Origin of the sequence: Solimonas terrae (assembly GCF_011067135.1) — a bacterium.
Lineage (GTDB): Bacteria > Pseudomonadota > Gammaproteobacteria > Nevskiales > Nevskiaceae > Solimonas > Solimonas terrae.
The window spans coordinates 114,829-298,556 of the sequence record NZ_JAAMOW010000009.1; the positions used below are offsets into that span (position 1 = coordinate 114,829).

The window sequence follows — 183,728 nt, forward strand, 5'->3', positions numbered from 1 at the left end:
GCGCGCAGCCGGCCGACCTCGCGCTTGGCGGTGATGAAGGCTTCGACGTCGGGATGGCTGATGTCGAGGCAGGCCATTTGCGCGCCGCGCCGGCCGCCGGCGCTCGAAACCGTGCGGCAAACCGCATCGAACACGTCCATGAACGACAGTGGCCCGGAGGTTTCGGCGCCGGCGCCGGACACATGGGCGCCGCGCGGCCGCAGGGTCGTGAAGTCGTAACCGATGCCGCAGCCGGCCTTCAGCGTCAGCGCCGCCTCGCTGGCGGCCTGCATGATGCCGGCCATCGAATCGTCGAGCGTCTGCGAGACCGTGCAATTGATGGTCGAGACATTCGACTTCCACCGTTCGGCGCCGGCATTGGCCATGATGCGGCCGCCCGGGCAGGCATGCTGCAAGGCGCGATGGAAGGCCGTTTCCCAGCGCTGCGGCTGTGCTTCCGGAGCGGCCAGGGCGCGGGCGAGGCGCCATCGCATGCCGTCGAGATCCTCGCCCGGCAGGAAGTATTTGGACTGCGCGATCAGCAGCGACGCGTCCTGCAGGACCGCCGGTCGCGACACCTCTTGCTGAGGATCAGCATTCACGAAACACCTCCGGCCGCTGATCGTGCGCCCCTGCGGACCCTGCGTCCAGCGCCCGCGCATCGGCGCCCGAGGCCGCTTGCCGTCACGCCGCAGGGCCGCCATTTGTGACCGCAAGACGACGATTCCGGACATTCACCGGGAATCCGGCCACTTGGGTGTTATTCCCTAGTCGTTCCGCTAGACTTGCAGCCCGCCCGCGTCGGCAAATCCCGCTCTAGAAAGGGGTCCGATCGGCGTCCAATATTCAGATTTTCGAGTTTTGCGCTCTGGAGCATTCGAACATGCCGGTCAAAATTGCCGTGCTGAAGGAGACTCGCGCGAACGAACGCCGTGTGGCGCTCGTCCCTGCCGTCGCTGACAAACTGATCAAGCTGGGCTGCGAGATTCACATGCAGTCCGACGCCGGTGCCGCCAGCCGGATTCCCGATTCCGCGTACAAGAACGTCACGTTCGCCGCCAACCCTCAGGGTCTGGTCGGCGATGCCGACATCGTCGTGTCGGTGCAGCCGCCGGCGATGGACGTGGTCGACGCGATGAAGGATGGCAGCGTGCTGCTGTCCTTCGTCTATGCGCACAAGGAGCCGGAGCTGACCAAGCTGCTGCGCGACAAGAAGATCACCTGCTTCGCGATGGAACTGGTGCCGCGTATCTCGCGCGCGCAGGCGATGGACGCGCTGTCGTCGCAGGCCGCGCTGTCCGGTTACTACTCGGCGCTGCTGGGCTCGACCAATCTCGCGCGCATCCTGCCGATGATGACCACCGCCGTCGGCTCGATCCGCCCGGCCAAATGCCTGGTCATGGGCCTCGGTGTCGCCGGCCTGCAGGCGCTGGCCACGGCGCGTCGCCTCGGCGCGATGACCGAAGGCTACGACGTGCGACCGGAGACCAAGGAACAGGCCGAATCGCTGGGCGCGAAGTTCGTCGACACCGGCGTCGATGCGCGCGGCGAAGGCGGTTATGCGCGCGAGCTGACGCAGGAAGAAAAGGACAAGATCGCCGCGGTGGTCACCAAGCACATCCAGCAGGCGGACCTGATCATCACCACGGCCGCGATTCCGGGCCGGCCGTCGCCGAAGCTGATCAGCAAGGCGCAGGTCGACGGCATGAAGAACGGCGCGGTGATCGTCGATCTCGCCGCCGAGGGCGGCGGCAACTGCGAGTACACGAAGCCGGGTGAAACCGTGCAGGTCGGTCAGGTGACGATCGTCGCGCCGCTCAACGTGCCGTCGCTGCTCGCCGAGCACGCCTCCGAGCTGTACGCGAAGAACCAGTTCAACCTGATCGAGCTGTTCGTCAAGGACGGCGCGATTGCACTCGACTGGGGCGACGAGATCATCGCCAAGACCGCGCTGACGCATGGCGGCGACATCAAGAACGAAGCGGCCAAGAAAGCAGTAGAAAGCAACTGAACGTTCCCTCTCCCCTCGTACGAGGGGAGAGGGTTAGGGTGAGGGGTTGGTCGGCGAACGAGCCGCCCCTCACCCCGACCCTCTCCCCCACGATGTGAGGGAAAGGGAGTCACGGACTTAGGGAATGAACATGGAATACACCACCACCATCCTGACGGGCTTCGTCGCCCTCTACATCTTCATGCTCGCGGCGTTCACCGGCTTCGAGATCATCGGCCGCGTGCCGTCGATCCTGCACACGCCGCTGATGTCCGGCTCGAACTTCATTCACGGCATCGTCGTCGTCGGCGCGCTCTGGGCGCTGCTCAACGCCTCGACCACGCTGCAGGAAGTCATCGGCTTCGTCGGCGTGCTGCTTGGCGCCGGCAACGCGGCCGGCGGCTATGTCGTGACCGAACGCATGCTTGAAATGTTCAAGCCTTCCGACAAGAAGAAGGGCTAAGGGGAAAACCATGAATGCAGCATTGATCATCGACGCGAGCTATTTCCTCGCGGCGTTCCTGTTCATCTACGGCCTCAAGCGCATGAGCTCGCCGGTCACGGCGCGCTCCGGCATCGTCGTCGCCGGCTGGGGCATGGTCATCGCCGTCGCGGCGAGCTTCCTGTACACGCTCGATGTCGAGCCGGAAGCGCGTCCGCTGCTGACCACCAACATCACGCTCGCGGTGATCGCCCTCGCGCTCGGCCTGGGCTGGGCGTGGTGGAGCGGCAAGAAGGTCGCGATGACCGCGATGCCGCAGATGGTCGCGCTCTACAACGGCATGGGCGGCGGCGCGGCAGCGGCGATCGCGGCGATCGAACTGTTCGGCCACAAGGCGCATGTCGGCGTCGGCCTCGGCCTCGCCGTGCTCGGCGGCCTGATCGGCTCGATCTCGCTGGCGGGCTCGCTGATCGCCTGGGGCAAGCTCGACGGCCGCATCGACAAGACCCTGCGCCTCAAGGGCCTGCAGGCGATCAACGGCACGCTGCTGCTGGTGCTGGTGGCGATCGGCGCGTTCGTGGTCTATTCGCACGGCGCGGTGTCGGTCGGTGTGCTCGCCGCGTTCTTCGCGCTCGCGCTGTTCTACGGCGTGATGATGACGATGCCGATCGGCGGCGCCGACATGCCGGTCGTGATCTCGCTGTACAACGCGTTCACGGGGCTCGCGGTCGGCTTCGAAGGCTACGTGCTGAACAATCCGGCGCTGATGATCGCCGGCATGGTGGTCGGTTCGGCCGGTACGCTGCTGACGCTGCTGATGGCCAAGGCCATGAACCGCTCGGTGTCGAACGTGCTGTTCTCGAACTTCGGCGCCGCCGGCGACGAGGGTCAGGGCGAGATCAGCGGCAGCATGAAGCCGGTCGACGCCGGCGACGCCGGCATCAACATGCGCTACGCGAGCAAGGTCATCATCGCGCCGGGCTACGGCCTGGCGGTGGCGCAGGCGCAGCACAAGCTCTACGAGTTCGTGAAGCTGCTGCAGGCCAACGACGTCGATGTGAAGTTCGCGATCCACCCGGTCGCCGGCCGCATGCCGGGCCACATGAACGTGCTGCTCGCCGAGGCCGGCGTGCCGTACGACATCATCTACGACATGGAAGACATCAACGGCGAGTTCAAGGAAGCCGACGTGGCGATCGTGATCGGCGCCAACGACACCGTGAATCCGGCGGCGCGGACCAACAAGTCCAGCCCGATCTACGGCATGCCGATTCTCAACGTCGACCAGGCCAAACAGGTCTACGTCGTCAAGCGCGGCCAGGGCAAGGGCTACTCCGGGGTCGAGAACGAGCTGTTCTTCCGCGACAACACCAACATGGTCTACGGCGACGCGCAGAAGGTCATGGTCGCGATGATCCAGGCGGTGAAGTCGCTGGAAGGCGGTCACTGAAGCGGCGTCGGATTCAAATGGAAAAGGCCGCCTCGGGGCGGCCTTTTCGTTGATGCGGTCCGGGAGTCGGCCTCAGCCGTTCCATGTCGAGACCAGAAAGCGCAGCCGTCCCTTGATGCCCGGTGCGCCGCCGCTGTCGAACGGAAAGCTGATCGTCAGCTGGCCGTCCTTGAACAACAGATCGTCGGCCGCGACCTTGCTGCGGGCATCCGTCGGGTTCTTGCTGTCTTCCCAGGCGTAATAGACCGCCCACTGTTCGTCCGCGCTCTTCGGCGGAAACAGTTCGATGAGCAGGGCGCTGCGGAACAGGGTCGCGCCTTCGTAGTGCTGGTCGAGCCAGAGCTTGCGCTCGATTTCGTAGTCCGGCGTGCGCGCATTCAGCACCACCCGATAGGCGACCGAGTCGTCGGTGATCGCCGGACTGCGCCAGCGTTTGTCGAGAAACACGGTACTCAGGTACACCGTGCGATCGCCGGGCTGTTGCGGCGTCGTCAGCTGCTGATGCGTGCGGCATGCCACCGAATCCTCTTCGGCAACACGGCGGCTCAGGGTCCAGGCCTTGCCGCGCACCGATGCGAGCATTTCGAACTGGTACAGCGCCGAGACGCCGGCCTTGTCGGCGATCGCCTTCGGCAGCGTCACGCCGTCGACATCGAGCCAGATGTCGGCGCGCGTGTCGCCGAACAGGAAGCGCACGAGGTTCTGGTAGGCCTCCTCGCTGTTGACGATGCCGAAATACCCGGAGTGCGAGCGGTAGGTGTAGGCGCGCGCGCAGGGACTCTCGACACCCTCCTTGTCGAAGCCCGCCAGCGAGGCATTCTCGATGCGCACCAGACCGTCGCTGCCGTGGCCGACGAAGGTCCGCGCCGCGCCGGCCGCCACTTCGTAGTCGCTGCGGTTGGTGCCGATCATGCAGAACACGCGCGATGCCGGAAACGCCGCAGCGCCGTCCTGCGGCAGCCAGTCGACGCGGCCGGTCTTCTTGAACTGCGTCTTGAGATCGAGATAGTCGGCCATGCGCGCGCGGTCGAAATTGCTGATGTCGTTCAGCGTCAGCCACTTCGGCACGTTGACGCCGGCAACGTCGATGCCGTTGTGCGGCGTGGCGTAGGTGAAGACCTTGTCGACGCACCGCCGCGCGGCTGCCGAACCGAGTTTCACGTTCTGCAGGAATGCGCGCACCACCAGTCCGCCCATCGAGTGCGCGACGAGATGGCAGCGGAAGCGGTCGGGATCGCCAGGCGAATCGGGGTTGCCGCAGACCAGATCGCGCACGCGCAGCACGAGCTTGTCGAGATCCTGCGCGAACTTCTCGATCGACGGGGTCTTGCCGCTGCCGAGCAGCTTCGAAGCCTGTTCGTAATAGCGGAAGATGATGACGCTGCGCGGGTCGAGAAAGCGATTGTCCGGCCAGTCGTCGTCGACGATGTCGTGGCCATTCTCGAAGACGTCGCGATAGTTGAAGTCGGTCGCGAGTCGCACCATCGGCGATTCGAACACGAACTTGCGGGCACGATCGTAGTCGGCCGTCGCGCGAAACACGGTCGAACCGAGGTTGAACCCGCAGAACGGATCGGCGCTGGTATCGTCGATCTCGCTCTGCGTCATCGCATAACCGCGCACGTAGATGATCGGGTAATACGGTGCTGCAAGTGTCATGAGCATCCCCAAGCTCCGCGGTCCCGAGGAATGCCGGCAGGCCCCGCGGCCTGAGCAGCCGTGCCGGCATCGAGATTTCAGGGATCGTGCGGACCCTCGGGGAACCGCTGCCCCCCCGACGCGAACCGCGCAGCGGGCGCACGTGGTCCCGGCGCGCCGCCGGCACGTCCGACCTGCGCGCGACGGCCGGCGTCGTTCCGGCTGTTCGAGTGCTGCGGTTCGTGTTCACTCCGCAGCGGCGGCGGTATCGTCTTGGGCATGGCAGCTGGACTCCCGGTCGCAGGGCACGCTGCGACTCTACGCCGACGCCGCGCCGGGATTGTGATCCGCCTCACGGTGCGTTCGCCGTTTCGCCGCGGTCACGCGATCGCCGCCGCTGCCATCGAGGTGAGGTGGTCCCTCCGGGTCAGAGCCGCGTCGTCAGCCAGCGCCCGGACTTCTGGTCGATGTAACGCACGGTCGCCTTCTTGAAATTCAGATCGACGAACAACTCGCAGGTATGCGTGCCGTCGCGCCAGCACATCGCGACATTGCTGTCGTTCGAATACTGCAGATGGAACACGCCGTTGAAGGCCGGATAGCTGCTGCGGAATTCCATCAGCTTGAACAGGCGGCGCACCACCGGCTGTTTCACCGCTTCGGCGATTTCGTCCTTGCTGTAGTGATGGCGATTGATGTCGCGCAGCTCGCCGCTGGCATCCATCAGTTCGTGATCGTTCTGGCCGGCGAGCAGACCAACGTAATAGACCTGCGGAATGCCGGGCGCGAAGAACTGGATCGCGCGCGCGCAGATATAGGCATCGTCGTTGCGCTTGAGGGCGTCGTAGTAGGTGCAGGTCAGCTGGTAGATGGCGCCGACGCTGTGCACGTTCGCGGCCGAACGCCGCAGGATCGGATCGGCACTGCGCGCCGAAACATTGTCGATCACGGCCTGGATCTCGGCCTTCGGCAGCACGCCTTCGACGTCGGGGATGCAGATGCCGTCGTGCGTGTCGAGCACGGTGATCTGGTTGCGCGGGCACATGCGCAGCCACTGCTTCAGATAGATGCTGTTGGCGTCGAGCAGCGAGTAGAGCAGCAGCGGCGCGAGCGCGAACCCGTACGGGTGCATGCCGTGCAGCGAAATCGCGTACTGGTAGCTCGCGTGATCGTGCACTTCCGGCAGCGTTTCGGCGCCGTGTTCGCGCGCCAGTGCGTCGATCCACTTGAGGATGTCGTAGACATCGGGTTCGACGAGAAAGCAGCTCGTGCCGATCTTCTTGGTCGTGTAGCCGAAGGCATCGAGGCGGAACAGCTTGACGCCGCGCGCGGTAAGGAACTTGATGTAGTCCTCCATCAGCGCATAGGTCTTCGGCGAGTTGTAGTTGAGGTCGATCTGCCGTTCGGTGAACGTGCACCAGACGCGCCCCTTGCTGCCGTCGCCGAAGGTGACTTCGCGAAACGGTTCCTTTTCCTTGCGGATGTGGATCTTTGCCAGGTCGTCCGGACTGATGTCGCCGAGCTGGTCGACGTGCACGAACAGATCGGCATGCTCGGAGGCGTAGCCGTTTCTGAGGAAATCCCTGAACTCCTCGGACTCGTCCGACAGGTGATTGATCATCAGATCGAGCGACAGATCGTATTTCGACGATATGCGCTCGACGTCGTCCCAGCTGCCGTACTTCGGATCGATCTGCTTGTGCGTCAGCGGCGAGAAGCCGCCGTCGGCATTCGACGGGTACGGCGGCAGGACATGCACGCCACCGATGCGCCCCTTGCAGTGCGTTTCGAGGAAATCGTGGAGGTCGGCAAGATTGTCGCCGAGCCGATCGGGGTAGGCGATCAGCTGCACCTGGTTGCGGAGGATCATCGAGCTGCGTCCGTTTCGAGGGGATTTCATCGCCGCCAGAGGCGACGCGCGCTATGCTGCCGCCGCAGCGGCGTCTGCGATGCGACGAGTCGATGACTGTCCGGTTTCCGGTCCCGACTCGACCTGCATCTGCGTCTCAAGTTGCCACATCTTTTACGAGCCATCGATGAATGACAAGCCGATCGCGCCCGTCACGGGCTTTCGCTACTACGATTTCCTGCTTGGCGGCATGGTTGCCGTGCTGCTGTGCTCGAACCTCATCGGCCCCGGCAAGGTCTGCGCGATCAACCTGCCGTACTTCGGCAATCTCGATTTCGGCGCCGGCAATCTGTTCTTCCCGATCAGCTACATTTTCGGTGACGTGCTCACCGAGGTTTACGGCTATGCGCGCGCGCGCCGCGCAATCTGGGCCGGCTTCGCGGCGATGATCTTCGCCACCGTGATGTCGGCCATCGTCGTCGGCATGACGCCGAGTGCCGACGAGCCCTGGAATCACACGCTGCAGCCGGCGCTCGAAATCGTCTTCGGCAATACCTGGCGCATCGTCGCGGCCAGCATGCTCGCGTACTGGGCCGGCGACTTCGTCAATTCCTTCGTGATGGCGAAGATGAAGCTGCTGACCAAGGGCCGCTGGCTGTGGACGCGGACCATCGGCTCGACGGTGTTCGGGCAGGGTGTCGATTCGATGCTGTTCTATCCGATCGCGTTCTGGGGCATCTGGGAAACCCATTCGCTGATCGCCGTGGTGATCTTCAATTTCTCGATGAAGGTCACCGTCGAAGTCGTACTCACGCCGCTGACGTATCTGGTCGTCAACGGTCTGAAGCGGGCGGAAGGTGTCGACACCTACGACGCCGACACCAACTTCACGCCGTTCTCGCTGAAGGATGAAGGCGACGTGCGCCGCCGCGCCTCGTGATCGCGGCGGCGGCAGGGCTCATCGCCCGCCGCCACGGCCGACATAGATCGAATTGACCAGCGCCAGCAGGATCGCGCCGGCGGCAGGAATCGCCAGGGTCGAGAAGCGCAGCTGCCGGTAGCTGAACGCACCGATCGCGCCGCCGAGGATGAACCCGGAAATCAGCAGCAGGAAGAGCAGGGCCTTGCGCGTATCGAGCGGATGGCCGCGCAGGCGCGCACCGAGCATGGTGCCGAGATCGGTGAACAGTCCGGAGACGTGCGTGGTTCTCACCGTGGCCCCGCTGTAGGTGCTGACCATGCCGTTCTGCAGACCGCAGGCGGCGGACGCAAGGAACTGCCCCGCTTCGACGCCGTGATCGAGCCAGCGCATCGCCGTCAGCAGCAACGCGGCCTCTATCAGCAGGGCCAGGCTGTAGCGATGCCCGAGCCGCAGCACCGCGTTGTCGATCAGGGCGCCACTGAACGCGGCACCGAGCACGAAGGAAATCAGGATCAGGATCAGGTGCGCGCTTTCGGACCCGTCGAAATTGACCAGCGACAGCCCCAGCAGCGTCGACGTACCGGTGAGATGCGAGACCGCCTGGTGGCGGAACCCGAGCATGCCGACCGCATTGACCGCACCGGCGATCGCGGCAAGCCAGAAACCGCCGACTTCCACCCACCGGGGAAGCTTCGTGAACATTCGCCGCTGTGCCTCGCTGAAGGTCGGTGCCCGGCATCGGCAGGGCCGTGCGCTTGTCCGGATGTATCGTCAGCTTGCATTTGCGGCCGCGTGCGATGCAAGGCGCCCGTCAAGGGCCGGGTTGCGCCAGCCATGCCGATCGCGCACCTAGCACGGAGCGCGCGAACCGCCGCCGGCACGGCTGGTCCACATCAGCGCGCCGACCAGCACGAACAGCAACACGGCGCTGGTCGCGAGCGAGGCATGGATACCGATACGGGCGCCGAGCAGGCCGACGCTGACGCCGCTGAACGTGCGCATGCCCATCGCGAACATGTTGTAGACGCCGATCGCACGCCCGCGCATCTCGGCCGGCGCGTGGAGCTGAACGAGCGTCTGCGCCATCGAATTGAACGACAACTCGACGAAGCCGGCGACAAACAGCAGCAGCAGGGCGAGCGGATAGTGCGTCGAAACCGCGAAGCTGCCGAGCGCGAGGCACCAGATCATCGCCAGCAGGCAGGCCGTGCCGGGGCGCGCCGGCAGCAGGCCGCGGCTTTCCAGCACGAAGCCGGCAATCAGCGCCCCGGCGGCGTCGGCGGCGAGCAGGGCGCTGTACGAGAAGTCGACATGGCCATGCCCGAGATCGGTGGCGAAGCCCGGCATCTGTGCCTGGTAGGCGTTGCCGATGCACAGCGAGGCAGCGCCGGCCAGCATCGTCATGGCGAGAATCACGCGATGGCGGGCGATCTCGCCGATCGCGCTCAGGATGTCGCCGATGCTGCGCACCGCCCGTTGCGCGACAACGGTGCCGGCGGCGCGGAATTTCGGCCCGTAGGGCGCGGTCGCGAGCCAGATGATGAACGGCAGATACAGCGCGGCATTGACCAGAATCCCGAAATTCGGGCCGAACAGCAGCAGGAATGCGCCGCCGACCGCCGGCCCCATCAACAGGCCGAGCTGGCGTGCCGTCGCGTTCAGGCGCACCGCGCTCTGCAGGTGCTCGCGACCGACGATGTCGTGCAGGAGCAGCTGCGACGGCGGCCCCCAGAGCACGCCGGCGCAGCCGTGCACGATCAGCAGCACGGCCGCATGCCAGAGTTGCAGACCGCCGCTCAGGAACAGCAGGCCCCAGACGATCGACACGCCCATGAACAGGCACATGCCGAGCTGGATCATGCGCCGCGGGTCGACACGATCGGCCAGGGCCCCGGAGCCGACCGAAAACAGCAGGTACGGCAGCCAGTGCGACACCACGGCGAAGCCGCCCAGCGCCGGCGAGTGGAATTTCTGGAAAATGACCCAGTAGCTGATCACGTGCTCGATGCTGTCGGCCATCATCACCAGCGCAGACAGAACGAAATACGCGCGATAGCCGCGATGGCGCAGCGCGGCGAAGGAGACATGGGGCGTGGTGGCGGCGGTCACGGCTGGCGGGTCAAAAACGGAGCGCGGATTCTAAGGACTGGTGCCGTCAAATGCCGGCCGACCGTGGTGCCCACGGACGTCCGGACCGGTACCCCTCTATCATGATCTGCCCCGGGCAGGAGCCTGCCGCGACGATGACTTAGAAATCCTTATGCACAAGTCGGGGCGATCAGGAATGGCTGTCACACGCAAGAGACGGTTCATTCACATTCTAGTCATACATCGCTATTGAACTGAATTTCAATGAAATTTTCATGTGACAGCGAACCCGTCCGGACCAGTCGCGCAAGCCCCGGCGCGCAAGCCTGAGGTGGGCGGTCGCGCCATGCACACGCTTATCCACAGGCTTTGAATCCCCTCCTCGTCACCGTCGCGGTACCGGTGCCGCTCTATCGCGGTTTCGATTACCTGCTGCCTGCGTCGCTGGCGGCCGGAGCGCGCCCCGGCGTGCGGGTACGCGTCCCTTTCGGCCGCCGAAAGCTGTGCGGGGTGATCGTCCGTGCGCCGTTCGAACGCGTCGACGACAGCCAGGACTACCGGCCGCTCGATGCGGTGCTCGACGACGCCCCGCTGCTTGGCGCCGAATTGCTGGCGCTCTGCGAATGGGCCGCGGAGTACTACCGCCACCCGCTCGGCGAAGTGATCGCCGCGGCACTGCCCGGCAGCCTGAAGCACGGCGATGCCGCGGTATTGCACCGGCCGCAGCGCTGGCAGCTGACGCCGGACGGGCAGCAGGCGCTGGCGACCCTGCCGGGCCGCAATCGCGCGCAGCGGTCGGCGCTGGAGGCCTTGCAGGCCGGCGCGCGCGGCGCCGGCGAATGGCCCGTGGCGCCGGCGATCCGCGCCCGCCTCGTCGAGCTCGGCTGGGTCGCCAGCGTCGCCGACGACGCGCGCCAGCCGGCCGCGGTCTCGGACCCGCTGCCGCTGACTGCCGCCCAGCAGCTTGCACTCCACGAACTGGAAGGCGGCGAGCAGGGCTTTCGCGTCAGCCTGCTCGAAGGCGTCACCGGCAGCGGCAAGACCGAACTCTATCTGCGCCGTCTGCAGGCAAGTCTGGACGCCGGCCGGCAGGCGCTGGTGCTGGTGCCGGAAATCAGCCTGACGCCGCAACTCGCGCAGCGCCTGCGCGAGCGGCTGGGCGACGGCGTGCTGAGCTTCCATTCCGGCATGAGCGAGGGCGAACGCGAGCAGGCCTGGCTCGCCGCCCGCGAAGGCACGACGCCGGTCATCGTCGGCACGCGTTCGGCGATCTTCGTGCCGTTTGCCCGGCTCGGCCTGATCGTCGTCGACGAGGAGCACGACGCCTCCTACAAGCAGCAGGACGGCTTCCGCTACTCGGCACGCGACCTCGCCGTCGTACGCGCGCAACGCCTCAAGGCCGAGCTGATACTCGGCAGTGCGACGCCGTCACTGGAAAGCCTGCACAACGCGCAGGCCGGTCGCTATCGCCACGTCCGCTTGAGCGAGCGCATACACGCGCAAGCCCCGCCACGAATCGACCTGCTCGACGTTCGCAAGCAGACGCTCGCGCATGGCCTCGCGCCACCCTTGCTGAGCGCGCTCGACCGTTGTCTGGAGGCCGGCGATCAGGCGCTGCTGTTCATCAATCGTCGCGGCTATGCACCGATCCTGCTGTGTCACGCCTGCGGCTGGCAGGCCGCCTGCGCGCACTGCGACGCACGCCTGACCGTACACCGCGGCCGTTCGCGCCTGATCTGCCATCACTGCGGTGCGCAGCAGCCGCTGCCGCGCGGCTGTCCCTCCTGCGGCGCAGCCGAGCTGATGCCGCTCGGACAAGGCACCGAGCGCATCGAACAGGCGCTGCTCAACCGCTATCCGCGCAAGCGCATCGAACGCCTGGATTCCGACCGGCTCGGCCGCCGCCACGAACTGCAGCGCCTGCTCGACGATGTGCGGGCGCGCAGGGTCGACGTGCTGGTGGGCACGCAGATCCTCGCCAAGGGCCATGACTTTCCGAACCTGTCGCTGGTCGGCATCGTCTCCGCCGACCAGGCGTTGTACGGCGCGGACTTCCGCGCGATCGAACGAATGGGTCAGCTGGTCACGCAGGTGGCCGGGCGCGCCGGGCGCGCCGGGCAGCGCGGCGAGGTACTGCTGCAGACCCACGAACCGGATCATCCGCTGCTGCGCCTGCTGGTCGAACGCGGCTACGCCGGATTGAGCGCAGCGTTGCTGAACGAGCGGCGCGAGGCCCGGCTGCCTCCGTTCTCGCATCTGGCGCTGCTGCGCGCCGAGGCGCGCGATGCCGCGCCGCCGATGCACTTCCTCGCTGCCGCGCGCGAACTGCTGCTGCCGCTGCGCGGGCTGCAGGTGATGGAACCGATTCCGTCCGGCATGGAACGACGCGCCGGCTTCGTGCGTGCACAGCTGCTGGTCCAGGCCGAACAGCGCAGCGCGCTGCAAAGCGCACTGGCAGCCATCGTGCCTCGCCTCACCGAGCTGGCGCGCGGCGTGCGCTGGTCGATCGATGTCGATCCGGCCGATCTGTTCTAGGACCGCCGGACGAACGACGCCGGCTCAGCCGCCCAATTCGTGCCGGAAGATCAGGCTCGTCACGCCGAGCACGATGAACAGGCCGGCGGCGGCGTAGCGGATCGCGTTCAGCGGCAGCTTGTGAGCGAGCGCAGCGCCGACGAACACGACGGGCACGTCGGCGAGCAGCATGCCCAGGGTCGTGCCGCTGACCACCGCGAGCAGCGAATCGAAGCGCGCGGCGAGGATGGTCGTTGCGATTTGCGTCTTGTCGCCGATCTCGGCGAGAAAGAACGAAATCACGGTCACCGGAAATGCGCTGCGGCCGCTGCGCTGGCCCTCGTCTTCATCGACCGTGTCGGGCTTGATCGCCCACAGACCAACGGCGATGAACGACAGTCCGACCAGCCACGGCAGATAGTCGGGTGCGACGACGATGCGCAACCAGCCACCGATCAGACCGGCGAGCGCGTGATTGAATACCGTGGCGACGACGATGCCGGCGATCACCGGCCAGGGTTTGCGAAAACGCGTGGCCAGCACCAGCGCCAGCAGCTGGGTCTTGTCGCCGATCTCGCCGAGCAGGACGGCGCCGGCCGATACCAGAAAAGCTTCCATGTCGATTTTCCTGAAGTGCCGGGCAACTCGCGAAACCGGACATGCGCGACGTGCCCGGCGGCCCATGCGCATGTCTGGTCTCGCCACACGGCGAAGGTCGAAACCTCCGCTGCTGGACGCGCCATGGCCGCATGCGGCCAAGTATGTTGACGTGTCCTCCCGCCTCGCGCGGGACGGCTACTCCCCAAAACAGGCGCGCAGCGTAACGGAAAAGGCCGGGCTTGCGGAAGCAGGTCATCGATGCCGCGCCCAACTCGGGGCGGCCGGCCGGTACAATCCGCGCCCAGACTTGCGCCGGCAGCGATCGCCGGCCCGCCGCCACCATATCGTGTTGCCATGAAAACGCATCTGCAGGATTTGCTCAGCTCCGCCCTCGACCAGGTTCTGGCCGGAAGCGATGCCGTGCGACCGGCGATCGGCCTGGATGCGACCAGGGACGCGAAGTTCGGCGACTTCCAGACCAATCTGGCGCTGCAACTTGCCAAGCCGCTGGGCAAACCGCCGCGTGCCGTCGCCGAGCTGATCGTCGCCGCACTGCCGGCATCGGCTCATGTCACCCGCGCCGAGATCGCCGGGCCCGGTTTCATCAATTTCTTTCTCAAGCAGGCGGCGTTCCAGAACATCGTCGCCGATGTGCTGGCGCAGGGCGAGGGCTTCGGTCGCGACGATTCCGGCACCAAGGGCCGCATCATGGTCGAGTTCGTCTCGGCCAATCCGACCGGGCCGATGCACGTCGGCCACGGTCGCGGCGCGGCGTACGGCGACTCGATCGCCAAGCTGCTCGCCGCCACCGGCTGGACCGTATGGCGCGAGTACTACGTCAATGATGCCGGCCGGCAGGTCGATATCCTCGCGATCTCGGTGTGGCTGCGTTATCTCGATCTGTGCGGCGAGAGACTGCCGTTCCCGAAGCGCGGCTATCCGGCCGATTACATCAAGCACACCGCGCAAACGCTGAAAGACAGGGTCGGCGAGTCGCTGAAGCGCGATGCGTCCGCGGTGCTCGTCGATCTCGCGGACGAACCGCAAGTGCCCGACGGCGCCAGCGACGCCGACAAGGACCGGATCAAGCTGCAACAGGAAGCGTATGCCGACACGCTGATTGCACGTGCTCGCGAACTGCTCGGCGACGGCTGGGAAACGATCAAGCAGACCGCCCTTGACGATCAGCTCGGCGTCATCAGAAAGACGCTGGCCGATTTCAATGTCGGCTTCGATCAATGGTCGTCGGAAGCGGCACTGGTCAAGAGCGGCTTCGTGCAGACTGCCTTGCAGCGCCTCGCAGACAAGGGCCTGACTTACGAAAAGGACGGCGCGTTGTGGATGCGCACCGAAGCGTTCGGCGACGAAAAGGATCGCGTGCTGGTCAAGGCCGACGGCGCGGCGACCTACTTCTGCAACGACCTCGCGTATCACGTCGACAAGCTCGACCGGAACTGGCCGGTGCTGATGGACGTCTGGGGCGCCGACCATCACGGTTACATTGCCCGCGTACGTGCGGCGATCGAAGCACTGACCGAACGCAAGGATGCGCTCAACGTACAGTTGATCCAGTTCGTCACGCTGTCGAGCGGCCGCATGGGCAAGCGCAGCGGCAATTTCGTGACCTTGCAGGATCTGATCGACGAAGCCGGCACCGATGCCACGCGCTTCTTCTACCTGACGCGCTCGCACGATCAGCATCTGGAATTCGACATCGACCTCGCGCGTTCGCAATCGAACGACAATCCGGTGTTCTACGTGCAGTACGCGCACGCGCGCATCTGCCGCGTGTTCGAGCAGCTCGCCGAAAAGGGCGGCCGCTGGGACGCAGCAGCGGCAGCCGGCGCGCTGCATCGCCTCGACAACGAACACGAAAAGGCCCTGCTGACGCTGCTCGGCCGCTACCCGGAAATGCTGCAGCGCGCCGCCGGCGCCTACACGCCGCACAGCGTCGTGTTCTATCTCAAGGATCTCGCCGAGGCTCTGCACAGCTACTACAACGTGCACCGTTTCCTGGTCGACGACGACGCCGAACTGCAGACTGCGCGCCTGGCGCTGATTGCCGCGACGGCGCAGGTCCTGCGCAATGGCCTCGGCATCCTCGGCGTGTCGGCTCCCGAAAAAATGTAGCGCCTGACGCTCCGCTGCGGCGCGTGACACACTGCGCGCCAGCCAAGACCTTCCGAACCAGAATCCAGCATGTCCCGTGACTACGCACCGCGCGGCGGCGGCAATCGCCGCCAGACGCGCAAGAGCAAGAGCAAGAACAGCGGCGTGCCCGGCTGGATTTGGCTGATCGCCGGCCTGTCGTTCGGCCTCGCCGTCGCGGCCTTCGTCTACATCCGCCAGCCGGCGAGTGCGCCGATGCTGACGCAGGCCGACAACGACGCACCGGCGGCCAGCGAGGCGGCAAAAGGCGGACACGAAAAGGGCGGCAAATCTCAGGCCCTGCCGTTGCCGCCGAAAGAAAAGGAACGCTTCACGTTCTACGAGATCCTCAAGAACCAGGAAGTCGTGTTGCCGAACGATGCCGTGAAGTCATCGAAGCCGCCGGACGTCGCCGCGCCTTCGAACCCGGCGACACCGGCGCCGGCCAGTGCCGCGAACGGCAACGACGGCAACACCGGCAGCTACATCATCCAGGTGGCGTCGTACCGCTCGCAGAACGAAGCCGAAAAGCAGAAGGCGAGTCTGGCGCTGCTCGGTGTCGAATCACGGATCGAAAGTGTGACGATCGACGGCAAGGACACGTTCTATCGCGTCCGCATCGGTCCGGACAGCAACTGGTCGCATGTGCAGACGACGATGTCGCGCCTCGAGGCCAGCGGCATCCAGGCGCTGCTGGTGAAGATCAACTGAAGATCGATCGCTGACGCACGGCCTTTTGCAGTAGCGGCGCAAGCCGCGACCCGCATGCAGCGAAGTCGCGGCTTGCGCCACCTCTGCACAACCGCAAGCTATCGCCTCAGCTTTTGCGCGGCGGCACGACCAGCAGCACGATGCCGAGCACGACCACGGCGCCGCCGAGCCAGGTCGGGATCGCGACCTGCTCCTTTTCCTTCAGCGACAGATGCACATCGCCGAAATCGGCATTGTGCGTCTTCTTGGTATACGAGAACTGCTTGTAGCTCAGCGCCGCGGCGCCGGCGATGATCAGCACGATGCCGATGATGCGGATGACTCCCATGATGTTCTCCTTGATGATCCCCGTTGCCGCGTCTTGCGACGTTTTCATTTGAGGCTGCCGGCGCCGAACATGGCCTGAACGGTATCGCCGCTGCCGATGACGCCGGCACGTGGCGGCTCGGCGCGAACGGTGCGGGTCGCGACGGCTAGAACCCGCTGGAATCGTCGTCGTCGTCACGCACCGCGCGCGGGCGTGGTGCGGCGCGGTTCGCGCGACGCCGGCGGTACGAGCTGACGGCATGCAGCGTCGCGAACGGACCGACGATCACGGCGACGACGAAGACGATCAACAGCAACACGCTCAGATTCATCGCCGCGCTCAGCCCGCCTGCAGGTTCGCGAAGCTCAGCATCAGCCACTTCGTGCCGCTGCTCTTGAAACGCACTTCGATGCGCGTGCGCTCACCGTCGCCGTCGAAGGACAGCACGGTGCCCTCACCGAATTTTTCGTGCCGCACACTTTGGCCGAGGCGCAGCCCGTTCGGACCTTCCCCGCCGCCGGCCGCGCGCGTGCTGAGCTGCGTGCGCTGCAGAGGCGCTTCGTAACGTGCGCCATACGCGCCGCGACGTTCGCCGACTGCGTCATGCCCGCGTCCGCCGCCGTAACCGTAATCGCGCGTCGCGAAGGCCGGTCGCACGATCTGCGCACGCGGCCGCGTTTCGACGATGCACTCGGGCGGAATTTCCTTGAGGAACATCGACGGCGCGTTGATCTGCTCGACACCGTGCATGCGCCGCATCTCGGCATAGCTCATGTACAGCTGGCGGCGCGCGCGCGTGATGCCGACATAGCAAAGCCGACGTTCTTCTTCGAGATTGCCTTCGTCGGCGCTGCGCGCATGCGGGAACAGGCCGTTCTCCATGCCGACCATGAACACCACCGGAAATTCGAGGCCCTTGGCCGAATGCAGGGTCATCAGCTGCACACAGTCCTCGCCGGGACCGGCCTGGCGTTCGCCGGCTTCGAGTGCCGCATGCGTGAGGAATTCGGTCAGCGGATCGGCTGGCGGCGTCTCGCCGTCTTCCAGCGGGGCGTCGGTGACGCGCGGCTCGAAGGCGCGCGTCGCGCTGATCAGTTCGTCGAGGTTTTCCAGCCGTGCTTCGGCCTGTTCGCCTTTCTCCTTGCGGTAGTGCTCGCGCAGGCCGCTGCGTTCGATGACGCGTTCGGTGGCACGCGACAAGGCCGTCGCCCTGGTCTCTGCTGCCAGCGATTCGATCAGTCCGGTGAATTGCTGCAGGTTGCCGCCGGAGCGGCCGAGCACGGCGCTGCCCTGCGTTGCCGCACTCCACAGCGACACGCCGTTTTCGCGTGCGAGCTGGCGCAGCTTTTCGACACTGGTTGCGCCGATGCCGCGCGGCGGCGTGTTGACCGCCCGCTCGAAGCTGACATCGTCGTGACGGTTGTGCAGCAGGCGCAGGTAGGCAAGCGTGTCCTTGATTTCCTGACGCTCGAAAAAGCGCAGACCGCCATAGATGCGGTACGGCAGGCGTGCGCGGATCAGGGCTTCCTCAAGCACGCGCGACTGCGCGCCCATGCGGTACAGCACCGCGAGATCGGCGAGTGCGCAACGCCCGTCGAGATGCTCCCTGATGCGATTGATGACGAAATCGGCTTCGTCGTATTCGTTGAACGCGGCGTACAGCTGGATCGCCTCGCCATCGTTGCCGTCGGTCCACAGCTCCTTGCCGAGACGGCCGGTATTCTTCGCGATCAGGCCGTTGGCGGCGCCGAGGATGGTGCCGGTCGAACGGTAGTTCTGCTCGAGGCGGATCGTCTCGCAGCCACGGAAATCGCGATCGAGGCGCAGCATGTTGTCGACGCGCGCACCCCGCCAGCTGTAGATCGACTGATCGTCGTCGCCGACCGCGAACAGCACGCCGCTGTCGCCGGCCAGGGCGCGCAGCCAGTCGTACTGCAGCTTGTTGGTGTCCTGGAACTCGTCGACCAGGATGTGCCGGAAACGCGCGCGGTAGTGGCGCTGTATCACGGCGTCGTCGCGCGTCAGCTCGAATGCGCGCAACAGCAGCTCGGCAAAGTCGACGACGCCCTGGCGATCGCATTGCGACTGGTAGGCGGTGTAGATGCGCACGAACTGGCGCTGCGTGTAGTCACCCTGATCCTGCAGATGCTGCGGCCGCCGCGCCTCTTCCTTCTGCCTATTGATCCAACCAGTGACACTCTTAGCCGGCCAATCTTCCTCGCGCAGATCCAGATTCTTGATGATGCGCTTGACCAGCCGCACCTGATCGTCGGCGTCCAGAATCTGGAAGTTCTGCGGCAGGCCGGCTTCCTTCCAGTGCATGCGCAGCATGCGATGCGCCACGCCGTGAAAGGTGCCAACCCACATCGCCCGTATCGGCACATCGACAAGCTGCTCGATGCGCGACCGCATCTCGGCGGCGGCCTTGTTGGTGAAGGTCACCGCGAGAATCGACATCGGCGAAACGTTCTCGGCGGCAATCAGCCAGGCGACGCGATGCGTCAGCACCCGCGTCTTGCCGGAACCGGCGCCGGCCAGCACCAGGCGGTGCTCGGGCGGTGCGGTGACGGCCTCGCGCTGCGCCGGATTGAGGACTGCGACGAGCGGGGAAAGATCAGGCGGGCTGGCAAACATGGCCTATTGTAGCGGCCGCCTCCCGATTGCCGCCGTCACACGCGACGATCAGACGCGCCGCCTGCCACGCATGCGGATGTTGATCAGCTCGACCAGCGTCGAGAAGCCCATGGCGAAGTAGATGTAGGCCTTCGGCACATGGAAGCCCATGCCTTCGCCGATCAGCGCCATGCCGATCAGGACGAGGAAGGACAGGGCCAGCACCTTGATCGTCGGATGGCGTTCGACGAACGCCGATACCGGGCCGGCGAAGAACATCATCACGCCGATCGCGATGACGATCGCGGCGATCATCACCGGAATGCGGTTGGTCATGCCGACCGCGGTAATCACCGAGTCCAGCGAGAACACGATGTCGAGCAGCATGATCTGCACGATCACGGCAGTGAAGCTGATTTTGGCGACCTTGCCGATCAGATGATCGGGCGCGTGTTCGGCGTCGCCTTCGACCGACTCGTGGATTTCGAGTGCGCTCTTGCCGAGCAGGAACAGACCGCCGCCGATCAGGATGATGTCGCGCCCGGACACGCCCCAGTCGCCGAGGTGGAACAACGGCGCCGTCAGCCGCGCCAGCCAGGTCAGCGACAGCAACAGCAGGACACGCGTGATGCAGGCACCGGCCAGGCCGATCACCCGCGCCCGCGCCCGCTGCGCCTCCGGCAGCTTGTTGGCCATGATCGACAGGAAAATGATGTTGTCGATGCCCAGAACGATTTCGAGCGCCGCGAGCGTGAACAGCGCCGCCCAGAGTTCCGGTTCCAGCAGTGCGTGCATGAGATCAGTGAAGTTCCAGCGGAAAAGTGATCGCGGCTCGCATCGCTCCTACAGTGATTTCCATGCAGGAGTGGCGCGAGCCGCGATGCTCGGGATCAGCGGCGGGCCTTGGCAAGCAGCCGCAGTATTTCCAGGTACAGCCACACCAGCGTCACCAGCAGGCTGAACGCGCCGTACCACTCCATGACCTTGGGCGCGCCATTGGCGACGCCACGTTCGATCGCGTCGAAATCCAGTGTCAGGTTCAGCGCCGCGAGGCCGACCACCAGCAGGCTGAAGCCGATGCCGAGCGCACCGCCTTCGTGGATGAACGGGATGTTGATGCTGGTGAAGGCACGCAGACCGATGTCGACCAGATACAGCAGTGCGATCGCGCCGGTCGCGGCGATCACGCCGGTGCGGAACTTGTCGGTAACGCGGATCACATGCGTGCGGTACAGGAACAGCATCACCGCGAGCACGCCGATCGTCAGGCCGACCGCCTGGATGACGATGCCGTGAAAACGCAGTTCAAAGAACGCCGACAGGCCGCCGAGTGCAAAACCTTCGGCGATCGCGTACATCGGCGCCGTGATGTTCGACCACTGGCTCTTGAACACGGTCACCATCGCGAGAATGAAGCCGACGATCAGACCACCCCAGATGAACGGCGAAACGGTCGCCATCGCCACTTGCGGACCGGCTTCGGCCAGCACGTCGTAGAAACGCGTCCAGGTCCAGCCCGCGGCGATCAGCAGCAGCACGAACAGGATGCCGGTCTTGCCGACCATGCCATCCATCGTCATCCGCTCGCCATCGACCAGGGGACCCTGGAAAGCCTTGTCGCGTAATACCGGGTTGCTGGAACGCATGTCGCTACTCCGTGGTTGCAGACGCCGGTGCATCGTACCGCAGCGCCGCTCGCGCGGTGTATCGCGGTCGGCGTGCTGTCATGGTTCTGACGCGCGGATGTCACATCGCCATCACGCGCCGGCTCTAGCCTTCGCGTGACGAAGGCCACGAGTGAGATTGCATGCGGATTGCCTACGGCGTGATGGGTTACGGGCGCGGCCACGCGATGCGCACGATGTCGGTGCTGCCGGCCTTGTGCCGCGACCACGAGGTGACGGTGTTCGCCGGTGGCGATGCCTATGAAGTTCTCGCCCCGCGCTTCACGACGGTCCGCATTCCGACCATCGGCTATCAATACGGCAGCGGCGGCACACATTCGCTGCCGATGACGCTGGTGCGCAACTTCTCGCCGGTCGCCGACCTGCTGTTCGGCGGCCGCGGCACCGAACAGGTCAGCGAGGCGATGCGCAGCCGCGGCATCGAGCTGGTGATTTCCGATTCCGAAGCCTGGACGCATCGCGTCGCGCAGCGCCTTTCGCTGCCGCGCATCAGCTTCGATCACGTCGGCATCATTGCCTACTGCAAACCGCACTTTCCGCCCGACCTCTGGGCGCTCGGCATGCGCGACGGCTGGGGCTACCGGCAGCTGATGGGTGTGCCGGAGCGCATCCTGATTTCCAGCTTCTACCGTGCCGAGCCCGCCTACCCGCAGGTGCAGCTGGTCGGCCCGATGCTGCGCGACGAAGTGCGCGCGGCCAGGCCCCGCGAAGGCGACTACCTGCTCGCGTATTTCAACAAGGGCGAGCATCAGTATCTGCCGCACATCGACCGCGCGTTGCGCCTGCTCGACTGCAAGGTGCGCGTCTACGGCACCGGTCGCAGCGGCGAGGACGAGAACCTCGACTTCCGCCTGCCGAGCGTGGAAGGTTTCGTCAATGATCTGGCCAGCTGCCGCGCCGTGTTGTCGACCGCCGGCAACCAGCTGATCGGCGAGGCACTGCACTTCGGCAAGCCGGTGCTGGCCATGCCGGAGCCGGCCTTCGAGCAGCGCCTCAATGCCTACATGATCGAAAGCATGGGTGTCGGCCAGCGCGGCGATCTGCTGACCCTGACCCCGAGCGATGTCGACCGTTTTCTCGGCAGCTGCGACCGCTTCCGCGGCAATATCGCCTGGCACGCGCAGCAGCCGGGCGCCGGCGATGGCTGCGCGCAGGCGATCGAATGGCTGCGGCAGAACATTGCCGAGCTGCAGCCGCAGAGTCGCGCGGCTCGTCCGCGCCTGTCGGCGGCCCGGCGCTCGCCGGTCAGCCCGGTCCGCGTCGGGGTCTGAATCGCCCCGGGTTTTCTGCCGGCGGCGCTGGCCTTCAGCTGCGCGGCTGCAGGTTCAGCGAGGCCGAGTTGATGCAGTAGCGCAATCCGGTCGGCTTCGGTCCGTCCGGGAACACGTGGCCGAGATGCGCATCGCAGCGAGCGCACAGCACTTCGACGCGGCGCATGCCGTAGCTGTTGTCTTCGCGCGAGATCACGGCATCGTTGCGTGCCGGATCGAAGAAGCTGGGCCAGCCGGTGCCGGATTCGAACTTGGTGCCGGCGTCGAACAGCGGCAGATCGCAGCATACGCAGTGATAGACGCCGTCGCGGTGATCGTTCCACAGCGCGCCGGTGAACGCGCATTCGGTGCCGCCGTGACGCGTCACCTGATACTGCTCCGGCGTCAGCAGGGCCTGCCATTCCGCGTCGGTCTTGTGAATCTTTTCCATGTCATCGGTCCTTCATCAATACAGGCCAACATCCCTTCACCCGCGACGCGGGCACTCAACCCATCCCGACCCCACGGGACCTTCATTGACCCGGCCCGTGCCGGGTTTTTTCTTGCTGTCCGGCCGACTACTCTACGCGCTGCCTCGCCGGACTTCGGCGCGGATCACAAGAAACGGACGGGCGAGCATGCCGAAGTTGTTGATCACGGCGATCGTGTTGAGTGGCTTGATCGCCATCGCGGCGGACTGGAATGAGGGCAAACCGCCGTTGTTCAAGATTCTCAAGCCGCTGACGACGATCCTGATCGGCGTGCTCGCGAGTCTGGCACCCGACAGCAGCTATCGGGATGCGCTGCTGGTGGCCCTCGCGCTGTCGCTGCTCGGTGACATCGCTCTGATGTTCGAGTCGAATGCCGCGTTTCTCGCCGGCCTCGGCAGCTTCCTGCTCGCCCATCTGCTGTTCATGCTGGCGTTCCTGCACGGCGTCGATCGCCATGTCCTGCCGGCCTGGGCCTGGCTGTTCCTCGCCTACGGCGTTGCACTGGGGATGGTACTGGTGCGCCGCGCCGAAGCTGCCCTGCGCGGGCCGGTCGTCGTCTACGCGCTGGTGCTGACCGGCATGGCGCTGACGGCGGCGATGCGCTGGCAGACGCTTGGCGGCGCGACCGGCAGCTTCGCGCTGCTCGGCGCGGCCTTGTTCGTGTTGTCCGACTCGGCGCTCGGCATCCGCAAGTTCGTCGGCCGCTACGCCGGTGCACAGGGCCTGATCCTCTCGACCTACTGGGCCGGCATCGCCTGCATCGCCTGGTCGGCGCAGGCCGCGCCACTGTAGCAACGCCGCGTCGACGCAGCCGGCAGCCGTCGCCTCCGCCAGCGCACCCGCTCAGCCCAGCGCGTCGACCCAGATTCGCGCCAGCGCCTCGAGGCCGAGCCGATCCGCGTCGTCGAAACGGTTCAGCTGCGGGCTGTCGAGATCCAGCACACCGAGCAAGGCCCCGTCACGCAGCAGCGGCACAACGATCTCCGAGTTCGACGCGGCGTCGCAGGCGATGTGCCCGGGAAAGGCGTGCACGTCGGCGACGATCTGCGTCTCGCGCCGCTCCGCTGCGGTGCCGCAGACGCCGCTGCCGAGTGCGATGCGTACGCAGGCGGGTTTGCCCTGGAACGGTCCGACCACCAGCTCGTGGCCGTCGTGGAAGTAGAAACCGGCCCAGTTCAGGGCCGGCAGCGACATCCAGATCAGGGCGGAAAGGTTGGCGGCGTTGGCGACCCGATCGCGCTCGCCGTGCAGCAGCGCCGCGGCCTGTGCCGCGAGCTCGGCATAGTGCGCGGTCTTGTCGGCGGGGTCGGCGGTCAGGCTCGCGGCTTCGAACATGGCGCCAATTATGCGGCCGGAATGCAACCAAGTCCGGTCCTGCGGCGTCCAACTGGGGGAATCTACTCGCGCGGACCCGGTCTGCGCGCCGTAAAGTTCAGCCTTTGTCTTGATACGACGGAGTTTTGCGATGCGTACCCTTGTGCTCGGCGCTTTCGGCGCCGTCATTGGCACGGCCCTGCTCACGGGCTGTGGCCAATCCCATCCGGCGCCAGCCGCCGAGGCGCCGAAGGCGCTCAGCTCCGGCATCGACCCGGCCAATTTCGACAACAGCGTGCGCGCGCAGGACGACTTCTATCGCCATGTCGACGGCACCTGGCTGAAGAAGACCGAGATTCCTGCCGACAAATCCAACTACGGCGCCTTCACCAAGCTGGCCGACGATGCCGAGCAGCACCTGCGCGAGATCATCGAGGCCGCCGCCGCCGAAAAGGACAGGAAGGACGGCTCCGACGAGCAGAAGGTCGGCGACCTGTATGCCTCGTTCATGGACGAGAAGAAGGCCGACGAACTCGGCCTGACGCCGATCGCGCCGGAACTGGTGAAGATCGCCGCGCTCAAGGACAAGCAGGCGCTGCCGGCGTTGATCGCGGAGCTGGACACGCTCGGCGTCGGTGCATTCCGCAGCGGCGTCCAGCCGGACGCCAAGGATTCCAGTCGCTACATCATCTATGTCGATCAGGGCGGCACGCTGCTGCCGGATCGCGACTATTACCTGGAGAAGGGCGACAAGTTCGAGTCCGTGCGCAAGGCCTATGTCGCGCACATCGAAAAGATGCTGGCGCTCGCCAAGCTGCCGGACCCGGCTGCCAACGCAAAGGCGATCATGGCGCTGGAGACCCGGCTTGCGCAGGCACAGTGGACCAAGGTCGATGCGCGTGATGCCGACAAGACCTACAACTACTACCAGATCGACGACCTCAAGAAGCTGACGCCGGACTTCGCGTGGACGACGTACATCGACGGCATCGGCGGGCAGAAGACGCCGGGCATCGTGGTCGGCGAACCGAGCTTCTTCACCGCCTGGGACAAGATCGTGCAGGGCACGCCGCTGCCGGTGCTGAAGGTCTACCTGCAGTGGCATCTCCTGTCGGATTACGCCTCGTACCTGTCCAGCGATTTCGTCGACGAGGACTTCGCGTTCTTCGGCACGACGCTCAATGGCATCAAGGAAAACAAGCCGCGCTGGAAGCGGGGTGTCGACGTCGAGGAATCCGCGCTCGGCGAGATGATCGGCAAGCTCTACGTCGCCAAGTACTTCCCGCCGGAAGCCAAGGCACGCATGGAACAGCTGGTGCAGAACCTGCTCGGCGCGTACAAGGACAGCATCCAGTCGCTCGACTGGATGACCGATGAAACCAAGCAGAAGGCGCTCGCCAAGCTGGCCAAGTTCGATCCGAAGATCGGCTATCCGAAGAAGTGGAAGGACTACTCGGCGCTGGTCGTGAAGCCCGACGATCTGGTCGGCAACGTGATGCGTTCGGCGGTGGTCGAAACCGCTCGCCAGATCAACAAGCTCGGCGGCCCGGTGGACCATGAGGAATGGGACATGACGCCGCAGACCGTCAACGCCTATTACAACCCGCTGAAGAACGAGATCGTGTTCCCGGCGGCGATCCTGCAGCCGCCGTTCTTCGACATGAATGCCGACGACGCCGTCAATTACGGCGGCATCGGCGCCGTCATCGGTCACGAGATCGGCCACGGTTTCGACGATCAGGGCAGCAAGTTCGACGGCGACGGCAACCTCAAGAGCTGGTGGACCGACGAGGATCGCAAGAATTTCGAGGCGCGGACCAAGGCGCTGATCGCGCAGTACGACGGCTACGAGGCGCTGCCCGGCCAGCACGTCAACGGCGCGTTCACGATCGGCGAGAACATCGGCGATCTTGGCGGCATGTCGATCGCCTACAAGGCCTACCACGCCTCGCTCGCCGGCAAGGAACCGCCGGTGATCGACGGCTTTACGGCCGATCAGCGCTTCTTCATCGGCTGGGCCCAGGTCTGGCGTCGCAAGTACACGGACGCAAACCTGCTCAACCGACTGAAGGCCGACCCGCACTCGCCGTCGGAATTCCGCTGCAACGGCGTGGTGTCCAATGTGCCGGCGTTCTACACCGCCTTCGACGTGAAGCAAGGCGACAAGATGTATCTGCCGCCCGAGAAGCGCGTCAAGATCTGGTAGCGAACCGGGGATTTGGCGGACTGCCGCCGGCGATCCCTGTCCGGCCGACAGGCGGGGCTGGAACTCCGTCGTACGAGAGGCCCGCAGCGCTTCAGGCGCTGCGGGCTTTTTTCAGCATTTGCACCAGGGACATGCCGCTCTCGATAATCGCCTCGTTGCCACTACCTTGCAGCGTCCGCCCTCCGCCGCACGCTGCGCCTGAATGAACGATCTCGCGCTGACGCTTTCCGCTGTCCTGCTGGTGCTGGTCAACGGTTTCTTCGTTGCCAGCGAATTCGCCATCGTCAAACTGCGCGTCACGCGCGCGGAGGAGCTCGCCGAACGCGGCGGCCTCGTGGCGCGCACGCTGCTGAAGATCCGCAAGCGGCTGGACGCGTATCTGTCGGCCTGCCAGCTCGGCATCACGCTGGCATCGCTGGGCCTGGGCTGGGTCGGCGAGCCGGCGTTCTCGCGGCTGATCGCGCCGCTGCTGCGGGCTTTCGGCGTGGACTCTCCGGAAGTCATCCACAACAGTTCGGTGGCCGTGGCGTTCGGGCTGATTTCGTTCCTGCACATCGTGCTCGGCGAGCTGGCGCCGAAATCGATCGCGATCCGCCGTACGGAAACGATCTCGCTGTGGGCAGCGCTGCCACTGTTCCTGTTCTACTGGCTGATGTATCCGTTCATCATGATCCTCAACACCAGTGCGAATCTGGTGCTGATGACGATGCGGCTGAAGATCGAGGACGACGGCGAGGACGTGCATTCGGCCGACGAGATCAAGAAATTGCTGGTCGCCAGCCATCGTCACGGCGAACTGGGTCAGGCGCAGGCGCAGGCGCTGTCGCATACCCTGGAGTTGCCGGAGCTGACGGCCGGCGACCTGATGCGCCCGGCCTTCGACCTGATCGCCCTCGACATCCGCGACCCGCTCGAAAGCAATCTCGCGCTGATCGCAAGGCACCGCTACTCGCGCTATGCGGTGCGCGACAGCGAGCAGGACGACCGCTACATCGGCCTGCTGCACGTACGCGATCTGCTGGCCGCCGAACTCGCCGCGCGACCGCTGACCGACCTGCAGCCGCTGCTGCGTGAAGTGCCGATGATTCGCCGCGACGAGCCGGCGCAGGCGCTGTTCCGCAAGTTCCGTCGTGGCCTGCCGCATCTGGCGCTGGTGACCGACGAACTCGATACGGTGATCGGCTTCGTCACGCTCGAGCACATCCTCGACGCGATCTTCGGCAACATGCAGGACGAGTTTCATCGCGAGAAGGAAGACTGGAAGGCGGTCGGCACGCACAGCTACGAGGGGCCGGGCTGGCTGCCGATCTACACGCTGGAACGCATGCTGGGCCGCGACATCGATTCCGGCCGTGCCGATACCGTCGGCGGTCTGGTGATGCAGACGCTCGACCGGCTGCCGCAGCCCGGCGACACGCTCGACATCGATCACCTGCACATCGAGGTGTTCGAAGTTTCCGGTCCGCGCATCGAACGCCTGCGCGTCACGGCGCTGGCAGACGACGAAGCCGCAGACGGCGGCTGAGGCCGGCAGTCGGTGTAGATTCATCGGGCACGCGCTAGCGTGTCCGTACCCGCACGAAATCCACCGGAGTCCTCCGATGATCAAGGTCCTGCTAGCCGGTGCCGTGTTTGCCGCGGCGCTCGCCGCGGTCGCCTGCAAGCCGGCAGCGGCACCGCAGAACCCATCGCCGGCGCCACCTGCCGCGGCGAGCAGCGCAGCCGCCGTCGTGCCGTATCACTGCGACGGCCTCGCCTTCACCGTGCGCTTCGACAGCGATCACGTGACCTTGCAGACCGCCGACCGCCGCTACACCTTGCCGCAGGTGCGCGCTGCCGACGGCGCCAAGTTCGAGAACGATCAGGCCACGTTCTGGAGCAAGGGCGAAAACGCCCTGCTGACGCTGGCGCACAAGCCGTATACCAATTGCCGCGAACTGCTGGCCAGCGAAGCGCCGCCCGGGCCCTAGTCAAGCACCGGCGCCGCGCTGCGCGGACGCCAACGATAGATTTCGAAGTCGACCTTGCCGCGCACGAAGATCACGCCTTCGGCCTCCAGCTGGCTGCGCGCACGCCGGTATGCTTCGCTGTCGAGCGGAAACGACAGCTTGCCCTGGGCATTGATCACCCGGTACCACGGCAGTTCCAGAGTGTCGGGTGCGTGGCGCAGGGCCTGCGCGGTCAGACGCGGCTGTTTGACGAAGCCGGCTTCGGCGGCGACCTGCCCGTAGGTCGCGACCCGACCGCGCGGGATGCGTTTGATGACCGCCCAGATCCGGGCATGTCGTTGTTCGTTGCTGAGGCTCGCACTCATCGCCCCAGCTTGCCGCAGCGCGGCGGCGAGGGCCAGCCCCGGAACGCCGGGCCCGACCACGACCCGCCGCGCTTCCCCCTCTTCCCGCAACCCCGTTTCAGGCGGCGACCGCAAGCGCCGTGGGCTCGGCGCGCAGACTCCATTCGACCTTCCAGCCGTCTCGTTCCCAGCGCGCGATCCAGGCCTGGGCCAGCGCCTCGGCATAGCTGCTGCCGAACTGCATGCGCAGGCGGCGCTGCTCGGTCCAGCGCATCCAGCGCTCGTCGTTGCCTTCGCAGACGCGCAGCCAGTGCAGGCCCGAAGCGCCGCGGCTGACGATCACCGCGCGCGCACCGTAGCGATCGGCTGCGGTCGGCAGCAGCAAGGCGTTGAACAGCAGGGTTTCAGTGCCCTCGATACGGGTGCTGAAGTCGTCGTGCGAGCCGTAGGCCGGAAGTATTTGAGTGTCCATGACCGGTTTACGGCCGCACGCCGAGCGTTCTGAGACGGCAAAAGTCGGCGCCCCCTGTAGGACAGAGACTCGTCTGTTGTCGGCAGAACGGCCGTGTTCTTTAGCCTCCGGCCAATAATCCGTCTGACATCAGCACGCTATGGCCGCCGACGCGCACGGCCGCCAATTGCCCGCCGCGGCGCTCGGCACTGGCGTAGAGCCGGCTCGGCCGACCCATTTCCAGGCCCTGGTGAATGACCCAGCTGTGCGTCCCGTCATCGCCGGCTTCGCTGCCGAGCGCACCGGCCAGCGCTGCCGCGGCCGAACCGGTGGCCGGGTCTTCGTCGATGCCGACACCGACGGCGAACATGCGCGCACGCAATTCGCCTTCGTAGCCGCGCGCATAGATGTAGAGCTGCTGCGCCCAGCCCGAACCGAGAACGCGCCGTGCCTCGGCCGCATCGAAATCGATCGCCGCCAGCAGTTCGGGCGCCCGCAGCGGCACCAGCACGAACGGCAGACCGCAGGACACGGCACGCGGCCGCTCGTCGCCGCTGAGCAGATCGACGACATCCAGACCCAGTATTCGCGCCAACGCGCCCGCATCGGGGGTCGCGCCGAACTCCGGCAGCTGCGCGGTAGTCAGCTCGGCATAGACCGCTTCGCCCGGCGTACGGCGCAGGCTGATCGCCACCGGGCCGATCCCTTCTTCGAGCACGAATGCCGCATCGCCGCCTTTCGGCACCAGCCCGAGTTCGGCGAGCAGGCAGGCCGTGCCCACGGTCGGGTGACCGGCAAACGGCAGCTCCATGGCCGGCGTGAAGATGCGGATTCGGTGCAGGGCGTCACTGCGCGTCGGCGGGAGCACGAACACGGTTTCCGACAGGTTGAATTCGCGGGCGATGCGCTGCATCTGGCGGGTCTCGAGCGCATCGCCACCGAACACGACGGCGAGCGGATTGCCGCCATAGGCCTGATCGGTGAAGACATCGAGGGTGTGGAAGCGCAGCGACATATCGAAACCTCGTGTGTGCCGGCGGACCATTGTCCTACGACTGACCGCCGTTCGGCGAATCGACGGTCAGTGCCGCGCGCCAGCGTGCCAGTTTCGCCGCCCGCGACTGGCCGGCGTTGGCCGGGCTGGTCGACGGCAAGTGCAGGATTTCGATGCCGGCGACGAGATCGGGCATGGCGCCTGCCACATGCCGCCGGAACACCTCGGCCGCCTTGCCGCCATTCAGGCAGATGCGGACCAGCTGGCGATGCGCGGCCAGGAAGCTCGCGAAGTCATTGACCGTTTCCGTGCTGCGCACAATGCGACCGTCGAGGCTGCCCGGCCGCTCGCAGGCGGCGAGCACGTCCCACACCGCGATGTGGCAGGCCTGCAGACGCGTCAGGCGCTGCGCGTAGTCGCGCGCCGGCGTCATCGCGAAAATTTCCTCGAGGAACGGCCAGAACAGATTGCGCGGGTGCGCGTAGTACTGCCGGGCGCGCAGCGACGCGACGCCGGGCATCGAGCCGAGAATCAGAATGCGCGCGTCGGCGCGTGCCACCGGCGGAAAACTCTCGCATCGACGTTCGCTGGGGATCTGTGCCATCGACCCATTGTCAGCCACATTCGACGCTGCCGACCGCGGCCACCGGAAATTTCCGCTACCGCGAGCTTGCCGATATCCCCTAGGATCGCCGGGTGACAACCCATTCTGACGGCTACTCGGCGCCCGCGAAGCTGGGCCACTGGCTGATCGCGCTGCTGCTGATCGCGAGCTACAGCATCGCCTGGACCATGGTCGATCTGCGCATGTCGCCGACCCGCCTGCGACTGTTCAACTACCACAAGTGGGTCGGCGTCACGATCTTCGCGCTGGCCGTGCTGCGGCTGCTCTGGCGCCTGCTGCAGCGGCCACCACCTTTGCCTGCGGCGATGCCGCCTTGGGAACGGCAGGCGGCGGCGATCGTCCACCGCCTGCTGTATCTCCTGTTGTTCGCACTGCCGCTGAGCGGCTGGCTGATGAGTTCCGCGAAGGGCTTCCAGACCGTCTACTTCGGCCGCTGGCCGATTCCGGACGCGATCGGCAAGAACGCGGCGCTCGGTGCCGCGCTGACCTCGGTGCATGTCGCGCTGACCTGGCTGCTGCTGGCATTGGTCGCAACGCATGTGCTGGCCGCCCTCAAGCACCAGTTCGTCGATCGCGACGCCGTGTTGCGGCGCATGCTGCCGCGTCTCCCGCGGCGTCATTCATCGGAGCCATCATGAAGTTCCTCGCCCGGCTTGTGTCCCTGGTCCTGTTGCTCGGCGCCGGCGCCGCCCAGTCTGCGCCGCGCGCCCTGATCGCCGCAAACAGTCACATCGACTTCAGCGTCAAGGAAATGGGCGTCTCGGTGAGTGGGCGATTCGGCCATTTCGATGCCAGCATCGATCTCGACCCCGCGAAGCCGGAGATCGCGCACGCGGCAATCACCGTCGACGTTGCCAGCCTGAGCACCGGCGACCGCGACGCCGATGCGATCGCGGTCGACAAGCCCTGGCTCGCGAAGCTCGAATTTCCGAAGGCGAGCTTCACCAGCAGTGCGATCAAGGCACTCGGCGACAACCGCTACGAGGTCAAGGGCGCCTTGACGATCCGCGGCAAGACGCACGACATCACGTTGCCGCTGACGACCAGCCCGCAGGCCGACGGCGGCCTCGTCGCCAGCGGCAGCTTCACGATCCGGCGATCAGACTATGCGATCGGCGGCGGCGAGTGGAACGAGGGCGGCGTGGTTGCCGACGAGGTCGCGGTGTCGTTCGTGCTGGCGCTCGGCCCGGCAACCTGAGTATCGCGATCGCGCACCACGCAGGCTCGCGTCGCTGAAACCGCGGCAGCGACGACGCTCATTTGAACTTGCCGCCGTTGATGCGACCGTCGGCATCGAGCTCCGCAAAATAGCGACTGTTGTCGAGCCGCAGTTCGCGCGTCGAAATGTCGCCGGGCAGGATCAGCAAAACGTCCGGATAGGTGGCGCGGAACTGCGCCGGTGTCGGCTTGCCGGCGATGAAATCCTGAAATGCCTTCATGTCGGTGACATGGCCGGCGACCGGCTTTGGATCGTTGATCGGAACATTCTGCTGGCAGGCGCCGAGCAGCGACAGCACGGCGGCAAATGCGAGTGCGGCGAGACGCATGGGGGATTCTCCTCGGCGGATTCGGGCGGCCTGCGAATCATCATGCCCTGTTTTCGCGAAGCCGCAGCGAACGACATCAGTCGACCAGATTCTTGGCCTCGGCGACCGCCAGCGTCGCGGCGGCCGGAATCCGTCGGCTGCGCATCAACCAGGGATGCAGCAGCACCGTCGACAGGATGACAACGACGCCGGCATAGAAGCTGATCCCGAGTTCGCGCTGCTCACCAAGCACGGCGATGGCCAGCAGGATGGCGTAGACCGGCTCGAGATTGACGGCAAGCAGCGCGGCAAAGGCGCTGAGCCTGCGCAAGGCGATCAGCGACAGATTGAACGGCAGCAAGGTGCAGGCGAAAGCGAGCAAGGACAGCAATGCCAGGTCGTTCGGCGCCGGCAGCATGAACACGTCGGGACTGAAGCCGTGACCGTTGGACCACGGCAGCACGGCGGTCAGCACGACCGCGCCGGTGCCGAGTTCCAGCGTCGTCACCAGCAGCGCGTCCGCGCGCTCGACATAGCGCTTGTTGAGCGCGCTGAAGCAGGCGACGAACAAGGCCGACGAAACGCCGACCAGCAGGCCGAGGCGCATGCCGGTCGGGATGCCGCCGACCACCAGTGCGACACCGGGCACCACCAGAACGCCGAGCAGCATCTCGCGCAGATCGACGCGCCGTCCCGCCACCCAGGGTTCGATCAGCGACAGGAACACCGGGCCGAGCGCGATGCAGGTTGCCGCGACCGAGGCGTTCGCGAGCTTGATTGCGGCGAAGAACGTCAGCCAGTGCAGTGTCACCAGCAAGCCGATGCCGGCGTAGACCGCGACGAGTTGACGCGGCAGCGCGCGCAGACCCCGCCAGACCCGCGGCACGCAGGCCAGGACCATCAGCACCAGTACCATGCGCCACCACACCAGGACGGTCGCCGGCAGTGCGATCAGCTTGCCGAGGATCGCGGTGAAGCCCCACAGCAGCACGCAGAGATGAATTTGCAGCTGGGGCTTGAGCGGCGATGACATGTGCGCATGCGAACGGGCAGGGCGCGCAGCTTGCCGCAGCGGCGCCGGCTTGAGAAGTCGGCGCCGCTCGCTGCGACGGCGCTAGAAGTCGCCGTAGCGCCGACGCCGGCGATTCTGCAGCAACCACGGCAACAGCAGGCCGAGGATGACGCCGCCGCTGAGCAGGCCGGCACCGGCGATCAGCGTCGCACGCTTCGCGCGTTCGGCATCGAAGTGCAGCGTGACCGCATCCATCGCCTGCTGCTTGGCGGCGAGCGCCGATTTCAGCTGCGTGTTTTCCTGCGACAGCTCGAAGGCCGGGCGCGCCGAATCGATCTGCGCCTTGGCACTCTTAAGCTCGTCCTGCAGCGACTTGATCTGCGCGCGGGCACTGTCGAGATCGGACTTCATCTGCGACAGGCGATCCCGCGCGGCCGGCTGAGGCGACAGGTAGCGCGCCGTCATCCAGCCTTCGACGCCACTGCTGCTGCGGACGCGCGCGAAGCTCTGTTCGCCCAGTGTTTCAAGCACGGCGACCTGATCGCCGCTGTGCAGGACGCCCACCGACCCCGCGTCGTTGCGCGGCGCCTCGCGCAGAGTCACCGAGACGTCGTCCGTGATGTATTGCGGGGTACCTTCGGCATGGGCCAGCGGTACCACGAGTGCGAGGGCGAGAAGCAGGGGGACTCGATTCATGGTCGGGCGAGTCTAGCAACGCAGACTCGATGCGCAAGCCCGCACCTTCTTCAGCGAAGCTTCAGCCGTGTTGCGCTCGGCGTTGCCGACCGCCTTCGAAGCGACGGATTTCCTCGGCCGTCTGCGGCTGCAGCGGCGTCACGGTCTGCGGCTCGCCGGCTTCGTTGACCGCGACCATCGTGAAGAAGCAGCTGTTTGCATGGCGCACGACATCCCGGCGAATGTCTTCGGCGACGACCTTGATGCCGACTTCCATCGAGGTGCGGCCGGTATAGTTCACCGAAGCGAGAAAGTGCACGAGTTCGCCGACATGGATCGGCTGACGGAACATCACGCGATCGACCGACAACGTGACGACATAGCTGCCGGCGTAGCGGCTCGCGCAGGCATACGCGACCTGATCGAGCAGTTTGAGAATGTGACCGCCGTGCACGTTGCCGGAAAAGTTGACCATGTCCGGCGTCATCAGCACGGTCATCGTCAAGGTGTGTTTCGGCAGCTCCATTTGCGTTCCCCCGAGGCGGTTGCCGCCGGCTACAGCGCGAGCCGGCGCAGATCGCCGAGCAGCTTGCCCAGCAGCACGATGAAGCGCGCGGCATAGGCACCGTCGATCACGCGATGATCGTACGACAAGGACAAGGGACAAAGCAGGCGCGGCGCGAACTGCTTGCCATCCCAGACCGGCTTGATCTGGCTTTTCGACACGCCGAGGATCGCGACTTCCGGCGCATTGACGATGGGCGTGAAGAAGCTGCCGCCGATACCGCCGAGCGACGAGATCGAGAAGCAGCCGCCCTTCATTTCGTCGGCCTTCAGCTTGCCGTCGCGCGCCTTCTTCGCCAGCTCCGCGGTCTCCTGCGCGAGCTGCACGATGCCCTTCTGATCGACGTTGCGCACGACCGGCACGACCAGACCGTTCGGCGTGTCGGCGGCAAAGCCGATGTGCAGATACTTTTTCAGAATCAGGTTTTCGCCGTCGGCTGCGAGCGAGCTGGCGAACTCCGGGTACTGTCTGATCGCGGCGGCGACGGCCTTGATCACGAACGGCAGCAGCGTCAGCTTGACGCCGGCTTCGTCGCTCTGCGCCTTGCGGAAGGCTTCGAGTTCGGTGATGTCGGCTTCGTCGGTCTGCGTGACATGCGGCACGTTGAGCCAGGCGCGATGCAGATGCGCGGCCGACAGTTTGCGAATGCGCGCAAGCGGCCTGGTTTCGATCTCGCCGAACTGTGCGAAGTCGACCGCGGGTATCGGCAGAATGCCGCTGCCACCGACCGCCGGCGATGCGGCGGTCGTCTGCGCGAGACGCTGTTTGACGAAGCCCTGAACGTCTTCGATGACGATGCGCCCGCGCGCAGCCGAGCCCTTCACCTGCGACAGATCGACCCCGAGCTCGCGCGCGAACTTGCGCGTCGCCGGTCCGGCGTAAGGCACTTCGCCTTCGCGTTTCGGCTCCGGCGGTGGCTGCAGCGGCGCCGCATCGCTGACGACCGCCTGCACCGACTTCGGGGCCGGCGTCGCCGGCACCGTTGCATCTGCGCTCTTTCTCGGCGCCGCCGGCGAAACGGCTGCAGCAGCCGCGCCGACCAGCGTGCAGACCGCAGCGCCTTGCGAGACCTTGTCGCCGAGCTTGAGCCTGAAATCCCGCACGGTGCCGGAGGCCGGTGCCGGCACTTCAAGCGTCGCCTTGTCCGATTCGAGCACCAGCAGCGGCGCATCCTTTTCCACCGCGTCGCCGTCGTGGACGAGGATTTCGATTACCGGCACGTCGTGGTAATCGCCGATGTCCGGGATCGTCACCTCGACACGGCCGCTGCCGCCGTCGGGCGCCGACACGGTTTGCGCGGCGACCGGCGGCTCGGCATCTTTTGGCGTCTCGACTTTGGCGACGGGCGCGGAATCGGCGGGCGGCTGCGCGGCCGGTGCCGCCTCGGCAGCGATTTCGAGTTCGCAGATTTCGGCGCCCTGCGAAACCTTGTCGCCGAGCTTGAGCTTGAGCTTGCGGACGACGCCCGAGGCCGGTGCCGGCACTTCGAGCGTCGCCTTGTCCGATTCGAGTACCAGCAGCGGCGCGTCCTTGTCGATTGCGTCGCCGTTGGCGACCAGCAATTCGATCACCGGCACGTCGTGGTAGTCGCCGATATCGGGAACCGTGACTTTCTGATTCGCCATTCGTCAGTCTCCGCTCACGAGGTCCAGGGGGACGCGCGATCCGGCTTGATGCCGTAGATCTTGATCGCCTGCGCGACCCGATCGGCCGACACCAGCTTCTGTTCGGCCAGCGCCTTCAATGCCTTGATGACGATCCAGCGGCGATCGATCTCGAAGAAATCGCGCAGCGCCGGACGATTGTCGGAACGCCCGAAGCCATCGGTGCCGAGCACATGGTAACGGCCGGGCACATAGGGACGGATCTGTTCCGGATAGGCGCGAATCCAGTCGCTCGACGCGACCACCGGCCCGGTCATCCCGCCCAGGCACTCCTCGACGTAACTCTTGCGCGGCGCCTGCGCCGGATGCAGCAGATTCCAGCGTTCGGTTTCGCGGCCGTCGCGGGCCAGCTCGGTGAAGCTCGGCACGCTCCAGACGTCGCTGGTCACACCCCACTCGTCCTTGAGCAGATCGGCGGCAGCGATCACTTCGCGCAGGAGGCATCCGGAGCCGAGCAGCTGCACGTGTGCCTTCTCGGCCTTGTCTTCCGAACGCAGCAGGTACATGCCGCGGACGATGCCGTTCTCGACGCCGGCCGGCATCGCCGGATGCTGGTAGTTCTCGTTGTAGACGGTCAGGTAGTAGTAGACATCGCGGTTGTCGACATACATTTCCTTCAGTCCGTGCTGGACGATGACCGCCAGTTCGTAGCCGAACGCCGGATCGTAGGAGCGGCAGTTCGGCACCGTGGCGCTCATCACGTGCGAGTGGCCATCCTCGTGCTGCAGGCCTTCACCGTTGATCGTCGTGCGCCCGGCCGTTGCCCCGAGCAGGAAGCCGCGCGCGCGCTGATCGCCTGCGGCCCAGCACAGATCGCCGATACGCTGGAAGCCGAACATCGAATAGAAGATGAAGAACGGCAGCAGCGCCTGGCCATGGTTGGCATAGCTGGTGGCGGCCGCCATCCACGACGACATCGCGCCGGCTTCGGTGATGCCTTCCTCGAGGATCTGGCCCTTGATGTCTTCCTTGTAGAACGCCAGCTGGTCGGCATCCTCCGGCTTGTACTTCTGGCCGACGATCGAATAGATGCCGAGCGAGCGGAACATCGCCTCCATGCCGAAGGTGCGGCCTTCGTCGGGAATGATGGGGACGACCAGCCTGCCGACGTTCTTGTCGCGGCACAGGGTCTGCAGCAGCTGCACGAACGCCATGGTCGTGCTGACTTCGCGTTCGCCGGTGCCCGCCGTGATCTTGTCGAAGCTCGCGAGTTCGGGAATCGCCAGTGGCGTATTGACCGGCTTGCGCACCGGCAGCGCGCCACCGAGCGCATCACGACGTGCCTTCAGGTAGAGAATTTCCGGCGAGTCGTCCGCCGGCTTGTAGAACGGCGTTTCGGCGATCTTGTCGTCCGAGATCGGAATGCGGAAGCGATCGCGAAACACGCGCAAGGCTTCCTCGCCCATCTTCTTCTGCTGATGCGTGATGTTCTGGCCTTCGCCGGCCTCGCCCATGCCATAGCCCTTGATGGTCTTGGCGAGAATGACGGTCGGCGAACCTTCGTGCGTGCTCGCCGCTGCATACGCCGCGTAGATCTTGTGCGGGTCGTGGCCGCCGCGATTGAGGCGCGCGATGTCCTCGTCGGACATGGTTTCGACCAGCCGGCCCAGCTCCGGGTACTTGCCGAAGAAATTGTCGCGCGTGAACTTGCCGCCCTTGGCCTTGTACGCCTGGTATTCGCCGTCGACGGTTTCGTCGAAAGCCTTGAGCAAGGCCCCGGTCCGGTCCTGTGCGATCAGCGGATCCCAGAGCGAGCCCCAGATCAGCTTGATGACATTCCAGCCGGCACCGCGGAACGTGCCTTCGAGCTCCTGGATGATCTTGCCGTTGCCGCGCACCGGCCCGTCGAGCCGTTGCAGATTGCAGTTGACGACGAAGATCAGATTGTCGAGCTTCTCGCGCGCCGCGATATCGATCGCGCCCAGCGATTCGGGCTCGTCCATCTCGCCGTCGCCGCAGAAGCACCAGACCTTGCGGCCGCTGGTCTTCGCCAGTCCGCGGTTCTCCAGATACTTCATCAGCCGCGCCTGATAGATCGCGGTGATCGGCCCGAGGCCCATGCTGACGGTCGGAAACTGCCAGAAGTCCGGCATCAGCCACGGGTGCGGATAGCTCGACAGACCCGGCGACAATGCCTCCATGCGGAAGCGCTTGAGCTGCTCCTCGCTGATGCGGCCTTCGAGAAACGCGCGCGCGTAGATGCCTGGCGTGCAATGTCCCTGGATGTAGACGAGATCGCCGCCGTCCGGATGCTCGGCGCCCTTCCAGAAATGATTGAAGCCGACGTCGTAGAGCGTGGCACTCGACGCGAAGCTGGCGATGTGACCGCCGATACCGGAATGTTCGCGATTGGCGTTGACTACCATCGCCATCGCGTTCCAGCGGATGATCGAGCGAATCCGCCATTCGATCTCGTGGTCGCCGGGCGAGCGCGCTTCGAGATGCGGCGGAATCGTGTTGAGGTACGCCGTGTTCGCGGAGAACGGAATGAAGGCGCCGTTGCGGCGCGCCTTCTCGATCAGTCGTTCGAGCAGATAGTGCGCGCGTGCCGGCCCTTCGCGGTCGAGCACCGCATCCAGTGCCTCAAGCCATTCCCGGCTTTCCTGCGGATCGAGGTCCGCAGCCTTGTCGATCTTGCTGGAATCCATCACCCGCGCTCCTCGCCTATTCGATGCAACAAACCGGGCCGACTGTAGACCGCGGCGCTTTCATACGTCCAATATATGAATTAACTTGATCCAATACTTTTACGGTATGAAGATGGAACTTCGGCATTTGCGCTATTTCGTGGCCGTCGCCGACGAGGGCCATTTCACGCGCGCGGCGAAGCGACTCGGCATCGGCCAGCCGCCGCTGTCGCTGCAGATCCAGCAGCTCGAGCGCGAGCTGGGCACGCTGCTGTTCCAGCGTCTGCCGCGCGGCGTCGCGCTGACCGAGGCCGGGCGCGCCTTCGCCGACGATGCGCGCCGCATCCTGCGCGATGTCGAGCGCGCCAGCGAACATGCGCGCCGCGTGGCCAGCGGCGAGCTCGGCCGCATTCGTGTCGGCATGATCAATTCGGCACCGTTCCATCCCTTGATCCCGCAAGTGATACGCGAGTTCCGCCGGCGTTATCCGAATGTCGCGTTTTCCCTGGAGGAAAGAACGACGCCGGGCCTCGTCAGCGCGGTGCGCGGCGACGCGGTCGACGTCGCGTTCGTGCGACCGATACACGGCAGCAGCGAAGGCCTCGACACGGAAACCATCCTCGACGAAGACATGGTCGTCGCGCTGCCGGCCGGACATGCGCTCGCCGGCCGTCGGCAGGTGCCGCTGCTGGCGCTGTCGATCGAACCCTTCGTGCTGTTTTCGCGCGCGGTCGGCGCCGGTCTGCACGACGAGATCGTCGCGGCCTGTCGCCACGCCGGGTTTTCGCCACGCGTCGTGCAGGAAGCCTCTCAGGTGACATCGATCGTCAACCTGGTCGCGTCGGGGCTCGGCCTATCGATCCTGCCGGGTTCGATGCAGCACATGCATACCGACGGGGTCACGTTCCGGCCGATCGCGCGGCCGGTGCCGAAGGCACGGCTCAGTCTGATCTGGCGCCACGCCGATCGTGATGCGCCGCAACTCGTGCGCCTGCGCGAACTGATCCGCGAACTCGCACCTGCGGCGCGGCGCGCGCGACGGGCATAATCGGGGTCCGTCCCCGCGGAGAGATGCGATGCAGCGTGCCGCCACCGTGATCGACGATGTCGAGATCGCCGTCGATCGCATCATCGAGCGGATCGGCAAGCGCATCGTGCTCGGCATCCCGCTCGGACTCGGCAAACCGGTCGAACTGTGCAATGCGCTGTACCGCCGCGCGCAGGCGACGCCCGATCTGAAGCTGAAGATCTTCACTGCGCTGTCGCTGGCCAGGCCCGCCGCCGGCAGCCCCGTCGAAAAGGCCTTCATGGCTCCGTTCGTGGAGCGCGTGTTCGCCGGAGTTCCGGAACTCGACTACGTGAAGGCACAGCACGCCGGCACGCTGCCGGACAATGTCGAGGTATGCGAATTCTTCTTTCTGACCGGCGCGATGCTGAACAACGCCGAAGCGCAGCGACATTACATCAACAGCAACTACACGCACGCGGCGCGCGACGTATTCAATCACGGCTGCAATGTCGTGGCGCAGATGATCTGCAAGCGCGAGACCGCCGAAGGCACCCGCTATTCGCTGTCCTGCAATCCCGACACCGGACCTGAAGTGATTCGTCTGCTCGAGAAGCACGGGCGGCCGCATGTCGTCGTCGGGCTCGTCAATCAGAACCTGCCGTATTTCGGCAACGACGCGGAAGTCGGCGCCGAGACTTTCGACTACCTGATCGACGCCGCGCGCTACACGACGCCCCTGTTCTCCACACCGAAGATGCCCGTGACGAACGCGGACTATGCGATCGGTCTGCACGCCAGCACGCTGATTCGCGACAACGGCACGCTGCAGCTCGGTATCGGCAGTCTCGGTGACGCGATCGTTCACGCACTCAAGCTGCGTCACGAACAGAATCCGGTCTATCGCAGCCTGGTTCGGGACAGCGGCATCGAAGCGGCACACGGCGAACTGATACAGGCGGTCGGTGGCCTCGACGCGTTTCGCGAGGGTGTCTACGGCGCCACCGAAATGTTCGTCGACGGCTTCTGGCATCTGCTGCGTGCGGGCATTCTCAAGCGGCCGGTCTACGACTTCTGGGCCCTCCAGCAGCTGATCGATGAACGGCGCTGCGATCCCGGGCAACTGTCACCCGCCGTGCTCGATCATTTCGACGAACTGGGTGTGCGCGTGATCCGCACCCAGGACTTCGAGATCCTGCAACATCACGGTTTCTTCAACGACGCAACGCGCTACGAGCGCGGCTACCTGATCGCGCCGGACGGCACGCGCGTGGTCGCCAACATTGCCGAGCCGCAGGCTCGCGCCGTGATTGCGGCGCAGTGTCTGGGCACGAAGCTGCGGCGCGGCATCGTCCTGCACGGCGGCTTCTTTCTCGGGGCGCGTGATTTCTACGAAGGTCTGCGCCAGCTGTCGGACCGCGAGCGCGACGCCATCTGCATGACCGGCGTCGACAAGATCAATCAGCTCGATCGCAATCCACGGCTCTATCAGCTGCAGCGCGCCGATGCGCGCTTCATCAACACCGGCATGATGATTACCTTGTCCGGCGACTTCGTTTCCGACGGCCTGGAAGACGGCCGCGTGGTGTCCGGAGTCGGCGGCCAGTACAACTTCGTCGCGCAGGCGCACCAGCTCGAGAGCGGCCGCTCGATCCTGATGCTGCGTGCGGTGCGTGATGCAGGCGGGCAGGCTGTCAGCAACGTGCTGTTCAACTACGGCCACACGACGATCCCGCGACATCTGCGCGATATCGTCATCACCGAATACGGCATGGCCGATCTGCGCTCGAGGAGCGACAGCGAAATTGCAAAGGCGCTGATCTGCATTGCCGATTCGCGCTTTCAGGACGACCTGCTTGCCAGGGCCAAGACCGTCGGCAAGATCGAAGCGAACTGGCAGATTCCGTCGCGTTGGAAGCACAACACACCGCAGGCGCTGGCCGACAAGCTGCGGCCGTACAGACAGCGCGGCCTGCTGCCGCTGTTTCCGCTCGGCTCCGATTTCGATGCACTCGAGCAGGCACTGTTGCCGGCCCTGGCGCAGGTCCGGCAGGCGGCTGCGACGCGGCCGAAGTGGCAGCTGCTCTGGCAATTGCTGCGGTTCAGGCCGCGTGCGATTCCGCGGTCGGTTCTGCCTTACCTGGCGCGCGTCGAACTCGACCGCCCCGTTGGAATGCAGCGACGCGTCGCGCGCATGCTGCTGGTCGAAGCTCTTGCCGACGCCGGCGACAGGATCTGAAGGTCGTCAGCGGCGACGCGGCCATTCCATCTCGCGCGGCTGATGCCCGCGCGCGCGCAGCCAGTCGCGCAAGGCCAGGCCGGTCGCGGCCGGCCAGTATTCGGCCTCGTCGAAGGAAACGTGCTTCCACTCGGCGAGTTCTTCGTTGAGCCTGACCTCGCCTTGCGCGGGAACGTGATAGGCAATGATCAGCTGGTTCATGCGCTCGAAGCTGTAGTGGCCGATGAAGTTCGCAGCCAGCGGCTGCAGGCCGGTTTCCTCGGCGACCTCGCGCTGCACCGCTTCGTCCGGAATTTCGTTTCGTTCGAGAAAGCCGGTGATCAGGGCAAACGTGCCAGGCGGCCAAGCGATATTGCGTGCGAGCAGCAGCTTGCCTTCGTGCTCGACGACGGCCGCAACGACCGGCGTCGGATTGTCCCAGAAGACGAAACCGCAGCCCGCGGTCTTGCAGACACGGCGATCGAAGCCCCCTTGATTTTCGGTCTGCAGGCTCGCAGCGCAGCGTGGGCAGTGTTGATAGACGCTCATGCGAATCGGCGCTCGTCGGTGTCGGAGCGCATGATGATCGCATGAGCGCCCGGCCCGGGCGGCGCTAAGGCGCGCAGGGCGGGGGATAGGTGTGACGCAGCACACCTTTGATGAGCACGCCGGCATCGCCCCGCAGACGCGCTGTCGGCATGCCTTCCAGCATGCGCACGACAACGTCCCGCAGCAGCGGCAACTGCGCACCGTCCGGCAGACAGTAGTCGTCGACCCGCAGCGGCAAGGTGACCTCGAGCATGCCGTGTGCACCTGGCGCTGCACGCACTTCTGCGGATGCGTCGCGCTCCAGCAACGCATCGAGATACCCCATGCACTGCGCCTGGTCGTAGACCGATTTGGTGCGGCAATGATCGAGATAATCCTGTGCACTCATCGCCAGCACCGAGCCGGGCAACAGGGCCAGCATGCACATGATCGCCTTCATTGTCCCCCGCCCGTTCGGCACTCGATGCCGTCAGTCCATCATCGCACCGCTTGCGTCGTCCTGCGCACCATTCGGCGTCATGCACGGCACGCTCGTCGCGCCGACGTCGGGGGCGACCGAGCTACTTGCCGATGCAGAAGTTGGCGAAGATGCGGCCAAGCAGATCCTCGCTGCTGAATTCGCCCGTGATCTCGCCAAGTGCCACCAACGCGTCCTTGAGCTCCTCGGCCGCGAGTTCCGGCAGCGCGCCGCTGCGCAGCAGGCGTTCGGCCGCTGCCGCAAGTCGCACATTGGCCGTTTGCAGGGCGTCGACATGACGGGTGCGCGCGGAGAACAGACTGGTCTCGCCGCTTTGCAGACCGGCGCGACGATGCAATTCGGTGATCAGGGCGTCGATGCCGTCGCCGTTTGCCGCCGACAGGCAGAGCTCGCCGGCGGCGGCTGGCGCCGCGGCCGGCGCGAGGTCGATCTTGTTGTGCACGATCAACACCGGCAGGCCGGACGGCAGCTCGGCGATCAGGCGTCGATCCTCGGCCGTGAGACGCTCGCGGGCATCGACGACGAACAGCGCGAGTTCGGCCTGCGCAAGCGCGACGCGTGCGCGGCGCATGCCCTCGCGCTCGATCGCGTCGCCGCTCTCGCGCAAGCCTGCGGTATCGACCAGCGTGACCGGCAGACCGCGCAGATTGAGGTTCTCGCGCAGGACGTCGCGCGTGGTGCCGGCGATGTCGGTGACGATCGCGACCTCGGCGCCGGCAAGCCGGTTGAGCAAGGTCGATTTGCCGACGTTGGGACGGCCCGTCAAGGCCACCGTAAAACCGTCGCGCAGGCGACGCCCCTGTTCGGCCTGCATCAGCAGTTGTGCGAGATCCTGCTGCACGGTCTGCAGCTTTTTGACGAGGGCCTGATCGGCGAGCCAGTCGACGTCCTCGTCGGAGAAATCGAGCGCCCCCTCGACATACATCCGCAGCTCGATCAATTGCTCGGCAAGCGCGTGCACGCGCTTCGACAGCTCGCCCTCCAGCGAACGTTGCGCGGCGCGCGCTGCCTCCACCGTCGAGGCTTCGATCAGATCGGCGATCGCTTCGGCCTGCGCGAGATCGAGCCGGCCGTTGAGGAAGGCGCGTTCCGAGAACTCGCCGGCACGCGCCGGACGCGCACCGAGCGCACAGGCCGCGCGCACCAGCAGATCGAGTGCAACCGGACTGCCGTGACCCTGCAGTTCGACGACGTGCTCGCCGGTGAAAGAATTCGGTGCCGGAAAATGCAGCACCAGGCCGCTGTCGATGGTCGTGCCGCTGGCGTCGCGAAAATCGCGCAGCGCGGCGTGGCGGGCGGGCGGCAGAAGACCGGCGATTCGCCCGCCGATGCGTGCGGCATCGACACCGGAAATTCGCACGACACCGACGCCGCCACGGCCAGCGGCACTGGCAATGGCGACAATCGTGTCGGTTCTCGGTATCTCGGACATGCCGGTCAGTGTAGCGACCGGCATGTGCGGACCGGCGCGGACCTCAGCGCTTGAGGCCTTCGCCGGCAAGCTTGCGCGTGATGACCCACTGCTGCGCGATACTGATCATGCCGTTGACGACCCAGTACAGCACCAGACCGGACTGGAAGAACGTGAAGAACGCGGTCAGGCCGATCGGCATCATCTGCATCATCTTCTGCTGCATCGGGTCCATGGTCTGGTTGCCCGAAAGTTTCTGCTGCAGGAACATCGTGATGCCGTACAGCACCGGCAGGACATAGAACGGGTCGGGCGCCGACAGATCGTGAATCCAGAGGATGAACGGTGCCTGGCGAATTTCCACCGACTCCAGCAGCACCCAGTACAGCGAGATGAAGATCGGGAACTGCACCAGCATCGGCCAGCAACCGGCCAGCGGATTGAAGCCTTCCTTCTTGTAGAGGTCCATCATCGCCTTCTGCAGGCGCTCGCGGTCGTCGGCGTAGCGCTCGCGGATATCCTTGATCTTCGGTCCGAAGATTTTCATCTTCGCCATCGAGCGGTACTGCGTCTCCGAGAGCTTGTAGAGCAGCAGCTTGACCGACAGGGTCAGCAGGATGATCGAAAAGCCCCAGTTGCCGGTCAGCCGGTGATAGCTCTTCAGCACCCAGAAGATCGGCTTGGCGATCGGCGTGAGAATGCCGTAGTCGAGCGTCAGGTCGAAACCGGGCGCGATGTCTTCGACGCGATCCTGCAGCTTCGGTCCGATATACAGGCGGGTGTCGAACTGATGCGTTTCGCCGGCGGCGAGCTTGATGCCCGCGCCGACCGCCTGCGCGCGATAACCGCCGGTCTCGCGCGGCCTGGCGCTGTAGGTCATTGTTTCGGTCGGTGCCGGCACGATCGCGGCGACGAAGTAGTGCTGCAGCATCGTGATCCAGCCGCCGGTCTGCTGGGTTTCGAACGCGTCCTTGCCGAGCTTGTCGAGGGCGGTTTTCTTGAACTTGTAGCTGCTGCCACCCGGCTCGGCCTGCTGGTAGAAACCAACGCCGGTGAAGGTGTGCGAGAACCGGGGTTCGCCATCCGGCTTGAAATCGGTACGCACCAATCGCGTGTACGGACTGACGGTACGCTCGCTGCCGCCGTTGCTCAGGGTTTGCGACAGACCGATCTGGTAACTGTTGCGGCGGAAGTGATAAATCTTCTGCGCCTTCAGGCCGTCTTCGCCCTGATAGTCGAGCGTGACGTCGAGCGTGTCCTGGCCGGCGCCGAGCTGGTACGAGCTCTCGGCGCTGTGAAACAGGGTCCTGTCACTGGTCAGCGGCGACTGTGTGTCGACCAGGCCGCTTTGCAGGATGAACAAGCGGCCGTTGCGGTCGTCCAGCAGCGACATCGGTTCCGGCTTGTCCTTGGCTGCCGGATACTGCTTCAGCTCCAGGCGACGCAAATCACCGCCCTGCGTGGAAATCTCCGCAATGTAGACGTCGGTTTCAACGCGAATGGTCTCGCCTTCCGCGCCCGTCTCGGCGCTACCCGTAGTCTGGTCGACTGCCGCGACCGCGGCGGCTGCATGCCCTTCGGGTGCCTGCGCCGTCTCGGCAACCGGTGTCGACGGCAGGCGATTGCCGTAGTCCTTCTGCCAGGCCTGATAGAGAAAGAACAGCACCACGCCAATCATGGCGATCAGGATAAAGCGGCGGTTTTCCATCGGATCAGGTCTGCTGGTGATGTGTGTCGCAGGCACAGGCCATCGGTCGGCCTTGCACGCGTTCGGGGACGGGATCGTAACCGCCGGGATTCAGCGGGTGACAGCGAACGATGCGCCTGGCGCTCAGCCAGGAGCCACGGACGATGCCATGCGTGCGCAGCGCGGTAACCGCGTAGTGCGAACAACTGGGATAGAAACGGCAGCGGGGCCCCAGCAGCGGGCTGATCAGGATCTGATAGGCGCGGATGAGGAAGACGGTGCTGGCGACGAGGCAGTTACCGAGGAAGCTGCGATGCGGGTCCACAGTCGCTCCAGGCATTGGCGCATTTGCGGAGCAGTCAGCGTCCGGCTGCCCGGCTTGGCGAGAATCACCAGATCAACCGCCGGCAGATTCCGGTGGTTCAGGCGAAAGGTGTCGCGAATCTTGCGTTTGAGACGGTTGCGGTCAACCGACAGCGGCAAGGCCTTCTTCGATATCGCCAGACCGAGGCGGGCGTGCGCGAGATTATTGGCCACACTCACCGCCGTCAAACCACGCTCATGTATCCGCGCCCCACCCTCGAAGACGGCCTTGAACTCTGCCGGCTTCAGCAAGCGGGCGCGCCGCGGAAAGCGCGCCGCCTTGTCCATTACCGAACGGTGCTTACGGGCAGAGGCGCTTGCGGCCCTTGGCGCGGCGACGCGAAATCACGGCGCGGCCACCCTTGGTCGCCATACGGGCGCGGAACCCGTGCGTACGGGCACGACGCAGCTTCTTCGGCTGATAAGTGCGCTTGGACATGAATCACCTGACGGTTGCAAACACAAAAAGGGCGCGGAGTGTAGCGGCTGGCGATATCGTGTTCAAGCTCGCCATTCGCTCCGGCTGTGGATAAGCCGGGACCGAGTCGATAGACTTCGGCTCCGGGTGCCGCCGCGTGCCCATGCTGCACGGTCGTCCGTTCGACCGCTCATCGACTACAAGAACCATGCAAGAAGAGGATCTCTGGGCGCAATGTGTGCGCTGGCTGGAGGGCGAGCTGCCCGACCGCGATGTGCACACCTGGATTCGTCCGCTACAACCGGTGTTCGTTCGCGATCGCCTCACGCTGCTCGCGCCCAACCGGATGGTGATGGATCGCGTACGGCAGGATTTTCTCGATTTGATACGGCGCGGTATCCGGGTCAGTGGCGGGCGCAACATCAGTGAGGTCGATGTCGCGGTCGGCACGGTCGAGGCGAACCGGACGGCGGCCCCGGCGGTTGCAGAGTCTGCCGGCAACAACGAGGATCTCCTGCCGACTTCGGCCGGCAAGCTCAATCCGGATTACACCTTCGTCAATTTCATCGAAGGCAAATCCAACTCGCATGCCCGCGCCGCCGCCGAGCATGTGGTCGAAACACCGGGCGGGACCTACAACCCCTTGCTGATCTACGGCAGCTCGGGCCTGGGCAAGACCCATCTCATGCACGCGGTGGGCAACGCCATTCAGCGTGGCAGCCAGCGCGCACGCGTTGTCTATGTCGGTGCCGAGCAGTGGATGAATCAGTTCACCTCGGCGATCCGCCACGGTCGCATGGACGAATTCAAGAATCTCTACCGCTCGGTCGACGCCTTGTTGATCGACGACATCCACTTCTTTGCACACAAGGAACGGACACAGGAAGAGTTCTTTCACACCTTCAACGCGTTGATCGACGGTCGCAAGCAGATCGTCTTGACCTCGGACCGTTATCCGAAGGACGTCGATGGCATCGACGAGCGCCTGAAATCGCGCTTCACCTGGGGTCTGGCGGTTGCCGTCGAGCCGCCGGATCTCGAAACGCGCGTCGCGATCCTGCTCGCCAAGGCCGACCAGAACAAAGTGGCGTTGCCCAAGGAAGTGGCGCTGTTCGTTGCGCAGCGCGTACGCTCCAACGTGCGCGAACTCGAAGGCGCCCTGTTGCGCCTGTCGGCCAGTTCGCGCTTGCGAGGCGAGGCCATGACCGTGGAGTTTGCACGGGCAACCCTGAAGGACATGCTGGCGGCCTACGAGCGCATGGTGACGATCGACAACATCAAGCGCACTGTGGCCAATTACTACAACATCCGGGTGACGGATCTGAATTCGCCACGCCGGACCCGCTCGCTGGCGCGTCCGCGGCAGGTTGCGATGGCCCTGGCAAAAGAGCTGACACAGCACAGCCTTCCGGAAATCGGCGAAGCGTTCGGAAAGGATCACACGACCGTGCTGCATGCCTGCCGCAAGATCGCCGAACTGCGTGAAGGCGAGGTGAAGTACCGCGAAGATTACGAAAACCTGCAACGGCAGCTCGGTTTCTGAGAAGCTGTTGAGGAAAGACGGAGTGTTTTGGGGATAGCGTTCGGACAAATCTGTGGATAAATTCCATGCAAGGGTTATCCACAGCTAATCGCGTTGCGGATCCAGGATGTTCTACGCAGAAAATTATTTTCAAGATATTGATTTTGTTTATTTAAATTAAGAAATCCACAAGAACGGGAAACCCTGTTGTTGCTGGATTTAAGTTCTTCGAAAAGATAAAACAATCGGATCGAGCCATGAAACTGCAAGTTGGGCGTAATGAGTTGTTGTCGGCCTTGTCGGCGGTCATCGGGGTCGTCGAACGTCGGCAGACTTTGCCGGTGCTGTCCAACTTCCTGTTGGAACTGCGCGACGACGAATTGATCGTGACCGGTACGGATCTCGAAATAGAGCTTGAAGCACGAGCCCGCGTGCAGAATCTCGCACCGGGACGTGCGACGGTTCCGGCCCGTAAACTGTTCGATATCTGCCGCGGTTTGCCGGAGGGCGCCGAGATCAGCCTTGAAATGACCGGCGACAAGGCGCAGCTCAAATCGGGTCGCAGCCGATATTCGCTGTCGTGTCTGAAGGCCGACGAGTTCCCGGCGCTGGGTCGCGTGGTCGATGGCAAGGCTTTGCAGCTGCCACGCAATCAGCTGCGTTCCTTGATCGAAAGAACGCAGTTCGCGATGGCACAACAGGATGTTCGCTACTACCTCAACGGCACCTTGCTCGAAGTCGATGTCAAGCGGGTCCGTACCGTTGCGACCGATGGTCATCGCCTGGCCCTCAGCGAACTCGAAGCCGACACGGGCGTGACCGAAAAACTGCAGGTCATCGTGCCGCGCAAGGCGGTGCTCGAATTGCAACGCTTGCTCGATGCCACGGATGAGCCGGCCCAGGTGCGAATCAGCGCGACGCAGATTGAAGTCGATCTGGATGTGGTTCGTCTGACCACCAAACTGATCGACGGCCGTTTTCCGGACTACGAACGTGTCGTGCCGGAGTCCGGCGACAAGAAACTGCAGGCCGATCGCGAGACGGTCAAACGCGCCCTGGCACGGACCGCAATTCTGTCGAACGAGAAATTCCGTGGGGTGAGGCTGACGATCGAAGGCAGCAAGCTTGGTTTGCAGACACACAACCCCGAGCACGAAGAGGCGGAAGAAGATCTCGAGGTGAGCTACGAAGGCGGGCCCATCGAGATCGGGTTCAACGTGAACTATCTGCTCGACGCGCTCGGTGCGCTGGCCAGCGAAGAATTCGTGATGGAATTGAAGAATGCCGATTCCAGCGGCTTGATCTATGCGGCCGGCGATGAATCGAGCAAGTACGTCGTGATGCCGATGCGTCTTTAGAGCTCATGCGGATCGTTCAGCTCAAAGCTGACAACTTTCGTCTGTTTGATCAATTGAGCCTGCCACTATCCGGCAGGCTCAATTTGTTTGTGGGTGAAAACGCCGCCGGCAAGACGACTTTGCTGGAAATGATTTACTGCCTGAACCGGGCGAGGTCGTTTCGCGGCTCCGTGCCAACGGAACTGGCGGGACCGGCCCGCAAGCAGTGGACCGTGTTTGCCGCCACCGAGGATGCGGAAGGGGTCCGGCACAGCCTGGGCGTGCAGTGGACTGCGGATGGTGTGGCGCTTCGCTGCAATGGAAATCCAATCAGCAGTCTGGAACTGCTGCAGCAATGTCCCGCGCAAATCCTGGAGCCCGGCATGCACCGTGTCGTGCTGGAAGGACCGACGTATCGCCGCAGCTTCATCGACTGGGGTGTGTTCCACGTGGAACATTCGTTCATGTTCGCCTGGCGTCGCTATCGGCGTGCGCTCAAGCAACGCAATCAGCTGCTACGGCTGCGTCGCAGTGAACAGGAAATTTCCGCGTGGGAACCGGAGCTGGCGGAATCCGGCGAGATTCTGGATCAGCTGCGTCGGCAGCACCTTCAGTCGATCGCACCGGCGGTGAATTCCTGGATACAGGCTTTTCTTGGCGAAGGGCAATGGACCTTCGATCTGTCGTCCGGTTGGAAATCGGAAAGCAGCTTGAGGAACGCTTTGCAGCAACAGCGCTCTCGCGATATCGAGCTGGGTGCCACGACTGTCGGACCTCACCGAGCCGAGTTGAAGATACGGGCGGACGAACGCAGTGTTCGCAACCGGATCAGCCGGGGCCAGCAAAAGCTGCTGTTGGCGGCGATGCTGTTGTCGCAGTGTGGGGAGATCGGCAGGGTCCGCGGTGCGTGGCCCATCATTCTGCTCGACGATTTCACTGCGGAACTGGCACCGCGCTACCAGGATCGTCTGATCAGCGCTTTGCTCGACTATCCCGGGCAAAGCTTTGTCACCGCTTTTGAACCGATCCCGGCACTCGATTCCGCTGGTGCCATGTTCCACGTGGAACATGGGAAAGTGCGTTATTGACCTTATATACAGTGTCTGTCCCCAGGCTTATCCCCGAAGCGTGGTGCCTGTGGATGCTAAAATCGCCGCTTCATGTCCGAGCCTGATCCGATGACTGCGCAAGCAAATCCTGACTACGACGAATCCAGCATCCAGCAGCTCGAAGGTCTGGAAGCCGTTCGCAAGCGGCCTGGCATGTACATCGGTGATACGTCGGACGGTACCGGTCTGCACCATATGGTGTTCGAGGTTGTCGACAATGCGATCGACGAAGCCCTGGCCGGACACTGCGACGATATCGTCGTCACGATTCACGCCGACAATTCGATTTCCGTGACCGACAACGGCCGCGGTATTCCAGTTGGCGTGAAGATGGACGACAAGCACGAGCCGAAACGCTCTGCAGCGGAAATCGTCATGTGTGTGCTGCACGCCGGCGGCAAGTTCAACCAGAACAGTTACAAGGTGTCCGGCGGCCTGCACGGTGTGGGCGTGTCTTGTGTCAATGCCTTGTCGAAGTGGCTGCGTCTGACGATCCGCCGCGATGGAAAGAAGCACTTCATCGAGTTCAATCACGGGGTGGCAGTCGATCGCATCGTCGAGGTTCAGGACGGTGTCGAGGTTTCACCACTGAAGGTGCTTGGGGACACCGACAAGCGCGGTACCGAAGTACACTTTTTTGCCGACGAGGAAATCTTCGGCAAGATCGAGTACCACTACGAGATCTTCGCCAAACGTCTGCGCGAGCTTTCGTTCCTCAACAACGGCGTACGCATCCGGCTGATCGATCTGCGCAACGGCAAGGAAGAGGACTTTGCGTTCTCAGGCGGCGTCAGAGGTTTCGTCGATTACATCAACAAGGCGAAGACACCACTGCATCCGACGGTATTCCACTCCAGCGGAGTGGCTAACGTGCCGCTCGGTGCAGGGCCGCTGGTACCGGTCGACGTCGAAGTCGCAATGCAGTGGAACGACAGTTACGCCGAGCAGGTGCTGTGCTTCACCAACAACATTCCGCAGTCCGACGGCGGCACGCATCTGACCGGCCTGCGGGCGGCGATGACACGCGTCATCAACAAGTTCATCGAGCAGAACGAATACGCCAAACGCGCGAAGGTCGACATCACCGGCGACGACATGCGCGAAGGTCTGGCCTGCGTGTTGTCGGTGAAGATGCCCGATCCGAAGTTCGCATCGCAGACCAAGATGAAGCTGGTCTCCAGCGAAGCCCGTCCGGCCGTAGAGGAAGTGGTGGCCGAAAAACTTGCCGAGTTCCTGCTCGAGCGGCCTGCCGAAGCCAAGGCGATCTGCGGCAAGATCGTCGAAGCTGCGACGGCACGTGAAGCAGCGCGCAAGGCACGCGAGATGACGCGCCGCAAAGGGGTGCTCGACGGCGTCGGCCTGCCGGGCAAGCTCGCCGACTGTCAGGAAAAGGATCCGGCGAAGTCGGAACTGTTCCTGGTCGAGGGCGATTCGGCCGGTGGTTCCGCGAAGCAGGGACGGGATCGGCAATTCCAGGCCATCCTGCCGCTGAAGGGCAAAATCCTGAATGTCGAGCGCGCGCGCCTGGAGAAAATGCTGTCCTCGCAGGAAGTCGCCACCCTGATCACCGCGCTGGGCTGCGGAATCGGCAAGGACGATTTCAAGCTGGAGAAGCTGCGCTATCACCGCATCATCATCATGACCGACGCCGACGTCGACGGCGCGCATATCCGTACCTTGTTGCTGACGTTCTTCTACCGGCACATGTATACGCTGGTCGAGAAGGGTTACATCTACATCGCGCAACCGCCGCTGTACAAGCTCAAGAGCGGCAAGCAGGAAACCTATGTCAAGGATGATCACGAGCTCAACGAGTGGTTGATCGGGTCGGCGCTCGATAATGCGGCCTTGCAGATTGGCGCCGAAGCCTTGGCCGACGAGCAGCTGATCGCGCTGAGCCGCGAGTACGCGGCCGTCAGTGAACTGATCGACCGTATCGGCCGGCGCTACGATCATCATGTTCTCAGCGAACTGGCGCGGCTCGCACCGCTGCCGAACGGGGATACCGAGTTGAAGGCCTGGGCTCTGCGCCTGCAGACGGCGCTGAATGCCGATGGCTTGCGCGGACAGTTCACGGTCGACGCGCATTTGAACGTCGAGGGCCCGCAGGTCGTCGTTTCGCGCAGCATCCATGGGAACAAGCAACTCATTGCTTTCAATGAAGATTTCTTTTCCGGTGCTGACTATCAGCGAATTGCGGCGCTGCGCGCGCACATCGCGGTCCTGCACGGCGCTGCGATCCAGGTCCGCCGCGGCGAACGGACGCAGACGGTTGCGAGCTTCGACGAAGCCTACGCCTGGCTGCTTTCGGAAGCGCGCCGCGGTCTGCACGTGCAGCGCTACAAGGGCCTGGGCGAGATGAATCCGGACCAGCTCAGCGAAACGACGCTGGAACCGAAAAACCGCCGCCTGGTGAAAGTCGATGTCGAAGATGTCGTCGCGGCGGATCAGATCTTCACGACGCTGATGGGCGAACACGTCGAACCCCGGCGCGACTTCATCGAGAAGAACGCCCTGCTGGTCGGCAATCTCGATCTCTGATCGACGCTAAGTCGCAGCGGTGGCGAGGGCCTCCGCTGCAGCGAGATTCAGGCGCCGGCAGGGGCGACCGTCCTGCGGACTGAGCGGCGCACGGCGCAGATCGTCGAGCGTGAATACGGCGATGTCGACACCGAAGCCGTCGATCTCCAGTCGCAGCAGCGGGGTGCTCTCTTCGCGACCGTCGGAATACCGGTAACGGCGTTCGGTGATATCGAACGCGAAGCCGCGATCGATCAGGAACACGTCGACGGCTTCCGACTGATCGGCAAACACATGCAGCTGCAGGTGGTGCGCGATGGTCACCGCACCGGTGACGGCGCCGCCGGTGAGGCGCGGCTCGAAACCCGACAACAGCCGCATCAGCGGCAAGGCCAGGCTGCGCAAGCCTTGCAGGTGCCCGAAATAGGCCGGACCGCCGAACAACTGCTGGTAGTTGATGACAGCCAAGTCGATCTGCGCATTGTCCGGCAAAGACGTGGAACGCGACGGCAGACCGAGCCGCTGCAGCGCTTTCATTTTCGCGGCTCGATAATCCGTAAGTGCTTCAACGCAGACGATGCGCGCAGCTTCCTCGGCAATGCTGTTGCGATTGACCATCACGATGTCGCCGAGCGTTCAGTACAGATCTTCGAGATTCGCCTTGTTCGGATCGTTGTGCGCATCCGCGGCTTCGGCTTCGGGGATGTGGTCCTGCTGCACGACCTCGAAAACCGCGTCCGGCGCGTCGGCTGGTGCCAGCTTGCCGGTGCGCGGATCGATGCGAACATCGACCAGGCCGTCCGGTCTCGGCAGGCGTTCTTCCGGGACACCTTTCAGCGCCGCGCGCATGTAGTCGATCCAGATCGGCAGCGCGGCGCGCGCGCCGACTTCACCCGGGCCCAGCGGCGCCGGCTGATCGAAACCGACCCAGGCAATCGCCACCTGTGTTTTCTGAAAGCCGTTGAACCAGGCGTCGGTCTCGTCATTGGTCGTACCGGTTTTGCCCGCGAGATCGTTGCGATGCAGCTCATTGGTCTTCGCGCCGGTACCACGCGTTGCCACGTCGTGCATCATGTCGCTGATCAGCCAGTCGACCTGCGGCTCGATGGTGCGCGGCGCGACGCTGTCATCCGTCGTCGCGTCGGCGCCAGCAGCCGTCGCGCTGTCGCCCGGACTTTGTTGCGGCGCTGTATCCGGGCAATCCGGGCAGGCGTGCTTCGGTGCCGCCTTGTAGAGAACCTGTCCGTCGGCGTCCCGCACTTCGCTGACCAGGTACGGATCGATGACGAATCCGCCGTTGGCGATCGTTGCGTAGCCGCGGGCCATTTCCAGCGGCGTGAACACCGCGGTGCCGAGTGCCATCGTCAGGTTGTCGGGCAACCGGTCGCCCGGCAGGCCGAAACGCGGAACGTACTGGCGGGTGTAGTCGATGCCGATGGCTTGCAGCAGACGAATCGAAACCAGATTGCGCGAGTGCACGAGTGCTTCACGCAGACTCATCGGCCCCTTGAGATCGCCCTCGAAATTTTCCGGTCGCCAGGCGTTGTCTGCCGAGGGATCGTCGACGACCACGGGGGCGTCGAGAAACACCGATGCCGGCGTCAGACCCTGCGCCAGACCGGCGGCGTACAGAAAGGGTTTGAATCCCGAACCGGATTGTCGCCGCGCTTGCGTCACGCGATTGAACTTGTTCGCGTAGAAATCAAAACCGCCGACCAGCGCCTGGATCGCACCGTCATCGGGGCGCAGCGCGACAAATGCACCCTGCACGGCCGGAATCTCGGCCAGACGCCACCGTGCTCCGACCGGGCGGATACGCACGACATCGCCAGGCTGCAGCGGTTTCCGGGTCAGGTTCGCCCAGGAAAACGCATCCTTGTCGAGATTCATAGGCCCGTCTTCCGTGATCAGCTGCAAGCGGTCCGCCGCGAAAGAGACCACGACCGCCGCGCGCAGATCGGCGACCGGTGGACGCGCATCGAGCGCCTGCGCAAGCTCGTCGTGCCCCTGATCGCTGAGCATGCGCAATGGCAGCTGTGCTTCCGGACCGCGCCAGCCATGCCGTTCGTCGTAGTCAAGCAGTGCTCTGCGCAGGGCTGCATTGGCCGCGAGCTGCCGGCCCGAGTCCAGCGTCGTGATCACGGTCAGGCCACGCGTATAGGCGTCGTCGCCGTAGTGCTCGACCGCCCAGGCGCGCGCCATTTCGGCGACGTACTGGGCGTCGACGTCGAGCTTCGCCTGATACGGGTGGACGACTACCGGTTCCGCACGTGCGGCCTGATATTCGGTATCGGAAATCTCGCCAAGCGAGTGCATGCGCGACAGCACGTAGTCACGACGCTCTTTTGCGCGTTGTGGATTGGCGACCGGATTGTCGCGAGACGGCGCTTTCGGCAGGCCGGCGATGACGGCGATCTCGCCGAGACTCAGCTGATGAATATCCTTGCCGAAGTAGACCCGTGATGCGGCGCCGACGCCATAGGCGCGCTCGCCGAGGAAGATCTTGTTCAGATACAGCTCGAGGATTTCCTTCTTCGACAACTCATGCTCGATGCGCAACGCCAGCAGGATTTCCTTGAACTTGCGTGTGAAGGTCCGCTCGTTGCTGAGAAAGACATTGCGCGCGAGTTGCATGGTGATCGTGCTGCCGCCCTGGCTCTTCTCGCCGGACACGGCCAGCACGAACGAAGCGCGCACCAGCCCCTGCCAGTCGACGCCGGGGTGCTCGAAGAAGCGATCGTCTTCGGCAGCTAGAAAGGCGTGAATGACATTCGGCGGAATATCGTCGTAACGCAGCAAGGAACGCCGTTCGGCACCGAACTGTCCGATCAGCTTGCCGTCCTGACTGAGAACCCGCAGCGGAACGGACAGCTGCAGCTGGCGGATGCTGTCGACCGGCGGCAGATCGCGGCCCAGATAGAGTGCTCCGGCCCAGACCGCGGCCGCGCCCAGACACAACAGCACGGCCACCCCGAGGGTCGAGATCAGAATCCAGCGTTTCATGGCGTACCCGCGGCTGCGGGCGGACCCGGAGCTGCAAATTAGTTGGAAATGTTTACTTAAGCTTCAGATAGTTGCCGGACGAATCTAGTGTTGCGCCGGAAGACCTTTCCGTTATAGTACGGTTCCGGGCCGGAAAAGTGTTTCGGGCACGCGGGGGAAAGTCAACGCAGCGGCATGAGGCTATATGGCGATCAAGCAATCGCTGTTTGGCGGGGGAGACCAGCATTTGATTGGCCTGGACATCAGTTCCAGTTCGGTCAAGTTGCTGGAGCTGACGCGCAAGGGAGAGCGGTTTCACGTCGAGTCGTACGCCGTGGAGCCGCTGCCACCGAACGCCGTCTCCGACAAACAGATCGCGGAACCCAAGCTGGTGGCAGACGCCATCAGCCGTGCTGTGAACCGTGCCGGGACGCGCACCCGCCAGGCCTCGGTTGCCGTGTCGGGCGCGGCGGTGATTTCCAAGATCATCGAGATGCCGGCATCGCTGACCGAAGACGAACTCGAAGAACAGATTCGAGCCGAAGCCGACCAGTACATTCCGTATCCGATCGATGAGGTCAATGTCGATTTCGAAGTCCTCGGCAAGAACGCCAAGAACAGCGAAATGGCCGACGTGCTGCTGGCAGCGTGTCGCAAGGAATTCGTCGATCAGCGCTGCGCGGCGCTGGAACTCGCCGGCCTGAAACCCAAGGTTGTCGACATCGAAACCTATGCGCTGGAGAACGCCAGCGTGTTCCTGCAGCACCAGATGCCAGACGGCGGGCGCGGACGGACGATCGCCATCGTCGACATCGGCGCACACACGACGTCGGTGCTGGTTTTGCACGACGGGCACACGGTCTACACGCGCGATCAGGGTTTCGGTGGCCGCCAGCTCACCGAAGAAGTGATGCGCCATTACGGCATGTCGTTCGACGAGGCGACCAAGGCCAAGAGCAGCGGCAGCCTGCCGGAAGATTACGCCAGCGAAGTGCTGCCGAACTTCGTTGCCGACATGGGCCAGCAGATCGATCGCTCCCTGCAGTTTTTCTTTTCGGCGATGACGCAGTACACGCATATCGACCAGATCATCCTGGCCGGCGGCTGCGCGCAGATCGAGGGCATCGATGCGCAGATTCAGGAACGTCTGCAGATCCCGACCGTCGTCGCGAAGCCGTTCGCACAGATGAGCGTCAGCTCGCGCGCCAAGCCCGCGGTGCTGGCGCGCGAAGAAGCGTCGCTGCTGATCGCCTGCGGATTGGCATTCCGCGCGTTCGACGAGCCCAAGACATGACCACGCGCATCAATCTACGCGACTGGCGGCGCGAACGCCGCGAACTGCGCAAGAAGCAGTTCGCGCAAATGATGGGGCTGGGCGCGATCGCCGCCATCGCGGTGGTCGGCATTTCCTGGCTGGTCATGAGCGGGGCCGTCGACAACCAGCAGGCCCGCAATCAGCGGCTGCAGGCCGAAATCAAGGAAATGGACCAGAAGATCAAGGAGATCGAGGACCTGGAGAAGGTCAAGTCGAATCTGCTGGCGCGCATGCGCGTGATCGAGGACCTGCAGGCCAATCGCGCGGCGACCGTGCATTTCTTCGACGAGATCGTCAGCACCCTGCCCGAGGGCGTGAACCTCACGTCGCTGAAACAGGCTGGCGGCAGTGTGACCATCGACGGCATTGCCGACTCGAATGGCCGCATTTCGACGTACATGAAAAACCTCGATGCCTCGCCCTGGTTTGCCGACCCGCGTTTGATCGTCATCACGACCAACGACAAGAGCAGCGGCAACAAATCCAAGTTCACGCTCAGCGTGAAGGTGCTCAAGCGGCCAAGCGAGAAGAATGCGGACGACGACGAGGGGACGGATCCATGACCTTCCAGGAGATCGTCCGCCAGCTGCAGACGCTGGACATGAACAATCCGGGCGCGTGGCCCAGGTGGACACGCATTGCGGCGGCCATCGTGCTCGGAATCGTCCTGATTGCGGCCGGTGAGTGGTTCCTCGTCAAACCGGTACACGAGGATCTGGAAATCGCCCGGGCGCAGGAGCAGAGCCTGCGCCAGCAGTTCGAAGAAAAGCAGAAGAAGGTCGCCGGGCTCGATGCCTATCGCGAACAGCTGGCCGAGATGGAGCGCTCGTTCGGGGCCATGCTCAAGCAGCTGCCGAGCAAGGCCGAGGTTGCCAATCTCCTCAACGACATTTCTCAGGCCCGCATCGCCAGCAGTCTGGAAGAACGGCTGTTCCAGCCGCAGGGCGAGATTCCGAAAGAGTTCTACGCCGAGATACCGAACAAGATCGTCGTGCTCGGCACGTATCACGAAATGGGCAATTTCGTCAGTGCAGTGGCCGCGCTGCCACGCATCGTGACCATCGAAGATGTCGAGATCAGAACGGCGAACGGCAAGTCCGGCGAACAGACGCTGAGCATGACCGCGCTCGCCAAGACGTATCGCTATCTCGATGATGACGAGATCGCGGCGCAGAAGCCGGCGAAGGGCAAGGGGAAAAAGAAATGAATGCCCGCGCGTGTGCCTTGATCTGTGTCGCTGTGCTGGCCGGGTGTGGCTCCGGCATGTCCGATCTCGATCGCTACATTGCCGAAGTGAAGGCGCGCAAGTCCAAGGACATCGAGCCGATTCCGCAGATCAAGCCGTACCAGCCATACGAATACACGATGGCCGACAAGCGTGATCCCTTCGTGCTGGTCGAGCCGCGCAATGAACAGGCCAACCCGAATGGGCCGCGGCCCGACCTGCGCCGCAATCGGGAGCCGCTGGAAGACTATCCGCTTGATGCTCTGCGCATGGTCGGCATCATCAGCACGCCGCAAGGGACTTTTGCACTGGTCAAGGCGCCCGATGCCGTCGTGCACCGGGTCGCATTGCATGACCATATGGGACAGAACTATGGCGAGGTGGTGCACATCACCGAGTCGGAAATCAGCCTGCTCGAACTGGTACCGGACGGTTTCGGTGGCTGGACGCAGCGCCAGGCCAGCCTCGCGCTGAGCCAGTAGGAATATTCAGGGAGTCGTCATGTTGAAGCGCACCGCCTGGTGGTCAGAACATAAAATTGTCGGCCTGCTGCTCGTGCTCGTTACCGGCGCTGCGCAGGCTCAGGGGGTCGGACACCTGCTCCAGGGTCTCGACTTCGTCGCCCAGCCAGGCGATCGCGTCCTGCTGACGCTGACGCTGTCGGACACGGCGCCGGAACCGAATGTGTTCACGGTCGACCAGCCCGCCAGGATTTCGATTGACTTGCCTGATACGGCGGTCGCGCTGGCGCAACCGCATCGCCGGATCGACGTCGGCGACGTCGCCGGCATCGATGCGGTGGAGGCAAACGGTAGGACCCGAATCGTGGTCTCGCTGCACCAGAGTGCTCCCTATCAACTGCGCCGCGATGGCAACAAGCTCTATGTCGAAATCGAGAGCCCGGCCGCGGTGGCGGCCGCAAGCAGCCATGACGCTGCCGCCGTCGCCGGTGCCAGCAGCATCGGCAACGTCGATTTTCGCCGCGGCGAAAAGGGTGAAGGACGCATCGTTGTCAGCCTGAGCAATCCGCAGACCATCGTCGACGTGCACGATGACAATGATCGCATCGTTGCGGTGTTCAAGAACACCAGCCTGCCTGACAAGCTTGCGCGGCGCCTCGATGTGCTCGATTTCGCGACTCCGGTGAAGTATGTCGATATCAAGCATGACGGTGCCGACACGCAGTTGATCGTGACGCCCAGCCAGGGCGCCGCCTTCGACCAGGCGGCCTACCAGTCGAACGGCGAGTTCACACTGGAGCTGCAGCCGCTGACGCAGGCCAAGCTCGAAGAGCGCAAGCGCAACGAACCGCAGTACAAGGGTGAACGGATCTCGCTGTCGTTCCAGAGCATCGACGTGCGCGCGCTGTTGCAGATCATCGCCGACGTCGCCGGCACCAACATGGTGATCAGCGACTCCGTGCATGGCGACATCGCGATGCGACTGCAGAACGTTCCCTGGGACCAGGCACTCGATATCATCCTGCGCTCCAAGGGCCTGGGCATGCGTCAGCAGGGCAACGTCATGATGGTCGCGCCGATCGACGAGATTGCCGCGCGAGAAAAGGCCGAGCTGGAAGCCCAGCAGCAGAAGACCGACCTCGCCCCCTTGCGTTCGGAAATCATCCAGGTCAACTACGCGAAGGCGTCGGACATCAAGGCATTGCTGGGCTCGGACAAGACCTCGATGCTCAGCGAACGCGGTCGGGTGACCGTCGACGAGCGCACCAACACCCTCCTCGTGCTGGAGACCCGCGAAAAGATCGACGAGATCCGGCAGCTGGTCGCACGGCTGGACGTGCCGGTGCGACAGGTGCTGATCGAATCGCGCATCGTCATCGCCAACGAGGATTTCGCGCGCGATATCGGCACCAAGTTCGGCGTCAATACGATCGGGTCGGTCGGCAACACGCGCATCGGTCAGAGCGGCACGGCGCTTGGTGCAAACCAGGTGGCCAACGGCAGCATCCCGTCGCTCGACGACTCCTACTCGATCAACCTGCCTGCCGCCGCCGCCGCGCCGAGCATCGGCTGGAGCATTCTCGGGTCCGACTTCCAGATCGATCTTGAGTTGCAGGCCCTGCAGACCGAAGGCCGCGGCGAAGTGATTTCCTCGCCGCGTGTGGTCACTGCCAACGGCAAGCAGGCGACGATCGAACAGGGTCGCGAAATTCCGTACCAGACCTCGAGCGGCAATTCCGGAACGAACACCCAGTTCAAGAAGGCCGTGCTGTCGCTGACGGTTTCGCCACAGATCACGCCGGACAATCGCGTCATCATGGATCTCAACGTCACCAACGACAGTCAGGGCGAGAATGTCACGACGGGTTCGGGGTCGGCGCCGGCCATCGACACGCGCAAGCTCGACACCCAGGTGCTGATCCGCAGTGGTGACACCGTGGTTCTCGGTGGCGTATTCCAGCGTGAGTCGACGACTGGCGCATCGAAGGTGCCGTTGCTGGGCGACGTACCGCTGCTCGGCTTCCTGTTCCGCAACAGCAGCAAATCGGACACCAAGCGCGAGTTGCTGATCTTCGTGACCCCCAAGGTTCTCCAGGACGGCTTGAAGGTCAACTGAATGCTGGCGCAGGATCGAAGCCGGTTCATGGTCTAGCGCGAAGGCGGCGCAGGCAATGACGGGTGGTTGCAATATCTTCCTGATCGGCCCCATGGGCGCCGGCAAGACAACGGTCGGCCGGCGCCTGGCCGAACTCCGCGGTCTGGAATTCATCGACAGCGATCACGAGATCGAGGCGCGCACCGGCGTCGACATCCCCTATATCTTCGAGCGCGAAGGCGAAGCGGGATTCCGCAAGCGCGAAAGCCAGATGATCAGCGAACTGGTCATGCGTGGCGGCATCGTGCTGGCGACCGGCGGTGGTGCCGTGCTCGATGCCGACAACCGTCGTGTGCTGGCGGCGCACGGCTATGTCGTCTACCTGCATGCGTCGGTCGACCAGCAATTGCATCGTACCTCGCGTGCCGACAATCGGCCGCTGCTGCACAACGTCAGCGACCGGCGCGGCGTACTGAGCAGTCTGTTCGCGCAGCGCGATCCTCTCTATCGCGAGATCGCCGATCTGATCGTCAGCACCGACGGACGCAGCGCCAAAACCCTGGTACACGAAATCGAACAGGGGCTGGACGGTTCGGCGCCGCCCATTTGATACGATGCCCGCCGCAGCCTGAGCTGCGCGTTCATGACCCATGGATACTCTCGACGTCGAACTCGGCACGCGCCGCTATCCGATACACATCGGGGCCGGCCTGCTGCAGCGCCCCGATCTGCTGGACGCCGTTCGCACCCGCCCGCTGCGGCTGATCACCGACCAGCACGTCGCCGCGCACTATCTGGCAGGCGTGCAAGGCAGCCTGTCGCTCGATTCGCAGCACGTGCTGGTGCTGCCGCCGGGCGAAACCAGCAAGACGCTGGCCAGCGTCGAACAGATCATGGACTGGCTGCTGGCCTCGCGCCTGCCGCGCGACGGCTTGCTGATTGCGCTGGGGGGCGGCGTGATCGGCGACCTGGTCGGTTTCTGTGCGGCGATCTATCAGCGCGGCATCGATTTCGTGCAGCTGCCCACGACGCTGCTCGCGCAGGTCGATTCCTCGGTCGGCGGCAAGACCGGCGTGAATCATCCGCGCGGCAAGAACATGATCGGTGCCTTTCATCAGCCTCGGCTGGTGCTCGCCGATACCGCAACGCTCGTGACCCTGCCGGTGCGCGAGCGGCTCGCTGGCATCGCCGAAATCATCAAGTACGGCATGCTCGGCGACGCCGGCTTTTTCGCCTGGCTGGAGCAAAAGCTCGAGGCGCTGCTGGCGCTTGACGACGCTGCGCTGCGCTACGCCGTTCGCCGCAGCTGCGAGATGAAGGCAGCGATCGTCGCCCAGGACGAACGCGAATCGCTGGCCGGCGGCGCCGGGCCGCGCGCGCTGCTCAATCTCGGTCATACCTTTGCGCACGCGATCGAGACCTTCACCCACTACAACGAATGGCTGCACGGCGAAGCCGTTGCAGTCGGACTGTGCATGGCGGCCGATCTGTCCGCGCGGCTCGGCTGGCTGTCGACGCCGGACGCGCAGCGTTGCCGGCAGTTGATCGAACGCAGCGGCCTTCCGGTGCAGGTCCCGGCCGGCATGCGCGCCGACGACTTCCGCGCGCTCATGAGTCTCGACAAGAAGGTCGCCAGCGGCAAGTTGCGCTTGATCCTCATGCGCCGGCTCGGCGAGGCCGTCGTCAGCGGCGATTTCGATCCGGCAGCGCTCGACGCCACCTTGCGGCACTACACCGCCTGAACGCGTGAACGCCGAGCTTGCGCCCTATGCTGCCGACGACGCGCGCTCCCGCGGTCGCCGGCACCGCGAAGATGGCGCCGGGCATCGCAGCGAATACCAGCGCGATCGCGATCGCATCATCCACTCCGCCGCGTTCCGCCGGCTTGAATACAAGACCCAGGTTTTCGTCAATCACGAAGGCGACCTGTTCCGCACGCGGCTGACGCATTCGGTCGAGGTTGCGCAGATCGCGCGCACGATTGCACGCAGTCTGCGCCTGCACGAAGACCTCTGCGAAGCCGTGTCGCTGGCGCACGATCTTGGCCATACGCCGTTCGGCCACGCCGGACAGGACGCACTCGACGAATGCATGAAGCCCTACGGCGGCTTCGAGCACAATGCGCAGTCCTTGCGCGTTGTCGACGAGCTGGAAGACAAGTACGCCGAATTCCTCGGCCTCAATCTGATGTTCGAGACGCGCGAGGGCATACTGAAGCATTGCTCCAAGGCCCGCGCCGAACAACTTGGCGAGGTTGCCGAACGCTTCCTGAGCAATCGGCAGACGACGCTCGAAGCCCAGCTTGCCAACCGCGCCGACGAGATCGCGTACAACAATCACGATATCGATGACGGCCTGCGCGCGCGTCTGTTGACGATCGATCAGCTGCGCCAGGTCACGCTGTTCCGGCGCCACCACGACGAAGTGATCAATCGTTACGGGCAGATCACACTCAAGCAGCAGCGCCACGAAACGATCCGTCGCATCATCAATACGCTGGTCACCGACCTGATCGCCCACTCGAAGCGTGCACTGATCGATGCCGGGATCACGAGCCTTGAAGACGTGCGCGCGCGACCGCTGCCGCTGATCGCGTTCTCGCCGGCACTCAGTGCCGAGAACGACGAGCTCAAACGCTTCCTGCGCGAGCACTTGTACCGTCACCATCAGGTGTACCGCATGATGGTCAAGGCCAAGCGGGTGATTCATGGCCTGTTCGACGCCTTCATCCACGATGCGCGATTGATGCCGCCCGATTTCCATGCCCAGGCACAGGGGCTGGAGGCCGTGGAAGGTGCCGCCGGACGAGCCCGGGTGGTCGCCGACTACATTGCCGGCATGACCGATCGCTACGCGATCGACGAGCACGAACGGCTGTTCGACCCGCGCCGCCTGCGCTGAGGCGACAAGGCCGCTATGGCGCTAAAGTTGCCGATTCTGACGGTGCCCCGACTCCTGAGCGGGCAGCTGGTTCGGCACTGGCTGATGATCGTGTCGCTGCGGCGCGCCCATGTGCTGCTGTCGTGGTGATCCGCTGCGCTGCCGTTGCGTTCGCTGCGGCTGATGCACTTGCTGCGGCGCCCCGTTTCGCTGCCCCTCGCGCCCGGACGGCTGCCGGGGAGCTTGGGGCGGACGATGCTGCGCGTGCTGCGGCGCCTCGTTCGGCCGGTGTCCGGCCTTGCCACCGTGCCCGTGTGAGGCTTGCGAGCTTCCCGACGCTCGCGGCGGATGCTGCTCGCCCCCGTGGACGTTTCGGTCGTTGCCATGATCGTCACGGTGCGGCGACGCGCTGTGCTCCGGCTGGCTGCCGCGGTCCCGATGTTCACCAACGCGCGGCGGCGGGCGACCGTGATTTTCCGAGGCATTCATGCGTCGATCATTGCGTGCGTCCTGTTCGTGACGGCGCTGCGCCTCGGTCGGGCCGGTGTGCCGGTGGCGCGCATACGCCTCTTCGTCATGGCTGGGCCGGGTGCGCGTGCCACCGTCGCCGCCGTTGTAGCTGACGCGTGTGACATTGATCCGGTTGACCGTGACGTGGCGCGAATAGACATGCGTGACGCGCCTGCTGTCGACATGATTGACGCTGCGGTTGTAGTAGAAAACGCGGTTGCGCCAATAGCCGCCGGCATAACCGCTGCCTGAGTAGCCGTGTCCGTAATTGATGCCGCCGTAGTAGCCGACCCGTGGACCCCAGTAACCCCCGTGCCAGACATAGACATTGTCGGCCCAGCCCCAGTAGCCCGGCGTCCACAGCATGCCGACCGGCGCCAGGACCCAGGTGCCCGGTACCCAGTAATAGTCATCTCCGTTCCAGCCCCAGTACCCGGGTGTCCAGACGTAGCCGGGCCCCGGACAGTACGGTTGTTCGTAGACCGGCAGCGCCGGCGGCGCGCTGTGAACCGAGATGAAAACCGAAGTCGAAGCCTGCGCCGCCCACGACGCGAGCAGCAAGGCTGACAGCAACGAGAGCAGACGCAAGGGTCGCAAGGACATGGCACATCCTCCTGAAGATGCGCCTGCACGCTAGGCCCGCCCGACTGAATACGGAATGAAGTGTGACGATTCATTACACGGCAGCTGCGCGGCGCCGTGCGGCCGTGCTCAGGGCCGGAACCAGTCCTCGACGCGCAAGTCGGCGAGCCCGGCGAACGATGCCGCGCCACGCGTCACCAGCACCAGCTCGCGACTCGCGGCAATCGCGGCAAGCTGGGCATCGAGCACGGTCCAGTTGCGGCGCGTGCGCGCCTGATCGACGTCGGCGCGCGCCAGCCAGATCGCGGCGTCATGATCAAAAGGCAGCACCGGTGGTCCGGTCAGCAGCAATTCGGCGGTAAAAGCCTGCAGCTGTTCGCGACGTTCGCCGTCGCGCATGCCGGCCACGCCGCGCAGCAAGGCGTAACTGGCCGGTGCACCGATCGCGCAGGCCGACTGCTGCTGCTGAAACAGCGTGAACACGCGGCGGTTGCCGGCAGGCCGCGTCAGTTCGGCCAGCACCGGCAGATCGAGCAGATATCGCAGCTTCGCCATTGCGTCAGCTGACCCTAGAGTTCACGCCAGCGTTCGAGTTCGGCGGCCGTGATGCCTTCGATCCCGGGCGCCAGCTGGTCCCGCCATTGTCTTGCCCAGCTCGCGAAATCGACGCTGGCGGCGGCTGCGTTCTTCAGGCGCAGGTATTCGGCGTCCGACAGCAGCACCGCAACCGGCTGCCCGCGGCGCGTGACCTGCACCGGCTGGCCGTCCTCGGCGGCATACAGCAGTTCCGTCAGGCGGTTCTTGGCGTCGGCGATGGAGACGGCTTTCATGGGCGAAAAATGCGCAATCCCGGACAAGATGGCTATTTAGATGGCCATAATATATGAAGCTAAGTCCATGATTCAATTGCGTGCTGCAACGCAGCGCCGCCACACCTGGCGCCGAGGTTTGCGGAGTTTCAGGCGCCCTCCTATCGTTCCTGCCCCGCCCGGACAAGCCTGTGCTTGATGCCCGGTGCCCCGCTTGATTGGAGCGAGCTTCATGACTGACCGCCAGCCCCACGACCGTTCCCGGCCGTCCCAGACCGTTCGCGGCCTGTATCGGGAAGAATTCGAGAAGGACAGCTGCGGCTTCGGCCTGATTGCCCACATGGACGATCAGCCGTCGCACAAGCTGGTGCAGACCGCGATCACGGCGCTCGCGCGCATGACCCACCGCGGCGCGGTGGCAGCCGACGGCAAGACCGGCGATGGCTGTGGTCTGCTGATGAAAAAGCCGGATGCGTTTCTGCGCAAGGCCGCTGCCGCGCTCGGGTTCAAGCTCGGTGATGGCGACTATTGCGCTGGCAACATCTTCTTTTCGCAGGACGACGCCCGCCGTGATCGCGCGCGCGCCCTGCTCAAGGAAAGCCTGGAGTTGCAGGGCCTGAGCGTCGCCGGCTTCCGCGTGGTGCCGACCGAACTGTCGGCGCTGGGCGAGGAGGCGATGAAAAGCGTGCCGGTCGTCGAGCAGGTATTTGTCACCGCGCCGGTCGATACCCACAAGTTTGCATTCGAACTGAAGCTCTTCAAGGCCCGCCGTCGTGCCGAGAAGCTGGTCGCGGCCGAAGGCGACCGCGAGTTCTATGTCACCCATCTGTCGTGCCGCGTGCTGGTCTACAAGGGTCTGGTCATGCCGGAGTTCCTGGCCAGCTTCTATCCGGATCTCGCCGACCCGCTGCTGGAATCGTCGATGTGCGTGTTCCACCAGCGCTTCTCGACCAACACCACACCGCAGTGGCGGCTCTGTCATCCGTTCCGTTATCTCGCGCACAACGGCGAGATCAACACGATCTCCGGCAACCGCAAGTGGGCGCAGGCGCGCGCGCGCAAATTCCAGTGCGAGTCCCTGCCCGACATCGAGGAGATCGCGCCGCTGGTAAATCTCTCGGGATCGGATTCGCAGTCGCTCGACAACATGCTCGAAGTGCTGCTCGCGGGCGGCATGGACATCTTTGCCTCGCTGCGCGCCCTGATTCCGCCGGCCTGGCAGAACGTCGAGGACCTCGATTCCGACGTGCGCGCGTTCTACGAATACAACTCGGTGAACATGGAGCCCTGGGACGGGCCGGCCGGCGTTGTCATCACCGACGGCCGCTACGCCGCCTGTACACTCGATCGCAACGGCCTGCGCCCGGCACGCTACGTGATCACGACCGATCGCCACATCGTGCTCGCGTCGGAAATCGGCGTGCACGACTTCAAGATTCAGGACGTCGTCGAAAAGGGTCGACTGCGACCCGGCGAGATTCTCGCGGTCGATACCGAGTCCGGCGCGCTGCTGCGACCGGAAGACATCGACAAGATGCTCGCTGCTCGCAAGCCCTACAAGCAGTGGCTGAAGACCAAGATGAAGCGCGTCGAAGCCTCGCTGTCCGACGATCCGAGCGCGCTCGACACGATGCCGCCGGATACGGTCGCGACGTATCACAAGATGTTCCAGCTGACCTTCGAAGAACGCGATCAGGTGCTGCGTCCGGCCGCCGAGGCCGGACAGGAAGCGATCGGCTCGATGGGCGACGACACGCCGTTCGCGGTGCTCTCGGAACGGCCGCGCTCGGTCTACGACTACTTCCGGCAGATGTTCGCGCAGGTCACCAATCCGCCGATCGATCCGCTGCGCGAGCAGATCGTGATGTCGCTGGAATGCCAGCTCGGCGCCGAGAAGAACATCTTCGAGGAAACGCCGGAGCGCGCGTCTCGCCTGCTGGTCGACTCGCCGGTGCTGTCGGAGGCCAAGTTCAAGAAGCTGCTGGCGATCGGCGACGAAGATCCGGCCTTCGCTCACCACAACATCGACCTCAACTACGATCCGGCGACCGGACTGAATGCCGCGCTGCACGCGATCTGTGATGAAGCGGCTGCGGCGGTACGCGGCGGCCGCGTCGTGCTGGTGCTGTCGGACCGGGCGATCGAACGCGGCAAGCTGCCGATGCATGCGCTGCTCGCGGTCGGCGCCGTCAACAATCACCTCGTGCGCGAAGGGCTGCGCTGCGACTGCAACATCGTGGTCGAAACCGCGACGGTGCGCGATCCCCATCAGTTCGCCTGTCTGATCGGGTACGGCGCTTCATGCATCTACCCGTATCTCGCCTACGCGTCGCTCTACGAGATGGCTCGCGCCGGGCAGATCAAGAACAAGCCGGTCGAGGCACTCGCGCAGTCGTATCGCAAGAGCATCAACAAGGGTCTCTACAAGATCATCTCGAAGATGGGTATCAGCACCATCTCCAGCTACCGGGGTGCGCAGCTGTTCGAGATTGTCGGCCTGTCCGACGAGATCGTCGACCTGTGTTTCGAAGACACCGTTTCGCGCATCCAGGGCGCGCAGTTCGCGGATCTGCAGGCCGAGCAGCAGGAACTCGCCGAGCTGGCATGGAGCGCGCGCAAGCCGATCGAACAGGGCGGACTGCACAAGTTCATCCACGGCGGTGAATATCACGCGTACAACCCGGACGTGATCGCCACACTGCAGAAGGCCGTGAAGACCGGCGACTACGGCGATTACAAAGTCTATGCCACGCACGTCAACGAGCGCCCGGTCGCGACGATACGCGACCTGTTCAAGCTCAAGGACAGCGTGGCCGTGCCGATCGACGAAGTCGAATCGGTCGACGCCATCCTCAAGCGCTTCGACTCCGCCGGCATGTCGCTGGGCGCCCTGTCGCCGGAAGCGCACGAGGCGCTGGCGATCGCGATGAACCGGCTCGGCGGCCGCAGCAACTCGGGCGAAGGCGGTGAAGACCCGGCGCGCTACGGCACCGAGAAGATGTCGAAGATCAAGCAGGTCGCGTCCGGCCGCTTCGGCGTCACGCCGCAGTACCTGGTCAACGCCGAGGTATTGCAGATCAAGGTCGCGCAGGGCGCCAAGCCCGGCGAAGGCGGACAGCTGCCCGGCGACAAGGTCAACGAGCAGATCGCCAGGCTGCGTTTCGCCAAGCCCGGCGTCGCGCTGATCTCGCCGCCACCGCACCACGACATCTACTCGATCGAAGATCTCGCGCAGCTCATTTTCGATCTCAAGCAGGTCAATCCGCAGGCGCTGGTGTCGGTCAAGCTGGTGTCGGGTCCCGGTGTCGGCACGATCGCCGCCGGTGTCGCCAAGGCCTACGCCGACCTGATCACGATCTCCGGTTACGACGGCGGCACCGGCGCGTCGCCGCTGACCAGCGTCAAGTACGCCGGCACGCCCTGGGAACTCGGTCTGTCGGAAACGCACCAGACGCTGCGCATGAACAATCTGCGCGACAAGGTCCGCGTGCAGACCGACGGCGGACTGAAGACCGGTCTCGATGTCATCAAGGCCGCGATCCTCGGCGCCGAGTCCTTCGGCTTCGGCACGGCGCCGATGGTCGCGCTCGGCTGCAAGTACCTGCGCATCTGCCACCTGAACAACTGCGCGACCGGCGTCGCCACGCAGAACGCGACGCTGCGCAGCAATTACTTCATCGGGCTGCCGGAAATGGTGATGAACTATTTCCGCTTCGTCGCCGAAGAGACGCGTGAATGGATGGCGCAACTCGGCGTGCGCACGATCAAGGAACTGATCGGCCGCACCGATCTGCTGGAAGTTGCCGCGCCGACGCACGACAAGGCGCGTCACCTCGACCTGTCACCGATTCTCGAATCGGCCGGCATGGTGCTGCCGAGCGCGCAGTACTGCATGTTCAACAACGAGCCGTTCGACAAGGGCGAACTCGCCGAAGCGATGTTGCATGATTGCCTGCCCGCGATCGAACACAAGACCGGCGGCATCTTTCATTACTCGGTGTCGAACCGGCATCGCTCGATCGGCGCGCGTCTGTCCGGCGAGATCGCGCGTCGCTGGGGCAATCTCGACATGGGCGACAAGCCGATCACGATCAAGCTCAAGGGCGCGGCCGGCCAGAGCCTCGGCGTCTGGAACGCCGGCGGCCTCAACCTCGAACTCGAAGGCGATGCGAACGACTATGTCGGCAAGGGCATGGCCGGCGGCCGCATCGTCGTCAAGCCGCCGCGCGGCGCGCGCTATGAAACGCGCGAAGCGGCGATCATCGGCAACACCTGCCTGTACGGCGCCACCGGCGGAACCCTGTATGCGGCCGGCATGGCCGGCGAGCGTTTCGCGGTGCGCAACTCCGGCGCGCATGCGGTGATCGAAGGCTGCGGTGACCACGGCTGCGAATACATGACCGGCGGCAGCGTCGTCATTCTCGGCCGCACCGGCGTCAATTTCGGTGCCGGCATGACCGGTGGCTTCGCTTACGTGCTCGACGAGAAGCGCAGCTTCGTCGACCGCTACAACCACGAGCTGATCGACATCCATCGCGTGGTCTCCGAGTCGATGGAGGCGCACGAGAACCACCTGCGCAAGATCGTCCAGGACTACGCCAACGTTACCGGCTCGAAGTGGGCACAGACCATCCTCGCCGACTGGGCGGACTACGTCGGCAAGTTCTGGCTCGTGAAGCCCAAGGCCGCGGAAATCGGATCCTTGATCGACTCCGTCCGTGCCGCCGCTTGAGCCCGCGCATGAAGCTACTACGCTCGACATTTCGCGCTTCTGCGCTGCTCGAAATCCTCACGAGCGGCCGAGTTCACTCCGGTTTCTGCGCTGCTCGAAGCGCGAACTGTCTTCGCTCGCGACGCTTCCTGCGCGGGCTCTAAGGAATACCAAGATGGGCGCCAAGAACGTCAACCAGTTTCTCGACCTGCCGCGGCAGGATCCGAAGAAGGTCCAGGCCGAAGTCCGCATCCACGACTTCCGCGAAATCTATGGCCAGTTTCCGCCGGATCAGGCCAAGGCGCAGTCGGGCCGCTGCCTGGCTTGCGGCAATCCGTACTGCGAGTGGAAGTGCCCGGTGCACAACTACATCCCGAACTGGCTGAAGCTGGTCGAGGAAGGCAATCTGTTCACGGCTGCCGAGCTCTCGCACCAGACCAACACCCTGCCGGAAATCTGCGGCCGGGTCTGTCCGCAGGACCGGCTGTGCGAAGGCGCGTGCACGCTCAACGACGGCTTCGGCGCGGTCACGATCGGCTCGGTCGAGAAGTACATCGCCGACGAAGCGCTCAAGCAGGGCTGGCGCCCGGACATGTCCAAGGTGCGCTGGACCAAGAAGAAGGTCGCGATCATCGGTGCCGGCCCGGCCGGGCTGGGCTGTGCGGACATTCTCGTGCGCAACGGCGTCAAGCCGGTCGTGTTCGACAAGTACGCGCAGATCGGCGGCCTGCTGACGTTCGGTATTCCGCCCTTCAAGCTCGAAAAGGACGTCATCCAGCGTCGCCGTGAAGTGCTGGAAGGCATGGGCGTCGAATTCCGCCTGAATACCGAGATCGGCAAGGACATCACGTTCGACAGCCTGCTCGCCGACTACGACGCGGTGTTCCTCGGCATGGGCACCTACACCTACATGAAGGGCGACTTCCCCGGCGAGAACCTGCCGGGGGTCTACGAGGCGCTGCCCTTCCTGATCGCCAACATCAATCGCGTCATGGGTCGTGGCAGCGATGCCGATCAGGAATTCGACATGAAGAACCAGCGCGTCGTCGTGCTGGGTGGCGGCGACACGGCGATGGACTGCAATCGCACCTCGGTACGGCAGAGCGCCGACAGCGTCACCTGCGTCTATCGTCGCGACGAAGAGAACATGCCGGGTTCGCGCCGCGAAGTCGCCAACGCCAAGGAAGAGGGTGTCGAATTCCTGTTCAACCGCACGCCGGTCGAGATCGTCGGCAAGGATCGCGTCGAAGGCGTGAAGGTCGTGACGACGACGCTCGGGGCGCCGGACGCGCGCGGCCGTCGTCGGCCGGAGATCGTGCCGGATTCGGAGCAGATCATTCCGGCCGATCGCGTTGTCGTCGCCTTCGGTTTCCGGCCGAGCCCGGCGTCCTGGTTCGAGCAGCATACCGTCAAGCTGCACGACGATGGTCGCGTCAAGGTGCACGGTGAGGTGCTGGCCAGACACAAGTTCCAGACCGCGAATCCGAAGGTGTTCGCGGGCGGCGATATGGTTCGCGGCTCGGACCTCGTCGTCACCGCTGTTTTCGAAGGTCGCGAAGCCGCCGAAGGCATCCTCGACTATCTGCAGGTCTGATCGCGACGCGCTCCCACGGCACGCCTCGAACCCTATCGCCGCCCTTATGGCGGCGACGGTCGATCCTGGGCTCCGCGGCTCGGACCTCGTCGTCACCGCTGTTTTCGAAGGCCGTGAAGCTGCCGAAGGCATCCTCGACTATCTGAAGATCCGAGCGAGGTCGCGGCTTGCGCCGCGCCCGCGTCGAAATTCGCAGGAGCGTCGCAAGCCGCGACCTGCGTAACGCATATGGATTCGGCAGGTTGCTGGCGACTGCCGGACGATGGCGGAGTCCCCGGAAAACCCCCAAATCGTTGACGGATGGCGAACCGTTCGCTGTCATGACGGTCTGAAGGCTTTCAATATCGGGGGAGATGGCGATGTCCGTGCTCGCGCGTTCGTTTGTTCTCGCAGGAGTGCTGCTGTCTGCGCTGTCGATGTCGGGGCCCGCCGCGGCCGACGACAGCACGCTGATGCGCTTTCCGACGATCCACGGCGACAGCGTCGTGTTCGAGGCGCATGGCAATCTCTGGGAGGTCGACCGCAACGGCGGCACCGCGCGCCGCCTGACCAGCGAGCCCGGCTTCGAACTGATGCCGCGGTTTTCGCCGGACGGACAGTGGATCGCCTTCACCGGGCAGTATCAAGGCAATCGCGATGTCTACGTGATTCCCGCCACCGGTGGCGTCGCGCGCCGCCTCACCTTCCACTCCGACGTCGTTGACGATGCGCCGCTGCGCTGGGGCCCGAACAACATGGTGCTCGGCTGGACGCCGGACTCGAAAAGCGTCGTGTTCCTCTCGCGCGCCGAAGCCTGGAATTCCTGGTACGGCAAGTTGTTCTCGGTCGCGCTCGGCGGCGGCACGCCGCAGGCACTGCCGCTCGATCGCGGCGGCCTGATGAGCTACAGCCCGGATGGCCGGCAGATCGCCTACAACCGCATCTTCCGCAATTTCCGCACCTGGAAGCGTTACGACGGCGGTCTCGCGCAGGACATCCACATCTATGACTTCGCCAGCAGGCAGCTGACGCGCGTCACCGACTGGAAGGGCACCGACACCGCGCCGATGTGGTACGGCCGCACGATCTATTTCCTGTCCGATCGCGACGCCAATCGTCGCGTCAATCTCTGGGCCTACGATCTCGACAGCAAGCAGTATCGCGAGGTCACGCACTTCAGCGACTACGACATCGACTTCCCTTCGCTCGGCGTCGCCGGCGGTGCTGACGGCATTGCCTTCCAGCAGGGCGGCAAGCTGTACGTGCTCGATCTGCCCAGCGAAAAACTGCATGCGCTCGACGTGCGGGTGCCGGACGACGGACTGCAGACCAGCGAGCGCTATGTCGATGCCAGGGACTTCATTCGCTACGACGATGTCGCGCAGCAGCCGGACTACGATCTGTCACCGACCGGCAAGCGCGTGCTGATCAGTGCGCGCGGCGATGTCTTCAGCGTGCCGGCGGAACACGGCAACACGCGCAATCTGACGCAGACGTCGAATGCCGACGAGGATCATCCGGCCTGGTCGCCGGACGGCACGCGGCTCGCGTACACGACCGACGTCGACGGCGAACAGCAGATCGCGGTACGCCCGGCCGGCGGCGGCGACGAGAAGATCCTCACGCATTTCGACCGCGGCTATTTCTATCAGCCGGTCTGGTCGCCGGACGGCGATCGTCTGGCGTTCTCCGACAACGAGCATCGTCTCTGGGTCATGTCGCTGGCCGGAGGTGCACCGACCTCGATTGCGCAGGACAAGCTGCAGGAGATTCACGACTACAGCTGGTCACCGGATGGTCGCTGGCTCGCGTACAGCGTCACCGCCGACAACACCGTGCGCGCGATCTGGCTGTACAGCGTCGCGACCGGCAAGGCGACGCGCGTCAGCGAGATGCGCGACAACGACTTCGCGCCGATCTTCGATCCCGGGGGCAAGTATCTGTACTTCGTGTCGACCCGCCACGAACTGCCGACCTTCAGCGAAAGCGAGTTCAATGTCGCGACTCTGAAAAGCACCGGCGTCTACGTTGCGACCCTGAAGGCCGATGCGCCCTCGCCGTTCGCCCCGCGCTCGGACGAAGCGGCATACAAGCCCGATGACGACAAGAAAGGCGACAAGGACAAGCAGGATGGCGACGATCACTGGAAGCCGGGCGCCAGCAAGCCGATCGACATCGATCTCGACGGGCTGATGCAGCGCGCAGTGCCGCTGCCGGTGCCGCCGGCCGACATCACTGGCCTCGATGTGCGCGACGACAAGGTGTTCTACCTGACCGCGCCGAGCCAGACCATCGAAGGGCCGCTGCCGGGCGAGAAGCCGGCGCTGCACGTCTACGACATGAAGGAGCGCAAGGACGCGACGCTGGTCGAGGATCTCGACGGGTTCCGCATCGCGGCGGACGGCGGCAAGCTGCTCTACAAGAAGGACAAGGACCTTTTCATCATCGACGCCAAGCCGCCGGAAGGCGACAAGAAGGACGATGACAGGAAGCCGCTCGATCTTTCGCATCTGCGCACGAAGATCGATCCGCGCGCCGAATGGCAGGAGATGTTCGCATCCGCCTGGCGCCTGGATCGCGATTTCTTCTACAGCACGAAGATGAACGGCGTCGATTGGGCAGCGGTACGGGCGTCCTACCAGAAGCTGCTGCCGCTGCTCGGTTCGCGCGAAGATCTCAACTACGTGATCGGCGAAGTGCAGGGCGAACTCGGCAACTCGCACACCTATGTCGGCGGTGGCGACGACAACAACCCGGTCGCCAAGGTACCGACCGCAATGCTGGGCGCCGACATCACACTCGATGCCGCGTCCGGCCGTTACCGGCTCGCGAAGATCTATCGAGGCGACAACACGCGCGAGGGCTATCGTGCGCCGCTGTCGGCGCCGGGCATCAAGGTCAACGACGGCGACTACCTGCTCGCGATCGACGATCACGAGCTCAAGGCGCCGACCGATCCGTACAGTCTGCTGGTCGGCAAGAGCGACGACACGGTCAAGCTGACGATTGCGTCGAGCGCCAATGGCAAGCGCCGTGACGTCGTCGTCGAGCCGGTCGCCAACGAGCTGTCGCTGCGTGAACAGGCCTGGATCGACCACAACCGTGCCACGGTCGACAAGCTCTCCGGTGGCAGGATCGGCTACATCTACCTGTCGGACATGGAATCGCTGGGCATGCAGCAGTTTGTGCGTCAGTTCTACAACCAGCTCGACAAGCAGGCGCTGGTGGTCGACGACCGCTGGAACGGCGGCGGCTTCATCGACCAGATCGTGCTCGAACGTCTGCGCCGCATCCTCGTTGGCATGTCGACCAATCGCGAGCGCGCGGCGATGCCGATACCGCAGCAGCTGATCGACGGACCCAAGGCCTGCCTGATCAATCACTACTCGGCGTCGGATGGCGACATCTTCCCGTTCTACTTCCGCAAGTACGGCCTCGGGCCCTTGATCGGCACGCGGACCTGGGGCGGCGTGCGCGGCATCCGCGGCTACTGGTCACTGCTCGACGGCGGCTACATCACCGTGCCCGAAGACAGTCTCTACGGTCTCGACTCGCAATGGGTGATGGAAAACCACGGCGTCGATCCGGACATCGAGATCGAGGATTCGCCGGGCGCGTTGCTGGCCGATCACGACGAGCAACTGGAAACGGCGGTGAACTATCTGCTCGGCGAGCTCAAGAAAAAGCCGGGCGGCCTGCCGCCTGCCCCGGAACTGCTGCCCGCGTACCCGCCGGCAGGTCGCTGATCGCGGCGACTGCCGGCGCGTCCCCTGGCGCCGCCGGCAGTCGTCCGTTTCTTCAACCGCTCGTCGTCGTGCGCGACCAGGCCGGCTCGGCGCCGCGCACACCGTAGCGCCGGTTCAGGCGAATGCCGACGGCGAGCGCGATCGCCAGCGGCCCGAACCACGCGAGTCCGTGTGCCGTGCCGGCGAGTGCCACCGGCAGCAGGCGATTGAGGCCGATCGACAGGAACGCGATATGCGTGGCAACGCCATTGCCCAGCATCGAGCCGAAGTGTTCGCGCAGCCACCAGCGCGGCGCTTCGGGGCGGCGGACGAGCCGCCACATCGTCATGCCGCGCACAATGCCGACCGAGGAAAATCCCGCGAGCAGCATCTGCTGGCTGGCGAGTCCATAGCCGAGCAGGGCCAGTCCGCAAGCAAGATTCAGCGCGGCCAGCAGGCGATACCACGTGCCTCGATAGCGCAGGTAGTCGCGCTTCATGCGGATCGCGAACCAGGCCGTGATGCAGCTCGAAGCCGTGATCAGCAACAGGTACAGCAGGAAGATCGCGACGCCGGTGTGGCCGCGCGCGAGCTGGATCAAGGCCATCGGCAGCGCGGTGACACCGATCGCGCACATCGCGATCAGGAAGCTGCGGCCGGCGAGCGCGTGCAGGCGGCTGCCCTTGCGCGCCAGCCCCGCGGTCCAGAAGCTGGCAAGACCGGCGCTGCCGGCGACGGCATGCAGACCGAGAAGGATCGAATACATGAGCGGCTCCACTGGATGACGCCGCCAGTTTCGGCCGCTGCCGGCGATTCCGGCAGATGACAAAACGCAGCTTCGACGGGTGACAAAACTCACCTTCCGCGCGGTGCCTCGCGAATGCCACACTGCCGTGATGAATGCTTCCGCCGAGTCCGCTGTGCAGCGAGCCGCGTTCCGCGGGCTGCGCGCACCGCTCAATCTCGCCGCCTATCTGACCTGGCTGGCACTGGCGTGGACGCCCGTGCAGCGCGCGTGGTCAGGGGCCTTGCCGCTGGACCTGCGCAGTCTCGCCGGTGGCGCCGGGTCGCTGGCCGTGCTGCTGCTGTTGCTTGCCCGCGAGCGCACCGACACCGGCGTGGCCGGGCAGCGGCGCCGACGCGCTCTGATCGTTGCGCAGATTCCCGGTGCCTGGCTGGCCTGCTGGGGTCTGGGCGAAGGCGCGCAGCCGATCCTGCTGGTCGTGGTCGCCGCCCAGCTCGCGGTCGCGTTCCGGCCGCGCGCGACGCTGGCCTGGCTGCTGGTCGCCAATCTCGGGCTGCTGGTCATCCTGCTCGAGCGTTTCCGTGTGGACGATGTGCTGGTCAGCATGATCAGCATGGCCGGCTTTCAGTTGTTCGCCGCGCTGTCCGCCGGCTACGCGCATGCCGCCGAACTGGCGCGCGACGAGGCGCTGCAGGCGCACGCCGAGTTGCACGCCGCACAACTGCTGCTCGATGAAGGCGCGCGCGGCGACGAGCGTCTGCGCCTGTCGCGCGAACTGCATGATGTGGTCGGCCACAAACTGACGGCGCTGAAACTGCAACTCGCCCTCGCCGAACGTCGCGCCGATGATGCCGGCCGTGCGAGCTTGACCGCCTGCCGCGAACTGGCCGACGCCGTGCTTGGCGAAGTGCGCGCTGTCGTCGGTCAGTTGCGGCAGCACGACGGTATCGATCTGCAGCAGGCGATTGCCGCGCAGCTCGCGCCGCTGGCCGCGCTCGGGCCGCGAATGGACGTGCGGATCGATCCGGCGCTGCGCATTGCCGACCTGCAGCGCGCTCATGCACTGCTGCGGGTCACGCAGGAGGCGGTCACCAATGTGCTGCGACACGCCGGAGCGCGGCATCTGCAGATCGCCTTGACGAGCGTGGCGGACACGGCGCGCCTGACTGTCGAGGACGATGGTCGTGGTTTGCGCGGTGCGCCGGAAGGCTACGGCATCGCCGGCATGCGCGAACGGCTGGCGGCCTTCGGCGGCTCGCTGGAGCTTCGCGAGCGCGCCGGCGGCGGCACCCGGCTGTGTGCGGCGATCCCGCTGTGAGCGACGCGGTCCGCATCGCGCTCGCCGACGATCAGGCGCTGGTACTGAGCGGCCTGCGCGCGCTGCTGACCGATCTCGGCGGACTCGAGGTCGTGATCGAAGCGCGCGACGGTGGCGAGCTGCTGCAGGCCTTGCAGCATCAGCGCGTCGATGTCGTCGTCAGTGATGTCCGCATGCCGCGACATTCCGGCATCGAAGTCGTTCGCGCGCTGCGTGCACGCGGCGACTACACACCGGTACTGTTGCTGACCACCTTCGACGATCCGGCGCTGCTGCAGGGTGCACGCAGCGCCGGCGCGCGGGGCTTCATGCTCAAGGACGCGGCGCCGGAGGATCTGCGGCGCGCGATCCAGCGCCTGGCCGGCGGCGACATGTTGTTTGCGTCCATCAGCACGGCCTCGTCGCTGCCGTCCGGCGATGCCGCACCGACGCGCCTGACCGCGCGCGAGGCGGACGTCCTGCGCCTCGTCGCCGGCGGCTATTCGAACAAGGAAATCGGCCGCACGCTGGGGATTTCCGACGGGACCGTCCGCAATCACCTGACCGACATTCTCGCGCGGCTCGAAGCGCGTGATCGCACGCATGCCGTGATGAAGGCGATCGCCGCGCACCTGCTCTGACGGCAGACGTGCCCGCTGCGCGCCGGCCGCGCTCTCCACGAAGGGGGCGGCGCACCTAGTGGCGCGAGCAGAGCGGCAGCCACGGCCGCCAGAGACGTCCGAGCCGGCCGAGCCAGCGCTCGAAATCGAGGCTCGAGTGTGTTCCGTACATCAGCACCGTCAGCAGGGCGGCGACGATGATGGCGGCGACGAACGGAAAGCGACCGACCGGCAACGGCGCGGCCAGCCGCAGGAACAGCCAGAGCGCCGCGCCGCCAAGCGCCAGGCCGAACACAATTTCACTGACGCTGTGCGCATGCAGGGCGTAGCGCGACCAGGCGATCGCCGCGATCCACGCGCAGGCCAGCGGCGGCACCAGCAGCCGTCGCCAGCCGGCCTCGTCGCGCGCCGCACAGACGCCGATCGCGCCATAGACGAAGAGACTGAAGCCGGCATGTCCGCTCGGGCTGCGCAGGCCGAATTCCGGCCGTGGACAGCCGTGGAAATAGATCTTCAGCACCGCGATGACGCCGACGCAGAGCGCGAGGCTCAGGCCCCAGGCCAGGGTGGCGCGAACGCCGGCCTCGCGCGCCAGCCAGGCGGTGAACAGTACCGAGAGCGCCAGCAGGATCGCGGCGTTGCCGAAGCAGGAAAGAAAATCGAGCATGGAATGAGGTGGTGGCAGGCAGCCGGCGGCACACGCTTGCGACGGTCTGGACCGAGATCTTGCACGAAACGTTCCGTCTCGACGTTCGCGGCCGCGTCGTGTGCCGGTCGGCGCATAGAATGCGCCCTCTGCCGCCCGATCAACGCCATGTCCGAACTTCTGCTGAGCCCCGTCGAAGCCCGCGTCGTCGCCGTGCTGGTCGAGAAATCGATCACCACGCCGGCGTATTACCCGATGACCGTCAACGCGATCATGCTGGCCGCCAACCAGAAGACCTCGCGCAGCCCGGTCATGAATCTCGGCGAAGGCGAGATCGGCAATGCGCTCAATGCACTCGAAGAGCGCAAGCTGGTGGCGCGCGACAGCTTCAGCGGCCGTGCCCAGAAGTGGCGGCAGCAGTTCATGCACCAGATGTTGTTGAAACCGCAGACCCAGGCGCTGCTGGTGACGCTGCTGCTGCGGGGTCCTCAGACCTTGTCCGAGCTGCGCGGCAATGCGGCCGTGCTGGGCGGGCCCGGCGACGACGAGGCCTTGCGCGTCGCGCTGGACGACCTCGCCGACCGCGCACAGCCGCTGGTCACGGCCCTGGCGCGTGCACCCGGCCAGTCGGCGCAACGCTGGGCGCCGCTGCTGTGCGGCGCCGAGGCCTTGAGTACCGCCGAGCCGGAAGTCCTTGCTGCCAGCCCGGCGAGAAGCGAAGACGCCGGCCGTGTCGCGCAGCTCGAAGCGCGCGTGAGCACGCTGGAGGCGCGACTCGCCGCGCTGGAAAGCCAGCTGGGGATCGGCGGCGGCGACGCCGCCTGAACGGCGCCGCGGCGACGAAGCTGGCAAAGTCTGTGCGTCTATCCAGACTTGGCTTCCGGATGCCTGCATGCCGTCGTACCAGACCCGCATTGGTGCCCGCATTTATCGTTTCGACGATCTGAAGTCGGTGCTGGCCTGCGCATCGCCGCGCCGGTCCGGTGACGAACTGGCCGGCATCGCCGCGGCCGACGACGAGACGCGGGTCGCGGCACGTGAAGTGCTCGCCGGTCTGCCGCTGCGACGCTTCCTCGACGAACCCCTGGTGCCGTACGAGGACGATGAGGTCACGCGCCTGATTGTCGATACGCACGACGTGCCGGCGTTTGCGGTCGTCGCCGCGATGACCGTCGGCGAATTCCGCGACTGGCTGCTGTCGTATGCCGCCACGACGGAAGCGCTCGCGGCGCTGGCGCCCGGTCTGACGCCCGAGATGGTCGCCGCCGTGTCGAAGCTGATGCGCAACGCCGATCTGATCGCGGTCGCGGCCAAGTGCCGCGTCGTCACCGGCTTTCGCACGACGCTGGGACTGCCCGGCTGTCTTGGTGCACGCCTGCAGCCGAATCATCCGACCGACGATCCACTCGGCATCGCCGCCGCGACACTCGACGGTCTGCTGTTCGGCATGGGCGACGCGGTGATCGGCATCAATCCGGCCGGCGACTCGCTCGCCGACACCGAGCGTCTGCTGCAGATGCTCGACGAGCTGCGGCTGCGCTTCGACATCCCCATGCAATCCTGCGTGCTCGCGCACATCACCACCAGCCTGCGTGCGATCGAGCACGGTGCGCCGGTGGATCTCGTCTTCCAGTCGATCGCCGGCAGCGAGAAGGCCAATCGCGGCTTCGGTGTCGATCTCGCCTTGCTGCGCGAAGGCTTCGACGCCGCGCGCACGCTGGCGCGCGGCAGTGTCGGCGACAACGCGATGTATTTCGAAACCGGCCAGGGCAGCGCGCTGTCGGCTGATGCCCACCATGGCGTCGATCAACAGACGATGGAGGTGCGCGCCTATGCGGTCGCGCGCGCGTTCAAGCCCCTGCTCGTCAATACCGTCGTCGGCTTCATCGGTCCGGAGTATCTCTACGACGCCAAGCAGATCATCCGCGCCGGACTCGAAGACCATTGCTGCGGCAAGCTGCTCGGTCTGCCGATGGGCGTCGACGTCTGCTACACCAATCACGCCGAGGCCGATCAGGACGACATGGATACGCTCGCCGTGGCCCTTGCCACCGCCGGCGTCAATTTTCTGATCGCCGTACCGGGCGCCGATGACGTCATGCTCAATTACCAGAGTCTGTCGTATCACGACGTGCTCGGCCTGCGGCATCTGTTGAAACTGCGACCGGCGCCGGAGTTCGAGCAGTGGTTGCAGCGCATGAGTCTGGCCGACGCAAACGGCGCGCTGCCGCCGCCGGCGCAAAGCGCGGTGCGCCGCCTGCTGGCATTGGACGCGCGATGAGCGACGAGCGCGCCATCGACTCCGCGCGTGACCCGTTCGCCCGGTTGCGTCAGGCGACGCGCGCGCGCATCGCACTCGGCCGGGCCGGCGATGCCTTGCCGACGCGCGCCCTGCTCGATTTCCAGCTCGGTCACAGCCGCGCACGCGACGCGGTGCACGGCGCGGTGGATTTCGATGCGATCGCCGAGCGACTGCCGACGCCGTCCTTGCGAATCCGCTCGCAGGTTCGCGATCGTGCCGAATACCTGCGACGCCCGGATCTCGGGCGCCGTGTGCATGCGGACGATCTTGCGATGTTCGCTGCGGGCCGCGGCGCGTTCGATCTTGCGTTCGTGATCGCCGACGGCCTGTCCGCCGCCGCCGTCAATGCGCATGCTGTCGCGCTGATCGATGCATGCTGGCCAAGACTGCATGGCTGGCGTCTCGCGCCACTCGTGCTCGGGGAACAGGCGCGCGTGGCCTTCGGCGACGAGGTTGGTGCCGCGCTCGGCGCGCGCATCGTCGCGGTGCTGATCGGCGAACGACCGGGCTTGTCGGTGGCCGACAGTCTCGGCGTCTATCTGACCTGGGATCCGAAGGTCGGACGCAGTGACGCAGAACGTAATTGCATCTCGAACATCCACGCGGATGGTCTGTCGCCTGCCCGCGCCGCCGACACGCTGATCGGTCTGCTCACCGCAGTGCGCCGGATCGAAGGCAGCGGTGTCGCTGTGAAAGCCGACACCGCTGCCCTTGCGTCCCTGTCGCGCGGCGACTGACATCGCTCAGGCGCTGGCCTGCAGCGGCCGGAAGTCGACCTTGTCGCGCACCGCGCACACCGGACATTGCCAGTCGTCCGGAATCAGCGCCCAGGCCGTGCCCGCCGCGATGCCCTCGTGCGGGCAACCGACGGCCTGCGCGTAGACATAGCCACAGTTCGGGCAGGCGAAGTGATCCGTCGCGACCCTGGTGTCGCTGGCGGCGGTCTCGCTGCGTGCCGCGGGCGCGACATCCGCCGCCGTCTGCCAGCGCGCCAGCAAGGCCGCGCGCTTCGGTGCGTAGAGGTTGGCCAGGCGCAGATCGCCACGATGATGTTCGGCGACGCGCCGGTCCATCAGGCGGAACCACAGCGGCGGCAGATAGGCGACCAGGATCATCGACAGATAGCCGGACGGCAACTGCGGGCTTTCGTCGAAGTGGCGCAGGGCCTGGTAGCGACGCGTCGGGTTGGCGTGGTGATCGGAGTGGCGCTGCAGCTGGTAGAGGAACAGATTGGTGACGATGTGGTTGCTGTTCCAGGAGTGGCGCGGCGCGCAGCGCTCATAGCGCCGGGCCTTCTCCTCGTAACGCCGCAGCAGGCCGTAGTGCTCGATGTAGTTGACGACTTCGAGCAGCGACGCACCAAAGAACGCCTGGGCAACGAGGAACAGCAGCGCGACCGGGCCCAGCCACAGCGTCAGCGCACCGAACAGCACGACGGTCAGCGCCCAGGATTGCAGATTCTCGTTGGCGCGGCTCCAGACCGGCTGGCCGTTGCGCTGCAGGCGCGCGGCTTCGATCTGCCAGGCCGAGCGCAGGCTGCCGATCATGGTGCGTGGCAGGAAGGCCCAGAAGCTCTCGCCCATCTTCGAGCTGGCCGGATCGTGCGGCGTCGCCACGTTCTTGTGATGGCCCTTGTTGTGCTCGATGAAGAAGTGGCCGTAGGCGACCGGCGCCAGCGTCAGCCGCGCCAGCCAGCGCTCCAGCGCATTGGTCTTGTGGCCGAGTTCATGCGCGGTGTTGATCGCCACGCCGTTGATGATGCCGACGCTGAGGATCGCGCCGATCATCGCCAGCGGGCCGTAGCCGCCGGTCGCGACCAGCCAGGCGCCGAAGATCGTCGCCGCGAACTGCGCCGGGATATAGGCGAAGACGATGGCCCGGTAATAACGGTCCTGTTCGAGGTCGGCGACCACGCTGTCCGGCGGATTGGTTGGGTCGGCGCCGATCAGGGCGTCGAGCAGCGGCAGCAGGCCGTACATGACCAGCGGCATGCCCCAGAAGAACAGCGCGCTGCCGGTGAAGTGGACCAGCAGCAGGAACGACAGCGACAGCACGGGGACCAGCGGGCTCAGCAGCCAGAGATAACGCTTGGCGTCCTGCCAGGGCTGGGCGGTGGGGGTGACGGTGGCAAGGTTCATTTCGGTTCTCCTGATCCAGATCGCGCGGGATTCGCTTCCGGCACCACCATGGTCGCGAGCGCGGCAAGGCGCGGCCTGTCATTTCTTGACAGATTCTTGTCATTTTCAGACAGTGCGTCGCACAGGAGGCCGCATGCGGCGCCATGATCCGGAAATCCCTGCGCGCTACTACCAGCGCATGGGTGAGGTGCTGACGACGCGCGGCGTCGATGTCGCGGCGCTGCTGCGCGAGCTGCGCATCCGTCCGCAGGCGCTCGCGTCGGTCGACGCGCGCCTGCGCCTGAGCCAGGTCGAAGCGCTGGTCGATGCGGTGCTGACGCGCACAGACCACACCGATCTGGCGCTCGATCTCGGGCGCGCCCTGAAAACCAGCACGCACAGCATCGTCGGTTACGCGATGCTCAGCAGCCCGGACATCGACTACGCGCTGCGCGTCATCGCGCGTTATTTCCGCCTGGTGATGCCGAGTTTTCGCATGCGTTATCGCGCCGAGGCCGGCCGCGCCGAAATCGGCTTCACGCCGGTGCTGCCACTCGGCCATCGCAGCCTGGTCTTTCACCTCGAAATGATCGCCGTGACGACCTACTGGGAGCTCCGCGAACTGATCGGCGGCCCGGTGCCGGACGGTGCCCTGCATCTGTCGATCGCGCCGCCGGCGCACGTCGCGCGCTACGCCGAACTGGCCGGCCTGCAATGCCATTTCAACAGCGAGGCGACGCCGGGCCTGCGCTTCGTGTTCGCCGCCGATTTTCGCGACTATCCACTCGCGTTTGCCGATGCCCACGCGTTGAAGATGGCCGAGGCACGCTGCGCGTCGCTGGTGCGCAGCGCGGTCGCCGGCGGTCGGGTCCGCAACTGGGTGGAAATGATGCTGCGCGAAGCCGTCGACGGCATGCCGACGCAGGCCGAACTGGCGCAGACCCTGAACCTGTCGGCGCGCACGCTCGACCGTCACCTGAAACGCGAGCGCTGCAACTTTCGCGAGTTGGCCCTGCGCGTGCGCCATGACAAGGCCTGCGCGCTGCTGCAGGCCGGCGAGCTCAGCATCACACAGATCGCCTACGAGCTCGGCTATACCGATGCCGCCAACTTCACGCGCGCGTTCCGTCGCGCCGCCGGCCGCAGTCCAAGCGCACATCGCCGCGCATGAACCGCATGCCGGGGCTCAGTGCACCATCAGGAACACCTGCAGTTCGCCGACCAGGAAGCCGAGGACCGCACCGACCGCGATCAGGATCCATTCGTCTTCCTTGAACACCGGCCGCAGCATGCCTTCGAACTGTTCGGCGGACAGCTTCTGCATCTTGGTCGTCAGCGTGTTGCGGATGTCCATCGCGTTTTCCGCGTAGCGGTTGATCGACTGCAGGGCGAGCGGCAGTTCGCGGATCAGGGACTCGGCGACCGCTTCCTTCATCTCGATGTACTTCTTCGAGCCGATCAGTATCGATACCAGCGGCCGGGCCGCGCCGGCCTGCTCGTCGACCGCCTGCTTGACGTGCCGCTGCAGCAGTTCGAGCACGCGATCGGACAAGGGGCCTTGCAGTACCGCGACCCAGATCTTCTCCGGCGTCAGGATCTGGTCGGCGATCAGGTTGCCGTAATCGTGCGCGACTTCCTGCTGGCGACGCAGGAACAGGCCCTGCACGGTCAGGCCGAGTACGCGTCGCGGACGCAAGGGCCGGAACAGCATCTGCAGCGCCAGCCAGTCGCTGGCGAAGCCGACGAACAGGCCGAACGCCGGCAGCATCCAGGACTGCTTCCACAGCACCCAGCAGATCATCTGCACGACACCGATGCCGAAGCCGAAATAGAAGCCGGCGGTGCCGAAGAACTTGAATTCCTGCTTGCCGGTTTCCGAGAAGATGCGGTTCAGCAGCTTCTTGTCGTGCACCAGGTTGTTGACGACCATGGTCTTGAGATCGAACAGACGGTCGATGTGGTCGCGCACGTCGCGCATGATCTCGGCGATCAGCTCCGGCAGGTCGGCCTGCACGCGTTGCACGACCCGCTTGCGGACGAATTCCGGCGTCGCGTTCCACAGGCCGGGCTGGAAGCGTTCGGCGACGTCGCGCGTGATGCGGTCCATGGCCTCGATCAGCACCGGCTCCAGTTCCCGGGCGACGCGCTCCGGTTCCAGGCGCTGGAACACCTCGCGCACGCTGATCAGCTGCGAGGTCATCAGGTCGACGGAGATGCCCGCCATCTTCGCGGCGTTTCGCGGGATAATTCCCTGCCAGCCCAGATACGGCGGCTTGAGGCCGACGAACTCGATGGGCTGGAACATCATGCGGATCGCCACCACCTTGGTGACGTAGCCGATGATCGCGCTGACGAAAGGCAGCGACAGATAAATCCAGAAATGCTGCCGGACGTCCGCCGCGATGCTGTGCCAATCCATGCCACCTCCCCCCTTGTCTGGCCGCGCTTCCGATCGTGACGCCGGTCTGCGCGCGGCCATTGTGCAGCAGCGCCACGCGTCCGCCCATCGGCCGCGCCGCCAGCGCCGATGATCGACAAGGCCACCCTGAAAGCGCTGGAGCGCAATCTCGACGCCGCGCGCGAGCGCCTGCTGGCGCGCGATCACGCCGGCTTCCAGCGCACGCTGCAGCGCGCCCAGCGCGGCGGCAAGCTCGATCTGGCACGACTGGATCGTGACGTCGAACAGGCGAAGCTGCGCTACGAGAACCGGCAGCGGCTCAAGCCGAAACAGATCCGCTACCCCGAAGAACTGCCGGTCGTGCAGGCGCGCGACGAACTGCTGGCGGCGATCCGCGAGCATCAGGTCGTCGTCGTCTGCGGCGAGACCGGTTCCGGCAAGACCACGCAGCTGCCGAAGCTCTGTATCGAGCTTGGCCGTGGCACGCGCGGCCTGATCGGTCACACCCAGCCGCGCCGGCTCGCCGCGCGCAGTGTCGCCCATCGCATCGCCCGCGAGCTTGATGGCAATCTTGGCGATCTGGTCGGTTACGAAACACGCTTCGATCGCCGCGTGTCCGAGCGCTCGATGATCAAGCTGATGACCGACGGCATCCTGCTCGCCGAGCTGGGCCGCGATCACCTGCTGAATGCCTATGACACGATCATCATCGACGAGGCGCACGAGCGCAGCCTCAACATCGATTTCCTGCTCGGCTGGCTCAAGCGCATCCTGCCGCAGCGCCCAGATCTCAAGGTCATCGTCACGTCGGCAACGCTCGATCCGGAAAAGCTGTCGAAGCACTTCGACGACGCGCCGATGATCTTCGTGTCCGGCCGCACCTATCCGGTCGAGCAGCGCTACCGGCCGCCCGCCGATGACGGCGATCAGGAGGGTGCGATCGCGTCGGCGATCGACGATCTCTGGCGTGGCCGACCGAGTGGCGACGTTCTCGTGTTCCTGCCGGGCGAGCGCGAAATCGGCGACACCGCGCGCGTGCTGCGCGGGCGTTTCGCGAACGCCGAAGTGCTGCCGCTGTACTCGCGGCTCGCCGCCAATGCGCAGGATGCGGTGTTCTCGCCCGGCAGGCAGCCGCGCATCGTGCTCGCGACCAATGTCGCCGAGACGTCGGTGACCGTGCCCGGCATCCGCTACGTCGTCGATACCGGCACTGCGCGCATCAACCGCTTTGCACCGCGCACCGGCGTGCAGCAGCTGCAGATCGAGCCGGTCTCGCAGGCCGCGGCCAATCAGCGCGCCGGTCGCTGCGGTCGCCTCGGGCCGGGCATCTGCGTGCGGCTCTATGCCGAGGACGATTTCGCCGCGCGCCCGGCGTTCACCGACCCGGAGATCCGTCGCGCCAACCTCGCTGGCGTGATCCTGTCGATGACTGCGCTCGGACTCGGCGACATCGAGCACTTCCCGTGGCTGGACGCGCCGGACCACCGCCACGTCGCCGACGCCTATCGCGTGCTGCAGACCGTCGGCGCGCTCGACGAGCTGCGCGAACTGACGCCGCTCGGCCGCGAGCTTGCGCGGTTGCCGCTCGATCCGCGCATCGCGCGCATTGCGCTGGCCGGCCGCGGCAGTGCCGCCGAGGAGATGATCTGGGTGCTGGCCAGCGCGATGTCCGTGCAGGACCCGCACGAAGTGCCGGCCGATGCCCAGGACAGCGCGCGGGCGAAACACGCGCAATGGCGCCATCCGCGCTCGGATTTCCTGACGCTGCTCAAGCTCTGGCAGCAGTGGCGTGACTGGAGCGAGCAGGCCAACAACCGGCAGCTGCGCAAGATCTGCCGCGAGCACTTCGTCTCGTTCCTGCGCATGGAGGAATGGGAGGCGGTCTACCGTCAGGTCCGCGATCTGCTCGGCGGCGAGCGCAAGGCCAGGCCAGAAGCGAATGCGCGCTGGACCAATGAAAAGCTCGACGAACTGTTCGTGCCGATTCACGAGGCGCTGCTCGCCGGTCTGATCGACCACATCGGCCACAAGTTGCCCGAGAAAAACGAATACCAGGGACCGCGCAATCGGCGCTTCCGCATCCATCCCGGATCGGCGCTCGCGAAAAAGGGCCCGCAATGGCTGATGAGCGCGCAGCTCGCGCAGACCTCGCAGCTGTTCGCACGCACGAATGCTGCGATCGAGCCGGACTGGCTTGAGCGTGTCGCACCGCATCTGGTCAGGCGCATGCTGCTGCATCCGCAATGGAACGCCACGCGCGGCGAGGTCACGGCCACCGAACACGTCAGCCTGCTCGGCCTGCCGCTGCTGACGCGGGCGCGGCACTACGGTTCGACGAACCCGGTCGAGGCGCGCGCGATCTTCATTCGCGAGGCGCTCGTCGGCGGCGCCATGCAGCGCAAGCCGGCGTTTCTTGATGCCAACCTGAAGCTGGTCGAATCGATCCGCGACAAGGAGGCAAAAATGCGTCGCCCGGACCTGCTCGCCGGCGACGATCAGCTGGCCGCGTTCTACGACGCGCGGCTGCCCGCAGAAGTCTGTGCGGCGGCGCACCTGAAGAACTGGCTGCGCCGCGAGACGGGCGCGCAGCAGACCATGACAATGGCAGAAAGCGACGCGCTGCGGCCGGGCGCCAATGCCGATGTCGAGAGTCTGTTCCCCGATCATCTCGAGCTCGGCGGGATGGTGCTGCCACTGTCGTATTCACATGAACCCGGCGAAGAACATGACGGTGTCACCTTCCACATCCCGCTTGCGCAGGTCCATCAATTGCCGGCCGAACGCTTCGACTGGCTGGTGCCCGGTCTGCGCGCCGCCAAGATCGAAGCGCTGATCCGCAGCCTGCCGCAGACGCTGCGCCGACAACTGACCCCGGCTGCCGAATATGCGCAGGCGCTGTCGGCACGCCTGACCCCGGACGACGGCGCGCTGCTGCCGGCGATCTGCGCTGCGCTGCAGTTGATGACCGGCCTGCGATTGGCGCCAGGCGACTTCGCGCCGGACAAGCTCGACGCGTATCTGCTGCCGCGTCTGCAGCTGGAGAATGAACAGGGCGCAATCCTCGGCGTGGCGAACACGCTCGACGGTCTGCGTGGTCGCTTCAGCGGCGCGGCGCGCACGGCGCTTCATCAGGCGGCGACTCGCGACGAGTCCCTGCAAAAGTGGGCGCGCGAGAACATCAGCGACTGGGACTTCGACGATCTGCCGGACGCAGTGCCACTGGCCAATGGCGCGCGCGGCTATCCGGCACTGTCGCTGGAAGGCCAGCGCATCGACCTGCGCCTGTACGAGTCACGCGAGTCGGCCGACGCCGCCCATCGGCTTGGCGCGCGCGCGCTGCTGCTGGCGCGTCTCGCGGATCGCCGGCGCGATCTCGACAAGAGCGCGCGGCTCAAACTCGCCCTGCTCGCCGCCCCGTTCGGGCTCGATGCCGCACGCATTGCCGGTCAGCTTGCGGAACGTGCCGCCGAGCGGACGCTGCTCGACGACCCCATCCGCAGCCGCGCCGACTTCCAGGCCGCACTCGAACGTCGTGCGACATTCAGTCTCGACGCGGCGGCGCGGCTGGATCAGCTGGTCAACTGGCTCAACGCGGCGCTGAGCGTGCGCAAGGCACTCGAGGGGTTCGCGACGCGCTGGCCGCTGGCCGTTGCCGACATGCGCGCACAGCTCACGAGCCTGTTCGCCGACGGCTTCGTCAGCGCGATTCCGGAGGCGAACTGGGGACGCGTGACCATCTACCTGCGCGCCTTGCAGGTGCGGCTCGAACGGCTGCAGAACAAGCCGCAGCGCGACGAAGACCTGACCCGGCAGGTCGCGCCATTCGCAACGCAGCTTGCAGACCTGTCGCATCCGGCGCGCTGGCTGCTGGAGGAATGGCGGGTCGCACTGTTTGCGCAGGAACTGAAAGCCGTCGGCCGACCGTCGCCGCAGGCATTGAAGGAAGCGCTGGCCGCGGAGCAAGGCAAATGAACTGGCTCGCGATCTGCGGCAGCCTGCGACGTGCATCGTCGAATCTCGCACTGCTCGAGGCGGCCGCGCGCCTCGTGCCGGCCGACGTCAGCGTCGCGACGTATTCGCTGGCCGCGCTGCCCTTGTTCAATCCGGATCTCGAAGACGACATGCCGCCGGCAGTTCGCGACTGGCGCGCCGCCATTGCCGGTGCCGACGGGCTGCTGATTTCCAGTCCGGAATACGCGCATGGCGTGTCCGGCGTGATGAAGAACGCGCTCGACTGGCTGGTCAGCGGTCCGGAATTCGTCGGCAAGCCGGTCGCCTTGCTGAACGCGACGATGCGCGCCGAATACGCGCCGGCGCAGCTGGCGGAAACCCTGCGCACGATGTCGGGCACCGTTATCGAAGCGGCGTGCCTGAGCCTGCCGCTGCTCGGCGGTACGCGCGACGCGGCTGCGATTGTCGGCGAGCCATCGCTGGCCGCGCCGCTGCGCGCGGCGCTTGCCCGCTTCGCGGCCGCAGTCACCGATCCGGCCCGCTGACGCCGCGCGCTCCGGGCTGCGATCCGGAGCCCGCGGTCCGGCGAGTTGAGCTGCGAGTCGCTCGGGACCGGCCGCGCGCTTCAGAACGACAGCTGTACGCGCATTTCGTAGATCGACGGTTTCTGTCCGTCGTAAGGGCCGCCGTCGAGCTTGAGCACTTTCACGTAGTTCGCGTTGACGCGCAGGTAAGGGGTCAGATACCAGGACAGGCCCAGCGTCATGTCGTGCTCGTTGCCGCTGCTGACGCTGCCGTCGTCGAGATCGAGCCGGGAAAGTCGTGCCGCAGCCTCGAACGCGCCCCAGCCATCCGTGCCGAGCGGATGCGCCGGCTTGATGCCGTCGAATACGCCCTTGGCGACGTTGTATGTGCGCGTCTCGCCGGTCAGCGTGTACGCGAGCTGTGCATACCAGGTCTTGAACGCGAGATCGTCGCGGCCGTTGTCACGCTGTACATCGATCCACATGTACTCGCCCTGCAGCGATGCGGCGCCGAATGCGGTGGCGAATTCCGCGTCGCTCAGCCGGTAGCTCGTGGTATCGAGCAGCGATCCGCTGTTGAGGAAGTTCGGCGCCTGGTTGGACTCGGGCCTGGCGGTGAATGCCACGGCGCTGGTCGACGGCGTCGTGCCGCTGTTGTCCTGCGTCGGCTTGCGCCAGTTCACGCCGAGGCCCAGGTGGACGACGCGATGTCCGGCGACGTAGGGCGCGAAGGTCGCGCGCGCCGCCAGGCCCCAGCCTTCGTCGCCGGATGCGCTGTCGCCGAGCGGTTCGCCGGTGGCGCTGGCCGCCAGCGACCAGCGACGGCCGGCGCGCGCGAGCTGGACGCCGGGCGCGCGCAGGATCGGCGAGACGACGTAGGCCGGCAGTCCGCGTTCGATGAACGTCGTGCCGGCCGCGCTGCTCAGCGATTCCATCGAGAATGGCAGCTTGGCCTGGCCGATCGTGACGCTGAACGGCTTGAAGCCGCTGTACGTGACGTAGGCGTCGGTGATCGCCGCGCTTGCCTTGGCGAACTCGTACTGGAAGCGATATTGCCAGTCGTCGCCCAGCTTGCCGCCGAGTGCGAGCCGCGAACGGCGCAGCAGCGTGCCGTCCGACAGATCGCTGCCGTCGGCGTCGAACGCCGCGAAATCGATCTGCTGGAAGACGCCGAACTGCAGCGTATAGGTGCCGTCGCCGGTCGCCAGCATCAGTCCCTTGTCGGCCGAGAACGTCGCCGCCGTCCGCTCCTGTCGTGCTTGCTGTGCCTTGAGCTGCTGATACTCGTCGGCGTCGATCACGCCTTTCCCGGCCAGCGTTTCGAGCAGGCCGTCGTCGGCGAAGGCCGGACGGCCGGTGCAGACGACGGCAAGCGCGAGCACGGCGGCGCGCGTCGCGGTGGTGGCGTTTCGATGCATCGGTTCTCCCTGCGGCGATGTATGTAGTCGATATATACATAAGTATATAACGCATTCCGCACGATTCTACCGCGCCGAAGTTGCCGCGCGCGGCGCGGACGCGGACAATTCAATTCTGTCCTTGCTGTCCCCCGGAAAATCCCATGATTCCAGCGCAGGAGCGCCTGATAGCCGCGCTCGACGTGCCGAGCACCGACGATGCGCGCCGACTCGTCGCCACGCTCGGCGACGCCGTCTCGTTCTACAAGATCGGCATGGAACTGCTGATGGCGCCCGGCTTCTTCGAGCTGCTGGCGTCACTGAAGGCCGACGGCAACAAGGTGTTCGTCGATCTGAAGTTCTTCGACATTCCGGAAACCGTGGCGCGCGCGGTGCGCAATCTCTCCGAGCGCGGTGCCGATTTCTGCACGATCCACGGCAACCAGTCGATCATGGAAGCGGCGGCCAAAGCCAAGTCCGGCACGACCAAAGTTCTGGCGGTGACGGCGCTGACCAGTCTTGATCAGGGTGATCTCGACGATCTCGGCTTCCGCTGCGACATCGCCGATCTGGTGCTGTCGCGGGCGCGCCGTTCGCTGGCGGCCGGCTGCGACGGTGTGGTGTCCTCGGGTCTCGAAGTCGAGCGACTGCGCCGCGAGGCGCCGCGCGAACTGATCTGCGTGACGCCGGGCATCCGGCCCGTCGAGAATCGCCTCGAAGCCGATCAGAAGCGGGTGATGACGCCGAGTGCAGCGATCCATGCCGGCGCCGACTATCTGGTCATCGGCCGGCCGATCCGCGACGCCGTCGATCCGCGCGCAATGGCCTTGCAGATCCAGGCGGAAATTGCCGCCGCCCTGAACACCGCCGGAAGCCCGTCATGAGCGAAATGCGCAAGCTGCAGAACGATCGTTTCCTGCGTGCGCTGAAGCGCGAACCCGTCGACCGCACGCCGGTATGGATGATGCGCCAGGCCGGTCGCTATCTGCCGGAGTATCGCGCCACGCGCGCCAAGGCCGGCGACTTCATGTCGCTGTGTCGCAATCCGGAGCTGTGCTGCGAGGTCACGCTGCAGCCGCTCGACCGCTACGGTCTCGACGCCGCGATCCTGTTCTCGGACATCCTGACGATCCCGGACGCGATGGGTCTGGGCCTGCGCTTCGTCGAAGGCGAAGGTCCGGTGTTCGACCGGCCGGTGCGCGACGAACACGCGATCGCGCAGCTGCCGGTGCCGGACCCGCAGACCGAACTGCGTTATGTCATGGACGCGGTATCGACGATTCGTCGCGCACTCGGCACGCGGCTGCCGCTGATCGGCTTTGCCGGCAGCCCCTGGACACTGGCGACCTACATGGTCGAAGGTGCCGGCGGTTCCGACTATGCGCGCATCAAGGGCATGGCCTACGACGCGCCGGAACTGCTCGACGCGCTGCTCGCCAAGCTGGTGGCCTCGGTCAGCATCTATCTCGAAGCGCAGATCGCGGCCGGCGCCGACGCGGTGATGGTGTTCGACACCTGGGGCGGTGTGCTGGCGCCGGCCGACTACATCCGCTTCTCGCTGGAGCCGATGGCGAAGATCGTCGCGCATCTCAAGCGCGTCGCGCCGACCGTGCCGGTGATCCTGTTCACCAAGAACGGCGGCCAGCACCTCGAAGTGATGGCGGAAACCGGTTGCGACGCGCTCGGCCTGGACTGGACCACCGATCTTGCGAATGCCCGTACGCGCGTCGGCAGCCGCGTCGCCCTGCAGGGCAATCTCGATCCGGCCTGGCTGTTCGCAAGCCCGCTGAAAATCGAAGCCGCGGTGCGCCGCGTGCTGGAAAGCTTCGGCCAGGGGTCCGGCCATGTCTTCAATCTCGGCCACGGCATCCTGCAGCACACGCCGCCCGAACATGCCGGCGTGATGATCGAGGCGGTGCGAAATCTGAGCCCCGCATATCACCCCGGCAGCTGATCGCGCGTTAGCATGTACACGTCGCTGCCGATCGAGGTTCGCTGATGTTCTCCGTCATCTTCCCCGCCAGCGTCGTCGGACTCATCACGTCGCTGTGCGTGCTGGCGACGACGCTCGGCGTTTCGGTGCTGTTGCTGCCGGGCATCCTGCTGAAGCTGCTGCCGTACCGTCCGCTGCAGCGTGCCTGCAGCCGCTACTGCGTGTGGATCGCGATCAACTGGGTGTCGGCGAACAAGATCCTGTTCCGTTTGCTGCATGCGGTGCAGTGGGAGATCGATGTCCGCGGTACGCTGGATCCGCGCGGCAACTATCTGCTGATCGGCAACCACCAGTCCTGGGCCGACATCCTGCTGCTGTTCGACATCCTGCACACGCGCGTGCCGTTCCCGCGCTTCTTCCTCAAGCATCAGCTGATCTACGTGCCGATCATCGGCACCGCCTGCTGGGCGATGGATTTCCCGTTCATGCGCCGTTACACCCGCGAGCAGCTTGAAGCGAAGCCCGAGCTCAAGGGCCAGGATGTCGAAGCCACGCGCCGCGCCTGCGAGATCTACAAGAGCGAGCCGGTCACCGTCATCAACTTTCTCGAAGGCACGCGTTTCTCGGAAGCCAAGCGCATCGCACGGCAGTCGCCGTACCGGCACCTGCTGCGGCCGAAGGCCGGCGGCATGTCGTTCACGCTCAATGCCATGGGCGAGCAGTTCGCCGGCATCATCGACGTGACGATCGCCTATCGGCCGACCGACAAACCGCTGCTCTGGAGCTTCGCCAGCGGCGAACAGGATCAGCTTTGCGTGCACATGGACGTGCTGCCGATCCCGGCCGAGCTGATGCACGGCGATTACGAGAACGACGCGGAATTTCGCGCGCGATTCCAGGCCTGGGTCAATGCCCTCTGGGAACGCAAGGACGCCCGGCTCGAGCGCCAGCTCAACGGCCGGCCGGCGATGCAGGCACCGCGCCCGGCGCACGGCTGAGGATCCGTCGCAGCGGCTGCGGCAGGGTCTGCCTCTCCCGAACTGCCTTCGCTCGCGACGCCTCTGCGGCGGGCCCTGGCGACCGATTGGCCGACTCCATCCGCCCGATCGCCGCGTTCGTCAGCCGCGACGGCCGTGCGTGTGCGCGATCCGCATAATCGCCGCTCCTGAAAATCCCGGAGCCATCGATGCGCATCGGCGTGATCGCGGATGCGAGTTGCGATCTTCCCGAAGCTTTCCTGCACGAACACGACATCGGCATCCTGCCGGTGACGATCCAGCTCGGTGCGGACAGCTTCGACGATCATCGTGATGCGGCGCAGACGCGACGTTTCTACGCCGAGCAACTGGCGGCGCGCGGCCTGGACGCCGAGACCCAGGCCTGCAGTGTCGAGCAGACACGCAGCCTGTTGCGCGAGCAGCTGATGGTCGATCGCGACTACGCGTTCTGCATCACGCTCAGCGCGACGCGCGGACGGACCTTCGAGAATACCGCCAAGGCCTCGTTCGCGATCCTCGCCGACGCCCAGTCCGGCGAGCAGCAGGCGCAGCCGCTGGCGCTGCGCGTGATCGATTCGAAGACCATGTTCAGCGGCACCGGCGTACTGGTGGCCGAGGCAGCGAAACTGGCGCGGGCCGGCGTCACCCCGTTCGAAATGCGCCGCCGCCTCGAAATCCTGCGCGACTCGATCTGCGCCTACATGGTCCCGGGCGATCTCTACTACCTGCGCAATCGCGCGCAGCACAAAGGTGAACGCAGCGTCGACTGGTTCAGCTATGCGATCGGCACCGCGCTCGATCTGCGTCCGGTGCTGCTCGGCTACCGTGGCGAGACCCAGGCGGTGGCGCGTCTGCGTGGCTACGAACATGCCGTCGAGCGCATGTTCGCGCACGTTGCGCGACAGGTCGAAGCCGGACTGGAGCTGGGCCATCTCTGCGTCAGCTATGGCGGCGAACTGGAGCGCCTGGCCGAGCTGCCCGGTTACGCCGCCTTGCAGGACGCCACCACGCGCCATGGCATCCAGCTGCTGGCGAGCGTGATGTCGGCCACGGCGGCGGTCAATGTCGGTGCTGGCTGCGTGTCGGTCGCCTACGGTGGCGAGCTGCGGCCGTTCCGGCTCTAGTGCTGCCGTCGCGGCGCGATCGACTCAGGACTCGACGGCGGCAACCAGAGCCTGCAGTTGCGCCAGCCGGGTTTCGAGTTCGGCGTCGTTGCCGGCCGTCACCGTGGCATGACCGACCTTGCGCTGCGGCTTCGGCGCCTTGCCGTAGTGGTGGATGTGCACGCCGGGAATCGCCGCCAGCGCTTCGTTGGACGGCGTGTTGCCGATGAAGTTGACCATCACCGACGGGCCGCGCAAGGCGGTCGAGCCCAGCGGCAGGCCGGCGATTGCGCGCAGGTGGTTCTCGAACTGCGAGCAGTCCGCGCCTTCGATCGTCCAGTGCCCGGAGTTGTGCACGCGCGGCGCGATCTCGTTGGCGTACAGTTTGCCGCTCGCCACGAAGAACTCGAACGCCAGCACGCCGACATAACCGAGATGTTCGAGCACGCGTGTCGCGTGCGCTTCGGCGGCGGCCTGCAGCGGGTCATCGGCGCGTGGCCGCGCGACCCGCAGGATGCCATCGCGATGCACGTTCTCGACGACCGGATAGAAGCGCAGCTCGCCGCTCTTGCCGCGCACCGCAAGGCAGGAAATCTCGCGTTCGAACGGCACGAAGGCTTCGAGGATCAGCGGCTGGCCGCCAATCGCGGCCCAGGCCTTGTCGAGGTCCTCGGCTTTGCGCAGCACGGCCTGGCCCTTGCCGTCGTAGCCGAGCCGGCGCGTCTTCAGAACTGCCGGCAGGCCGACGTTCTTGACCGCGATTTCCAGTGCTTCGCGCGTCGCCACCGGCATGTAGCGCGGCACCGGAATGCCGAGCTTGTCGAACAGGGTCTTCTCGGACAGGCGATCCTGTCCGACGGTCAGTGCCACCGGTGCCGGCAGCAGCGGGATGCGGCCGGCGACGAACTCGGCGGTCTTCGCCGGCACGTTCTCGAACTCGTAGGTCGCCAGGTCGACGCCGACACAGAATTCGGCGAGCGCGTGCTCGTCGACGTAGTCGGCGTGGATGTGTGTGCCCAGCGGCGCGGCACAGGCTTCGGTCGCCGGATCGAGGAACACGAAGTCCAGATCCAGCGGATAACCGGCCAGCGCCAGCATCCGTCCCAGCTGGCCCGCCCCCAGGATGCCGATCTTCATGCCGGAGTCACCGAGCAGCTGCGGCGCCCGGCGGCGTCCGGAATCGTCGATGACGAGCGACTCGGCTGCGGCAGCTGCGCTACGGCAGGCCGCGATCCGCCGTCGCCTGCGACGGCCTGCGATGATTTCATGGGAGTTGTAGCGGCTCGTCGTTGAGGACTTTTGCCGTCTGGTTGCTGCGGAATTTCGCGAGCCGGCTCGCCAGACGCTTGTCGGTCGTGGCGAGGATCGCGGCGGCGAGCAGCGCGGCATTGGTGGCACCGGCCTTGCCGATGGCGAGTGTCGCGACCGGAATGCCGGCCGGCATCTGCACGATCGACAGCAGCGAGTCGAGCCCGTTCAGCGCCTTGCTCTGCACCGGCACGCCGAGCACCGGCAGCTGGGTTTTCGCGGCACACATGCCCGGCAGATGCGCGGCGCCGCCGGCGCCGGCGATGATCACCTTGAGTCCGCGGGTGGCGGCCTGCTCGGCGTAGTCGAACAGCAGATCGGGCGTGCGGTGCGCCGAAACCACGCGGGTCTCAAAGGCGATGCCGAGGTCTGCCAGCGTTTGCGCGGCATGTGCCATCGTCTCCCAATCGGAGCGGGAGCCCATGATGACGCCGACGACGGCGGTAGGTTTGCTGCTGGCCACTTTCGGCCCCTGGTAAAAGGCGGGGGAGAAAGCGCCGCATTATCGCATCGCCGCGATTTGCGCGCACGGTCGAGGTTTGCGCGCGCCGCGAGCTACCGGTGGCCGGCCGTCGCTGTCGTGACTAAAGACTCAGAACCGAAGTTTTAGTCAATCATAAAAAACATGTCTCAATGTTCCAGCAGATCGAATTCGGCGCTGGCCGTGGCGCGGTATTTGATCTCGCCGCCGGCAAAACCCATCTCGTCGTTGCCGCCGTTGCTGTCGGCGGCGCTGTAGGCCATGGCCTTGGCCATCACCATCGGCGTCGGCGGCGGCATGTCGTTGTTGACGCGCAAGGTGCGCACCGGCCCGAGCTTCATGCCCAGCGTCTCGGCCAGCAGCCGCGCCTTGTCGCGCGCATCGGTCGCGGCCTTGGCCAGCGCTTCGCGTGTCAAGGCATCGGCCTGGCTTGATTCCAGGGTCGGCGAGCTGACGTGGTTGATGCCGACCCTGGTGGCACCAAGCACGAAGTCGCCGAGCTTGTCGAGATTGCTGACGGTGACGGCAATGTCGCGGCGTGCGCGATAGCCGACCAGCTTCTGTTGCTTGGCCTTGTCGTCCCAGACGTATTCCGGATTGATGCTGATGCCGGCGGTCGAGATCTCCTTGTCGCTGGCGCCGAGCTTGTGCGCTTCGGCCAGATACGCGCGGACGATGCCATTGACCTGCGCCTCGGCGGTCTTCAGATCGGGATCGAGCGCGTCGGCGGCGAGATTGAGGCGCGCTCGGTCCGGCAGCGTGCTGACTTCGCCCTGACCATCGACCGCGACGATGCGCGGTGCCGGTGCGTCGGCGGCGTGAGCGGTGCCTGCGAACAGCAGGGCGGCAGGAAGCAGCCAGGCCAGCGTTTTCATGGTTCGGTTCTCGGCGGGCTTGTATGGGCGGTTTTCGATCATAAATGAAGCCGGCATGGCCGCTCGCTTAACGCGGGGGCTGTCGCGCTGGTTTAAAATCACGTTCCTACGTTTTCGCGCCGGTCGGCGCGAGCCAACCATCCCCATGAGCGCCATCCACGAACCTGTCAGCCTGACGCGCGATGTCATCGGCGTCCTGATTCCGCAAGGCACCAAGGTCGAGCTGCCGGAAGGCGCGCACGCGCAGATCACGCAGGCGCTCGGCGGCAGCTTCACCGTCCAGGTCGAAGGCCACCTGTTCCGCATCGAAGGCAAGGATGCCGACGCGATCGGCCAGCAGATCGTCAAAGGCCCGGAGATCGCGGCCGATGCCAGCGACGAAGACATCGAGAAGGCCGTCTGGGATCAGCTCAAGACCTGCTACGACCCGGAAATCCCGGTCGATATCGTCGAGCTCGGTCTGGTCTACGAGTGCAGGATCGAAACGCTGGACCCGGGCAAGCGCCGCGCCAATGTGCGCATGACGCTGACTGCGCCCGGCTGCGGCATGGGCGACATCCTCGTCGCCGACGTCAAGAGCAAGGTCGAGCAGATTCCGACGATCGTCGAATCCGATGTCGAGCTGGTGTTCGATCCGCCCTGGAACCAGACCATGATGTCGGAGGCGGCGAAACTCGCCACCGGCATGTTCTAGGGAAACCCCGCACGGCTGCTGCGCGTGCGTCTGGCACCGCCCGGCGGTGCTCGCAATGCTCACGTACTGATGTACGCTGCGCTTGCTGCGCGCCGGCGGTCAGCGCCAGACACCCGCTCGCGACGCCGTGCAAAGCTTCCCTCGACGCCGTTCGAGATTCGCGGCAGAAGAAGCCGGAACCAGGGATTTCCAAAGACCAGCCAGACAATGGTTTTTGCCGCCCCTGGCCGTGTGCGTCCGTGAGTTTCGTGTCCGGGAAAATCTCGCGAAAAGGTAGTTGAGCCATGTCAGACACCGTGACCCGTGGCATCCGCATCATCGTCAAGCCACGTTTCGTCGCCGAGCAGTCGGACCCCGAAGCGGGGCACTGGCTGTTCGCGTATCACATCACGATCCGCAATGAAGGCGACGAAACCGTGCAGCTGCTCAACCGCCACTGGGTGATCACCAACGGCGAGGCGCAGGTCGATGAAGTGCGCGGTCCCGGCGTTGTCGGTTATCAGCCGGTGCTCGGGCCCGGCGAGGAATTCCAGTACAGCAGCGGCTGTCCGCTGAGCACGCCGGTCGGCACCATGCACGGCGAGTTCGACATGATGGTCGTCGAGGGCAAACAGCGCTTCGACGCAAAGATCAGCCCGTTCCGGCTTGCGGTACCCAGCGCGCTGAATTAGGACCAGCGCTTGAGCCGCGCGCGCTGCACACGCCAGGCCTGCCGGTATTCGTCGAGCAGGTAGCGCCAGAACGAACCGAACACGCCGAGCTTGAAGTCCGGTGTCTTGCCGTCGGCGAGACGGAAGATCTGCAGATAGAACCAGCCTTGCTGGCCGAGCAGGTTGATCAGCTTGAGCACGAAGACCGTGCTGGTCGGCGCGAAGATGCCGGTGCCGAGCTGCATCTGCTTTTCGTAGCGCGGCATTTCGGTGATTTCGCCTGCGAGCAGGCGCTTCGGCAGATCGGGTTCACCGCACAGTGGCCGGCCGAGGCCGACGACGTCGACGGCGCCGCTGTCGAGTGCTTCTTCGATGCCGGCGCGGGTGCGGAAGCCGCCGGTGACCATCAGCGGCATGGTCGCGATCTTGCGCACGTCGGCGGCGTAGTCGAGAAAATACGCTTCCCGCAACACAGTGCTTTCGCGCTGTGGTGCGGCGTCTTCGGTCTTGCCGGAAAAGCCGAGCAGACGCGGTTGCTCGTAGGTGCCGCCGGACAGTTCGAGCAGATCGAGCGACTCGTCGTTGAGCCATTGCACGAGCTGCAGGCAGTCGGCGTGCGTGAAACCGCCCTTGCGGAAGTCGTCGGAGTTGAGCTTCAGCGCGACCGGAAAGTCACGGCCGACGGCCTTGCGCGTGGCCCGTATCGTTTCGATCAACATGCGCGCGCGGTTCCGCAGCGAGCCACCCCAGGCATCGCTGCGCAGGTTGGTGACCGGCGACAGGAACGAGCTGAGCAGATAGCCGTGCGCCGAATGGATCTGCACGCCGGTGAAGCCGGTCTCGCGCGCCACCACGGCGACACGCGCATAGCGCTCGATGAAATCGAGGATTTCGTCTTCGTTCAGCGCGCGCGGCCTTGCGTAATTGCCGAGCAGCTTGAGCTGCACGGCCGACGGTGCCAGCGGCTGGCGCGTCACATACCACGGCGACTGCCGGCCCGCATGCGAGATCTGCATCCACAGATGATTGCCGCCGACCGTGCCGGCGCGGCTCCATTCGCGCAGGCGCTGCATCGTCTCCGCATCGGTCGGCGCCGGATCGATCGCGACATTGCCGGGCCGTTCGAGCACGCGCCGATCGATCTGCACGTTGCCGGTCAGCAGCAGGCCGGCGCCACCTTCCGACCAGCGGCGATACAGGGCAGCGAGGCGAGCGGTCGGCCGCAGACCGGCGTCGGCCAGCCCTTCGGTCATCGCCGCCTTGCAGAGGCGGTTCGGCAGCCGCGTGCCACACGGCAGTTGCAGGGGCCGGGCCAGCGGATCGGGGCGATCACTCATCTGCGGGCTCTTCAATCCAGCGGCAGGCGCGGGTGGATCGCCGCCAGCAGGCCGAGCATCAGCAGGCCGACGGCCGGGTCGAGGATCATGCCCGGCACGAAACGGAAGGCGAAGCACAGCGCGAAATCGAGCGGCAGCCAGACCAGGATCGCGGCGATCGCGGCGTCGCAGGCCCAGCGTTGGCCGCGACGCACGCCGTTGCGGACGACGAACCACAGCAGCAGCCCCCAGCTTGCGATCGTCGGACCCAGCAGTGCGCACCAGTAACGATTGCCGGCGATACCCGGCAGCCAGCGATCGACCGCGTGCGTGCCGACCACGAGCAGTGGCCAGGCAAGACCGGCCAGAACATGCAGCAAGGCAAGCACTTCCACGCCGCCGCAAAGCCGGTGCTCACGGGCGGCCGGCGTGAACGCGCCGCGCGGCGGCGGCGGCCAGGGGCGTGGCGCGCTCACGGACTGCGCGCCGACGTCGCCAGGCGCAGGCCGAACAGCAGGAACAGGCTGCCGGTCACACGATCCATGGCTCGCTGCAACGGCGGCTGCGCGAGCCAGCGCGACAAGGGCTGTGTCGCCACGGTCAGCAGCGCGAACCACAACAGGCCTTCGCCGGCATGGATCGCCGCGAGCAGTGTGCCGAAGCGGGCTGGATCGACGCCGGCCGGCATGAACTGCGGAAGAAAGCTCACGTAGAAGACGCCGACCTTGGGGTTGAGCAGATTGGTCAGCAGGCCGCGCATGAAGCTGCGCAGGCCCGCTTGCGGTGCCGACGGCGTCGGCGGCGCGCGGCGTGGCCGTCGCCAGAGTTGCAGGCCGAGCCACAGCAAATACGCGGCGCCAGCCATGCGCAGCACGTCGTAGGCGCTACGGGATACCGCGAGTACCACGTCGAGTCCCGTCGAGGCCAGCACGCCCCAGACCAGGCAGCCGGCGCAGATGCCGGCACCGGCGAGCATCGCGGCATGCGCGCCCTGTCCGAGCGCCGTGCGCAGCACCAGCATCGTGTCGAGCCCGGGCATGATCGTCAGCAGCCCGGCGGCCGCGGTGAACAGCAACAGCGCCTGCGTGATCGTCATCCTCCGCTCCCTGTCCCTAGCGCTGGCATTGCGGACAGTAGCAGGATGCGCGCGCACCGAGCACCAATGCGCGGATTTCAGCGCCGCAGACCCGGCAGGCTTCGCCGCCGCGGCCGTAGACGAACAGCTCCTGCTGGAAGTAGCCGGAGGCGCCGTCGGCGCCGGCGAAATCGCGCAACGTGGTGCCGCCGCGTTCGACGGCTTCGGCGAGCACTTCGCGAATCTTGTCGGCGAGCCGCGTCGCTTCGGCGCGGGTCAACCTGCCGGCACGGCGCGTCGGGCGGATGCCCGCCCGGAACAGGCTCTCGGCCGCGTAGATGTTGCCGGCACCGACGACGATGTGGCCGTCCATGATGAAGTTCTTGACCGCGACCTCGCGCTTGCGCGAGCGCTTGAAGAGGTAGTCGCCGTCGAATGCCGGATCAAAGGGCTCCGGTCCCATCGTCGCCAGCAGCGGATGCGTGTTGTCGTCGCGCGGCCACCACAGCACCGCGCCGAAACGGCGCGGATCATGGAAGCGGACCAGCTTGCCGCTGTCGAGCGCGAAGTCGACATGATCGTGCTTGACCAGAGGATGCGCGGCATCGAGCACGAACATCCGCCCACTCATGCCCAGATGCCAGATCATGCGGTCACCGCCGTCGAGCGTGACGATCAGGTATTTGCCGCGCCGCGCGATGGCGTCGATGCGGCGGCCGGCCGCGTCGCGCGCGAGCCCGGTCGGCACCGGCCAGCGCAGGCGCGGATCGCGCACCGTGACCTTGGTGATGCGCCGCCCACGCAGATGCGGCTCGAGGCCGCGGCGCACGGTTTCGACTTCGGGAAGTTCAGGCATCGGCTCGTCATCGTTGGGCTGCGGAAAGGAAAACGGCCCGCAACAGCGGGCCGCATTATTCCACCAATGTCGGACGGGGCGATCGCCCGTGACGGCTATTTCTCTGCAGGCTTGGCGTCGTCAGTCTTGTGGGTCGGGGCGCTCGCCGTGTCGGGCCCGGCGTCCTCCGCCGGCTTTGGCGGCGCCAGCTTCAGCAGCGTGTCGGCGTCGGCCTTCGAGAGCGAATAGCGGATTTTCAGGTCCGGTCGGTCGATGATCAGCTGCGGCTGCTCGCTGACCAGCACCAGGTGGATGGCGCCGCCCTTGGTCGTGATGGTGATCGGCTGACCCTTGCCGCCGTCATCGGGCATCGCCGCGTTCCACATCGAACGTGCGGCGCGCCAGGCCTCGACGAACTTCGCGATCGCATCGCCGCTGGCGGCGTCCGAAGCCGGCGTCGCCGACCAGTCCTTGCCGTCGCTGCGCGAGACGCTGAGTCCCGGCACGTCGATCTTCTCGATCTCGGCGCCCGGACTGATCAGCTCCTTGGCGACCAGATTCGAATAGTCGGCGTCGACCGCCGTGGCGGACGGGTCGTCAATCAGTGCGATCGTGTCGCCGTGCCGGACGTAGCGGTGGTACTCAAGCGGCTCGGTATCACCGAAATCCAGTTTCTGATCGTTGAGCGTGATCGTGAACTGCGGCGGATCGAGCTTGAGATCGGCGAGCTTGACGTCGGCCACCTTCAGCGTGCGCTTGGTCTCCTGCGTCGCCAGATTGACGAGCGAGGCGACTTCGAACGGATCGGTCGGCGACTGCACCGGCTCGACCAGCTGCCATTCCGCGCCCTTCTTTTCGAGCTCGATCGTCGGCTGGTCCGGATGCGCGATGCTGATGCTGTTGACGGCATCCGCGCTGAGCGTCGTCAGCGGCGCGCCTTTCTGCTCCTTCTTCTGCGTGAACCAGACGGTTGCGGCTAGGCCGGCGACGATCACCAGCAGGGCGAGATTGAGGTATGCGCGTTTCATGACGATCCTCGCGATCAGCGCCGGCGGCGCAGCGCCCAGCGCGTCACGCCGAAGCCGAGCAGCAGCAGCGGCAGGATCGCGATGAAGCCGGCGGCGATCGCCATCGTCGCCCAGCCTGGCAGGAACAAAGCGGTGTCCGGCGCCTTCGGGATGTCGATGTTGAGCTGCGCATCGCGGCTCGCCAGCCACTGGATGATGTTGAGGCCGAGCTGCTGGTTGCCGAGCTGGTCGAGATAGGCGTCGGACAGGAAGTCGGCATCACCGATCAGCGCGACGCGCTGCGGGTGCGCCTTGCCTTCCTTGTCATCCGCCGCCGGCTTGTAGTCGCGCGTCAGCGTCGCACCGATCGTCAACGGACCCTTGATGTCATTGCCGTCGAACTGCACGGTGCCGGCGTGGATGTCGCCGGTTTCCAGCCATGCGGTTTCGGTGGTCTGCAGCATCGGCTGCGCCTTCCAGTCGCCGGTCGGCGCGGTCGTCAGCGAGCGCACCAGCGGGAACAGCGTGACCATGTCGAGCCCCTGTGTCACCGGGTTCGGCGGATAGCCGATCGCGGCGAAGAAGCCCGGATGGCCGGTGCCAAGCATCTGATAGTCCGGGAAGATCGCGTAACCGTTCTGCCAGGTCACGCCGAGTTCCTTGGCCAGCGGCGCGATGCCCGGCGGATAGTCCGGATCGGCCAGCCACAGCACGTTGCCGCCGTGCGCAACGTAGTCGGTGACGATCTGCGCTTCGCCGGGCAGCAGCTGCGCCGAAGGCGAGGCGATCACCAGCACGCTGGTGTTGTCCGGGATCTTCGGCGTCTTGACGAGGTTGAGACCCTGGACCTTGAGGCCCTTGTCCTTCATCGCCTGCTCGAACTTCGTGAACGAGCTCTGCGACGGTTCGCTCAGCGAGCGTTCGCCGTGCCCTTCGAGAAACACCACCCACTGCTCGCCGCCGTAGGCGAGCCTTTGCAGCGCGGTGGTGATCGCCGGTTCGGTGGTCGCGTTCAGGGTCTCGCGGCGACCGTCATATTCGGCCACGATCTGGCCGACGTAGTTGACCTTGAAATCGCGCACCTTCTGCGGATCGGCGCTCGGGTCGACGAAGCTGATCGCGATGTTGCGCTTGACGCGCTTGTAGCGTTCGAGATCGGCCTCGACGGCGTGCCGCGTCTCGGCCCCGCTCGGTGCGAACACGTAGAACGTGATCGGATCGGGCATGGCCTTGAGCTGCTTGACGCTCGCTGCGGTCAGCGTGTTGCGATGGCCGGCAGTCCAGTCCAGATCGGTCTTGAAGCGCACCGACAGGAAGCCCAGCAGACCGATGACGACGATGATCAGCAGCGCGTTGAAGAACTGCTGCGCAAAAACCTGGTTCTTTTGTTTCATGGCGGGTCTGGTCTCGAGTTCTCAGTTGCGTTCGACGTCGAGGCGCAGCACGGTCAGCCACAGGAACAGCGCCGAGAACAGCAGGTAGTAGGCAACATCGGCGGTCGCGAACACACCGCGCCGCAGACTCTCGAAATGGTCGATCAGCGACAGGTACGAAAACACCTGGTGGAACGGCACGCTGTCGTTGTACGCGAGGATGTTGGCGAGCCAGATCACGAGCAGCAGGCCGAAGCTGCCGACCGCGGCGATCGTCGGCTCACGTGTGCAGGACGAGACGAACAGGCCGACCGCGCCGAACGAGGTCATCAGCAGGAACAGGCCGAGCAGGCCGGCGGCGACGCGGCCCCAATCCATGTTGGTCGACCAGGCCAGCGACAGCGGCATCAGGGCCATCAGCACCATCACCACGACGATGAAGCCGAGCACGCCGAGGAATTTGCCGAGCACGATTTCGGTCAGCGACACCGGCGCCGAGAACAGCAGGGTGATCGCGCCGGTCTTGCGCTCCTCGGCGAACAGCCGCATCGTCATCAGCGGCATGATCAGCAGCAGCAGGATCGTCGAAAAACCGTACAGCGAACCGGCGACGACATCGGAAACGCCGAGATCGCTGCCCTGCGCCGCATCGTTCGCGTACTGCAGCAGCAGGTTGATGAACACGAAGCCGACGATGAACTGCACGATCGCCAGGACCGCCCAGGCCAGCGGCGAGAGAAAGATGCGGCGCCATTCGACGCGCGCGATATTGAAGACATTGCTCATGCCGCGGCCCTCAGGTCACCGGAGGTCAGTTCGACGAAAATCTCTTCGAGCGTGCGCTGCTGTGCGTGCAGCTCGATGAGGCCCCAGTTGCGCTCGGCCGCAGCCGCGGCGATCGCTTCGCGCGGATCGGCGTTCTTGCGGGTGCTGACGAGAAAGCGCCCGTCACCGAGCACGCTCGCGCCGTCGACGCCGTCGATGCCGGCCAGCTGCACCGCTTCGGGTGGACGCCGGAAACCGCAGACGACCGAGGACTGGTTATGCGTGTTCGCGACCGGTTCGTTGTAGACCACCAGACCGCGCGCAATGATCATCACGCGATCGCAGACGGCCTGGATTTCCGGAAGGATGTGGCTCGACAGGATCACCGTATGGGTCTTGCCGAGTTCGGCGATCAGCGAGCGGATTTCGCGAATCTGGATCGGATCGAGGCCGACCGTCGGCTCGTCGAGAATCACCACCGGCGGGCGATGGATGATCGCCTGCGCGATGCCGACGCGCTGCTGGTAGCCCTTCGACAGATTGCCGACCAGTCGCGAGCCGACGTCGCCGAGGCCGCAATCGCGCTTCGCCGAAGCCAGCGCCGCCGCAATGTCCTTGCCGGCCATGCGATGCAGGCTCGCGCAGAAGCGCAGGTATTCGTCGACCGTCAGTTCCGGGTAGACCGGCGGCTGTTCGGGCAGATAGCCGATGTGACTCTTGGCGAGCTTCGGCTGCTCGCGCAGCGACACGCCCTTGATCTTCACTTCGCCGGCACTCGGCGCAAGATTGCCGGTCAGCATCTTCATCGTCGTCGACTTGCCGGCGCCGTTCGGCCCGAGCAGGCCGACGATCTCGCCCTTGCGCAAGGTCAGATCGAGATTGTTGACGGCGACGGTCGGGCCGTAGCGTCGTATCAGGCCACGTGCTTCGATCAGCACTTCATCGGGGCTTGCGCCCATCTCTTGGTTTCCCATGCTCTTCTCTATGCGTCCTTTGACGTTCTGGTGGAGCGGGGAGCGCGGTGCCGCAGACGCGCGCGATCTGTCGCGCAGCCCCCGGTGCCGATGCTCCTTTCCTGCGAAATCGTGCAACTGACCGCGGCAATTCCGATTCAGTTCCGTCGGATTTTCTGCTGCGCGTATGGACTGGGCTGTCCGGCCGGTTGACGCCGGTAGCGCTCGTACGCCCACCAGTACTGGTCCGGCCAGCGGCGCACGATAGCCTCGATGGCGGTGTTGAGTACGGCGACGCCACGCGTCGGATCGGCGATGCCTTCGGGTGCAGGTTGCAGATGGAAGCGATAGCCCTTGCCCAGCGGCAGGCGTTCGGCAAGGCAGAACCAGACCGGCGCACCGCTGCGTGCGGCAAGCTTGCTGACCAGTTCCGTGGTGTGCGCCGTGATGCCGAACAGCGGTGCGAACACGCCGGAGCCGGGCGGTGGATCGTGATCGGGCAGGATGCCGATCATCTCGTTGCGCTTGAGCGCCGTCAGCAGCGCCTTCACGCCGGCGCCGGTGGTCGGCACCAGTTTCGCGCCGAGCCGCGAGCGGCCTTCCAGCATCAGCGCGTCGACCGCCCCCTTCTGCGGCTTGTACAGCGAGGTCATCGGGCCGTGCGCCGAGCAGAACAGGCCGGCCAGCTCCCAGGCACCCCAATGCGGGCACAGCCAGATCACGCCGCGACCCTGCGCACGCAGTTCGGCGATCTGCCGTGCGGCGTGCGGATCGGCGAGCCAGCGATCGAGACGTTTCCGGGACCCGAACCAGAACGCCGGTGCTTCGATCAGCGCCTTGAGCATGTGGCCGAGGCTTTGTCGCACCAGCCTGCGGCGTTCGCGCGCGCAGATCTCCGGCAGACAGTGCTGCAGATGCCAGCGCGTCAATCGCCGCGGCTTGCCTGGCAGCAGCCACAGCGGCACGCTCGCCAGGGCGGCGAGGCCGTGCAGAATAGGCAGTGGCAGGATCGCCAGCGCAGCGAGCAGAAAACCGACCAGGGATTTCATGGCGTGCGATTGTAGAGTCCCGGCCCGAACCGTCGCGAGCGCCGTCGCGATCATCCAATCCGCCGGAAGCCATCAGCAATGATCGGACTGTTGCAGCGTGTCAGCGAGGCCGAGGTGCGCATCGACGGCGAGCGCGTCGGCGCGATCGGCGCGGGCCTGCTGGTGCTGGTTGGCGTGCAGCCGCAGGACAGCGAAGCGAGCGCCCAGCGGCTGCTCGACCGCCTGCTGACCTATCGCGTGTTCGTCGACGAGGCCGGGCGCATGAATCGCGCGCTGCGCGATACCGGCGGCGGCCTCCTGCTGGTGCCGCAGTTCACTCTGGCCGCCGACACGCGCAGCGGCACGCGCGCCGGTTTTTCGACCGCGGCGGCGCCGGCGCATGCGCACGCGCTGTTCGTCCATCTGGCCGAACGGGCGCGCGCGGCGCACGGCGACGTGGCCTGCGGCCGCTTCGGGGCCGACATGAAAGTCGCGCTGGTCAATGACGGTCCGGTGACGTTCTGGCTCGAGTCCCGCTAGGGCGAGACTTCGGCCGCGGCCTTCAGTAAGCTCGCGCCATCCCCCGTGAATGCCAAGGAAAGTCTGCGCCATGAAACTCAAGCGTCTGCCCGTGTCCCTCGCGCTTGCCGCTGTGTTCGTGCTGCCGGCCTGCGAACAGAAGCCGCCGATCAGTCCGGAGGTCAAGCAGGCGATGGAAACGCGGCACGAGGGTTTCGAGAAGATCGGTGATTCGATGAAGACGATCGCCGACACGCTCAAGGCCGGCGGCAGCCTCAATCCGGAACTCGCGAGTGCGGCGAACACCATCGACGACCTGGCACCGCAGCTCAAGGACTGGTTCCCGGCCGGTTCCGGTCACGAGACCAAGCGCAAGACCGGCGCCAAGGCGGAAATCTGGCTGAAGCCGGACGAGTTCGCGCAGAAGCGCGAAGCGCTGGTCACCGAAGCCGGCAAACTGGCCGCGCTGGCCAACGCCAACGACGCCGCCGGCTTCGCCGCGCAGGTGCCGGAACTCGGCAAGGCCTGCAAGGGCTGCCACGACGAATTCCGCGACAAGGATCATCACTGAGCAGGCCGATGACGCCGGACAAGCGCGACGGTGCGCTGGCGCAGCGCGTCTGGGACCTGCCGACGCGGCTGCTGCACGTCGCGCTGATCCTGCTGTTCCTGTTCTCGTGGTGGAGCGCAGAATACGACCATCTGCGCTGGCATCGCGTGTCCGGATACACGGTGCTGGCCCTTTTGCTGTTCCGGCTGTACTGGGGTTTCGCGGGCAGCACGACGGCGCGCTTCGCCAGCTTCGTGCGCGGACCGTCCGCGTTTGTCGCGTACGCGAAGCGTCTGCGGCAACAGCCGGCGACGCACAGCATCGGCCACAATCCGATGGGCGGCTGGAGCGTGCTGGCGCTGCTGGCGCTGCTGCTGTTGCAGACCGGCACCGGCCTGTTCTCGGTCGATACCGACGGCGTCGAATCCGGGCCGCTTTCGCATTTCGTGCGCTTTGCGACCGGTCGCACGTTTGCCGACGTCCACAGTCTGTCATTCGATCTGCTGCTGGCGCTGCTCGGGTTGCACCTCGCCACTGTGCTGTTCTATCGCGTCGTGCGCCGCGAGGATCTGATCACGCCGATGCTTGGCGGCCGCAAGCTGTTGCCGCCGGGTGCCACTGACGGCCTGCGCTTTGTCGGCCTCGGCCCTGCGATCGGCGGTCTGTTGGCGGCGGCGGCGCTGGTGGTGGCGCTGGTGTTCGGTCTCGGTTGACGCCGCGGTCGCGGGCGAGGCGCGCTACTGCACAGGGCTTGCGCTCGTTCTGCTTCGTTCGGCTCCTGATCTGACTTTTTGTTTCGCGCCGTGAGCGCGGCCTTCTTCCCTTTGCTCGTGCAAGGAGAAGGGAGCAACAGAAAGCACGCCCCTGCGCTGCTCTCGTGCTCGGGACCGTCGCCGACGCGGCGTCCCTGCCGCGACGGTGGCCTGGCACGTCATTCCCTGCGCGCGCCGCGCTGCTCGGTGCCCCCCGAGGGAACCCCGAACGTCAAAAGCCCGCGTGCCGCGATGCCGGGAACGAACCGCATTCAACCGAATGCCGCCGCCAGCAACTCGTACGAACGCAAACGCGCCGCCGGGTCGAAAACGTTGCTGACCACCATCACCTCGTCGGCGGCGCTGTCGGCGGCGGCGGCCTCGATGCCGGCGCGCACGGCGCCCGGTGTGCCGACGATGGTTCGCGCGCGCAACTCCTGCAGTACCTCGCGTTCGTCGTCGTTGTACGGATAGGCCAGGGCTTCTGCCGGGCTTGGCAGCGGCAGGAAGCGGCCGCTGTGGATGCGCAGCCAGGCCAGTTCCATCGTCGCCGCCAGTTCGCGGGCCTGCGCGTCGCTGTCGGCGCAGACCGCCGCGACGCCGAGGATCGCGTGTGGCTTGGCGAACTGTGGCGACGGCCGGAAGTGCTGGCGGTAGGCCCGCATCGCGGGTGCCGGCGGAGCCGGCGAGAAATGCGCGGCGAAGCTGTAGCCCATGCCGGCTTCACCGGCCATGCGGGCACTCGCGCCGCTGGAGCCGAGCAGCCAGATCGGCGGGCAGCCGACGCCTCCCGGTTCGGCGTGTACCGCGTCGAAGCCGGCCGGTGCGTCGCCGCGGGAATACATCAGCAGTTCGTCGAGCATTTGCGCGAACAGGTCGCCGCGGCCGGCACGCAGCGCGCGGCTGGCGCCGGGCACGCCACCGGGCGCGCGACCGAGCCCCAGATCGATGCGGCCCGGATACAGGGCTTCGAGGGTGTGGAAGTTCTCGGCAACGCGCAGCGGAGCGTGGTTGGGCAGCATCACGCCGCCGGAACCGAGGCGGATGCGTCGCGTGGCAGCGGCGCTGCTGGCAATCAGGATTTCGGGCGCGCTGCTGGCGACGCTCGGCATCGCGTGATGTTCGGCGTACCAGACGCGCGCATAGCCGAGCCGTTCGGCCAGTCGGGCAAGTTCGACGGTACGGCGGATCGACACCGCGGCCGGGGAGCCGTCAACCACCGGTGCGAGATCGAGAATGGACAGGGGCAGGCTCATCGGGGGCGTCGTCGGTGACCGGAATTGCCCGATCTGATGGGGGCATTGAACACTGATTCAAATTTACCCACGCCCAGAGTATCCTTTGCGCCCTTTCGTGCCCGCCCCGGCCCTTTATGGCTGCCCGTACCGCCAGCATCGAGCGCAACACCCGCGAGACGCAGATTCGCGTCGAGATCAATCTCGACGGGACCGGCGAGGCGCGGCTTGCGTCCGGCATCGCCTTTCTCGACCACATGCTCGACCAGATCGCGCGGCATGGTCTGATCGACCTGGTCGTCGAGGCCAAGGGTGATCGCGAGATCGACGATCACCACACGGTGGAGGACATCGGCATCACGCTGGGCCAGGCCTTCGACAAGGCGCTTGGCGACAAGAAGGGTCTGGTGCGTTACGGCCACAGCTACGTGCCGCTCGACGAGGCGCTGTCGCGCGTCGTCATCGACCTGTCCGGCCGGCCCGATCTCGAATACTTCGTCGACTTCCCGCGTGCGCGCATCGGCGAGTTCGATGTCGACCTGTTCCGCGAGTTCTTCCAGGGCTTCGTCAACCACGCGAAGGTGACGCTGCACATCGACAACCTGCGCGGCCGCAATGCGCACCACATCGTCGAAACCGTGTTCAAGGCTTTCGGGCGCGCACTGCGTGTCGCGACCAGCCGCGACGAACGGCTCGGCGACGTCATGCCCTCGACCAAAGGCAGCCTCTGACGTGAGCCGCCTTTTCTTCCCGGCGCGCGTTGTTCGCGTCGCCTGAACCGCGCCGGCACCTCACATGGCATCGATCGGCGTCATCGACTACGGCATGGGCAATCTGCACTCGCTCGGCAAGGCGCTGGAGCGGGTTTCGGATTCCGGTCGGGTCATCATCAGCTACGACCCGAACGAGCTGCTCAAATGCGATCGCCTCGTGCTGCCCGGTGTCGGCGGCGTGCGCGAGTGCATGAAAGAACTGCAGCGGCTGGAGCTCAACGAGATGGTTGCCGAGGCTGCGCGCAGCAAGCCGATGCTCGGCGTCTGCCTCGGCATGCAAGTGATGCTGGAGTGGAGCGACGAGAACGGCGGCGTCCCGGCGCTTGGCCTGTTTCCGGGCCGGGTCACGCGCTTCCCGGACCCGCCGGAAGACGGTTCACCGAATCGCTTGAAGGTGCCGCACATGGGCTGGAACCGCGTCCGCCAGGTGCAGCAGCATCCGCTGTGGCGCGGCGTACCGGACCAGACCTGGTTCTATTTCGTGCACAGCTACCACGCCGTGCCGACCAATCCCGCGCACATCATGGGCAGCACCGACTACGGCGCCAGCTTCGCGTCGGCGATCGCGCGCGACAACATTGCCGCCTTCCAGTTTCACCCCGAGAAATCGCAGAACTACGGGATGATGCTGCTCGCCAATTTCACGCAGTGGGATCCCGCCTAGTCCGGTCACGACAAGGCGCTCGCCCGGATGCGGCTTGCCAGCGTCGCGCGGTTTCAGGCAGAGTGTCGGCAACGTCAGGTCTCCCCGACATTCTTCATCCGCATCCACGCCTCCGGCTCGAATCTTCTCCTCCGAACCGCCTATCACCTGACTACGTGTAGCAGCTCATGCTGTTGATCCCCGCAATTGATCTCAAAGGCGGCCAGTGCGTGCGTTTACGCCAGGGCCGGATGAATGACGCCACCGTGTTCTCGGACGACCCGGCATCGGTCGCTAAGCGCTGGGCCGACGAAGGCGCCGAACGCATTCACGTCGTCGATCTCGATGGTGCGTTCAAGGGTGCGCCGGTCAACCTCAAGGTGGTCGAGGAGATCGTCGCGGCCGTCGACGTGCCGGTGCAGATCGGCGGTGGCATCCGCGACGAGGAAACCGTCCAGCGCTATCTCAACGCCGGCGTGCAGTACGTGATCATCGGCACCAAGGCGGTCAACGCGCCGCACTTCCTGCACGATCTCTGTCTGGAATTCCCGCGCCACATCATCGTCAGCCTCGATGCCAAGGACGGTCGCGTCGCGCTCAACGGCTGGGCCAAGGTCACCGGCCACGATGTCGTCGAAACCGCGATCCACTGCGAACGCGACGGTGTCGAGGCGATCATCTACACCGACATCTCGCGCGACGGCATGATGCAGGGCTTCAACGCCGAATCGACGAGCACGCTGGCACGCGCGCTGAAGACGCCGGTGCTGGCGTCCGGTGGTGTGTCCAGCCTCGACGACATCCGCCGACTCAAGGATATCGAGGGTGATGGTGTCGCCGGCGCCGTGATCGGTCGTGCGCTGTACGAAGGCAGCCTCGACTTCAAGGAAGCGGTCAGGATCGCCAAGGCTTGAAGCGCCCGATGGTTTCGTTTCCGACCGCCGCGCGTTCGCGGCTCGCGCCGCTCCTGCCGGGAACGGGCGCCATCATCCTGTAGGAGCGGCGCAAGCCGCGATCCGCCATGCTCGCCAAACGCATCATTCCCTGCCTCGACATCGACCGCGGCCGCGTCGTCAAGGGCATCAAGTTCGAAGACGTGCAGGACGCCGGTGATCCGGTCGAGGTTGCGCGCAAGTACGACGCGCAGGGCGCCGACGAGCTGGTGTTTCTCGACATCACGGCGTCGGTCGACGACCGGCCGACGCTGTTCCAGACCGTCGAAGCGGTTGCCCGCCAGATCTACATTCCGCTGACCGTCGGCGGCGGCGTACGCAACTGCGCCGATGTCCGCGCACTGCTTTCGGCCGGCGCCGACAAGGTCAGCATCAATACCGCGGCGGTCGACAATCCGGATTTCGTCAGCGAAGCCGGCGGCCGTTACGGCGTGCAGTGCATCGTCGTCGCGATCGACGCCAAGCGCGTCAACAAGAAGAAGGAGCCGGTGCGCTGGGAAGTGTTCACGCACGGCGGGCGCAAATCGACCGGCCTCGACGCCATCGAATGGGCGCGCACGATCGTGCAGAAGGGCGCCGGCGAGTTGCTCGTCACCAGCATCGACCGTGACGGCACCAAGGGCGGCTACGACAACGAACTGCTGCGCGCGATCTCCGACGCCGTCAGCGTGCCGGTGATTGCCTCCGGCGGCGTCGGCACCCTCGAACATCTTTACGACGGCTTTCACGACGGCGGTGTCGATGCGGTGCTGGCCGCCAGCATCTTTCATCAGGGCACCTACAGCGTCGGCGAAGCCAAGCAGTTCCTCACCGACAAGGGTCTGCTCGTCCGTCGTTGATCCGGGCGGCCCTCGCTCGGCGTAAACTGGCGACCCCGCACCTGTCCCGGATGATCAACGTGTCTTCGCCCGCCGACGTACTGTCCCAGCTCTATGCGACGATCGAGTCGCGCAAAGGTGCGGACGCGAAGAGTTCGTACATCGCCAGCCTGTACGAAAAAGGCGTCGATACCATTGCCAAGAAAGTCGGCGAGGAAGCGGCAGAGACGATCATCGCCGCGAAGAACGATGATGACGGCGCGTTCGTCCACGAACTCGCCGACCTGTGGTTTCACACGCTGGTCCTGATGGCGCATCGCGGTCTGCCGCTAGAATCGCTGAGCGCAGAACTGGCGCGTCGGTTCGGTACCTCCGGCCACGCCGAAAAGGCGTTGCGCGCATCCAAGTAGAGGAGTTTCGTCATGGGTTCACTGAGCATCTGGCACTGGCTGATCGTCCTGGCGATCGTCATTCTCGTTTTCGGAACCAAGAAGCTGCGCAATGCCGGCGGCGATCTCGGTTCGGCGGTCAAGAACTTCAAGCAGTCGATGAAGGAAGGCGAGGAAGACGCGCCGAAGACGCCGGCGCAGCTTGCGCAGCAGGAAAAGGCGGCGAGCGAAGCGCGCGAACACGAACAGACGCGCAACTGATCGCAGGCCGGTCACGGCGGTCCGCCCATGTTCGATATCGGTTTTTCCGAGCTGCTGCTGTGCTTTCTGGTCGCACTGGTCGTGCTCGGGCCGGAGCGCCTGCCGAAAGTCGCGCGCACGGTCGGCCGCTGGACCGGCCAGGCCAAGGGCTATCTGCGCAACCTGACCGCCGAACTGGATCGTGAGGCCGAGCTTTCCGAACTGCGCGCCAAGCTCGAAGAAGCCAAGCGGGCGATGCAGGAGGGCGCGCAGAGTTTCCGCGACACCGTGCAGAAGGAAGCCTCGAACCTTCACGATGCGGTGAAGAAGGAAACCGACGCGGCGCGCGAATCGGTGCGCAAGGCGGCCGACGACGCCAACGGCAAGCCATGAGCGACGAGCCCCAGAGCGGAAGCGAACAGCCTCTGATGGCGCACCTGCTGGAGTTGCGTGCGCGTTTGCTGCGCATCGTCTACGGCGTGCTGCTGATCTTCATTCCGCTGAGCTTCTTCGCCAAGCAGCTGTATGCGTTGCTGGCGAAGCCGATGCTGCGCCTGCTGCCGGCCGGCAGCTCGATGATTGCGACCGAAGTGGCCTCGCCGTTCTTCGCCCCGATCAAGCTGGCCGCGGTGGTCGCGTTCATGGCGGCCATGCCCTGGGTGCTGTGGCAGATCTGGGCCTTCGTCGCGCCGGGCCTGTACAAGAGTGAAAAGCGCCTGGTCGCGCCGCTGATGGCGTCGAGCACGGTGCTGTTCTACGGCGGCGTCGCGTTCGCCTATTTCCTCGTGCTGCCGATGGTTTTCCATTTCATGGTGACGGTTGCGCCGCAGGGTGTCGCGGTGATGACCGACATCAGCAAGTATCTCGATTTCGTGCTGACGATCTTCATCGCCTTCGGCTTCGCGTTCGAAACACCGGTGGCGCTGGTGCTGATCGTCAAAACCGGTTTCGTGACGCCGAAGCAGCTCGCCGCCAATCGCCAGTACGTGCTGGTCGGTGCGTTCGTGGTCGGCGCGATCTTCACGCCGCCGGACGTGGTGTCGCAGATCATGCTGGCGGTTCCGGTCTACCTGCTGTTCGAGCTCGGCATCATCGCCGCGCGCATCCTCGTGCCGGGCACCGACGCTGTCGACGAACAGCGCAGCGAACAAGCCTGAGCACGCGCATGCGTGTCCTGCTCATCGAGGACAACGCCGATCTGGCCGCCAACCTCGGCGACTATCTCGCCGCGCATCGCCACACCGTCGACTTCGCCTATGACGGTCCGGCCGGACTCGAAGCGGCCACGCGCGGCGAAGCCGACGTCATCGTGCTCGATCGCATGCTGCCAGGCCTCGACGGTGCCAGCGTCTGCCGCCAGCTGCGCGACCTTCACGGTGTCGACACGCCGGTGCTGATGCTGACCGCGATGGACACGCTGGGCGATCGCGTCAGCGGCCTGCAGTGCGGTGCAGACGACTATCTGGTCAAACCGTTCGCGATGGCCGAACTCGAAGCACGCCTGCAGGCGCTGCATCGCCGCGCCAGCGGTGCACTGACCGCCGGCACGCTGCGGCTTGCCGATCTCGAATACGACACGCGCACGCTGGAAGTGCGGCGCGCCGGCAAGGTCCTGCAGCTCAACCGTTCGATCCGCCGCATCCTCGAATTCCTGCTGCGACAGAACGGCCGCATGGTGCTGCGCCAGGAACTCGAATATCTGCTCTGGCGCGACGACGTGCCGGACGGCGATGTGCTGCGTGCGCACATGCACGCGCTGCGCAACGTGATCGACAAGCCGTTCGCGCACAAGCTCCTGCACACGGTCCGCGGCATGGGCTACCGGCTCGCCGCCGATGCCGAGCCGGACGATGGCTAGGCGTCGACGCAGCACCCTGCATCGCCGCCTGGTGTGGGGTCTGGTCAGCCTGTCGCTGTTGATCGCGGTGCTTGCCAGCATCGGCGTCTGGCTCAGCGACAAGTACATCGAGGACGCCGCGGTCCGCGATCTGATGGAGCGCGAGCTGTCGTACATGATGGGCCCGCATGCGCCGGACCGGCGCCAGAGCGCACACGACGCCCTGCGCTTCTTCGCCGGCGAGCAGGTGCCGGACAGCCTGAAATCCTACGGCCCCGGCTACTACGAGGATCTGGAAATCGGCGGCCGCAGCTTCAACCTGCTGGTGCGCAAGACCGCAGACGATGGCAACGCCTATCTGCTCTATGACATCACCTTCGTCGAAACGCGCGAACAGTTGCTGGTCTGGGCGGCCGGCGCTTCGCTGATCGCGGTGGCGGTCTTCAGTCTGCTCGCGTCACGCTGGCTGGCGCAGCGCGCGCTCGCGCCACTGGATCAGCTGGTCGACCAGCTGGCGCAACTCAATCCGGAGCGTCGCGGCCAGCGCATCGATCTGCAGGTCGAGGACAGCGAACTGTCGGTGATCGCCGAAGCGATCAACGGCTACATGGTCGAACTCGACGCGTTGGTCGAACGCGAGCGCGCGTTCGCGGCGGCCGCCAGCCACGAATTGCGCACGCCGATTGCCGTGATCCAGGGCGCATCCGAAACACTCGCCCTGCAGGGTTCGCAGCCGGCACTCAAGCGCATCGATCGCGCGGTGACGATGGCGCGGCACGAGCTCGACGCGCTGCTGGCGCTGTCGCGCGTCCAGGAATCGCCACGCATGGTGAATCTGGAACTGCGCGCCTGGCTGCGCGAACTGGCCGAGCCGTATCTGGAAGTGATGCCGCGCGCGGGGCTGACCTGGGATGCCGAGTTCCCGGTGACGCTGGCGACGGCGCCCGGCGCGATCGCGGCCGTGTTCACCAATCTGCTGCGCAATGCGCTGCAGGCCTCGCCCGGCGCGCAGGTCACCGTGCGCCTGCGTGCCGATCGCATCATCGTAGAAGACGAAGGTCCGGGTATCGCCCCGGCGGATCTGCCGCACGTCTTCGAGCCGCGCTTCCGCAGTCGCGACGGCGGCACCGGCATGGGTCTGTACATTGCGCAGACCCTGGCATTGCGCTTCGGCTGGAACCTGACGCTGGTCAACCGTACACCGCGCGGCGCGGTCGCGACCCTGCAGTTCGCGGTCCGCACAGCGTAGGGCTGCCCGGTTCGGCCTGGTGTGGCCGTGCCTGCCGATCGTCCCGCGATCAGCGCTAAGCGGCGAACGTCAAGCGCCTTGCGACGGACGCAGCGACGCCAGCACGGTCTCGGTTTCCGGGCGCACGCCGCGCCACAGCGCGAACGCGGCCGCCGCCTGCTCGACCAGCATGCCGAGGCCGTCGGCGATGCGGGTTGCACCCTGCGCTTCCGCCCATTTGCGGAACGGCGCGTGCGCAGTGCCGTAGGTGAGGTCGTAGCACGCGCCGCCCTTGGCGAGCACGCCGGCCGGAATGCGCGGCATCACGCCGGCGTGGCCGGCGGACGTGGCATTGATGATCAGATCGAACCGATCGCCCTTCAGCGTTGCGTGCGTGCGTGGCGTGACGGTGCCGACGGTACGGAACTGCTCGGCGAGTTTCTCCGGCGTCCAGGGACTGCGGTTCGACACGGTCAGCGAGGCCGGCTGCTCCGCCAGCAGCGGCGCGATCATGCCGCGTACCGCGCCGCCCGAGCCGAGCACCAGCACGTGCTGATCCTTGATCGCATAGGCAAGCCGCTGCAGGTCACGGATCAGGCCCTCGCCGTCGGTGTTGTCGCCGCGCCAGCCGGCGTCGCTGCGGATCAGGGTGTTGACCGCGCCGGCGAGCTGCGCGCGTTCGCTGATCATCTCGCACAGCATCGGCGCGTCAGCCTTGTGGGGCAGTGTGATGTTGACGCCCAGAAAGCCATCGCCGTGCAGCCGCTGCAGGGCGTCGGCGAGCGTGCCGGCCGGCACTTCGACCGCTTCGTAGCGCAGATCCTGATGCGTTGCCTGCGCGAACGCGTTGTGGATGGTCGGCGACTTGCTGTGCGAGATGGGTTGGCCGATGACGGCGTAACGATCTGTCATGTTCGATTCGATGGCGTGGGGCGGTCGGCACCGAAGCAGCGCGCCTGCATGCGCGCGCAATAGGCGACCAGATTGGGATGCGCGGCGACCACGGCCTTGAGCGGCGTCGTCACCGGCGAGTCGTGCATGTTGGCGAGAAAGGCGTAGGCCGACGCATCGAGCACGGTCGGCCGCTCGCCCATGAAATAGGGTTGCGCGTCGAGCCAGTCCGCAAGAGCCTGCACGTCCTGCCCGGCGCGGCGCAGGATCTCGTCGCGCGAGTGACGGCCGAGGCCGTGGCCCTTGAGCTGCGCGCGCACACCGCGCGAGGCGACCAGCGGCGCGATCAGGCGCAGCGGCGCCGGCGCCCTGGCGAACATCAGCTTGCGCATCTGTGCCCAGCCGGGCGCGTCGACCCAGCGGAAGTAGACCAGCGCCCAGTACAGGTGCTCGTTGATCAGCCGCTCGAAGGCGCGCGCCACTGCGCGCTGGCGCGCGTCGAGGCCGGCGTCGAGATCACGGCCGTACCTCGCGGCCAGACGTTCGATGATGTTGTGCGAGTCGGCGATGATTTCGTCGCCGTCGCGCACCGCCGGCAGCTTGCCGAGCGGACCGTTGGGGATCGCCTGCGGCACGATCGTGTAGTCGAACCCGGCCAGCCGCAGCCAGGTTTCGGCCTTCATGCAGAACGGCGACAGGTTCGGCCAGCCCTTCGGCGAGCTGAACTGATGCAATTCGATGCGCATGACGCGGGCGGGTTCCGGACGGGCGGTGGCAGGCGTCAGTCGCCGAGCCATTGCGCGGCGCGCTTCGAGAAATAGCTGAGGATCATGTCGGCGCCGGCGCGGCGGAAACACAGCAGCGATTCGAGTACGGCCTTGCGCTCGTCCAGCCAGCCGTTGTCGATCGCACCCTGCAGCATCGAGTATTCGCCGCTCACCTGGTACGCCGCGGTCGGCACGCCGAACTCGTCCTTCACGCGGCGGATGATGTCGAGATACGGCATGCCCGGTTTGACCATCACCATGTCGGCGCCTTCGTCGAGATCGAGTGCGACTTCGCGCAGCGCCTCGTCGGTGTTTGCCGGGTCCATCTGGTAGGTTTCCTTGCCGCCCTTGCCGAGATTGCCGCTGGAGCCGACCGCGTCGCGGAACGGACCGTAGAACGCCGACGCGTACTTGGCGGCGTACGACATGATCAGCGTGTTGCGCTGGCCGTCGCGTTCGAGCACGTCGCGAATCTGGCCGATGCGGCCGTCCATCATGTCGCTGGGCGCGACGATGTCGACGCCGGCACGCGCATACAGCAATGCCTGCCGCCGCAGGATGCCGACGCTGGCGCCGTTGTCGACATAGCCGTTGGCGTCGAGCACGCCGTCCTGGCCGTGGCTGGTATACGGATCGAGCGCGACGTCGGCGAGCACACCGATGCCGGACACGCTGCGCTTGATGGCCTTGATCGCGCGCACCATCAGGCTGTCCGGATTCAGCGCCTCGTCGCCGCCCGGCGTCTTGCGCTCGGCCGGCGTCACCGGAAACAGCGCGACGCAGCCGACGCCGAGCGCCTTGAGCGCTTCGCACTCGCGCACCAGCTCGTCGAGATCGAGGCGCGTCACGCCCGGCATCGCGCCGACCGCGCCCTTGAGCGCCCCTTCGGCGACGAACAGTGGCTGGATCAGCTGGCCGGGCGCCAGCGACGTCTCGCGCACCATCGCGCGCAGATAAGGTGTCTGGCGCGTGCGGCGCAGACGCGTGCGGGGAAAGGAGCCTGGCGTCACGGGATTTTCCGACAGCGGCAAAGAGCGCGAATTATAGCGGGCGCCCGCGCGCCGACCGCGCCGCGACGGCAACTCGAACCGGCGCGCGTGTGCGTTTGAGCCTACAAGCGCGGCTTCATTTACACTGCCGCGCACATTCTTTCCGCACCTGACACATGACCGACGCTGCCCTGCTGGTGCGCCTGCTTGCCGATACGGCGGGCGGCGATCAGCGTGCGTTCCGCGAGTTGTATCAGGCCACCAGCTCGCATCTGTTCGGCGTGCTCGTCCGTATTCTGGAAAGACGAGACTGGGCGGAAGAGGCCTTGCAAGACTGTTATCTCCGGGTGTGGCAGAAAGCCGATCAGTACGCCGCCGAAAAAGGCGCGCCGCTGACCTGGATGCAGACGATCGCCCGTTATCGGGCACTCGACCTGCTGCGCATGAAGCGTCCCGAGGTCAGCATTCCCGACGAGGACGAAGCGCCGCCGATGACCTTTGCCGACGGCGACGCGCTCAATCCGGAGGTGCGAGCGACCGAACAGGAAGGCATCGGCCGCCTGTCGAACTGTCTCGACGAGCTGGCCCCCGAGCCGCGCAAGAGCGTATTGCTCGCCTACTACGAGGGTTACACGCACCCGGAACTGGCGGTCGTCATGAAAGCCCCGCTCGGCACGGTCAAGAGCTGGGTGCGGCGCGGCCTGTCGCAACTGCGCGAGTGCCTCGACGCATGAAATACGACAACGCCCGCCTGACGCAGATGCTGGCCGCCGAGTACGCACTCGGCACGCTGGTCGGCCGCGCGCGCCAGCGGTTCGCGCGCCTGCTGCAGACGCGCGCCGACCTGCGCCGGGAGCTGCAGTTCTGGGAAGCGCGTTTCGCGCCCTTGCTGGCGTCCAGCAAGCCGGTGCCGCCGCGCGAAGTGGTCTGGGCGGAAATCGAAGCGCGTATCCGGCGTAGCACGGTGACGCCGATCCAGCCGCCGGTCGCGCCGCGCGGCCTGTGGCTCTGGCAGACCTGGGCCGTGGCGGCGAGCGCAGCGCTGGTCGCGCTGTCGCTGCAGCTGTACCGCTACACTCAGGCGCCGGTGGCCATCGCGCCGCCGGTGGCGGTGGCCGAACCGCCGGCGCCGTACGTGTCGATGTTGCAGGCCAAGGGCAGCGACGCGCTGTGGCTGGTCTCGGTCAACGCCCAGAAGCGCGACATCAGCATCGTCGCGCAGGGCGACTACTCGCTCGACGCGCAGCGCGAAAGCCTGGAGCTGTGGATGATCGGCGACGACGGCAAGCCGCGTTCGCTGGGTCTGCTGCCGCTGCACGGCCGCGGCCATCTGCAGATGCCGGCCAGCGTGCCGATGCCGGCCAAGCCGGTACTGGCGATCAGCCGCGAACCGCACGGCGGTTCGCCGACCGGTTCGCCGACCGGTCCGGTGATCAGCAGTGGTCCGCTGCTGTCGCTCTAGCGCCGCCGCTGGCGACCGCTCAGTCCGGCGTCGCGACGCTGTCCGGGTGGCCGCTGACGCTGCTGCCGGCGTTCGCCGACAGCCGCCGGAACAGCAGCGCGGACGCGGCGGTCAGGGCCGCGATCACCATGAACGCGTGCTGGAAGTCGCTGGCGACCAGCGCACCGCCGCCGTGCAGGGCGCGCGCCGTGTTCAGCACCTGCGAGCCGATGCCGACGCCGACGCTCAGGCTGAGCTGCTGCGCCGTGCTCGAAAAACTCGTCGCCTGGCTCATGCGCGACGGCGGTACGTCGGCATATCCCAGCGTGTTGATGCAGGTGAACTGCAGCGAGCGGAAAAAGCCGTAGACCAGCAACCAGCCGAGCATCACCAGCTTCGGCGTGCCGGCCGCGAACTGCGCGCAGCCGAGCAGGAACACCGCGCTGAGCAGGCTGTTGCCGAGCAGCAGCGGGCGGAACCCGAAACGCCGGACGATGCGCGGCGCGGTTGCCTTCATCAGCATCGCGCCGGCTGCCGACACGAAGGTGATGCCGCCGGACGCCGCGGCGCTGTAACCGAAGCCGAGCTGCAGCATCAGCGGCATCAGCAGCGTGTAGGCGCCGACGCAGCAGCGATACAGCGAGCCGCCGCTGATCGAGATGCGGAAACTGGCGATGCGCAGCAGGCGCAGGTCGACGATCGGCGCCTCGCGCTGCCGCGACTGGTGCGCGTACAGCAACAGCAGCGCGATGCCGGCCACGATCATCGCGTAGACGACGGCATTGGCGAGCAGATTCTTGCCGAGCAGTTCGAAGGCCATCACCAGCAGCACGAGGCCGCTGCCGACCAGCAGCCAGCCGCCGAAATCTAGCGGTGCACGCGTCTCGGCACGGGTGTCGTCGATGAAACGCGTGACCAGCCACCAGCCGAGCAGACCGATCGGCACATTGATGAAGAAGATCCAGCGCCACGACGCGTAGGTGACGATCAGGCCGCCGAGCGGCGGGCCGAGGATGGGCCCGAACAGCGCCGGCACGGTCAGCCACGACATTGCCGCGATCAGCTCGCTTTTCGGGATTGCGCGCAGCAGCACGAGGCGACCGACCGGCACCATCAGTGCGCCGCCCAGCCCCTGCAGGATGCGCGCGCCGATCAGCTGCGGCATCGACTGCGACAGCCCGCACAGTACCGAGCCGAAAGTGAACACGAGGATCGCGGCGCGGAACACGCGGCGCGCACCGTGGCGGTCGGCGACCCAGCCGGACAGCGGAATGAACACGGCCAGACTGAGCAGATAGGCGGTGATCGCCAGGCTCAGGTGCAGCGGGTCTTCGTGCAGCGCGCGCGCGATCTGCGGCAGCGCGGTGGCGATGATCGTCGAGTCGAGGTTCTCCATGAACACCGCACAGGCCACGATCAGCGGCACCACGCGTCGGGGATGGAGGGTCGGGAATTTCATCGATGGACGGCGCTCGGGGGTGCGAAGTCTGACATCACGACGCAGAATGACCCGGATTCTCGGCGGAGGGTTCAAAAATGACGGCACTGCTGGCGATCGACCAGGGCACCACCAGTACACGCGCCATTATCTTCGACATCAACGGCAACAAGCTCGGCAGCTCGCAATGCGAATTGCCGCAGTCGTTTCCGAATCCGGGCTGGGTCGAACACGACGCGGTCCACATCTGGGACGACACCGTCGCCTGCGTGCAGGGCGCGCTCGCCGATGCCGGCCTCGCGGCCGACGACATCGACGCGCTCGGCATCACCAATCAGCGCGAAACCACCGTGCTCTGGGATCGCGCCAACGGCCAGCCCGTGCATCCGGCGATCGTCTGGCAGGACCGCCGCACCAGCGCGTTCTGCCAGCAGCATCAGGACCGCAACGACTGGCTCAACGAAAAGACCGGCCTGCTGCTCGATCCCTACTTCTCGGCGACCAAGCTGACCTGGCTGCTCGACAACGTGCCCGACGCGCGTGTGCGTGCCGAGCGCGGCGAGCTGGCATTCGGCACCATCGACAGCTGGCTGATGTGGAACCTGACCGGCGGGCGTCTGCATGTCACCGATGCGACCAATGCCTCGCGCACCGCGCTGTTCAACATCGCGCGCAACGAGTGGGACGACGAGCTGCTGGCATTCTTCAAGATTCCGCGCGCCGTGCTGCCGGAAGTGCGCGACAGCGCCGCCGACTACGGCGAGACCGAACCCGGCCTGTTCGGCGGCGCGATCGCGATCGGCGGCATTGCCGGCGACCAGCAGGCCGCGACCATCGGCCAGGCCTGCTTCAAGCCCGGCATGAGCAAGTCCACCTACGGCACCGGCTGCTTTCTCGTGCTCAATACCGGCAGCGAGTTCAAGCGCTCGCAGAATCGTCTGCTGTCGACCATCGCCTATCGCATCAAGGGCGAAACCACCTATGCGCTGGAAGGCAGCATCTTCGTCGCCGGCGCCGCCGTGCAGTGGCTGCGCGACGCCATGCACCTGATCCGCGCCGCCGGCGAGACCGAGAAGATCGCCAAGTCGATTCCCGACACCGACGGTGTCTACCTCGTGCCCGCGTTCACCGGCCTCGGCGCGCCGTACTGGGACCCGGAAGCGCGCGGCGCGATCCTCGGCCTGACCCGCGACTCCGGTATCGCGCACATCGTCCGCGCCGCGCTGGAGTCGGTCGGTTACCAGACGCGCGACCTGATCGATGCGATGGAAAAGGACGCGCTGGCACTTACCGAACTGCGCGTCGACGGCGGCATGGTCGTCAACGACTGGCTGAGCCAGAGCCTCGCCGATCTGCTGCAGATTCCGGTCGTGCGCCCGGAAACCGTCGAAACCACGGCGCTCGGCGCCGCCTTTCTCGCCGGCCTCACCGCCGGCGTCTACGAATCACTGGAAGACATCGCCAGCCGCTGGCGCGCCCAGACCCGCTTCGAGCCGCAGATGGAAGCCGCACGCGCGAAAAAGTTGCTGGCCGGCTGGCACGACGCGGTGGCGCGGGTGCGTTCGGCGAATGCGGTGTGAAAATTCTAAGTCCAGCCGCCGCAGACGAACGGCGGTAGCTTGACGCTGAGCGTAGCGAACCCCAACGTTCACGGGATCGATCTTTGGGATTCGCAGGCTCATCCCAACCCACATTTGCTGAAGGGCAGATAGGGCTGAGGAGATGGACAGAATTGTGCTCTGATAAAATCGCCCCCGGTATGATCTCCCTCATCTCCTTCGCCGTCTGGTCATGCCGATAGACACCGCCAAGACCGATCTCGTCATTCAGTTTGCGTTGTTGCTAGCTGGTGAGGAAGACACATTTGCGGATCGCATGCTTGGTCCGATCCATTTGATCAAGTACGTCTATCTCGCGGATTTGGCATATGCGCGCCGGCACGATGGTCAAACTTTCTCTGGCGCCGATTGGACGTTTTATAACTTTGGTCCGTGGGCGCCAGCTGTGCATGCACGAATCGAACCTGCGCTGAAGGCTATACACGCCTCGTGCCATGAATTCGAGAGTGACCTCGAGAATCGAGACAACTGGGTTCGTTGGACAAAAACCGACGAAGCGCTCCTTGGAGGGCTTCGATCACAGCTTCCAAGTGAAATTCGTATAGAACTTCCCTCGAAGGTCCACGCATATCGACATGACACGCCCGCACTACTTGATTTCGTTTACAAGACCGTGCCTATGCTTTTTGCAGCACCGGGTGAGCGTCTAGATTTTTCCTTGGAAGAGCCGTATCCCAAGCAGACGAAAGCCGAGTCAGCGATCGATTCTTTGAGTGCAAAGCAAAAGAAGAAGCTTCACGAAAATATGCGCGAGCTGATTCGGCGTCGCGCTCAACGACGCGTCACCGCTGCGGTTATGGTCGAACCAGAACCGGCACGGTACGACGAGGTTTATGAAGAGGGTATTAGATGGCTTGATGACGACGCTGGCAAAGCGTTTAACGAGGAAAAACTCACGGTAGAGTTTGACGAAAACGTTTGGAAGTCGGCAACACGCCATGGCCATGACTTACCCTGACGATTGCTTGCAGACGCTAGTTAGTCAGTGGTGGATCTCGCATCCGGAGCAGAAACTGTGTCGTGGCGCGCTTATTTGGACATTCGCGCCTCACGTTGATCAGGTGCCGTACACCTTCAGTCCCATCGGCCGAACTGATCCGACGTCTCATCAGCAAGCTGACGTAAAGGTCGCACCACTTAGTGTCAGTCAGCCGCTGAAGCAGACACAGCTACCCGTAGCCGCAATGCCCCTAAATAGAGGCGAAGTCTGGGCAGCCTATCGCGCAAAAATTCGACCCTGTCTAGTGCTCAGCGAGGACTGTCCAAGAGTCGATCGGAAGCTAACCCAAGGCATGCCCAATCACGCTAGCGCGCCAACTATGTTGGTAGCTCCCTACTACGGAGCTGAGAAAACCGCTCGGCGCGCTGGATATAACCAAGCCTTCGTAGATCGGATTCGTCATTGCGAGTACCCTCAGTATTTGTGGGACAAGCTTCCGCTCGATGGTTCCGATGAATCAATTCTTCGTCTGGACCATATGCAACCAATCGGCTGTCACTACAACTCGCACCGCGTTTGCGAATTTAGGCTCAGTGATGAAGCTTTAGAGATCGTCGATACGATGCTGGACTGGACTCTCAAGGGCAAGCTGCCAGATGGCCACGATGTCTTGGAGTTCCGGCGGATGATGAAGGAAGCGTTTCCTTGAGGCTTGCGACGCCGGAGAACACGAAGCGGCAAGTAAACGGCAACCATATTTGTTAATAAGAACACGCTTTGTTCTGAATAGGACCAATGCACAGGTTCCGTACTTTGCCTAGTGTCAGAAGCTTCTCCCGTCCACAGCCACGCGTTCAACCGACGCCAGATCAAAACCTTCGAGACAGCGCACATTGACCGACGCGGTCGGCTGCCCTTGTCGATCCTTGCCGAGCGCGAACGGGGCGCAACCGCAGTTCGGGCAGAACTGGTGTTCGATGACGTGCTTGTTGAAGCGGTAGCTGGACATCGCCGATTCGGGCGTTTTCAGCTGCAGCTTGTCGCGCGGCATGAACCACAGCAGGTAGCCCTTCCGACTGCAGTGCGAGCAGTTGCACTCGTAGACTTTCTCGGGCGTGCCTTCGACCTCGAACGTGATCTTCCCGCAGTGGCAGCTGCCGCTCAGTGTGGCCATCGTCTCGCTCCGTCGGATTTTCCGGACGCCCGAGTCTGCCGCAAGCGCGGCGTGCTCGTGAAGGCGGCAGTCGCCGCGGCTTCAGGTGGTGGCGCGAAAGATTGCTTCGATCTCGACGTCGAGTTCGGCGCGGCAGACGTCGCCCTGCAGCACCATGCACGGCGTCGCGGCGCCGAAGTGCGACAGCAGGCGCCCCTGCACCTGCGGCAGATGTTCGGCCTGTCGCAGGTAGAGCTTGACGAGTTCGGGCTGCAGTGGCGTGTCCGCTGCGGCCTGCCCGAGCAGGGCTTCGACGTTGGCGAGCGTTTCATCGAGCTGCGCCAGCGGGCTGTCCGGGTGCAGGGTTTCGTGGCCGACGATGCTGGCGGTGCCGGACACCAGCAGCTCGGCGTCACCCTGCCAGCGCAGGAACTTAGCGCGCGAGAAACTCGGACTCTTGGGGCCGTACTGGCGCGGATAACGGAAGGCGCTGACCTGTCGCGGGTTCTCGATCTGCGTGCCCGGCGTGGTGCCGGCGATGAACCAGATCAGCAGCCCGCCGTCACGCGTGCCGATCGCGGTGGCGGCCGGCAGCTCGCGCTCGAAACCGGATTTCAGCGACAGTGCGCGATGACGGCCGACGGTGAACTGCCGGTAACGCTCGGCGTCGCCGCTGCCGCCGGTGATGTCGGACAGGAAATTCCAGACGCGCAGCCAGTGCGGAAAGCCGCGCTGCTGCAGGAAGCGTTCGATGCGCGCGTAGGCATCGAAGCTGGCCCGTTCGATGTCGGCCAGCGCGGGTTCGTCGAGATGCAGCTGACCGAACAGCACGAGTCCGTTTTCGGCGTAGCCGATGGCCTCGTCGCGGCCATGCCGGACCGGCAGCGGGCTTTCCCAGAGTTCGACGCCGCTGCCGGCCAGCAAGGGCGTCTCGACGCGAATGCGGCGCGGATCGTCGTCCGTTGCGCGGCCACGGCCGTGCTCGACGCAGGCGAGAACCTGCGCGGACAGCTCTGCCGGGGCGCTGTCGAGCAGCCGCAGGTGGTAGGGCCGCGCGGCGGCGGGACTCGGCGGCGCCGCGGTGTCGGCGCCGTGGGGAAGATCGTGCTGCATCGAAGATGGACTGGTGGCCGGGTGTCCGCGGTCAGGCGGCGCGCGGCGGATCGGAGAATATCCGGCATTGTAGAACCGCCGCCGTCCGCCCGTCGGCGGCCGTGGCGCCGACGCGTGCCGGGTGGCGCGGGCGTCGGCGGCGAAAAAGCGCGATCCTTGCGCTCAGGCTCGTTCGTGCGGAGACACGATGAAGAAATTCCTGGTCATTGCCGTGCTGGTCGCCGGCCTGATCGCGCTGTTCGGTCGCGGTTCGCCGGGCACCGGCAACGGCGGCGCGCAACTGGCGTCCGACCAGATGCTGGCCGACGCCTATGCCAACCACAGCGAGCATCTGCAGGTGCAGGGTGGCGGCCACGTGATCGCCGTGCTGCCGGACGATCGCGAAGGCAGCCGACATCAGCGCTTCATCCTGCGCCTCGATTCCGGACAGACGCTGCTGATCGCGCACAACATCGATCTGGCGTCGCGCATCGATGCGCTCGCCGAAGGCGAGCTGATCACCTTCAGCGGCGAATACGTGTGGAACGAGAATGGCGGCGTCGTGCACTGGACGCATCGCGATCCGGAGCGCCGGCACCCGGACGGCTGGCTGCAGCGCGGCGGCCAGCTCTATCAGTAGGAGCGGCGCAAGCCGCGAACCGGGAGGCAAGGAGGGTCCGTCGCGTCTTGCGCCGCTCCTGCAGAAAGCGTGAAGACGGTCGCTCCTGCAAGCCGCGGCGTTTCCCGCGCGCTAGAAAAACCGGCGGCTGCGGAAGTACCAGTACAGCGAACCGCCGATCGCGGCGAGCAGGCCGAGCGCGTAGAAATAGCCGTAGCGCCAGTGCAGCTCGGGCATGTATTCGAAGTTCATGCCGTAGATGCCGACGATCAGCGTCAGCGGGAAGAAGATCGCCGACAGCACGGTCAGCACCTGCATGATCTTGTTGGTGCGATGCGCGACCGACGCGAAGTGCAGCTGCACGGCCGCTTCGATGTCGCGTTCCTGGCCGCTCGCATAGTTCAGCACGCGCGTTGCGTGTTCGACGACGTCGCGCACGCGTACGTCCATGGTCTTGTTCCAGTCGAAGCACGAGCTGCGGCGCCAGGCGTCCAGCGCTTCGAGCTGGCTTTCCGACAGCGCTTCGAGACGGCGCACCTGCTTGCGGTTGTCGAGCAGCACGCGCCAGTCGGTCGACGAGCTGCGCGGATCGAGCAGATCGTCCTGCAGCTCGGTCAGCAGCGCCGCCATCGGTTCGCGGATTGCCAGGAAGCGATCGATCATGGTGTCGATCATCAGATGCGCGAGCAGCATCGGCGAGGCCGGCGGCTTGATCTTGGTATCGAACAGTCGCGCGCGTACGCGCTGCACGCTGAGGCTGTCGTGCGCGCAGATCGTCACCAGCACGCGCTTGAAGATGAAGAACGCGGTGGTGCGCGTCTCCATCGGAAACGGCGCATCGCTGGGGCCGAGCCCCTGGAAGATGACCATGTCGTAGTCGGGCGTACCGTCGAAGAACGACGGATGCAGCGAGTTCAGACTGTCGTCGATGTGCTGCGGCTCGATCGCGCTGTTGACGATGGGCTCCGCCCAGCAGGCCCAGTTGGCGGCGTCGTCCCGCTGGAAGTCGGCCCAGAGGTAGCCGGTCTGCGGCAGGGCTTCGTCGGCGGAGAGCCGGCGCGGCCGTTTGCCGTCTTCGAAGTGATAGAGCTCCATCCCCGAAAAATAACAGGACTGCGGACGCGACGGCGCGGCGCGCTGCGCCGGCCGGGCCTCGATACGAGGGTAGTGGCCGAGATATATTGCAATTAGATATATCGTACGATATATTTCTCATCACACATCAACCAGGACAAAACCATGCATCGCATGTTCGAAAGGTTTCACGAACGCCATGCCGAACGCCACGCGGCCCGCTACGGCGGCCGCCACCACGGGTTCTTCGGCTTCGGCGGTGGCTTCGGCAACGACTTCCCGGAAATGGGCGGTGGCCGCTTCCACTTCGGCCCCGGCCGCAAACTCGGTTCGGCGGATCTGCAGCTGCTGCTGCTCGCCCTGCTTGCCGACAAGCCGCGCCACGGCTACGAGCTAATCAAGGCTGTCGAGGAAAAGTCCAAGGGGTATTACAGCCCCAGCCCGGGTGTGATCTACCCGGCGCTGACGTATCTCGAAGAGATCGGTCACGCCAGCATCGAGCTGCAGGGCACCAAGAAGCTGTATCACATCAGCGACGACGGCCTCGCGCATCTGGAAGCGCAGCGCGCGACGGTCGATGCGCTGCTGCAGCAGCTGGCGTGGATCGGCACGCGCATGGAGCAGATGCGGCAGACGCTGTCCGGCGGCGACGGCGACGACGACGATGGCGTCGACGCTGAGCTGCCGGCGCGCGGTCGCGGCCGGCACGGCCGACATGGCCATTTCGCATCGGAGCTGCGCATGGCGCGACACACGTTGAAGGCGGCGCTGATCGAAAAGGCACGCGGCACGCGCGAACAGCAGCTGCGCATCGCCGAGATTCTCGACAAGGCCGCGGCCGCGATCCGCGGCCTGTAGTCACGCATGTGATCGCGGAAACAAAAAGGCCGCCCGAGGGCGGCCTTTTTCGCGACCATGATGTACCCCTGGAGGGCGCATCGCAGCGACTCGCCGTGCCGGCGATCCCATGCAAAAAGCGCATGGGGCCCTCGCCGGACGGCTTACGGTGCTACTTCAGCAGCTCTTCGATCGCGGCGCGTTCTTCACGCAGTTCCTGCTCGGTCGCGTCCATGCGCGAACGCGAGAACTCGTTGATCGACAGGCCCTGGACGATCTCGTACTTGCCGTTCGCGCAGGTCACCGGATAACCGTAGACGACGCCCGGCTTGATGCCGTACGAACCGTCGGACGGAATGCCCATGCTGACCCACTTGCCGTTGGTGCCGAGTGCCCAGTCGTGCATGTGATCGACGGCGGCGGAAGCGGCCGAGGCAGCCGACGACAGGCCGCGCGCCTTGATGATGGCGGCGCCGCGCTGCTGCACGGTCGGGATGAAGTCCTTCTCCACCCATTCCTGATCAACGAGGTTGACCGCGGCCTTCTCGCCTACCAGCGTGTGCGTGATGTCCGGGTACTGGGTCGCCGAATGGTTGCCCCAGATGATCATCTTGCTGATGTCGGTGGTCTTGCTGCCGGTCTTGGCGGCGAGCTGCGACAGCGCGCGGTTGTGGTCGAGGCGGACCATCGCCGTGAACTGCCTGGGATCGAGCTTCTTGGCGTTGCTCTGCGCGATCAGCGCGTTGGTGTTCGCCGGGTTGCCGACCACCAGCACCTTGACGTCGCGGCTGGCCTTTTCCGACAGCGCCTTGCCCTGCACCGAGAAGATCTTGGCGTTGGCTTCGAGCAGGTCCTTGCGCTCCATACCGGGGCCGCGCGGACGGGCGCCGACCAGCAGCGCGTAGTCGGTGCCGTCGAAGGCTTCCATCGGATCGGCCGACGCGATCGTCTCGGTGACCAGCGGGAACGCGCAGTCATCGACTTCCATCACCGTGCCCTTGAGCTTCTCGAGTGCGTCCGGAATGTCGAGCAGCTGCAGGATCACCGGCTGGTCCGGGCCCAGCATCGAGCCGCTGGCGACACGGAAAATGAGCGAGTAGGCGATCTGGCCGGCGGCGCCGGTGATGGCGACCTTGACGGGCTTCTTCATAGGGACACTCCGCGAATGTAAGAGGGCGGTACCGCAAACGGGGCCGCAATTCTAAACAATCGCGCTGCGATGCGGGAAAACCACCAGAAGCCCGGCGCAGGACGGACGGATTCCCGCCCCGACGCACGAAAAAGGGTGCGCCTGCAAAGCCGCCGGCGCACCCGACCACTTCCATTCAGGCCGACCGATCAGTTCCATCCGACAAGTGAAGCCCGCGCCCGATACGGGCCGCCGCGCCGTTCGGATGCAGGCTGCGAGGTCTCGACACGCGAAGCCGTCGACGCGGACGCAATGCGTGCGCTGCCGTTTTCCGATTCGTGCATCTGCGTCGGCATTCCGGCCGTAAGACCTTCCACCAAGCAACACTTACCAGGGAGAAGGTCGTCATGCGCTCGTTCGGAATTCCCGCGCTCGTTTGTACCGCAATACTGATGCCCGCCGTCGCGACGGCGTCCAGCCATCGTGAAGCGCCGATGATCGCCGGCATGCCGCGCGTCGACGGCAGCGACTTCTACATGTTCAAGTCCTACGAGGCCGGCCGTGGCGGCTTCGTCACGCTGATCGCCAACTATCTGCCGCTGCAGGACGGCTACGGCGGACCGAACTACTTCAAGCTCGATCCGGCGGCGCTCTACGAGATTCATGTCGACAACAATGGCGACTCGGCGGAAGACCTGACGTTCCAGTTCCGCTTCACGAACACCTACAAGGGCCTGGGCGTGCCGACCGGCGCGTCCGGCGGCAATCTCGCGGTACCGCTCGACAACATCGGCACGATCGACGCGGCCGGCGCCAACCTCAATGTCACCGAGAGCTACACGCTGTCGCTGATCCGCGGCAACCGCCGCACCGGCACCAGGAGCGCGATCACCGGCGACGACGGCGCGACGTTCCAGAAGCCGGCCGACAACATCGGCATCAAGTCGATTCCCGACTATGCCGCCTACGCGCAGCAGTTCATCTACGACATCACGATTCCGGGCTGTGCGACCAAAGGTCGCGTGTTCGTCGGTCAGCGCCAGGACGGCTTCGTCGTCAACCTTGGCCAGGTCTTCGATCTCGTCAATCTGAACCCGCTCGGCGCCCGCGATTCCGGTCACAACGCGATCGCCGGCAAGAACGTCACATCGCTGGCGCTCGAAGTGCCGACCAGCTGCCTGACGGCCGGCAACGACCCGGTCATCGGCGGCTGGACGACGGCCAGCCTGCCGCAGTCGCGCGTGCTCAATCCGAATCCGCAGGGTCCGGTCACCAACGGTTCGGCGAAAGGGCCGGCCGTGGAAGGCGGCGCCTACACGCAGGTTTCGCGCCTCGGCTCGCCGCTGGTCAATGAAGTGGTGATCGGCATCACCGACAAGGACAAATTCAACGCCAGCGAGCCGAAGGACGACGTCGCCAATTTCGGTGCCTACGTGTTGTATCCGACGCTGCCGGTACTGGTGAACGCGCTGTTCAGCGTGCCGCCGCCGGCGACGCCCCGCAACGATCTGCTGGCGGCCTTCGTCACCGGCATCACGGCGACCGTCAACGGCCAGCCGTTCAAGTTCACGGCGCCGGCGAATCTGACAGTGCCGGGCGAAATGCTGCGCCTCAATACCTCGATTCCGGCAGAGCCGATCGCGCAGCAGAAGGATCTGGGCTTCCTGGCCTGTGATCTCGCCGGCTTCCCGAATGGCCGCCGTCCATATGACGACGTGGTCGACATCGAACTGACGGTCGTGGAAGGCGCGATCGCCGAGAACGCGCTGAACCTGCAGACCTGTGATGTCAGCGGAGCGACCCCGGTGGTGAAGAACGCCGGTGCGGTGGTCAACGATGGGGCGCTGCCCGACCCTGCCGCCTATCTGACCGTGTTCCCGTACCTGAACACGCCGACACCGGGTTCGGTGGCGGCGACACCGTAAGGAAGACAGCTCATGAACTTTCGCGCTCTCGCCATCGGTACCGCGATCGCTGCCTGCACGCTGTTCGCCGGCTGCTATCACCCCGACGATACCGGCACCGACAACGGCGATGGTACGCCGCCGTCGCAGACCACGGTCGGCGATCTGGCCACCGGCCAGATCAAGAACAAGACCTGCGATCAGGGCACGCCGGCTGCGATCAACGACCTGAGCATCGTCGACAGCGACGCTGCCGTCGATGTCTCGACGCTCACGCCGGGTTGCACCGGCGGCTGAATCGGACGCTTGCCAAGCTTGACCTCCGGGCCCGTTCGCGGGCCCTTTTTTTGGCCGACGCTGTGGCGCCGTGCGCGCAGTGTCATCGCTCGGCGCAGACATGTGCCCGATGCGCGACGCCGGCCCGACAGGGCGCCGGCATCCACCGCCGGCGGCGTATCCGCAGGATGCCGTCATGCCCGGCCGGATCGTCGGCGCGCAAGCGTCGCGCGAACGGCCGCAGCGCCAGCTTCGTCAGAACGGCAGCAACTTGACGGCGAAGGCGCGCTCGATGAACCACAGCACGCCGATCGTCGTCACCAGCAACGAACCCGGCACCAGCACGAAATGGCGGTAGATCCGCGAGTGGCGGAACACGAAGCTCACGGGAATCACGGTCGCGACCAGCGACAGCTGTGCCGCCTCGACGCCGAAGTTGAAGGTCGCGATTGCCCAGACGCGGCCGCTGACCGGCAGGCCGAGATCGATGAGCGCACTGGCGACCGCCAGGCCGTGAATCAGGCCGAAAGCCGCAGCGATCGCCGCCAGGCGTCGATGCACCATCGGCACCAGGTTGTTGAAGCCTGCGAATGCGACTGTCGCCGCGACGCCGGACTCGATGAGCCGCGACGGCCAGTGCACCCAGCCGAGTGCGGCAAGGCTCAGCGTCGTCGCGTGCGCGAGCGTGAACGCGGTGACGATGCCGGCAGTGTGCCAGAGCGCGCCGCGCAGCCCGGGCGCCGCCTGCCAGCCGCCACCGCGCGTGCGCCACAGCACGGCCGGGAGAAACAGGCCGGCGAGGAACAGCATGTGATCGAGGCCGGTCCAGACGTGCCACAGGCCTTCGTGAAAATAAGTTCTGGCGACGCGCCACATCGACTGCGCGCCGTCTCCACCGAAGTCGGCTTCGCCGGTTTCCGGCCCGAGCACCGAGGTATAAAGCGCCTTGCCGAGCTGCAGCGTCAGCAGGCCGCGATGCTGGCGATCGAGGTCGAACAGCAGCGAGTAATCGATGGCCAGCGTCGTCACCGACTGCGGGCAGCGACCGGCCAGATCGAGCGCGGCATAGTGGCCGTCGGCATGTTCGGCGATGCGCAGCTGCGTGACCTGCAGAGAGCAGCGTGCGCCGTCGCTGCGCAGGACCAGATGCGCAAGCGCGTAATCATCGATGCGTGCCTGCGATTGGCGGACTTCGCCCCAGGTCAGCGCGTCGTTGCCGTCGCTGTCGAGGCCGATCGCCGCATCCAGATCGCGCAGCGCGATGTCCCAGCGGCCCTGCAGCTCGTCGCCGCGGCTCTGCAGTTGCAGATAGCTGCTGCTCGACGAATGCGCCGACACGGCGCCGGCGAACAGGCCGAGCGCCACGGCGAAGCGGCGGGCACCGCGCATCACGAGCCGCCGCCCGGCAACTGTGCGGCGAGGCGATGCAGGCGCGGATCTTCGATGCCGGTCTGCTTCATCCATTCGAGCACCGGCCGGGCGGCGTCCGGCGCACGGGCGGCCACGGCGCATTCGAGGAAGATGCGCGCATCGAGCGGTTCGCGCTGCACGTTCCAGTTGCCGACCGCCAGCTTCAGCGCGGCGTCCGGATCGTGGCGCAGCTCCAGCAGATACCGCGCTTCCTCTCGGCGGTGCGTGGCCTCACCGCGCGCACGTGTCGCGGCAAAGCGTTCGCCGAGCATCTCGATGTGTTTCTTTGCGGAAGCCTGCGAGGCGGCGTCCGGCAACTGCGATTCGGCGAGCGTCAGACGCAGCAGCGCATTGTTGTTGCGCGTTTCATTGCGCAGCCGCTCGACGACCGCGGCCGGTTCGTGCTGATCGAGCAGGAAGTCGGCTTCCGCGACCTGGAAATACGGATCGTGATCGCCGGCTGCAGCGATCGCGGCGCGGGCGCGGTCGAATGCCGCGCGCGCGTCGTCGTCGTGCTCCATGCGCGCGTTGATCTCGGCCGCGAGTGTCAGGCCCCAGCTGCGCTGGTCGAACGGAATTCCCGCCGACACCTGCGTGTTCAGCGCGGCGAGCGTGCGCAAGGCGTGTTCGGCCTGACCTTGTTCGCTGAGTGCAGCCGCTGCACAGCTGCCGATGATCGGCACGCTGGCCTGACCGATCAGCGCCGTGCAGTCGCGCTGCGCGTCGCGCGGCCGGCCCTGCACCAGATGGATGACCGCGCGCGTCAGCAGTGCCGGTGCATAGGCCGGTTCGCGCTGCAGCAGCGCGTCGAGTTCGGCGCGTGCGCCGTCGAAATCGTGACGCTGCTGGCGCAGCACCGCGCGCAGCCAGGCGATCTCCAGCGGCGGTGCAGGCGTCGCGTCCCAGGGCGCCAGGGCCGCCTCGGCATTGCCGTAGAACCGTGGATCGGCCTGCTGTCGGCCGAGCTCGATCGCCAGGCGCGCGTAGGCGATGGCGGCCGCGGCATCGTTCGGCGTCGCTTCCGCGCGCATGCGGGCAGCCTTCAGTTCGCGCAACTGCGGACTGGAGATCGCCGCTCGTTCCAGCACCACGGCGTCGTCGCCTGGCTGATAAGCGGGGACCGAATCGAGTGCGCGCGCCGGCGTTGCGCAAAATGTCGCGCACAGGCCCATCAGGGCCAACGTCCCGTGCAGCCGTGTCCGGTGGTGCATCTTTCCTCGATCGTTTGCGCAGATACGGCGCGCAGCCGACCGCGGATGCATCGGCTAACTCTGTCGCAGGACCGTGTTCGGCGGGGTGCGCAGCGTGCTGCGCAGCGACAGCCAGCCCAGTCCGCAGACGACGACGGCGCCGCTCGCGGTGCCGATCAGCCACAGCAGCGGGCGCGGGCCGTAGGCGATGTGAAAGACGTTCGCCGCCAGCACCCAGGCGAGCGTCTGCGCGGCGATCGCGGCAACGCCGCCGGCCAGGGCGCCGATCACTGCGTACTCGGCGATCAGGCCGCGCGCGATCAGGCCGGTACCGGCGCCGAGCGTGCGCAGCAGGGCGGTTTCCCGCACGCGCTCACTGCGCGTGCCCTCGATGGTTGCCAGCAGCACCGCGAGTCCGGCGGCCAGCGTGAAGGCGAAAATGAACTCGACGGCGCGGACGATGCGATCGACGATGCCGCGTACCTGCGCCATCAGCGCGTCGATGTCGAGCACGGTCACGTTCGGAAACTGCGTGACCAGCTGGCGCAGCAGCGCACGCTGTTCATGCGGCAGATAGAAGCTGGTCAGATATTGCCGCGGCACGAGATCCGACACGGCACCGGGCGGCGCGAGCAGGAAGAAATTGGGCTTGAAACTGTCCCAGTCGACGGTGCGGAAACTGCTGACCGTGAAGGTCTGCTGTTCGCCGGCAAAATCCAGGGTCATGGTGTCGCCGAGCTTCAGGTTCAGCCGCTCGATCGCATAGGCGTCGGCGGACAGCAGCGGCTTGCCGCGGCCGGCTTCGCCCCACCACCGACCCTGGGTGATGCGATTGTCCGGATTGAGCGTCGTGCTCCACGACAGATTGAAGTCGCGATTGATCCAGCGCTGCGTTTCGGGATCGGGGAACGAATCGGCGGTGACCGGCTTGCCGTTCAGGGCGATCAGGCGGCCGCGCGCCATCGGCCAGAGTTGCAGGTCCGCATAGCCGTGCGCGGCGAAGAACGATTTCAGTGCGTCCAGCTCTTCGGTCTGGACGTTGATCAGGAACTGGTTGGGGGTGTCCGGCGGCAGTTTCTTCTGCCAGCTCGACAACAGATCTTCGCGGACGACCGAAACCAGCAGCAGGGCGAGCAGCGCCAGACCGAGTGCGGTGACTTGCGCGATCGTCGCGCCGCGGCGCCGCGCGATATTGCCGAGTCCGAAGCGCCAGGCAAAACCGCCGCCACCGGCGGCTCGACGCAGCGGCGTCAGCAGACGTACCAGCAGCCAGGCGCAGGATGCCAGCGCGAGCAGCGCACCGCCGGCGCCGGCCAGCACCCAGCCGGCCAGCCGGACGTCGCCGGTCGCCAGCCACAGCAGCGCGGCCGCGGTTGCCATCGCGATCAGGGTGATCGCGCGCGTCGCGGTCGATCCGCTTTCGCTGCGCTGGAACACGCGCAGCGGCGGCGTGTTGCGCGCGGCCAGCATCGGCGGCGCGGCGAAGCCCAGCAGCAGCAACAGGCCCAGCCCGGCGGCTTCGAGCAGTGGCAGCAGCGGCGGTGGCGGCAGGTCGAGCTTCAGCAGATCGCCGAGCGCGCGCGCCAGCAATTCCTGTGCGCCGTACGCGAGCAGCGCGCCGGCGGCACCTGCGGCCAGACCGAGCAGCAGCAATTGCAGCAGCAGCGCGCGTGTGAGGAAGCCGCGCCGCGCGCCGAGGCATTTGAGCAGCGCGATCTCGTCGCGCAGCTTCTCGCCGTACTGGCGCGCCGACAGTGCAACCGCCGCGCAGGCGAGCAGGGTCGCAGCCAGTACCGCGATGTCGAGGAACTGCCCGGCGCTGCGCGTCGAGTTGCGCAGTTCGGGACGCGCGTCCTGCGGCGTCGTCAGCTTGACGCCGTCGGCCAGCGGTTCGGCGCGCAGTCGCGCCAGGGCATCGCGCGCGCCGCTGACGCCGAGCTCGTATTGCGCGCGGCTGCCGACACCGAGCAGGCCGCTGGCGGCGAGATCGTCGGCATTGATCAGCAAGCGCGGCGCGAGATCATCGAAGCCGGCGCCCTTGCCGGGCTCGTCGGTGATCACGCCACGCAGCTTCAGATGCAGGCGACCGAGTTGCAGTTCGGCGCCGGGCTGCAGCTGCAGGTCCTGCCAGAGTCGCGCATCCGCCCAGGCTTCGCCCGGTGCCGGTACGCCATGGGCGGCATGACCGTCCTCGAACGGCGCCGCGGCGAGCGTGATCGCGCCGCGCAGCGGATAGCCGCTGCCGACCGCCTTCACCGACGCCAGTGCGGAGTTGTCGCCGGCGAACACGACGCTGCTGAACAGGGTGGTGGCCGTGCCGTGCAGGCCCAGCGCATCGATGCTGGCCTGCAGACTGGCCGGCAGCGGATCGCGTGCGCGATAGACGAGGTCGGCACCGAGGGTGTCGCCGCTCTGTTCGCCGATCGCCAGGCGTACGCGCTCGCTGAACAGATGTACGGTGCCGGTCGCAGCGACGGCGATGATCAATGCCAGCATCACGATCAGCAGTTCGCCGGAACGCCAGCCGCGCCGCAGACGACGCCAGGCAAACGCGAAGACGTTCATTGCGCCTGCACGCGGCCGGACGCCAGCGTCAGCCGGCGACCGCAGCGCGCTGCCAGCGTCGCATCGTGCGTGACCAGAACCAGGGTCGTGTTGCGCGCGCGGTTGAGCTCGAACATCAGCTCGATGATGTGGCCGCCGGTGATCGTGTCGAGATTGCCGGTCGGCTCGTCGGCGAACAGGATCTGCGGCTCGCCGCAGAACGCACGCGCCAGCGCGACGCGCTGTTGTTCGCCGCCGGACAGTTGTTGCGGATAGTGGCCGAGGCGCGCCGACAGGCCGACGCTTTCGAGTGCGGCGGTTGCCCGCGCGCGCGCGTCGCCGAGGCCGGCGAGCTCGACCGGCAGCATCACGTTCTCCAGCGCGGTGAACCCGGCGAGCAGCTGAAAGGACTGGAACACGAAACCGACGCGACCGGCGCGCAGCGCGGCGCGGGCGTCTTCGTCGAGTCCGTTCAACGACGTGCCGGCCAGTGCGATCTCGCCGCTGCTCGGCAGGTCGAGTCCGGCGAGCAGCGACAGCAGCGTGGTCTTGCCGGAGCCGCTGCTGCCGACGATCGCCAGCGATTCGCCGGCTGCGACATCCAGATCGACATGATCGAGGATCGTCAGCGGCTGGCCGCCGCTGCTAACCTGCTTGCTCACTCCGCTTGCGCGCACCGCGCTGCTCGATGCCATGTTCAAACGCTTCCTGATCTGTGGATTGCTGCTGGGCTTTGCCGCGTCGGCGCAGCCGGCGCCGGCCACCGCGAAGGCGCCGGTCTGGCTGGTGCTCGGCGACAGCCTCAGCGCGGCCTACGGCATTCCGCAGTCGGCGGGTTGGGTGAGCCTGCTGCAACAGCGGCTGGCCGAGCGAGGCTATCGCGCACAGGTGATCAATGCCAGCGTCAGCGGCGAAACGACGGCCGGCGGCCTGACGCGCCTGCCGGCCCTGCTCGAACACCACCATCCGGATGTGGTCCTGATCGAACTCGGCGGCAACGACGGCCTGCGTGCCCTGCCGATTGCCCGGCTGCGCGACAATCTGCAGCAGCTGGTGTCGCTGAGCAGGAAGGCCGGCGCCACGCCGGTCCTGTTCGAAATGATGCTGCCGCCGAATTACGGCGAGGAATACGTCTCGGCCTTCACGGCGAGCTTTCACCAGATTGCAAAGCTCGACCGCCTTGCGCTGGTGCCATTCCTGCTCGCGCCGATCGCCGCCGATCGCGACGCGTTCCAGGCCGACGGGATTCACCCGATCGCCGCGTCCGAGCCGAAAGTGCTCGACGCGGTATGGCCGACGCTGGAACCGCTCGCCCGTCGTTAGGGGGGCGCGCCGCGGCGACGCGGATGCATCCGCGCGACCGCGGCGCCCGTATGGGAGACATTCCGCGTCAAACCTCAATGTCTCCATGAAAATTGCCGTCATCGGCTCCGGCATCGCCGGTCTGTCGACCGCCTATCTGCTCGCCCGCCGCCACGAGGTCACGGTCTTCGAACAGGACGATCGTCCGGGCGGGCACACCAACACCGTCGACGTGCAGACGCCGGACGGCGTGCTGGCGATCGACACCGGCTTCATCGTCTGCAATCCGGTCAACTATCCAAACTTCTACCCCTTGCTCGATGAACTGGGCGTGCCGCGCCAGGACACCGACATGTCGCTGGGCGTTTCGGTCGACAACGGCCGCGTCGAATGGGCCGGTGACGAAAATCTGCTGAAGGTATTCGCGCAGCCGTCGCTGATGTTCTCGCCGACGCACTGGAAAATGCTGTCGGCGATCACGCGCTTCAATGCGCAGGTCAAGCGTCTGCTCGCCGAAGACGCACTGCCGGACATCACGCTTGGCGAGTTCCTCGAACGCGAAAACTATCCGATGAGTCTGCGCGTGCGTTACGTTGCCGCCATGGCCGGCCCGATCTGGAGCACGTCGACGGCGGGGGTGATGCAATTCCCGCTGCCGGCGTTCGCGCGCTTCTTCGATTCGCACGGTCTGCTCAATGTCTACGAGCGGCCGCAGTGGCAGACCGTGCTCGGCGGTTCCCGCCGCTATCTGCGCGCCTTGTGCGACAAGTTCACCGGCACGCTGCAGCTGTCGACGCCGGTGACCGGCCTGCGCCGGCGCGCCGGCGGCGGCGTCACGCTGAGCGCCGGCGGCGACGAACACGAATTCGATGCCGTGGTCTGCGCCGCGCATTCCGATCAGGCACTGCGCTTGCTGGGCGACGCCGACGATGCCGAACGCGCCGTGCTCGGCGATGTGCCCTACGCCCGCAATCGCGCGTATCTGCACACCGACGTCGGCCTGATGCCGCGCCGCCGCCGGGCGTGGTCGAGCTGGAACGCGCTGCTGACGCAGGACGTGCTCAGCGACGATCCGATCGGCGTCAGCTACTGGATGAACCAGCTGCAGCGCCTGCCGAGCACGACGCCGTATATCGTCTCGCTCAATCCGCCGCGCGAGCCGGAACCCGGCTCGGTGCTCTACCAGACCGACTACTGGCACCCGCAGTACGAGCCGAAGACGATCCGTGCCCAGCAGCGCCTGCCGCAGATCCAGGGCGCGCGCGGCATCTGGTGGGCGGGCGCCTGGACCGGCTACGGCTTTCACGAAGACGGACTGAAATCCGGATTGCGTGCCGTCGCCGGCATCGACGCGGACTGTCTGCCGGGATGGGCCGTCTTGTGAGCGGCCGCGAAGACGCCGCGCTGCTGTATCGCGCGACCGTGATGCATCGCCGTCATGTCGCGCCGTTCTACCGCTTCGTGTATCGCGTCTTCTACCTGCTGGTCGACATCGACCGGCTCGACGAAGCGGCCACCGGCATGCGCCTGTTCTCGCACAACCGTTTCAATTTGCTGGCGCTGCACGATCGCGACCACGGCGATGGCCAGGGGCTGCGTGTCTGGGCCGAGCGCGTGCTGCGGGCCCATGAGGTCGAACTGGCCGGCGGCCGCATCCGCCTGCTGGCGTTCCCGCGCGTGCTCGGCCGCGTCTTCAACCCGATCAGCCTGTGGTACTGCGAACACGCCGATGGCTCGCTGCGCGCCGTGATTGCCGAGGTCAACAACACCTTCGGCGAGAAGCACAGCTACGTGCTCGCATCCGGCGGCGCTCCGATTGCGTATGGAGAGGCGAAGGAGAAGGAAAAATGCTTCCACGTCTCACCGTTCTTCGACGTCGCCGGGCGTTACCGCTTCGAGCTCAGCGAGCCCGACGCGCGGCTGCGGGTCGCGATCCGGCTGCAGTCGGCCGGCGCACCGCGGCTCGACGCCGTGATCAACGCCGAGCGCAGGACGCTGGGCGATGCCGCGATACTGGGGCAGGTCGCCCGCCTGCCGCTGCTCGCGCTCAAGGTCGTGCTGGCCATTCACTGGCAGGCCCTGAAGATCTGGCTGCGCGGCGGCGTCTTCCATCGCAAGCCGACGCCGCCTTCGCTCGACATCAGCTGAATACCTGCCGTCCCACTTCGCCGTGTGGAGTTTCCAGATGAGTGACCCCGATCTGCCGCGTCAGACCGAACTCGATCGCCTGCTGCCTGGCGACGGCTTCTCGCCGGAGCTGCCGAAGGCGCTGCAGCCGAGAGCAAAGCGCGGCGCGGCCGTCGGCCTGGGCCTGCGCGTGCTGCTGTACATGCTGCGCGGCATGCGCGTCGGCAGCTTCGACGTGCATCTGCCGAACGGCGATGTCCGCCATTTCCGCGGCAGCGAAGCCGGCCCGCACGGCGTGCTCAACATCCGCTCGAAGCGGATCATCGGCCATGTGCTGAAGGGTGGCGAAGTCGGCTTTGGCGATGCCTATCTCGACGGCTGCTGGGACTCGCCCGATCTCGCGGCGCTGCTCGGCGTGCTCTATCTCAACGAGCCGCACTACAAGGGCCCGTACGAGAAGAACCTGCTTGGCCGTTTCGTCGGCTGGCTCAAGCACAGGCTGAAATCGAACACCAGGAAAACCGCGCGCAAGAACATTGCGTATCACTACGATCTGGGCAACGACTTCTACAAGCTCTGGCTCGACGACACGATGGCGTATTCGTCCGCCGTGTTTGCACGGCGTGGTGCATCGCCGGGCGGCCCGTCCACCGGGTTCACGCACGAGCCGAACGAGACGCTGCGCGACGCACAGCTCAACAAGTTTCGCGAGATGGCGCAGCGCCTCAAGCTGCAGCCGCATCATCACCTGCTCGAAGTCGGTTCCGGCTGGGGCGGCTTCGCGATCTACGCGGCGCAGACCAGCGGCTGCCGGGTCACGTCCATCACGCTGTCGGCCGAACAACTCGCCGAGGCGCAGAAGCGCGCCGCCGCCGCCGGCGTTGCCGATCGCGTCACGTTCGAACTGCGCGACTATCGCGACGTGCGCGAGACTTACGATCGCGTGGTCTCGATCGAAATGTACGAAGCCGTCGGCGAGGAATACTGGCCCGGCTACTTCGAGATGCTGCACGACGCGCTCAAGCCGGGCGGCATCGCCGCGATCCAGGGCATCACCATCAGCCCGAAGATCTTCGACGAGTATCGCAGCAAGCGCGATTTCATCCAGAAATACATTTTCCCCGGCGGCATGCTCAGCCCGCCGGGTCACTTCCAGGATCTGGCGATCGCCGCCGGCCTGAAGCCGGAAGATGCGCGCTTCTTCGGCACCGACTACGCCGACACGCTGGCGATCTGGCATCGCAATGTGATGGCCGCGCGCGACGCGATCGTCCGGCAGTTCGACGAGCGCTTCCTGCGCATGTGGCGGTACTACCTCGCGTACTGCGAGTGCGGCTTCCGCGTCGGCAGCATCGACCTCATGCAGATCACGCTGCGACGCGGCTGAGTCTGCGGCACAAACGAAAAGCCCTCCGCATGGAGGGCTTTTCGCTGCAGCGGCCTGGCGACTAGCGCTTGTCGAGGGCGCTGACGTTGCGCTCGCCGGCGCCGGTGTAGACCTGGCGCGGACGGGCGATGCGCAGGGTCGGGTCGGAGACCATCTCGATCCAGTGCGCGACCCAGCCGACGGTGCGGGCGATCGCGAACATCGGCGTGAACATGTTCACCGGGATACCGAGCGCCTTGTAGATGATGCCCGAGTAGAAGTCGACGTTCGGGTACAGCGCGCGGCTCTTGAAGTAGTCGTCCGACAGCGCGATCTCTTCGAGCTTGAGCGCGAGTTCGAGCTGTGGATCGTTTTCCTTGCCGAGGTGCTTGAGGACCTTGTGGCAGTGCTCGCGGATGATGGTCGCGCGCGGGTCGAAGTTCTTGTACACGCGATGGCCGAAGCCCATCAGGCGCACGCCGGACTGCTTGTCCTTGACCTTGTCGAGGAAGCTGGCGACGTTCTTCACGCTGCCGATCTCGCCGAGCATCTTCAGCACGGCTTCGTTGGCGCCGCCGTGCGCCGGGCCCCACAGCGCGGCGATGCCCGAGGCGATCGCGGCATACGGGTTGGTGCCGGTCGAGCCGGCCATGCGCACCGTCGAGGTCGAGGCGTTCTGCTCGTGGTCGGCGTGCAGGATGAACAGCACGTCGAGCGCCTTGGCGGCGACCGGATCGACGTGATACGGCTCGGCCGGCACGGCGAACATCATGTGCATCAGGTTGCTGCAGTAATCGAGATGATTCTGCGGATACATGAACGGCTGGCCGAAGTAGCGCTTGTACGCCGCCGCCGCGATCGTCGGGATCTTGGCGATCATGCGATGCGCGAAGATCTCCTGGTGACGCGGGTCCTTGTGGTTCGAGGTGTCGTCGTAGAACGCCGACAGCGAGCCGACGACGCCGGTCAGCATCGCCATCGGATGCGCGTCGTAGCGGAAGCCGTTGAAGAAGCTCTTCAGCGACTCGTTGATCATCGTGTGCTTGCGGATGCTCTGGTCGAAGGCCTGCAGCTGCGTCGCGTTCGGCAGCTCGCCGTTGAGGACCAGGTAAGCGACTTCGATGAAGGTGCACTGCTCGGCGAGCTGGGCGACCGGATAGCCGCGGTACAGCAGCACGCCTTCGTCACCGTCGATGTAGGTGATCGACGACTGCGTCGAGCAGGTCGACGAGAAGCCCGGGTCGTAGGTGAACACGCCGGCCTTGCCGTAGACCTTGCCGACATCGAGGCCGACCGGGCCCAGCGTGCCGCTGACGGCGGGCAGATCGATCTTCTCGCCGTTGGCGTTGTTGACCAGACTGAAGCTAGGCGTGCTCATGATGACCTCGTTCTCTTCAAGCGGTGTGTAATCGGGACGGTGGCGGATACGGCAGCTGCGCGACGCCGCTGGCGACAGCCGCACGGGCCACGGCCGGCGCAACGACGTCACGCAGGCGGGGGTCGAGCGGCTTGGGGATGATGTATTCCGGACCGAACGGCAGGGATTTTAACCCATAAGCGGCAAGGACTTCGGCCGGAATCGGTTCGCGCGCCAGCGCCGCCAGCGCCTGCACCGCGGCGATCTTCATCTCGCGGTTGATGACGCGCGCGCGGACGTCCAGCGCCCCCCGGAACAGGAACGGGAAGCACAGTACGTTGTTGACCTGGTTCGGGTAGTCGCTGCGACCGGTGGCCATGATCAGGTCCTTACGCACTTTCAGTGCCACTTCCGGCCGGATCTCGGGCACCGGGTTCGACAGGGCGAAGACGATGGGTCGCTCGTTCATCAGCATCAGCCATTCGTCGCGCACCAGATCGGGGCCGGACAGACCGATGAAGACGTCGGCGCCGGCCAGCGCGCCGGCCAGGGTGCGGCGCTCCGACGGTTCGGCCGCGAACTCGCGCTTCTCGGGGTTCAGGCTCGCGTAGTCGTCGCGGCCGGTGTGGATCACGCCCTTGCGGTCGACCAGCAGCAGGTTTTCGCGGCGCGCGCCCAGATCCAGTGCAAGGCGCATCGACGCGATGCCGGCGGCGCCGGCGCCGAGACAGACGATGCGCGCGTCCTCGATCCGCTTGACCTGCAGTTCCAGCGCATTGAGCAGGCCGGCGCAGAGCACGATCGCCGTGCCGTGCTGGTCGTCGTGGAAGACCGGGATGTCGCAACGCTCGATCAGCGCGCGCTCGATCTCGAAGCAGGCCGGCGCGGCGATGTCCTCGAGGTTGATGCCGCCGAAGGTCGGACTGATGCGCGCGACCGTGTCGATGAATTCCCGCGGGTCCTTCGTGTCGACTTCGATGTCGAACACGTCGATGTCGGCGAATTTCTTGAACAGCACGGCCTTGCCTTCCATCACCGGCTTGCCGGCCAGCGCGCCGCAGTCGCCGAGTCCGAGCACGGCGGTGCCGTTGGAGATGACCGCGACCAGATTGCCCTTGGCGGTGTAGCGGTAGGCGTCGGCCGGATCGGCCTGGATCGCCAGCACCGGTTCGGCGACGCCGGGGCTGTAGGCCAGCGACAGATCCTCCGGTCCGTTCACCGGCTTGGTGACGGCGATGCCGAGTTTTCCCGGCGTCGGCAGCGCGTGATAGTCGAGCGCCGCCTGGGCGGCTGACACGAAGGGGGAAACCGGTGCGTTCATGATCGGCGCAGCGCGCGCGGCCTGCGTGCGGAAAGGGGCGCGCATTGTCGCGACCTCGCCGGTGCGGCGACAGGGCCGGTGCCCGGTGTCGCGATTGGCGCTGCAGCCAAGCCTGACGGCAGGCGCCGGAAACGACGAAGCCGCGCAGGAGCGCGGCTTCGGGGACCAGCAAACAGCGGTTCTTACTTCTTGGCGCCGTAACGCGCGTTGAACTTGCCGACGCGGCCACCGGTGTCGATGACCTTCTGCTTGCCCGTGTAGAACGGGTGCGAGAGGCTGGAGGTATCGAGCAGCACGGCCGGATACTCGACGCCGTCGACCGTCAGCTTGTCCTTCGTCTTCACCGTCGAGCGGATGATGAACACGTGATCTGCGGAACCGTCCTTGAATGCGACCGGGCGATACTCGGGATGGATGCCGTCTCTCATGGGAAAACCTGTACGGAAAAGCGCGAAAGGGCGCGAATTGTAATGAAGCAGACCGGCAGCCGCAAGCTCGGCCCTAAATCGTGGTCTGCGGCAGCGAGGCCGGCCGCCGCACGACCACGGTGCCGGCGAGCTTGTCATGCCAGCCTTGCTTGCGACGATCGAAGCCGACCCAGAGCAGGCCGAGGCACAGCGGAATGATCGAGACGAAGTACGCGAGGTAACGGCCGACGTATTGCTGCCAGCCCGGTTTTTCGAAGGTCTGCGCGTCGACGATCACCGCGTCGATGATTATCTTGCCGGGCGTCGCCATTTTCGCCACCCAGAACAGCACGATGATCGCCGCCGACATCAGTTCGACCAGGGTTTGCGCATAGGGGTCGCCTTCGGCGATGCCGATGCCGGCCAGTTTCAGCAGGAGCCCGACGGGCACGAGAATGAACAGCACGACGATCGAGTCGACGAGGCTGGCGAACACCCGCGCCCAGAAGCCGACGTAGTGCACCGGCGGCGGCGCTGCCGTGCGCTCGGCAACCGCCATTTCGCTGAGTTCGTCCATAGCGTTAACAGGCCCTAGTCACTTTCCGGCTCGATCCGGACCCTGCAGCTTCGGCTGTCGCTGCTGACTTCGACGTGAACCGTCATCGGCCGGCAGCAGACCGGGCAGTCTTCGCTGTAGACCTGTTGGTCGCCGCCGCTGAGGTCGATGTCGAGCACGATCTCCTCCCAGCAGGCGGGGCAGGTGACGGTCACTTCTTCGAGCATGGGGGCCTCCGGCTGCCGCTCCGACTGTACGCTCAGAGGAATAATGTCAGCAGGCCGTTGAGATGGCGATGGCCGAGTCCGGTCGGCCGCACCTGACCGTCCTGTTCGACGATCAGGCCGCGCTCGCGTGCCAGCTTTGCGGCCGTCAGCTGCGACCAGTCCAGTCCGGTGCGCACGTTGTAATCGCGAATCGCAAAACCGGTGTTGAGCCGCAGCGCGTTCATCAGGAATTCGAACGGCAGTTCGTTGCGTGCGATCTCGCGATCTTCCTGGAGCGCCTTCGCGGTGCCCGCGTGTTCGAGGTAGGCCCGCGGATGCTTGCTGCGCGCGCGACGCCGGACGGTGCCGTCTGCCGTGCGCTTGCCATGTGCGCCCGCGCCGATGCCAAGGTAGTCGCCGAACTGCCAGTAGTTCAGGTTGTGGCGGGCCGGCCGGCCCGGCCGTGCATACGCGGAAACCTCGTATTGCGCGTAGCCGTTGGCCGCGAGCAGCGACTGCCCCCGTTCCTGGATGTCCCAGGCCAGCTCGTCATCCGGCAGGACCGGCGGCCGCACGCCGAATTCGGTATTCGGTTCCAGCGTCAGCTGGTAATAAGACAGATGCTCGGGCGCCAGCGCCAGCGCGCCACGCAGGTCGGCCTCGGCCTCGGCCAGCGTCTGCTGCGGCAGCGCGAACATCAGATCGAGATTGATGTTCGTGAAGCCGGCCGTGCGCGCCATGTCGTAGGCGTGGAACACTTCGTCGCGATCATGGATGCGACCGAGCTTCTTGAGTTGCGCGTTGTCGAGACTCTGCACGCCGATCGAGAGGCGATTGACGCCGGCCGCCACGTAGCCGGCAAAGTGTGCGGCTTCGGCCGTACCGGGATTGGCTTCGAGCGTGATTTCGATGTCCGGCGCGAACGCGAGTCGCCTGCGCACGGCGTCGAGCACGCGGCCGATCGCGCGGTCCGAGAACAGGCTGGGCGTGCCGCCGCCCATGAAGATGCTGCGCAGCGGCCGGCCTTCCGCGGCGTCGCGCAATTCGAAGTCGAGATCGCGCAGCAGCGCGTCGACATAGGCCTCTTCCGGCATCTCGCCGCGCAGTGCATGCGAGTTGAAGTCGCAGTACGGACACTTCTGCACGCACCACGGGAAGTGCAGATACAGCGCCAGATCGATCGCGTTCACGACAGGCCGGCGGTCCGCCACTGGCGCAACAGCTCGGCGCTGGCGCGCGCGCGATGCGAGATGCGGTTCTTCACGTCCGGCGCCAGCTCGGCCGAACTGCAGTCATGATCGGCCACCCAGAACAGCGGGTCGTAACCGAAGCCGTTGCCGCCGCGCGGTGCCTCGAGAATGCGACCGTTCCAGAAGCCCTGGGCGAGCAGCGGCACCGGATCGTCGGCATGGCGCAGCAGGGCGAGCACGCTGACGAAGCGCGCGCCGCGCCGTGCCGCGGGCACGCCCGCGAGCGCGGCGAGCAGCTTGTCGTTGTTCAAACGATCTTTCTCTGCCTGGCTCATGCCATCCATGGCGAAGCCTCTGCGCGGTGATTCACCCCCGGCCCGGCCATCCATGGCCGGGCGTTCAGCCGCCATGCGAGTTTTGCTCGCAAAGCTGGCGGCTTCGAACCCCGCATAGCGAGCGGAATGAACGCCCGGCGCACCGCGCAGCGCCGCGACTTCAAGGCCGGAGTCGTCGGCCAGCGCCGGCAGGCCGGAAACCTGCGCCGCATGGCGCGCCTTGATCAGCGCGTTCTCGACGAAGCTGGCGCCGGTTTCGTCCGGCTCGATGTCGCTGAATTCGGACACCAGGCGCAGCGCCACGCCGAGCGGCGCGAACAGCGCCTGCATTTCCTTGAGCTTCTTGGTGTTGCGCGAGGCGAGCACCAGACTGCCGCCGCCGGGCGCCGCCGACGGCCTGGCGCCATCCTCGACCAGTCGCCTGCCGTAGCTGAGCGCGGCGTCGCGGGTGTAGCCGATGCGCTCGTAGAACAGCGCCGCGGACTCGTTGTCCTCGCGCAGCTGCAGATTCATTTTCGGCGCGCCGAGTCCGGCGACGAAGGTCTCCGCGGCCGCCATCAGCCGGCGCCCGAGCCCGGCGTGCCGTTGCCCAGGCTGGACTGCGAGGTAATTGACCCAGCCGCGATGGCCGTCATAGCCGGCCATCACGCTGCCGACGATGGACTCGCCGTCGAGCGCGACGACAAAACCGTCGGCCTGCACCCCGAGCTTGCGCGCGATATCGCGTTGCGGATCGTTCCAGGGACGGACCAGGCCACAGGCCTGCCACAGCGCGATCACCGCGGCCTCGTCCGCCGGCCGGTATGGCCGCAGCTGGACGGACGCCGCCATCGCCTCAGCCGGCGAGCGCCGCGTTCTGCGCGGCGATCAGCTCGCCGATGCCCTTGCCGGCGAGATCAAGCAGCTGGTCGAGTTCTTCGCGACGGAAGGCGTGGCCTTCGGCCGTGCCCTGCACTTCGATGAATTGACCGGCCTCGTTCATCACGACATTCATGTCGCACTCGCAGGCCGAGTCTTCCGAGTAATCGAGATCGAGCACCGGCTTGCCGTTGTGAATGCCGACCGACACCGCCGCGATCTGGCCGAACAGCGGATTCTTCTTCAGCTTGCCGGACTTCTTCATCGCATTGAGCGCATCGACCAGCGCGACATAGCCGCCGGTGATGGCTGCCGTGCGTGTGCCGCCGTCCGCCTGCAGCACATCGCAGTCGATCGTGATGGTCAGGCCGGCGAGCGCATTGAGATCGACGCAGGCGCGCAGCGAGCGGCCGATCAGGCGCTGGATTTCCTGCGTGCGGCCGGACTGCTTGCCCTGCGCGGCCTCGCGACGGCTGCGATCGTGCGTGGCACGCGGCAGCATGCCGTATTCGGCCGTCACCCAGCCGCCGTCCTTCTTCCACGCCGGGCCGCGCTCCTCGACGCTGGCCGTGCACAGCACGCGCGTGTCGCCGAAGCTGACGAGCACTGAACCTTCGGCGTGCCTGGTGAAGCCACGGACGATGGAAACGGGGCGAAGCTGGTCGGCGGCACGGCCGGAAGGGCGAAGCGCGGAATCGGTCACGGAGCACTGCGGGAAAGCGAACGGGCGCGGAGTATACCCCGCCACGGCACGCGCATTCCCAGCAACACCAGCAGGATCGACAGGTACAGCAGGGGTTCGCGCAGGTCGGCCTTGACCAGCCAGATGTAGTGCAGCACGCCCAGCGCCGCGGCCGGATAGATCAGTTTGTGCAGCTGCGCCCAGCGCCGTTTCAGGCGACGTTGCCAGCCTTTGGTCGAGGTCAGTGCCAGCGGCAGCAACAGCAGCCAGGCGGCGAAGCCGATGGTGATGTAGGTGCGCTTGATCAAGTCCTTGGCCAGCGCGGCCGCAGACCATTCGAGATCGAAGGTCAGATAGATCGCGAAGTGCGTGCAGACCCAGAAGAACGCCCACAGCCCGAGCAGGCGGCGCACGCGGATGGCCTCGCTGCGGCCGCTCAGCTTGCGCAGCGGCGTCATCGCCAGCGTTGCCAGCAGCAGGCGCAGCGACCAGTCGCCGCAGTAGTGTTCGAGGAATTCGACCGGATTGGCGCCGAGATGGCCTTGCCAGACCAGCCACGCCAGTCTGAGCAGGGGAATGCCACCGAGGCTCCACGCGGCGATGCGCGCGGCGAGCAGGGGACGATCGATAGCCTTCACGATTTCAGTAGTACCGCTTGAGATCCATGCCGGCGTACAGCGAGGCGACTTCCGGATAGCCGTTGAACATCAGCGTGTCGCGCTTGAACAGCTCGCCGAGCCGGCGCTCCCTGGCCTGCGACCAGCGCGGATGATCGACGTGCGGATTGACGTTGGAATAGAAGCCGTACTCGTTCGCCGCCATCTTGTTCCAGGTGGTCGGCGGCTGCGTCTCGACGAAGCGGATGCGGGCGATCGCCTTGATGCTCTTGTAGCCGTACTTCCACGGAATCGTCAGGCGCAGCGGTGCGCCGTCCTGATTCGGCAGGACCTTGCCGTACATGCCGACCGACAGGAATGCGAGCGGATGCATGGCCTCGTCGATGCGCAGGCCTTCGACGTACGGCCAGTCGAGCACGCCATAGCGCGTGTCCGGCATCTGCTTCGGGTCGTAAAGCGTCTCGAAGGCCACGTACTTCGCCTTCGAGGTCGGCTTGAAGCGCTTGAGGAAAGGCCCGAGCGCGAAGCCGTCCCAGGGCACGACGATGCTCCAGGCCTCGACGCAGCGATGCCGGTAGATGCGCTCTTCGAGCGTGCCGGCGAGCAGGCTGTCGATGTCGACCGTGCCCGGCGCCTCGCACTCGCCGTCGACCTTGATCGTCCACGGCCGCGTTTTCAGCGATTGCGCATTGCGTGCCGGGTCCGACTTGTCGGTGCCGAATTCGTAGTAGTTGTTGTAGGTGCTGACCGTCTCGAATTCGGTCACTTTCTCGCCGCCGGCTTCTTCCGTGTGGCGGGCGAGCTTGAGCGGCGCGAGCACCGCGGATTTGCCGTCGTCGCTGCAGGCGGTCAGCGGCAGGCCCAGCGCGGCGACCCCGATGCCCATGCCGGCGAGAAAGCGGCGGCGATCGAGATACATCGGCTCCGGCGTGACATCGGATTCGCGCAATGCGTTCGGCGGCAGGATACGGATCAGCATCGTGAAGGCTCCATTTGCAGCTTGTGACCGCAGCTTGCGTCGCCGCGTTCGGCTTTACCATATGCACGGTACGCAAGAGCACGAACGACGGACGCAGCGACATGACGGTTGATGAACTGGCGGAAACCTTCGAATTTCTCGGTGATTGGGAGGAACGGTATCGTTATCTGATCGAGCTCGGCCGCAAGCTCGCGCCGCTGTCCGAGGACGAACACGACGAGGCGCACAAGGTGCGCGGCTGCATGTCGCAGGTCTGGCTGGCGCACGATGTCCGTCCCGGGCCGCCGAAAACCCTGCACCTGCGCGGCGACTCCGACGCGCATATCGTCAAGGGCCTGATCGCGGTGCTGCTGGAACTGACCTCGGATCGCACGCCGCAGGAGATTCTCGCGCTCGACATCGGCAATGCCTTCGAGCGCCTCGGCCTGGAAAGCCATATCTCGATGAACCGGCGCAACGGTTTCTACGCGATGGTCGAGCGCATCAAGCAGATGGCGGCGGCGGAAGCGGCAACGGCGTAGCTGACAAGCGCGTCACAAGTCAGGCACGCCGCGGCGCTAGAATCGGCGTGCCGTCGTCCGACGGCCTCTACGGGGTGGATGTCATGGGTGTCATTGCGATCATCTTCGTCGTGTTCGCGCTGATAACGCTTTGGAAAGGCGTCGTCACCGTGCCGCAGGGCCGCGAGTACACGATCGAACGCTTCGGAAAGTACGTCAGCACCTTCACGCCGGGCCTGCACTTCATGGTGCCGTACATGTACGGCATCGGCCGCAAGCTGTCGATGATGGAGCAGGTGCTCGACGTGCCGTCGCAGGAGGTCATCACCAAGGACAATGCCATCGTCGGTGTCGACGGCGTGGTGTTCTTCCAGGTGCTCGACGCGCCGAAAGCCGCGTATGAAGTGCAGAGTCTCGAATTCGCGATCATGCAGCTGACCATGACCAATCTGCGCACGGTCATGGGCTCGATGGATCTCGACGAGCTGCTGAGCCAGCGCGATCACATCAATTCGCGTCTGCTGTCGGTGGTCGACGATGCGACCACGCCCTGGGGCATCAAGGTCACGCGCATCGAGATCAAGGACATCCGTCCGCCACCGACGCTGGTCGCGGCGATGGAGCGGCAGATGAAGGCCGAGCGCGAGAAGCGCGCCAACATTCTCGAAGCCGAAGGTTTCCGCCAGGCCGCGATTCTCAAAGCCGAAGGCGAGCGTCAGGCGCAGATCCTGGCCGCCGAAGCGCAGAAACAGGAGCAGATCCTCGAAGCCGAAGGCCGCAAGGAAGCCGCGTTTCGCGATGCCGAGGCGCGTGAGCGCTCCGCCGAGGCCGAGGCCAAGGCGACCGCGATGGTCAGCGACGCGATCGCCAAGGGCGACATCCAGGCCATCAACTACTTCGTTGCGCAGAAGTACGTCGATGCGCTCGGCAAGATCGCCACCAGTCCGAACGAGAAGCTGGTGCTGATGCCGCTCGAAGCTTCGAGCGTGATCGGCGCGATCGGCGGCATCGCCGAGCTTGCCAAGAAGGCCGGCGTCAAATAGGCCGCAGTCTTTCGCCGGAGCGCGACATGCAACTCGAAGACATCGTCTACTGGCACTGGTGGGTCGCCGGGCTCGTGTTCCTGACGCTCGAAGCGATGATGCCGGGCGCGATTTTCCTATGGATGGGCATCTCGGCAGGGCTCGTCGGCCTGCTCGCGCTGATGGCGCCGGGGCTGGGCTGGCAGATCGACTTCGTCGTGTTCGGCGTGCTCGCCGTCGCCAGCGTGCTGGCCTGGCGCCGCTTCCGGCCCGGCGCCGTCGCCAGCGATCAGCCGACGCTCAATCGTCGCGGCCAGTCCTACGTCGGACGCCGTTTCACGCTCAGCGAGCCGCTCGTCAACGGCGTCGGCACGCTGCGCGTCGACGATTCGCAGTGGCGCATCAGCGGCAGCGTCGATGTTCCGGCCGGCGCGCAGGTGCGCGTGATCGGTGTCGACGGCGCAACCTTGCGAGTCGAGCAAATCGCCTGAGATGCGAGTGGCAGGGCCGCAGGCGACGAGTGTTCGGGTTTGAATTAAAGCTCTGCCGTTGCGGCGATGCGATGGCGAAGCTTGACTCGGGAGGCGATCGGCACGCCCGGCCTTGCCGAAACCGGGTCGGCGCCGTGTAAGCTGGGCCGCCGCACGCCCCCAGCCACTCTCGCCGCGATGACCGCCACGCCCGAAGACCACCGCGCCGCTCCGCGACATCACCATCTCGGCCCGGTCGAGATTCCGGTTTCGCTGTACTCGCTGGGCGAGGAGATCGCGCACGCGATCACGCATGGCGTCGGCGTGCTCGCGGCGATCGTCGGGCTTACCGTGCTGGTGGTGCGCGCGGTGCTGTATGGCAACAGCTGGCATGTCGTCGCCTGCAGCGTGTTCGGCGCGACCCTGATCCTGATGTACACCGCCTCGACCTTGTTTCACAGCGTGCCGAATGCGCTGCCGCGCGCCAAGCATGTGCTGCGCGTGCTCGATCATTCGATGATCTACTTCCTGATCGCCGGCACCTACACGCCGTTCACGCTGGTGACGCTGCACGGGACCTGGGGCTGGAGCCTGTTCGCGTTCACCTGGGGTCTGGCAGCGGTCGGCGTGGTCTTCAAGATTTTCGCGACCGGCCGTTACGAGAAGCTGTCGCTGATCATCTATCTGGCGATGGGCTGGTGCGCGGTGGTTGCCATCAAGCCGCTGCTCGCGCATCTCGCGCCCGGTGGCCTGTGGCTGACCGCGGCGGGCGGCCTGGCGTACAGCGCCGGCGTCGTGTTCTATCTCTGGGAGCGCCTGCGCTACCACCACGCGATCTGGCATCTGTTCGTGCTGACCGGCAGCGTGCTGCAGTACTTCGCGATCTTCTTCTACGTCGTGCCCGGACCCAATGGCTAGGAAGCAATACGTCGCCGACAGCCCGTTTCTCGTGCCGTTCGACGGCAGTTTCAAGGTCGCCCGCGCCCGCAGCGCGCCGGACAAGGGCAGGACCGACAAGAGCGACAACGAGCGGCAGCTCGCCGCTGCGGTTGCCGAGCTCGACGTCTTGCAGCGCACGCTGTATGCCGACGCACGGCATGCCGTGCTGCTTGTTTTCCAGGCGACGGATGCGGCCGGCAAGGACAGCACGATCCGCGCCGTGCTGACCGGCATCAATCCGGCCGGCTGCCAGGTCGTGTCGTTCAAGCGGCCCAGCGAAGAAGAGTTGCGCCACGATTTTCTCTGGCGCTGCGCGCGGGCCCTGCCCGAGCGCGGACGCATCGGAGTGTTCAATCGCAGCTACTACGAGGAAGTGCTGACGGTGCGCGTGCATCCGCAACTGCTCGCCGCGCAGCAGTTGCCCTGGCGGCCCGACGGCGACAAGAAACTGTGGCGCGAGCGTCTGCAATCGATCGCCGATTTCGAGCGGCACCTGGCACGCAACGGCACGGTCATCCTCAAGTTCTGGCTCAATGTGTCACGCGAGGAACAGCGCCAGCGTCTGCTCGCCCGCCTCGACGAGCCGGAGAAGAACTGGAAATTCGAAAGCGGCGATCTGGTCGAGCGCGCGCACTGGGCCGACTACCGCAAGGCCTACCAGCATCTGCTCAACCAGACCTCGACGCCGTGGGCGCCGTGGTACGCGATCCCGGCCGACGACAAGCCGTACATGCGTGCGCAGGTGGCGCAGATCGTCGTCGAACGCCTGCGCGAACTCGACCTTCAGTACCCGCAGCTGGAGAAGGCCGAGGCCGCGAAGCTGGCGGACCTGCGTCGGCAGCTGCTGGTCGATTAGGCCGCAGCTGTCCGGCGCGGCGGTCGTTTCAGAAGTCCCAGTTCAGACGCAGGCCCCAGGTGCGCGGCGGCGCGAGCGTGTCTTCGCGTCCGAAGTCGGTATGGAATTGCGCGAGGTTGTAGCGTTCGTCGCCGAGGTTGTCGCCGAACAGGGTCACGCGCAGGCCATGGCGTCGGTACAGGTAGCTGATGCGTGCATTGACGATGCCGTAGGCGTCCTCGAAGGTGTCCGCCGTGTTCTGCGCAAGGTAGTAGTAGCCGGAGTTGTAGTAGTAGTCGCCGGCCACCTCGAGCTGGCCGCCCGGCAGTGCGAAGCTCTGGCTGATCGACGCCGTACCGCTGAATTTCGGTGTGCGCACGATGCGGTTGCCGGAGAAATTGCCGTTGCCGTAGGCCAGGCCGGTGCTCTCGTCGAAGCCGCGACCGTTTTCGTAGTCCGTGTACCGGGCGTCCAGCCAGCTGCCATTGCCGCTGACCACCAGCCCCGGATCGAAGGACCGCAACGGCTGCCAGATCGTCTCGACCTCGACGCCGCGGATGCGCGCCCGGCCCGCGTTTTCGAGATTGATCGCGCCGCCCGAAGTGAACGACATGAAGCCGGTCTGCAGGTTCTTGATGTCGTTCTCGAACACTGCGGCGTTCAGGCGCAGCGAATGCGCGAACCATTCGGTCTTCAGGCCCAGCTCGTAGGCCGTGACCTGCTCCGGCTTGACGTATTCCGGCTGCGCGAAGATGTTGATGATGTTGTACGTGCCGCTCTTGTAGCCCTGCTGGAACGAGGCGTACAGCAGCACGTCCTGCAGCGGCCGGAAATCGAGCGAGACCTTCGGCGAGAAATTGGTGGCGCTCGTTTCGGCCGGCGAGAACGAATAGCCGAGCAGCGCGTCGGCGGCACCGACGTCGACGTCGGACTGCGCCAGACGCCGCTTCTCGCGCTGCCAGCGGCCGCCGAGCGTCAGATCGAGCCAGTCGGTCAGGCTGGCGGTCGACTGCACATACGCCGAATAGGATTCGGTCTTCAGCAGACCGGTGAAGTAGAACGTCAGCGACTCCGGCAGACCGCTGTTGCCGAGCAGCGCATCGAGCGAGCTGCCAAGCGCCGGCGGCAGTGCCGAGACGATGTTCGAGATCGGCAGCTGCACGCTGTCGACGAGACGCAGATACCCCGGATCGTAACCACCTTCGCTGCTCAGGTAGTAGAGGCCGCCGACCCATTTCAGCCAGCTTGAGGCCCAGCTGTCGGCGTTCGATGTGAACTGCAGTTCGCTGGTGTAGAAGCGCTGGTATTCGCTGTCGGCGCCGTAGGTCGCCACTGGCTCACGGGTGTCGTCGAAGTCGTAGACGTAGTCGTGTGCGCGCACGAAGTAATAGCTGCCGAGCAGCCTGGCGTCGACGCCCGGGTGGTTCCAGTTGAGGATCGCGTAGGCGGCCCGCGAGTCGGTGGTCAGCTTCGGTTCCGAGTTGGCGGTGACCACGTAGTCGCGGGTCTCGGCCGGCAGCGTCGCGCCGAGCAGCGGTGTCGGATCGACGTTCGCCGAGGCCGTCGTGCTGGTACCGCGCTGCTGTGCGGCGAGGCCGGTGAGCAGCAGCGACACCTCGTCGCCGAGCCGGATGCCGAGCTTGATGCGCGCGCCCTTGCCGATCTCCGGCGGCAGGTGGTCGCCGGTGCCGTTGTCGAGCCGGTAGACGTTGTCGGCGCGGTTGTAGTACGCCGACAGGCTCGCGGCCACATCCGAAGTCAGTGGCAGGTTCGTGTAGACCCGCGTACGCGTGTCGTCGAAGCGTGGCGCGTAGCTGGTCTGGATCGAGGTCTCGGCTGTCTGCCCGGGATTGCGGCTCCAGATCGAGACGGCGCCGCCGGTCGAGTTGCGGCCGAACAGCGTGCCCTGCGGCCCTTTCAGGACTTCGATGCGATCGATCGCGCCGAACGCCTGCGCGAGGCTGTGTCCGGACGGAAAATAAACGCCGTCGAGATAGGTGGCCACGCTTGGTTCCGCCGACGGAATGAAGATGTCGGTACCGATGCCGCGCAGGTAGATCAGGTTGTAGCCGCCCAGATCCGTGACGGTCAGTCCCGGCACGGCGGTCGTCAGATCGCGGACATCCTGGATGCCGCGTGCATCGAGCTGATCGGCGTTGAATGCCGAGATCGAGACCGGCACGTCCTGCAACGGTTCGGCGCGCTTGCGGGCGGTGACGATCACTTCTTCGAGCAGCGTGGGGCGTGTCGATGCATCGTCGTCCGGGATCGCGGCCGCCGCCTGCGGTACCGGCAGCGTCGGCAAGCTGTCGTCGCCGGCGTCCTGCTGCGCCGGTGCGACCGCCGGCAGCAGTGCCGCGCTGCCGGCGATCAGTGCCGCGGAAAGTCGCGGTGCCCCTGCGCGCGCCGTCGATGAGCGTCGCTTTGTCATGTTTTCTCCCCCAAGGTCCATCGCGGCGCACGATAGCGGCGCGCCCCCGCGCCCTGCCAAGAATTTTTACGCCGTCCGTGCACCGCAAACGGCATAAGCGGCGATGCCGCTCAGCCGGTTCCTTCAAGCGGCTCGGGCCGCTCGCCCTTGAACAGCGGCACCAGCAGCGGCGGCGCGATCATGGTCGTCGCGACCGCCATGAACAGCACGACCGCGAACACGTGATCGGAAATCACGCCGAGACCGAGGCCGATCTGCGCGACGACGATGCCGACCTCGCCGCGCGGTGCCATGCCGATGCCGACCTGCGCGGCGCGCCGCAGGCCGAGTCGGATCGACGCCAGCCCGCAGCCGACGAATTTGGTGACGACGGCGAGCACGGTGACGACCAGCGACGCGACGATGGTGTCGTGGCTGCCGAACGCGCCGAGATTGAGCTGCATGCCGATGTTGACGAGAAAGAACGGCGTGAAGAATTCGGTGACGCCGCGCACCTGTTCGTGCGTCGCGTGTTCCTGCTCCGCGGCTTCGGCGAGCGCCATGCCGGCGAGGAAGGCGCCGACGATGGCGGCAATGCCGATCGTCGCGGCGACCGTCGCGAGCGCGAAGCACAGCAGGATCGCGCCGATGAACAGCGAATGGCCGATGCGCAGACCGATGATCTTCGGCGCGATGTGCTTCATCGCCGGCGCACCGATGACCGCCACCGCGACGATGAAGCCGATCGACAGACCCGCGGTCAGCCCGACCTCGGCGTAGTCGATCGCGCCGCCGGCCATGCTGGACACCACCGATAGCACCAGCAGGCCGAGCACGTCGTCGATCACCGCCGCGCCGAGAATGATGCGACTGGTCTTCAGGCTCAGCAGCCCCATGCCCGACAGCACGCGCGCCGTGATGCCGACGCTGGTCGCGACCATCGCCGCACCGAGGAACAGCGATTCGATCTGGCTGTGCCCCGAGTAGTGCATGTAGGCCCAGCCGGCAATGAACGGCACGATCACGCCGATCACGGCGACCAGGGTCGCGGTCACGCCGACCTGCAGGATCGTGCGCGGCTTGGTTTCCAGGCCCACCGAAAACAGCAGGAAGATCACACCGAGTTCGGACATCGTGTGCGTGATCTCGTTCGGCGTCACCCAGCCGAGCACGCTCGGACCGATCAGCACGCCGGCGAGGATCTCACCGACCACGGTCGGCTGCTTGATGCGCTCGAAGATCTCGGCGAGCAGCTTGGCACCGGCGAACATCAGCAGCAGCGAAATCAGGATTTCGTTGGCGTGCACGGTACTGGCGGCGGCACCGGCGTCGGTGGCGGTCATGGCGGGGATTCCGTTCGGGGATGCGTGAAAGCTTGCGCAGTGCGTGCGCAGCGTGCAAGCGTGCTCAGCTGTCGTCGGGCAAGGGCAGGTAATGCCGATGGACGCCGCGTTCGCCGCGCAGCGCAATTCGCAGCATCGCTTCGGCCACGGCGTCGCCGCTGACCGGCTGGTAGCGTCGCAGCGGTCCGCGCGCCAGTTTTTCGAGCAGCGGTGCGAGCTGCTGCGCCAGGGCTTCGCCGGGCCGGCGCTCATCGCGTTCGCCGAGCAGCAGCGACGGCTGGAAGATATGCACCGCGGCGAAATCGAGCGCGCCTACGGCCTTCTCCATGCGACCCTTGACGCGTGAATAGAACGCCAGCGCGTGCTCGCTGGCGCCGACCGCCGACACCACCAGGAACTGACGGGCGCCGGCCGTGCGCGCCGCGCGTGCGAGATCGACGACCATGCGTTCGTCGACATCGGCAAAGGCGGCCTTCGAGCCGGCGCGGCGCAGGGTGGTGCCGAGACAGCAGTAGACATCGTCGGCGCCGAGCACCTCGCCGAGCGCCGCGAGGTCGGCGAAATCGCTGATCACGGTTTTCAGGCGCGGATCGCTGACGGCCAGCGGCCGGCGCGCAAGCACGCTGATCTGTGCGTATGCCGGATCGCGCAACAGACGCGCGAGAACCTGACGCCCGACCAGTCCCGTTGCACCGGCCACGAGTGCGCTGCGCTTCATGCGATGCTATCCCCGATGTTCTTGTCCGGGCCGCCGCCTTCACGGTGGCTGGCCCGTCGCACTTATATACAAGATATACCGTGGCGCCGGATAGCGGCGCGATTTGCGAGGAATGCCATGTCTGCCGAGGCGCCGTTCGAACTGCATCCGCAACTGGCGGCCGACACGCGAACGGTTGGCGACTGGCCGCTGTCGCGTGTGCTGCTGATGAACGACGCGCAGTTCCCGTGGCTGATTCTGGTGCCGCGGCGCAGCGGCCTGCGCGAAATCTTCGAACTGCCGGAGCGCGACCAGCAACAGCTGCTGCGCGAATCGAGCGCACTCGGCCGCGCCCTGCTGGCGCTGTTCCCGCTTGGCGAGAAGCTCAACATCGGGGCGCTCGGCAATCTCGTGCCGCAGCTGCATGTCCATCACATCGTGCGCTGGGCAGACGATGCCGCCTGGCCTGCCCCGGTCTGGGGCCGCCTGCCCCCGCTGCCCTATGCCGACGACGTCGCCGCCATCACGCTGCAGCGGCTGCGCGAGCGATTGGCCGCGCTGATGCCCCTGTCCGGCTGAACGGCGCTTGTTCACCCCCGGGGGCCTGCCTAGACTCGCCGACCGAAATTTCCGAGGGTGGGGACATGGAGCAGGTCACCGGCAAGAACGTGCTGATCACCGGCGCGGCGATGGGCATGGGCAAACTGTATGCGCAGCTCGCGGCCGGCGAGCGCGCGCGCACGATCGTGCTCTGGGACATCAACGCCGTCGAGCTCGACAAGACGGCGGCCGAACTGCGGGCGCAGTGCGAGCAGGTCATCACGCAGGTCGTCGATGTCTCCAGCTACGAGGCGATCGCCGCCGCCGCCGCCGAAGTCCGCAGCCGGGTCGGCACGCTGGACGTGCTGATCAACAACGCCGGCATCATTCGCGGCAAGTATTTCTGGGAACACGACGCGCAGCGCGACATCGAGATGACGATGGCGATCAACGCGCTGGCGCCGATGTACATCGCCCGCGAGTTCCTGCCGGACATGCTGGCCGACAAGACGGTGGAGCGGCGCATCGTCAACATCTCGTCGGCGGCCAGCCTGGTCGCCAATCCGCGCATGAGCGTGTACTGCGCGTCGAAGTGGTCATGCACCGGCTGGAGCGATTCGCTGCGCCTGGAGCTGGCGCAGGCCGGCCACGCCAACGTGAAGGTCCTGACGGTCTGCCCGACCTATATCTCGACGGGCATGTTCGAAGGCGCCAAGCCGATGCTGATGACGCCGGTGATGACGCCGCAGTACGTTGTCGACCGCGTCTGGCGGGCGATGAAGCGCGGCAAGCCACGCCTGATCCTGCCGTGGACCGTGTACCTGTCGAATGCCCTCAAGGGCCTGCTGCCGGTGCGCCTGTTCGACTGGCTCGCGGACCATGTGTTCGGCGTCTATCACTCGATGGACGAGTTCAGGGACCGCAAGTAGCACGACCATCGGTCGGCGTCCGGCCGCCCTTTGTTCCCCCGCGTGTCGCGGCCGGCGTGAACTGCGGCACGCTGTCGGCGCCGACACGGATTGTCCGCCAAGCCGGCGTGGCCTTATAAATGCGGGCCGGCCGGACTGCTCCGGCCGCGGAGGGAACATGAACACCACAAGCCGACCGATCTCGATCGCCGCCACCCTGCTGCTGGGCGCCACCGCCCTGCTGCTGGGCGCCTGCGGCAGCGATGCGCCGAAGCCGCTGACGGCACGGAACGTCTCCGCGCCGCTGGCGCCGCCGCAATATCTGCCGCCGGGCCTGTCGACCTCGCTCAAGCAGGGCGACGTCGTCGACCTGAAAGCCGCGACCGCCCTGATGCTGCACCCGCAGGGCAAGGGTGAGGTCGCCGAGAAGCTGGCGCCGGGCACGCTGGTGAAGCTCAAGGCACGCACGCTCAACAGCGAAGGGCCATGGTGGCTGGTCGACACCGCGACCGACGCCGGCTGGATTCCTGAGGCGGAATTGCTGCGCAAGTAGTGTCACGCCCGCGCCGCTGATTTGGCGCTACTCTGTGCATCCGCAGTGGACGGACTTGGCCGTGGACGCAGCCTTGGCCGTGCGCTGCGGCAAGTTCATCGGCCGCGGCGGTCCGCTAAGATGAGCCCATCCAAAAACGACAACCAGGGGGACACGAATGAATTACTTCGTGACCGGCGCGACAGGTTTCATCGGCAAGTTTCTGATCGGCGAACTGCTGGCGCGCGAAGACGCCAAGGTCTACGCCCTGGTGCGAGCCAGTTCGCAGGAAAAGTTCGACGCGCTGCAGGAGCGCTACGGCGACGCCGGCAAGCGCCTGCATGCCGTGCATGGCGACGTCACCGAGCCGGGTCTGATCTCGGACGCCGACCGCAAGAAGCTCAAGGGCAAGGTCGACCACGTCTTCCACCTGGCCGCCGTCTATGACATGAACATGGACGATGCGACCGGCAATCGCATCAACAACGAAGGCACGCGCAACGTCGTGGCGTTCGTCAACGAACTCGGCGGCGATGTGCGCCTGCACCACGTCTCCAGCGTCGCGGTCGCCGGCGGCGATTTCTCCGGCCGCTTCACCGAGGACATGTTCGATGAAGGCCAGCGCCTCGGCCATCCGTATTTCCGCACCAAGTTCGAGTCCGAGAAGATCGTTCGCGACGAGGCGACGGTGCCGTTCCGCATCTACCGCCCGGGTGCGGTGGTCGGTTCGTCGCAGACCGGCGAGATGGACAAGATCGACGGCCCCTACTACTTCTTCAAGAGCGTGCAGCGGCTCAGCCACGCGGTGCCGAAATGGCTGCCGCTGCTCGGCGTCACCGGCGGCAAGGTGCCGATCGCGCCGGTCGACTACGTCGCCAGGGCGATGGACCACATCGCCCACAAGCCCGGCCTCGACGGCAAGTGCTTCTGCCTGATCCAGTCACACTCGCCCACCGTCGGCGAACTGATGCAGACCATCATGGAGGCCTCGCACGGGCCGCACTTCGCCAAGGAACTGGAAGTGCCGGCGATCCCGCCGCAGGTCAAGATGCTCGGCGAGCGGGTCGCCGATGCGGTTCCGCCGCCGATCAAGAAGCGCATTTCGAACGCGATCGGCATTCCGGTTTCGGTGCTCGGCTACGTGATCAACCGCGCCGTGTTCGACGACAAGGAAGCCCGCAAGGCGCTCAAGGGTTCGGGCATCCAGTGCCCGGACATCCGCGACTACTGCGAAAAGCTTTGGCAGTACTGGGAGCTGTATCTCGATCTCGACACCAAGCTGCCGCGCGGCGCCGTGCAGCGCGTGTCGGGCAAGGTGGCGGTCGTCACCGGCGCATCCAGCGGCATCGGCTTCGTGGTGGCCAAGAAGCTGGCGGCGGCCGGCGCCAAGGTCATTCTCGTCGCGCGCACCCGCGAGAAGCTCGAACAGACGCGCGACATTCTCGAAAAGGCCGGCGGCGAAGCGCACGTCTATCCCTGCGATCTGTCGGATCTGAAGGCGATCGATGCCTGCTGCGCCGAGATCCTGCGCGACTTCGGCCATGTCGACATCCTCGTCAACAACGCCGGCCGCTCGATCCGCCGCGCGGTGATGGAGGCGACGACGCGCTTCCATGACTTCGAGCGCACCATGCAGCTGAACTACTTCGGCGCGGTGCGCATGATCCTGGCGTTCCTGCCGACGATGGCGCAGCGCAAGAGCGGCCAGATCATCAACATCAGCTCGATCGGCGTGCTTGCCAACGCCGCGCGCTTCTCGGCGTATGTCGCATCGAAGGCCGCGCTCGATGCGTTCTCGCGCTGCCTGTCGGCCGAGGTCAAGCACTGCAACATCGACGTCACCGCGATCTACATGCCGCTGGTACGCACGCCGATGATCGCGCCGACCAAGATCTACGACTACGTGCCGACCTGGTCGCCGGACAAGGCCGGCGACACGGTGATGAGGGCGATCCTGCACAAGCCGAAGTCGATCGCCACGCCGCTCGGCACCGCCGCTGCCGTGTCGTACGCGCTGTGGCCGAAGCTCAACGACTACATCCTCAACAAGGGCTTCCATCTGTTCCCGTCCTCGTCGGCTGCCAAGGGCCGCAAGGAAGGCGTCAAGCCGACGCTGGAGCAGGTGGTGTTCGCCAACCTGTTCAAGGGCGAGCACTTCTAGGCCGGAAGTCGTCGCGATGTTCCGGTTGTCAGGGCGCGGCGCCGGGGCCGCGCGCGGGATGGAGTCATGCGTAGTGCGGGGGCACTCGGCTGGGCGGCGGTGTTCGGGCTGTGGTTCAGCCTGGCCGCGCATGCTGCGGTGCCGGCACTCGACTCGCCGCTGGTCGACACGACCGGCAGCCTGGACGATGACGCCCGTGTCGCGCTGACGCAGCGGCTGCAGGCCTTCGACGACAGCGGCCGCGCGCAGATTGCGATCCTGATCGTCGCGGACACCGGCGGTGCGCCGCTCAGCGACTATGCCCTGCAGGTCGCCGAGGCCTGGCAGCTGGGGCGGGCCGGGCGCGATGACGGCTTGTTGATCGTGATCGTGCCGCCCGCGCATGCGGCGCGGATCGAAGTCGGCTACGGCCTCGAAGGCGACATTCCGGACGCCATCGCCTCGCGCTGGGTCGATGCACTGCTGCCGTCACTGCACGACGGCACGCTGGCGGCCGGCCTGGACCGCTTGCTCGATGCCGTCGATGCGACCCTGCCGGCGGCGGCAGAGGCGAAAAGCGACGCATCGACCACGACACTGTTCGAAGGCCACCCGGAATGGAATCTGGCGTTCGTGCTCGTCGTGTTCTCGCCGTTCGCCCTGTTCCCCCTGTTCATGGGGCTCTGGGGCGCCGTTGCCAGCGCACCCTTGTTCGCGCTGATGATCGGCGCTGCCGCCCATGTCGTGTGGGGGCGTCAGGACGCCACGCTGGCGGCCGCGCTGCTTGCGCTGCCCTTGCCGGTGCTCTGGGGGTTGATCGGCATGCGTCGTCCGATCGGCCACGCCTGGCTGCGCGGCCTGCTGGTGGTCGGCAAGCTGCTGGGCCTGTTGCTGTTCTTCTCGTGGCTGAGCCTGTTCGTCGGGGTCGGCGTGGTGGCGATGGAGTTTCCGCTCTGGGCGGCGCTGGCGTTCGCCGGCCTGCTGACGATCGGACTGGCGGCGACGCTGTTTCCGGGCCGCCCGGCGCAGCGCCTGATGGTGACCCTGCGCAGCCTGATGCACTTCGTGTTCGTGCTGATCCTGGCGATGATCAGCCTGCACGGCGTGGTTGATCCGGTACTGCCCTGGGCCCTGCTGGCCGCAACCGTGTTCACCGGCGCGGTCATCGTCCATCTGTTTGCCGACGCGCGCGCCAGGCGCGACGGCAGCGCGCGAGCCCGCCGCTATGCGCGTGCCGGCTTCGCCGTCGCATTGCTGATCCTGCTGCCGCTCGGCGGCCTGGCCGTGCTGCTGTCGATCATCGGCGAGAGCGGACAGCTGGGCGCGGCCGGGGGTGGCAGTGCGATCGCCGGCGGTCTGTGGTGGGCGGCGCGACGCGGCTTTGGCGGCCGCTTCGGCGGCGGTGGCGCCGGGCGCAGCGGCTGAGCGATCGGGCTGCGGCGTCGCGAGCTGTCCGCCGGCATGATCGCCGCGACCGGTCGGCCGCCGTGCCGCCGATGCGCGCCGGTGCAGCCAAGGTCGATGGCGGAAAGTTTGATTACAGTACCGGCAGCGGCCAGGCCAGAGCCGACGACACCGACATCTTCAGGGGAGACAGCATGCGCAGCACCCTCATTTCGACGATCACCGCTCGCTGCCTGCAGCTCGCAGCGGTCAGCACGCTGACGATGCTGGCCGCCTGTGGCGCGTCGAGTTCCACCGATGCGGTCGGCGGGTCGGGGTCGTCCACCACGCTCGGCACGCGCGCCGAGCCCGCTGCGCCGGCCAAGACCATCACCGGCAATGCCGGCGCGACCTGGAGCGACTACGATCCGGCGACGCTGTACCCGGGCACCAAGACCCTGCCGCTGCAGTACATCACGATGCGTGACGGCGTGAAGCTGGCCGCCTACGTGACCGTGCCGGCCGACGCCGATGGCAATGCGATCGACACGCCGCTGCCGGTCGTGCTGGTGCAGACCTCGTACAACGGCGCCGCCGGCAGCGCGGTTCCCGCGATCGGCGGGGCCGATTCGTACATCGTCGAACACGGTTACGTGAGCGTCGTCGTCGACGTGCGCGGCACCGGCCAGTCCGAAGGCGAGTGGGAAGCCTTCGGCGAAGACGAGCAGGCCGACTACGCGGAAGTGGTCGACTGGGTGACGCAGCAGTCGTTCAACGATGGCCGCATCGGTGTCTACGGCGTGTCGTATCTCGGCATCACCGCGATCATCACGGCGGCGCAGGGCCATCCGGCGGTCAAGGCGGCGTTTCCGATCGTGCCGATCGGCGACGGCTATCGCGACATCGTCTTCACCGGCGGTCAGGTCAATCCGACCTTCATCCCGCTCTGGCTCGGGCTGGTGTCGGTACTCGGCCTGACCAATCCGACCATCCTCACCGATCCGGCGACCGGCCTGCCGGCGACGCTCGATCACCTGCTCAGCGCCGTCGCCAACTTCCAGGTGCCGACCATCCTCAATGCGCTGACCGGCGATCCGGACACGGCCTACGACGGCGATTTCTGGAAGGTCCGTTCGCCGCTCGAGAACGACGCGAAGATCACGGTGCCGACGTTCATCGTCGGCGGTCTGCACGACCTCTTCCAGCGCAGCGAACCGATCAGCTACGAGCGCATCAAGCACAACGCGCCGGCCAAGCTGCTGATCGGGCCGTGGACGCATGTCGAAGCCGCGGTCGGTTCCGGTCTGCCGGCCGACGGCGTACCGCCGCTCAATCACATCGAGCTGCGCTGGTTCGACCAGTACGTGAAGGGCATGAAAGTCGGCGCCGACACGATGCCGAACGTCACGCAGTACGTCACAGGCCTCGAACATTACGTGACGGCCAGCGACTGGCCGCATCCCGACGTCCACGCGCAGCGGCTCTACATGCACGGCGACAAGAGCCTGAGTGAAGACCAGCCGGCGACGGACGAAGCGGCGAACACCGTGTTGCAGCTGCCGATCGAAGGTCTGTGCTCGATCAGCACGTCGCAGTGGACTGCCGGCCTGCTCGGCTATATCCCGCTGCCGTGCTTCCAGAACAGCAATACCGCGGAAACGCTGAGCGTGAAATACGAAACGCCGGCGATGGCCGACGACTACTACCTCAACGGCCCGATCGAAGCCGACATCTGGATGTCGACGACCGCCAGCGACGCCTCGTTGTCGGTGCGTGTCGATGACGTCGACGAAAGCGGTACGGCAAAGTCGCTGACCAATGGCATCCAGACCGCCTCGCTGCGCATGGTCGATGCCAGCCGCTCGCGTCTGCTCGACGGCCAGATGATCCAGCCATGGCATCCGTACACGCAGGCGTCGGTGCAGGCGGTCGGCAGCGGCAATGCGGTGCTGGTGCCGGTCGAGATCTTCGCGACCAGTGCCTTGATCGCCAAGGGCCACAAGCTGCGCGTTGCCGTTGGTGCCAGCGATCTGCCGCAGGGCGTGCCGCCGGTGCCGACGCTGCTGCAGTCGCTGGCTGGTGCGTTGACGATCTACAGCGATGCCGCGCATCCGAGCAGTGTCGTGTTGCCGGTGGTGCCGGCCAGCGCGCTGCAGTAGCGCGACGGTCGTCGCCTGCAGGAGCGGCGCAAGGCGCGATCAAGGCCCGCTTCCCCGGCAAGACATCGCGGCTCGTGCCGCATCTGCCGAAAACAGAAGGCCCGCGGATTTCGCCGCGGGCCTTCTGCATCCGATCGTGCAATCAGGCGCTGCGTGCGTGGCGCAGACGACGCTGTTCGACGCTGGTCGCGAGATGGCGCAGCAGCTCGGCGGTATCGTCCCAGTGGATGCAGGCGTCGGTCACCGACTGGCCGTACTGCATGTTGTCGCCGATGTCCTGGCGGCCCTCGACCAGATGCGATTCGATCATCACGCCGATGATGCGGTCGTCGCCGCCGGCGATCTGATGGCCGACGTCATGGCCGACCACGACCTGGCGCTTGTGCTGCTTGCTCGAATTGGCGTGGCTGAAATCGATCATCACCTGCGGCCGCAGGCCGGCCTTGGTGAGCGCCGCGCAGGCTGCGTCGACGCTCTTGGCGTCGTAGTTGGTGCCGGCGCTGCCGCCGCGCAGGATCACATGGCAGTCTTCATTGCCATTGGTCTCGAAAATGCCGATCTGGCCCTGCTGGTTGAGCGACAGGAAGCGGTGCGGGTGCCTGGCCGACATCACGGCGTCGACCGCCACCTTGACCGAGCCTTCGGTACCGTTCTTGAAGCCGACCGGGCAGGACAGCGCCGACGCCAGCTCGCGATGCAGCTGCGATTCGGTGGTGCGCGCGCCGATCGCGCCCCAGGCGACCAGATCGGTCAGGTACTGCGGCGTCAGGATGTCGAGGTATTCGACGCCGGCCGGAATGCCCATCTCGTTGAGCTGCAGCAGCAATTCGCGCCCGACGCGCAGGCCCTTGTTGATGTCGTAGCTGTCGTTGAGGTCCGGATCGTTGATCAGGCCCTTCCAGCCGACCGTGGTGCGCGGCTTCTCGAAATAGACACGCATGACGATCAGCAGGTGCTTGTCGAGCTGCGCGCGCAGCGCCTTCAGGCGGTTCGCATATTCGAGCGCCGCCCTGGGGTCGTGGATCGAGCACGGCCCGACGATCACCAGCAGGCGGTCGTCACGGCCGTACAGCACGTCCTGGATTTCGCGGCGGGTATCGAAGGTGGTCTTCGTGGCGCTGTCGCTGGCCGGCAGCTCGGCCTGAACTTCGGCCGGCGTGGAAACCGGCCGGATCGACTTGATTCGCGTGTTTTCGGTGACGAGACGCATGACGCAAAACCTTGCTGTGAAGCCAAACGGGCGCAAATCCTAACAGTTTCGCCTTTGCGCTGGGTGTTTCCCCCGAGTGCGCGCGCCGTGCACAATCGCCGCCACCTTTCCTCGCCGGGCCTTGACCCATGCCGCGCCTGATCCCGTCCTCGCTGCTGCTCGCCGCCCTGCTGTCGAGCCCGGCGGCATTCGCCGCCGACACCCCGTTCGTGTTCGGCACCTTCAACCAGGCGGCGCTGGCGCGCTATGCGCCGCTGCCGACGCCGCAGGCCGACAGTACCGGCAGCGGCTACCGGGTCACGCTCGACTGGACCAATGAATTCGTCGCCGACCAGAGCGGTGGCGAGACCCTGCTGCTCGACGGCGAAAGCCTGCGCCTGGGGCTGGGCGGCCGGCTGCGCTACGGGCCATGGCTGTTCGGTGCCGAACTGCCGCTGCTGTTCACCGGCGGCGGCACGCTCGACGGCCTGATCGAGAACTGGCACCGCTGGTTCGGGCTGCCCAACGGCGGCCGTGAACAGCGGCCGCGCGGCAAATACGCCTACCGCTACAGCGACAACGGCGTCAGCGTGCTCGATGACGAGCATGGCCACAGCGGCCTCGGCGATGCGCGCCTGTTCGCCGCGCGCTGCAACCAGAGCGGCGGCTGCTGGCGGGCGATGCTGCAGTTGCCGACCGGCAACGCCGATCAGCTCATGGGCGGCAGCCTCGGCCTGGCGGTCTGGTACGAACAGGGTTTCGCGTTCACCACGCTCGGTCCCTGGAGCGGTTCGCTCGCGGCGGGTGTCAGCGGCGTGCACGGCGACGGGCCGCTCGATGGCCAGCAGCAGGACTTCATTCCGTTCGGCTGGGCCTCGCTGGGCTACGGTCTGACCTCGGCACTGGACCTCGGCGCGCAGTTCTATCTGCATGCGCCGCTCTATCGGCATTCCGATCTCGATGCCCTGTCGCGGCCCGGCGGCCAGTTGTCATTCGGGTTCCGCTACCGCAGCGCCGCCGGCATCTCGACCTGGCTCGGTGTCCAGGAAGACGTGATCACCGAATCGTCGCCGGACTTCTCGATCCACATGGCGGCCGACTTCCGCTAGGGCCTGTTAACGCCAATCAGCTCCGTCGTCGCCCGGTTGTGGCGCGCGCCGGCCGGGATGCGACGGAGCTGCCGCATCGGAGTGCTGGCGCGGCAGGCGCACAATGGCGGTGAGGACCGATGCCGTAACGGCAGCCGGATCGCGGGATTCGTGGAGCGGTCACCATGCGTCTGACACTCGATGCGCTGGAAACCCTGGATGCGATCGTCGAGCACGGCAGCTTCGCGAGGGCTGCCGACGCCCTGCATCGCGTGCCGTCGGCGATCACCTACACCGTGCAGAAGCTGGAATCCGATCTCGAGGTGCAGCTGTTCGACCGCAGTGGCAAGCGGCCGCGGCTGACCGAGGCCGGCAAGGCGCTGGTCGAACGCGGCCGGCATCTGCTGCGCGAGGCCGAGAGTCTGGAAAACGGCGTCAAGCGCGCCGCGCACGGCTGGGAAATGCAGCTGACGATGGCGATCGACGAGATCGTGCCGCTGGAGCTGATCTTTCCGCTGATCGCCGAATTCGACCGGCTCGGCAACGGCACGCGCATCCGTCTGACACGCGAGACCTTCGGCGGCGCCTGGGATGCCTTGATCGATCGCCGCGCCGACCTGTCGATCGGTGCCGCCGGTGAAATGCCGCAGGGATACGGCCTCGCCAGTCGGCGCTGGTGCTCGGTGCCGTTCACGTTCGTGGTTGCCCGCTGGCACCCGCTGGCGACACTGCCGGAACCGCTGCGCTTCGAGCAGATCATCGGCCATCGCGCGGTCGTTGCCGCCGACTCGTCGCGCAAGCTGGCGCCGCGCTCGACCGGCATTCTCGACGGGCAGGACACGCTGATCGTGCCGACCCTGGGCGCCAAGCTGGCCGCCCAGCTTGCCGGTCTGGGCATCGGCTTTCTGCCGCACTACATGGTCAAACCGCATCTCGCGGACGGCGCCCTGATCGGCCGCGAGCTGGAAGCGCCGCGAGCGCCGGCGATCCTGCATCTGGCCTGGCGAGCCGGGGCGCGCGCAGGACTGGTTCCGGGAACGCATAGCCGCCGACCCGGGCCTGCTCGCAGCGCTCGGCGCACTCGAAGCCCGGGCGCCATCGCTCGGCACGCCCTGAGCGGCGTCAGGGCAGACGCAGTGCGCGCAGGGCGCCGGCGAACAGCACGACGAAGCCGCCGACCTCCGCCAGCACCAGCAGCACCATGAACACGGCCAGTCCGTGCTTCGGCAGCGTCAGTCCGCCGATGCGCTGCGGACGCCGGAACTGATTGTCGGTGTCGCCCAGCCAGCCGTGCAGCACGTAGCCGCCGATCGCCAGCGCGAAAAACGCCAGCGGCAGTGCGGTCGCCCACAGGTTCACCGCTGCATCCCAGACCGACAACTGCGCGAACTGTGCGATCAGCAGCGCGGCAAACGCGTACATCAGCGCCGCACGATGCGCGATGTCGACGTACGACGGCGCCTGCGCGTCGTCGCGGCGGGCGATGTGCGCGTACTTCCAGACGCCGGTCAGCAGGCCGGCGAGAAAGAACAGGCCGGCAGCGACCAGCGCGAGTCGCGCGGCGGCGGTCAGGGTGTTCGCGTCGGCGATCATGGCGTGCCCGGCATGGCCACGAAACCCGGCTGCCGTTCGACCCGTCGCAGCCAGGCTTCGATCTGCGGATAGTCGTCGAGCCGGTAGCCGCCGTCGCCGGCGCAGTGCGTGTAGGCGTACAGCGCGATGTCGGCGATCGAGTACGCCGTGCCGGCCAGGAACGGGGTCTTGCGCAGCTGGCTTTCCATCACCGCAAAGGCAGCGTGGCCGCGGACCATGGCGTCACGGATCTTGTCGGCCCACGCCTCGCCCTTGCCGAGATAACGAACCCAGTAGCGGACGGTCGCGATATACGGTTCGTGGCTGTACTGCTCGAAGAACAGCCATTGCAGGATCTGCGCGCGCTGCCAGCGATCGGCCGGAAACAGCGGCGTGTCGTCCGCCAGATAGCAGAGCATGGCGTTCGACTCGGCCAGCGTGCGGCCATCGTCGAACGCCAGCAGCGGCACCTTGCCGTTCGGGTTCAGGGCCAGGAACGCGGCTTCGCGCGTCGCGCCGCCGACGACATCGACCTCCTGCCACCGGAACGGGAGGCCGAGTTGCTGCATCAGCAGCGCCGGCTTGTAACAGTTGCCGGAACCGCTCATTCCGTAGAGAGTGGGCATCGGGTCAGGATCAACGGAGCTGCGCCGGGTCGGCAGCGACGCAGTATCGCGCCGGTCCGGCTGAAGTCAATTGCGGAGATGCAGATGGACGATCAGGGATTGTCGGAGCTTGTGCGTGCCGTCGTCAGCCGTGTGCCGCTCGACGCCGCCGAGTTGCTGAAGCACGAAACACCGGAGCGGGTCGCTGCGGTATTCGAGCGTCTGCCGCGCAACTTCGCGCGCGATGTCGCGACCCATCTGCCGGCGTCGCTGCGGCCGATCGATGGCGTCACCGCCGACACGGCGATGCCCGGCACGGTCGCCGACCTGATGGAGCCGGTCACCGGCCTGTTGCCCGAACACGCGACCGTTCACGACGCGATCGAATTCCTGCGCGCGAGTCGCGATGCGCAGCAGATCACCTATCTGTACACCGTCGATCGCGACGAGCGATTGAGCGGTCTGGTCGTGATTCGCGATCTGCTGCTGTCGCGTCCGGATCAGGCGCTGTCGGAGATCATGCTGCCGGCACCGTTCAGCCTGTCGCCGGACCTCGATGCCAGCGAGGCCATCAAGGCTGCCGTGCATCGCCACTACCCGGTCTATCCGGTGGTCGACGCGCAGGGGCGCATGTGCGGCGTGATCCGCGGCTGGCGGCTGTTCGAGCAGCAGGCAATCGAGATCACCGCCCAGTCCGGTCAGATGGTCGGTGTCGACAAGGAAGAGCGTATCGATACCACGCTGTGGACCGCGTTCCGCATGCGCCATCCCTGGCTGCAGGTGAACCTGCTGACGGCCTTTGCGGCCGGTTTCATCGTCTCCCTGTTCGAAGGCACGATCTCGCAGATCGTCGCGCTCGCCGCGTTCCTGCCGATCCTCGCCGGGCAGAGCGGCAACACCGGCTGCCAGGCGCTGGCCATCACCCTGCGCGGCATCACGCTCGGCGATCTGGCGAAATTCCCGGTGCGCAAGCTGATCGGCAAGGAACTCATGCTGGGCGCCATGAACGGCTGCTTCACCGGCGTGATCGCCGCCGCCGCGATGTGGTGGACGGCCGCGCACGAGCACAATCCGCAGGCGCCGATGCTGGCGCTGGTGATCTGGCTGGCGATGATCGGCGGCTGCACGCTCAGCGGCCTGTTCGGCGTCATGGTGCCGCTGACGCTGCGCCGTTTCGGCGCCGATCCGGTCACGGCGTCGAGCATCTTCCTGACCACCGGCACCGACATCGCCGGCATGGGCCTGATGCTGACTCTCGCCACCGTGCTGGTGCTGTAACGGCGGCACGGACGGCGGTGCGCGGCTTTCGGGCCGGCCGTCGTGAAGCGGAGAAGACGCGCGATCGGGCGTGCGCCGCGGCTCGTGATGACCCGTCGCGGCTTCCCGGTCGGATGACACCGCAGAGCCGTCGTCGGCCGGCATCTGCCGGCGTGGTAAAAACGTACTAGGGGAAATCCGGAGTCGCGATCGCGGCATATTCGACGTGACGACGGCATTGTTGTTGCTCAGAGTCGGAGACTCAATTTCGGGGATTGGCGGAGCTTCCGCCTTTTTGGGGGATTCATGAAGCGGACACTATTCACGGGCGCGCTCGTCCTGGGCGCGGCGACGGCGGCGAGTGCGGCCAGTAGCAGCGGCAACTACGACGCGTTCTGGGCGCAGCACGGCAAAACCGCGATCGCACAGGCGGCGGCATTGACGGCGCAGCCGCACTACGACGCGGCGCTGAAGGGCGCGAGCTTCGTCTGGGCCGATCGCAACGCCCGTGCGCCGACCGTCGGCAACATCGGTGCTGCGCGCAAGCCGGCGCTGGAAAGCTTCGCGCGGCAGTACCTGCGTTCGCAGGCCGGCCGGCTGGCGCTGAATGCTTCGAGCGTCGAGCACGCGCCGCTGCTCGATCTGCAGGATCTCGGCCACGGTCCGGTCATCGCCCGTTTCCAGCAACGCGTCAACGGTGTCGACGTCTTCAATCGCCAACTCAGCGTGGCGATGGATCGCAGCGGTCGCCCGGTGGCGGTCGCCGGCTATTTCGCGAATACCGACGATGTGAAGCAGAGCCGCGTGCAGGCCTTTGCCGGCGACGCCGCGGCTGCGGCGCTGTCGAGAGCCTTCCACCAGCTCGGAGTCAGTGTCGGCAGCGGTCTGCTGCAGCAGACCGCGACGCGCGGCGACTATCGCCTGTTCAATCTCAACACCCTGCTCAGCGGCTTCGGCGTCTCGCGTCCGCCGCGTGTCAAACCGGTCTACTACGCCACGCACGACAAACTGGTGCCGGCCTATTACGTCGAAATCTTCGGCCGCCGCGGCGCGTCACCGGCCACGGTAGCCTGGTCGTACGTGATCGGCGAGGACGGCACGAAGTTGTTCGCCAAGGATCTGGTCGCCTATGACGCGGCGCAGCCGTTCTCGTATCGCGTGTTCGCCGACGGCAGTGGCATTCATCAGCCGTTCGATTCGCCGCTCGGCAATGGCTACCTGCCGTTCCCGGGTACCGGGATCGACGACGAGCTGGCGCGCAGCGATGCCGGCGCCAATCTGGTCTCGCTGGTCAGCGGTCCGATCTCGACCGGCGATCCCTGGCTGGCCAACGACGCGACCACCACCACCGGCAACAACGCCGATGCGTTTCTCGATACCGGTCCGCAGCTTAGCGTGCCGCTCAATCTGCCCGTCGACCTGCCGACCGGCGACGGCTACATTCCCGGTTCCGGCGATCTGCGCACGACGCTGACCGGCGCGCAGACCTTCGACTATCCGATCCACGCCGACGACGATCCGTCCGGCGTCAACGCCAAGAACGCCGCCATCATCAACCTGTTCTACATGAACAACTGGTTGCACGACTGGTGGTACGACCACGGGTTCAACGAAGTCGCCGGCAACGCGCAGACCAGCAACTACGGTCGCGGCGGCGTCGAGGGCGACGCCATTTCCGCGCAGGGCCAGGACTCGTCCGGTCGCAACAACGCCAACATGGCGACGCCCGCCGACGGCGGTTCGCCGACCATGCAGATGTATCTGTTCGACGGGCCGATCAGCGGCGAGGTCAAGGTCACGGCACCGAGCGCCGGTGCTTCGCTGAAGTTCTCCGGTGCCGGTTTCGGGCCGAACACCTTCGACGTCACCGCGCAGGCCGTGCTGGTCAACGACGGCAGCGATCCGGTCACCAACGGCTGCAACGACCTGCTGAGCATTCCCGACCCGACCGGCCTCGGCGTGATCCCGGCGATCCCCTCGCTGCCGGATCCGAGCGTGCTCGGCAAGATCGCGATCATCGATCGCGGCACCTGTTCGTTCACCGCCAAGGAACAGTTCGCGATGCTGTCCGGCGCCAAGGCGATGGTCGTCATCAACAACGGCGACGGCAACCCGATCACGATGGGGGACTCGACGATTCCCGACATCCCGATCGGCCTGCCGGTGACCACCGGACAGCTGTACACCGTACCGGCGGTGATGATCCGCAAGGACGATGGCGACGCCCTCAAGGCGATGCTCGCGGCAGGCAGCGTCAGCATGCACGTCAAGCGCAATCTGTCGATCGACTACGACGGCACGCTCGACGAACTCGTCATCAGCCACGAATTCTTCCATCACGTCAGCAACCGTCTGGTCGGCAATGGCTCGGGCCTGTCGAACACGCAGGGCGGCGGCATGGGTGAAGGCTGGAGCGACACCGACTCGCTGCTGCTCGCCGTGCGTCCGGAAGATGTCGACGCCGGCTCGTCGGTCTATTCGAACGACCATTTCCAGGGCGCGTATCCGACCGGCTTCTACGTGATCCCGGACTACTACTTCGGCATCCGTCGCGCGCCGTACTCGACGCGCATGGACGTCAATCCACTGACCTTCAAGCACATCACCGAGGGCGTGCCGATCGAGGGCGCGCCGGTGGCGTTCGGCGCCGACGGTGTCGGCAATTCGGAAGTGCACGACGTCGGCGAGGTCTGGGCGGAAATGCTGTGGGAGGTCTATGCCTCGCTGCTCAACCACCACGACTTCCAGACCGCGCAGGACCGCATGAAGGATTACGTGATCGGCGGCCTGAAGATGACGCCGTCGTCGCCGACCTTCACCGAGGCGCGCGACGGCGTGCTCGCGGCGGCGCTGGCCACCGACGCCGGCGACTACGCGCTCGCCGCGCGCGCGTTCGCCAAGCGCGGCCTCGGCCTGCACGCGGTCGCGCCCGATCGCAGCAGCACCGACAACGTCGGCGCGGTCGAAGACTATGTCGCGCTGGCGGCGCCGGCGCCGGTACTCGAACCGGGTATCGGTGACGTCGCCGACGGCAACGACGCCTGCGACCACGATGGCATTCTCGACGCCGGCGAAACCGGCACGCTGACGTTCTCCCTTTTCAACAACGGCGCCTACACGCCGGGTGAGACCGTCACCGCCAGCGTCAGCAGCAGCGCGCCGGCACTGGCACTGGCCAGCCACAGCCTGAGCTTCGTGGCGCCGGCCGTCGGCAGCACGGCAACGGCCAGCCTCGGGGTGTCGCTGGCCGACGATGCGACATCGCCGCTAACCGCGACGCTGACGATCACCGTCGCGCCGCCGTCGACGCCGGACCCGGCCGTCGACTATCCGGAGGCGACGAGCGTCGATCTGCTCACCAACTACGACATCGCCAGGACCGCGACCAGGGACGACTTCGAGTACCCGGCGATCGCCGCCAGCGGCTGGACACGCGTCTCGCAGGGCACGACCTCGCAGTGGAACATCGTCGACGACAACGATGACCTGGGCTCCGGCCATATCTGGTACGCGCCGGACCCGGAATCGACCGCGAACGTCTATCTGGCGACGCCGTCGTTCTCGGTGCCGACCGGTGGCAGCTTCTCGATGAAGTTCGACCATCACTACGACTTCGAGTCGCTGCTGCCCCTGCCGGTGATCGGCATCGGCTACGACGGCGGCGTGCTCGAAGTCAGCACCGATGGCGGCGCGACCTGGACCGAAGTCACCGACTTCGGTGCGCGCTTCACGCAGCACGGCTACAGCGGCCGCGCGCAGGTGCTGGCGCATCGCGCGTTCGTCAACAGCAACAGCGGCCTGCAGACCTCGGTGCTCGACTTCGGCACGCTGCTCGCCGGCAAGACCGCGCAGATCCGCTTCCATGTCGCCAGCGACGAACTCAACGGCGGCTATGGCTGGGCGGTCGACAATGTCGAACTGACCGGCACCAGCGCGCCGGTATTCAACGCCGTGTCCGCGGAAGACGGCATGTGCCTGCCGACGGGGGGCACGACCGGGGGTGAAACGACCGGCGGCACCACAACGGGAGGCACCACAACGGGAGGCACCACCACCGGTGGCGAGACCACGGGCGGAGCGACCACGGGAAGCACGACCGGCGGCGAAACCACCGGCAGCACCACGGGCGGTGAAACCACCGGTGGTACGACCACGGGTGGCACCACGACCGGTGGAACCACGACGGGCGGGGAAACGACCGGCGGCACCACGACGGGCGGCACCACGACGGGCGGCACCACCACCGGCGGAACCACCACTGGAGGCACCACGACGGGCGGTACGACCACCGGCGATGCCGGTACCGGCTCGTCGACGGTCGACAGCAGCGGTCAGAACGGCGGTGCCTTGCCGCTGGCGACCCTGTTCGGCCTGCTGTTCGCTGCGCTCGGACGGCGGCTGCGTTTCCGCCGTCGCTGATCGCGGTGGTTTGACCAGGGCGGCGGAGCGTCACGCCGCCGCCCTTTTTTGTTTCGGTTTGCGACACCCGCCACTGTGCCGCGGCCGATGCGGCACAATGAGCGCCGCATGCGTGCCTCCGCCATTTTCCTGCTGACGTGTCTGCTCGTGCTGACGGCTTCGTGCGCGAGCCAGGACAGAAAACCGATCAGCGAGCAGCTGCGTCAGGATTTCAAGGCTGCCGACAAGAACGGCGACGAGGCGCTCGATCGCGACGAGTTCGCCAATTTCCCCTTGCCCGGCGTCAAGTTCGAAGAGCTCGATACCGACAACAACGGCAAGGTCACGCTCGCCGAGATCAAGAGCTACATCATCTGGCGGCGCGTCCAGGCCGAGGGGCAACGTCGCTATGAAGAAGAGCGGCGGCACGGCAACTGACGCGCGATGACCACGCTGGATCTGGCGGTGGCACTGGTCGGATTTCTGACCTCGGCGCTGTCGGGTGCGGCGGGTCTGGGCGGCGGCACGATCCTGATCGGCGTGTTCTATGCGCTCGGCATGCCGCCGAGCGAGGCGGTGCCGCTGTTCGCGGCCGTGCAGTTCGTCTCCAACAGCTCGCGCACCGTCGCCTATATCCGTGACGTGGAGTGGTCGGCCGCGGGCTGGTTCCTGCTTGCCGGCATTCCCGCGACGCTGCTGGTCGCGCCCTTCGTCGGCCGGGTCGACACCGACACCGTGAAGCTGGTGCTCGCCGGTCTGATTCTCGCGTCGCTGGTGCCGCAGGCGAGCACGCGGCCGACGCCGGCACGCCCGGCCTTCGCGCTGGCCGGTGCGCTCAACGGCAGTCTCGGCCTGTTCGTCGGCGCCACCGGCCTGTTCGTCGGCCGCCTGTTCTTCCGCCCGGACTGGCGCAAGGAAACCGTGATCGGCACGCTGGCGATGACGCAGATGCTCGGCCACGGTCTGCGCGTGCTGGCCTACGGCCTCGTCGGGTTTTCCGCGCTCGCCGCGCCGCAGCGTCTGCTGCCGCTGTGCGCCGCGGTGATCGCCGGTACGCTGTTCGGCAAGCGCCTCAACGGGCGCATCAGCGAGCGTGCATTCGCGCGCCTGTTCCGCGTGGTGCTGATCACGCTGTCGCTGAAACTGATCTGGGACGCAATGCGGGGATACGGATGGATCTGAAGCTGGACGCTGCAGCGGTCGAAACCCTGATCCGCGACGGCCTGGTCGCCGCCGGCCGGGGCGGCATGCGGGTCGAGGAACTGCGCAGCGGCTACGCGCGCATCCGTCTGCCGTTCGACGGCGCCATGATCCGGCCCGGCAACGTACTGTCCGGGCCGACCCTGTTCACGGCTGCGGACAGCGCGATGTACGCGCTCGTGCTCGGCCATCTCGGAGCGCAGCTGATGGCAGTGACCAGCGACATGAACCTGCGCTTCCTCGCCAAGGCGGCGCCGGGCGACGTCATCGGCGAGGCCAGCTTTCTCAAGCTCGGGCGGCGGCTCGCGGTGATGGAAGCGAAAATCTCGACCGGAGCGGCGCCCGGCGTGACGGTCGCGCATGCGAGCGGCAGTTACGCGCTGCCGCTGCAAGCCTGAACGACCGGCGTCGCCCGCCCGCATCGATCTCCGGAGCTCTCATGAAAATCGGACACACCACATTGCTGATCGGCGCGCTGCTGGCGATCGCCGCCTGCAAGCCATCGGCACCCGCATCGGCAGTCGCGCCGCCGGCAGCGCCGGCCAAGGCGATCGCATCGTCGAGTTTCAGCGACAGGGTCTGGCGCGTCAGCGCCTCGTCGACGATCGAGCCCGGCATGCTGTACGTGTTCCTGTCGGACGGCACGCTCGTCATCGCGGCCGGCGGCAGCACGCCGACGCTCGGCAAATGGCGTTACGAAAACGGGGCCCTGACGATGATCGAGGAAGGCAACGCATATCCCACCGACATCGTCAGTCTCGGCGACAACCGGTTCACGATCCGCAGCCACAACCCCGGCACGCCGGTCGAGATCACGCTGGAGCGCGCAGCGCCCTGAGCGCGGTGTTCCTGAAACGGGGCGGCGGCGCGCCGCCGCCCCACGCATCACTTGCCGAAATCGATCTCGGTCCAGCGGGCGTTGTCGATCAGCTTGCGATAAGTCTCGTACTGCTTGACGGCGGCCTCGCCGGCTTCCTTCGAGAACGCGGCGAATTCCTCTTTCTCGATGGCCTGATCGCGCTTCTGATCCGGCGCCAGTGCCGCTTCATTGACGAAGTGCACCATCGACATCACATTCGGTGTGCCGGCCGTCGCACCATCGCGCGCAAAGATCTTGTAGTCGTCAATCAGACCGTGCTTCTTCTGGATGTCGAAGCCGGCCACCAGGCTCTGCTTGATGCCGACGAGGTAATCGTCGACGTGGTTCGGATCGACTTCGATCGTCTGTATCACCCAGACGCCCTTGCCCGGACTGTAGTCCTTGTACATCTCCGCCTGCGCCACACCGACACCAGCCACCAGGATGGCGCCCAGCGCCAGGCTCTTGATCGTCTTCATTGCAATCCCCTCCGTTACTCGATGGGCACGGCGCGGTGCGCCGCACGGACGCACTGTGACAGCTTGTCCGGCTCCGGTGTCGGGAGATGCTGCCGCCGGCAGCGGGCGAGCCGTGACGCGGTTCACGGCGGAACCCCGGGTTTCCGGCCGCGGCGAGGGCCGCCGCTACAGCGTCTCCGCGCCTGCTTCCTCGAGCAGCAAGCGAAGAACCGAGCGATGACAGCGCGTCTCATCCTCGCAATAGCAGCCGACGGAGAAGTTGGCATGCCGGGACAGCGCCGCCAGCAGCGCGATGGTCCTGGCGTTATCCGGCGCCGCCATCTCGCGCCGGTACTTCCGGGCGAACGCCTTCCACGCCTCCGGAGTCTGCGTCTTCTGCCCGAGCTTCACGGCTTCCGGGCTGGGCGACAGGCTCGGATACCACACGTCGTACCAGTTTCTGGACGCGAACCCGGACTTCGGTACCCCGCGCGGCGGTCGCCGGACCGTACCGATTCTCAGGCCCTCGTCTGCGTGACGGGCACTCCCAAGCCTGACGATTCGAATGGCCATCGCACTTCTCCCTGCGCCGACTCCGCGAGACGAGCGAACGGTGCGTTCAGTCAGCGACTGTTACCCATGTCTCCGGACTTTTCTGTTACCTATCTGTCCGGCCGTTCAACCTCTACTCCCACGGCAACCTTGGCAACGCGAGAAGCGCCTTGATGTACGCAGCTTCATCATATGCCTTGCCCTCTTTCAACATGCCAAATATCACCGTGGTCACAACGCACCCGATGAGTTTCATAGCTTCTTCTTCAGACCGACCTTCCGCCATCAGGCGTTTAAGCGTCCGCTGGGTTTCGGGCGGAGTGCCTGCCTCAATTTGATTTTCAATGATCTCAAATATGGCGGCTCTCGCAATTTCTGGATCACCCTCAGACATTCTTCACTCCGTTTCTGGTGACGCCCAGACAGTATGACTACCGCGGTCGCAGGCGCTGACCTCCGCGGACGGCGGCGCAGCCCGGTGAATATTCGCAATCCGCGTTGGCGTTGGGCGACGGCAGAACATCGCCGACTCGCGTGCCTGGACCGCGGCAGGCGCATGGACGGATCACAGCACTGCGGTATCCAACCCGCGTATATCAGCGTGAGCAACCGTCGAGCGTGCTGGCTGCGCCGCCTTCAGAAGATTCGGAAAACCAGATGAACTGAAAACCGCAAAAACTTCATCTCTCGTTCTTGACGGCGGTAGTCATATCAACGCCCCGGCTAAGCCGCGTGCCTGACGACGCGAAGCGGCGGCAGGTACGTCGGCTTGAGCCGATGGTTGGGTGCGTGCCGCTCAATTTGTGGTGGTGTGATTTGCATGAAGCTCAGTAACTCTGCCTTCGTTGAGCTTTAAGGCCAACACGCTGCTGATGTCGAACTCGCCGTCTTTTCCCTCATACAGATAGTAAATTACGGACGAAGGGGCGTGGTTGGGGGCGCCCAATATACTTTTTATTTTGTCGACGGACTCTCCAAGCCTGATGCCATTGTCTATGGAGACGTTTGCGGCTTCGCCGCTCGGAACAGGACACTGAGAAGTATATGGCTCCGCGCTCTTGAGCTGCTTCGCAACCATGCCGTCAATGTATTCCTGCCCGCCAAGCTCACTTGACGTAAGCCAGATGCGCTCGTGTGCGGCCGGGAGCGTGTAGCACATCCACATTTGAAACTCGCCGGCGTCTCCTCGCTGCCCAATGGGCGCAGGCCCCAATGCGGACAGGATGTCTTTAAATGTAGTTCTCTCAAAAGTCACACGAAATGCGCCAACTGTCACGCCAGTAACGGGTTGCATTTTCGTTCCGCTGGGCCTGATGTCCGGCACCGGCCATGACGGTGGCGGAATAGGGTTGCCGGCTTGCGCGACACCCACAGTTACAAACGCAAGAGCCGCAACGAGTTGAGAAAGTTTCACACGCGCCCAACGCTCAGGTTCACCCGCGCCGAGCGTCAGCGAGGGAAGCCGCGCCGGAGGCGTGGCCGTCGGGTGGAATGATGGAATGGACTCCTCCCGCTGTTTTGAGCGGCATCGAAGTGCCAAGCTGGAGATGCGAATCATCAGCTGTCCAACAGGAGGAGTCCGGACATGGAATCTACGCTCATCGCGGTGGATA

At 65.8% G+C, this 183,728-nt stretch carries 175 protein-coding genes, 1 pseudogene and 1 riboswitch (1 of these 177 running past the window's edge); of the genes and pseudogenes, 90 read left to right on the plus strand and 86 right to left on the minus strand.

From position 1 onward, the window contains the following. Positions 1-641 carry the beginning of an adenosylcobalamin-dependent ribonucleoside-diphosphate reductase gene (locus G7Y85_RS16855; protein ID WP_166260521.1) on the minus strand. Its footprint begins 1,492 nt before the window's first position, so the window shows 641 of its 2,133 coding nt (coding positions 1-641); it begins with the start codon at positions 639-641; the stop codon falls past the left edge of the window. 221 nt (positions 642-862) lie between these two features. Between G7Y85_RS16855 and G7Y85_RS16860 the strand changes: the two genes are divergently transcribed. From G7Y85_RS16860 to G7Y85_RS16870, 3 genes are all read left to right on the plus strand, one after another. Next, positions 863-1,990, plus strand: a complete 1,128-nt coding sequence (locus tag G7Y85_RS16860) for an NAD(P) transhydrogenase subunit alpha (protein WP_166260029.1) — start codon at positions 863-865, stop codon at positions 1,988-1,990. A gap of 130 nt (positions 1,991-2,120) precedes the next feature. Then, complete coding sequence (locus G7Y85_RS16865) at positions 2,121-2,432, plus strand: NAD(P) transhydrogenase subunit alpha part 2 (protein WP_206675603.1); 312 nt, start codon at positions 2,121-2,123, stop codon at positions 2,430-2,432. 10 nt (positions 2,433-2,442) lie between these two features. Further along, positions 2,443-3,861, plus strand: a complete 1,419-nt coding sequence (locus G7Y85_RS16870; RefSeq protein ID WP_166260031.1) for an NAD(P)(+) transhydrogenase (Re/Si-specific) subunit beta — start codon at positions 2,443-2,445, stop codon at positions 3,859-3,861. Positions 3,862-3,933: 72 nt separating this feature from the next. On the opposite strand, the gene G7Y85_RS16875 is transcribed toward G7Y85_RS16870, so the two are convergent. After that, positions 3,934-5,526 (minus strand): esterase/lipase family protein, encoded by a 1,593-nt coding sequence (locus tag G7Y85_RS16875; RefSeq protein WP_174839794.1) that lies wholly within the window; start codon positions 5,524-5,526, stop codon positions 3,934-3,936. 400 nt (positions 5,527-5,926) lie between these two features. Further along, on the minus strand, positions 5,927-7,369 hold the full coding sequence (gtfA, locus tag G7Y85_RS16880; protein WP_166260034.1) for a sucrose phosphorylase: 1,443 nt from the start codon (positions 7,367-7,369) through the stop codon (positions 5,927-5,929). A 166-nt stretch (positions 7,370-7,535) separates the two neighbouring features. Between gtfA and G7Y85_RS16885 the strand changes: the two genes are divergently transcribed. Further along, the gene (locus G7Y85_RS16885) at positions 7,536-8,288 is read left to right on the plus strand and encodes a queuosine precursor transporter (RefSeq protein WP_166260037.1); all 753 of its coding nucleotides are present in this window, start codon (positions 7,536-7,538) and stop codon (positions 8,286-8,288) included. An 18-nt stretch (positions 8,289-8,306) separates the two neighbouring features. Here G7Y85_RS16885 and G7Y85_RS16890 read toward each other — a convergent pair whose 3' ends face one another. Together G7Y85_RS16890 and G7Y85_RS16895 are read right to left on the minus strand one after the other, a co-directional pair. Continuing rightward, positions 8,307-8,972 (minus strand): YoaK family protein, encoded by a 666-nt coding sequence (locus G7Y85_RS16890; protein ID WP_166260039.1) that lies wholly within the window; start codon positions 8,970-8,972, stop codon positions 8,307-8,309. Positions 8,973-9,119: 147 nt separating this feature from the next. Then, on the minus strand, positions 9,120-10,379 hold the full coding sequence (locus tag G7Y85_RS16895) for an MFS transporter (protein WP_166260042.1): 1,260 nt from the start codon (positions 10,377-10,379) through the stop codon (positions 9,120-9,122). A 348-nt stretch (positions 10,380-10,727) separates the two neighbouring features. Between G7Y85_RS16895 and G7Y85_RS16900 the strand changes: the two genes are divergently transcribed. Next, positions 10,728-12,893 (plus strand): primosomal protein N', encoded by a 2,166-nt coding sequence (locus G7Y85_RS16900; protein ID WP_166260045.1) that lies wholly within the window; start codon positions 10,728-10,730, stop codon positions 12,891-12,893. Positions 12,894-12,917: 24 nt separating this feature from the next. On the opposite strand, the gene G7Y85_RS16905 is transcribed toward G7Y85_RS16900, so the two are convergent. Continuing rightward, positions 12,918-13,490 (minus strand): TMEM165/GDT1 family protein, encoded by a 573-nt coding sequence (locus G7Y85_RS16905; RefSeq protein ID WP_166260048.1) that lies wholly within the window; start codon positions 13,488-13,490, stop codon positions 12,918-12,920. A 20-nt stretch (positions 13,491-13,510) separates the two neighbouring features. Then, positions 13,511-13,684, minus strand: a riboswitch (yybP-ykoY riboswitch). Between the two features lie 142 nt (positions 13,685-13,826). On the opposite strand from G7Y85_RS16905, the gene argS reads away from it, so the two are divergent. Then, on the plus strand, positions 13,827-15,602 hold the full coding sequence (gene argS / locus G7Y85_RS16910; RefSeq protein WP_166260050.1) for an arginine--tRNA ligase: 1,776 nt from the start codon (positions 13,827-13,829) through the stop codon (positions 15,600-15,602). A 69-nt stretch (positions 15,603-15,671) separates the two neighbouring features. Next, positions 15,672-16,331, plus strand: a complete 660-nt coding sequence (locus G7Y85_RS16915) for an SPOR domain-containing protein (RefSeq protein WP_166260055.1) — start codon at positions 15,672-15,674, stop codon at positions 16,329-16,331. Between the two features lie 106 nt (positions 16,332-16,437). Here G7Y85_RS16915 and G7Y85_RS16920 read toward each other — a convergent pair whose 3' ends face one another. The 5 genes from G7Y85_RS16920 to G7Y85_RS16940 all read right to left on the minus strand — a co-directional run bounded on the left by G7Y85_RS16920 (position 16,438) and on the right by G7Y85_RS16940 (position 20,897). Beyond that, positions 16,438-16,707: a hypothetical protein gene (locus G7Y85_RS16920; RefSeq protein WP_241696245.1), complete on the minus strand. Its 270-nt coding sequence runs from the start codon at positions 16,705-16,707 to the stop codon at positions 16,438-16,440. A 97-nt stretch (positions 16,708-16,804) separates the two neighbouring features. After that, positions 16,805-16,969, minus strand: coding sequence for a hypothetical protein (locus G7Y85_RS16925; protein WP_166260058.1), 165 nt, complete (start codon positions 16,967-16,969; stop codon positions 16,805-16,807). A gap of 8 nt (positions 16,970-16,977) precedes the next feature. Further along, positions 16,978-19,272, minus strand: a complete 2,295-nt coding sequence (uvrD, locus tag G7Y85_RS16930) for a DNA helicase II (RefSeq protein ID WP_166260061.1) — start codon at positions 19,270-19,272, stop codon at positions 16,978-16,980. 48 nt (positions 19,273-19,320) lie between these two features. Further along, complete coding sequence (locus G7Y85_RS16935) at positions 19,321-20,046, minus strand: TerC family protein (RefSeq protein WP_166260063.1); 726 nt, start codon at positions 20,044-20,046, stop codon at positions 19,321-19,323. Positions 20,047-20,141: 95 nt separating this feature from the next. Continuing rightward, positions 20,142-20,897, minus strand: coding sequence for a Bax inhibitor-1/YccA family protein (locus tag G7Y85_RS16940; protein ID WP_166260066.1), 756 nt, complete (start codon positions 20,895-20,897; stop codon positions 20,142-20,144). A gap of 161 nt (positions 20,898-21,058) precedes the next feature. Here G7Y85_RS16940 and G7Y85_RS16945 point away from each other — a divergent pair, with 161 nt between their 5' ends. After that, positions 21,059-22,207 carry a glycosyltransferase family protein gene (locus G7Y85_RS16945; protein ID WP_166260070.1) on the plus strand — a complete coding sequence of 383 codons (1,149 nt, stop codon included), beginning with the start codon at positions 21,059-21,061 and terminating at the stop codon, positions 22,205-22,207. 34 nt (positions 22,208-22,241) lie between these two features. On the opposite strand, the gene msrB is transcribed toward G7Y85_RS16945, so the two are convergent. Then, a complete protein-coding gene (gene msrB, locus G7Y85_RS16950; protein WP_166260073.1) occupies positions 22,242-22,637 on the minus strand; it encodes a peptide-methionine (R)-S-oxide reductase MsrB in 396 nt (131 codons plus the stop codon). Between the two features lie 187 nt (positions 22,638-22,824). Here msrB and G7Y85_RS16955 point away from each other — a divergent pair, with 187 nt between their 5' ends. After that, positions 22,825-23,469 carry a lysoplasmalogenase gene (locus G7Y85_RS16955; RefSeq protein WP_166260076.1) on the plus strand — a complete coding sequence of 215 codons (645 nt, stop codon included), beginning with the start codon at positions 22,825-22,827 and terminating at the stop codon, positions 23,467-23,469. A 51-nt stretch (positions 23,470-23,520) separates the two neighbouring features. Here G7Y85_RS16955 and G7Y85_RS16960 read toward each other — a convergent pair whose 3' ends face one another. After that, positions 23,521-24,012 carry a GAF domain-containing protein gene (locus G7Y85_RS16960; protein WP_166260078.1) on the minus strand — a complete coding sequence of 164 codons (492 nt, stop codon included), beginning with the start codon at positions 24,010-24,012 and terminating at the stop codon, positions 23,521-23,523. Between the two features lie 130 nt (positions 24,013-24,142). Here G7Y85_RS16960 and G7Y85_RS16965 point away from each other — a divergent pair, with 130 nt between their 5' ends. The 3 genes from G7Y85_RS16965 (at position 24,143) to G7Y85_RS16975 (ending at position 28,167) form a co-directional block, all read left to right on the plus strand. Next, positions 24,143-26,197: a M13 family metallopeptidase gene (locus tag G7Y85_RS16965; protein WP_166260081.1), complete on the plus strand. Its 2,055-nt coding sequence runs from the start codon at positions 24,143-24,145 to the stop codon at positions 26,195-26,197. A gap of 202 nt (positions 26,198-26,399) precedes the next feature. After that, complete coding sequence (locus G7Y85_RS16970; protein ID WP_166260084.1) at positions 26,400-27,722, plus strand: hemolysin family protein; 1,323 nt, start codon at positions 26,400-26,402, stop codon at positions 27,720-27,722. Between the two features lie 76 nt (positions 27,723-27,798). Continuing rightward, positions 27,799-28,167 carry an MliC family protein gene (locus G7Y85_RS16975; protein ID WP_166260086.1) on the plus strand — a complete coding sequence of 123 codons (369 nt, stop codon included), beginning with the start codon at positions 27,799-27,801 and terminating at the stop codon, positions 28,165-28,167. Here G7Y85_RS16975 and G7Y85_RS16980 read toward each other — a convergent pair. The 4 genes from G7Y85_RS16980 to G7Y85_RS16995 form a co-directional block, all read right to left on the minus strand. Beyond that, positions 28,164-28,511 carry an MGMT family protein gene (locus G7Y85_RS16980; protein ID WP_166260089.1) on the minus strand — a complete coding sequence of 116 codons (348 nt, stop codon included), beginning with the start codon at positions 28,509-28,511 and terminating at the stop codon, positions 28,164-28,166. The two genes, G7Y85_RS16975 and G7Y85_RS16980, sit on opposite strands and share 4 nt — an antisense overlap. 97 nt (positions 28,512-28,608) lie before the next feature. Further along, positions 28,609-28,962 carry a hypothetical protein gene (locus G7Y85_RS16985; protein ID WP_166260092.1) on the minus strand — a complete coding sequence of 118 codons (354 nt, stop codon included), beginning with the start codon at positions 28,960-28,962 and terminating at the stop codon, positions 28,609-28,611. 100 nt (positions 28,963-29,062) lie between these two features. Beyond that, entirely contained in the window at positions 29,063-29,956 is an 894-nt protein-coding gene (locus tag G7Y85_RS16990; RefSeq protein ID WP_166260094.1) for a PhzF family phenazine biosynthesis protein, read from the minus strand. Positions 29,957-29,990: 34 nt separating this feature from the next. Beyond that, positions 29,991-30,539, minus strand: a complete 549-nt coding sequence (locus tag G7Y85_RS16995) for a DNA-deoxyinosine glycosylase (RefSeq protein ID WP_166260097.1) — start codon at positions 30,537-30,539, stop codon at positions 29,991-29,993. Positions 30,540-30,631: 92 nt separating this feature from the next. On the opposite strand from G7Y85_RS16995, the gene G7Y85_RS17000 reads away from it, so the two are divergent. After that, on the plus strand, positions 30,632-31,198 hold the full coding sequence (locus G7Y85_RS17000; protein WP_166260100.1) for a cytochrome b: 567 nt from the start codon (positions 30,632-30,634) through the stop codon (positions 31,196-31,198). Continuing rightward, positions 31,195-31,758, plus strand: a complete 564-nt coding sequence (locus G7Y85_RS17005; protein ID WP_166260103.1) for a YceI family protein — start codon at positions 31,195-31,197, stop codon at positions 31,756-31,758. Before G7Y85_RS17000 ends, G7Y85_RS17005 begins: the two co-directional genes overlap by 4 nt. Before the next feature lie 58 nt (positions 31,759-31,816). On the opposite strand, the gene G7Y85_RS17010 is transcribed toward G7Y85_RS17005, so the two are convergent. The 6 genes from G7Y85_RS17010 to aceE all read right to left on the minus strand — a co-directional run bounded on the left by G7Y85_RS17010 (position 31,817) and on the right by aceE (position 38,650). Then, positions 31,817-32,107, minus strand: coding sequence for a hypothetical protein (locus G7Y85_RS17010; protein ID WP_166260105.1), 291 nt, complete (start codon positions 32,105-32,107; stop codon positions 31,817-31,819). A 76-nt stretch (positions 32,108-32,183) separates the two neighbouring features. Further along, entirely contained in the window at positions 32,184-33,119 is a 936-nt protein-coding gene (locus G7Y85_RS17015) for a DMT family transporter (RefSeq protein ID WP_166260108.1), read from the minus strand. 81 nt (positions 33,120-33,200) lie between these two features. Then, the gene (locus G7Y85_RS17020; protein ID WP_166260111.1) at positions 33,201-33,794 is read right to left on the minus strand and encodes a TIGR04211 family SH3 domain-containing protein; all 594 of its coding nucleotides are present in this window, start codon (positions 33,792-33,794) and stop codon (positions 33,201-33,203) included. 61 nt (positions 33,795-33,855) lie between these two features. Continuing rightward, complete coding sequence (locus G7Y85_RS17025) at positions 33,856-34,299, minus strand: acyl-CoA thioesterase (protein ID WP_166260113.1); 444 nt, start codon at positions 34,297-34,299, stop codon at positions 33,856-33,858. A gap of 29 nt (positions 34,300-34,328) precedes the next feature. Further along, positions 34,329-35,963, minus strand: coding sequence for a dihydrolipoyllysine-residue acetyltransferase (aceF, locus tag G7Y85_RS17030; protein WP_166260116.1), 1,635 nt, complete (start codon positions 35,961-35,963; stop codon positions 34,329-34,331). Between the two features lie 14 nt (positions 35,964-35,977). Then, positions 35,978-38,650 (minus strand): pyruvate dehydrogenase (acetyl-transferring), homodimeric type, encoded by a 2,673-nt coding sequence (aceE, locus tag G7Y85_RS17035; RefSeq protein ID WP_174839795.1) that lies wholly within the window; start codon positions 38,648-38,650, stop codon positions 35,978-35,980. A gap of 112 nt (positions 38,651-38,762) precedes the next feature. Here aceE and G7Y85_RS17040 point away from each other — a divergent pair, with 112 nt between their 5' ends. Next, a complete protein-coding gene (locus G7Y85_RS17040) occupies positions 38,763-39,677 on the plus strand; it encodes a LysR family transcriptional regulator (RefSeq protein ID WP_166260119.1) in 915 nt (304 codons plus the stop codon). A gap of 28 nt (positions 39,678-39,705) precedes the next feature. Beyond that, complete coding sequence (locus G7Y85_RS17045) at positions 39,706-41,874, plus strand: acetyl-CoA hydrolase/transferase C-terminal domain-containing protein (protein ID WP_166260121.1); 2,169 nt, start codon at positions 39,706-39,708, stop codon at positions 41,872-41,874. Between the two features lie 6 nt (positions 41,875-41,880). On the opposite strand, the gene G7Y85_RS17050 is transcribed toward G7Y85_RS17045, so the two are convergent. The 7 genes from G7Y85_RS17050 to rpmH all read right to left on the minus strand — a co-directional run bounded on the left by G7Y85_RS17050 (position 41,881) and on the right by rpmH (position 46,780). Continuing rightward, the gene (locus G7Y85_RS17050; protein WP_166260124.1) at positions 41,881-42,402 is read right to left on the minus strand and encodes an NUDIX domain-containing protein; all 522 of its coding nucleotides are present in this window, start codon (positions 42,400-42,402) and stop codon (positions 41,881-41,883) included. 64 nt (positions 42,403-42,466) lie between these two features. Then, the gene (locus G7Y85_RS17055) at positions 42,467-42,841 is read right to left on the minus strand and encodes a Rap1a/Tai family immunity protein (protein WP_166260127.1); all 375 of its coding nucleotides are present in this window, start codon (positions 42,839-42,841) and stop codon (positions 42,467-42,469) included. A gap of 121 nt (positions 42,842-42,962) precedes the next feature. Further along, a complete protein-coding gene (gene mnmE, locus G7Y85_RS17060) occupies positions 42,963-44,336 on the minus strand; it encodes a tRNA uridine-5-carboxymethylaminomethyl(34) synthesis GTPase MnmE (RefSeq protein ID WP_241696246.1) in 1,374 nt (457 codons plus the stop codon). Positions 44,337-44,355: 19 nt separating this feature from the next. Beyond that, on the minus strand, positions 44,356-45,999 hold the full coding sequence (yidC, locus tag G7Y85_RS17065; protein WP_166260130.1) for a membrane protein insertase YidC: 1,644 nt from the start codon (positions 45,997-45,999) through the stop codon (positions 44,356-44,358). Positions 46,000-46,003: 4 nt separating this feature from the next. Beyond that, entirely contained in the window at positions 46,004-46,318 is a 315-nt protein-coding gene (gene yidD / locus G7Y85_RS17070; RefSeq protein WP_166260133.1) for a membrane protein insertion efficiency factor YidD, read from the minus strand. Then, positions 46,225-46,629, minus strand: a complete 405-nt coding sequence (gene rnpA / locus G7Y85_RS17075; protein WP_166260135.1) for a ribonuclease P protein component — start codon at positions 46,627-46,629, stop codon at positions 46,225-46,227. Before rnpA ends, yidD begins: the two co-directional genes overlap by 94 nt. A gap of 13 nt (positions 46,630-46,642) precedes the next feature. Then, entirely contained in the window at positions 46,643-46,780 is a 138-nt protein-coding gene (gene rpmH / locus G7Y85_RS17080; RefSeq protein ID WP_166260138.1) for a 50S ribosomal protein L34, read from the minus strand. Positions 46,781-46,967: 187 nt separating this feature from the next. Between rpmH and dnaA the strand changes: the two genes are divergently transcribed. The 4 genes from dnaA to gyrB all read left to right on the plus strand — a co-directional run bounded on the left by dnaA (position 46,968) and on the right by gyrB (position 53,268). Beyond that, positions 46,968-48,302, plus strand: coding sequence for a chromosomal replication initiator protein DnaA (gene dnaA, locus G7Y85_RS17085; RefSeq protein WP_166260141.1), 1,335 nt, complete (start codon positions 46,968-46,970; stop codon positions 48,300-48,302). A gap of 236 nt (positions 48,303-48,538) precedes the next feature. Next, complete coding sequence (dnaN, locus tag G7Y85_RS17090; RefSeq protein ID WP_166260144.1) at positions 48,539-49,639, plus strand: DNA polymerase III subunit beta; 1,101 nt, start codon at positions 48,539-48,541, stop codon at positions 49,637-49,639. A gap of 5 nt (positions 49,640-49,644) precedes the next feature. After that, positions 49,645-50,706 (plus strand): DNA replication/repair protein RecF, encoded by a 1,062-nt coding sequence (gene recF / locus G7Y85_RS17095; protein WP_166260147.1) that lies wholly within the window; start codon positions 49,645-49,647, stop codon positions 50,704-50,706. Between the two features lie 72 nt (positions 50,707-50,778). Next, the gene (gene gyrB / locus G7Y85_RS17100; RefSeq protein ID WP_166260150.1) at positions 50,779-53,268 is read left to right on the plus strand and encodes a DNA topoisomerase (ATP-hydrolyzing) subunit B; all 2,490 of its coding nucleotides are present in this window, start codon (positions 50,779-50,781) and stop codon (positions 53,266-53,268) included. A gap of 6 nt (positions 53,269-53,274) precedes the next feature. On the opposite strand, the gene G7Y85_RS17105 is transcribed toward gyrB, so the two are convergent. Both G7Y85_RS17105 and G7Y85_RS17110 read right to left on the minus strand, forming a co-directional pair. Then, positions 53,275-53,784, minus strand: coding sequence for a hypothetical protein (locus G7Y85_RS17105; protein WP_241696247.1), 510 nt, complete (start codon positions 53,782-53,784; stop codon positions 53,275-53,277). A gap of 99 nt (positions 53,785-53,883) precedes the next feature. Then, on the minus strand, positions 53,884-56,250 hold the full coding sequence (locus G7Y85_RS17110; protein ID WP_166260153.1) for a penicillin-binding protein 1A: 2,367 nt from the start codon (positions 56,248-56,250) through the stop codon (positions 53,884-53,886). 184 nt (positions 56,251-56,434) lie between these two features. On the opposite strand from G7Y85_RS17110, the gene G7Y85_RS17115 reads away from it, so the two are divergent. The 8 genes from G7Y85_RS17115 to G7Y85_RS17150 are packed head-to-tail and all read left to right on the plus strand — an operon-like array spanning position 56,435 to position 64,226. Next, positions 56,435-57,523: a pilus assembly protein PilM gene (locus G7Y85_RS17115; RefSeq protein ID WP_166260156.1), complete on the plus strand. Its 1,089-nt coding sequence runs from the start codon at positions 56,435-56,437 to the stop codon at positions 57,521-57,523. After that, a complete protein-coding gene (locus G7Y85_RS17120; RefSeq protein WP_166260159.1) occupies positions 57,520-58,107 on the plus strand; it encodes a PilN domain-containing protein in 588 nt (195 codons plus the stop codon). Before G7Y85_RS17115 ends, G7Y85_RS17120 begins: the two co-directional genes overlap by 4 nt. Continuing rightward, complete coding sequence (locus tag G7Y85_RS17125) at positions 58,104-58,751, plus strand: type IV pilus inner membrane component PilO (protein WP_166260162.1); 648 nt, start codon at positions 58,104-58,106, stop codon at positions 58,749-58,751. Before G7Y85_RS17120 ends, G7Y85_RS17125 begins: the two co-directional genes overlap by 4 nt. Beyond that, entirely contained in the window at positions 58,748-59,251 is a 504-nt protein-coding gene (locus G7Y85_RS17130) for a pilus assembly protein PilP (RefSeq protein ID WP_166260165.1), read from the plus strand. Before G7Y85_RS17125 ends, G7Y85_RS17130 begins: the two co-directional genes overlap by 4 nt. A gap of 19 nt (positions 59,252-59,270) precedes the next feature. After that, positions 59,271-61,346 carry a type IV pilus secretin PilQ gene (locus tag G7Y85_RS17135; RefSeq protein ID WP_166260168.1) on the plus strand — a complete coding sequence of 692 codons (2,076 nt, stop codon included), beginning with the start codon at positions 59,271-59,273 and terminating at the stop codon, positions 61,344-61,346. Positions 61,347-61,401: 55 nt separating this feature from the next. Next, complete coding sequence (gene aroK, locus G7Y85_RS17140) at positions 61,402-61,935, plus strand: shikimate kinase AroK (RefSeq protein ID WP_166260171.1); 534 nt, start codon at positions 61,402-61,404, stop codon at positions 61,933-61,935. A 40-nt stretch (positions 61,936-61,975) separates the two neighbouring features. Further along, positions 61,976-63,067, plus strand: a complete 1,092-nt coding sequence (gene aroB, locus G7Y85_RS17145; protein ID WP_166260174.1) for a 3-dehydroquinate synthase — start codon at positions 61,976-61,978, stop codon at positions 63,065-63,067. Continuing rightward, positions 63,024-64,226 (plus strand): deoxyguanosinetriphosphate triphosphohydrolase, encoded by a 1,203-nt coding sequence (locus tag G7Y85_RS17150; protein ID WP_436286642.1) that lies wholly within the window; start codon positions 63,024-63,026, stop codon positions 64,224-64,226. Before aroB ends, G7Y85_RS17150 begins: the two co-directional genes overlap by 44 nt. 21 nt (positions 64,227-64,247) lie before the next feature. On the opposite strand, the gene G7Y85_RS17155 is transcribed toward G7Y85_RS17150, so the two are convergent. From G7Y85_RS17155 to G7Y85_RS17165, 3 genes are all read right to left on the minus strand, one after another. Beyond that, on the minus strand, positions 64,248-65,318 hold the full coding sequence (locus tag G7Y85_RS17155; protein ID WP_166260177.1) for a YXWGXW repeat-containing protein: 1,071 nt from the start codon (positions 65,316-65,318) through the stop codon (positions 64,248-64,250). Between the two features lie 108 nt (positions 65,319-65,426). Then, positions 65,427-65,852 carry a type II toxin-antitoxin system VapC family toxin gene (locus tag G7Y85_RS17160; protein WP_166260180.1) on the minus strand — a complete coding sequence of 142 codons (426 nt, stop codon included), beginning with the start codon at positions 65,850-65,852 and terminating at the stop codon, positions 65,427-65,429. 14 nt (positions 65,853-65,866) lie between these two features. Continuing rightward, positions 65,867-66,127, minus strand: coding sequence for a type II toxin-antitoxin system Phd/YefM family antitoxin (locus tag G7Y85_RS17165; protein ID WP_166260183.1), 261 nt, complete (start codon positions 66,125-66,127; stop codon positions 65,867-65,869). A gap of 211 nt (positions 66,128-66,338) precedes the next feature. On the opposite strand from G7Y85_RS17165, the gene gltB reads away from it, so the two are divergent. From gltB to G7Y85_RS17180, 3 genes are all read left to right on the plus strand, one after another. Beyond that, positions 66,339-70,838: a glutamate synthase large subunit gene (gene gltB / locus G7Y85_RS17170; RefSeq protein WP_166260186.1), complete on the plus strand. Its 4,500-nt coding sequence runs from the start codon at positions 66,339-66,341 to the stop codon at positions 70,836-70,838. Between the two features lie 154 nt (positions 70,839-70,992). After that, positions 70,993-72,411, plus strand: coding sequence for an FAD-dependent oxidoreductase (locus G7Y85_RS17175; RefSeq protein WP_166260189.1), 1,419 nt, complete (start codon positions 70,993-70,995; stop codon positions 72,409-72,411). 359 nt (positions 72,412-72,770) lie between these two features. Beyond that, entirely contained in the window at positions 72,771-76,136 is a 3,366-nt protein-coding gene (locus tag G7Y85_RS17180; protein WP_166260192.1) for a S41 family peptidase, read from the plus strand. A 52-nt stretch (positions 76,137-76,188) separates the two neighbouring features. On the opposite strand, the gene G7Y85_RS17185 is transcribed toward G7Y85_RS17180, so the two are convergent. Continuing rightward, complete coding sequence (locus tag G7Y85_RS17185; protein ID WP_166260195.1) at positions 76,189-76,881, minus strand: hypothetical protein; 693 nt, start codon at positions 76,879-76,881, stop codon at positions 76,189-76,191. 130 nt (positions 76,882-77,011) lie between these two features. Between G7Y85_RS17185 and G7Y85_RS20330 the strand changes: the two genes are divergently transcribed. Beyond that, positions 77,012-78,178, plus strand: a complete 1,167-nt coding sequence (locus G7Y85_RS20330) for a sensor histidine kinase (RefSeq protein WP_166260197.1) — start codon at positions 77,012-77,014, stop codon at positions 78,176-78,178. After that, a complete protein-coding gene (locus G7Y85_RS20695; protein WP_166260200.1) occupies positions 78,175-78,798 on the plus strand; it encodes a response regulator in 624 nt (207 codons plus the stop codon). The genes G7Y85_RS20330 and G7Y85_RS20695 overlap by 4 nt, the downstream gene beginning before the upstream one ends. Before the next feature lie 55 nt (positions 78,799-78,853). Here the strand turns inward: G7Y85_RS20695 and G7Y85_RS17200 are convergent, their stop codons facing one another. Then, complete coding sequence (locus tag G7Y85_RS17200; protein WP_166260203.1) at positions 78,854-79,444, minus strand: phosphatase PAP2 family protein; 591 nt, start codon at positions 79,442-79,444, stop codon at positions 78,854-78,856. Between the two features lie 147 nt (positions 79,445-79,591). On the opposite strand from G7Y85_RS17200, the gene G7Y85_RS17205 reads away from it, so the two are divergent. The 3 genes from G7Y85_RS17205 to eutC all read left to right on the plus strand — a co-directional run bounded on the left by G7Y85_RS17205 (position 79,592) and on the right by eutC (position 82,462). Beyond that, complete coding sequence (locus tag G7Y85_RS17205; protein WP_166260206.1) at positions 79,592-80,248, plus strand: YceH family protein; 657 nt, start codon at positions 79,592-79,594, stop codon at positions 80,246-80,248. A 67-nt stretch (positions 80,249-80,315) separates the two neighbouring features. Beyond that, positions 80,316-81,704, plus strand: coding sequence for an ethanolamine ammonia-lyase subunit EutB (locus G7Y85_RS17210; RefSeq protein WP_166260209.1), 1,389 nt, complete (start codon positions 80,316-80,318; stop codon positions 81,702-81,704). Then, positions 81,701-82,462 (plus strand): ethanolamine ammonia-lyase subunit EutC, encoded by a 762-nt coding sequence (gene eutC / locus G7Y85_RS17215; RefSeq protein WP_166260212.1) that lies wholly within the window; start codon positions 81,701-81,703, stop codon positions 82,460-82,462. The genes G7Y85_RS17210 and eutC overlap by 4 nt, the downstream gene beginning before the upstream one ends. A gap of 6 nt (positions 82,463-82,468) precedes the next feature. On the opposite strand, the gene G7Y85_RS20700 is transcribed toward eutC, so the two are convergent. Continuing rightward, complete coding sequence (locus G7Y85_RS20700; protein ID WP_166260215.1) at positions 82,469-83,863, minus strand: fatty acid desaturase; 1,395 nt, start codon at positions 83,861-83,863, stop codon at positions 82,469-82,471. 133 nt (positions 83,864-83,996) lie between these two features. Between G7Y85_RS20700 and G7Y85_RS17225 the strand changes: the two genes are divergently transcribed. Further along, on the plus strand, positions 83,997-85,013 hold the full coding sequence (locus G7Y85_RS17225) for an AraC family transcriptional regulator (protein ID WP_166260218.1): 1,017 nt from the start codon (positions 83,997-83,999) through the stop codon (positions 85,011-85,013). A 15-nt stretch (positions 85,014-85,028) separates the two neighbouring features. Here the strand turns inward: G7Y85_RS17225 and G7Y85_RS17230 are convergent, their stop codons facing one another. Further along, positions 85,029-86,261 (minus strand): DUF445 domain-containing protein, encoded by a 1,233-nt coding sequence (locus tag G7Y85_RS17230; protein ID WP_166260221.1) that lies wholly within the window; start codon positions 86,259-86,261, stop codon positions 85,029-85,031. A gap of 108 nt (positions 86,262-86,369) precedes the next feature. Between G7Y85_RS17230 and hrpA the strand changes: the two genes are divergently transcribed. Continuing rightward, positions 86,370-90,212, plus strand: a complete 3,843-nt coding sequence (hrpA, locus tag G7Y85_RS17235) for an ATP-dependent RNA helicase HrpA (RefSeq protein ID WP_166260224.1) — start codon at positions 86,370-86,372, stop codon at positions 90,210-90,212. After that, positions 90,209-90,736, plus strand: a complete 528-nt coding sequence (locus G7Y85_RS17240; RefSeq protein ID WP_166260227.1) for an NADPH-dependent FMN reductase — start codon at positions 90,209-90,211, stop codon at positions 90,734-90,736. The genes hrpA and G7Y85_RS17240 overlap by 4 nt, the downstream gene beginning before the upstream one ends. 80 nt (positions 90,737-90,816) lie before the next feature. Here G7Y85_RS17240 and G7Y85_RS17245 read toward each other — a convergent pair whose 3' ends face one another. Beyond that, positions 90,817-92,133, minus strand: a complete 1,317-nt coding sequence (locus G7Y85_RS17245) for an OprO/OprP family phosphate-selective porin (RefSeq protein ID WP_166260230.1) — start codon at positions 92,131-92,133, stop codon at positions 90,817-90,819. Between the two features lie 143 nt (positions 92,134-92,276). On the opposite strand from G7Y85_RS17245, the gene pyrF reads away from it, so the two are divergent. From pyrF to G7Y85_RS17265, 4 genes are all read left to right on the plus strand, one after another. Then, positions 92,277-92,996, plus strand: coding sequence for an orotidine-5'-phosphate decarboxylase (pyrF, locus tag G7Y85_RS17250; protein WP_166260233.1), 720 nt, complete (start codon positions 92,277-92,279; stop codon positions 92,994-92,996). A gap of 5 nt (positions 92,997-93,001) precedes the next feature. Continuing rightward, positions 93,002-94,066 (plus strand): uroporphyrinogen decarboxylase, encoded by a 1,065-nt coding sequence (gene hemE / locus G7Y85_RS17255; RefSeq protein ID WP_166260545.1) that lies wholly within the window; start codon positions 93,002-93,004, stop codon positions 94,064-94,066. A gap of 44 nt (positions 94,067-94,110) precedes the next feature. Further along, positions 94,111-95,043 carry a 1-acylglycerol-3-phosphate O-acyltransferase, YihG family gene (gene yihG, locus G7Y85_RS17260; protein ID WP_166260236.1) on the plus strand — a complete coding sequence of 311 codons (933 nt, stop codon included), beginning with the start codon at positions 94,111-94,113 and terminating at the stop codon, positions 95,041-95,043. Positions 95,044-95,231: 188 nt separating this feature from the next. Next, complete coding sequence (locus G7Y85_RS17265) at positions 95,232-96,167, plus strand: DegV family protein (protein WP_166260239.1); 936 nt, start codon at positions 95,232-95,234, stop codon at positions 96,165-96,167. Between the two features lie 24 nt (positions 96,168-96,191). Here G7Y85_RS17265 and G7Y85_RS17270 read toward each other — a convergent pair whose 3' ends face one another. The 3 genes from G7Y85_RS17270 to G7Y85_RS17280 all read right to left on the minus strand — a co-directional run bounded on the left by G7Y85_RS17270 (position 96,192) and on the right by G7Y85_RS17280 (position 98,810). After that, positions 96,192-97,283 (minus strand): 5-(carboxyamino)imidazole ribonucleotide synthase, encoded by a 1,092-nt coding sequence (locus tag G7Y85_RS17270; protein ID WP_166260242.1) that lies wholly within the window; start codon positions 97,281-97,283, stop codon positions 96,192-96,194. A 127-nt stretch (positions 97,284-97,410) separates the two neighbouring features. Next, positions 97,411-97,878, minus strand: coding sequence for a 5-(carboxyamino)imidazole ribonucleotide mutase (purE, locus tag G7Y85_RS17275; protein WP_166260548.1), 468 nt, complete (start codon positions 97,876-97,878; stop codon positions 97,411-97,413). 206 nt (positions 97,879-98,084) lie between these two features. Continuing rightward, on the minus strand, positions 98,085-98,810 hold the full coding sequence (locus G7Y85_RS17280) for an SIMPL domain-containing protein (protein WP_166260245.1): 726 nt from the start codon (positions 98,808-98,810) through the stop codon (positions 98,085-98,087). A 145-nt stretch (positions 98,811-98,955) separates the two neighbouring features. On the opposite strand from G7Y85_RS17280, the gene sufT reads away from it, so the two are divergent. Together sufT and apaG are read left to right on the plus strand one after the other, a co-directional pair. Further along, on the plus strand, positions 98,956-99,504 hold the full coding sequence (gene sufT, locus G7Y85_RS17285; protein ID WP_166260248.1) for a putative Fe-S cluster assembly protein SufT: 549 nt from the start codon (positions 98,956-98,958) through the stop codon (positions 99,502-99,504). Between the two features lie 284 nt (positions 99,505-99,788). After that, complete coding sequence (gene apaG, locus G7Y85_RS17290) at positions 99,789-100,175, plus strand: Co2+/Mg2+ efflux facilitator ApaG/CorD (RefSeq protein WP_166260251.1); 387 nt, start codon at positions 99,789-99,791, stop codon at positions 100,173-100,175. Here the strand turns inward: apaG and G7Y85_RS17295 are convergent. The 9 genes from G7Y85_RS17295 to G7Y85_RS17335 all read right to left on the minus strand — a co-directional run bounded on the left by G7Y85_RS17295 (position 100,172) and on the right by G7Y85_RS17335 (position 108,527). Beyond that, the gene (locus G7Y85_RS17295; protein WP_166260254.1) at positions 100,172-101,491 is read right to left on the minus strand and encodes an NADH:flavin oxidoreductase/NADH oxidase family protein; all 1,320 of its coding nucleotides are present in this window, start codon (positions 101,489-101,491) and stop codon (positions 100,172-100,174) included. The genes apaG and G7Y85_RS17295 overlap by 4 nt on opposite strands. An 11-nt stretch (positions 101,492-101,502) precedes the next feature. Next, the gene (locus tag G7Y85_RS17300) at positions 101,503-101,946 is read right to left on the minus strand and encodes a hypothetical protein (protein WP_166260257.1); all 444 of its coding nucleotides are present in this window, start codon (positions 101,944-101,946) and stop codon (positions 101,503-101,505) included. Continuing rightward, positions 101,943-102,566 (minus strand): LysE family translocator, encoded by a 624-nt coding sequence (locus G7Y85_RS17305; protein ID WP_166260260.1) that lies wholly within the window; start codon positions 102,564-102,566, stop codon positions 101,943-101,945. Before G7Y85_RS17305 ends, G7Y85_RS17300 begins: the two co-directional genes overlap by 4 nt. Positions 102,567-102,582: 16 nt before the next feature. After that, a complete protein-coding gene (gene mutM, locus G7Y85_RS17310; protein ID WP_166260265.1) occupies positions 102,583-103,401 on the minus strand; it encodes a bifunctional DNA-formamidopyrimidine glycosylase/DNA-(apurinic or apyrimidinic site) lyase in 819 nt (272 codons plus the stop codon). 95 nt (positions 103,402-103,496) lie between these two features. Beyond that, positions 103,497-104,408, minus strand: coding sequence for a DUF4340 domain-containing protein (locus G7Y85_RS17315; RefSeq protein WP_166260268.1), 912 nt, complete (start codon positions 104,406-104,408; stop codon positions 103,497-103,499). A gap of 14 nt (positions 104,409-104,422) precedes the next feature. Next, positions 104,423-105,781, minus strand: coding sequence for a GldG family protein (locus G7Y85_RS17320; protein ID WP_166260271.1), 1,359 nt, complete (start codon positions 105,779-105,781; stop codon positions 104,423-104,425). 21 nt (positions 105,782-105,802) lie between these two features. Next, positions 105,803-106,546: an ABC transporter permease gene (locus G7Y85_RS17325; RefSeq protein WP_166260273.1), complete on the minus strand. Its 744-nt coding sequence runs from the start codon at positions 106,544-106,546 to the stop codon at positions 105,803-105,805. Beyond that, entirely contained in the window at positions 106,543-107,499 is a 957-nt protein-coding gene (locus tag G7Y85_RS17330; RefSeq protein WP_241696249.1) for an ABC transporter ATP-binding protein, read from the minus strand. The genes G7Y85_RS17325 and G7Y85_RS17330 overlap by 4 nt, the downstream gene beginning before the upstream one ends. Before the next feature lie 137 nt (positions 107,500-107,636). Continuing rightward, complete coding sequence (locus G7Y85_RS17335; protein ID WP_166260276.1) at positions 107,637-108,527, minus strand: lysophospholipid acyltransferase family protein; 891 nt, start codon at positions 108,525-108,527, stop codon at positions 107,637-107,639. A gap of 78 nt (positions 108,528-108,605) precedes the next feature. Here G7Y85_RS17335 and dtd point away from each other — a divergent pair, with 78 nt between their 5' ends. The 3 genes from dtd (at position 108,606) to G7Y85_RS17350 (ending at position 110,288) form a co-directional block, all read left to right on the plus strand. Further along, complete coding sequence (gene dtd / locus G7Y85_RS17340; protein ID WP_166260279.1) at positions 108,606-109,046, plus strand: D-aminoacyl-tRNA deacylase; 441 nt, start codon at positions 108,606-108,608, stop codon at positions 109,044-109,046. A 70-nt stretch (positions 109,047-109,116) separates the two neighbouring features. Further along, positions 109,117-109,596, plus strand: coding sequence for a c-type cytochrome (locus G7Y85_RS17345; protein WP_166260282.1), 480 nt, complete (start codon positions 109,117-109,119; stop codon positions 109,594-109,596). An 8-nt stretch (positions 109,597-109,604) separates the two neighbouring features. Beyond that, positions 109,605-110,288: a cytochrome b/b6 domain-containing protein gene (locus tag G7Y85_RS17350; RefSeq protein ID WP_166260285.1), complete on the plus strand. Its 684-nt coding sequence runs from the start codon at positions 109,605-109,607 to the stop codon at positions 110,286-110,288. A gap of 311 nt (positions 110,289-110,599) precedes the next feature. Here the strand turns inward: G7Y85_RS17350 and G7Y85_RS17355 are convergent, their stop codons facing one another. Then, positions 110,600-111,583 carry an LLM class flavin-dependent oxidoreductase gene (locus G7Y85_RS17355; protein WP_166260288.1) on the minus strand — a complete coding sequence of 328 codons (984 nt, stop codon included), beginning with the start codon at positions 111,581-111,583 and terminating at the stop codon, positions 110,600-110,602. A gap of 116 nt (positions 111,584-111,699) precedes the next feature. On the opposite strand from G7Y85_RS17355, the gene hisB reads away from it, so the two are divergent. The 10 genes from hisB to G7Y85_RS17405 all read left to right on the plus strand — a co-directional run bounded on the left by hisB (position 111,700) and on the right by G7Y85_RS17405 (position 118,464). After that, on the plus strand, positions 111,700-112,293 hold the full coding sequence (gene hisB, locus G7Y85_RS17360; protein WP_166260291.1) for an imidazoleglycerol-phosphate dehydratase HisB: 594 nt from the start codon (positions 111,700-111,702) through the stop codon (positions 112,291-112,293). A 64-nt stretch (positions 112,294-112,357) separates the two neighbouring features. Continuing rightward, positions 112,358-112,999 carry an imidazole glycerol phosphate synthase subunit HisH gene (hisH, locus tag G7Y85_RS17365; protein ID WP_166260294.1) on the plus strand — a complete coding sequence of 214 codons (642 nt, stop codon included), beginning with the start codon at positions 112,358-112,360 and terminating at the stop codon, positions 112,997-112,999. A gap of 167 nt (positions 113,000-113,166) precedes the next feature. After that, positions 113,167-113,892, plus strand: coding sequence for a 1-(5-phosphoribosyl)-5-[(5-phosphoribosylamino)methylideneamino]imidazole-4-carboxamide isomerase (gene hisA / locus G7Y85_RS17370; RefSeq protein WP_166260297.1), 726 nt, complete (start codon positions 113,167-113,169; stop codon positions 113,890-113,892). A gap of 107 nt (positions 113,893-113,999) precedes the next feature. Beyond that, entirely contained in the window at positions 114,000-114,770 is a 771-nt protein-coding gene (gene hisF / locus G7Y85_RS17375) for an imidazole glycerol phosphate synthase subunit HisF (protein ID WP_166260299.1), read from the plus strand. Positions 114,771-114,820: 50 nt separating this feature from the next. Further along, positions 114,821-115,159, plus strand: a complete 339-nt coding sequence (locus G7Y85_RS17380) for a phosphoribosyl-ATP diphosphatase (protein WP_166260554.1) — start codon at positions 114,821-114,823, stop codon at positions 115,157-115,159. Positions 115,160-115,171: 12 nt separating this feature from the next. Next, complete coding sequence (gene tatA / locus G7Y85_RS17385) at positions 115,172-115,399, plus strand: Sec-independent protein translocase subunit TatA (protein WP_166260302.1); 228 nt, start codon at positions 115,172-115,174, stop codon at positions 115,397-115,399. Positions 115,400-115,426: 27 nt separating this feature from the next. Further along, positions 115,427-115,771 carry a Sec-independent protein translocase protein TatB gene (tatB, locus tag G7Y85_RS17390; RefSeq protein WP_166260305.1) on the plus strand — a complete coding sequence of 115 codons (345 nt, stop codon included), beginning with the start codon at positions 115,427-115,429 and terminating at the stop codon, positions 115,769-115,771. Beyond that, positions 115,768-116,535, plus strand: coding sequence for a twin-arginine translocase subunit TatC (gene tatC, locus G7Y85_RS17395; RefSeq protein ID WP_166260308.1), 768 nt, complete (start codon positions 115,768-115,770; stop codon positions 116,533-116,535). The genes tatB and tatC overlap by 4 nt, the downstream gene beginning before the upstream one ends. An 8-nt stretch (positions 116,536-116,543) precedes the next feature. Further along, positions 116,544-117,236 (plus strand): response regulator transcription factor, encoded by a 693-nt coding sequence (locus G7Y85_RS17400; RefSeq protein WP_166260311.1) that lies wholly within the window; start codon positions 116,544-116,546, stop codon positions 117,234-117,236. Next, a complete protein-coding gene (locus G7Y85_RS17405) occupies positions 117,229-118,464 on the plus strand; it encodes a sensor histidine kinase (protein ID WP_166260314.1) in 1,236 nt (411 codons plus the stop codon). The genes G7Y85_RS17400 and G7Y85_RS17405 overlap by 8 nt, the downstream gene beginning before the upstream one ends. Before the next feature lie 69 nt (positions 118,465-118,533). Here the strand turns inward: G7Y85_RS17405 and aroE are convergent, their stop codons facing one another. From aroE to hemB, 3 genes are read right to left on the minus strand one after another with little or no spacing between them, the layout of a single operon-like run. Then, positions 118,534-119,355 carry a shikimate dehydrogenase gene (gene aroE / locus G7Y85_RS17410; protein ID WP_166260318.1) on the minus strand — a complete coding sequence of 274 codons (822 nt, stop codon included), beginning with the start codon at positions 119,353-119,355 and terminating at the stop codon, positions 118,534-118,536. Continuing rightward, the gene (locus G7Y85_RS17415; protein WP_166260321.1) at positions 119,352-120,080 is read right to left on the minus strand and encodes a glutathione S-transferase family protein; all 729 of its coding nucleotides are present in this window, start codon (positions 120,078-120,080) and stop codon (positions 119,352-119,354) included. Before G7Y85_RS17415 ends, aroE begins: the two co-directional genes overlap by 4 nt. A 35-nt stretch (positions 120,081-120,115) precedes the next feature. Further along, a complete protein-coding gene (gene hemB / locus G7Y85_RS17420) occupies positions 120,116-121,111 on the minus strand; it encodes a porphobilinogen synthase (RefSeq protein ID WP_166260325.1) in 996 nt (331 codons plus the stop codon). Between the two features lie 155 nt (positions 121,112-121,266). Here hemB and G7Y85_RS17425 point away from each other — a divergent pair, with 155 nt between their 5' ends. Both G7Y85_RS17425 and G7Y85_RS17430 read left to right on the plus strand, forming a co-directional pair. Next, a complete protein-coding gene (locus G7Y85_RS17425) occupies positions 121,267-121,824 on the plus strand; it encodes a sigma-70 family RNA polymerase sigma factor (RefSeq protein ID WP_166260328.1) in 558 nt (185 codons plus the stop codon). After that, positions 121,821-122,552 (plus strand): anti-sigma factor, encoded by a 732-nt coding sequence (locus tag G7Y85_RS17430; protein ID WP_166260331.1) that lies wholly within the window; start codon positions 121,821-121,823, stop codon positions 122,550-122,552. The genes G7Y85_RS17425 and G7Y85_RS17430 overlap by 4 nt, the downstream gene beginning before the upstream one ends. A 19-nt stretch (positions 122,553-122,571) precedes the next feature. On the opposite strand, the gene G7Y85_RS17435 is transcribed toward G7Y85_RS17430, so the two are convergent. Further along, entirely contained in the window at positions 122,572-123,990 is a 1,419-nt protein-coding gene (locus G7Y85_RS17435; protein WP_166260334.1) for an MDR family MFS transporter, read from the minus strand. Positions 123,991-124,067: 77 nt separating this feature from the next. Between G7Y85_RS17435 and glpK the strand changes: the two genes are divergently transcribed. The 3 genes from glpK (at position 124,068) to G7Y85_RS20195 (ending at position 127,237) form a co-directional block, all read left to right on the plus strand. Then, complete coding sequence (glpK, locus tag G7Y85_RS17440; RefSeq protein WP_166260337.1) at positions 124,068-125,549, plus strand: glycerol kinase GlpK; 1,482 nt, start codon at positions 124,068-124,070, stop codon at positions 125,547-125,549. A gap of 211 nt (positions 125,550-125,760) precedes the next feature. Beyond that, entirely contained in the window at positions 125,761-126,546 is a 786-nt protein-coding gene (locus G7Y85_RS17445) for a Panacea domain-containing protein (RefSeq protein WP_166260340.1), read from the plus strand. Between the two features lie 334 nt (positions 126,547-126,880). After that, a complete protein-coding gene (locus tag G7Y85_RS20195) occupies positions 126,881-127,237 on the plus strand; it encodes a hypothetical protein (protein WP_206675604.1) in 357 nt (118 codons plus the stop codon). Positions 127,238-127,351: 114 nt separating this feature from the next. On the opposite strand, the gene G7Y85_RS17455 is transcribed toward G7Y85_RS20195, so the two are convergent. Both G7Y85_RS17455 and G7Y85_RS17460 read right to left on the minus strand, forming a co-directional pair. Continuing rightward, complete coding sequence (locus G7Y85_RS17455) at positions 127,352-127,702, minus strand: GFA family protein (protein ID WP_166260343.1); 351 nt, start codon at positions 127,700-127,702, stop codon at positions 127,352-127,354. Between the two features lie 81 nt (positions 127,703-127,783). Next, the gene (locus G7Y85_RS17460) at positions 127,784-128,794 is read right to left on the minus strand and encodes a chorismate transformation FkbO/Hyg5 family protein (RefSeq protein WP_166260346.1); all 1,011 of its coding nucleotides are present in this window, start codon (positions 128,792-128,794) and stop codon (positions 127,784-127,786) included. Positions 128,795-128,981: 187 nt separating this feature from the next. Between G7Y85_RS17460 and G7Y85_RS17465 the strand changes: the two genes are divergently transcribed. After that, positions 128,982-129,413 carry a DUF3465 domain-containing protein gene (locus G7Y85_RS17465; protein ID WP_166260349.1) on the plus strand — a complete coding sequence of 144 codons (432 nt, stop codon included), beginning with the start codon at positions 128,982-128,984 and terminating at the stop codon, positions 129,411-129,413. A 111-nt stretch (positions 129,414-129,524) separates the two neighbouring features. Here G7Y85_RS17465 and G7Y85_RS17470 read toward each other — a convergent pair whose 3' ends face one another. Continuing rightward, a complete protein-coding gene (locus G7Y85_RS17470) occupies positions 129,525-130,487 on the minus strand; it encodes a magnesium transporter CorA family protein (RefSeq protein ID WP_166260352.1) in 963 nt (320 codons plus the stop codon). Between the two features lie 153 nt (positions 130,488-130,640). Here G7Y85_RS17470 and G7Y85_RS17475 point away from each other — a divergent pair, with 153 nt between their 5' ends. Further along, the gene (locus tag G7Y85_RS17475) at positions 130,641-131,324 is read left to right on the plus strand and encodes a PadR family transcriptional regulator (RefSeq protein ID WP_166260355.1); all 684 of its coding nucleotides are present in this window, start codon (positions 130,641-130,643) and stop codon (positions 131,322-131,324) included. A gap of 151 nt (positions 131,325-131,475) precedes the next feature. On the opposite strand, the gene G7Y85_RS17480 is transcribed toward G7Y85_RS17475, so the two are convergent. Then, entirely contained in the window at positions 131,476-132,453 is a 978-nt protein-coding gene (locus G7Y85_RS17480; protein WP_166260358.1) for a malate dehydrogenase, read from the minus strand. A 431-nt stretch (positions 132,454-132,884) separates the two neighbouring features. Here G7Y85_RS17480 and G7Y85_RS17485 point away from each other — a divergent pair, with 431 nt between their 5' ends. Further along, positions 132,885-134,357 carry a DUF4331 domain-containing protein gene (locus G7Y85_RS17485; protein WP_206675605.1) on the plus strand — a complete coding sequence of 491 codons (1,473 nt, stop codon included), beginning with the start codon at positions 132,885-132,887 and terminating at the stop codon, positions 134,355-134,357. 12 nt (positions 134,358-134,369) lie between these two features. Continuing rightward, positions 134,370-134,633: a hypothetical protein gene (locus G7Y85_RS17490; RefSeq protein WP_166260364.1), complete on the plus strand. Its 264-nt coding sequence runs from the start codon at positions 134,370-134,372 to the stop codon at positions 134,631-134,633. A gap of 234 nt (positions 134,634-134,867) precedes the next feature. Here the strand turns inward: G7Y85_RS17490 and G7Y85_RS17495 are convergent, their stop codons facing one another. The 4 genes from G7Y85_RS17495 to G7Y85_RS17510 form a co-directional block, all read right to left on the minus strand. Beyond that, positions 134,868-136,001: a HupE/UreJ family protein gene (locus G7Y85_RS17495; RefSeq protein WP_166260367.1), complete on the minus strand. Its 1,134-nt coding sequence runs from the start codon at positions 135,999-136,001 to the stop codon at positions 134,868-134,870. Next, complete coding sequence (locus tag G7Y85_RS17500) at positions 136,001-137,113, minus strand: tetratricopeptide repeat protein (RefSeq protein ID WP_166260370.1); 1,113 nt, start codon at positions 137,111-137,113, stop codon at positions 136,001-136,003. Before G7Y85_RS17500 ends, G7Y85_RS17495 begins: the two co-directional genes overlap by 1 nt. A gap of 174 nt (positions 137,114-137,287) precedes the next feature. Further along, complete coding sequence (locus tag G7Y85_RS17505) at positions 137,288-139,777, minus strand: ABC transporter permease (RefSeq protein WP_166260373.1); 2,490 nt, start codon at positions 139,775-139,777, stop codon at positions 137,288-137,290. Next, complete coding sequence (locus tag G7Y85_RS17510; RefSeq protein ID WP_166260376.1) at positions 139,774-140,451, minus strand: ABC transporter ATP-binding protein; 678 nt, start codon at positions 140,449-140,451, stop codon at positions 139,774-139,776. Before G7Y85_RS17510 ends, G7Y85_RS17505 begins: the two co-directional genes overlap by 4 nt. Here G7Y85_RS17510 and G7Y85_RS17515 point away from each other — a divergent pair. From G7Y85_RS17515 to G7Y85_RS17530, 4 genes are all read left to right on the plus strand, one after another. Further along, positions 140,411-141,079 (plus strand): arylesterase, encoded by a 669-nt coding sequence (locus tag G7Y85_RS17515; protein ID WP_241696250.1) that lies wholly within the window; start codon positions 140,411-140,413, stop codon positions 141,077-141,079. The two genes, G7Y85_RS17510 and G7Y85_RS17515, sit on opposite strands and share 41 nt — an antisense overlap. 85 nt (positions 141,080-141,164) lie before the next feature. Continuing rightward, positions 141,165-142,442: an NAD(P)/FAD-dependent oxidoreductase gene (locus G7Y85_RS17520; RefSeq protein WP_166260382.1), complete on the plus strand. Its 1,278-nt coding sequence runs from the start codon at positions 141,165-141,167 to the stop codon at positions 142,440-142,442. Next, positions 142,427-143,206, plus strand: coding sequence for a DUF1365 domain-containing protein (locus tag G7Y85_RS17525; RefSeq protein WP_166260385.1), 780 nt, complete (start codon positions 142,427-142,429; stop codon positions 143,204-143,206). The genes G7Y85_RS17520 and G7Y85_RS17525 overlap by 16 nt, the downstream gene beginning before the upstream one ends. Before the next feature lie 37 nt (positions 143,207-143,243). Further along, positions 143,244-144,572: an SAM-dependent methyltransferase gene (locus tag G7Y85_RS17530; RefSeq protein ID WP_166260388.1), complete on the plus strand. Its 1,329-nt coding sequence runs from the start codon at positions 143,244-143,246 to the stop codon at positions 144,570-144,572. Between the two features lie 61 nt (positions 144,573-144,633). Here G7Y85_RS17530 and G7Y85_RS17535 read toward each other — a convergent pair whose 3' ends face one another. The 11 genes and pseudogenes from G7Y85_RS17535 to msrP form a co-directional block, all read right to left on the minus strand. Then, on the minus strand, positions 144,634-145,929 hold the full coding sequence (locus G7Y85_RS17535; protein WP_166260391.1) for a citrate synthase: 1,296 nt from the start codon (positions 145,927-145,929) through the stop codon (positions 144,634-144,636). 16 nt (positions 145,930-145,945) lie between these two features. After that, the gene (locus tag G7Y85_RS17540) at positions 145,946-147,229 is read right to left on the minus strand and encodes a malic enzyme-like NAD(P)-binding protein (protein ID WP_166260560.1); all 1,284 of its coding nucleotides are present in this window, start codon (positions 147,227-147,229) and stop codon (positions 145,946-145,948) included. A 182-nt stretch (positions 147,230-147,411) separates the two neighbouring features. Beyond that, complete coding sequence (locus G7Y85_RS17545; protein ID WP_166260394.1) at positions 147,412-147,657, minus strand: type B 50S ribosomal protein L31; 246 nt, start codon at positions 147,655-147,657, stop codon at positions 147,412-147,414. A 73-nt stretch (positions 147,658-147,730) separates the two neighbouring features. Then, the gene (locus tag G7Y85_RS17550) at positions 147,731-148,213 is read right to left on the minus strand and encodes an RDD family protein (protein WP_166260397.1); all 483 of its coding nucleotides are present in this window, start codon (positions 148,211-148,213) and stop codon (positions 147,731-147,733) included. Between the two features lie 14 nt (positions 148,214-148,227). Beyond that, the gene (locus tag G7Y85_RS17555; RefSeq protein WP_166260400.1) at positions 148,228-148,419 is read right to left on the minus strand and encodes a CPXCG motif-containing cysteine-rich protein; all 192 of its coding nucleotides are present in this window, start codon (positions 148,417-148,419) and stop codon (positions 148,228-148,230) included. 32 nt (positions 148,420-148,451) lie between these two features. Beyond that, positions 148,452-149,588 carry a radical SAM family heme chaperone HemW gene (gene hemW, locus G7Y85_RS17560; protein WP_366514998.1) on the minus strand — a complete coding sequence of 379 codons (1,137 nt, stop codon included), beginning with the start codon at positions 149,586-149,588 and terminating at the stop codon, positions 148,452-148,454. Next, a complete protein-coding gene (locus tag G7Y85_RS20705; RefSeq protein ID WP_436286643.1) occupies positions 149,585-150,253 on the minus strand; it encodes a non-canonical purine NTP pyrophosphatase in 669 nt (222 codons plus the stop codon). The genes hemW and G7Y85_RS20705 overlap by 4 nt, the downstream gene beginning before the upstream one ends. Positions 150,254-150,340: 87 nt before the next feature. Continuing rightward, positions 150,341-150,754 (minus strand): annotated as a pseudogene (locus tag G7Y85_RS20710) (GNAT family acetyltransferase); the annotation flags it as partial. 4 nt (positions 150,755-150,758) lie between these two features. Beyond that, complete coding sequence (gene rph, locus G7Y85_RS17570) at positions 150,759-151,484, minus strand: ribonuclease PH (RefSeq protein WP_166260406.1); 726 nt, start codon at positions 151,482-151,484, stop codon at positions 150,759-150,761. Continuing rightward, the gene (msrQ, locus tag G7Y85_RS17575; RefSeq protein ID WP_366514999.1) at positions 151,481-152,101 is read right to left on the minus strand and encodes a protein-methionine-sulfoxide reductase heme-binding subunit MsrQ; all 621 of its coding nucleotides are present in this window, start codon (positions 152,099-152,101) and stop codon (positions 151,481-151,483) included. Before msrQ ends, rph begins: the two co-directional genes overlap by 4 nt. A gap of 4 nt (positions 152,102-152,105) precedes the next feature. Further along, positions 152,106-153,059 (minus strand): protein-methionine-sulfoxide reductase catalytic subunit MsrP, encoded by a 954-nt coding sequence (gene msrP, locus G7Y85_RS17580; protein ID WP_166260409.1) that lies wholly within the window; start codon positions 153,057-153,059, stop codon positions 152,106-152,108. Between the two features lie 101 nt (positions 153,060-153,160). Between msrP and G7Y85_RS17585 the strand changes: the two genes are divergently transcribed. From G7Y85_RS17585 to G7Y85_RS17605, 5 genes are all read left to right on the plus strand, one after another. Next, entirely contained in the window at positions 153,161-153,580 is a 420-nt protein-coding gene (locus tag G7Y85_RS17585) for a SufE family protein (RefSeq protein WP_166260412.1), read from the plus strand. An 83-nt stretch (positions 153,581-153,663) separates the two neighbouring features. Then, positions 153,664-154,602 carry an SPFH domain-containing protein gene (locus tag G7Y85_RS17590; protein ID WP_166260569.1) on the plus strand — a complete coding sequence of 313 codons (939 nt, stop codon included), beginning with the start codon at positions 153,664-153,666 and terminating at the stop codon, positions 154,600-154,602. Between the two features lie 26 nt (positions 154,603-154,628). Next, positions 154,629-155,072: an NfeD family protein gene (locus G7Y85_RS17595; RefSeq protein WP_166260415.1), complete on the plus strand. Its 444-nt coding sequence runs from the start codon at positions 154,629-154,631 to the stop codon at positions 155,070-155,072. A gap of 177 nt (positions 155,073-155,249) precedes the next feature. After that, positions 155,250-155,969, plus strand: a complete 720-nt coding sequence (trhA, locus tag G7Y85_RS17600; protein ID WP_166260418.1) for a PAQR family membrane homeostasis protein TrhA — start codon at positions 155,250-155,252, stop codon at positions 155,967-155,969. Then, positions 155,962-156,846 carry a PPK2 family polyphosphate kinase gene (locus G7Y85_RS17605; protein ID WP_166260421.1) on the plus strand — a complete coding sequence of 295 codons (885 nt, stop codon included), beginning with the start codon at positions 155,962-155,964 and terminating at the stop codon, positions 156,844-156,846. Before trhA ends, G7Y85_RS17605 begins: the two co-directional genes overlap by 8 nt. Positions 156,847-156,874: 28 nt before the next feature. On the opposite strand, the gene G7Y85_RS17610 is transcribed toward G7Y85_RS17605, so the two are convergent. The 3 genes from G7Y85_RS17610 to G7Y85_RS17620 form a co-directional block, all read right to left on the minus strand. Further along, a complete protein-coding gene (locus G7Y85_RS17610) occupies positions 156,875-159,256 on the minus strand; it encodes a TonB-dependent receptor (protein WP_166260424.1) in 2,382 nt (793 codons plus the stop codon). A 110-nt stretch (positions 159,257-159,366) separates the two neighbouring features. Further along, positions 159,367-160,578, minus strand: coding sequence for a cation:proton antiporter (locus tag G7Y85_RS17615; RefSeq protein WP_166260427.1), 1,212 nt, complete (start codon positions 160,576-160,578; stop codon positions 159,367-159,369). Positions 160,579-160,642: 64 nt separating this feature from the next. Then, on the minus strand, positions 160,643-161,296 hold the full coding sequence (locus G7Y85_RS17620; RefSeq protein WP_166260430.1) for an NAD(P)H-binding protein: 654 nt from the start codon (positions 161,294-161,296) through the stop codon (positions 160,643-160,645). A gap of 117 nt (positions 161,297-161,413) precedes the next feature. Here G7Y85_RS17620 and G7Y85_RS17625 point away from each other — a divergent pair, with 117 nt between their 5' ends. From G7Y85_RS17625 to G7Y85_RS17650, 6 genes are all read left to right on the plus strand, one after another. Next, positions 161,414-161,854, plus strand: coding sequence for an HIT domain-containing protein (locus G7Y85_RS17625; protein WP_166260433.1), 441 nt, complete (start codon positions 161,414-161,416; stop codon positions 161,852-161,854). A gap of 65 nt (positions 161,855-161,919) precedes the next feature. Next, positions 161,920-162,744, plus strand: coding sequence for an SDR family NAD(P)-dependent oxidoreductase (locus tag G7Y85_RS17630; RefSeq protein WP_166260436.1), 825 nt, complete (start codon positions 161,920-161,922; stop codon positions 162,742-162,744). A 157-nt stretch (positions 162,745-162,901) separates the two neighbouring features. Next, entirely contained in the window at positions 162,902-163,276 is a 375-nt protein-coding gene (locus G7Y85_RS17635) for a hypothetical protein (RefSeq protein WP_166260439.1), read from the plus strand. Between the two features lie 157 nt (positions 163,277-163,433). Then, on the plus strand, positions 163,434-165,416 hold the full coding sequence (locus tag G7Y85_RS17640; protein WP_166260442.1) for an SDR family oxidoreductase: 1,983 nt from the start codon (positions 163,434-163,436) through the stop codon (positions 165,414-165,416). A gap of 66 nt (positions 165,417-165,482) precedes the next feature. Continuing rightward, positions 165,483-166,820, plus strand: coding sequence for a TPM domain-containing protein (locus G7Y85_RS17645; RefSeq protein WP_166260445.1), 1,338 nt, complete (start codon positions 165,483-165,485; stop codon positions 166,818-166,820). Positions 166,821-167,062: 242 nt separating this feature from the next. Further along, entirely contained in the window at positions 167,063-168,937 is a 1,875-nt protein-coding gene (locus G7Y85_RS17650; protein ID WP_436286644.1) for a CocE/NonD family hydrolase, read from the plus strand. A gap of 142 nt (positions 168,938-169,079) precedes the next feature. On the opposite strand, the gene G7Y85_RS17655 is transcribed toward G7Y85_RS17650, so the two are convergent. Continuing rightward, entirely contained in the window at positions 169,080-170,147 is a 1,068-nt protein-coding gene (locus tag G7Y85_RS17655; RefSeq protein WP_166260451.1) for a 3-deoxy-7-phosphoheptulonate synthase, read from the minus strand. Positions 170,148-170,275: 128 nt separating this feature from the next. Here G7Y85_RS17655 and G7Y85_RS17660 point away from each other — a divergent pair, with 128 nt between their 5' ends. Next, a complete protein-coding gene (locus G7Y85_RS17660) occupies positions 170,276-171,235 on the plus strand; it encodes a DUF3187 family protein (RefSeq protein ID WP_166260454.1) in 960 nt (319 codons plus the stop codon). A gap of 164 nt (positions 171,236-171,399) precedes the next feature. After that, positions 171,400-172,419 (plus strand): LysR family transcriptional regulator, encoded by a 1,020-nt coding sequence (locus G7Y85_RS17665; RefSeq protein WP_241696251.1) that lies wholly within the window; start codon positions 171,400-171,402, stop codon positions 172,417-172,419. On the opposite strand, the gene G7Y85_RS17670 is transcribed toward G7Y85_RS17665, so the two are convergent. Beyond that, positions 172,337-172,807: a hypothetical protein gene (locus G7Y85_RS17670; RefSeq protein WP_166260457.1), complete on the minus strand. Its 471-nt coding sequence runs from the start codon at positions 172,805-172,807 to the stop codon at positions 172,337-172,339. The genes G7Y85_RS17665 and G7Y85_RS17670 overlap by 83 nt on opposite strands. Further along, the gene (locus G7Y85_RS17675; RefSeq protein ID WP_166260460.1) at positions 172,804-173,412 is read right to left on the minus strand and encodes a glutathione S-transferase family protein; all 609 of its coding nucleotides are present in this window, start codon (positions 173,410-173,412) and stop codon (positions 172,804-172,806) included. Before G7Y85_RS17675 ends, G7Y85_RS17670 begins: the two co-directional genes overlap by 4 nt. A gap of 84 nt (positions 173,413-173,496) precedes the next feature. On the opposite strand from G7Y85_RS17675, the gene G7Y85_RS17680 reads away from it, so the two are divergent. From G7Y85_RS17680 to G7Y85_RS17705, 6 genes are all read left to right on the plus strand, one after another. Beyond that, positions 173,497-174,669, plus strand: coding sequence for a magnesium transporter (locus G7Y85_RS17680; RefSeq protein WP_166260463.1), 1,173 nt, complete (start codon positions 173,497-173,499; stop codon positions 174,667-174,669). A gap of 285 nt (positions 174,670-174,954) precedes the next feature. Next, a complete protein-coding gene (locus G7Y85_RS17685) occupies positions 174,955-179,067 on the plus strand; it encodes a M36 family metallopeptidase (protein WP_166260466.1) in 4,113 nt (1,370 codons plus the stop codon). A 108-nt stretch (positions 179,068-179,175) separates the two neighbouring features. Further along, complete coding sequence (locus tag G7Y85_RS17690; protein ID WP_166260469.1) at positions 179,176-179,484, plus strand: hypothetical protein; 309 nt, start codon at positions 179,176-179,178, stop codon at positions 179,482-179,484. Between the two features lie 6 nt (positions 179,485-179,490). After that, positions 179,491-180,228, plus strand: a complete 738-nt coding sequence (locus tag G7Y85_RS17695; RefSeq protein ID WP_166260472.1) for a sulfite exporter TauE/SafE family protein — start codon at positions 179,491-179,493, stop codon at positions 180,226-180,228. Continuing rightward, a complete protein-coding gene (locus G7Y85_RS17700) occupies positions 180,219-180,644 on the plus strand; it encodes a PaaI family thioesterase (RefSeq protein WP_206675607.1) in 426 nt (141 codons plus the stop codon). Before G7Y85_RS17695 ends, G7Y85_RS17700 begins: the two co-directional genes overlap by 10 nt. Before the next feature lie 41 nt (positions 180,645-180,685). Further along, positions 180,686-181,084: a hypothetical protein gene (locus G7Y85_RS17705; protein ID WP_166260475.1), complete on the plus strand. Its 399-nt coding sequence runs from the start codon at positions 180,686-180,688 to the stop codon at positions 181,082-181,084. Between the two features lie 47 nt (positions 181,085-181,131). On the opposite strand, the gene G7Y85_RS17710 is transcribed toward G7Y85_RS17705, so the two are convergent. The 4 genes from G7Y85_RS17710 to G7Y85_RS17725 form a co-directional block, all read right to left on the minus strand. Then, the gene (locus G7Y85_RS17710; RefSeq protein ID WP_166260478.1) at positions 181,132-181,584 is read right to left on the minus strand and encodes a hypothetical protein; all 453 of its coding nucleotides are present in this window, start codon (positions 181,582-181,584) and stop codon (positions 181,132-181,134) included. Between the two features lie 165 nt (positions 181,585-181,749). Beyond that, positions 181,750-182,136: a DUF488 domain-containing protein gene (locus tag G7Y85_RS17715; protein WP_166260482.1), complete on the minus strand. Its 387-nt coding sequence runs from the start codon at positions 182,134-182,136 to the stop codon at positions 181,750-181,752. Between the two features lie 112 nt (positions 182,137-182,248). Further along, the gene (locus tag G7Y85_RS17720; RefSeq protein ID WP_166260485.1) at positions 182,249-182,509 is read right to left on the minus strand and encodes a hypothetical protein; all 261 of its coding nucleotides are present in this window, start codon (positions 182,507-182,509) and stop codon (positions 182,249-182,251) included. Positions 182,510-182,911: 402 nt separating this feature from the next. Continuing rightward, positions 182,912-183,728 (minus strand): hypothetical protein (locus tag G7Y85_RS17725; RefSeq protein ID WP_206675608.1); only part of this gene is annotated, 817 nt, incomplete at its 5' end.

Bases quoted from the DNA above. Each gene is read 5' to 3' on its own strand.
- yidC (WP_166260130.1), bottom strand. From the start codon at position 45,999: ATGGAAAACCGCCGCTTTATCCTGATCGCCATGATTGGCGTGGTGCTG.
- G7Y85_RS16865 (WP_206675603.1), top strand. From the start codon at position 2,121: ATGGAATACACCACCACCATCCTGACGGGCTTCGTCGCCCTCTACATC.
- G7Y85_RS17485 (WP_206675605.1), top strand. From the start codon at position 132,885: ATGCCCGCCGTCGCGACGGCGTCCAGCCATCGTGAAGCGCCGATGATC.
- G7Y85_RS17295 (WP_166260254.1), bottom strand. From the start codon at position 101,491: ATGAGTGATCGCCCCGATCCGCTGGCCCGGCCCCTGCAACTGCCGTGT.
- G7Y85_RS16885 (WP_166260037.1), top strand. From the start codon at position 7,536: ATGAATGACAAGCCGATCGCGCCCGTCACGGGCTTTCGCTACTACGAT.
- G7Y85_RS16940 (WP_166260066.1), bottom strand. From the start codon at position 20,897: ATGCGTTCCAGCAACCCGGTATTACGCGACAAGGCTTTCCAGGGTCCC.
- recF (WP_166260147.1), top strand. From the start codon at position 49,645: ATGCGGATCGTTCAGCTCAAAGCTGACAACTTTCGTCTGTTTGATCAA.
- G7Y85_RS17350 (WP_166260285.1), top strand. From the start codon at position 109,605: ATGACGCCGGACAAGCGCGACGGTGCGCTGGCGCAGCGCGTCTGGGAC.
- G7Y85_RS16870 (WP_166260031.1), top strand. From the start codon at position 2,443: ATGAATGCAGCATTGATCATCGACGCGAGCTATTTCCTCGCGGCGTTC.
- G7Y85_RS17165 (WP_166260183.1), bottom strand. From the start codon at position 66,127: ATGAAAGCCGTCTCCATCGCCGACGCCAAGAACCGCCTGACGGAACTG.
- G7Y85_RS17615 (WP_166260427.1), bottom strand. From the start codon at position 160,578: ATGACCGCCACCGACGCCGGTGCCGCCGCCAGTACCGTGCACGCCAAC.
- G7Y85_RS17510 (WP_166260376.1), bottom strand. From the start codon at position 140,451: ATGGCATCGAGCAGCGCGGTGCGCGCAAGCGGAGTGAGCAAGCAGGTT.
- G7Y85_RS17045 (WP_166260121.1), top strand. From the start codon at position 39,706: ATGCAGCGTGCCGCCACCGTGATCGACGATGTCGAGATCGCCGTCGAT.
- G7Y85_RS17110 (WP_166260153.1), bottom strand. From the start codon at position 56,250: ATGAAACGCTGGATTCTGATCTCGACCCTCGGGGTGGCCGTGCTGTTG.
- G7Y85_RS17535 (WP_166260391.1), bottom strand. From the start codon at position 145,929: ATGAGCACGCCTAGCTTCAGTCTGGTCAACAACGCCAACGGCGAGAAG.
- G7Y85_RS16860 (WP_166260029.1), top strand. From the start codon at position 863: ATGCCGGTCAAAATTGCCGTGCTGAAGGAGACTCGCGCGAACGAACGC.
- G7Y85_RS17540 (WP_166260560.1), bottom strand. From the start codon at position 147,229: ATGAACGCACCGGTTTCCCCCTTCGTGTCAGCCGCCCAGGCGGCGCTC.
- msrB (WP_166260073.1), bottom strand. From the start codon at position 22,637: ATGGAAAAGATTCACAAGACCGACGCGGAATGGCAGGCCCTGCTGACG.
- G7Y85_RS17265 (WP_166260239.1), top strand. From the start codon at position 95,232: ATGCGCATCGGCGTGATCGCGGATGCGAGTTGCGATCTTCCCGAAGCT.
- G7Y85_RS17405 (WP_166260314.1), top strand. From the start codon at position 117,229: ATGGCTAGGCGTCGACGCAGCACCCTGCATCGCCGCCTGGTGTGGGGT.
- aceE (WP_174839795.1), bottom strand. From the start codon at position 38,650: ATGGATTCCAGCAAGATCGACAAGGCTGCGGACCTCGATCCGCAGGAA.
- hisH (WP_166260294.1), top strand. From the start codon at position 112,358: ATGGCATCGATCGGCGTCATCGACTACGGCATGGGCAATCTGCACTCG.
- hemE (WP_166260545.1), top strand. From the start codon at position 93,002: ATGCGCAAGCTGCAGAACGATCGTTTCCTGCGTGCGCTGAAGCGCGAA.
- G7Y85_RS17555 (WP_166260400.1), bottom strand. From the start codon at position 148,419: ATGCTCGAAGAAGTGACCGTCACCTGCCCCGCCTGCTGGGAGGAGATC.
- rnpA (WP_166260135.1), bottom strand. From the start codon at position 46,629: ATGGACAAGGCGGCGCGCTTTCCGCGGCGCGCCCGCTTGCTGAAGCCG.
- G7Y85_RS16975 (WP_166260086.1), top strand. From the start codon at position 27,799: ATGATCAAGGTCCTGCTAGCCGGTGCCGTGTTTGCCGCGGCGCTCGCC.
- G7Y85_RS17720 (WP_166260485.1), bottom strand. From the start codon at position 182,509: ATGTCTGAGGGTGATCCAGAAATTGCGAGAGCCGCCATATTTGAGATC.
- yihG (WP_166260236.1), top strand. From the start codon at position 94,111: ATGTTCTCCGTCATCTTCCCCGCCAGCGTCGTCGGACTCATCACGTCG.
- G7Y85_RS16970 (WP_166260084.1), top strand. From the start codon at position 26,400: ATGAACGATCTCGCGCTGACGCTTTCCGCTGTCCTGCTGGTGCTGGTC.
- G7Y85_RS17025 (WP_166260113.1), bottom strand. From the start codon at position 34,299: ATGGAGCTGCCGAAACACACCTTGACGATGACCGTGCTGATGACGCCG.
- G7Y85_RS17230 (WP_166260221.1), bottom strand. From the start codon at position 86,261: ATGGATTGGCACAGCATCGCGGCGGACGTCCGGCAGCATTTCTGGATT.
- G7Y85_RS16985 (WP_166260092.1), bottom strand. From the start codon at position 28,962: ATGGACACTCAAATACTTCCGGCCTACGGCTCGCACGACGACTTCAGC.
- G7Y85_RS17490 (WP_166260364.1), top strand. From the start codon at position 134,370: ATGAACTTTCGCGCTCTCGCCATCGGTACCGCGATCGCTGCCTGCACG.
- rpmH (WP_166260138.1), bottom strand. From the start codon at position 46,780: ATGTCCAAGCGCACTTATCAGCCGAAGAAGCTGCGTCGTGCCCGTACG.
- G7Y85_RS17120 (WP_166260159.1), top strand. From the start codon at position 57,520: ATGACCACGCGCATCAATCTACGCGACTGGCGGCGCGAACGCCGCGAA.
- G7Y85_RS17465 (WP_166260349.1), top strand. From the start codon at position 128,982: ATGAAGAAATTCCTGGTCATTGCCGTGCTGGTCGCCGGCCTGATCGCG.
- G7Y85_RS17625 (WP_166260433.1), top strand. From the start codon at position 161,414: ATGTCTGCCGAGGCGCCGTTCGAACTGCATCCGCAACTGGCGGCCGAC.
- G7Y85_RS17135 (WP_166260168.1), top strand. From the start codon at position 59,271: ATGTTGAAGCGCACCGCCTGGTGGTCAGAACATAAAATTGTCGGCCTG.
- G7Y85_RS17530 (WP_166260388.1), top strand. From the start codon at position 143,244: ATGAGTGACCCCGATCTGCCGCGTCAGACCGAACTCGATCGCCTGCTG.
- G7Y85_RS17175 (WP_166260189.1), top strand. From the start codon at position 70,993: ATGGGCGCCAAGAACGTCAACCAGTTTCTCGACCTGCCGCGGCAGGAT.
- G7Y85_RS17635 (WP_166260439.1), top strand. From the start codon at position 162,902: ATGAACACCACAAGCCGACCGATCTCGATCGCCGCCACCCTGCTGCTG.
- G7Y85_RS17040 (WP_166260119.1), top strand. From the start codon at position 38,763: ATGGAACTTCGGCATTTGCGCTATTTCGTGGCCGTCGCCGACGAGGGC.
- G7Y85_RS17675 (WP_166260460.1), bottom strand. From the start codon at position 173,412: ATGCCCACTCTCTACGGAATGAGCGGTTCCGGCAACTGTTACAAGCCG.
- G7Y85_RS17335 (WP_166260276.1), bottom strand. From the start codon at position 108,527: ATGAAATCCCTGGTCGGTTTTCTGCTCGCTGCGCTGGCGATCCTGCCA.
- G7Y85_RS17205 (WP_166260206.1), top strand. From the start codon at position 79,592: ATGTCCGAACTTCTGCTGAGCCCCGTCGAAGCCCGCGTCGTCGCCGTG.
- G7Y85_RS17640 (WP_166260442.1), top strand. From the start codon at position 163,434: ATGAATTACTTCGTGACCGGCGCGACAGGTTTCATCGGCAAGTTTCTG.
- G7Y85_RS17415 (WP_166260321.1), bottom strand. From the start codon at position 120,080: ATGCGCATCGAATTGCATCAGTTCAGCTCGCCGAAGGGCTGGCCGAAC.
- G7Y85_RS17305 (WP_166260260.1), bottom strand. From the start codon at position 102,566: ATGACGATCACGCAGGCGCTGTTGCTGTTCACCGCGGCCGCCGGGCTG.
- G7Y85_RS17355 (WP_166260288.1), bottom strand. From the start codon at position 111,583: ATGAGCCTGCCCCTGTCCATTCTCGATCTCGCACCGGTGGTTGACGGC.
- G7Y85_RS17325 (WP_166260273.1), bottom strand. From the start codon at position 106,546: ATGAGCAATGTCTTCAATATCGCGCGCGTCGAATGGCGCCGCATCTTT.
- G7Y85_RS17130 (WP_166260165.1), top strand. From the start codon at position 58,748: ATGAATGCCCGCGCGTGTGCCTTGATCTGTGTCGCTGTGCTGGCCGGG.
- G7Y85_RS17455 (WP_166260343.1), bottom strand. From the start codon at position 127,702: ATGGCCACACTGAGCGGCAGCTGCCACTGCGGGAAGATCACGTTCGAG.
- argS (WP_166260050.1), top strand. From the start codon at position 13,827: ATGAAAACGCATCTGCAGGATTTGCTCAGCTCCGCCCTCGACCAGGTT.
- G7Y85_RS17125 (WP_166260162.1), top strand. From the start codon at position 58,104: ATGACCTTCCAGGAGATCGTCCGCCAGCTGCAGACGCTGGACATGAAC.
- yidD (WP_166260133.1), bottom strand. From the start codon at position 46,318: ATGCCTGGAGCGACTGTGGACCCGCATCGCAGCTTCCTCGGTAACTGC.
- G7Y85_RS17050 (WP_166260124.1), bottom strand. From the start codon at position 42,402: ATGAGCGTCTATCAACACTGCCCACGCTGCGCTGCGAGCCTGCAGACC.
- gltB (WP_166260186.1), top strand. From the start codon at position 66,339: ATGACTGACCGCCAGCCCCACGACCGTTCCCGGCCGTCCCAGACCGTT.
- G7Y85_RS17525 (WP_166260385.1), top strand. From the start codon at position 142,427: ATGGGCCGTCTTGTGAGCGGCCGCGAAGACGCCGCGCTGCTGTATCGC.
- purE (WP_166260548.1), bottom strand. From the start codon at position 97,878: ATGGGCTCCCGCTCCGATTGGGAGACGATGGCACATGCCGCGCAAACG.
- G7Y85_RS17320 (WP_166260271.1), bottom strand. From the start codon at position 105,781: ATGAAACAAAAGAACCAGGTTTTTGCGCAGCAGTTCTTCAACGCGCTG.
- G7Y85_RS17115 (WP_166260156.1), top strand. From the start codon at position 56,435: ATGGCGATCAAGCAATCGCTGTTTGGCGGGGGAGACCAGCATTTGATT.
- G7Y85_RS17480 (WP_166260358.1), bottom strand. From the start codon at position 132,453: ATGAAGAAGCCCGTCAAGGTCGCCATCACCGGCGCCGCCGGCCAGATC.
- G7Y85_RS17630 (WP_166260436.1), top strand. From the start codon at position 161,920: ATGGAGCAGGTCACCGGCAAGAACGTGCTGATCACCGGCGCGGCGATG.
- gtfA (WP_166260034.1), bottom strand. From the start codon at position 7,369: ATGATCCTCCGCAACCAGGTGCAGCTGATCGCCTACCCCGATCGGCTC.
- G7Y85_RS17445 (WP_166260340.1), top strand. From the start codon at position 125,761: ATGCCGATAGACACCGCCAAGACCGATCTCGTCATTCAGTTTGCGTTG.
- G7Y85_RS17545 (WP_166260394.1), bottom strand. From the start codon at position 147,657: ATGAGAGACGGCATCCATCCCGAGTATCGCCCGGTCGCATTCAAGGAC.
- dnaA (WP_166260141.1), top strand. From the start codon at position 46,968: ATGCAAGAAGAGGATCTCTGGGCGCAATGTGTGCGCTGGCTGGAGGGC.
- gyrB (WP_166260150.1), top strand. From the start codon at position 50,779: ATGTCCGAGCCTGATCCGATGACTGCGCAAGCAAATCCTGACTACGAC.
- G7Y85_RS20195 (WP_206675604.1), top strand. From the start codon at position 126,881: ATGCCCAATCACGCTAGCGCGCCAACTATGTTGGTAGCTCCCTACTAC.
- G7Y85_RS17670 (WP_166260457.1), bottom strand. From the start codon at position 172,807: ATGATCGCCGACGCGAACACCCTGACCGCCGCCGCGCGACTCGCGCTG.
- G7Y85_RS16990 (WP_166260094.1), bottom strand. From the start codon at position 29,956: ATGTCGCTGCGCTTCCACACCCTCGATGTCTTCACCGATCAGGCCTAT.
- hisB (WP_166260291.1), top strand. From the start codon at position 111,700: ATGGCTGCCCGTACCGCCAGCATCGAGCGCAACACCCGCGAGACGCAG.
- G7Y85_RS17665 (WP_241696251.1), top strand. From the start codon at position 171,400: ATGCGTCTGACACTCGATGCGCTGGAAACCCTGGATGCGATCGTCGAG.
- G7Y85_RS20700 (WP_166260215.1), bottom strand. From the start codon at position 83,863: ATGAACCTTGCCACCGTCACCCCCACCGCCCAGCCCTGGCAGGACGCC.
- G7Y85_RS17705 (WP_166260475.1), top strand. From the start codon at position 180,686: ATGAAAATCGGACACACCACATTGCTGATCGGCGCGCTGCTGGCGATC.
- G7Y85_RS17160 (WP_166260180.1), bottom strand. From the start codon at position 65,852: ATGGCGAAGCTGCGATATCTGCTCGATCTGCCGGTGCTGGCCGAACTG.
- G7Y85_RS17650 (WP_436286644.1), top strand. From the start codon at position 167,063: ATGCTGGCCGCCTGTGGCGCGTCGAGTTCCACCGATGCGGTCGGCGGG.
- G7Y85_RS17210 (WP_166260209.1), top strand. From the start codon at position 80,316: ATGCCGTCGTACCAGACCCGCATTGGTGCCCGCATTTATCGTTTCGAC.
- G7Y85_RS16960 (WP_166260078.1), bottom strand. From the start codon at position 24,012: ATGTTCGAAGCCGCGAGCCTGACCGCCGACCCCGCCGACAAGACCGCG.
- G7Y85_RS17495 (WP_166260367.1), bottom strand. From the start codon at position 136,001: ATGCGCGGTGCCCGCCGCTTCGCCGTGGCGCTCGGCCTGTTCGCCGGC.
- mnmE (WP_241696246.1), bottom strand. From the start codon at position 44,336: ATGCCGGTCGCTACACTGACCGGCATGTCCGAGATACCGAGAACCGAC.
- G7Y85_RS16890 (WP_166260039.1), bottom strand. From the start codon at position 8,972: ATGTTCACGAAGCTTCCCCGGTGGGTGGAAGTCGGCGGTTTCTGGCTT.
- msrP (WP_166260409.1), bottom strand. From the start codon at position 153,059: ATGCTGATCCGTATCCTGCCGCCGAACGCATTGCGCGAATCCGATGTC.
- G7Y85_RS17585 (WP_166260412.1), top strand. From the start codon at position 153,161: ATGACGGTTGATGAACTGGCGGAAACCTTCGAATTTCTCGGTGATTGG.
- G7Y85_RS17015 (WP_166260108.1), bottom strand. From the start codon at position 33,119: ATGTCATCGCCGCTCAAGCCCCAGCTGCAAATTCATCTCTGCGTGCTG.
- tatC (WP_166260308.1), top strand. From the start codon at position 115,768: ATGAGCGACGAGCCCCAGAGCGGAAGCGAACAGCCTCTGATGGCGCAC.
- G7Y85_RS17655 (WP_166260451.1), bottom strand. From the start codon at position 170,147: ATGCGTCTCGTCACCGAAAACACGCGAATCAAGTCGATCCGGCCGGTT.
- G7Y85_RS16980 (WP_166260089.1), bottom strand. From the start codon at position 28,511: ATGAGTGCGAGCCTCAGCAACGAACAACGACATGCCCGGATCTGGGCG.
- G7Y85_RS17610 (WP_166260424.1), bottom strand. From the start codon at position 159,256: ATGACAAAGCGACGCTCATCGACGGCGCGCGCAGGGGCACCGCGACTT.
- G7Y85_RS17005 (WP_166260103.1), top strand. From the start codon at position 31,195: ATGAAGTTCCTCGCCCGGCTTGTGTCCCTGGTCCTGTTGCTCGGCGCC.
- G7Y85_RS17550 (WP_166260397.1), bottom strand. From the start codon at position 148,213: ATGGACGAACTCAGCGAAATGGCGGTTGCCGAGCGCACGGCAGCGCCG.
- G7Y85_RS17185 (WP_166260195.1), bottom strand. From the start codon at position 76,881: ATGTATTCGATCCTTCTCGGTCTGCATGCCGTCGCCGGCAGCGCCGGT.
- G7Y85_RS17620 (WP_166260430.1), bottom strand. From the start codon at position 161,296: ATGAAGCGCAGCGCACTCGTGGCCGGTGCAACGGGACTGGTCGGGCGT.
- G7Y85_RS17315 (WP_166260268.1), bottom strand. From the start codon at position 104,408: ATGAAACGCGCATACCTCAATCTCGCCCTGCTGGTGATCGTCGCCGGC.
- G7Y85_RS17270 (WP_166260242.1), bottom strand. From the start codon at position 97,283: ATGAAGATCGGCATCCTGGGGGCGGGCCAGCTGGGACGGATGCTGGCG.
- G7Y85_RS17020 (WP_166260111.1), bottom strand. From the start codon at position 33,794: ATGAATCGAGTCCCCCTGCTTCTCGCCCTCGCACTCGTGGTACCGCTG.
- G7Y85_RS17345 (WP_166260282.1), top strand. From the start codon at position 109,117: ATGAAACTCAAGCGTCTGCCCGTGTCCCTCGCGCTTGCCGCTGTGTTC.
- G7Y85_RS17690 (WP_166260469.1), top strand. From the start codon at position 179,176: ATGCGTGCCTCCGCCATTTTCCTGCTGACGTGTCTGCTCGTGCTGACG.
- G7Y85_RS17330 (WP_241696249.1), bottom strand. From the start codon at position 107,499: ATGGGAAACCAAGAGATGGGCGCAAGCCCCGATGAAGTGCTGATCGAA.
- G7Y85_RS17155 (WP_166260177.1), bottom strand. From the start codon at position 65,318: ATGTCCTTGCGACCCTTGCGTCTGCTCTCGTTGCTGTCAGCCTTGCTG.
- hisA (WP_166260297.1), top strand. From the start codon at position 113,167: ATGCTGTTGATCCCCGCAATTGATCTCAAAGGCGGCCAGTGCGTGCGT.
- G7Y85_RS17715 (WP_166260482.1), bottom strand. From the start codon at position 182,136: ATGGCCATTCGAATCGTCAGGCTTGGGAGTGCCCGTCACGCAGACGAG.
- G7Y85_RS16905 (WP_166260048.1), bottom strand. From the start codon at position 13,490: ATGGAAGCTTTTCTGGTATCGGCCGGCGCCGTCCTGCTCGGCGAGATC.
- G7Y85_RS17700 (WP_206675607.1), top strand. From the start codon at position 180,219: ATGGATCTGAAGCTGGACGCTGCAGCGGTCGAAACCCTGATCCGCGAC.
- G7Y85_RS17645 (WP_166260445.1), top strand. From the start codon at position 165,483: ATGCGTAGTGCGGGGGCACTCGGCTGGGCGGCGGTGTTCGGGCTGTGG.
- pyrF (WP_166260233.1), top strand. From the start codon at position 92,277: ATGATTCCAGCGCAGGAGCGCCTGATAGCCGCGCTCGACGTGCCGAGC.
- G7Y85_RS16935 (WP_166260063.1), bottom strand. From the start codon at position 20,046: ATGCACGCACTGCTGGAACCGGAACTCTGGGCGGCGCTGTTCACGCTC.
- G7Y85_RS17685 (WP_166260466.1), top strand. From the start codon at position 174,955: ATGAAGCGGACACTATTCACGGGCGCGCTCGTCCTGGGCGCGGCGACG.
- G7Y85_RS17680 (WP_166260463.1), top strand. From the start codon at position 173,497: ATGGACGATCAGGGATTGTCGGAGCTTGTGCGTGCCGTCGTCAGCCGT.
- aceF (WP_166260116.1), bottom strand. From the start codon at position 35,963: ATGGCGAATCAGAAAGTCACGGTTCCCGATATCGGCGACTACCACGAC.
- aroK (WP_166260171.1), top strand. From the start codon at position 61,402: ATGACGGGTGGTTGCAATATCTTCCTGATCGGCCCCATGGGCGCCGGC.
- G7Y85_RS20330 (WP_166260197.1), top strand. From the start codon at position 77,012: ATGAATGCTTCCGCCGAGTCCGCTGTGCAGCGAGCCGCGTTCCGCGGG.
- G7Y85_RS17055 (WP_166260127.1), bottom strand. From the start codon at position 42,841: ATGAAGGCGATCATGTGCATGCTGGCCCTGTTGCCCGGCTCGGTGCTG.
- G7Y85_RS17225 (WP_166260218.1), top strand. From the start codon at position 83,997: ATGCGGCGCCATGATCCGGAAATCCCTGCGCGCTACTACCAGCGCATG.
- G7Y85_RS17435 (WP_166260334.1), bottom strand. From the start codon at position 123,990: ATGAAATTCCCGACCCTCCATCCCCGACGCGTGGTGCCGCTGATCGTG.
- G7Y85_RS17660 (WP_166260454.1), top strand. From the start codon at position 170,276: ATGCCGCGCCTGATCCCGTCCTCGCTGCTGCTCGCCGCCCTGCTGTCG.
- G7Y85_RS17240 (WP_166260227.1), top strand. From the start codon at position 90,209: ATGAACTGGCTCGCGATCTGCGGCAGCCTGCGACGTGCATCGTCGAAT.
- G7Y85_RS17590 (WP_166260569.1), top strand. From the start codon at position 153,664: ATGGGTGTCATTGCGATCATCTTCGTCGTGTTCGCGCTGATAACGCTT.
- dtd (WP_166260279.1), top strand. From the start codon at position 108,606: ATGATCGGACTGTTGCAGCGTGTCAGCGAGGCCGAGGTGCGCATCGAC.
- uvrD (WP_166260061.1), bottom strand. From the start codon at position 19,272: ATGTTTGCCAGCCCGCCTGATCTTTCCCCGCTCGTCGCAGTCCTCAAT.
- aroE (WP_166260318.1), bottom strand. From the start codon at position 119,355: ATGACAGATCGTTACGCCGTCATCGGCCAACCCATCTCGCACAGCAAG.
- G7Y85_RS17280 (WP_166260245.1), bottom strand. From the start codon at position 98,810: ATGAAAACGCTGGCCTGGCTGCTTCCTGCCGCCCTGCTGTTCGCAGGC.
- G7Y85_RS17380 (WP_166260554.1), top strand. From the start codon at position 114,821: ATGATCAACGTGTCTTCGCCCGCCGACGTACTGTCCCAGCTCTATGCG.
- G7Y85_RS16925 (WP_166260058.1), bottom strand. From the start codon at position 16,969: ATGAATCTGAGCGTGTTGCTGTTGATCGTCTTCGTCGTCGCCGTGATC.
- G7Y85_RS17245 (WP_166260230.1), bottom strand. From the start codon at position 92,133: ATGCATCGAAACGCCACCACCGCGACGCGCGCCGCCGTGCTCGCGCTT.
- mutM (WP_166260265.1), bottom strand. From the start codon at position 103,401: ATGCCTGAACTTCCCGAAGTCGAAACCGTGCGCCGCGGCCTCGAGCCG.
- dnaN (WP_166260144.1), top strand. From the start codon at position 48,539: ATGAAACTGCAAGTTGGGCGTAATGAGTTGTTGTCGGCCTTGTCGGCG.
- G7Y85_RS17200 (WP_166260203.1), bottom strand. From the start codon at position 79,444: ATGCTCGATTTTCTTTCCTGCTTCGGCAACGCCGCGATCCTGCTGGCG.
- sufT (WP_166260248.1), top strand. From the start codon at position 98,956: ATGAGCGCCATCCACGAACCTGTCAGCCTGACGCGCGATGTCATCGGC.
- G7Y85_RS17595 (WP_166260415.1), top strand. From the start codon at position 154,629: ATGCAACTCGAAGACATCGTCTACTGGCACTGGTGGGTCGCCGGGCTC.
- G7Y85_RS17010 (WP_166260105.1), bottom strand. From the start codon at position 32,107: ATGCGTCTCGCCGCACTCGCATTTGCCGCCGTGCTGTCGCTGCTCGGC.
- G7Y85_RS17520 (WP_166260382.1), top strand. From the start codon at position 141,165: ATGAAAATTGCCGTCATCGGCTCCGGCATCGCCGGTCTGTCGACCGCC.
- hrpA (WP_166260224.1), top strand. From the start codon at position 86,370: ATGATCGACAAGGCCACCCTGAAAGCGCTGGAGCGCAATCTCGACGCC.
- tatA (WP_166260302.1), top strand. From the start codon at position 115,172: ATGGGTTCACTGAGCATCTGGCACTGGCTGATCGTCCTGGCGATCGTC.
- G7Y85_RS17470 (WP_166260352.1), bottom strand. From the start codon at position 130,487: ATGGAGCTCTATCACTTCGAAGACGGCAAACGGCCGCGCCGGCTCTCC.
- G7Y85_RS17695 (WP_166260472.1), top strand. From the start codon at position 179,491: ATGACCACGCTGGATCTGGCGGTGGCACTGGTCGGATTTCTGACCTCG.
- G7Y85_RS16955 (WP_166260076.1), top strand. From the start codon at position 22,825: ATGCCGAAGTTGTTGATCACGGCGATCGTGTTGAGTGGCTTGATCGCC.
- eutC (WP_166260212.1), top strand. From the start codon at position 81,701: ATGAGCGACGAGCGCGCCATCGACTCCGCGCGTGACCCGTTCGCCCGG.
- G7Y85_RS17180 (WP_166260192.1), top strand. From the start codon at position 72,771: ATGTCCGTGCTCGCGCGTTCGTTTGTTCTCGCAGGAGTGCTGCTGTCT.
- aroB (WP_166260174.1), top strand. From the start codon at position 61,976: ATGGATACTCTCGACGTCGAACTCGGCACGCGCCGCTATCCGATACAC.
- G7Y85_RS20705 (WP_436286643.1), bottom strand. From the start codon at position 150,253: ATGCAGGCGCTGTTCGCGCCGCTCGGCGTGGCGCTGCGCCTGGTGTCC.
- G7Y85_RS16945 (WP_166260070.1), top strand. From the start codon at position 21,059: ATGCGGATTGCCTACGGCGTGATGGGTTACGGGCGCGGCCACGCGATG.
- G7Y85_RS17400 (WP_166260311.1), top strand. From the start codon at position 116,544: ATGCGTGTCCTGCTCATCGAGGACAACGCCGATCTGGCCGCCAACCTC.
- G7Y85_RS17105 (WP_241696247.1), bottom strand. From the start codon at position 53,784: ATGAAAGCGCTGCAGCGGCTCGGTCTGCCGTCGCGTTCCACGTCTTTG.
- G7Y85_RS17430 (WP_166260331.1), top strand. From the start codon at position 121,821: ATGAAATACGACAACGCCCGCCTGACGCAGATGCTGGCCGCCGAGTAC.
- G7Y85_RS16875 (WP_174839794.1), bottom strand. From the start codon at position 5,526: ATGCTCATGACACTTGCAGCACCGTATTACCCGATCATCTACGTGCGC.
- glpK (WP_166260337.1), top strand. From the start codon at position 124,068: ATGACGGCACTGCTGGCGATCGACCAGGGCACCACCAGTACACGCGCC.
- G7Y85_RS16965 (WP_166260081.1), top strand. From the start codon at position 24,143: ATGCGTACCCTTGTGCTCGGCGCTTTCGGCGCCGTCATTGGCACGGCC.
- G7Y85_RS17475 (WP_166260355.1), top strand. From the start codon at position 130,641: ATGTTCGAAAGGTTTCACGAACGCCATGCCGAACGCCACGCGGCCCGC.
- hisF (WP_166260299.1), top strand. From the start codon at position 114,000: ATGCTCGCCAAACGCATCATTCCCTGCCTCGACATCGACCGCGGCCGC.
- G7Y85_RS16995 (WP_166260097.1), bottom strand. From the start codon at position 30,539: ATGGCACAGATCCCCAGCGAACGTCGATGCGAGAGTTTTCCGCCGGTG.
- apaG (WP_166260251.1), top strand. From the start codon at position 99,789: ATGTCAGACACCGTGACCCGTGGCATCCGCATCATCGTCAAGCCACGT.
- G7Y85_RS17425 (WP_166260328.1), top strand. From the start codon at position 121,267: ATGACCGACGCTGCCCTGCTGGTGCGCCTGCTTGCCGATACGGCGGGC.
- G7Y85_RS17505 (WP_166260373.1), bottom strand. From the start codon at position 139,777: ATGAACGTCTTCGCGTTTGCCTGGCGTCGTCTGCGGCGCGGCTGGCGT.
- trhA (WP_166260418.1), top strand. From the start codon at position 155,250: ATGACCGCCACGCCCGAAGACCACCGCGCCGCTCCGCGACATCACCAT.
- G7Y85_RS17460 (WP_166260346.1), bottom strand. From the start codon at position 128,794: ATGCAGCACGATCTTCCCCACGGCGCCGACACCGCGGCGCCGCCGAGT.
- G7Y85_RS17710 (WP_166260478.1), bottom strand. From the start codon at position 181,584: ATGAAGACGATCAAGAGCCTGGCGCTGGGCGCCATCCTGGTGGCTGGT.
- G7Y85_RS16915 (WP_166260055.1), top strand. From the start codon at position 15,672: ATGTCCCGTGACTACGCACCGCGCGGCGGCGGCAATCGCCGCCAGACG.
- G7Y85_RS16920 (WP_241696245.1), bottom strand. From the start codon at position 16,707: ATGAAAACGTCGCAAGACGCGGCAACGGGGATCATCAAGGAGAACATC.
- G7Y85_RS17605 (WP_166260421.1), top strand. From the start codon at position 155,962: ATGGCTAGGAAGCAATACGTCGCCGACAGCCCGTTTCTCGTGCCGTTC.
- tatB (WP_166260305.1), top strand. From the start codon at position 115,427: ATGTTCGATATCGGTTTTTCCGAGCTGCTGCTGTGCTTTCTGGTCGCA.